This is a genomic window from Bifidobacterium sp. M0399 (genome assembly GCF_016100595.1).
Lineage (GTDB): Bacteria > Actinomycetota > Actinomycetes > Actinomycetales > Bifidobacteriaceae > Bombiscardovia > Bombiscardovia polysaccharolytica.
The window spans coordinates 1-230,686 of record NZ_JACFSD010000001.1 but is presented as its reverse complement, the minus strand read 5'-3'; the positions used below and the strand labels follow the sequence as shown (position 1 = coordinate 230,686).

Here is a 230,686-nt window from a genome sequence, read left to right as displayed (position 1 = left end):
GCCCGGGTCGATGTTGTCGATGAGCAGGGGCGGCCGAATCCCGATTTTAAACCCCAGAGCATCGGCATGGGGCTCATGCTTCTGGTAGCCGTCCAGGATGGCGACGGGGCAGACCAGGTGGACTATGCCGTCCGCAAGCTGACCCGGATGCGCATCTTCGCCGACGAGAAGGGCCGGATGAACCGGTCGATCCTGGACTGTGGCGGCTCCATCCTTTCCATCTCCCAGTTCACTCTTTACGCGGACCTTCGTCGCGGCAACCGTCCCAGCTTCATGGCTGCGGGAGAGCCCCAACACGCCCAAAGCGTCTGGCAGGATCTGAACCGGGCCCTGGCGGCAACCGGTGTGCCGGTTGCCGTCGGACGCTTCGGCGCCCACATGCGAGTGGATCTGGTCAACGACGGACCGGTGACCATCCTGCTGGACACCGACAGGTTGATGAAGCCGGCAGCTCCTTCAACGACTATTTGACAATGGGCCTAAGGGGCGCCGAGACATCCAGCTGATGCTTATCGCCAATCTTGGATGGATCGTTGATGATCTTGTCGACCACGGCCTGCTTGAGCTTCAGATCAGAGCCATCACCCCAGATGATCACATGTTTGCCCTGGTCCAGCTCGGTGGTGATGGAGTCTTGGGTTTTCGCAGTCACCTTGGTCACCGAATGGCGCATGGCCTCCGGCATGGTTGACAGAATCCGAAGAGTCTGCCTGACCGCCTGATCCTGCTGGGCACGCTTGACGGTGGCAACCTGGATGACCGGCACCCCCTCCACTGGCTTGGACACAGTATTGAGCACCCTGCCCTGCCTGTCTACAGCCGTCAGTTTCCGCTGCGCATCCTTGAAGACCGCAGTAGGCTCCTGGGCATCGAAGGTCACCTCCAGACCATGCGGAAAACTCTTACGGACCTTGGCATCGGTCACCCCGGCCATGCCGCTGATCTCCTGCTCGACGCCATTGGTGGAAATCAGCAGCAGAGAGCGATCACCCTGATTGGCCACGATTGAGACCACTCGATCGTTGGACACCCAGGCATTGCCGCCACTGACGTTGATCTTGTCGGTTTGCAGGCGAAAGACCGGCGAGAGAAAAAGCAACCATGCCAGTCCTGCTATCAGAGCCATGACCACGACGACGACACCCGTCCGGATCAGGACCAGCCTGCGGCTGACCTTCTTCTTCTCGCGCACCCGAGCCTGAAAATCCAGAACCTTGGGCCGAACAAAAATCCCCAGCCCCTGATCTTCCTGATCAGTGCCTATTCTGCCTGAGACGGGTCGGTCCGGCGGTATGGCCCGGGCATCGACGAATCCTCCGGTCGAACTTGTCGAGCGTGAGGTCGCGGACTTGGATGCCGCAGACCTGGAGACTGATACGCTACTGCCTTTTATCAGAGCGCGGGAGGATGATGAGGCGGATCTGGCGCTACGAGTACGTGAGCTGCTTGTATTCTTGGAACGACTCGGACGACCCCTGAAACGCTTCGAACCTTTGAAACGCTTGGACCGCTTAAGGCGCCTGCCCTCACCACCTGTTTTTTCCACCTTGGACCGGCTGGCCTGTGCCGAAGCATCGGAGGCGGCCGACTTGCCCGATCTGGCGGTTCTACCAGTCCGCTGCTCCTCTTCCGAAGGCCTGGTGCGCCCAGACCGGGCAGTCCGTGCGGCTTTTGCAGCCCGGACTGCCCTGGTTCTGGACGAAGCTCCGCTGGAGGCCCTGCGACTCTTGCCGTTCTTCACTGCTCATCCCGTTCAGCCAGCTTATCGAGAATGACCGGCCCCATGGCCGTGACATCGCCGGCGCCCACGATCAGGATCACATCCCCAGGCTCCGCTCGTTCGGCCAGTTCAAGAGCGGCCTGACGCATGTCCGAGCAGGCCCGAAAGACGGTCTCAGTCGACTTATGTCCTGAGTTCTGGGGCTTGTGGTCCGATGCCTTGCGGGCGGCGGCAGGGATGGTGCCTGCATCCACGCCCGGAAAATCGCTGGCCAGCTCACGGGCAGGGAAGATATCAGTTACCGTCACATCGTCCGCCAGGGACAGAGCGGCAGCGAACCGGTCGGCGAAGATGGCGGTGCGCGAATACAGGTGAGGCTGGAAGAGCACCCTGATGGTCCGGCCCGGATAACGTCGCCTGGCGGCGGTAAGCAGGGCGGCGATCTCCGTGGGATGATGGGCGTAATCGTCCACTACGGTGACCCCATGCTGGCATCCGCGGACCTCGAAGCGTCGAGAGGCACCACGGAAGTCGGCGGCGGAAGCGGCGGCCGTATTAGGATCCATCCCCAGCAGGACGGCGGCGATGACGGCTGCTGCTGCATTGCGGGCGTTGTGGATGCCGGGAATCGCCAAATCCACCTGCAGATCGAGCGGCTTGCTGGCATCCAACCCTGCCGCCTGGAGCACCTGCACGGGGAGAGCCAGACGGCAATGTTCACGGCCGCTGCCGCTGCTCTCGGACTCGGACCCGATGCGGACCAAGCCCAGAACCCCAGGCAGGGAGTCAATGCTCAGCTGGGGATCTGATGCATAGACGATGATCTTGGCCCGGCAGTCCCCCTGCAGCCGCCGCAACACTTCCAGGCCCCCCTGGTCGTCCCCGCAAACCACCAGGAAACGTCGGGCATGCCGGGCATGTTCCACAAAGGCCTGGTGGAAGGCATCAGCCGTGCAGTAGTGGTCAAGATGGTCGGGCTCCACGTTGGTGATGATGGCGATGTCAGGAGTGTACTTGCCAAAGCTGCCGTCGGACTCGTCCGCTTCGGCCACTAGAACCCGTCCGGCTCCCACGTGCCCGCCGTCCATGGGCCCCTGGCTGCTCTGGAGGCTGCCCCCGATGGCGTAGCTGGGATCAGCCAGATCCCCTCGTCCGCCCTTGGTCAGCAGGTGAGCCAAGAGCGCGCTGGTGGTGGTCTTGCCGTGGGCTCCGGCCACGGTGACCGAAATCCTAGAGGCCATGAGCAGGGCCAGAATGTCGCTGCGATGGACCAGCCGGGCGCCCGCGTCACGAGCTGCCAGAATCTCGGGATTGTCAGGTTTGATGGCACTGGACCAGACCACCGTGCGGGCCCCGGCCACATTGCTGGCTTGTTGACCGATGACGACCCGGATTCCTAGCTGACGCAGGCGTCGGGTCTTGTCTCCCTCGGCGCGGTCGGATCCGGAGACCTGCACCCCCTCCTGGTGGAGCATCTCGGCCAGCACACTCATCCCGGCCCCACCGATGCCGATGAAGTGTGTGGGCCCCAGATCCTTGGGGTCGCGCACACCGGCCTGGGCCAGAGCGGGCAGGCAGGGATCCAGGACCGGCAGGGACCTGTCACCGCCGTCCTGCCGACCGGGCACTGTATTCAATTCATGCTTGGGCACAGTAGTTGCATCTCCTCCAACAGTTCAGGACCATTCAGGACGGCCGCGCATCTTCTGCCTCCATTATGCCCGATTAGTCCCTCCCAGAGTCCTTGCGGGCAAGGTGTTGGTCGGCCATGGTCAGGATCTGCTCGGCCATCACCTGAGCGGCATCGCGAATCCCGTACCCCCAGGCTCGGCGGCGCATGTCAGCCAGCCTATCCCCGTTGGCCATAAGGGCAGGAATGTGGTCGGCTATCCATTTAGCATCCAAGGCCGCATCATCGACCATGAGCCCTCCCCCGGCATCAACGACCGGTTGGGCATTGAACCGCTGCTCACCATTGCCAATGGGCAGGGGCACGTAAACGGCCGGCACGCCCAGGGCGGCCAGCTCGCTGACAGAGCCTGCACCAGCCCTGCAGACCACCAGATCAGCACAGGCGAAGGCCAAATCGATCCGCTCCAGGTATTCAGCCATATGGTAGTCCCCCTGGCCCCAGTGAGCCGGGTCCAGATCGTTGATAGCCGCATCGCCCAGGTCAGCCGTCACTTGTTCCCTGACCTGGTCGGCCTTGCCACGGCCCGTCAGATGGATGACCTGTGTCCGATCCAGCAGCTGCCGGGCTGCGCCAGCCACCGCCTTGTTCAGGCTGAGCGCTCCCAAGGATCCTCCAGTCACCAGCAGGATGGGCCTATCGGGATCCAACCCCAGAGAATGCGCAGACTCCCGGCGGGCTCCTGCAGGGTCAGCCTCCATCTGCTTGGCCAGTCGGGCGATGGTCGGCCGCAAAGGCAGACCCACGCGGCGCACTGGTACTCCGGACCGGGCCCGTATGCCTGTATTCTCATAGGCCGTACCTACGAAATCGGCCCAGCGGGCACCCAGCTTGTTGGCCATGCCCGCCCGGGCATTCTGCTCGTGGACGACGATGGGCAGACCCAGGTTCCGTGCGGCCCTGTATGCCGGCGCCGAGGCATAACCGCCAAAGCCGACCACCAGGTCGGCTGACCGATCCTGCAAATACCCGCGTACTCGCTGCACCTCACGCCGCCAACGCCGGGGGAAGTCCAGTGCGGCCTTGCCAGGACGACGAGGGAAGGGCACCTTCTCAATCAGGTCAAGGGGAAGTCCGGCGGCCGGCACCAGGTCGTGCTCCAGCCCGACAGCAGTGCCAATTACGCTGACAAAAGCCTGCGGGCAGCGCTCCCTAATGGCCGCAGCCACACTGAGCAGGGGGTTGACATGCCCTGCCGTCCCTCCCCCGGCCAGCACCAGATGGGGACCAGCACCTTTCCCGGAATGCTCCTGGGCATCCCCAGGCATCCCTTTCTCGGTCCTCGTCGCTGTCGTCATCCGCGAATCCGCTTCCTTTCCGCCATGTCCATTCCGCATCTCAGGACCCGTCTGTGGCCGCCATCACGTCTGGTTGGGTCCGAATCATCTTCAGAGCCACCCCGGCCGAAGCCAGGCAGGAGATCAGGGCGGTCCCTCCAGCCGACACGAAGGGTAGGGGCAGCCCAATGACCGGCAGCAGACCCAGAACCACACAGATGTTGATCAGGGCTTGGCCCACCAGCCACACATCCAGGCAAATCAGCACCATGCCCGCATATCGGTTCCTGGTAGTCAGGGCGATTCTCAGCATGCACCAGCCCATGACCACGAAGACCAGAATAAGCATGGCCGCCCCGACAAAACCCAGCTCCTCGCCGATGACAGCGAAGATGAAGTCATTGTGCGCCTCGGGCAGATAGTTCCACTTCTCCCTGGAGTTGCCCAGACCGACCCCGGTCAATCCTCCCGAAGCCATGGCGTAGAGCCCATGGATGGACTGGTAGCAGACACCCTGGATGTCATCCGCCGAGCACTTGCCGTAGGCGGCCATGATCCGCTGGGTCCGGTTGCTGTTGCCGTAGACCGAAAAGCCGATGACCGCAGCCATCCCCAGAACCGCCAGGCTGAGCAGCCATCGCAGGGGGAAGCCTGAAACCAGGAAGGCCACGAAGCCGATGATGACGATGATCATGGCGGTCCCCAGATCCTTGCCCAGCATGATGAACATGAAGCTGATCAGAAAGCCGAAAGCCGGCTTGGCATAGGCCTTGGCCAGGCTCTTCAGATCGGAATCCTTGCCGACTTGCCCCTGGGCTTCGATCAGTGCCTGGGGCAGCCACAGACACAGGGCCAGCTTGAGCAGCTCGGCCGGCTGCATGGAGATGCCCCCTATCGAGATCCATCCCTCGTTGCCGTTGGCGGAGCGCCCGAGCGGGGTACGAGTCAACAGCTGGATGCCCTGGCTGGCAATCAGAAACCAGGTGCTCCAGTTCCGGTAGTGATCGATGCTGATCCTCACGGCCAGAAGGGCCAGCAAAAGCCCCAACACTGCGTATATGGTCTGGCGGATGACCTGACTCCAGGGTGAGCTGCCCTGGGCCACCAGATCCACAGCCGAAGAGGAGAATACCATCATCAGGCCGAAGACCGTGGTGGCGACGACTGTGGCCAGAAAGCCGTAGTAGCACCAGAGCGGGTTGAGAATGGCCCGCCAGCCCCGGTAGTCTCCCTTGCTGCCAGACCCTCGTGAGTGGGCCTTGCTCGGATCAGTGTCGCGTTTCATGCTCATGGACCCACTGTTTGGCCTGCTGGGCAAACTGGTCGCCCCGGTCGGCATAAGAGACGAACTGATCCATGGAGGCGCAGGCAGGTGCCAGCAGAACCACCTGGCCGGGCTGTGCATAGGAGCCGGCCGCACGAACAGCCCGGGCCATGACCTGATCTCCAGCACCAGGATCGATCAAGGTAACCGGCAGATCGGGTGCCTGGTCCTTGATGGCTTGGACCATGGGCTGCTGGTCCTGGCCGATGACCACGGCTGCCGCCAGCTTGGACCTGCAAGACCGGACCAGATCGTCGAAGCGGGCGCCCTTGGCCAGTCCGCCGGCCAGCCAGACCACCTGGCCGTCATGGTAGCTAGCCAGGGAAGCCTCGGCTGCATGGGCGTTGGTGGCCTTGGAATCGTCTACAAAACGGATGGCCTGCGCACCCTGACCCAGGGAGGCCACGGTGCTGATCCTGTGGTCGCCGGGCGTAAAAGCGCGCATGGCTTCGATGGCCGCATCGACCTTGGCTCCAGCACCCAGTGCCAGAGCCAAGGCACAGAGAGCGTCGGCCAGCAGGTGAGGGTAGACCGTGCCGTCAGGCTCACACAGATCCGTCAGGTCGGCCACCCGGACCAGCCTGATGCCCTCATCACGGTCCTGACCGGTCATTCCGCTGCGGTCCATGACCCAGCCGTCCTCCACGCCCAGCTGCCCAGACTCGGGCCGGCCCAGGGTGAAGCCCACCCGTCGGCAACCTGGGGCTGGCTGCGCCTGTCTGGCCAGGTTGGAGACCCGGGAGTCATCGGCGTTGTAGACCAGCGCCTTGCGCACGCCCCTGTAGATACGCGCCTTGTCGGCCGCGTAGGCCTCGAAGCCCCCGTGCCAATCCAGGTGGTCGTCGGCCAGATTGGTGATAGCCGCGCACTCCAGGGCCGGCGAGAAGGTGAAATGCAGCTGGAAGGAGCTTAGCTCCACGCAGAGCATGTCATTGTCGGGATCCAGGACGGCTGTGGAGACGGCCTTGCCGATATTGCCCACCGCAGGGGCCGTGAACCCGCTGGCCTGCATCATGGCGGAGACCATCCTGGTGGTCGAGGTCTTGCCGTTGGTGCCGGTGATCCCGATCCAGGGTGCCGGCCGGCCTGTCCGGGCTGAGGGTACCCGTAGCAGCCAAGCCATCTCCACCTCGCTGACCACGGGGATGCCCCGACGCTGCGCCTCAAGGATAAATGGGGTGCGCGGATTGAAGACTGGCGAAGCCATGACCAGATCCACCCGACGCCAGTCCACCTGGTCAAAGTCACGAAGATCGGCCTGCGGGGCGCGCTGGTCCACAGTGGTCACTCCGGCCGCCCGGCCTCGCAGGGCTGCGGCCACGCTCCGTCCGGAAATGCCCAGCCCGGCGACCAGTACACGCTTCTGGCTCAAGTCCATATCCATGAACACCTCATTCCGCTAGCTCCGGCATCTGCTTGGCATGATACCGGCTGCCGAAAGTCCGGTACCGTGAATGGACGCACTCAGATGGGCAGTCCGGAGCGGACCACCCAGTCTGCATAGAAGCAGACCAAGGCCAACAGGACGAAGATCAGGTCCACCATCCAGAACCGGACAACCACCTTGGACTCCTGCCAGCCCATCAGCTCGAAGTGGTGGTGGATGGGCGCCATCTTGAAGACCCGCTTGTGGGTGAGTTTGAAGTAGCCCACCTGGATGACATCGGAGGCGGCCTCTCCCACAAAAAGCCCGCCCAGGATGACCGCCAGCAGTTCGGTATGGGTAGCGATGGACAGGGCTGCGAAGAGCCCGCCCAGAGCCAGGGATCCCGTGTCTCCCATGAAGATGGAGGCCGGATTGGTGTTGTACCAGAGGAAGCCGAAGCAGGCCACAGCAGCGCAGCAGGCGATGATGGCCAGGTCCAGGGGGTCGGAGACAGCGTAGGCATGGCCTGGATGGCCGCCGCCCTTCAAGTGGTAGCTCTCCCAGAAGGCGATGATCGTGTAACCCACGAAGGCGATCATGGAGGAGCCCGACGCCAGCCCGTCCAGGCCGTCGGTCAGGTTGACCGCATTGCTCCAGGCCGTCATCAGCAGATTGACCCAGATGATGAATAACACCACGGAAAGGACGCTGCCCGCCATTCGGAAGTCGATGATGGGCTGCTCCACGAAGGATATGCCCGCCTGTGCGCTGGGGTAGCCATTTTTGGTGGGCAGTTTCAGGGCCAGCACCGCGTATATTGTGGCCAGAATAAACTGGCCGGTGAACTTGGCCCTGACCGACAGGCCCAGGTTCTGCTTCTTGCGCACCTTGGCGAAGTCGTCAATGAAGCCCAGTAAACCCATGGAGAGCATGGCGAACAGAACCAGCATGGCCGACAGGGACACGGATTCCCCCCGCGACAGGTAGCGGTAAAGCGCCGAGGCTGCCCAGCCCAGCAGGATGGCCAGGTTGATGACCAGCCCGCCCATGGTCGGTGTACCACGCTTGACCAGGTGGGACTTGGGCCCGTCCTGGCGGATGTACTGGCCATAGTGCAACCGATGGACCAGCCGTATCAGCAGGGGGGTCCCCGCCAGCGTCACCACTAGGGCGACCAGGATTCCGATGATGAGGGCAATCACAGTGTGTACTCCAACTCTTGGATTCTGTCCTTGAACATTAGACCCCGCTGCGGGGATGCCAGTAGATTCATAGCTCAGCCCTGCCACCGGTCGGCCAAAGCGGACAGGCCGGACATGTGCGAGCCCTTGAGCAGGACAAGATTCTTCCGGTCCGAATGCTTGGCGCACATACGGCGGACCATCTGGTCAGCCTGGTCAGCGTCCTGAGCAAAGAGTACCCGCATGGCCCCCGGCTGATCATCGCTCGGATCAGACGGGCCGCCGGCACCACGGACCAGGGCCTGGACCAGACCGTCCATCTGCTGATTCCGGCAACCCACTGCGACCAATGCATCAATGTCCTGACGACGACAGTAGGCACCGATCTCCTGGTGCAGCTGCTCCCCTCGATCGCCGAGCTCGAGCATGACCCCCAGGACCGCTATCCGATAGACCGGGCCATCGAATCCCCTCCAGGCAGCCAGGGCATCCAGACCTGCCCGCACGGAGTCGGGATTGGCGTTGAAGGAATCATCGATCAGAGTGAAGGAGGCACCCGGCAACTGGACCGAAGACACGGCCATCCGATGCGGGCTGATCCGCTGCTGTCGGCCGAGCTCATCGGCGATACGCTCTGCGTCCAGACCCAGGGCGTGGGCCACCGTGGCGGCAGCCAGGGCGTTCATGACATTGTGTCGTCCCGGGATACCCAGACGTAGCCGAACTGACTGCTGGCCACGCAGGTGCAGCTCGAAGGCCGGCCTGTCCAGGCTGTCACTGTCCAAGTAGCGAGCCGAATCGTCCAGGTCCCGGTCCTGCCCGCCGTCCTCAGTGGCCAAGCCAAATCGTAGAACAGGCCCAGGGGCCAGATCGGCCATGGCCGCCACCCGGGAATCGTCTGCATTGAGCACGGCGGTCCCACCCGGCACCAAACCTTGCACGATCTCGCTCTTGGCTTGGGCGATGCGCTCCACGGAGCCGAATTCGCCCAGGTGGGCCACCCCCACCTTGAGGACCAGGGCCATGTCCGGAGGAACAATCCTGGTAAGGCTTGCTATCTCGCCCACGTGGCTGGCACCCATCTCCGCCACAAGGTAGCGGGTGTCCGGCCCGACCTCCAAGGCAGTCAGAGGAAGACCGATCTCATTGTTGAAAGACCCGACCGGAGCCACCACAGAACCCAACAGGGCCAGCAGGGAAGCCAGCAGATCCTTGGTCGTGGTCTTGCCGACAGAACCGGTGATGCCGATGACCGTGAAGGGGCCTGAGTCCTTGCGCCGACGGTCTATGTTGGCCCGTGCCAGCAGCCCCAGGGCAGCAACCGTATCGGCCACAAGAATCTGCGGCAGGTCAGCGCCCGGAACGAGGTGATCGACCAAGGCCGCGCGGCAGCCCTTGGCCCCCAGGCCGGGAACATAGTCATGCCCGTCCACGTGCTCGCCCTTGATGGCTATGAAGAGCCCATCGGCCTCCACCTGCCGGGAATCCGTCACCACCCGCATGCGCACAGACCTGCGATCGGGTTCGCGACCAGGACCGGCCTCGACCAGCCGACCGTGCACATATTCGACGACCTCTTCCAGGGTCATGGGCATGGACCCGGCCCCTACAGACTGACTCATCCTCACCTCTCAGGACATTTCACGGGAGACGCGCAGGGCGCTCCTGATGTTGTTGCGTTTGACGCCGGCGGCCATGGTCATGGCGATGCACAGGGACAGGTCGTCACTTTCTGCGTCTGCGGGCAGGGACTGGCGGGCCAGTCCGTCTGATTCCTCGTTGCGCCGGGCCACGATGGTGTGCCCGCCCAGGTTGAACCCATATCGGCGGGCCTTGGAAATCAGCCGCAAGTGTCGCATATCGCGGGTGGAGCCCTCCTGGGCGCCCAGAGCCACCACATCCAGGTCCACCGCCTGCAGGGCATCCTTGGCCAGGGTCTGCTCATCCACGGAGATGACTACAGCGGCCGCCCCGTCCTCCAGCGTAATGGACAGACTGCGCTGCACATCGAACATGCTCAGGGGATATTCGAGGTCCAACCGACGATCCAGCGAATACGAGCCCTTGGCACTGAGAATGCCGACGGGATTGCCCAGCACGTGCAGGAAGTCGGCCAGGAGATCCACCTGGTCCTGCACCTGGGAGCCGACCAAGGCGAAGACAGCCAAGGCTCCCGAAGGATCCCCTGCGGCATTGGCCAGCAGCTGGCCCATCTGCCAGGGGTGCATGGTGCCGAAGAGCAGGGGTATGCGGGCTCGTCCCACCTCTTGGCGAGCCGAAGTCGGCAGCAGGGCTGCATAGGCCCCACGGCGCTCGGCCTCCTCGATCATGCCCTGGTCCACCTGCTGGTCTGCAGGCACGTACAGGCTGCCGGGGCGCACTGAGGGCAGGTCGTCCACCAATGAGGTAACCGTGACTGGTTCAGCGAAGTCAGGGACCAATGTCAACCCGTAGCGCCCTTTGAGCTGCCCCAGGGTCAACCGTCGGGAGATTGATTCACTCAGCGCGCTCATGCTGCAATCTCTCCTTCGTCCGGGAACGCCATGATGCCTGCCGGTATCACCATGTTACCGGGATAGCATCGGTCCTTGGCTGCGACGCGGGGACCTGGTATTTCTGCATAAGGAATTCACCGATCTGGGCAAAGATGGGTCCGGCGGTCATGCTGCCGAAAACCCCATCGCTGCTGTGAGGGTTCTTCAGCGCCACAGTGACCACAAAATGGGGATCGTCGGCGGGCAGGATACCCACCCAGTCGCTGATGATGCCGCCCAAGTGGCCCGAGCTGTCAGCCACCTCGGCGGTTCCGGTCTTGGAAGCCACCCGATAGCCTTCCACCTTGGCTGTGTTCTCGTACTTCTCGGCCACCGATTCCATGCCGTTCATGACCGCAGCCGCAACCTTCTCATCCACGACCCTGACTTGATTGGCTTTGACCGCGCCCTGCCCGCGGATGATGGTCTGGTCGGACCGGACCCCCTTGTTGGCCAGGGTGGCGACAGCATTGGTCAACTGAACGGCGTTGGTGGCATAGCCTTGGCCGAACAGAACCGTGTTACGGGTGCGGCGGTCCCAGGTCTGAGGCGTGGTCAGCAGGCCCTTGGACTCCCCTGGCAGGCCCAGGGCCGAGGCCTGACCGATGCCGAAACGGGTCAGATAGTCGTAACGCTTCTGATCAGAGTAGCGATCCGCGGCCATGATCATGCCCACGTTAGAGGAGTTCTGCAGAATGCCGGCAAGAGTCCAATGCTCAGCGGGATGGTAGAAGGCATCCTTGTACTGCTGGTTGTCCACGGTGATGTGGTCGGGCACGGTGAAGCGGTCGCCCATGGAGTGGACCTGCTCCTGAAGCATGCCTGCAGCAGAGATGGTCTTGCCTATGGAGCCGGGCTCGAAGGTCTCCGCCACCGCCCGTGAGGAGTTGACCTTGGCCTGGTCGCTACCCGCCTGATAATCATCGGTGTCGGCCAGGGCCACGATCTCGTTGGTGCGGGTGTCCTGAACCACCGCCAGGCCCCAGTCCGCATGGTAGCGCTGGCAGCCTGACTTGAGGGCCTGACGGACGTACCAGAGCACGTCCTGATCAATGGTCAGGGTCACGTCCTTGCCGTTGACCGGATTGCGCTGACGGGTCACGGTTCCCGGGATCTCCTGGCCCAGCATTCCCTGCTGATAGACCGTATAGCCGTCAGTACCGGTCAGCCGCCGATTTTCCATCTGCTCGATCCCGGCCACGCCCTTGCCGCTGTCGTCGATGCCCCCGATCAGGGCCCCCATCAGATCCGCATGCGGATAGGTGCGTTCACTGCTCAGCTCGGCCGTGATGATCCCCTGCAACCCGAGCTTGTCAATAGCGCGCTTGGCCTCGGGAGTCACCCGCTTGGCCAGGACCACATATCTTCCAGGGACGCTAAGCTTGCCACCCAGCTCCATGGCGTTCATCCCCAGGGCCGGCGCCAGGAGGCGGGCCACGCCGGCAGCACCGTCGGCGCCCACTGGATGACCCTTGATACTGTGGCAGTCGCTGCCTGTGCGCTTGGTGCAGTTGATAGGTATGAAGGAAGCCGCCGCCTCGGGGTCACCGATGATGTTGTAACGCTCCAGACTCTGGGCCAGTACCCGGCCATTGACATCCAGAATGCGGCCGCGCTGGGCCTTGATGGTGTGCGGCACGGTGCGACTCGCCGCAGCGGCCTGGGCTATGGACCTTCCATCGAAGAGCTGGATATAGGCCAGCTTGCCCAGGGCCAATGCAGCCACCACGATCAGGATCAGGCCTACAGACAACGAACGCTTGCAGAAGGAGATGTGCCAAGAACCCTTGGTTCCCTTGCGGCTCATGGTTGCCCCGCCTTGCCCTGGGTGTTCTGAGGGGGCTTGTAGCCCTGCAGATCGATGGAGTTCAGACCCTGCTGAGGCTGCATGCCCAACTCCTGGGCCTTGTCCGGCAGGGAGGCCTGGAGCTGGTCGAGCTTGTTCTGGTCATCCTGGACATCCTGGTTGAGATTACTGATCTCATGCTGGACCCGGGTGGCCTCGAAAGAGTCCTGGACCATCTGGGTGCGCAACATCAGGGAACCGAACATGCAGGCTGCCAGAAAAACCACCGAGGTCATGATGCGCAACAGAGGATTGCCGCGGGTTCGCGTCCAGCCGATCAGACGCCGGGCTCCCTCAGCCACTGGACCTCGTTCCGGCTGGCGCGCCTTGCCCGCCTTGCCTGTGCCCTTGATCAGACTGAGCTCAGGCCTGGTGGGCATCTCTTGGATGCGGGGATGCCCTTTGTCCGGGGATGCCTTGGAACGGACTGAACGTGCTGGCATGCTCATGACCGGCGCCTCGATTCCGAACCATGGCCAACATGGCGGTGGCGACCATCTGAAACCTCACCACGTGCCTCGGCCTGAAGCCGACGACGACGCTCCTCGGGAATGGATCCGATCATCTCCACGGCCCGCAGGCGCACTGAGGCGGACCGGGGGTTGCGTTCCCGCTCGGCAGGATCGGCCTTGATGGCCCCATGAGTCAGATCTGACAGATAGGGGCGGGCCTGATCAGGCACCACCGGCATGCCTGCCGGCAGGTCCACATGCAGCCCGGGCGCCATAAAGCGCTTGACCATGCGGTCCTCCAGGGAGTGATAGGACTCCACGACCAAACGACCTCCCTGCGCCAGTCGCAGAATGGCCTGGGGCAGGGTGCGCCTCAGACGGTCAAGTTCCCCATTGACCTCGATGCGCAGCGCCTGGAAAACCCTCTTGGCCGGATTGCCCGGGGGACGGTGGCCACGCGGCACAACCCTGTCGACCAAACGGTCCAGCTGCGCCGAGGTGGTCAGTGGCTGTTCCTGCCTGGCCTCGATGATGGCCCGTGCGATGCGTCCTGCATAGCGCTCCTCCCCATACCGTGAGAAAATGTCGGCCAAGTGTTCCTGGTCATACTCGACCAGAACCTGTGCGGCCGTCAGCTCCTGGCTGGTATCCATGCGCATGTCCAGCGGAGCGTCCTGCCGGTAGGTGAATCCCCTGTCGCGCTGGTCAATCTGCAGGGAGGAGAGCCCCAGATCCATGAAGACCAAATCCACCTGGCCTACTCCCAGCGCATCCAGCTGCTGGTCCAGCTGATCAAAGGGGGCGTGCACCGGCGTGAATCGATCGGCAAGACCCTCGTCGCGCATCCGGCCAGTGGCTAGACCCAGGGCCTGACGATCCCTGTCAATGCCTATAAGACGGGCCTCAGGGCAGGACCTGAGGAAGGCGGTGGCATGACCAGCCAAACCCAGCGTGCAATCCACAGCCACCGCCCCCGGGTGCTCCAAGGCAGGCCGGGCCAGTGCAAGGCAACGCTCCAGCAGAACGGGACGGTGGACCATGCCCCTGTCCACAGCTTCCTGGTCGGGTGGATTGCGATTTTCCATGAGGGTCTCCATCAGCAATCCACCGCCGGAAGAACATCGTCAGCGATATCGGCGTAGCCCTGCTCCTTGCTCTCCAAGTAGGCAGTCCAGGAATCCTGATCCCAGATCTCAGCACGGGTGCCCACACCGATGACCACAACAGGGCCGGTCAGCCGTGCATAAGATCGAAGCATGGGCGGGACCAGGATGCGGCCCTGCTTGTCAGGGACCTGGTCGACGGCGCCGGACAGAAATACACGCAGGTAGTCTCTGGCCGACTTGTCGCCCATGGAGGTGTGTTGGATGCGCACGGCCATCCGCTGAAATTCCTCAGGGGGCAACAGAGTGACGCAGCGTTCCTGGCCGCGGGACATAACCAGGCCCTGACCCAGCTGAGCGCGGAACTTGGCCGGCAGAGCCAGGCGGCCCTTGGAATCCATCTTGGGCGAGTAGGTGCCCAGAAGCATGGGCGGCAGGGAAGGCGAGGCGGCATCTGCGTTGTATGTATCGGCCATGCCCCACCTCCAATGCCAGTTTGGTAATCAAGAGACGGCCCCATCGGGTAGCGTCCCCTACGCAATGCTCCCCACTTTACCCCACTTATCCCCATTGCTCACCACCGCGGCACCACTTCAGGCCCAAACCCAACCATTTGCCTCACCAAAGGGTCCGCCTCGGCGTTTCGCCACCCGGCAAAGACGATGCGACCAAGGGTCTGCCGGGCTGAAAAAGTAGAGGTCGAGCGGTATATTGGATCATCCGATTTTTGAACATTCCACAGAACGGACACACATGTCGAGCTATTCCTCACAGCTGCATGAAGAGCAGGCGGCGGTGGACAGGGCCTACGGCCGTCTGGACGAGCTGCGGACGCAGGCCAGGACCAGACTGGACGCGGTTCGGGCCGCCGGCTCCCACGGATCCCCTACCCAGCGCACCGAGCGGGATTCCTTTGCCAACATGTATGAGGACCGGCTCACCCAACTGCGGGCCGTGGAGGACCGTCTGGTCTTCGGCAGACTGGATACTGACCAGGGCAGCCGGCGATATATCGGACGGCTGGGCCTTCTGGACAGCAACCACGAGCCCATCCTGACCGACTGGCGGGCCGAGGCCGCACGCCCCTTCTACGAGGCCACACCGGCGGACCACGGTGACATCGTCATGCGTCGGCACATCACCCTTAACTTCCGCCAGGTCACCGGCATCGAAGATGAGGTCCTGGACTTGTCGGCCCCTGAGGTAGACAAGGCAGCCCAGGGCGGTACGCTTGCCGGCGAGGGTGCGCTGATGGCCTCCCTGTCCAGCCGCCGGACCGGGCTGATGACCGACATCGTAGCCACCATCCAGGCTGAACAGGACCGGATCATCCGCTCCCCCATGACCCGCCCGCTGGTGGTCCAGGGAGGACCCGGCACCGGCAAGACGGCCGTGGCCCTGCATCGGGCAGCCTATCTGCTCTACACCCATAGGCGCAGACTGGAAAGTTCAGGCGTACTGATCGTCGGGCCCAGCAACGCCTTCCTGCACTACATCGACCAGGTCCTGCCCTCCCTGGGCGAGACCGGAGTGCTCAGTCGTACCTTGGGCGACCTCATCCCCGGCATCAGCACCGAACGCCAGGAGGATCCGCACGTGGCCCGGCTCAAGGGAGACATCCGCATGGCCGAGGCCGTAGCCAACGCCGTCGCCTCTCGGGAGCGGGTGCCTGCCTCCCTGCCCACGGTCAAGGTGGACGGGGTTGCCGTACCCATGCTTGCAGTTGACCTGGAACAAGCTTTGGTCGATGCCCGGCGCAGCCACCAGCCCCACAACAAGGCCAGAAACACCTTCGTGCGCTCGGCCCTGAACGCCATGACCGCCCGTTATGCCGAAGGAGTGGACTACGAGCCCGGAGCCGAGGAACTCGCCCGGGTCACCTCATTGCTGCGGCTTAACGACCAGGTGCGGAGGACCCTCAATCTGGCCTGGCTGCCTATGAACCCACGCTGGCTGGTCAACGACCTCTGGTCCAGGCCGGATCGTCTGCGCCGGTTCGCCCCCTGGCTGACCCCGGAACAGATTGACCTACTGACCCGCCAGGATGGTGCCGAATTGACCGTATCCGACATCCCCATCCTGGATGAGGCCATGGAACTGCTGGGCCCCGACCCACGCCAAGCGGATCGTGATCAGGCCGAAAAGGCCCGGCGTGAAGAGGAACGCCGGTTTGCCAGCGACACTTTGGCCCAGAACGGCATCGGCACAGGCATCGTGACCTCGCAGATGCTGCTGGATTCCATCAATGGCCAGGACGATAACCAGGCAGCCACTCAGGCGGCCGCCGACCGGGAATGGGTCTACGGACACATCGTAATCGACGAAGCCCAGGAGCTGACGGCCATGGACTGGAGGATGCTGGTCCGGCGCTGCCCCTCCCGGTCCTTTACCATCGTAGGAGACGTGGCCCAGACGGCGGCCCTTGGCGGCACACGGTCCTGGGCCTCCACCATGGACACGCTTTTCGGTCCGGACGGATGGGACCTGAGGCAGCTGACCATCGACTATCGCAACCCTCGTCAGGTATCCAACCTGGCCTCCTCCTTCGCAGCCTCCGAGGGTCTCGAGGTTTCAACGCTGAAGGCAGTCCGCGAGGTTGAAGGATCGGTCAGCCACCTGCGAGCTGACGATCAGGCCAACCTGCTGGACCAGCTGCCTGCCCTGGTGGGCGAACTGACGGAACGCCATCTGGGCAAAGACGGTACCGGACGCCTGGCGATCATCGTTCCCAACGCTCTGGAAGCGGAGGTCAGCTCACGGCTGCATATTGATAAGGCTCAGGAGCACCAAATCACGGTCACTACCACCAGCCACACCAAAGGGCTGGAATTCGATGCCGTGGTTCTGGTTGAGCCTGGAGCCATCCAGAATGAAGCCCCTTCTAGGCTGAGCGCAGCGGCCGACCTTTATGTGGCCATGACGCGACCCACTCAGGAGTTGGTCATCGCCCAGACTTCTGAGGATCAGAGGCTGCTGGATCTGGGATGATGTACCTGGGTGCCAGGCCTGCATAATGCCTGGCTCCTCTGTTTATTCCCCGTCACAGTTCAATCCCGCCATAGGCCAATCCCATCGCACGCCCACAGAGGCAACTAGCCTGCTGCAATGTGGACCTGTTCCGGTCACAATGGCCGGTGGCAAAATTGCTAATTTCAGGACCGCACAGTAGGAGATTGGCTTTCAGCAGACTGATCTTCAGCGCGCAGGGTGTCAATGGCCTGCTGGAAGTCCTCCAGGTTGCTGAAGTTGCGGTAAACCGAAGCAAAGCGCAGGTAAGCCACCTCGTCCAGCTCCCTGAGGGGCTTGAGGATGGCCCTGCCAACCTCTTCCGAATCGACCTGAGCCAGGCCGCGTGAACGCAGATCCTCTTCAACCTGCTGGCCTAGGAGCTTCAGGTCATTCTCATCGATGGGCCTGCCCTGACAGGCCTTCCTCACGCCAGAGATGACCTTGTCGCGGTTGAAGGGCTCAGCATTGCCTGAGCGTTTCATGACCAGGAGGATTGAGGTCTCCACTGTGGTGAACCGACGCGAGCATTGCGGACACTCACGACGACGCCTGATGGCATGGCCGTCGTCACTGATTCGCGTATCCACAACCTTGGTATCGGGATTCTGGCAGAAAGGACAGTGCATATGCAATATCATAGCGCCTAAGGACCGCAAGACCCACGTATACCGGGCCTATCAGCATACAACCCTGGACATACTCCTCGAATTCAGCTAGTGCATTCATCCATGCGAAAAGTCATTGAAGTCACGTCATTTATTTCCTGGATCAAAAAACACTGCCTCAATCGTCACTGGGAATCAGAATTCGGTCACCAACGCGCAGATTGGGGGAGGACATATTGTTGATCTGCATGATACGGTCTACGTTTTTTGTGACATCCTCGCCTTGTGGAGTGATCGAAGTCGCAAAGGACCAGACATTATCACCCGGTCGAACCGTTCTGGTGACAACCTCCTGCGGTCCTGGAGCGGAGCTGGCCGGTCGAGCCATCCATCCGACCCCGGCAAGGGTCAGAGCGCCGACAGCCAAAGAAACCGCGAATCTACGCACAATGACGCCTACAAAACCTTGCCCGGACACACATACTTTTGCAGCTCCAAGAAGACGAGCCATGACCGACGAGAACACAGATCTTGCATACGCCCGGTAGACCGAAAACAAGTTCGACGGCGCAGACATGCTGGAACTGGCACAGGTACGAACAACCATGGCACACCTCTTTCGAACATTTGTTCTATCGAACAGATGTTCTCATTCTGGCACCGCGACAGTTATTTGGCAAGGCCGATTCGAACATTTGTTTGATTTTTCACTGCAAGCGGGTTAGACTGAGGTCAGTTTCCTAGGAAAGGAGCCCATCGTGAGTACCATCCCTTTTGTCGGATCCACGCCCATGGGCTCTCTCAACCAATCCACTGCGTCTAAGAGCACCGACTCTCAGGAAACCGCCGAAAACCCAGCCATGAACACAAAGAAAGAAAAAGCAGCCAGCACCGAGAGCCTGGAGCATGGGTCCAGGCCCAAGCTGACCGATCGCCAGGCCAGGGTCTTGGAAGCTATCAAGCGGCACCTGTCAGAGCGTGGATTCCTGCCCTCCTATAGGGAAATCGGCAAAGACGCAGGACTACGCAGCACTTCTTCCGTCAAGCATCAGCTTCAGGTCTTGCAGGATCTGGGATACATTCGCCTGACTGCCAACAAGGGCCGTGCCATAGAGCTGGTCCAGGACCAGCCTCAGCCGACTGCAGGAACCGCCAGGATCGTGCCCTTCCCTGACACGCAGACCGACGAGGCCATCATGCAATCGCGCGACGTGCCCCTGGTCGGCAGAATCGCCGCCGGTCAGCCCATTCTGGCCGAGCAGCATGTGGATGATGTCATGCGTCTGCCCGAACGTCTGACGGGATCGGGCGAGCTCTTCATGCTTGAGGTCCACGGGGATTCCATGGTCGATGCCGCCATCTGCGACGGAGATTTTGTGGTCGTCCGCCGCCAGCAGGAGGCTGAAAACGGAGACATCGTCGCAGCCCTGCTGGACGATGGGGCCACGGTAAAGACCTTCCGCCGCGAGGACGGTCACGTTTGGCTGATCCCCCACAACCCGGCCTACTCCCCGATTGACGGCACCCACGCCGTCATCATGGGCAAGGTGGTCACAGTCCTGCGCAAGGTCTGAAGGCTACATGTCCAAATGCTCGCCGCTGCTGTCCCGGTGCCCCTGCTGTTCTATCTGAAAGGTAGTGTGCTCGACCGAGACTGGGAAATGATCACGCAGGCAGCGTTGCATGCTGGTCAGAATACGTTCGTTTTCGACAGGCGAGGTGCCCTGACGCACAATCACGTGTGCTGTCAGCTGCGGCAGGCCGGTGGAGACACTGTTGGCATGCAGGTCATGAACCTCAAGTACGCCGGGTACACCCTCTAGGTGCTGCCTGACCTTGGCCATATCAAGATCCGCTGGGGTCTCCTCAAGAAGTACAGAGACGCTGCTGGCCAGCAATTTAATCGCGCGGGGAATCATCAGCAGAGCAATCACGCCTCCCGCTACAGCATCGAATCCAGCCCAGCCGGTGACCATCATGACCACGGCTGATACCAGGACTGCCACCGAGCCCAATGCATCGTTGACCACTTCGAGAAAAGCGGCACGCATGTTCAGGTTGTCCTTATGGCCGGAGGCCAGGACCAGGATGGACCCCACATTGGCAGCCAGACCCAAGATGCCGAAGAAGAGCAGGAGCCCCCGCTGCTGGACCTGGTCCCGCCCGGGTGACAAGAGCCGCAAGACGGCCTCTACAATGGCGTAAATTCCCACGGCCAGCAGAACCAGAGCACCGCCAGCCGCCGTGATGACCTCCAGACGGGACCAGCCCCAGGTTCGCCGATTTGTGGGGCGGCGTTCCATCAACACAGCGGTGACAGTGGATGCGATCAGCACAGCCATGTCGGTCATCATGTGCCCAGCGTCAACCAGCAAGGCCAGGCTGCGGGTGACCAAGGCGCCGACGACTTCAGCTACGAAGACCGACCCAGTCAGAGCCAAGGTCGTCAGCAACTGTCGACGATGGACGGATCCGCCACCCTGAACAACACCTTCATGAGCGCTCATGCATACCCCGATTCATCAATCACCAAGGTATGCCACCGGGGACTGCGAGGCAAGAGTTTTCTGTGAAATACTCAGAAGCCGAACTTGCTTGCCGTCTCCTTGAGGGTCTCGGCAGAACGCTTCAGAGCGGCCAGCTCGCCGTCGCTCAGCGGGGTGTTGATGTGGGTGTTGACCCCTTCGCGGTTGAGCACGCTGGGCACCGACATGCACACGTCCGATATGCCGTGGAAGTCTTCCAGCAGGGAGCTGACCGGCAGGATCCGGTCGGTGCCGTTCAGGATGGACTCGATGATGTCCACGCCGGACATGGCGATGGCGAAGTTGGTCGCCCCCTTGCCCTCGATGATCTGGTAGGCAGCGTTCTTCACCTCCTGGTGGATCTCCTCGCGCTTGGCCGCATCCAAAGGCTCATGGCCGGGCAGCTCCATCCAGTCGCACATGGGCACGCCGCCGATGGTTGCCGAGCTCCAGAGCGGGACCTCGGAGTCGCCGTGCTCGCCAGCGATGTAGGCATGGACGTTCTTGACATTGACCCCGGTCTGCTGACCGATCAGGTAGCGCAGGCGGGCGGAGTCCAGGTTGGTGCCCGAACCGAACATCTGGTTGACAGGCAGTCCGGACAGCTCCAGCGAAACCCTGGTGACAATGTCGACGGGGTTGGTGATCAGCAGGAAGATGGCATTGGGAGCCACCTCGACCATCTGAGGGATGATGGACTTCATCATATTGATAGTGGCGCCTGCCAGGTCCAGCCGCGTCTGCCCCGGCTTCTGCCTGGCCCCGGCCGTGATGACCACCATGTCGGCATCGGCGCAGATCTGCGGATCGTCCGAGCCGTCGATGGTGACCGTGGGGTAGAAGCTGGATCCGTGCTGCATGTCGCGGACCTCGGCCTCAACACGCTGGGCGTTGATATCCTCAAGAACGATCTCTCGAGCCACCCCGCGCTGGGCCGCTGAAAAGGCCAAAGTCGACCCAACGGCTCCAGCTCCCACGATCGCTAGCTTGGTTGGCTTGATTGATGATTCCGCCATATTTTATGGACCTCTCTTATCGGAACCCGAGAAACGGGTTTGCCGCTGACAACATACGTAGTCTACCCAGCATAGGTGACCTGGTTTGCTTCTGCCCTTACGAGTTCAGTCCGGACGATGGCGTGTCACCCGCTGGAGCCTGCAAGGGCTTCTGATCAATGGCCTGGTCAAGCACGGCAGCCGCCAGGCGGTCATCCACGTCAGCGCTCAGCGCAACCCCATCGGCCCGGTATTCCAATGAATCCACCCGTCCCAACTGCCGCACCTGCTCCAGCAGGGAGCCGCTGGTGTAGGGCAGGATGGCCTGGACATGCACAGCAGGGGCGGGCAGCAGCTCCTCCACCCGCCTGCGCAGAGGTTCCAGACCCTGACCCTGCCTGGCCGAGACCAGAAAGGCCTCGGGTTCAAGGTTGGCGAGCCGCTGCCGGGCATCCTGGTCGATCAGATCCACCTTGTTGAAGACCAGCAGGCGGGGAATGGACTCGGCGCCGGGGATGTCTGCCAGCACGGCGTCCACAGCTCTGATTTGGCCAAAAGGATCGGGGTGGGAGCCGTCCACGACGTGCAGAATCAAATCGGACTGCCCCACCTCCTCCAGCGTGGATTTGAAGGCCTCGACCAGCTGGGTGGGCAGGCGGCGGACGAACCCAACGGTGTCCACATAGACGTAGAGCCGCCCGTCTGCCGCCTTGGTGCGCCTGACGGCCGTATCCAGAGTGGCGAAGAGGGCGTTCTCCACCAGTTCCTCGGAACCGGTCAGCCGGTTGGTCAGCGAGGATTTGCCGGCATTGGTGTATCCCACCACGGCCACAGCCGGCAGCTGGTAGCGCCGCCGGGACCCGCGCTTGACCTGACGAGAGGGGGCCATCTGGGCGATCTGGCGCTTCAGCCGAGAAATCCGCCGTCTGATGACACGCCGGTCTGTTTCGATCTTCGTCTCGCCTGGGCCGCGCGAGCCTATGCCGCCGGCCTGCCCGGCAGCCTGGCCACCAGCCTGGCGGGAGAGGGATCCACCCCAGCCGCGCAGCCTGGGCAACATATACTCCAATTGAGCCAGCTCCACCTGGGCCTTGCCCTCGCGGCTTGTTGCATGCTGGGCGAAGATGTCCAGAATCAGGGCCGTCCTGTCGACCACCTTGACCTTGGTGACATCCTCAAGGGCACGTCGCTGGGAGGGATGAAGGTCGTCATCGGTAATAATGGTGTCGGCGCTCAGCCGGGCCACAATATCTGCCAGCTCCCGCGCCTTGCCCGAACCCAGGTAGGTGGCCGGATCCGGCTTGACCCGCTGCTGAAGCAGTCCGTCAAGCACCTCGGCCCCGGCAGTCCTCGCCAGGGCAGCCAGCTCGCGCAGGGACTCCTCGGCCTGACCGACTGTGGTCCGCGTACCAGACCAGACGCCGACCAGGACCACCCGCTCCAGACGGACCTTGCGGTATTCCACCTCGGTCACGTCCTGGAGCTCGCCCAGCCCCTCGACATGGCGGAAGGCGTTGCGCCGACTGCGCTCCTCCCACTCCTGATCCTGGTCCTGCCCGGCCTGCCCTTCACTGCCGGTCAGTACCTCGGATTTGTGTGAGAGCGGGTCCTGATGGGCATCGTCAACTGCTGAACCAAGCTCTTGGGTCGGTTTTTCTTGGGTCAAAGGCACCTCTGCGTTGATCTGTGGACTAGGGAACGAATCCGGTATAGGCGGAATCATGACACAGTCTTTATTATCATCTTCTTAGCAGACATCAGCGGGTGCCCGAGGGACGGGCAGACTTCAAAGACGGACAGGATGGACATGACGCACAGGGACCATGGCAGCAGCCGGGGGCAATCCTCCAGGACCGAGACGGACGGAGGCGAACAGTACTTCGTGGCCCGTCCGGCCTCTCCCGACCAGCGGCGGACCATCCAGGTTGAATTGGCCGGCCGCACCTGCCAGGTGGAGGTCTCTCACGGGGTCTTCTCGTCGGGCAGGCTCGATCTGGGCACTTCGGTCTTGCTCAAACGCGTCCCTCAGCCACCGACAGAGGGCGACTTTCTGGACCTGGGCTGCGGATGGGGGCCCATCGCCCTGAGCATGGCCATACAGTCGCCCGAGGCCGACGTCTACGCTGTGGACACCAACCTTCGGGCCCTGGATCTGACTGCCCGCAACGCCCAATCCCAGGACCTTGACAAGGTGTTCACCCTGACCCCGGAGCAGGTGCCGGACGATCTGCGCTTCGACCTGATCTGGTCCAATCCGCCCATCCGGGTGGGCAAGACGGTCCTGCACGACCTGCTGATGACCTACCTGCCCAGACTGAAGTCCCAGGGCCGGGCCTACCTGGTGGTCCAGCGCAATCTTGGTGCCGACTCCCTGATCCCCTGGCTGGCTGACGCCCTGGGCCCCGACTGGACGGCCGAGAAGTATGCCTCGGCCAAGGGCTACCGGATTATCGAGGTGGGCCGGGCATGAGGTTCGAGTATCCTGCCGAGCTGCCCATCAGCGCGGCCAAGGAGGACATCGTCCATGCCGTGCAGTCCTCCCAGGTGGTCATCGTCTCGGGTCAGACCGGCTCGGGCAAGACCACTCAGATCCCCAAGATCCTCCTGGAAATGGGTCGCGGCGACCACGGCCGCCAAATCGTGCACACCCAGCCCAGGAGGATCGCCGCCAGAACCGTGGCTGAGCGCATTGCCTCGGAGACGGGCACCAGGCTGGGCGACCAGATCGGCTACCAGGTGCGTTTCACCGACAAGTCCAGCCGCAGCACCCGTCTGCGAGTGGTCACCGACGGCATCCTGCTTGCGCAGATCCAGGGCGATCCCCAGCTGCGGGCCTACGACACCATCATCATCGACGAGGCCCACGAGCGCAGCCTGAACATCGACTTTCTGCTGGGGTATCTGACCGCCCTGCTGCCCAAACGGCCCGATCTGAAACTGATCATCACCTCGGCCACCATCGATTCGGTCAAGTTCCGCGATCACTTCGCCAAGGCCCTGCACACTAAGGTGCCCGTACTCGAGGTCTCGGGCCGCACCTATCCGGTCCAGACCCTCTATGAGCCCGCCGGATCGGCTCCGGCCCTGATGCGACACGTCCCCGGGTTCGACTCCGAGGATGGCCAGGACAGGGAGGATCCGGACATTCCCAAGGCGGTGGCCCGGGCCTGCGCCGAACTGGTCATTCACTCCACCCACACGGACGGCCCCAGGGACATCCTGGTGTTCGCCGCCGGCGAGCGCGACATCCGCGAGTACGAAACCGCGCTGCGGCGCCATTTCGGCCCGCGGACCTCCGACATGCGCCGCCCGGACGCTTTGGAGATCATCCCGCTCTTCGCCCGCCTGTCGGCCAAGGAGCAGCACCGGGTCTTCGAACGCCACGGCCATCAGCGCATCGTCATTGCCACCAACGTGGCCGAAACCTCCCTGACGGTGCCGGGCATCCGATACGTGGTGGACCCTGGACTGGCCAGGATCAGCCGATACTCCAAGTCGGCCAAGGTCCAGCGGCTGCCCATAGAGCCCATTTCCCAGGCCTCGGCTGATCAGCGTGCGGGCCGTTGCGGACGTGTGGCCGACGGCATTGCCATCCGCCTCTATGCCAAGGACGACTATGACACCCGCCCCAAGTTCACCGACCCGGAGATCCTGCGCACCTCCCTGGGTTCGGTCATCCTGCACATGCTCTCGGTAGGCGTGGCCCATACGGCCGAGGATGTCACCGACTTCGGCTTCATCGATCCACCCGACACCCGTGCGGTCAGCGATGGTCTGCGGGAACTGACCGAGCTGCAGGCCATCTCCCGCCAGCAAGGCCTTATCCGGCTGACCAAGCTGGGACGACAGCTGGCCAGGATCCCCATCGACATTCGTCTAGGCAGAATGATCCTGCAGGCCGGTCAGGATGCCACCCCGGACACCCTGGCCGCCGTTCTGGTGGTCGTGGCCTTCCTCTCCCTGCAGGACCCTCGCGAACGCCCGGAGGAGAAGCGGGAGGAGGCCGACCGGATCCATGCCCGCTACGAGGACCCCTCCAGCGATTTCCTGACGGCCCTGAACATCTGGAACCGCTTCTTCCCGCAGGACAAGGAGCCCTCCAACGGGGCCCTGCGCAAGGCCTGCAAGCAGGAGTACATGGCCTTCCTGCGCATGCGGCAGTGGCACGACCTCTACCGGCAACTGGCCCAGATGTGTCGGGGTCTGCATATGAAGGTAGGCTCCCCCGTCCCCGTCAAAGCACCGGATCAGGCCCTGCTGGCCCTGCCTATTGGGCAGCAGGCAGCCCATGCCCTGGTCTGCTCCTGGGACGACCAGGGCATCCACCGGTCCATGCTGGCCGGTCTGCTCTCCAGCATGGGCATGCAGGTGGTCCACGAGCCCAAGGCCTCCGATTTCGCTGGCCTGCATGGCGCAGCACGGGCCAAGGCCATGAAACGGGCGCGCCGGCAAGCCAAGAACGACTATCAAGGGGCGCGTGGCACGCATTTTGCCATCTTCCCCGGTTCTGCCCTGGCCAAGGCCAATCCGCCATGGATCATGGCTGCCGAGTTGGTGGAGACATCACGGCTCTGGGCACGTTGCTGTGCGGCCATCGATCCGGCCTGGGCCGAACCGCTGGCCAAGTCCCTGACCAGGACCACCTACGCCGAACCCCACTGGTCGGCCTCCCGTGGCGCCGCAGTGGCCACTTCCAAGGTCCTGCTCTACGGCCTGCCCATCGTGCGCGACAGAACGGTCCAATGGGCCCGGATCAACCCCGGCCAAGCCCGGGACATGTTGATACGCCAGGGCTTGGTCCAGGGCGAAGTGCGCGAGCGCTTCCCGCATGACGGCTTCATCAAGGCCAACCGGCAGGTGCTCAGCGAGGCCGGCGAGCAGACCAGCCGGACCCGCCAGGTGACCGGCACCGTCACCGAGGAGGACCTCTACGATTTCTACCAGGAGCGCATTCCCCAGGAGGCCACATCACTGGCCGCACTGGGCTCTTGGTGGCGGAAGCATCACGATGCGGACCCGCACCTGTTGGACTTCGATCCTGACAAAGTTGAGCGTCTGAACGACCAGTCCGCCTCCTACCGACCCGGGGACTACCCCGACCACTGGCACACCTTGGGCATCGACGGTCGGCCCATGGATCTGCCCCTGACCTATCGCTATCAGCCGGGAGAACCGGACGACGGCATCACAGTTCACATCCCCTTGCACTGCCTGAACCAGCTGACGCCCGGACAATTCACCTGGACCGTGCCAGGCCTTCTGGACGATCTGATCACAGCCACCATCAAGTCCCTGCCCAAGGCCCTGCGAGTCCAGTTCGTTCCCGCACCAGACGCCGCCCGGACCATCCGCGCCTGGATAGACGGTCACTATCCCCTGCTGCCCGGCACCGACCCTGTATCGGCAGAACAGGCCACCTACGGGTCGGCAGAACAGTCTGCACCCAGGGATGAAAACGGTGCTGGAGCCATCCCCGCCGGGGGCTGGCCGGACTTCGAGCAGGCCTTCACCGCCGCAGCCATAGACACGATCGGAGCCCAGCTGCATCCGGAGGTCTTCACCCAAGCCAGGCTGGAACGACTGCCCGACTACCTGCGGCCCACCTTCCAGGTGGAGGATGATCGGCGCCAGGGCCACAGTCGCGGCCGCAAGAGCCAAGGCCACCCCAAGGTCCTGGGCCGGTCCAAGTCCTTGACCGACCTGCAGCGTGACCTGGCCGGACAGGCCCGGCAGTCGGCCCGGTCCCGGGTGGACTCCCAGGCCAGCAAGGCCGCCCGTCAGGGTCAGGTGGTCAAAAGCGCCGACCTGCTCCACCAGTCCGGCGCCACGACCAAACCGCGCGAGGAACTGATCTGGCAGGCCGCCCTTGACAAGCTCCACCTGCCTGCACAGCGGATCTCCTCGCGCTGGCTGAGCCGGGAGGCCCTGATGCTGGCATCGGCCCCCTATCCCGACACCTCCGCCCTGGCCGAGGACTTGCAGATGGCCGCCGTCAAGCGCCTGATCCCCCACACCGAGGCCATCACCAACGACCAGACCCTGCAGGAGGCTGTGACCGGCCTCAGCCAGGTCTACGAGGACACTGTCTACCAGGTGGCCAAGGATGTGGTCGCCATTTTGGATACCTCGGCCCAGGTGGACAAGGCCGTGTCTGGCCCGGCCGATCTTCCCCTACTCTCTGTCCTGCAGTGGATACGCCAGCATTCGGCGGATCTGGTAGCCAAGGGCTTCATCGGTGCCGATCCGCCCTATGCCATCCCCCGCTTGCGCACGTATCTGAAGGCGGATCTGATGCGCTTGGACAAGGCCCGCAGGGACAAGGACCGTGACGTACGATGGGCGTGGCAGGCGCAGACCGCCCAGGATCTGGTAGACAAGGCGGCCAAGGCGGCCCAGGCTCTGCCCGCCGGTCCCGGACGAGACCAGGCCATGGACCGTGCGCAAAGGGGACGTTGGATGATGGAGGAGTACTTTGTCTCCATCTGGGCCCAGGAGCTGGGGACGGCCATCCCTGTCAGCCTGCAACGAATCAGGAAGGCGCTGGAAGAAAAACCATGAGCACAAGGCCATCGGGACGAAGACAAAAGGGCGGCACCAAACGCGGACGAATGACCCTCCGCCGCGCGCAGACCCTGGGGGCCACCCTGATGGCGATAGTCCTGGTGGTCGCCCTATGCATCCTGGCCGTCCGCTTCGTCTCCTACCGGCTGATGGTCGGCCGCGCCATCCGCCACCAGGAGCAGCTCTCCCAGGAGTACGTCTTCAATCCGGGCAGAATCATCACCGATCACCGCTTCCATGACACATTGGACATGAATGCCGACGACGTCCAGGCTTTCTTGGACCAGAAGGGAGCATCCTGCAACGGATCCACCTGCCTGCGCAGCCTGCATATGGATGTCCCTGACCGCCCCAGCGACGGTCTATGTGATGCCTACAAGGGCGGCAAAGGGCAGAGCGCGGCTCAGATCATCGACGGGTCCGCCCGCTCCTGTGGGATCAGTCAGAAGGTTCTTCTGACCATGTTGCAAAAAGAGCAGCACCTGGTGGCCACCGACCAGCCCGCCACCCAGGTCCAGCTCAAGTCGGCCATGGGCCTTTCCTGCCCTGATGATGCACACTGTGACGCCAGCTATGCCGGATTCTTCAACCAGGTCTACGGAGCCGCCCATCGATTCCGCTACTACCAAGCCCATCGGGACCATTACGCCTACCAGACCAAGGCCCTGAACGATGTGCGCTTCAGCCCCGATGCCTCCTGTGGCAGCGGCAAGGTCTACATCGAGAACGATGCCACTGCCCTGCTCTACATCTACACGCCCTACCAGCCCAATGAGGCAGCGCTACGGGCAGGCGACGGCGAGGGCGACCGCTGCTCGAGCTATGGCAACCGCAACTTCGTCATCATCTACAACAGCTGGTTCGGCCGATCTGACCAGTAAGCCCCGGGTTCAAAGCTTGGGCAGGTAGTAGGCCAGCTCGTAGGGGGTGACCTGCCGGCTGTATCCGGCCCACTCCCGGTGCTTGTTGCGCAGGAAGTACTCGAAGGTCTGCTCGCCCAGCACCTGGGCCACGAAATCCGACTTCTCCATGACCTTGAGCGCCGCGTCCAGGCTGTCAGGCAGAGGCTCGATGCCCATGGCCTGCCGCTCGGCGTCGGTCAGCTCCCAGACGTCGTCGCTGGTGGGCTCGCCCAGGGTCATCTTCTGCTCGATCCCGTCCAGTCCGGCAGCCAGCAGCACCGAGTAGGCCAGATAGGGGTTGGCCCCCGGATCCAGCCCGCGGAACTCCATTCTGGCCGAGTTGCCCTTGCCGGGCTTGTACTGGGGGATGCGCAAGAGGGCAGACCGGTTGTTGTGACCCCAGCAGACGTAGCTGGGCGCCTCAGCCCCGCCCCAGAGACGCTTGTAGGAGTTGACATACTGGTCGGTCACCGCGCAGATCTCGGCCGCATGGGCCAGAATGCCGGCGGCGAACTGCCGGGCCGTCTGGGACATGTTGAACTCCTGGCCCACCTCGTAGAAGGCGTTGGTGTCCCCCTCGAACAGGCTCAGATGGGTGTGCATGCCCGATCCTGGCTTATCAGTGAAGGGCTTGGGCATGAAGCTGGCGTAGATTCCCCGCTCCAGGGAGATCTCCTTGACCACGGTCCGGAAGGTCATGATGTTGTCAGAGGTGGTCAGGGCGTCGGCATAGCGCAAGTCGATCTCATTCTGCCCCGGACCGGCCTCGTGATGGGAGTATTCCACCGAGATGCCCATCTGCTCCAGCATATTGACGCATGCCCGACGGAAGTCCATCCCCGGGCTACGGGGCACGTGGTCGAAGTAGCCGCCTTCGTCAATAGGGGTCGGGACCTGGGACCAATCATCCTGGTTCTCAAACAGGTAGAACTCGATCTCCGGATGGGTATAGAAGATGAAGCCCTTCTCCTTGGCCTTGGCCAGGGCCCGCTTGAGCACGTGTCGGGGATCCCCGCTGCTGGGTTCGCCGTCCGGGGTGAGCACGTCGCAGAAGATCCGCGCCGTGCCCTGTGGCCCGCCCCTCCAGGGAAGTATCTGGAAGGTGGACGGATCTGGCTTGACGATCATGTCGTCCTCGGAGACCCTGGTCATGCCCTCGATGGCCGAGCCGTCGAAGCCCAGCCCCTCCTCGAAGGCCACCTCCAGCTCGGTGGGCGCTATGGCCACCGACTTCAGGGTGCCCAATACGTCAGTGAACCAGAGACGAATGAACCGGACATCGCGCTCCTCGACAGTGCGCAGCGCGAACTCCTCTTGCTTATCCATAGAGCTTATGCTCCCATTCCTATATTTCGCAGACTTGCTTATAGCGTTAACAATGACCCGAGACCAGGTTCAGCGCCTGCTCCAAGGTGAAGGCCCCCTCATAAAGGGACTTGCCCAGGATAGCGCTGTCCACGCCCCGATCGGCCAGGTCCAGAATCCTGCTCAGGTCATCCAGGCTGGATATGCCCCCAGAGGCGGTCACCTTGGCCGGAGTCCGGTCAGCCACTTGACCCAGCAAATCCAGGTTGGGGCCGGTCATCATCCCGTCGCGGGTCACGTCGGTGACCACGTATCGGCTGCACCCGTCCCGGTCCAGTCGCTCCATGGCATCAAAAAGGTCCCCACCCTGTCTGGTCCAACCTCGGGCGGCCAGGGTGTGTCCGCGTACGTCCAGACCCACACAAACCCTTTCGCCGTAGCGACCCAGGACCTGGCTGGTCCACTCCGGATCCTCCAGAGCCGCCGTGCCGATGTTGACCCGGGTGGCACCTGCGGCTAGGGCGGCCTCCAGGCTTGCATCGTCGCGGATGCCGCCGCTGAGCTCCACCTTGACACGATCCCCCAGCTCGTTGACCAGGGCGGCCAGCTTGTCACGGTTGTCTCCGGTGCCGAAAGCCGCATCCAAGTCGACCAGGTGGAGCCACTCGGCACCTTGGTCGACCCAAGTCTTGGCTGCATCGGCAGGCTCCCCGTAGACCTTTTCGGAGCCGGAGATCCCTTGTCTTAGGCGAACCGCCTTTCCGTCGCGGACATCGACAGCCGGTAAAAGCGTGAGCATCTCATTCACCTTTCTCGCAGGAGAGTCCGGAAGACCCAGAAAGGGTCCGTACCCAATTGGTCAGCAACCGTGCTCCGGCCTGGCCAGACTTTTCAGGATGGAACTGTGTAGCGCTCAAGGGGCCACATTCGTAGGCGGCCACGAACCTGCTACGTCCATAGGTGGCCCAGGTAACCAGCGGTTCACCGAAAGAAGCACCCTGTGAAATCTTGTCAGACACTGACTGAGCTGACCTTGGCTGGCTGTCACTCGTCCAATTCAATGCTGACACTCGTAGGGACAAATCGGGCTGGGTCCCAACGGATCGGTCATCCCCCTTCGCCGCCATGGCGGCATAGGAGTGGACGAAGTAGAAGCGTTGATCCTGGACCCCTGCCAAGAGTCGTGTTCCCTGAGGCACCTGGACATGATCCCAGCCCATATGGGGCACTACATCAGCGTCCAGCTTCGTCACCCGACCAGGTATCAAGCCCAGACCGGGCTCGCTGCGGCCGTCCTCGTCCCCGAACTGGAACATGACCTGAAGGCCTATGCAGACCCCAAGAACCGGCAGCCCCTGGGCCAGTCGATCCAGGATGATACGGTCGCCGCCGACAGCCCGTAACCCCGCCATGCAGGCCCCGTAGGCCCCCACTCCGGGAATGACCAGGCCGTCGGCCTTCATGGCCAGGTCCGGGTCGGCGCTGATTTGCGCATCAACCCCCAGCTGGGAGAGGGCATGCACCATGGATCTGACATTGCCGAACCCATAGTCAAGCACCTGTATCCTGGTCATGTTCCTCCTAGCCAAGCCGTTTGCTTGCGCGATTACTCGACGCGACCCTTGTGAGTCGATCCTCCGGCCCCGAACCTGGTGTGCGAGGCGATGATACCCATGGCCTTCTCGCGGTTGTACTCCCCCGAGTCGAAGATGGCGGCCCCATCCTGGCGCAGCCTGTCCACTGTGGTGGTCCCGATCATCAGGTCTTCTACGAAGTCTGCAGTGGCGGCAAAGAGGATGGGCGGCGCGAGCGTCTGTCCCGACTGCCCGCTGATCCATAGGGTCACATCGAGCTTGTCGGCCCGGTTGACGGCCAGGATGGCGCTGAGCCCGGATACGACCGTGGTCAAATCGCGGATGGCTGCCTCGGGTCCGTCCCCGTCCAGATTTCTCAGGACGGCCACAGCACCCTCACGGGCCTGGATGCAATAGGCGGAGATATCGGATATCTGGCAGAAGGCGGCCAGAAGCTCTGCCGAAGCCAGGCGTGTCACCATTACGGCGGCCTTGGCCCGGTTGCCGATCAGGCCTTCAAGCTCTTGGTCGAAATCGGCAGCAACGCCATCGGCCCCATCCGGTTCCACCGAAGATTCGTCAGCGGGCGCGGAATCCAAACCAGCCTCGTCATCCACGCCTGATCCGGAGTCCTCAACGGGCTGATCCGCTTGATTCTGGCCCTCATTGAACTCAGCCTCAAAGCTGGCCAGAGCCCGTTCGACCTCTTCCTCACTCAGATGATGGCCGGAATCCGGCAAGTCTTGATCCCTGCAGTCGTTGTTGTCGTATTCATCCGCGCTCATAGCGACCCCTTGGTGCTGGGGATGCCCTTCACCCTGGGATCAGGCTCCACCGCGAAGCGCAGAGCCCTGGCTACGGCCTTGAACTCTGCCTCGGCGATGTGGTGCGGATCTCTGCCCGACAAGAGGGTCAGGTGAAGGCAGATGCCGGCATGCAGGGCGATGGACTCCATGACGTGCCGGACCAAGGAGCCGGTGAAGTGCCCGCCGATCATGGCGTACTGGAACCCCTCAGGCTCGCCCGTGCAGACCGCATAGGGCCTGCCGGAAATATCGACCACGGCTCGTGCCAGGGCCTCGTCCAGAGGGACGGTGGCATCGGCGAAGCGCTTGATGCCCCGCTTGTCGCCCAGGGCCTGAGCCAGGGCCTCACCAAAGACGATGGCAACGTCCTCGACGGTGTGATGGACGTCGATCTGGGTGTCCCCGCTTGCCTTGATGGTCAGGTCGATCAGGGAATGCCTGCCCAGGGCCGTCATCATATGGTCATAGAAGGGAACCGAGGTGTCGATATCGGTCACTCCGGTGCCATCCAGATCCAGACTCAGACTCACCTTGGATTCACTGGTCTGGCGGGTGATGGTGGCTGTTCTGCCTGCCATTGCTGCTCCTCCGCTTTCTGCCGCACACTCCAGTTCGCGCTGTATCTTCTGTGCGGCGTCTAGACCACCAGCATAGCCGTGCCGCTGGTCCGCATCCTCCTAGAACCGCTTGAGGACATGGACCAGCGTTTGGCGGAATCGCTCCATCTCCGCGTCCGTGCCCATGCAGACCCTCAGGTAGCCCTGGGGACCCACAGCCCGGATCAACACGCCTTCATCCTTCATGGCCTCGAAGACGGCATCCCGGTCGGGGAAGATACCGAAGAGGATGAAGTTGGAGGCCGAGGGAACCACAGTCAAGGGCTGACCATGGAACTTCTGTCCGGCCAGCCACTCGGCTGTCTGCCGACGGGTCTGGCGAAGCTGATCCACACGAGCCAGCTGGAGGTCCGTGTGCTCCAGGGCAGCCAGGGCCGCAGCCTGAGTCAGGGCGCTCAGATGGTAGGGCATTCGGACGATGCGGACCGCGTCGACTATTCCCTTGGATGCAACCAGGTAACCCACCCTGGCGCCGGCAAAGGCGAAGGCCTTGGACATGGTCCGGCTGACTGCCAGGTGGTCGTACTGACCAATCAGGCTGACCGCCGAGGGCGTGCCCGGGTCTCGAAACTCGATGTAGGCCTCATCCACGACCACGATGGGCCGGGCGGACGGGTCCGCGCCCGCCACAGGAACCTTAGAGCAGACCTCCAGGAGCCTGGTCAGCTGATCCATGGGCAGGGCTGTCCCCGTGGGATTGTTGGGGCTGGTTACCAGGACCATGGCTGGTCTCAAAGCCTTGATGCGCTCGATAGTCGTTTCAATATCCAGGCCGAAATCAGGCAGCCGGTGGGCCAGCTCCCAGTCAGTGAAGGTGTCACGGGCGTACTCCGGATACATGGAGTAGGTCGGGTCGCAGCCCAAGGCGGTCCTACCCGGCCCGCCGAAGGCCTGGAAGAGCTGAAGCATGATCTCATTGGACCCGTTGGCCGCCCAGATCTGCTTGGGTTCAAGCGAGGCACCGGACTCCTTCTTCAGGTATACAGCCAGGGCCCGCCGCAGGTCCTCATGCTCCCTGTCCGGATAGCGATTGAGGCCGGGGGCCACCTGGCGCACACGCTGGCAAATGGCATCGACCACCTCCTGGTCCAGGGGGTAGGGGTTCTCGTTGACGTTCAGGCAGACCGGAACATCCAGCTGGGGGGCACCGTAAGGCTCTTCCCCGATTAGGTCCATGCGGAGGGGAAGATCAGCTGGTATGGCACTCACAGCAGACCAGCCTTCTCTTCGTTGGCTTCCAGGTCGGCTTTGTTGTAGGGGTCGTCCAGGAACCGGCTCAGGATGCACTCGCCATGGGCGGGCAGGTCTTCGGATACGGCAAAATCATTGATCTTGGCCGCGATGGGCTTGAGCCCTTCCTCGTCATATTCGATGACTTCGACAGGCTTCATGAAGGTGTGGACGCCCAGGGCCACGTCGAACCGGGCCGTGCCGCCAGTGGGCAGGACGTGGTTTGACCCGGACATGTAGTCGCCCAGGGGCACAGGAGAATATGGGCCGCGGAAGATGGCGCCGGCATTCCGAATTCTGTCGATGACGGCATCAGGATCGGCCGTCTGAACCTCCAGATGCTCGGCGGCATAGGCATTGGCCACGTCGATGGACTGGTCGATCCCGTCGGTCAGGATGATTCCCGACTGGTTGCCGCCCAGGGAGGTGCGCACCCGGTCGACATGCTCGGTTCGAGGCACCCTGCGCCCCAAAGCCTCCTGAACGCCCTGGGCCAGTTCCTGGCTGTCGGTGATCAGCACCGAACCGGCAAGCTCGTCATGTTCGGCCTGGCCGATCAGGTCTGCAGCAACCCAGTCGGGGTTGGCCTGCCCGTCAGCAAGAATAGCAATTTCCGTGGGTCCGGCCACGGCATCGATTCCCACCATGCCGGAGACCATCTGCTTGGCTGTCGCCACAAAGATATTGCCCGGGCCGGTGATCTTGTCGACCGGGTCGCAAAGAATCTCCTCGTCCTGGGGCTCGGATCCCCTGGCCCCGTATGCAAACATGGCCACGGCCTGGGCACCGCCCACGGCATAGACCTCGTCCACTCCCAGAATGGCACAGGTGGCCAGGATGATGGCAGCCGGCAGACCCCGAGGGTCGTCAGAGGCGGGCGGAGTGGCCACGGCCAGGGAATCGACGCCGGCAATCTGGGCGGGCACCGCGTTCATGATGACCGAGGAAGGATACAGGGCCTTGCCTCCCGGCACGTAGAGGCCTACGCGTTCGATCGGAATCCACCGCTCGCTGACCCGAGCGCCAGGCGCCAGGTCGGTGGCCATGGGCTTGGGCACCTGGGTAGTGCAGACCTTGCGGATGCGGGTAACGGACTCCTCGATTGCCGCCCTGACCTTGGGATCCAGCTGCCTCAGGGCCTCCTGCATGGCCGATGCCGGAACCCTCAGATCATGGGGACGCACATGGTCGAACTTCTCCTCCAGGTCGCGCAGGGCCGCTGCCCCATGCTCACGCACTTGGTCAAGTATGGGCTGCACCTGGGCGCTGGCCTCCCGTGTACCCATATCGGCTCGGGGCATGGCGGCAAGGAGTTGGGCGCGGGACATGGTTTTCCCGCGCAGATCCATGGTTCTCATCATGAGCTTTGACATACTTTGATGGTAGTGAACTTTTGTGTCGCCAAAGCCAGCGACTCACCACCGTCCCAAATGGTGAGACGGTTCCGGGCGCGTCCTAGGCCGACGGCAGGCAGGAGGGTCCGAAGACCGACTTGATCTCGGCCATCATGGAGGTGTCGTGCCGGGTGCGGAATCCGTCACCAAAGGTCAACAGACGCACGTTGCCCCGGTCGTCGGTGATGGCCAGACGAACCTGACAGTAACCGGGGTGGGACTTGAGTATCCGAGCCAGCCGCTCCATGTGCCCCCGGTCCAGAGCCTGCTTGGGCAGGGTGATGGTCAGAGGCCGCTCATCCGCCGACTCCAGGACGGGCACCTCCATATCGTTGACGCGGATGTTGGTAGCCTCGTCACGAAGCTCGACCACTCCCCTCACCCTGATGACCGAGTCCAGGGCCAGGTCGTCGGAGTGGGCGTCGTAGACCTTGCCGAAGAACATGCATTGGATGGAGCTCTCCAAGTCCTCGATGGTGACGATGGCCCAGGGGTTGCCCTTCTTGGAGACCCGGCGGTCCACAGCAGTGACCAGCCCGGCCAGGGTCACCGCCTTGCCGTCCAAGCTGTTAGACCGGTTGAGCAGCTGGGCGATGGACATGTCTCGCATGCCAGCCAAAACCGAAGTCATGCCGCTCAGCGGGTGGTCAGACACATACAGGCCCAGCATCTGCCGCTCGAAGTTGAGCTTGGTGGACTTGTCCCACTCGTCTATGTCGGGCACGGTCACCTGGGCATCGCCCAAGGCATCCTGCTGGGGGGCGTCCTCATCGGCGTCGGCGAAGAGGTCGAACTGGCCCTCGGCCTGCTTGCGCTTGATGGGCATGACCTGGTCGACGGCTTCATCGTGAATCTGGAAAAGTGCCCTTCTGTTGGGGTCGATGCTGTCGAAGGCACCACCCTTGATCAGGGATTCCACTGTTCGCTTGTTGAGCACCTCCATGGGCACCCGCTTGACGAAGTCCATGAAGTTGACATACTTGCCCCGGGGTCCCTGGCGCTCCTTGATGATGTCCGCCACTACCTTGTCGCCCACATTGCGGATGGCTCCCAGGCCGAAGCGGACCACGTCGCCGACAGCGGAGTACTCGGACACGGACTCGTTGATGTCAGGCGCCAGGATGCGGATGCCCATCCTTCTGGCCTCGCCCAAGTAGAGTGCGGTCTTGTCCTTGTTGGTCCGCTCGTTCTGCAGCAGGGCGGCCATGAACTCCACCGGATAGTGGGTCTTCAGGTAAGCGGTCCAGTATGCGATCAGGGCATAGGCCGCGGAGTGCGCCTTGTTGAAGGCGTAGCCCGAGAAGGGCACCAGGACATCCCAGACCGCCTGGGCGGCCTCCTGGGAGTATCCGTGCTCCTTCATGCCCTCGAAGAAGGGAACCTGTTCCTTGGCCAGGACGTCAGGCTTCTTCTTGCCCATGGCCCTTCGCAGCACATCGGCTCGGCCCAGGGAGTAGCCGGCCAGAATTCTGGCCGCGGACTGGACCTGCTCCTGATAGACGATCAGGCCATAGGTCTCATCGAGCACGCCCGCCAGGGGCTTGGCCACCTCGGGATGGATGGGCTCAATCTTCTGCAGCCCGTTCTTTCGCTTGGCATAGTTGATGTGCGAGTTCATATCCATAGGCCCCGGCCGGTAGAGGGCGATCAGGGCGGAGATGTCGTTGAAGTTATCGGGCTTAAGCATACGCAGCAGGGAGCGCATACCGTCGCCATCGAGCTGGAAGACGCCAAGGGTGTCGCCCCGGGACAGCAGCTGGTAGGTCTCCTTGTCGTCCAGGGGGACCTTCTCGATGCTGATGGGCTCCTTGCCGTTGCGCTTGATGTTGTTGACCGTGTCCCTGATGACCGTCAGGTTGGACAGCCCCAGGAAGTCCATCTTGACCAGCCCCAGGGTCTCGCAGGTGTGGTACTCGAAGGTGGTGGTCACCGTGCCGTCGGTGCGTTCCATCAGCGGCGAGGTATCTGTGATGGGATTGGAGGCCATGATGGTGGCGCAGGCATGCACGCCGGTCTGACGGATGATGCCCTCGATGCCCTTGGCTTCTTCGGTGATCCGCTTGACATCCGGGTTGGATTCATATAGGTCGCGGAACTCCTTGGCCTCCGGGTAGCGCTTGGACTGAGGATCGAAGATCTCCTTGAGGCTCATGTCCTTGCCGTTGACCGTAGGCGGCAGGGCCTTGGTGACCTGGTCGCCCACGGAATATTCGTAGTCCATGATCCTGGCTGAGTCCTTCAGGGCCTGCTTGGTCTTGATGGTGCCGTAGGTCACGCACTGGGCCACCTTGTCGGAGCCGTACTTACGACCCACGTAGTCCAGGACCTTCATGCGCCCCTCGGGGTCGAAGTCCACATCGATATCAGGCAGGGATACGCGTTCAGGGTTGAGGAATCGCTCGAAAATCAGCCCATGCTTGAGCGGGTCCAGCTCGGTGATGCCCATGGCGTAGGCCACCATGGACCCTGCCGCCGATCCACGGCCCGGTCCCACCATGATTCCGTGGTTCTTGGCCCAGTTGATGTAATCGGCCACCACCAGGAAGTATCCGGTGAACTGCATCTGGCAGATGACCCCGCACTCGTAGTCGGCCTGGTGGGATACCTCCTCGGGCACCCCGTCCGGGTAGCGGTTCTTCAACCCCTCGTCCACCTTCTTCAGGAAAAGGGAGGTCTCGTCCCAGCCTTCCGGGCAGTCGAAACGGGGCATGAAGGCCCCGTCCTCGTGGTCGTCGAACATGACGTTGCAGCGTTCTGCGATCTCCAAGGTGTTGTCGCAGGCTTCGGGGAACTCCTTGAAGATCTCACGCATCTCCTGGGCCGAGCGGATGTAGTAGCCGCTGCCGTCGAACTTGAAGCGGCCGGGGTCGGTCAGCCGGGATCCCGAGTTGATGCAGAGCAGGGCGTCCTGGGCCGAGGCATCCTCCTTGCGCACATAGTGCGAGTCGTTGGTGGCCACCAGGGGGGCATCCAGACGACGGGCGATCTCCAGCAGATCCTTGGTCACCCGATGCTCGATCTCCAGCCCATGGTCCATCAGCTCGACGTAGTAGTTCTCCTTGCCGAAGATGTCCTGGAACTCCCCGGCGGCCCGCAGAGCCTCGTCGAACTGGCCCAACCTCAGCCTGGTCTGGACGATGCCCGAGGGGCAGCCGGTGGTGGCTATGACCCCCTTGTGATAGGTGGACAGCAAATCCTTGTCCATACGGGGCCACTTGCCGACCAGACCCTCCAGGTTGGCCACCGATGAGGCCTTGATCAGGTTGACCAGGCCCGTGTCGTCACTGGCCCAGAGGGTCATGTGGGTGATGAAGCCACCGCCGGAGACATCGTCAGAACGCTGCTCGTCGGTTCCCCAGTGGACCCGGCTCTTGTCCTGGCGGGCAGTCTCAGGGGTCACGTAGGCCTCAATGCCGATGATGGGCTTGATGTCAGCATCTACAGCTGTGCGCCAAAGCTCATAAGCCCCGTGCATGTTGCCGTGATCGGTAATGGCTACAGCCGGTTGCCCCAGCCGTCCCACCTCGGCAACCAGGTCGGGTATTCTGCTGGCCCCGTCCAAGGTTGAATAGTGGGTATGGGTGTGAAGGTGAACGAAGTCTGACCGGGTTGAGGACATATCTCCAATTTACCCAGGCCTCTGGCCGAATCGCCGGAGTCCGCTAGCTGCGTATACCGGTGGCGCCCTGACGTTCGATCTGCAGGGAGCGGCGCAGATCAGCCGGGTAGGAGGAGACCACCTTGGTCCAGATTTTGGTGCGGGGATGGCGGAATTCCAGGCGCATGGCGTGTAGCCACTGCCGCTTCAGGCCCAGCCTGTCCGCCAGGTCGGGGTTGGCCCCATACATGTGATCACCTACCAGTGGATGGCCTATGGAGGAGAAGTGCACGCGTATCTGATGGGTGCGCCCAGTCTCCAGATTGACGCTGACCAGGGTGGCCGAGCCGAAACGTTCCAGCACATCCCAATGGGTGATGGCCTCCTTGCCTGCAGGGGTGACCGTAAAGCGAAAGTCCGAGACCCGGGCGCGTCCGATGGGAGCCTCGATGGTGGCCTTGTCCTCGGTCAGATTGCCCTGGACCAGGGCATGGTAGATCTTGATCACCTCATGCCGGGCGAATTGCCGACGCATCTCCTTGTAGGCCAGGTCGGACTTGCAGACCAGCATGAGGCCGCTGGTGCCCGCGTCCAGACGAGAGACGATACCCTGGCGGCCTTGGGCTCCCATGGAGGTGATGTGGGTACCCCGCTGCAGGAGGCTGCCCAGAACGGTTGGACCGGTCCAGCCTATGGAGGGATGTGCAGCCACCCCCACCGGCTTGTCGACGACGACCACGTCCTCATCCTCGTAGACCACGGGCATGTCCTCAGCCACCGGCTCCACCTGTTTGGTTGACTCGGGCTCGTCCAGCTCTATCAGATCACCGCTCATCAAGGTGGTGGCCTTGTTCACCCGGCGGCCCATGATCCGCGCATGACCCTGGGCCACCAGATCGCTGGCCTTGGCCCTGGACAGGCCCAGCATCTTGGACAGGGCCAGATCCAAGCGCCGACCTACCAAGGCATCCGGCGCAGGAAGAAGCCGTGTCACTTTGCCGCTCCCCCATGTTTTAGTGTCTTGGACCGGTCGCTGAACCGCACATTACAGATAATAAGCACCACTACGGCCACGCCTGCCAGAGTCAGATAGACGTCGGCAACGTTGCCCACCGACCAGCCGTAGTCCAGAAAGTCGACCACGGCACCGTCAAGAAAACCGGAGGCATAGGCAACCCTGTCGATCAGATTGCCTGCTGCCCCGGAGAAGGCCAGGGAGAGGACCAAGGTCCAGACCATGGAGGTGGTGCGCAGAGCCAGAACAATGATGAGCAGACAGGCCGCTAAGGCGATCAGGGATATGACCCAGGTACTCCCAGACCCCAATCCCAGGGATGCACCGGGGTTGCGTACCAGTCGCAGACCGCGTAGGGGACCCGGCAGAGCCACCCTGATGCCGTTGCCCAGCCGGGCCAGTGCTAGGGCCTTAGTCAGCTGATCCAGGGCTATGGCCACTGCCGCCAGAGCGACGAAGACGGCCACGCGTCCGCGCAGCCGTCTCATAGATGTGTTCTTCGTCATTACCGGATGGAATCAGTGAGCCTGTTCGGACTTCTTTTCCATGGACTGGTAATTGCTGGTGTCTGAAATCTGGTTGATCAGCTGGTTGAGGAACTCGGTCAACTTGCTGCGGTAGCCCGCCTCGAACTGCTTGAGCCCCTGGATGTTCTCCTCGAGAACCTTGGACTGATCCATGAGCTTGTTCTTGACATCGGCGGCATAACGATCCGCGCTGTCGCGGGTGTTCTTGTCGTACTCCTGCGCCCGAGTCTGCACCTGTGTCTCGTACTCGTCGGCCTGGGTGTGCTGGCGCTTGGAATAGGCGTCAGCATCGGAACGGGTCTTGACCGAGTACTCGTCGGCCTGGGAGCGTACGCGCTGTGAGTAGCCATCGGCCTCGGAGTGCACACGCTTGGAGTACTCGTCCACCTCGGCGCGGGTCCTCTTGGAGTAGTCCTCAGCCTTCTTGACAATGTCGTCGTGCTGGGCATGGCCCTCGGCCACCAGCTGGGAGGCGTTGGCCTTACCCTTGTCCACGTACTGATCGTGCAGTTGCATGGCCAGCGTGAGCATGGCGGTGGCCCTCTCGGGTTCGCTGTTGGCCTCAGCGCCAGCGCCCGCAATCCGCTGTAGACTGCCCGTTTCGGTGGATGGCTCGGCCTTGGAGACCTGCTCACGCAACTGCTCCTCGCGCTTGCGGGATTCCTCTAGCTGCTTGTTCAGCTGCTCAGTACGCTGCTGCTGCTCCTGAGAGGCCTTCTGAGCCTGTGCGATCTGCTGGCGGGCCGTGGCCATGCTCTGCTGGGAGGCATTGAGCTGGTTGGTCAGAGCCTGGACCTGCTGGCGGGCCTGGTCGCGTTCCTTTTGCATGGCCGTCAGCTGGTTGGTCAGAGCCTGGGTGTTGTTGCCCGCAGCGGCCTGAGCAGTCAGCTGGTCGATCTGGGAGTTGAGTTGCTCGACCTGACGCTTGAGCTGGTCATTCTGGGAGGACAGGGTTTTGACCTGACTCTGGGACTCGGCCAGTAACCGCTTGGTCTGCGCATCCACGGCGGGCTGCTGGGCTGCGGAGCCTTGGGCCTGTTTCAGATCCCCATTCTCCTTTTGCAGCGATTCCACCTGAGCCGTCAGATCGGAGATCTTGGAGTTCAACGAGGCCACATCGGTGCCCAGGGACTGGGTGGAAGCGGCACTTCCTTGCACGGCCTGCTTGCCCAACGCTTCAACCGTGTCTGTGACCTGATCCAGGAAGTCGTCGACCTCGTCGACGTCGTAGCCTTCCTTGAACCGCACTGTCTGGAAGGTATGCTCCCTTATATCATTAGGCGTCAATAGAGCCATATGTTTCTCCACCTCGCTTCAGGCCAACCAGCCCGATTGTGTTCTCTTACTGCATGCTAGCACGGAGTATGCCGTATCCGCGGTCTTGTCTCTAGCCTATAAGCACCTGGATGATGATCAGTCCGGCGTAGAGCACCATGAAGGAGACATCAAGCTGGATCCTGCCCATGGGCAGGGGCGGAATGTACCGGCGAAGCCAGCGAAGCGGCGGCTCAGTCAAGGCATAGATAACCCGGATGAGCGAGGCTACGAAGCCACGAGGGTACCAGCGAGGCGACAATACCAGAACCCAGTCCAGAATCATCCGCACGAAGAGAACCAGCAGGTAGGTCTCGATAAGGATGTCTACCAGATAACGAACAAAAGGTACAAGCATGCGTCTTCAGACTCCTGCGGACACGGTTGCCAGGGTGTCAGTCACTGGGCGAAAAGCCCCTTGGCCGAAGAGCCCGACTCAGGCTCCTCCACCTTGATGTTGACCTGTGCAGGACTGAGTAGAAAGACCCTTGGAGTGACCCGCTCAATGGACCCGCGTACCCCGAAGACCACGCCGGCGGAGAAATCGACAATCCTGTAGGCCACAGACTCGGACACCCCAGTCAGGTTGAGGACCACCGGCACCCCGTCCCTCAGGGCCCTACCGACCATCTGGGCATCCTCGTAGGACTTGGGATGAATGGTAGTGATGCGGTTGATCCGGCTCTGGAAAGGTGTGGGCTCGGCTTCCTGGCTGTTGGATGCAGATTGCTGAGCCATGGGGGTCACAGAGTGATCGGTGTCGAAACCGTCGCGAGCCTCGTCATCGTCGGCCAGATCGTCGTCATCGTCGTCCACGACATCCGACATGCCGAAAAAAGACATCGCGTTTTTCATCAATCCTGCCATATCTGCTCCTTCGCCTGATTACCGCAGAAAGTCAGGGATATCCAGATATCCCGGGTCGGAGGTGCCGTCATCGCCAGAGGCTGGGGGCACCACATCGTGTTCGGAGGTCTCATCGGACTCCGACTCCGCCTGGACGGACGGATCCGCCATAGGCTGCTGGGGCTCCTGGACCGGGGTGGCCGCTACCGGTGCAGTGGCCGAGTCTGCTACGGAGGCTTTGATCTCATCTTTCTTTGGGGTGGGATCGAATCCGGCGGCGATGACCGTGACCCGCACCTCGTCCCCATAGGCGTCGTCCAAGGCCAGACCCCAGATGATCTGCGCCTCAGGATGGATGGCATCCTGAACCAGCTGGGCGGCAGCAGATGCCTCCTGCATACTCAGGTCGCTGGGGCCGGCCACATTGATAAGAGCTCCATGGGCGCCCTCGATGCTCTCCTCCAAGAGCGGGGAGGAGATGGCGATCTCAGCAGCTTGCGTGGCTCTATCCTCACCCCTGGCTGCGCCGATACCGAAGAGGGCAGTGCCGGCATCCTTCAAGATAGCGGTGACATCGGAGAAGTCCACGTGAATGTAGGAGTTCATGGTAATCAGGTCGGTAATGCCCTGAACGCCGGCCAGCAGGGCCGTGTCGGCGGTTTTGAAAGCATCCATGACCGAGACCGTGCGATCCGAGAGATCCAGAAGCCGGTCATTGGGGATAACGATAAGGGCATCGACCTCCTTGCGCAGGTTCTCGATGCCCGATTCGGCGGAAGCGGAGCGCCTGGGCCCTTCAAAAGTGAACGGCCGAGTGACCACGGCGATGGTGAGCGCGCCTTGCTGACGGGCTGCACGCGCAACCAAGGGGCTGGCGCCGGTGCCTGTGCCGCCGCCCTCCCCAGCAGTGACGAAGACCATGTCGGCACCCTTGAGGACCTCTTCAATGTCAGATTGATGGTCCTGGGCAGCCTTGGCGCCCTTCTCCGGATCAGCGCCGGCCCCCAGGCCACGGCTGTTGGCATCAGAAAGGGAGATCTTCACATCGGCATCTGAGCGCAGGAGATCCTTGGCATCGGTATTGATGGCCACAAACTCGACATTCTGCAGACCCTCGGCGATCATGCGATTGACAGCATTGCCACCGGCTCCACCAACACCAACGACCTTGATGTTGGTCTTGTCATTGAAATTGTCATTCTGGGCAATCTCGCTCACAGTATGCTCCCGTCACTCACGTTACGCTCAACTCTAGCGCAGGTCATATACGCCAACACGCATTTGCCCACAGGCGTTCCGACCCTCCCTGACGGCCGTGGGCCTAGGGTCCGGGAGGTCAGAGCCAACCGCCCTGGTCTTCCGAAAGAACCTCCACGCCGTTCTGTCCGTATTCTAAACCCTGATTCTAGACCCGGATGCACATGCTTGGCGAGAGGGATATTTCCGGCTTCAGTAGGAGGCGTCCATGGGATCATTGCCAAAGAGCGTTTCGCGCTCCTGATGGGTGGTAGTCCGCGAATCCAGCCAGCCATAGGGCAGGCGAACCTTCTTGGCATAGCGGACTCGGCCCCGGGGCTTGCCGGCCACGGCACGCGGATAGGGCATGTCCTGGTCCAGGTCGGCGATGCAGTGATCCAGATCCTCCAGGTTCTCGCATGCCATGAAGTCGCGGCGCACCTGCCCACCCACGGCGAAACCCTTGAGGTACCATGCCACGTGCTTGCGCATATCATGGACGGCCATGCGCTCGTCGCCGTCGTAGAACTCGACCAGGAGCCGGGCATGGCGGGCCATGATCGCCCCGACCTGACCCAAGGTGGGCTCCTGCCGTTCCGGCGAGCCGGCCAGGGCCGCAGCGATGTCGGCGAAGAGCCAGGGACGGCCCTGGCAGCCCCGACCGATGGCCACGCCTGCGCAGCCTGTCTGGGCGAACATGTCCAGGGCATCCTCGGCTGTCCAAATGTCGCCGTTGCCGAAGACGGGGATGTCTACGGACTGGACCAGCTGAGCGATCCGATCCCAGTCGGCATGGCCGCCATAGTATTCAGCCGTGGTTCTGGCATGCAAAGTCACGGCGGCGCAACCCTCTTCCTGGGCGATGTGAGCCGCTTCCAAGAAGGTCTCGTGCTGGTGGTCGATGCCCACCCGGATCTTTGCGGTGACGGGGATTCCGGCAGGCGAGCAGACAGCAACCACTCGATGAACCAGTTCGGTGAAGAGGTCGGTCTTCCAGGGAAGGGCGGATCCCCCACCATGTCTGGTGACCTTGGGGACTGGGCAGCCGAAGTTCATGTCGATATGATCGACCCAGCCCGCATCAACCACCATTCTGGTGGCCTGCTCCATGATTTGAGGATCCACCCCATACAATTGCAGTGAGCGCACCTTCTCTTGAGGAGCGAAGCGACACAGCCGGAAGGCCTTGGGGTTGCGCGCCACAAGGGCCCGAGCCGTAACCATTTCCCCCACATACAGTCCGTCCGGTCCATACTCCCTGCAGAGCAAACGGAAAGGCCAGTTGGTCACACCCGCCATGGGCGAAAGCATGACCGGAACAGGCACGGTTATAGGGCCCAGCTGCATCGGAGCGATCTTCTGGGTCGAGTGATCAGTCTCAGTACCGGCCACCGGCCTCGGCCACCTTGATGGGTTCGCTCTCGTCCGTGCCCGGCTCGCTGGCTAGGTCCGTGTAGCCGTCGGCGGCGCGCGCGCCGGTCAGGTCGGAGGGGCCCATGGGATAGCGCACCCGCTGTTCGCCGACGACCCGACGCACGTAGTTCTCCACCTGGTCCAAGGCCACTCGGTCCTGTTGCATGGAGTCACGGTTACGGATGGTAACCGCCTTGTCGTCCAGGGTGTCGAAGTCCACGGTGATGCACAGGGGCGTGCCAATCTCGTCCTGACGACGGTAGCGGCGGCCGATAGCGCCGGACTCGTCATAGTCCACCATCCACTCATTCTGGCGCAGGTCGGCGGCCAGGTCATGGGCGATCCGCTGCAGATCTGGCTTCTTGGACAGGGGCAGGACGGCGGCCTTGACCGGGGCTAGCCTCGGATCCAGACGCAGCACGGTGCGCCGGTCGACCCCGCCCTTGGTGTTGGGAGCCTCGTCCACGTCATAGGCATCCACCAGGAAGGCCATCAGCGAGCGCGTCAGTCCGGCCGCAGGCTCAATCACATAGGGGATGTAACGCTCCCCGCTGGCCTGGTCGAAGTAGCTCAGATCCTCGCCCGAGTGCTCGGCATGGGCCTTGAGGTCGTAGTCGGTGCGGTTGGCCACGCCCTCCAGCTCGCCCCACTCGGAACCCTGGAAGCCAAACCGGTACTCGATGTCCACGGTCCGCTTGGAATAGTGGGCCAGCTTCTCCTTGGGGTGCTCATAGTGCCGCAGGTTCTCCGGCTTGACACCCAGGTCCACGTACCAACGGGTCCTGGCATCGATCCAGTACTGATGCCATTCCTCGTCGGTGCCAGGGTGGACGAAGAACTCCATCTCCATTTGCTCGAACTCGCGGGTGCGGAAGATGAAGTTGCCGGGCGTTATCTCGTTGCGGAAGCTCTTGCCCATGTTGGCGATGCCGAAAGGAGGCTTGGATCGCGATGAGGCCATGACGGACTTGAAGTCCACGAAAATGCCTTGGGCGGTCTCGGGGCGCAGATAGTGCAGGCTCTTCTCGTCCTGGACAGGACCTAGGTGGGTCTGCAGCATCATGTTAAAGTCGCGAGGCTCGGTCCATTGGCCCTTGGTGCCGCAGTCCGGGCAAGGGATGTCCTTGAGGCCGTTTTCCGGATCATGGCCGTGCTTCTCGACGTAGGCCTCTTCCAGGGTGTCGGCTCGGTGCCGCTTGTGGCAGTTCAGGCACTCGATCAGGGGGTCGTTGAAAACGGAGACATGGCCCGAGGCCTCCCAGACCGCCGTGGGCAGGATGACCGAGGTGTCCACGCCAACCACGTCGTCGCGGGTGACCACCATGGTCCGCCACCACTCACGCTTGATGTTGTCCTTGAGGGCCACGCCCAAAGGGCCATAGTCCCAGGCCGAGCGCGTCCCGCCATAGATCTCCCCTGCGGGAAAGACGAACCCTCGGCGCTTGGCCAGGGAGATGACCTCATCCAGTTTCGATACTGCCACTGATCACACCTTCTGTTCGGGAGCCCCTCCTTGGGGCATACGACCTGATGACCGGCCTCCAGCATACCTTCGACGGGTGACCTGCTGTCAGCGTAGAGGCCTACCATCGAGGCATGTGCGGGAGGCCGCGCAGGTGACCGCTGGGGACACCGGGCATCCTGCCTACGAACACCAATCGATGTGGAAAGGTTTCCGATATGCCAGATACGAATGACCAATCTTATCTAAACACCGTAGCCGAGGTCACTATTGCTCCCTCTGGTCAGGGTGAGGAGCTGTCCACCTATGTGGCCCAGGTCATCAAGGTCATCAGGGATTCAGGTCTGCCCAATCAGACCAATGCCATGAGCACCGTCGTCGAAGGGGATCTGCATCGGGTCATGGAGGTCGTGGAAGAAGCTACACGGGTCCTGGCCGAACAGGGATATCGGACCGGCGTCAGCCTCAGGCTGGACATCCGTCCCGGGAAGCGGGACCAGATCCACGAAAAGGTGGAACGGATCGATCGGATCCTGGGCGGGGAAAACCGCTAAAACTCCCTGTCGCTGAAGATCAGTCGGGCTGAAATCGCCTGAACAAGTTAAGGTGTGCCCATGATCACGATGAAGCAGATCGCCGAACGCACAGGCGTATCCGTCTCCACAGTCTCTCTGGTGCTCAACGGCCGCGATAAGGGCAGAGTCAAGTCGGATACAGCACGAAAGGTGCGCAGCATAGCCAAAGCCTTGGGCTATCGGCCCAATCCCATGGCCAGGTCGCTACGTACCAGCAAGACCGGCATGCTGGGCTTCATCAGCGAAAAGGTAGCCACCACGCCCTACGCGGGCGCCATCATTCAGGGCGCACAGGATGCGGCCGCTGAGCGCGGCTATCTGCTTCTCACCGTCTCCACTGATGAGGGCGTTCGGGAAGCCGAACAGATCCAGGCATTAAAGCGCTATGGGGTGGACGGCTTCCTCTTCGCCAAAATGTACGACCAGAATATCGACCTGCCCCAGGCTCTGCGCTCCTGCCCTGCCGTGGTGGTCAACGCAGTGGAGCGCGCCGAACGCTGTCCCAGCATCGCACCTGACGAGTTTCTAATCGGCTACGATGCCACCCATCACCTGATTGAATCAGGCTGCCGCCGGGTGGCCTACCTAGGCACCACACAGAATCTGCCAGCGCAAGAAGACAGAATGCGCGGATATCAGACCGCCCTGAAGGAGGCCGGCCTACCTGCAAGTAAGGCCTTGATCCGACTGGTGGGATTCAACCAGGAAGCCATGGACCAAGTGGACGATTTGATGGAGAACCAGCACCCCGATGGTGTCTTCTGCTTCAATGATTCACGTTCTTTCTACCTATACCAGGCCGCCGCAGCCCGCCATCTGATAATCGGCAGAGATCTGAACCTGGTAGGCGTGGACAACCACCAGGTCATCGCAGAAACCACGGCACCCCCACTGACCACGGTCGAGCTTCCCCACTACGAGATGGGATTCTGGGCGGCGCGGCGACTGCTGGCACAAATCAACCCGCGTCGCGTTGCCCTACCGCTGCCCGATACCCGTGCCGTCCTGCCGCCGCTTGATCAAGCTGGCGGGGTGCGCATCCATTGCGCCCTGATCCGTAAGGGTTCCACCCGCCTAGATGCCACCTCGGACCCAGTCTCGGCCAACCACTAATGCCAGAATCACATCTCCCCTTTCCCGCCGCAAGATGGCGAACCAAGTTCAGATCCGGCTGGCTTGTCGCCAGTCACCAATCAGTCAGCATCCCCTGCTAGTTGCTCATCGTCTTCGATAGGGAGATGCAATAATCGTCAATCGTTTGACGTAAATCGATTGACGACCTACTATACCTACCAGGATTCGCTCTGCACACAGTAAGTGCATCGGACCGTGAGGCACTGCGGAGAAGCGGTGCACAACAAGGAGAGAGGGTTAGCATGGCCGCCAAATCATCAGCATGGAGGAACCCATCATATTTGGAATCCTCCACCGGAATATTCTTCTTCTTCTGCGCCTGGGGCATCTGGTGGTCCTTCTACTCGCCCTGGCTGATCAACGGCCTCGGTATGACCAACACCCAGGTTGGCAAAATCTACTCCATCAACTCCGTGGGCACACTCATAATAATGTTCGTTTACGGGGTAATCCAGGACGAGCTGGGAGTCAAGCGTAGGCTCGCCATATTCATCGCGGCCATTGCGGCGCTGGTTGGGCCTTTCGTGCAGTTCGTCTACGCCCCCCTCATGCATTCCAACTTGATCCTGGGAGCCTTACTCGGTTCGGTCGTTCTATCCGCAGGTTTCATGTCAGGTTGCTCTCTGATCGAAGCCCTCACCGAGCGGTACAGTCGTAAATTCGGATTCGAATACGGCCAGTCCCGCGCCTGGGGCTCCTTCGGCTACGCCATTGTGGCCCTGATTGCCGGGTTCGCTTTCAACGTCAACCCGATGATCAACTTCTGGCTGGGCTCAGCCTTCGGCGCGTGCATGCTCCTGGTCTATGCCTTCTGGATTCCTGATGAGCAGCGCGAAGAAATCAAGCGGGAATCCACCCCCGAGGGCGAAAAGTCCCAGCCCTCCCTGCGCGACATGATCCATGTCCTGGGCATGCCCGCCCTGTGGCTCCTGATTGTCTTCATGATTTTCACCAACACCTTCTACACGGTCTTCGACCAGCAGATGTTCCCCAACTACTATGCCAACCTCTTCCCCACCCCGGAACAGGGTCACGAGATCTATGGCATTCTCAACTCCTTCCAAGTATTCCTTGAATCGGCCATGATGGGCGTAGTTCCAGTCATTATGCGCAAGATCGGCGTCCGCAACTCCCTGCTGCTGGGCGCTACGGTCATGTTCGCCAGAATCGGACTGTGCGGTTTCTTCCACGACCCGGTCATGGTCTCCATCGTCAAGCTCTTCCACTCCATCGAGGTCCCGCTCTTCAGCCTGCCGGCCTTCCGCTACTTCACCCTGCACTTCAACCCCAAGCTGTCCGCCACCCTTTACATGGTGGGCTTCCAGATTGCCTCCCAGGTCGGTCAGGTGGCCCTGTCCACCCCGCTGGGCATGCTCCACGATCGGGCCGGCGACCGGGTCACTTTCTACACCATCTCATTGGTGGTGCTGGTCGCCCTGATTTACGGAATCTTCGTACTCAAGCGCGACGATCAGCAGGTGGAGGGCGATCCCTTCATCAGGGACTCACAGAAGTCCGCCATAACGCAGGGCTGATTCGCAGATCGACCATCATCAGCACCCCGCCCAACCCCGAAAGGATTCAAGGATGAACCAAGCAGCAACCAAAGAAAACACCGATATGAGCGATCAGCTGGATAAGGCCCAGAAAAGCATCGATCGGCTCTTCACCACCCGCAATGATCGTTGGTATCCCCAGTGCCACATTGCATCCAAGGCCGGATGGATCAACGACCCCAACGGTCTGATCTATTACCAGGGCCGCTATCATGCCTATTTCCAGCTCAACCCCTACGGGAGCGAATGGGGAAACATGCACTGGGGGCATGTGTCCAGCGCCGACCTGGTCACCTGGCGGCGCGAGCCTCTGGCCATGGCACCCACCCTGGAGGTCGAGAAGGACGGGGTTTTCTCCGGATCGGCCGTGGTGGGCGACGACGGCCGTCTGACCATCTACTACACCGGTCACCGCTGGCGCAACGGGGTAAACGATGACGACGGCAACCTCCAGGAGCAGTGCATGGCGGTCTCCTCAGACGGCATCCACTTCGAAAAGAAGGGTGTTGTAGTCCCCTGCCCCGACGAGAAGATCCTGCACTTCCGCGATCCCAAGGTGTGGAAGATGGGCGGGCTCTGGTACATGGTCTTCGGAGTCAGCACTCCCGCCCATCGGGGCGAAATCTGGATGTATACCTCCAACGACATGGAGCACTGGACCTTCGATCGTGTGATCTACCGGCATCCTGACCCTCAGGTCTTCATGCTGGAATGCCCCGATATGTTCCCCCTGGAGGACAAGTGGGTGGTCTGCTACTCGGCCATGGGCCTGAAGCCCCACGGATTCGAAGCCCGCAACCACAACAACGCCGGCTATGTGATCGGCAGCTGGCAGCCCGGCGGCGATTTTCATCAGGAGACTGAGTTCCACCTCTGGGATGACGGTCACAACTTCTATGCACCGCAGACCTTCCAAGCCCCTGACGGCCGTCGGCTGGTCTTCGGCTGGATGAGCCCCTTCACCGAACCCATCCCCATGCAGGAGGATAGCTGGTGCGGCCAGTTCACCGTGCCCCGCGAGGTCACCCTGGCCGGTGATCATCTGCGCTGCCTGCCCGTACGCGAGTTCTCCAACCTGGACCAAGACCAGCAGAACTTCGGTCCCATCGAGCTGGAGGTCAACGGCAGCCGGAATCTGGTGGACGACGCGCAGACCGCCGACATCAATATGGAGATCGATCTGAACAAGTCCCAGGCCGAGCGCATCGGCCTGGAGATTCATCGGACACAATCAGGCGACCATACGCTGGTCTGCTATGACGACCAGCTGGGCCGCGTTGTGCTCGACCGCCACTGCAACACTTACGGGGACCGGGGTTACCGCACCGCTCCCGTCGACAAGTCCTCGGGCAAACTCAAGCTACGCGTCATAGTGGACAGGGGCTCGATCGAGGTCGTCGTCAACGACGGGCTGGAGATCATGTCCTCCTACTCCTTCCCAGCCCAAGGACCACGCGGCATTCGACTGATCGCCGAGTCCGGCGAGGGCAAGGCGCTGATCGACTCCCTCTCCATCGCCAAATTGGACACCATCTGGGAGCAGCCGGATCGCTGACCCAACTCCTCTGGTCGACAGAGAAATGCCCGTTCCTGAAATTACTCAGGGACGGGCATTTCTCTGGCAAACATCCACCTACAAGCACCTGTGGTCAGAACCAAAGCATCGAAACTCCCAAAAGGAGCACTGGCCCTTTGACAATAACTCCACAGATGTTTGATCTTCGAGATCAGAAGCCGTTGATGCGGTCGATCCGGCTTCGGCTTTATTTGCCGACCTTAACCAGCAGAGCCATCAGCCCCGAAACGATGGCTGCTGCACCCATGAAGAGGAAGGCTCCAACGAAGGAGCCGCCGGCTGCCTTGACCAGGTAGCCGATGATCATGGGAGCCAGGAATCCGCCCAAGGTGCCACCGGTGTTGATGATGCCTATGGCGGAACCGATGATGTGCGGGTCCATGATCTTGTGCGGCCAGGTGAAGATGCCGGTGAAGGCCACCACAGAGACGCAGGAGACCAGGATCAGCAGCAGGAGGGAGAGCCAGATGTTGCGCGAGAAGACAAAACAGACAACCAGGACGGCACTGATTACCCCGGCGCCCAGGATGGCCACCTTCTCCCTGCCCAGGAAGAGCTTCGAGAGCAACTGGCCGGCATAGATGGTGGCGACGGTCGTGAATACCGAATTGACCGCCAGCAGGATGCCGGCCTGACCAATCGAGAGCCCGAAGGTATTTTTGATGAAGGTGGGCATCCAAGAAATATTGCCGTACAAGAGGATATTGAGCAGGAGCATGGCCACGAAGAGGACCAGCACGTTCCGATTCTTCAAGACCTCAAGGAACCCTGCCCCCTTGGCTCCCGGCTTCAGGTCGACTTCGGGCTGGCGAGGCTGGGAGGGCACAAAAATCAGGATGCAGACAAAAGCCAGCAGATAGAGGGTGCCCAGCACACCGTAGGCCAGGTGCCAGTTGATGGCGACCAGGTTGGCGCCCAGAACGAAGGCCAGGATGCCGCCGATGCCCGAGGTCGACAGAATCAGGGACTGAACGAATGTACGCCGTTCCTGCGGGAAGTTCTCCGCAATCGACTTGGAGCAGGAGGGCGGGTAGCCGCCGTGGCCCATGCCAGCGAAGAACCGGACGATGATGAAGAAGACCAGACCATTAGCCAGGCCGAACAGGTAGCTGAACAGGCCGATGATGATCATCGAAGCCATCAGCACACGCTTGGCCCCAAGCCGATCGGCCAACCAGCCGCTGGGTATCTGCATGAGCGAGTAGCCCAGGAAGAAGGCCGACATGATGATGCCTGTCTGCCCCGAGTCAAGGTGGAACTGCTCGGAGATGGGGATGATGGCGGTCGAGATCATGTTCTTGTCCATGTACACGATCGAGTAACCGGCCATCAGGGAGAAGATCAGCGTTCCGCTCGCCGTTTTTGAGGATTGCTTGATTGCCATTGGTCCGTCATCCTTCAGTCGAAGCCAACCACCGCCGGGCGGAGTGATCCGCAGGGATCACAGGGCACGGCGACAGCCGAATAGTAGGTCAGTGGGGCATCACATCGTCTGGGATGACGACCTTGTACTCCTGGCCGGCGAATGTCTTGTTGAAGTCCTCCTTGGCAGCCTTGACCAGATCCGGGTTGGTAAATGCATCATAAGCAGTCAGAGCCAGGGTCTTACCTGCCGCAAGCAGACCCTTGTGGGCCACCGAGGACTTGCCGTTGGCCGCCCACTGCCAGGAATGAGCTGAGGTACCCTGAGGCTCGAAGCCGCCGCTGAACTGGGCGGTGGGTGTCTGCCAGCTGACATCGCCGACGTCTGTGGACCCCGATGCCGTATCGGTGAAGGCCAGTGGATACTTCTTCAGGGCCATGGTGGACTCGGCCATCTTCCTGACTTCCTCATCCGGAAGATCAGGGAAGGTAGCCTTGGTGCGGCTGAGCACCCGCTGTTTGCCGGCCTCAGGGACCGTGTCGGTGTAGCGGCGCTCATAGTCCAGCTCCTGCTGGTCCAGAGGCAGGGGGCCAACGATGTCCAGGTTCCTGTCTATGGCCTCGGTCAGCGGATGGTTGGGGATGAAGTTGTAGCAGGCCGCGTCGAACTCTTCCTTGACCTGGGTCTCGGTCATCAGAGCTGCACCCTGGGCGATCTTCTCCACACGCTTGAACAGATCCTGAGCCTGATCCATCCTGGGAGCGCGCACGAAATAGTAGAGCCGCGCATGGGACTGCACCACATTTGCCGACTCGCCGCCTGCGTCGATAAAGGCGTAGTGCACGCGGGCCTCATCGATCATGTGCTCACGCAGGAACTGCACTCCCACGTTCATCAGCTCCGCGGCATCCAAGGCGCTCCGGCCCAGCTCAGGGGCCGCAGCCGCGTGCGCCGGCACACCGGTGAAGTCGAAGTAGGCCTGCAGGACCGCCAGGCTGGAGGAGCCCCAGGCCTGGGTCACATCCGAGGGGTGCCAGGACAGGGCCAGATCCAGCCCGTCGAAGACCCCGTCCCTGGCCATGAAGGCCTTGCCGTAGCCCGACTCCTCAGCTGGGCAGCCAAAGACCTTGATGGTCCCCTTGAGTCCCTTCTCCTCCATGAAGGTCTTAATCCCCACTCCGGCCGCGACAGCTGCCATACCCAGAATATTGTGACCGCAACCTTGCCCGTTGCCGCCTTCAACCAAGGGCTTGTGCTCGCCCAAATCAGCCACCTGGCTGAGGCCTCCCAGGGCGTCGTATTCGCCGGTGATGCCGATTACCGGACGACCCGAGCCCCAGGTCGCCACGTAGGCATAGTCCATATGGCCCACGCCCTTTTCGATGTCGAAGCCCTCCTGCTCCAGCACCTTGTAATGCTGCTGGACCGACTCCCTCACGGCAAATCTGGTCTCGGGGGTACCCCAAATATGGTCGGCGGCATCGATGAACTCCTGTGACTTGTCCTCGATGATCTGCATGATGCGTTGCTTGTCGTCCACGCCTGTCACTCCTTCGCTTCGTTTGCTGCCCTAATCGCCACAGCGGATAAGGCTTGCTCCGCTGCGATATGACACAGACTACCTTTCAAGGGCATTACGAGAGTGTTCAGACATGTAAATTTGGACGACTATGGCTAACTTCACAAATTGAGATGCCTTGTTTTCTCAGGCATTCTCCACGCCTCCGAAGCGCCTGTCCCTATGGATGTAATCGTCGATGGCCCGCCAAAGCACCTCGCGCCCGCAGTCGGGGAAGAGCTCGGGCACGAAATCCAGCTCCGCATAGGCCGCCTGCCAGGGCAGGAAGTTGGAGGTGCGCTGCTCCCCCGAGGTGCGCAGGACCAGGTCGCAATCCGGTATGTCGGGGTTGTAGAGGTGCTGGGCGATCATCTTTTCCGTCACCTTGGAGCCCTTGATTCGCCCGGCCGCCACCTCCCGGGCGATGTCGGTGGCTGCGTCGGCCAGCTCAGCCCGGCCCCCGTAATTGATGCAGAAGATCACATCGATCCTGGTGTTGTGGCGGGTACGCTCCATGGCCGCCTCCAGCTCGTCGATGACCGACTTCCAGAGCCGGGGCCGACGGCCCGCCCAGCGCACGCGCACTCCCCAGTCATCCATCTGGGCCACCCGGCGGTGGATGATGTCTCGGGAGAAACCCATCAGAAAGCGGACTTCGGCCGGCGAGCGCTTCCAGTTTTCTGTAGAGAAGGTGTACAGGCTCAGGTATCGAACCCCAGCCTCAATGGCCCCGGCTATGGTATCGAAGACCACCGGCTCGGCGGCCCGATGACCCTGGGTGCGCTCCATGCCCCTCTGCTTGGCCCAGCGGCCATTCCCGTCCATGATCACACCCAGATGACGCGGAACGGACCCTTCGGGAAATTGCGGGATTCGTCCTGGGTCGGAGAAGGGGGCTGCAGGTACGTCCAGGGAGGTGTAGTCGACAGGGTCAAAGCTCATGCTTTAAGAATCTAATAGCCGCAAGGACCTGATGGGCCGCTCCAGGTAATATTCGCCCCATTTCTCGACAAGACCATCGCAGAGGGGGGTTGAGCCCTTGCCGTCCAGCTTGGACCAATCCCCGCTGCTCAGCGCCCGGAAGCGGGCCAGGGTGGTAGGATCCACCGCCACGGCGTCAGTAGGCCTGTCCCGACTGCAGACCACCCCGCCGCCGGGCACAGAAAAGTGGGTCAGCTGGTCTGTCCGTCCGCAGACGATGCAGGAATCCAGCCGGGGCCGCCAGCCCGCCAATGCCAGTGAGCGCAGCAGGTAGGAGGCGCCGATGTCACGGGGGTCATGTCGATGACCTGCCAGGCTGGCCAGGGCGGAGACCAGCAGACGGTATTGCTCCGGGGCCGGCTCGTGCTCACCCACCACAAGCTTGTCGGCGGTCTCAAGCATGACGCCCCCGTTGGCGTAGAGGTCATAGTCGGCGCATATTGCATCCGCATAAGGGGCTATGCAGACCGCCTGTGAGACGATGTCCAGGTTGCGGCCGCGGGAGATGAGCAGATCGTCACGCATGAAGGGCTCCAGACGAGCGCCGAAGCGGGACTTGGTCCGTCGCACCCCCTTGGCCACGGCCCTGACCTTGCCGTGCCCCCTGGTCAGAATGGTGACGATGCGGTCGGCCTCGCCCAGTTTGACCGTTCTGAGGACCAGCCCCTCGTCACGATAGATGGCCACGACGGCCCCGTCCTTTCATTGGTAGATGAACAGGCCCCAGAAAGCAAAGATCAACAGGACTCCGAACATGGCCAGGGTGGTGACGATGAAGAGGGCAACGCCAAAGCGGGTGGAGGCCAGAACAGGCCTGGGATCCAAGTTCCGCATCTGCTGACGCAAAGTGGGGCCGCCGGCCTTGCTTGTGCGGACCTGGTCGGGCAGCCGGTCCAATCCCCTCAGGGAGGCTACTTCGACCATGCGGGCGAAGGTGCGCGACCAGGCCCAGATGACCAGTGCGCAGACCACCTGGATGACCGGCCAGCTCCAGTAGCTGACCCCCGCCTGGTCTGGCACGCCACCCCAACCCAGGCGTACCACGGCCATGATGACCTGACCCAGACCCGCTCCGAAAAGGACCAGGGTAGCCAGGGTGGTACCAGTGATGGTGACCAAGGTCCCGCCGAAACCATGGCTGAAGCCCAGAACCGGGTCCTTGCGTCGGCGCAGACGGAACACTTTCATCAGGCCGGCCACCACGGCCATGACCAGAGCCGCCAGCAAAAGAACCAGGGTCAGCATATGCAGGACCAGCATATAGATGGTCAGCGAACGCCTCCCCCGCAGGTCAGTAGGCACGGCGATGGACTGGTGGATGGTGGCCCCGCCCACGCTGGGACTGGTCTGATGCAGGCCATGGACCTGACCCACCGCCCAATCGATCATGTCCTGCTGGTAGTGGTCGGCCAGGGGCGTGCCGGTCCGGGCCTCATCCCCCAGCCGCAGCACATGGTTGGAGACGGGGTAGGACCGCACAGTTACATTCTCATTGCCGGAGGCATGGGCCTGGGAAAGCACGCGTTGCACCCCTTCCACCTGGGCGGTCATGACATCCTTGGCCCCGTAGGCCAGCAGGGTGGGAATGGCATAGGTGTAGCGGTCGGTGGGGTCGATGTCCAGATTGTTCAGGCCCAAAAGGGTGGCATCAGTGCTGAAGAGCCGACGGACCACCGACTGGTAGCCCTGGTTGGCCCCGGCAATGGCAAAGTCCTGGGCCACGAAGAAGCCCATAGCATGCCGTGGTGAATAGACCATGGGACTCAGCAGGATCTGGAAGGCGATCCTGTGATCCATGGTCAGCAACATGGCGGCGATCCAAGTGCTCTCGCTGGTGGCATATATGCCTACCTTGGATGCATCCACATCAGCCCGGTCGCGCAGCAGATTGGCAACCCGCTCGTAGGCCCTGGCTGAGGCTGGATAATCCCGATCAGCATCCGTGGTGGACCAGACCGGCTTGTCCAGCACGGCGGTGACGAAGCCAGCAGAGGCCAGGGTCCGGGCTACGTCTCCGAAGGAGTTATCGCAGGTGCCGTAACCGGCGCCATGCATGAAAACTACAGCCGGCCTATGGCCTGAAGCCCCCTGAGGAGTGCGAATCAATATTCGGATGCGTTGGTGCTCACCTGTGGCAGGCCTCTCCACGCTCATTTCCTGGTGGCGGGATTCGACCTGGTACTGCCCCACGGTATCCCTGGCAACCCCGGCAGGCCAGTCGAAGGTGACCGCGGTGTCCGGAGTCAGCGTGGGGAAATTCTGATCCACTGGTTCGTATTTCCAGGGGACGGCGGTCAGGTGGGAGACAGAGGCCAGCAGACCCATGAGGATGATGAAGACAGGCAGACTGGTCATCAGCCGCCTGACCCTGCTCCACCGGCTCGCGGGGAGGGAACGCTCAACCTCTTGGGACACGACGGCCATTGTAACCGGTGGCGAGGATGGTGCTTACGCGCTCAGCTGGCACGGCCGGTGACCGGAACCACCATGGGCCCTAACTCCGGTAGGGTTTCACCCTGGACCGCCGCCTTGGCATCCATCTGGGCAGCGATTTCCTTGGCCCGTTCCAGCAGGGTGGGGACGATCTGATCCTCAGGCACTGTCTGAACCACCTTGCCCTTGATGATGATCTGGCCCTTGCCGTTGCCCGAAGCCACCCCAAGGTCAGCCTCCCTGGCTTCACCTGGGCCGTTGACGATGCAACCCATGACGGCCACCCGGATGGGGGCGGTGATGTCCTTGAGGCCCTCGGTCACTTCCTTGGCCAGCTCGATCACATCCACCTGGGCCCTGCCGCAGGAGGGGCAGGAGATGATGTCGAAGTGGCGCTGGCGCAGCCCCAGATATTCCAGAATCTTGCAGCCCACCTTGACCTCTTCCACAGGCGGTGCGGACAGGGATACCCGGATGGTGTCGCCGATGCCCTCAGCCAGGAGCGCGCCGAAGGCCAGGCAGGATTTGATGGTCCCCTGCCAGGCTGGTCCGGCCTCGGTCACGCCCAGGTGCAGGGGCCAGTCGCCCTTGGATGCCAGAAGCCTGTAGGTCTGGACTGTGGTGACGGGATCGTGGTGCTTGACGGAGATCTTGAAGTCGTGGAAGCCCACGTCCTCGAACATGTGGGCCTCTTTCAAGGCCGAGGCCACCAGGGCCTCAGGGGTGGGGCCGCCGTAGCGGGCGTAGATGTCCTTGTCCAGGCTGCCGGCGTTGACTCCGATGCGCAGGGAGATGCCCGCATCCGTAGCAGCCTTGCAGATATCTGGACCGACCTGGTCGAACTTGCGGATGTTGCCCGGATTGACCCTGACGGCTGCGCAGCCCGCATCGATGGCCTGGAAAACGTACTTGCTCTGGAAGTGGATGTCGGCGATGACCGGGATGGGCGACTTCTTCGCAATGATGGGAAGCGCGTCGGCATCATCCTGGCTGGGCACGGCCACTCGTACGATATCGCAGCCGGCGGCGGCCAACTCGGCGATCTGCTGCAAGGTCGCATTGATATCAGCGGTGACCGTGTTGGTCATGGACTGCACCGAAATGGGGGCACCCCCGCCGACCGGCACAGGCCCCACCATGATCCGACGGGAACGGCGACGAGGATGCAGCGGAGTCTGACTGATGGCCTGCTCGCCTGTCTTGCGGAACCCTTGGGAGAATGTTGACTGTTCGGTCTTGAGAATGCTACTCACGCTGTCATGTCTATCAAAGCATCGGCCCTTTGGCGTGCCTCATGCTCGACTTGCTCCATTACCTCCACGGATGTGAATGTTCCCGGAAGATGCGTTTCCATGGCGTCCATGACTGAACGGATGGTTTTGACGATGTCCAGGTAAGGCAGCTGGTGATTCAGGAAGGCCCGGACCGCCTGCTCGTTGGCGGCATTGAAGACCGCAGTCATGGGCTCGCAGCTTCCCAGAGCCCGCCTGGCCAGGTTTACCGCCGGGAAGGCCTCGTCATCCAGCGGCTCGAAAGTCCAAGTGCTGGCCTTGGACCAGTCACAAGCCGCAGCCACATTGTCAAGACGGGCGGGCGCCGACAGGCCCAAGGCAATGGGCAGACGCATGTCAGGAGGCGAAGCCTGGCTTATGGTGGCCCCGTCCTGGAACTGGACCATGGAGTGGACCACGGACTGGGGGTGGACCACCACGGTGATCCGCTCGGGCTCGATGCGGAAGAGCCTGCTGGCCTCGATGACCTCCAGGCCCTTGTTGACCATGGTGGAGGAGTTGATGGTGACCACCGGACCCATGGACCAGGTCGGATGGTTCAAGGCCTGTTCAGGTGTGACCTCACGCATGGCTTGACGGCTCCAACCCCGGAAGGGACCTCCTGAGGCAGTGACCACCAGACGGGCCACCTCTCCATGCTGCCCCGAACGTAGGGATTGCCAGATGGCCGAATGCTCGGAGTCGACCGGGTTGATCTGACCCGGCCGTATCTCGGCGTCAAAGAGCAGATGTCCTCCGGCCACCACGGACTCCTTGTTGGCCAGAGCCAGTTGGGATCCGGCCTGCAGGGCCGCAATGGATGGACGCAGACCGACAGATCCAGTGATGCCGTTGAGGACCAGATCACTGCCGGAACCGGCCAGAGTCTGAACCGCCTCCATGCCTGCCCCCACCTGGATACCGGTCAATCCAATGGCTTCGAGAGCCTGCTGCAGAGCCGGAACCTGGGCCTTGTCGGCCAGAGCCAGACGAGTCACGCCAAAATCGCGGGCCTGGCGGGCCAGAAGCTCGACATGCGCGCCGCCAGCAGCCAATCCAGTCACCTGGAACCGATCCCTATGACGACTGATTAGATCCAGAGCCTGCGTGCCGATGGATCCTGTGGATCCTAGGATGACCAGACTCCGACGCTCTTGATCATCTTCCCTGGGCGACCAGTCCGCCAAGGTGCGTTCACGACCGGCCAACGAATCGGCCCGCCTACCTTCACTCATCACTGCAAGATGACTCATCGACCGCCTTTATCCTGCTCTCCCTCGTCACCGAAGGCGGGGAAAGAAATATCGGGGATGTCCAGATCCATCTTGGGCAGATCCTGGTTGAGCAGGGAGGCCAGATAAGAATCCGGATCTTGGTCCTGTTTATTCCCACGCGTATTTTGCGAATACCGGGGCTTGGCCCAGTCGGGCGTATCCGTGCTGCTTCCGGCTGTTTCTGCCCAGGGACGTTCACGGGTCTCAGGCGCTGCTGGTGCCGGTTCCTCATAGCTGCCCAAGGGTCCGCCAGCGCCCAGATGGCCATCGACGAATGGCGAAGAGATAACCGAGGCGGCACCTGGTGTAGACGAAGCGACAGCGTCAGCACCTGCCGAGGCAGACGCTGGCGATTCTGGCCTTGCGGAGGGGTCGAACGCAGTCCCAGCCGAGGTGGAGGGGGCGGAAGCGACAGGTGCCGATTCGGTCTGGTGGAATACCGTCGGCTCTGGAGTCTGCAGTGCTGGAGAAGAGGAAGAAGGTGCCGCAGAGCTGAATGGCACTGATTGTACAGCCGACGCAGGTGCCGCAGGAGTGGTACGGGCTGGTGCAGATGCCGGGTCTGTAGCCGCTGGCGGCACCGAAGCGGGCATGACCGATTCCTGTTGACCGGAGACTGCGGGATTGGCAGGGGCAATAGCAGATCCACCTCTGAATCCGGACGATGAGGCCGACCTCGCAGAAGAAGAGGCAGGAGCTGCTGCCGCCGCTGCCGAAGATGGTGTATCAACACCCGTTGCACCGACAGCTGTGGCGCCAGCACCTACAGCTGCCCCAGCGCCTTCCTGGGCAAGCCGCTGGTTGACCGCCGAAGCCAGAGCACTCAGAGAACTGTTGGGCTGCGCCGTCGGCGTCGTAGGTGTCGTCTTCGTGCTGGCGGCCGGAGCCTCGAAGATGGCCCGCTCTGCCTGGTGCAGTTGAGCGAAATCATCCTGACTGCTCTGGTCACCCGCAAGAGCGGAGGCACTGGAAGTGCTCCATGCCGGTGCCTGGCTCTGTCCGATCAGCGGCTGAACGCCGGAAGATGAAAAGTCCTGGACCGGAAGCCGCGGCTGCGCAGGAACAGCAGCGGGCGCCGTCGAACTCTCGCTGGCTCTCTTTGCCTTTTCGCTAACCCGCGCAAAGGACTCAAGCTGCTCCAGGAGCTCAACTGCCTTGGCCAGGAAGAAGTCCACCTGACGCTCGTCATAACCCTTGGACCCTCGCCGCTGAGTGAAGATGACATTGGAGACGCGGTCAGCCGTGATGTCGGTGTTCTTCGACTTGCCCGAGTCCGTCTTCCGACCCTCCTGCAGATTGAGCTGGTCAGAAGTCTTGTTGAGAACCTGCTCGATCAGCCGCTCCACCTGCTTGCAGTCGTATGAGGGCATACCAGCATCCCCGCGCTTGAAGACGCTGCCCGAGGGTCTGCCGGCATGAGCGGTCAGCTCTGATTGCAGACTGACCATTCTGGTCGTCCAACCATCCACGCCCACCCGGGCTATCTCCAGACTGGTCTGCCTGTCGGAAATCACCCTCTCCAGTCGGGAGAGGGCAGCATCTACCTGGGTGATGATATAGCCGTTCTTGCACAGGTCAAAGGAGGCATTGGCTATCTCCTCCTGGGTCAAATCAGGGTCCTGGCTCTCATAAAGTGAGTGCGCCCGCTCCAGGAAGGCATCCACCTGCTTGGTGTCATATCCCCACTTGCGCTTGCCCGAGCGCGCGATGGTCGCCTCGGTTCCACGGGCATCAGGCTTAGCTGACATCAGGCATCGACCTCCTGACCTTTCTTGTCAACGATCGTCGTGCATCGATTCTACGTGAGCGTTAAGACTCGACTTCGGGCACGCCCCCTAATGACCCCTGTGGTCCCGCCCGGACTCGAACCGGGGACATCCACCGTGTAAAGGTGGCGCTCTAACCAACTGAGCCACGGGACCAGCACACCACCTTACCAGAATACACGGTGACAAGGCCGCACGGTGCGGCTATAATCCACTAGGAATTCGCGGCCATTGTCCGCAAACAAGAGCAACACACCATACGACAGGGGGTTCGGATTGTCACAGACAGTCGATACAGGCAGTGGCAGGAAGACCAATCGCACCCTGGTGACGGTGGCGGTCTTCATTGCCACCTTTATGACGGCTATCGAGGGGACCATCGTCTCCACCGCCATGCCCACCATCATCGGGGACCTGCACGGGCTGTCCATCATGAACTGGGTCTACTCCATCTATCTGCTCATGACGGCGGTTACCACGCCCATCTACGGCAAGCTTTCAGACCGCTTCGGCCGCAAGCCACTGCTGACCATCGGCCTGCTGGTCTTCGTGATCGGGTCCACCCTGTGTGCCCTGTCCCAGTCCATGCCCCAGCTGATCGGCGCCCGTTTTCTGCAGGGCCTGGGGGCAGGTGCCATCCAGCCGTTAACCTACACGGTTCTGGCCGACATCTATCCACTGGACAAGCGGGCGGGCATGATCGGCCTGAACGGCTCGGCTTGGGGCATCGCCTCCATCATCGCCCCTCTGCTGGGAGGCTTCATCGTCCAGCAGATAAGCTGGCACTGGGTCTTCGCCATCAATGTGCCCATCGGACTGCTGGTCATCATCATGATTCAGCTCTTCCTGAGCGAGCATATCCAGGCGCGTGAAACCCGCGTCGACTACATGGGCATCGGGCTGCTCAGCATCTGCCTGATCTGCCTCATGCTCTGCCTGCAGAGCTTGGGTTCGGCGGGTGATGCGCGCATCACCCTGATCCTGGCTGTGGCCACCGTGGTCACCTTTGCCCTGCTTCTTCATGTGGAGGGCCGCCAGGAGGATCCCATCCTGCCTCTGCGACTCTTCCGCATCAGGACCTTCGTCATCCAGAACATCTGTATGCTCCTGGTGGCCGGATTCCTCATGGGCTTCGACACCTACATGCCCATCTGGATGCAATCCGTGCTGGGGATGAACCCCTCCCTGGGCGGCTTTGTGGTCACTCCATCCTCCATTCTCTGGCTCCTGGGCGCCTACCTGGCTGGACCGCTGACCATGCACCATCCGCCGCACCGGGCCACCAACATCGGCCTGGCCTTCATCCTGACGGCCTGCATCTGCTATATAGCCGTTCCCCAGGCCACCGCCTACTGGGTCTTTCTGGTCATCTCGGCCGTGGTCGGCTTCGGCTTCGGCCTGACCATCACCACCTCAACCATCACCGCCCAGAGCGTGGTGCCCGCAGGCGACGTGGGCGCCTCGACCAGCTTCAACACCCTGGCCCGTTCCCTGGGACAAACCCTGATGGTCTCCATCTTCGGCATCGTCATGAACACGGTCATCGCCCGCGAGGTGCCTCAGTATAAGGGACTGACTGAGGACATGATGAATAGCATGATCAACCCGGCTACCGCAGGGAGCATCCCCTCCCGCCTGCTCGGCCCAGCCCGCACCATCGTCTTCGACGGCCTGCATTGGATCTTCCTAGTGGGCCTGGTCATTCTGCTTATGGCTCTGGTGGCCAACCTCTGCGACATACGCTCGCGCACCCTGCTGGCCGAATATCAGAACAAGGCCACGACGGTGGCTCCTGCCATTGCTGAGAAGGGCAAGCAGTAAAGTCCATTGGCCTTCCGGATTCCTTCGGGAATTCCTAATGAATGACAACGAGGTGGTGGGCATCGGTCGATCCCGTTGCCCACCACCTCGTTCATTGGCGTTTATGCGATTTGCCTAGCCGCCGCAAGTGCCGGTACAGCCGGAAGTCTTACTTGCCCTTGCCGAAAGCCCGCAGCTGAGTAGCGTTCCAATCCTTGCTGACGGTGGTGGGCATCAGGGCATTCATACCCGCGGTCTTGGCCGCATTGGAGACGACCCCTGGCGCCGATGCCCCTGGTCTGCCTGGTTTCGGGGTCAGCACCCAGAAAGGCGCGCCCTTATTGACCATGGCCGAGGCATCCATGATGGTGTCCGCCAAATCGTCCTCGGCATCGCCGTCCCGCCACCAGATGATGACCCCATCCACGGCCGCGTCATAGTCCTCGTCCACCAGCTCTTCGCCGGTCAGATCCTCGATCCTGGTCCGGATCCCGTCGTCGACATCATCGTCCCACATCCATTCCTGAACGATATCGCCGGGATGGAAACCGAACTCTTCCGCTGTATAGGTTGTAGTCTCAGCCACGGCTTCAGCATAACAAGACTGCCGGAATTCACCAATTGGACCGGCCTTGTCTTATTTGCCCTTGGTGGCTGTGCAGTGGGGCAACCCCTCCCCCTGGCCATGGCCGATGGCCACCAGGGCCTTGTAGGCCTCGTCCAAGGTGGACACCCGCACATCGCGCAGCCCCTGTGGCACATGGCCTGCTACTTGTGAGCAGTTGGCCGCAGGTGCCAAGAACCAGGTGGCGCCATCCCGCTTGGCGCCCAGCATCTTCAGTTGGATTCCGCCGATGGCACCGACCCGTCCCTTTTGGTCGATGGTGCCGGTTCCGGCGATGGTCAGACCGCCGGTTTCCTGCTCAGGGGTGATCTTGTCGATGGCCCCCAGAGTGTACATGAGCCCGGCAGAAGGACCGCCGATGTCGGCCACCCTCATGCTGAACTGAAGGCCTGAGACGTCATATCCTCGGGCCTTGAGGAAGGCCAGGGCCTGGGCCGAGGCGGCCTTCTGGGAACCGTGCATGTCGCCCTGCTCCTGGCGCTTGTACTCCTCAACGCTCTGCCCGGGAGGCACCACGGCCTCCTGGGGAAGCACCGTGGCGTGGGGGTCGGCCCAGCCTACCAAGGCATCGAGATTGGAGGCCGGATAGCCGGGGATTCCGCGGGCATTGACCGTGGTCATCAGCAAACGGCCCTTGTCATGGTGGACCTGGCCGCCTTTCACCTTGATGACCGGTGAGCCTTTTGAACTTCCCAGCACATCCTGGGTAGGGCCCGGTGTCTCGATGGTATAAGGCGAGGGGAGGAAAAGCACCAAGAGGGCCAAAATGATCAAAAGACCGCCGACCAGCATTTTCCGGGTGGGTCCGCCAAGCGTCCCGATTCGCCTTTCGGGTGCGCCTGTGGCGCAGTGATCCGATTTCCCGTGCGGAAGTGTCATAGCTCCAATATTATGGTTGATGAAGACGATAATCCCGGCAGGCGCCAACCTTGATGGCGGACGACCTGCCTTGGCGAGGACTGGAAACAAAGCAATGGACGAGAATGCAATCCACCAATGGCTCATCGAGTGCTTCGGCCCGGTGCAGGGCGAGCTGGCCTGGAGTCAGTTCTCTCAACTGCCTGAGTCCATCCGCTCCCAGATGGCGGCCCAGGGAGCCGATCAGCTGCCCAAACCCGCCGAGGTCCAGGCCCTGATCCAAGCCTTTACTGCCGGAGGGCTGAATACCCCGGCCGACATGCAGGCCCAGGCCGACCAGGGGCCCATCAACGTTGCACTGGCCAAGAACATCGCCTTGGGGCGCACCCGGGCCGGCCAGTCTGATACCACTGTCACAGCCGAGGACAGCGACCGGGTGGCCCGAGTCATGAGCGAAGCCAACCTTTGGCTAGACACCGTCTGTGCCTTTGACCCCGCCCCAGGCCAAACCGAAGCCCTGACCCGTGCCGGATGGATCGAGGGCAGCATAGACGCCTGGGTTCAGTTCGCCTCGCCAGTGGCCCAGGCGGTCAGTGAGGCCTTGACCTCCGTCATAAGCCAACGCTTCCATGGCTTCGACCAAGGCGAGATTTCAGGAATGTTCGCTGGACCTGTGCCTATCCCCCTTCCCGACAACCTCAAGGATCCGACTACGCTGATGAGGCTGCTGGGGAACACCTCATTCGCCATGCAGCTGGGGCAGGCCGCTGGCGAGCTGGCCAAGGAGGTCCGCGGAGGATTCGACCAGGGCATCCCGCTACTGAAGAACCCTGCTGGAGCCCTCATACCGCAGAACATCAAAGTCTACGCCAAATCCCTGGAGCTGGATCTGGACGAGGTCACCCGCTACATGGCCCTCAAGGAAGCCGCCCATGCCCGGCTCTACGCCGCCGTCCCCTGGCTGATGCCACGCTTCGAGGCCCTGATTGGCAAGTATGCCCGTGGAGTCTCCATCGACTTGGACGCTGTGGAGGACCAGCTGCGCGATGCTGAGCAAATCAACCCCGAATCCATCGCTGGCGCCATCAATCTCAGCAATGTCGGCATCGAGGACACCCCTGAGCAGAAAGAGGCCCTGCACAGCCTGGGCGACCTGCTGGCACTAGTCGACGGCTGGGTAGATTGCGTGGTCTGGAACGCCGGTATGGCCCACCTGCCCCATTTGGAACAGCTGCGGGAGATGACCCGACGCGAGCGCGCCGTGGGCGGACCGGCCGAACAGACCTTCGAGTCCCTGCTGGGCCTGCATCTTCACCCCAAGCAGCTACGTGAGGCCGCCGACCTCTGGGAACGCATCACCGCCGAGGAGGGAGTCCAGGGCCGTGACAGCCACTGGTCCCATCCTGATCTACTGCCCTCCCTGCCTGTCAAGGATGAAGGCGGCCAAGGTCGGACTTCGATCTCTGCAGACGGGCAATCCGAGCAGAAAACCGCCACTTCCGCCACCTCGGTGGACTGGGATGCCGAGCTGGACAAGCTATTGAATGCCGAGGAGAAAGATTCCTCTGCCGATTCGGCCGCTTCCGCCAACTCCGAAGCTGGTTCCGACATTTCAAATAATCAGGAACCTTCGGACCATGAGGCCCCGGGCAACCAAAAGAGTGCCGGCAAGGATTCCAAGGACACCGACAACGGCAATACCGACCAGGATGACCCAGACAGAGGCGATTCAGACAGCAACCAGGCCTGAGTTCCGGGGGCCGAATCGGTAGCGCTCAGCGGTGAATGAACCGGCTTGGGGCGCGTCGGACGAAGGCGCTGCCGTCCTTGTGCTCCGCGTAGGAAAGGTGGAGAGTGTCCTCGGCCCGGGTCACCCCTACATACATGAGGCGACGCTCCTCCTCCAGGGCATCCCCTTCCGGCGGTGAGCCAAAGGGAATCAGCCCCTCGGCACAACCCACGATGAAGACATGGGCAAACTCCAATCCTTTGGCGGCATGAATGGTGGAGACCGTGACCCTCCCCTGGCCCATGCCACCCTCCAGCTGCTCCAGCACCTCCTGCTTGCTCAGATCGACCGACTGGTTCTGCCAGCCTGACTCCGTGCGCACCCGGTAGCCGATTCCACGTTCGTGCAGGGCGCGGCAGATCAGGGTCTGCTGGGCGTTGATCCGCGTCAGGATTGCAAACTGGCCGGGCCGGGCCCCCTTCCGAATCATTGAAGATATACGAGATGCGACGGCTCCAGCCTCATCACCATCGTCCTCATAACGGGTCATCACGACCCGGCTGCCCTCCTGACGGGCTGAGGTCAGCTTCAGATAGTCGCCACGCACCGGGGAGCGCGCCAGAATGCCGTTGGCGTAATGGACAACCCTTCCCGTGGACCGATAGTCGGTGGACAAGTCCAGGTCAGCCTTAATGCTCGGGAATTCCTGGGGGAAGTTCAGCAGGTAATAGGAGGTGGCCCCCGCGAATGAGTAGATGGTCTGGGCCGGGTCCCCCACCACGCACAGGTTCTGCCTGCCGTTGAGCCAGAGTTTGAGCAGCCGGTGCTGCAGGGGCGAGACATCCTGGTACTCGTCCACGGTCAGCCAGCCGATTAGGTTTCGAATATCTGCAGCAGCCTGGCCATCATCTTCCAAAATGTGGCAAACCAGCAGGAGAATATCGTTGAAGTCCATCTGGTTGTGGGCGGCCTTGGAGCTCTCGAAGACCGTGTATAAGTCGGCCATCCGATCAGCCTCCAGACCGGCCGGCGGCAGACGGTGACTGGCCGAGCAGACCCGAACATAGTCCTGGGGAGCGATCAGCCCCACCTTGGCCCAGTTGATCTCCGCAGTCAGGTCCCTGACCTGGCCCGGGTCGGCCTCCTGCCCGCAGACTCGCTGGTAGGCGGAGGACACCAGGGGACCCACATCTTCAATCAGATCGGGAGGGTAGGTCTCACTGACCTGGGGCCAGACGCGCCTGAGCTGGTGCAGGGCCGCCGAATGGAAGGTCGCCGCCTGCAGGGAGGACGACACGCCAAGCTTGGTCAAACGATCACGCATCTCGGCCGCGGCACGGACCGAAAAAGTCACTGCCAAGGTTCTGGATGGCTCCCAGCTACCGCTGGCGCAGGCATAGGCAATCCGCCGGGTTATGGTTCTGGTCTTGCCAGCCCCGGCCCCTGCTACGATCCGCACAGGCCCGTCAAGCACGGTAGCCGCCTGCCGCTGGGCGGAATCCAGACCCTCCAGCAGTCGTTCCTCATCCTCATGCATACCCCCATTGTGTCAAAGGCCAATACCGGAACCAGCGGCGACGTGCCCATGTGGTCAAGTGGACAACCGCGTCCACAACAGTCCTTTGTATTATCCTTGAGAGTGTGAGTGAACGAACGAAGCTGACCCTGGCCGCCCTGGCGTCGGCCGCCATGCCCGAGGTGCCCATGACCGGCGCGCGGGACTGCGACCAGCTCAGCAGCCTGGACCGTGCACAGGGCGTGGATTGTGCCGTGGTCCAAGACGCGACCGGCAACGTTTACGACGTCTGGGCCACCAGTTCGGAGGCCGGCAAACACCGGCTGGCCGCTCGCGTCAAGGCGGCTCAGGCCCTGGCCGATGCCAAGGAGATGGCAGCCATGGGCTTCCGGGTCGAACGCATCCTGGCCTACCAGCCCGGCGAAAGGGTCGACAGTCCGACCGGCACCACAGCTGTTGCCGTTATGACCCACTGTCCAGGCCGAATCCGTCCCCTCCACCTGCTGACCATGAACGAATGCACCGCCGCAGGCACAGCCATCGGCGCCATCCATCGGGTGCGCCCTGATTTTCTGAAAACCCACGGCTATCCGGCCTTTTCCACTGCCCAGATCGCAGCCCAACTGCGCGGATGGATCAAACGGCTGCGCATGGACGGTCACGTGCCCAAGGAAATCACTGATTCATGGGCTTCCATTGTGGCGACCGACGGACTCTGGTCCTTTGAAACCTGCACCGTGCACGGAGGCTTCTCCGACGGCGATCTGCTCTATTCAGGCTCCGGACTCAGCGGGGTCTACGGCTGGCAGGACATGCAGGTCAACGATCCAGCTCGTGATCTGGCCTGGATCTTCGCCAAGCTGGACGGGTCCCGTCGCAACGCCGTCATTGCAGCCTACGGCAGGATGATGGGGGCCCGGCTGGATGACCTGATCATGCTCCGAGCCAATCTTTGGCTGCAAATGGAGCAGGTGGGAGAGTTCATCACCGCTCTCGATCATGCAGACAACGAACGGATCATCCAATTCAAGGCCCAAGTTGAGCGCCTGGCTCAGCAGCTTGGCGATCATGAGCAGGACCAGCGCGCCCGCCGCCAGCAGCAGACGCCAAGTCCGTCACCCGCTGGCGCACCCTCCACCATCACTGTTGGCACTCTGTTGGGCGACGATAAGGCTGAAGACCCCTCTGCAACCAAGCCACAGGAGAATCCGACGCCAGAGCCGGCCTCCGCCTCGACAGAAACGTCGGATGAAAGCTCGGCCACCATCGCCATCAACAGGGTGGAAATGGCTGACCTGGCTCTGGCCCAGACCGTCATGGACCACTCCGATGCCAGGAATAAGCCCATCAAGCAGGCCCGGAGCACAGACCTTGGCACCGACGCCCAACCCGAGCCACCAGCTGTTGCTTCCCTCCCCCAGGAAGAGGAATCAGGCCTGAGCGATCACTTCCGCGGCATCGGCAATCCGGTCACCAACGACGAGGATACAAATGGCGAAGCGAAACCGCAAGCTGCAATGAGCGTTCCGTCCGCAGACCCGTCCGGGAACAATCAGCCTTCGAATGCCACTGAAGCGGGAGAGGACGCTTCCCAACCGCATGATGCATCGTCAGCTCAAACCCTTCCAAGCAATCAGGCCGAGACCATCGTCATTCCCAAAAAGCCCCTGCCCGAACAGATTCCCACGCTCACTGCAGAGGGACAGACATCGGCATCGCCGCCGGAGACCGGCTCTGCCCGGGAAGAGCATCACGGGGACGCTTAGAGCGTAATCACCCGGGTCAGCGAATAATGAGACCGGAAGATCCGTGGACCGGCAGGTCTGGGCGACGGAGAAAAACCTTGGAGGTAGCAATGGATATCGAATTTGGCATCAAGAATGTGGCCCGCACGGTCAACTTCAGCACCAAGGCCAAGGCGGACGAGGTGGCGGCCCACATCGCCCGGGCCCTGAATGAGGGCGGACCCATCGATCTGGTGGACGACAAAGGTCGGCACATCATCGTCCCCAAGGAGTCCTTGGGCTATGCAGTGGTCGGTTCCGACACCACCCATCCTGTGGGCTTCGGCGTCCTGGGAGGCTCCTCCGACTGAGGCTGTGTTCGCCTGACGAGGGCGACCGGATCCTTCTGGTCCGGCCGCCCTCGATCTGTATTTGCTAACCCTCCCAGGCCACCGGACAACTTCCCCTGGCCCTGTCCACGATTTGGGCCACCACCTGGCCACTGGTGCTGTTCTCCCCCATGCGATTGGGCTTGCCTTGACCGTGCCAGTCCGATCCTCCGGTCACCAGCAGCCCCCAGCGCTGGGCCAGGGCCAGTAGCCGTCGACGCTGCTCTGGCGGATTATCCCGATGCCAGACCTCCAGTCCGCCCAGCCCCTCTCTGGCCAGCGCGGCGATCTGCTGGTCGGAGAGCAGAACGGGATTGCGGCTGATGGCACCGGGATGGGCTATGACCAGGACGCCGCCTGCATGGTTGACTGCTGCCAGCACCTGGTGGGTGGTCGGCGAGGGCGTAGGCAGATAGTAAGCGCTGCCGGAGGAGCAGACCCCGGCGAAGGCCTGGCTCCGGTCGGCATATACACCGGCTTTGACCAGAGCATCGGCGATGTGCGGACGGCCCACCGTGGTCTTTGATCCCTCCTTGACCTGGTCCAGCACATCCTGCCAGGTAATCGGATAATCCCGTGAAATCCGTTCGACCATAGTCCTGGTTCTGGTCAGCCTGGCTTCCCTGGTCTTGGCGAAGAGCCCGGCTATGACCGGATCCTCAGGATCGTAAAGATAGGCCAGCATGTGAACCGATACGCGGCCATCCTGCGCGGTGATTTCGGTGCCAGGCAGCAGGGGCATCCCCAAGTCCTGGGCCGCCTTACGAGCCTGATCCCAGCCCGCATTGGTGTCATGGTCGGTGATGGCCAGACCTTCCAGACCCAGCTGCTGCGCCTGCTCAACCATCCCCCTGGGCGTCACGGTGCCGTCGGAGAACACGGTGTGGCAGTGCAGATCCCAGCCGGAGGCCTTAGCAGTATCCTCATGCGTCATGCCTCCATCCTAAACTCGTGAACGATTCAGTGTCCCAGAGAACCTTCCCGACCATTAAGGTGATGGACTCCATGAGCGAACCGACCTCTTCAACATCACTGCAACAAGGTGACAGATCCTTCTTCAGCTATCTGATTGCCGCCCTGGCCTCACTCGCAACCCTCTACGCCAGCCTGGTCCTGTCAGCGGAAACCCTGCAATTGGCACGGCACCCCCAGGGCCAGCTCAGCTGTGACATCAACTCTGTGGTCTCCTGTTCAGCCGTGGCCCAGTCCCCCCAGGCCGAACTGATTCGCCTGGGCACCCTGCCGGTCCCCAATGCCTTTCTAGGATTGATGGCCGAATCTGTCTTCCTGACGCTGGCCGTAGTAGGCCTCTGCCGGATCAAGATGCCGGCGCTGCTGGCGGCGGGAACATGGTTCGCCTCGCTTGCCGCCCTGGCCTACGCGCTCTGGCTGTTCACCCAGTCGCTCTTCGTCATCCACGCCCTCTGCCCCTGGTGCCTGGTCATGACCTTCGCCACCAGCTTGCAGTTCATGGCCTTCAGTCACGCCACGGTCGTCCAGCAGGGTCTGCCACGCAAGAGGCCAAGATGGCTGCAGACCTACTACCAGCGGCACTTCGATCTGATGGTCGACCTGATTTGGCTGGTCGCCCTGGCAACCATCGTTCTGGCCGTGGAAGGATCCGCCCTCTTCGGCTGATCAGCAACCGGGAATATTCTCCAGGGTCAGACGGGCCACCATTCTGGCCGGTCCTGTCAGCCACACATCCTTCGGATCCACGTCCACCTTCAGACTGCCTCCACCTACCTGAATGGTCCAGTGATCGACCCCGGTCAAAGCTCGAAGCAGCACTCCGCTGGCGCACAAACCGGTCCCGCAGGACAAGGTCTCGCCTACGCCACGCTCATAGACCCTCATGCTGGCCCGACCGCTGCCATTGTCGGAATCTAGGGCATCCAGACGCAGGAATTCCACATTCTGCCCCTCAGCCAGCCCGGGCCTGACCCGCGGGGGAGCCGACAGGTCCAGATCGCCCAGGTCAGGCAGATCAGCCCTGGACAGCAGGTCGGTCACGGTCCCAGGCAGTCCCCCGGTCTCCACTTCGGCAGCGGCTGAAGCCAGAACGACTGCATGGGGATTGCCCATATCCACCAAGGTGCCAGGAGCCGAGCCTCTTAGGACCTCGCCGTCGACCAGCTGTTGCCCCACCGGGCCCAACCGCCAGGCCCCGACCTTGACCTTGAAGACATGCTCGCCATCGCACTTCATCGGACTGCGCGAGACAATCCGCTTGACTCCGGCCCGGGTCCCCAGCAGAAAGGAGGATCCCTCCATGGTCGGCGTCAGCCCCTGCTTCTGGGCGAAGAGGGTGACGGCCCGCGTCCCGTTGCCGCACATCTGCGCCAGTGATCCGTCCGCGTTGCGGTAGTCCATAAACCACTGACAGCCGAAACGGTCACAGGCATCCACCTGCTCCTGGTTCAAGTCGCTGACATCGGCCGGATGGGTCAGCCGGATCACACCGTCGGCGCCGACCCCGAAATGCCGGTCACACAGCCATCGCACCTGGTCGGCCGTAGGTTCCAGATCCCCCCGGGGATCGGCGTAGACCACGAAATCGTTGCCGGTGGCTTGCATTTTGTAAACAGTCCGGGGAATACTCATGCTTGTAGCGTACGGCCCTTCGGCGACAGGCTAGGCTGGTTCTTCGGCTGCGAAAGGAGCAGATCATATGGCATCAGATGCACCGATCGGGATCTTCGACTCCGGGCTCGGCGGTCTGAGCGTCACCGCAGCCATTCGCAAACTCCTTCCTCACGAAAATCTGCTCTACTTCGGTGACTCCGCCTATGCCCCCTATGGCACCAAGGAGCCAGCCCAGATTGCCCAGCGCTGCCAGGTCATCGGCGACCGGTTCATGGACCAGGGCGTCAAGGCCATGGTCATCGCCTGCAACACCGCCACCAGCGTCTGTGTGGATGAGATGCGCCAACGTTACCCGGTCCCTGTCATCGGCATGGAGCCGGCCCTGAAGCTGGCTTGCACACGAGGCGGAGGCCGACCCCAACGGGTTCTGGTCACGGCAACCCCGCTGACCTTGAAGGAAGCTAAGTTCTCGCGCCTGATGGCTCGGTTCTCCGGCAGGCACACCATCCTCACCCAGCCCTGCCCAGACCTGGTGACCATTGTGGAGTCTGACAGGTTGAGCGACAAGGTCCTGGTCGACGCCACCCTGCACCGTTACTTGGATCCCTATGATCTGCAGACCCTGGATGCCTTGGTCCTTGGCTGCACCCACTTCGTTTTCTTCCGCCAGTCCATCGCCCGCATCTGCCCGCCGAGCCTGGCACTGATCGACGGCAACCCTGGAACGGCCCGCCACCTCAAGGATCTGCTGGCCCAAGACGATGCCCTCAACCCGGGCCCTGGTCCCGGCAAAGTACAGATTGCGAACTCTGATTCCTCACCGGCCATGCTGGATCTGTCCAAGCGGCTGCTGGCCTCCTGCCGCCCCTGAACGGCTTGTCCAACGTTCACGCATAAGCTGTCATCAAGCTCGGATATCTGTCAGGAATCGAGGTGCTTATGGCACGCAAAAGAACAGCCGTCATTGACGTAGGCGGCGGCTACCGGTCCATCTTCGGCGCCGGCGTCTTCGACCGCTGCATGGAGCAGGGCATTACCTTCGATCACTGCTACGGGGTCTCGGCCGGCAGTGCCAATCTGGCCTCCTTCCTGTCGGGCCAGCTCAGACGCTGCTACCGTTTCTACACCGTTTACTCCTCTCGCAAGGAGTATGCGAGCGTGAGCAACTTCCTGACCAAGCACACCTTCGTCGATCTGGACTACGTCTACGGCAAACTATCGGCCCACGATGGGGAATGCCCGCTGGATTACCAAGCTCTGAAGGCCAACCCGGCCCTGTTCACCGTAGTGGCCTGCAAGGCCACTGACGGATCCACCGTCTACTTTGACAAGTCCGACCTGACCCAGGACAACTATGACATCCTCAAGGCCTCGTCCACTGTGCCGGTGGCCAACAAGCCCTACATGATCGATGGAGTGCCCTATCTGGACGGCGGCATCGCCGACCCGGTCCCGGTCCGCAAGGCCATGGACGAGGGCTATGAACGCATCGTTCTGGTTCTGACCCGCCAGAGGGATATTCTGCGCGAGCAGAAGAAGGATGTCCTGCCGGCCCGGATCCTGTCGAGGACCTATCCAGCGGCCGGCGAGCGCCTGATGGAGCGCTACCGCACCTACAATGACGAGGTCGCCTTGGCCAAGCAGGCCGAAAAGGAGGGCCAGGTGCTCATCCTGGCCCCGGACAGCCTGTGCGGGCTGACCACACTGAGCAAGTCGCTCAAGGGACTCAACGCCATGTACGACAAGGGCTATCGGGCCGCCGAGACCATAGCTGACTTCCTGGAAAGCTGAACCCCGTCCCCGCACGACTCTCCATACGCGGTTTTCCTTTTCCCCGTTTTGGTCGAACTCTTTTACAAACCTTACAGTATCGGCGCCCCGGTCTCGCTCTCTGTGCCTGCGCTCCTGCGACCGTGGCGGGGATCCGCACTCCCCTGGCTGCTCTGGGCAGTCATCAGCGCTGCGGTCATCTGGTTGAAGAGCTCGTTGTAGCCGCCGGGGGTCGCCGCAGGCAGAACCAGAGTCTTGGCATTGTCGGACTCGGCCAGCGAACGCATCACATCCAGATATTGGTTGAAGAGCACCACGTTGTTGACGGCATCGATATCCATACCTACGGCCCGAAGACTGTTGATCTGGTCCACAATGCCGTTGGCGATCTCCCGCCGGTAGTTGGCCTGGCCCTCGCCCTGCATCCTGGTCTTTTCGGCATCCGCCCTGGCCTGGGTCTCAATCTCGATCCGACGGGCCTCGGCACGCTCCCTGGTGGCCTCCTTCTCACGCTGGGCCGCATTGATGGAGTCCATGGCCTGCTTGACCTGGGTGGAAGGATCGATGGCAGTGACCAAGGTCTTGATGACCGAAAATCCGAAACGCTGCATCTCCTGGCCCACGGTCTGCTGAACGTCGGAGGCGATATCGTCCTTGCGGGCGAAGGCGTCATCCAGGCTCAACGCGGGAATGGCCGACCTGAGGGCGTCCTCCATGTAGGAGCGCAGCTGGCCCGCCGGATCGACCAGCTCGTAGTATGCCGTAGCCACGTTGGCCGCCTCCACACGGAACTGTGCGGAAACCTCCACGGTGACGAAGACGTTGTCCTTGGTCTTGGTTTCCAGCTTGACGTTCAGCTGGTTGACCCGCAGGTTGGTCTTGGCGGCTATCCGGTCCACCAAGGGGATCTTGGCATGGATGCCCGCCAGCACCACACGGTGGTACTTGCCGAAGCGCTCAATGACATCTGCCTGCTGCTGGGGAACCACGAAAATCCCCAGGAGGAAGATAATCAGCGCCAGGACCAGCACGGCGATCACAATGGCGATGCCTAGATGCATGAGTGTTCTCCTTCGAGCTTAAAACCCTTGGATGCCGGACCTGAAAACCGCATCATTCCGGCCTTTCCTCTCATCACCATACATGGTGGGCTCGTCTGAATAATCGGTTCGTGCATTGAGGCCGTAATAGACTCGGCTTACAAGACTTCAACCCGAAAGGATGAACATGACAAAACTGCGCGGCATCGACGCCGAAATCTTCCCCCTGGTCCTGGGCGGCAACACCTTCGGATGGACCAGCGACGAATCTGTGTCCGACCAGGTCCTGGATGCCTACACAGCAGCCGGAGGCAACCTGATCGATACAGCTGACGTCTACTCAGCCTGGGCCCCCGGCCACTCCGGCGGCGAATCCGAGATCGTCCTGGGCCGCTGGCTGGCCAAGAACGGCAACCGCGACAAGGTCCTGGTGGCTACCAAGGTCAGCCAGCACCCCCAGTACTCCGGTCTTTCGGCCAAGAATATCGAGGCCGCTGCCGATGCCTCCCTGCTCAGGCTGGGCCTGGATGTAATCGATCTCTACTACGCCCACTTCGACGACAGCTCCACCCCCTTGGAGGAGACCGCAGCAGCCTTCGACAAGCTGGTCAAGGAGGGCAAGGTCCGGGCCATCGGCCTGTCCAACTACACGCCGGACCGGATCCGCGAGTGGTTCAGCATTGCTCGCAAGGAAGGCCTGACCCTGCCGGTGGCCCTGGAGCCCCAGTACAACCTGGTCTACCGCAGGACCTATGAGAATGGCCTTATGCCAGTTGCCAAGGACGAGAATCTGGCGGTCTTCCCTTACTTCTCACTGGCCTCGGGCTTCCTGACGGGCAAGTACCGGACCATGGACGATCTCAAGGGCAAGCAGCGTGAGGGCATGGTCAAGGACTTCTTTACCCAGGAGGGACTGGACGTGGTCGCCGCCATGGACGGCATCGCCAAGGCCCACGGGGTCGAACTGGCCACCGTAGCCCTGGCCTGGCTCAACCACAGGCCTGGGATTGCGGCCCCTATCGCCTCTGCACGCACCCCTGGGCAGCTGCCGGCCCTCCTGGCCGCTGCCCATCTGGAACTGAGCGACGAGGATATGCAGACCCTGGACCAGGTCAGCGACAAGGTCAAGGGCTGATCTGCAAACTTCGCTGCCCGCTGCACGGCCACGTGTGACACAAGCGAACACCCAGCCAGGCAGGTCGAACGGAAAAGGGCTTCCATCTGATACAGGATGGAAGCCCTTTTGTACAGCTACGATCAGGCCTTGACCAAATCGACCTGCGGCTGATCCAGATCGGCGGCGTTGACGGTCAGGCTGGTGGCCAGGGTCTCTCGGGCGATCAGGTCACTGAACTGCTGGGCCTTGGGGGCATCCTCTCCGGGCAGGGTCAGGGTCAGATGAATCCGGTCAGCGATGTCCAGACCTGCGGTCTTCCGGGCATCCTGAACCTGGCGGATCAGATCCCGGGCATAACCTTCAGCCAGAAGATCGCTGTCCAGCTGGGTGTCGAGGATGACGAAGCCACCAGTGGGCAGGGCTGCAGAGGCCGAACGGTCGGCCTGGGAACCGTCCTCCTGCTCGATCCGATTGTCCAGCTCGTATTCGCCTGGCTCCAGGGCCACCGGTCCATCGGGGGTAGTGACGACCACATGGCCGTCCTGCTCTGACCAGTCTCCCTGCTTGGAGGCACGGATGACGAACTGGACCTGCTTGCCCAGTCGGGGTCCGGCCGCGCGCGCATTGACCTTGAGATCGTGGATGATTCGCAGACCATGCTGGCCGGCCTGGTCCAGGGTGCAGAACTCCACATCCTTGATGTTGAGCTCGGATTTTAGCACGTCCACATAGGAACGGGCCGCATCGGGGTCACGAACCACCACGGTCAACCGGGACAGGGGCTGGCGGACGCGGATCTGCTCGGCCTTGCGCAGGGCCAGGGTGGCCGAAACCACCTCGCGGACCTTCTCCATGGCGGTTACCAGGGCAGGATCGTCGCGCAGGACCTGTCCCAGCTGGGTCTCCTGCCCGGTGGCCTCGTCGGCCAGGAAGGGCCAGTCGGCCAGATGTACCGACTCACCGCCGGTCAGCCCTCGCCAGATCTGCTCGGCTTCCATGGGCGCCAGAGGGGCCAGAACACGGGAGAAAGCCTCCAGGACTGTGTAGAGGGTGTCGAAAGCCTGGTGATCCTCGCTCCAGAAGCGGTCGCGGTTGTTGCGGATGTACCAGTTGGTCAGCACATCGATGAAGTCAGTCACCGCATCGCAGGCTTCCGAGATGGCGAAATCGTCCAGGGCCTTCTGCACCGACTGGATCAGTCGACGGGTCCGTGCAAGCAGGAAACGGTCCATCTCCGGCAGGTCGACCACACGGTCCGGTGTCAGCGCCTGGGCCTGGTAGCCGGCTCCCTTGTTTGCCGCGTTGGCGTAGAGCGTGTAGAAGTAGTAAGAGCTCCAGACCGGCAGCATGACCTGACGGACCGTGTCGCGAATGCCATCGGCGGTGACGACCAGGTTGCCGCCGCGCAGGATGGAAGAGCTCATCAGGAACCAGCGCATGGCATCGGATCCGTACTTGTCGAAGACCTCGTTCACATCCGGATAGTTGCGCAGGTGCTTGCTCATCTTCTGTCCGTCGGAGCCCAGGACGATGCCATGGCAGATTACGTTCTTGAAGGCCGGCCGGTCGAAGAGGGCTGTGGACATGATGTGCATGGTGTAGAACCAACCGCGGGTCTGACCGATGTACTCCACCACAAAATCGCAGGGGTCCCTGTCTTCGAAATACTGCTTGTTTTCGAAGGGGTAGTGGAACTGCGCGAAGGGCATGGAGCCCGACTCGAACCAGCAGTCCAGCACATCGGTGATCCTGTGCATGGTGGACTTGCCGGTCGGATCGTCGGGATTGGGCCTGGTCAGCTGATCGATCCAAGGCCGATGCATGTTGATCTGCCCCTTGTCATCGGTCGGGTAACGGCCAAAGTCCTGCTTGAGCTCATCCAGGGACCCATAGACATCCACCCGAGGGTACTTGGGATCGTCCGAGACCCAGACCGGTATGGGCGAGCCCCAGAACCTGTTGCGGGAGATGGACCAGTCGCGGGCGTTGGCCAGCCATTTGCCGAACTGGCCGTCCTTGACATTCTCGGGGATCCAGTTGATCTGCTGGTTGAGTTCCAGCAGGCGGTCCTTGATCTTGGTCACGGAGACGAACCAGCTGGAGACCGGCTTGTAAATCAGCGGGGTGCCGCAACGCCAGCAGTGTGGGTAGGAGTGGACGTAGCTCTTCTCCTGGAAGAGGATGGCCCTATGCTCGGCTGGGATCTGTGCCAGGGGGCCGTCGCCTGCACGCAGGTTGCGCACGATGGGCATGTTGGCATCGAAGGCCTGCATGCCCTGGTAATCGGGGCACTGCTCGGTGAAGACGGCGCCTGCATCGAGGACGTCAACGCTGCGGATTCCCTTGGCATTCAGGGTGTTCATATCGTCTTCGCCATAGGGAGCCTGGTGGACCAGGCCGGTGCCCTCCACAGTGTCGACGTAGTCGGCCGTGTAGATCGTATAAGCATTGGGGCCGGGGGTGCCGCCCTCGGATTCGGCCTGTTCTCCGGCGAAGTAGGGGAAGACCGGCCAGTACCGCCAGCCCTCCATCTGGGACCCCTTGAGGGTGCGGACCACCTGGTAGTCCTCCCCCAGCTGCTTGGCGTAGTCGCCCAGACGGGCCGTGGCGATGTAGAAACGCTTGCCGGCGAAGGGTCCCGACACCGGGCTGACCTCCGAGTACTCGATGTCAGCGCCGACCACGATGGCCAGGTTGGTGGGGACGGTCCAAGGGGTTGTGGTCCAGAAGACCGCATAGGCATCCTCGTCCCTGAGCTTGACGGCCACGGAGACGGTGGTGTCCTGCCGGTCCTGGTAGACATCGGCATCCATGCGCAGTTCGTGGTTGGACAGCGGGGTCTGGTCCTTCCAGCAGTAGGGCAGCACCCGGTAGCCTTCGTAGGCCAGGCCCTTCTCATAGAGGGTCTTGAAGGCCCACATGACTGACTCCATGTAGGAGACATCCAGGGTCTTGTAGCCGTGGTCGAAGTCCACCCAGCGGGCCTGACGATGCACGTAGTCCTTCCACTCGCTGGTGTACTTGAGTACTGAAGCGCGGCAGGCGTCATTGAACTTTTCAATGCCCATCTGCTCGATCTGATCCACGCTGTCGATGCCGAGCTCGCGCTGGGCCTCCAGCTCGGCGGGCAGGCCGTGGGTGTCCCAACCGAAGACCCTGTTGACTTTGTGGCCCTTCATGGTCTGGTAGCGGGGAATGACATCCTTGACGTAGCCGGTCAGCAGGTGCCCGTAGTGGGGCAGGCCGTTGGCGAATGGCGGGCCGTCGAAGAAGACGAACTCGTTGTCAGCATGATCACCCGACGGACGACGATCCACCGACTTGTTGAAGGTGTCGTCCTGATCCCAGTAGTCCAGGACGGACTCTTCCATGTGGGGGAAGGAGGGATTGGGCGTCACCTTGGCCAGAGCCGGGTCCACCACCGCCTTGGGATAGACTTCGCCGTCCCGATTTGTCGCATCTGAGGTATCAGTGGTCTGATTCACCGTTCACGCTCCTCGCTGGTCGTTCATGTCGCCATGTCGAGGACGAGGGACCCATGGGCCCACCGCGGTACCACCTCGCTTGCCCGGCCAATGACCCGCGCCGGACCGCTTGAAATGGGCTGTGCGGGCCCACCCGTCGGTTCTACTGAGGACCGCCGCATGCGATCCCGTTCTTCCGAGGGCTCCCCGCTGATAACGGATCAAGGCCCACTATGAATGGATAGTATCATCGCCTAAGGAAAGAGGGGAATCCGGTTCACCAGGCGGACAATCATCAGGCGGACCCATTTCGTCGCACCGCTGACTGGGCCCCCTCACCCCCGACCTCCCCCTGTCCCAGTGTCCGGTTCGCCCTCCCGGCCAGTCATCGGGTTTCCCAGCGCGGCCGCTACAATCTCATGCATGGCGAAGGAGAGGGTCCGAACCATGTCAATCTGCCCCTCCTCCCCCTCATCCATCAACCACTGGAGCTGGAGGCCGTCCATAAGAGCCAGTATGGACGAAGAGGCCATCAGTGCAAGATCCCGTTCCACTGCCTTTCCCTGATCGCGGCCCATCTGCACTATCCACTCGGCCACCTCCTGACGGAGATTGGCATACCGCTCTCTGAAAAATGGGTGGCCGGGATTCCCTTCGGTGATGGATTCCGAAGAGAGAGTGATGAAGGAGCGGGCGATCTCGGGATTGCGAGCATGATCGACGATGGTCTGCAAGAGGTGATCGAAACCTGCACTACCTCCTGGCATCTTCCTGTCAGGGAGGTCGGCCACTTCGGCCTGATCGTTGTATCTGAGGACCTCGATCAAGAGCTTGCGCTTTGAACCGAAATGGTGGAGAATGCCGGCCCGAGTCATTCCCACCTTGTCGGCAATCTCCTCAAGGGTACCCTTGGCAGCCCCCTTCCGGCCGAAGACATCAAGGGCAGCCCTCAATATCTCTTCCCGCTTGTGCAGAGTCTCAGGGCGGTGGCGGGTGTGGTCCCCGCCCTCACTCGGCCCATCTGTCTTCTTCACCTTCCGGATCATGCCAGCTTCTCCTTCCCCTTCATCGCCTGCCGGGGCCAGGTCGGTCTCCGCCATCAAGACCATCACCCCCTGTGGACCGTTCACTGCCTCTGCCTTTTGCCTGATCTGGACGGGCTCGGACCGGCAGGGCCCCGCAAGCTCGACGAAAAAGCCAGGCCTGGAGGGAGGCCAGGAGGGAGCCGGCAAAAAGGAGCCACAGTGGCCAGAGTCTAGGCAGGAAGATAGGAAGCAGGCAGGTGAGGGCCAAGAGGAGGAACATTCCTCCGCATTCCAGGACATGCCCGACCCCCACACCTAGCGAAGTCCTCAGGAGCTTTCCAAGAGAGGGGTTCTTGAGGCTCTGGTCCGACATAATGGAGGCTCCGGCTCCGCCAAGGTCGGAGGACAGACCCAGGGCCAGGAGGGGGAAGAGGGGCATGGCCGCCAGAAGAAGGAAGGCCACCAGGACCATAAAGGTAAGGAGGACCGGTTGAGACCCCCGCGTTAGATTTGCCAAAAGGAAGTAAGCCCCCACTAAGGCAGTTAGCACGGCCACGACCAGGAGCCAGACCTGGGTCGACCTGGCCAGGCGTGCCTTGAAAGCCTTCCAATAGCGGACACCCACCTGGACAGTTCCCTCCTCCTGCAGGGCGAAAACCACAGCGAAAAGGGCAGTCAGTCCGGCCCCAACCGTAACCAGGGGAAGGCAGGACACGAGAAAAAGAAGGTTCAACTTGAGGAGCTGCCAGACCTTATCCAGGCAACGGTAAAGGGGACCGTCCAGAGCGAAGATCCTGCTCATAGGCCCTCCACTGGGCCCGGTCCGCAGACAAGGGTCACAGCCATCACGGTCCAGAGGGTCGGTTCCGCCTCCTGACTCCGGCGGCCGAGGACGAAACGGACCCCAATTCTGATCTTCCTCCGTCGTCTGTTGTAAAGGACAGCCACCTGGCTTCCGTCGGTGTTCCCAAGGGGAAAATCGGACAGGTAGTCGGCCTGTTCCATACTGATCCTTCTGTCGCCTGGCCTGATAAATCGACTAAATCGGGCAAGACCGCAGTAGTCCAGATTACGGGTAATCCTTCCTCTTCGGTCCGCCGTGACCAGGTCTCGACAGGTACTGGTACCGAATCCGGAGATGACCTGCCCGCCCTTCTTGTCCAGCGTGAGATTCCACAGGACCAGGCAGCGGGCCTTATGGCGCATAAACTCGATACCTATGGACATCAGGCGGGCCAAGTTCTGGTGAAGTCTGGGTATCCACTCTCCCTCCGAACCCTCCGTGACATAGGCCCCGTAAACAGACCTCGGCGCGCTGACCTTCGCCTGACTTTCGGGCCAGCTGTCATACCAGTAACAGGCGATTCCGTCCAGGACCCCAACCGCCATGTCGATGAGGTCCAATTGGCGGTCTGTCCGATCCCAGTTGTGCTCATATCCTAGGATATTCGTTTGCAAACCGGCCCGGTCCAAACCCCGGCAGAGATCCTTGCGGATACTGAAGGAGAAGTTTATAAGGAACCTGCCCTCCCGGCCACCGTTGGGGTCGTCATAGGTGTTGGGGTGGTGGGAACAGTCATAGAACCACATTGGGTTGCGCAGAAGAGACAGGCTGATTACCGGCGTCAGGTCGAAGAGGGTCCTCATGAGGCACCGTCTGGTTCGAGAAGGCAGACGGTAGCAAACCAGGTAGGCAGAGGAGTCGGTCGCCAGGATGGCGCTCGGACGATCTTCGCCCATCTGTCGACCGCCCCGCCAATCAACGGCTCCCCTTCCAACCGGCCCAAGTTTTTCACTCACGTGGCCTGCCCTGCTGTTGAGGAAAATCCTAATCGTCATTCCCTCAGCTCCTGGTCTGCGAACCCTTGAGCCTGTTCAGGTTGGCAGCGATCTTTGCATCTCGTATCTTATTGATTTCGTCAATCCTGTTCTCCTTTTGGAACTGGCCGTACTGCTCCACCAAATTTTTGAAGTCCTTTTCGGATCCGCTCCTCATCAGGGAGACCAGGATGGTCGACCATTTGGTCTCGATTGCCGAGTAGGCACGAGCCTGGAGAGTGCCCTGGTCGGGGGCTATATTCTCTATCTCGTACTGGGTGGTCAGCCAAGGCTGTCCGAAATTCTGGATCTGACGGACAGCATCGGTAAAGGAATCCGGGTTGAGCGCCTTGTAGCGATCGTGGCCAAAGAGAACGAATTCGGCCATCCGGTATTCATTCTGCCACTTCTTGCTGTCGGTCAACCTAACCTTGTTGGCTTCGGGTGTCCACCTGACAATCTTGCCCGGCCCCCTGGTGTAGGTCTTCCCCTCAAACCCATAGTTGACCAACATCTGCCCATAGTCGCTCAGAAGGTAGGTGAAGACCTGGATGGCCTTGGAGGGATTCCGGCAACCCTTGCTGATGAAGTTTATGGTCCAGCCGCTCAGACCAGTATCGGTTAGTGTGGGTTTGCGCCCCTGAGTGCTGCGCAGACCGTCGATAGCCACATACTGGCTGTCGGGATGGGCGGTGGCCCACGTCTGGAGCCAGAGGCCGTGGTTGACCACGCTGGCCATGAATATACTGGCATACTTGCCCGACTGTATCTTCTCATTGAAGGCATCACCGTCATCGGCGAAGGAATCATCGGATATCCCACCCGCAGCGTGCAAACGGCGGAAGGTGTCCAGCCAGGTCAGATAGTCCTTGTCCTCCCTCCGATCGTAAAAGCGGTGGCCGGCCTTGGTGGTCGGGACTCCCAGAGTGTTCTGCAAGGTCACGTCCAGAGAGGAATTGGTCCCGTTGAACTCATTGAAGCCAAAGGGGATCAGGTCGGGGAACTTCTCCTTGATGGCCCTCATCCCAGCCAGAAAACCCTCCGGGGTGGTGAAATCCTGCTTTCCGATGGCAGCCAGCACATCCTTGCGGATGATGAAACCGCTTGAGGCATGCACGGTCCCGTCCCCGTAGTCCTTCTCCGTGTTGGAATAAGAAGGGTACCCGTAGGTTTTCCCATCGTCCTGACGGTACCAGTCCATGGTCTGTTTGGCCGCAACCTTATGGAAGTACGGGTCGTACTTGTCGGCCAGGTCATCAAGGGGGTATGCCCAGTTTTTGGCTGCCTTGACCACCCGGGAGTTGGCGTCCAGGACGGTGATCAGATCCGGCAGGTCACCGCCGGCGAAATAAGTATTGAGTTTGCTGTCATCTCCCGTGACGAACTCGATGTCCACATTCAGGTCCTTTTTGATCTGGCGGGTGATCATGTCCTTCCCGAAGGACTTGTTCCACCAATCGGCATTGACGTACCACAGGATTTTGTTGTCCTTACGTCCGTCAATCTGCCAGGCCGGCTTGTCGGGTGAAGGACTGTAGGCCGGGGCTGGCAACTGGGCCACCGTGTGCGATGTGTAGCTGTTGTCGATCCCGCAGGCCGCAAGACCACCCAAGACCGCCGGGATCATCACCACCGCGCAGAGGGACTTCAACCTTCTGCACACAATCGTTTTCTTACGCATGAATGCTCCTTAGCTCTTCTCGATCCGTGACGACCAGTCAGCCCTTGACCGCACCGGCCATGGAACCGCTGATGAAATACCTCTGAACGAAGGGGTAAAGCACCAGGATGGGCAGAACCGTGATGATGATGGTCGACAGCCTGACCCCGCGCGAGGTCGTATCCAGGACTAGATGACCCATGTTGGCGTTCTGTGTGGCCGCTTGGGACTGGACGATTATGTCGTACAGGCGCATCTGAAGCGGGTAGAGGGCCTCATTGTTGACATAAAGTTTGGTGGTCATGAAATCGTTCCATTGGGCCACCCCGTGGAAGAGGCCGATAGTGGCGACCCCAGGCATCGACAAGGGAAGAACCACTGACCGGAAGACTCTCCATTCACTCGCACCGTCGATACGGGCCGACTCCATCAGGGAGTCAGGAATCTGGCGGAAGAAGTTCATCAGGATGATGATGTCGTAATAGCTGAAGAGGGCCGGGATTATGTATACCCAGAAAGTGTTGAGCAGCCCCAAGGACTTGATCAGGAGGAAGGTGGGAATCATCCCACCGGAGAAGAACATGGTCACGATCCCCATGGCCGAGTAGAGCTTACGCCCTGCCAGGTAGGCCTTGCTCATCGGGTAGGCGAAGAGGGCGCAGAATAGGGTGTGGCATACCACTCCCACACCCGTCTTGGCCACAGAAATGAACAAGGCGTTCCACATGGTCTTGTCCTCCAGAACGTAGGTGTAGTTGTCCAGGGAAAACTCCTTGGGCCAGAAGGCTACCCCCCTTCCCAGGGCCTTGGAGGAGGAAAACGACGAGATAACGATGTTCCATACTGGTACGACGATCAGAAGGGTGAAGACCACCAGAAGGGCGCAGTTGACGATGGTAAAGGTGACCGAGCTGTGGCGGATCCTCCGGCTCGGAGCGACAGAAGCAGCATCTTGTTTGACTTTGGGCATGGTTCCTCCTCAGAGCACCGACTGGTTGTCGTTGAGTCTTTTGCTCAACAGGTTGGTGGCCACCAGGAGGATGACCGATATGACTGAAACCCCCAGGCCGACGGCTGTGGCATAGGAGAAGTCGCCCTGTGTCAGACCCATTCTGTAGACGTATGAGTTGATAACCTCCGCCTTGGGCTGGTTCTGAGAGTTCATCAGGACTAGGGTCTGGTCCAAGTTGGAATTGAAGAGAGCCGATACGGAGAGGATCAGATTGAGGGTGACCATCCCGCTGATTTCAGGCAAGGTAATGTGCCATATCCGCTGGATCTTGGATGCCCCGTCCATCTCCGCCGCCTCATAAAGGGAAGGGTCGATGTTGGACATGACTGCCAGGTAGAGGATGGTACCCCACCCGGCCTCTTTCCACACGTCTGACAAGGAGGCTATCCCCCAGTATTTGCCCGCATCCAGAAGGTAGTTCGTATTGGCCTGGAAGCCAAAAATCTGGAGTATCTGGTTGAGCAGACCGTTGGATGAGAGCCAGCTGATCATCATGCCTCCCAGAATGATCCAGGAGAAGAAGTGGGGCAGGTAGGTCAGGGTCTGCACGATTTTCTTGAAGGGCCCCCAGGGAACCTCATAAATCATGACGGCCAGGATGATGGGCAGAATGAAGCCCAGTATCAACTTAATGGAACTGATGCCCAGGGTGTTCCAGACCGAATCCCAGAAGTATTTGTCAGACAAAATAATCCGGAAGTTGTCTAGGCCCACCCAGGGGGAGTCACCGATGGTATCGACGACGGTGTAGTTCTTGAAGGCCAGCACCAGACCATATATCGGAATGAAGTTGAAGACCACCATGAAGAGGATGCCCGGAGCAATCATGACCTGCAACTGCCACTGGTGCCTGAAGCGGGAAAACCAGTGGCTTATAAGCCCCCCCCCCGCGATGGGATTGTTGGATGTACGGATTCCACTTGCAACCTTGCTCCTTTCGCCTCGCCCGTCCCTCAACATTGAGCGGCGGTGTAGATAGCGAACCGCTCCTGCGCGGCGGGCCATCCCATACGAATCAGATTGGATTTCCACTTACAGAATTTATCTTACTCATGAGTAAGTAATTAGTCAAAGAGAATCGATTTATAATGCAGCCGCCTCGAGATGGCGTAACGATAGGGACGATCCGGCCCCGAAGGAAGTGCCGGGGAATCACCTCCGGTAAGCCCTTCGGGGACGGATTGCTGTGATGGGACCAATTGCGCCCCTTGGCCTTAGGCGGACTGGACCCCGGCCACACTGAACCGGACCGCTTGGAGGTCGTCCTCATTGGAGGAGTGGCCGATCAGGAGATCGAACTCCCCATCCTCGACGACCCGGTGGGCCGAAGAGTCGACGATGGAACAGGCGGAGACCGGAATGTCCAATTCGACCTGGGCGGTCTGACCGGGTTCCAAGCTGACCCTCTTATAGGCCTTGAGCTCTCGGTCTGCCCAGGTGACCGATGTAACAAGATCCCTCACATAAGCCTGGACCACCTCCACACCGGGTCGGCCGCCGGTGTTCGTCAATGGGATACTGGCGTGGATAACTTGGTCGTGGGCAAAGGGGCCGGGACCCCCCTTGACCGAGGGGCGTCCATATTCAAAGGTCGTGTACGACAGGCCTTCGCCGAAAACGAAGGCGGGATCCTGGGTCAAGTCGGCGTACCGGTTGCCATGCTGACCACGAATCTGATTGTAGTAGACCGGTAGCTGGCCCACGTGCCGGGGCATGGAGATGGGCAGGCGACCCGAGGGTTCGGTCAGGCCCAGGATTATCTCAGCTATGGCCCTTCCACCCTCCATACCGGGGCTAGGTGCCCAGATTAGAGCGTTAGCAAGGTCGGCCTCGGCCGGAAGGACCAGGGGCTTGGAACTCATTAGAACCAGGCAAAGGGGCTTGTCCTCCTGGCTGCAGACATCGACAAGGGCTCGGATCAGGTCAGCCTGCCCACCCATAAGTTCGAGGGTAGCCGTCGACCGCCCCTCCCCCGTCAGTTGGACCAGGTCACCGACGACGGCGATGACCGCATCAGACCGCCTGGCCGTCTGGACGGCTTGATCCAGCTGGTCCTGATCTGTGGGAGCTGACTGGGCGATCTTGGGCCTGGGCTGGCCATCATGGAAGGTCGGGCCGGCAGGATCGTCCACCATGGTAATAATATCCGCCCCTCGGGCATAGTCCACTTGCCAACTCTCAGGAAGGAGGGAGGCCAGACCGTCACGGACCGTAACGATCATCTCCCTGGGTTGGCCTTGGCGCATCCAGGCCACCTGGCCCGAAGCCCCGGCCCAGTCTCCCAACTGGGACTGTGCATCATCGGCCAGAGGTCCCACCACGGCCAGCCTGTGGACACCCTCCTCCTGTCGCGGTACAATTCCTGCCTTCAGAGGGAGAGAACCGTCGTTGCGCAGAAGAACAACCGACTCACGTGTCAGTTCCAAGTTGGTGCGCTTGTGCTCCTGGGAGCCTATGGTCGTCCGGATTCTCTCCCGGTCGGGCAGACGGGGATTCTCGAAGAGTCCCAGCCGGAACTTGACGGCCAGAATCCTGCCCACGGCCTGATCCAGCTGGTCCTCCTCCAGAATGCCGGAACGGACGGCCTCCAAGGCCCCCTCGTAAAACTGGGGGGTGGTCATCATCAGATCGTTGCCGGCCTTGACAGCATCGGCTGCCGCATGAGTGTAGTCGGGTTCTATATGTTGCTCCCACACGGTGCGGCCCACGTTGTCCCAGTCTGTCACCAGCATCCCCCGGTAGCCCCACTGCCCCCTAAGGACCTCATCCAGGAGCCAGTGGTTCAGAGTGACCGGAGTGCCGTCAATGGCTTCATAACCCAGCATAAATGATCCGCAACCCTCCCTGGCCACCCGCTCGAACGGGGGCAGGAACCACGACATGAGCTTGCGGTGGGAAAGGTCGGCCTCACTGGCATCCCTGCCCCCCTGGGTCTCCGAATAACCCGCGAAATGCTTGGCGCAGGCCATGATAGCGTCCTCGGGGAGGGGCTCTCCGGCCTTGGCACCCCCCTGGTAACCCTTGACCATGGCCGAGGCCAAGTCCCCGATCAGGAGGGGGTCCTCCCCAAAGGTCTCATCCACCCGGCCCCAACGAGTGTCCCTGCTGATGCAGAGGACCGGCGAGAAGGTCCAATGGACCCCGGTCGCTGACACCTCCTCGGCCGTGACCCTGGCCGCCTGACGGACCCGTTCGGGGTCCCATGAGGTCGCCATGCCCAGCTGGCTGGGGAAGATGGTGGCCCCAGGCCAGAAGGAGTACCCATGTATGCAGTCGTCGCCTACTATCAGGGGAATCCCCAGCCGGGTCTCCTGGACGGCCATAGTCAGTGCCGCGGGCAGATCATCGGGGCTGGTGTGGAGGATGGATCCGACGTGTCTGCGCAGTATGAGATCCGGCAACAACTCCTTCCTTCCCTCCAGCTGCATCATCTGGCCGACTTTCTCCTCCAGTGTCATCCTGGACAGGAGGTCCTGGGTCCTTTCCCCCTCGGGCAGGGTCGAATCCTGGTACGGCATACCCCTGATCGGACGTTGATCTTCGGTTTTCATCTCTGCCATTCTTGTTCCTTCTCGAGCCTCATCTTGATGCATATCTCTGTCTCTGCACTGATCGATCGGTCTGGCATCGAACCATCCGGCCGCCGATCTCCCCGTGTCCATTGACTCGATAACAGCCACCCGAATATGGGTGTCGGACTCACTGAACCCCGGTCTGGCGCGCGTATTCATCTAAGAGGAAGGAGGTCATCCTCGTACCTCCTTCGCCAACCAGGACGGAAAATGAATTAATCGGCATGCCAGCCAGGAAGGAAGCGGGAGAATCATCCGTATCGTCCAACTTAGGCAGACGGCCGGCATCCCCCTCGGCTTTCATCTTCTGGACTATGGGCCCGCCGACCGGATCATCCTCCCACTCGCGCAGGGTGGACCATTCGTTCAAGGGAAGCCGCTTGCCGTCACCGGGCAGGTCCAGGTCCACCTGTGCGCTTATGTCGCGGCTGGAGGAGCCCACCTGGATTCCATAGGTCCCTTTCTCCACATGCCAGTCGCCGTATGCCTCCGACCAGTATGCAAAGGCCCGGGAATCCAAGTCAATGACGACTTCAGCGCTCTGCCCTGCCTTGAGGAAAACCCTCCTAAACCCCTTGAGTTCGTGGACCGGGCGTGAGACCCGATGCGAGCGCGGAGCCACATAGACCTGAACCACTTGGGCGCCGTCCACGTCTGATAGGTTGCTCACCCGTGCCGTCACACGCACTCCTCCCCTTCCGTCAGGAAGGGCGCGGATATCGTCAATCTTGAATTCGGAGTAACTCAGACCAAAGCCGAAGGGGTAGGCCACCTCCTTGTGGAAGGTGTCATAGTAGCGATAGCCCACATAGATGCCCTCACCGTAGTCCACATGGCCTTCCTCACCAGGCCAGTTGACCATCGAGGGGTCGTCATAGAGGTCCATGGGGATGGTCTGGGCCAGTTTGCCCGACGGAGAGACATCCCCGTATATTACGTCAGCCAGGGCCTGCCCGCCGTTCTGACCCAGGAGCCAGGCCTCGATGATCCCTCTGGCCTGGTCCCTCCAGGGGGTCAGAGAGACCACGGATCCGTTGGAGAGTATGACTGCAACGTTTGGGTTGACACTGGAGATGGCCTCCAGGAGTTCGATTTGTTTGGCGGGGATGTCCAGGGTTTTCCTGTCGAAGCCCTCAGACTCGGCCTCCTCGGGGAGTCCCATGAAGAGAAGAACCTTATCGGCCTTGGAAGCGGCCTGGAGTGCCTGGTTCGTCAGGCTCTGGTCCTGTTCAGCCTCATCAAGGGTGAACCCGGGGGCGAAGTCAACGACCTGTCCCCTGTCTGCCGCGGCATCCAGGAAGCTGGTGATCCTGGTCGGGGTGATGTGGGAGGATCCGCCACCCTGATAGCGGGGGGTGCGGGCGAACTCGCCGATCACAGCCACGGATTCTCCCTGCTTGACCGGAAGAATACCCCCCTCATTCTTGAGAAGGACCATGGATTCCAGGGCTGCCTGACGCGCTACCTGATTGTGGGCCTCCACGTCGTATTTATAGCCCTGGGTCTGCATGGCCGGACGGGTCTTGTTGACCAGGTCAATCATCCCCTGAGCCATCCGGTTCAGTTGGTTTTCGGACAAGCGGCCATCCTGTACCGCTTTGACGACCTGGTCGTCGGTGAAGCTGGGTGGCATCTCCAGGTTCAGACCAGCATTGAGGGATGCCACCCGATCATGGTCGGCCCCCCAGTCGCTCATTACGATCCCCTTGAACCCCCACTCGTCCCGCAGAACCTTGGTGAGGAGCCAGCTGTCCTGGGCGGCATGGACCCCGTTGACACGATTGTAGGCGCACATGACCGTCCAAGGCTGGGCGGCCTTGACGATGTGTTCAAAGGCCGGTAGATATATCTCACGTAGGGCACGCTGACCCACCCTGGCCGACACGTGCATTCGGTTGGTCTCCTGGTTGTTGACGGCGAAGTGCTTCAGCGAGGTTCCCACCCCCTTGGACTGGACGCCGGTGACGATTCCCACTGCCTCGTGGCCAGCCAAATAGGGGTCTTCCGACCAGAATTCGAAGCAACGGCCACCAAGGGGATTGCGTTTGATGTTCACGCCGGGGCCCAGGATAACCGCCACCTTTTCTTGGATACACTCCTCGGCCATGGCCTGACCCACCCGGTCAACAAGGTCCGGGTCCCAAGAGCTGGCCATTCCCGCAGCTGGTGGGAAGCAGGTGGCGGGGACCGATTGGTTCACATCCACATTGCCTGTAGAACTGTCGGCCTTGCGCAAGCCATGGGGACCGTCGGTGATCATGTACCCAGGGATCCCCTTGCCTTCCACCGACTGCAGATGCCAGGCATCCTGCCCCGATGTCAGACTGGCCTTCTCCTCAAGGGTCAAATCTTTGACTGTGGGATATTCTGTGTTACTCATACTCTCCGCTCCATGCTTCCTTGCCTGTTACGTTCCTTTTCGCATACACACTCGGTGTATCTCTCGGCCAGTCGTGCAGGTCCGTCCTCTGCCCAAAGCCCTTCCGGAGCCCGTCCCGGAAAGCCAAACCAGGGTCAAGAGGACCAATCTGACGAATCTCACGGCACTGACCAATTGGTAGGTAGATTAGCATTTTCATAGGGTCGACACACCACCAACGCATGGCTTCACAGGTAACCAGATGGTTGGTAACCTTCCTATAACTGAGTTCCTGACCGGGTGGTTTGGACTGAACTAGTTAGTGGGGGCGGAAAGAGACTGCGATGGCGGACAGGGACAGCGGCAAAAGAGCAGATGATGGGCTGCCCCGCCTACGCGGGCGCGCCAGCAAGCAGGCCATCATCGAGGCTGCAGTCGCTTCATTCGGTATGAGGGGATATTACGGGACCACCCTGCAGGGTATAGCCGATCGGGTTCACATGACCAAGGCCGGTGTCCTCCATCATGTAGGTAGCAAGGACGGCCTCCTGCACCTGGTCTTGAACGAGATATACGACTCCGAGACGGACCGGGTGCTGGACCGCCTCATCAGAAGCAAAGACCGGCCCCTCCTGGCCGAAATGTGGCGGCAGGTGGTCGCCATCAACGCCGATCGCCCAGCTCTGGTCCACATGTTCTCGACCCTGAGCGCAGAGGCCCTTGATCCCCACCACCCAGCTCATGCCTATTTCGAGGACCGCGAGCGCGGCAGCATCGACACTGCCATGAATATTCGGTGGGCCCTGCCGGAGGGCACAAGTCTGCGTCCATTACTCCAAGCCGGATACAGCATGATGGACGGAATCCAGCTGCGCTGGTTGCGCACCCCCGGTCAGGACCTTAATCAGCTCTGGGCCGCCTGTGAGGAGGTCATCTTCCCCCTGCCCACCTGGAGCGGCTATCGCTGAGGGGCAGAATCCCATTCCATATCGCCACAGTCGTCCTGGGGCATGAAACCGGCCGAACCAGACCGCTCACCCTAGTCCTGGAAGACATCAGGGTGCACCGGGTCGCCGGGCAGGTTGTCCAGGCTGTCTTCCACACCAAGCAGGTTTCCCCACTCATCCAGCGATTTTCCGTAAGGCCTTGCCTGGGATCCCCTGGCCTGGAGGTCGGCCTTGGCTGCGAAAACGTCAGCTTCCTCCAGCTGAGAACAGAAAGCCGTCAACCGCTCAAACTGGGCTTGGTCGTAGAAAGTGTTCCCGACCACTCCGGTCAGGCGAATCGCACGAGCTATCGGCAAAGAGTCCCAATGCCTGAGTTCCACGATCTTCTTCAGACGGACGTCATTGAAGTGGGTGGATAGGATGTGACCCACCTCGTAGTCGTTTAGGCGGCGGTCCGGGTAAACATCCGCAGCGTTGTCCTTGAAGGCCACGCGGCAAAGACCTTCGTGTCCCAACCCGGCCGCTTCGGGCGTATGTGTCAAATCCACGTACATTAGCGGGGTCGACAAGACATCCACCGCATAATCCTCCCAGCCAAAGTCAGGATCGAAGAGGCCTGGGGACAGGTTGGTTCTCTGGAAGTCGGTGAAATCCCAGATTCGCTGACGTAGGAGGGGATAGGGGTTGGGTCCGCCCTCGAACCAAGGTGAATTCTTGAAGAACCATGAGATCACTGGCCCCAGTGCGGTTCCCACCCTGAGCTTGGCCACGGCATCGGCCTCATCCCGATAGTCGATGCTTACCTGCGTGGAGGCCGAGCACCTCATCATGCAGAGGCCATACTGACCCACTCGACCTAGATAGTCGGTCATGGCCGCATAGCGGTCCTTGGGGACCACCCTGATATCGGCATAGCCGGACCGTGGCTGATAGCCGTAGTTAACCAGGCGGAATCCCATTCTGGAGGCAATCGGGTCAAGTTCCTGACGGAAGGACTGGTAGAGATCAACCAACTCACCCAGGGTTCCACAGGGCCCTATGGATGATTCGACCTGACTCCCCGGTTCCAGGGAGACCTTCATCAGCGGTCTGCCCAGACCCAGAAGGTGGCCATTCTCCCAGTACTCCTCTTCGTGCCTGTAGTAGGGGCGCAAATCCTTCAGAAGGTTCTCCACGCCGTCCTGACCATAATAACCGGCAGCCTTGTCGTCCCCTTTGCGCACAGGCAGATGCTCTATTTCGACCCCATAGCGGAATTCACTGTCAGGTTTGCACCCCGAATCAAAGTAGTCGACCAGGCTGGCCACATGCTTTGGGTTCACCTTCGCACCCAGGTGAGCGTACGAAACTCTATGCCTCATCATCACTCCTCTAGTCTACGCGGAAGGGTCGTGGATCCGGGATTAGGACAGGCCTCAGACTCTGTCATTTATCTAGCTTATAATTCCACCCCTCTTACATGGTGGTCGGGGAGTCCTTGCCAGCCAAACGGGGACGGCATGGGTGGGTGTACCCACGATGACCTGGATGCCGAGGGGCCTTTCGGCATCCAGTACTCGGTCCACATGGCTGAAATCGAATACACCGGGTAGGGCTCCAAAGTTCCACAGGTGGATTCGGGGATACACATGGTTGTGATGCCGACGGACTTCATCATGGACATGTCCTTGTCCACCCGCTCATAAGCCTTATATTCATCCTAGTAGGCGCATTCGAAGATGAACCGGTCCGGAAGGCACCTGATGCCTTGGAACCTGAGCGGTCAGTGGTCCGGACCACGTTGTCTGACATGGTGAATTCACATCTTAATCTAAGAGACTCAATTCATAGGACGAAGGTGTTGAAGGATCGCGGCTCCAGGGTCACTCGAAAACCTTGACTCTCTTCACCGTCCCCTCCAGGTCCAGAGAAGGAGAAAGGCATGGCGCGGTCCAGGGCGTTCTGGGCCACGACAACGACCGATCCATCCGGATTTTCGAAGGCTGTGACCATGGAGCTGAAATGACCGCGAGTATCCAGCAGCCGAGCACCCGGGCGCACATAGTGCGAGTAATGACGCATGACATAATACTCGGGATTCCGCTTTACCTGGCCAGTGGTGGTGTCGATAGAGAAGAGGGAATTCTGCCGCCAGCCCCAGGTGGATATGCCCTGCCCCAAAACCATGTTCCAGTATGTGTAGCAAGTGGCTCCAGCCCGCAGATACCGGTTCACCAGCGAGAAAACGTATTCGGCGTATTCCCAGGAGTTGCCGCCCATGCCGCATTCGGACTCGGTCTGCTCCAACTCAATCTCAGGCCAGGACTGGTGAGTGCGCTCGATGACATGCTGGCCGGCCCACTGATAGCCGATCCCGGCAATGTACCTGCGGCAGTCCTCGTCGAAAAGGATGTTGTCCACGTACCGGTTGTAATTCTCCAGGATCATGCCTTCAGGACCGAATTTCATGTCCTCGGGACCATTGAGGGTCCCCAAAAAGATGGCCGTATCCGGTGCCTCTTTGGCAAAGAGAGGGCCAAGATAGTCACGAATGAAGATGCGCATGTCCTCGCTGGACCATAGGCAGGAGGGGAACTTCTGGTCCGCGAAGACCTCGTTCTGCACATGCAGCTGGTCGATGTGGATTCCGCGGCGGTCATATTCGCGCACATACCGCAGAAGATAACGGGCATAAGCAGATAGGTTGCGCTCGCTCATGTCGATTCGCCCGAAATTGTAGACCTTGGGTCGTTTCATCCAGGTTGGCGGACTCCAGGGGCTGGCGAACAGTCCCATGTTCGGCTGATACTTCTGAGCCTGGCGGATATACGGAATCAGGGTCTGCTCGTCGTGGTCGACGCTGAAATGCTCCAGGTCATAGTCACCGTCGGTTTCGTCGTAGCTGTACCAACTCGTTGCGAAGTCGTTGGCGCCCACGGGGGTCCTGTTGAAGGTCAGATTCAGCTCGTCCGGGCTGAAAAGCTCGCGGATGATTCCCTCACGTGCCTCCTCCCCCAGCTCCTGCAAGGGCATCCACCCCAGCTCATTGAAGCAGCCGCCGAACCCCCGCAGAGTCTGCAGCTTACCGCCGGTGCATCTCAGATCGGGCGATGACCCCGGAGTCGAAAGTGTAAGAGGATGTTCCTGCATGGCTTGCTGGCGAGTGGTTGCTATCCAGATCAGTTCTGCCTTCTTATTCATGAATCTTCTGCTCCTTTGCATAGCGTTTCTATATACCCATTCGCCCAGCCGGAATACCCGGAGAGAACAGGTCACTTGATGTTTCAGTCACCAGGATAAAGACACATCCCGTCAGAGCGGAACAATAGCCATGAATAAGGCTGCCGTATACCCTCAACGGTACGTGAGCCGAGAATCGGCTACGTCCGAGAATGGGACCGGTTCAAGGAGCTGATCAAACCCAGGCATCGCCGATGCTAAAACCGTGCCCGCCGGAATTAAACCAGCACACGGATGCCAGACACCAGACTGCAGAGGAATCCAGGGAGCCAGCTCTCAATCAACCCACCTAATCCATTATAAAGGGCCGGGCATCATAAGGCGGCTGAAACCGGCGATCCCTCCAGAAGAATTCATAATCGTGGTCATTGATGGGGCGGACGACCTTGCAGGGATGGCCGTAGGCGACCACGTCGGAAGGGATGTCCTTGGTGACCAGGGATCCTGCCCCGATGACCGTGTTGTCTCCGATGGTCACTCCCGGCATGATGATGGCGCCCGCTCCGATCCACACATTCCTGCCGATGCTGACCGGAACCGTGAACTGGGGCGTTCCATAGGCACGTATATCGGGGCGAATGGCGTGCCCGGTGGTGACGATGGTGACGTTTGGCCCGAACATGGTGTGGTCTCCTATGTCAATGCGTCCGTCGTCAACCAGAACCAGGTTGAAGTTGGCATAGCATTTGCTTCCCCAGTAGGTGTTGCAGGCCCAGTTGGCCCGCACCGGTCCCTCAATCCAACTGCCTTGGCCAAACGAACCGAACATCTGCCTGCAGAGGTCCTGCTTCTTTTCCACCTGGCTGGGACGACAGGCGTTGAACTCAAAGACCAGATCCTGCTGGGCGTCCTGGACCTGCTTCATTTCGGGTGTATCGGCAATGTATATCTGGTCGGTATCCAGCAGAGCCTTGATCTCTTCGCGGCTGGTCATGGGAACCCCCCTATTTCCTTGATCTTCGTGGTTCAGCAATTCCGAGGCCGGCGCGTTGGCCCCAAACACCGGCCTCGGCCTAGCGGCTACAGGTTCTCCAGAACCTTCTCCTCGTCCTGGACAGGTGCTGCCTGCCCCGCATCCAGACCGGTCGCCTCCGTTGCTTGGAAGCCGTCGTCGGCTTTATGGTCCTGGCTGAGCTTTTGCTGGTCGCCCGGCTTCTTGGCAGCGGCGATCATCAGCTTGATTCTGTTGAGCTGGTTGGCCTCCGAGGCGCCGGGATCGTAGTCAATCGAGACAATGTTGGCCTCCGGGTAGGTCCTGCGTATTTTGCCGAACATACCACGTCCAGTCACATGGTTGGGCAGGCAGGCGAAGGGCTGTGCGCAGACGATGTTGGGAGCACCGGACTGAATAAGCTCGATGATCTCTCCAGTCAGGAGCCAGCCCTCTCCGGCTTGAACACCCAAGGAGGTGACCGAAGCGGCCTTTTCCCTCAGATCGCTGATGTGGGCGGGAATGTCGAACTTCCCATGGGAAGCCTTGAAGCCGGCGATCATGGGAGCTCGGTAAGCATCTGCCGCCTTGAGGACGATCTTCTTGACACCCACCTGGCCGCCTGTACCCAGCATCTCTTCATTCCATTCGGCGTTGGAGATGCCGTTGACCATGAAGTCGCAGACACCGGGGAGCACGGCCTCACAGCCCTGGCTCTCGATCAGGTCAACCACGTGGTTGTTGGCGTCGGGATGGTACTTGACCAGAATCTCCCCGACTACGCCCACCCGGGGCTTGCGGGGAATATTGCGCAGCGGCAGCTGGTCGAAGGCCCGGATCATCCGCTTCATCAGAGTCCCATAGGGCAGATAGCCATGGCCATACACCTTCTTGGCTGTCTTGGAGTACCCGTGGTGCTCGATGGTCTCCTTGCAGATCGTGTCCCAGAGCTTGTAGAGCCTGTTGGCTGACCCGGGCTCCTGCTCGTAGGGACGGACCCTGAGCAGGCACTCGATCATGGCATCGCCCAGGTAGAAGGCCTTGACAGCGCGGTGCAGCAGCGCCGGGGTTACCTGAAGGCCGGGATTGGCCTTGAACCCTTGGACGCTCAGCGTAATGATCGGTACATAGCCATAGCCCGCATCGGCCAGGGCCTTGCGCAGAAGACCATAATAGTTGGTGGCCCTGCACATGCCACCGGTCTGGGTGACGATGACTGCACACTTGTGCGGGTCGAACCTGCCGGACAGGAAGGCGTTGACCAGCTGCCCCACCACGATGATGGCAGGGAAGCAGGCATCGTTGTTGACGTACTTAACCCCGGTGTTGATGTCTTCTGCCGTGGCATGCTTCAGGAGCTCGAAGTGGTAGTCGGCACTGGAGAAGACCGCCTCCAGGAGGGAGAAGTGCACCGGAGACATCTGCGGCGCTACCACTGTGAATTTATGCCCCATTTCCTTGGTGAAGCGATGCTCAGTGGCGTACTTGGACAGGGTCGGCTTGGCAGCGGCTCCGCTAGCCTGAACATTTTTGCCCTGGTTGTCGGCTTCCTGCTCCTTCTGCTTTGAGGCCATAGTCTCCCGGATGGGCCTGATGCCCATGGGATGAAGGCCTATCAGACCCTGATCACTCTTGTCATGCAGAGCCACAAACCGGGCCAGAACCACAATGTCGGTCTTGCGCTGGGACAGGTTGATCTTCTGTGCATTGGTAGACCGGAATCCGCCCGATTCCGGCTTGTCAGTCGCATCCGCATCCACTGCTTCAATATGGCTGGCAAGGTCTCGCGAATCTTGAGAGTCGGATGATTTCTTCGCCTGCGCCTCCGACTGAACCAGGTCAGTCGATGTGTCAACATTCTCGACCATGACATTATCCTTGGCCGCGACCTTGGCAGGCGCCTGCTCCTTGGCTGGGACTTCCTTCTGGTCTTCGCTGTCCTCCTGGTTCAGATCCCGCTGGTGGCGTTCGTCCATGGCGGCCTTCAGCGAGCGCAGACGGATCTTGGCAGCACCCAGGTTGGAGACCTCGTCGATCTTCAGCTGCGTGTAGACATCGCCCTTGTCGGCCAGAATCTCCTGGACCTGGTCGGTGGTGATGGCATCCACGCCGCATCCGAAGCTGACCAGCTGGACCAGCTGCAGGTCGGGATACTCGGAAACGAACCTGGCTGCAGAATAGAGCCTGGAGTGGTAGGCCCACTGGTCGGTCACCCTCAGAGGCATCTTATGATGGTCGTCGCCGAAGCCCGGCACGGTCTTGCGGAACTTGGCGGCCGTGGGGTTGTTGGAGGCCAGGGCCCGCTCCCCCGCCGCCGGAATGATATAGTCGCTCAGCTTAGGTAGTTTATGCACGTCCAGCTCGCAGATGGAGTCCTCGGAAAGCACGGCCATGCCCAGGGAGCAGATGGTCTCGGGAATGCCGTGGTTGACCTCGGGGTCCACATGGTAGGGGCGGCCCGACAGGACCACGCCCTTGACCCCATACTCCTGCATGTAGGCCAAGGCACGAAGCCCCTCCTGGCGAACGTCCTCCTTGAACCGGGCATCCTCACGGTAGGCCTCCTGGACGGCGGTCCGGGCCTCATCCTCGCTCACCTTGGCCCAGTCGAAGACCTTGACGATCCGCTCGACCATCTTCTCCTTGTTGGACAGGTTGAAGTAGGGCCGCATGAAGCGGACGCCGTTCTCCTTGAGCTCGGCCATATTGGCCTCGATCACCACCGGGTAGTTGGCCACGATGGGGCAGTTGTAGTGGTTGTCCGTATCGGGAACCAGCTCCTGCTCATAGGTGACGCAGGGATAGAAGATGGTCTTGATGCCCTTGTCGACCAGGGAGTGAATATGCCCGTGGACCAGCTTGGCCGGGTAGCAGATGTTCTCGGAGGCGATGGACTCCATCCCGCTCTCGAAGAGCTCGTGGTTGGACCGCCCGGAGATCATCACCCGGAAGCCCAGTGAGGTCAGCAGGGTGAACCAGAAGGGGTAGTCCTCATACATGTTGAGCACACGGGGAATGCCGATATCGCCCCTGGTGGCCTTGTCCGGGGTCAGCCGACGGTAGGCGAAGGCCCGCTTGTACTTGAAGTCGTAGAGGTTGGGCCTGTCAGAGCGCTTCCTGTTCTTGTCTCCGCCACGTTCGCAGCGATTCCCGGTCACGTAGCGGCCGCCATCCTCGAATTCGGTGATGGTTAGCTTGCAGTGGTTCTGGCAGAGCTTGCAGACCTCGTGGGTGGTGGTCATGGAGAGGTTATCCAGATCGTCCCCTGCCAGTATGGAGCTGACCACATGGCCGTTCTCCACTTTCAGACCAGGCAGGGTCGTCTTGAAGCCCTGGTCGTTCTTGGAGGCAACGTTGGCCGAGGCGTTTGCGCCAATCTTGTTGACGGCGGCCGGCGACAACCTTGACCTGGTGGAAGCCGGAGCCATATTAGGGGTAGTGGGCGTGCTGCCCACGGACTTTCCCCCGTTGACCACGTTCACTGAAGGGTGGGCCATCTGGGAACTGACTGCAGCAAAATCCACGACCTCTTCATTCTGCGGGCAGTGCATGCGGGCCGTCAGCGCAGCGCCGTAGGCTCCCATGAGCCCAGCGATATTGGGCCTGGTCACCTTGCGACCGGTCAGGAGTTCAAAAGCCCGCAGAACGGCATCGTTGAGAAAGGTTCCTCCCTGGACCACGACCACCGGCCCCAGGGCGTTGGCATCACGCAGCTTGATGACCTTGTAGAGGGCGTTCCTGACCACCGAGTAGCAGAGCCCAGCAGCAATGTCCTCCGGGGAGGCGCCCTCCTTCTGAGCCTGCTTGACCGAGGAATTCATGAAGACCGTGCAACGGGAACCCAGATCGGTCGGGGCTTCGGAGGCCAACGCCTGCTTGGTGAAGTCTTGGATGCTGATGCCCATGGACTGGGCAAAGGTCTGCAGGAAGGATCCGCAGCCGGCCGAGCAGGCCTCGTTGACGCAGATCGAATCGATGACCCCGTCGTTGACGGCGATGTACTTCATATCCTGCCCGCCAATGTCGATGACCGAGGTAACACCGGGGCTGATCTCCTCGGCTGCCCGGTAGTGGGCCATGGTCTCGACCACGCCCTCGTCAACGTGCAAGCCGGCCTTGACCAGGCCCTCACCATATCCGGTAGCGCAGGCACGGGCGATATAGGCACCCTCCGGCAGGGACTTCCTGACCTCCTTGACGATGTTGGCGGCGGCGATCAGCGGACTGTCCTTATGCACTCCGTAGGTGGACCAGACGATGGTCTTGTCGTCGTTGATCAGTACGGCCTTGATGGTGGTGCTGCCCGCATCAATGCCCAGGAAGTGTGGCCCCTTGGCCCCAGACAGGTCCCCGGTGGGGATGATCTCGGCACCATGCCGGTCGTTGAACTCCTTGCGCTCGTCTTCGTTCAGGAAGAGCGGGCGTATCGTTCTGGCCGTGGATGGCATGTTCTCCAGACCCTTCAGGGCTGAGAGGACGCCATCCAGCGATGTCAGATCAAAGTTCATCTCTTGATTTTGGATGGCATTTTTGGCGGTTTCTGTCGCCGGAACCTTATTCTCACCGTCCACCAAGGTAGTGGTGCGGCCGTCCTGCATGGCATCCTGCAGAGCCATCTTGTCCAGGCTCGAAGCCTTTTCGGACCGCGCCTTGTCGACCTCCGCCTGGTCCAGCCCCCAAGCCGGACCGAAGGGGTCGTTCACATCGGTTTCTGGCGAGTAGTCGGTCTTGACCTGCGCTGCATTATCCTGGTCGTCCTGCTCCTGACGACCAGCCATGATGGCAGCGCCATAGGCCACATAGAGGTGCGCGTTTTCAGGGATGATATAGCGGCTGACCCTGTCCTGGAGGATCCGCTTAAAGGCCTCCCTCAGCTCACTCATAAAGAAGAGGGGCCCGCCCAAAAAGATCACGTTGCCACGGATGGGACGCCCGCAGGCCAAACCGGAGATGGTCTGTGTGGCAACGGCGTTGAAGATTGATGCAGCCAGATCCTCCTTGGCGGCTCCATCGTTGATCAGGGGCTGGAGGTCGGACTTGGCGAAGACCCCGCAACGCGATGCGATGGGATAAATGGTCTTGTATTTGGAAGCCATATCGTTCAGGCCGGAAGCATCGGTATTGAGCAGAGTGGCCATCTGATCGATGAAGGCTCCGGTCCCGCCCGCGCAGGACCCGTTCATTCGCTGCTCCGGTGTGGGCTTCAGATAGGTGATCTTGGCATCCTCGCCGCCCAGTTCGATGATCACATCCCCCTCGGGATAGGTGGCATTGATGGCCTCGGTCTCGGCAATGACCTCCTGGGCAAACTCGGCCTGAAGCTGGCTTGCCAGCTCCAACCCGCCCGAGCCGGTGATCACCAGGCTGATGGGATTGCCGGCCAGACCAACCCGTGACAGGGAAAGCTTGATATCCGTGACCAGCTCCGCCACGCACTGCCGCACATTGGCGTGGTGGCGACGGTAGTCGCTGAAAAGCGCCTGATCCAGCCTATCCCCTGTGCCAAGAACCACGGCCTTGACTGTGGTGGAACCGATGTCCAAACCCACACGCAGGAGATCCCGCGGTCCTGTGCCCTTATATCGACCCGCTATGTCGACGCCATCAGACATGAAACAACCTCAATCCGTGAGACCGCCGCATGATGGGGTTGAAAAGCAGACACCACATCATATCCGGCTTGCTTTATTTATGCTACCGCCAGAGCGTGAATAACTTTTGCAATATCGGGGAATCAAGACTGTCACCTTTAACACAGTCGCCAGCAAAACTGCCTCTGCTACAGGCAAGCCGCAGACGAGGGCAGGTGCATCAAGGCGTTGTTCCAACCCTTCTCCTTCACACTTTGACCTCAATCCCAGACTCCTTGCAAACGGGAGAAATGCCACTGTGCCCACGGCGAAATTGGCCCAAAAACAATCAGCAGAGGGCCTGCAGCTGACCGACGGAGGAGATGGAATTGTCCCCGTATTGAGAGACCCTGAGAAGACGTTTCCTTCGCTGACCAACCCGCATACCATCCCGTACAGGCTATGCCGGATGAGTTGGTCAGGCTGGCGGAACCGATGGTCAGGAGGCTTCAGGTGCGAGCATACATGGGTTCGAACATGCGCGGGTCGATGGGTACGTCGACTAGCTCAGCCCCATCCGGACTGGCCCCCAAGCCCTTGGATCAGCTGCCCCGCCTGGCACGAGATACCACCGAGGAAGACCCCTGGCCGGTCAGCGTGCTCAGCCAGAAGTACCACGACGCCGTGGCCCGCTGGCCCGGAGCCTGGGTGGAGGGTCAGATCGTGGAGATCAACACCCGCCGGACCGGTTCCGCATATCTGACCCTGCGCGACAACTTCGAGGACATCTCCATCAACGTCATGGGCTTCCGTGCCTTCGCCACCCAGGCCAGGGAATTCCGCCAGGGCGACCGTGTGGTGGTGCACGGGCGGCCCGACCTGTGGATCAAACAGACCCGTTTGAGCTTCATGGCCGACCGGATCAAACGTGTAGGCACCGGGGATTTAAAGGAGCAGATCGATCAGCTCAGGCGCAAGCTCAAGGGCGAGGGCCTCTTTGACGCGGAAAACAAGGTTCCCCTGCCCGAGTTCCCCCGACGTATCGGCCTGATCTGCGCACCCAAGGCCAGAGCCGAGGGGGATGTAATCACCAACGCCCGTCTTCGCTGGCCCACCATTGAATTCTCCGTTGTACATGCCCACGTCCAGGGACCTCAATGTCCGCCCGAGGTGGTCGAGGCCATCCAGAAGCTGGATGCCGATCCGGCTGTGGATGTGATCATCGTGGCCAGGGGCGGCGGCAGCTTTGAGGATCTGCTGGGCTTCTCGGACGAATCGGTAGTCCGGGCCACGGCGGCATGCGTCACCCCAATCGTCTCGGCCATCGGCCACGAGGACGACTGGACCCTTATCGATCTGGCGGCGGATCTGCGCGCCTCCACCCCTACTGATGCAGCCAAGCGGGTGGTGCCCGACCTGGTCGAGCAGGAGGGAATCATCCAGGAGGCCCGAATGCGCATAAACGCGCGTATCGAAAATATGGTCCAAGGCGAGACGCGTTTGATTGAGGGATATGCCAACCGCCCCAGCCTGACCAAGCCGCAGACCATGCTGGACAAGCCCCAGCAGTTGGTCGACGAGTCCCTGGTTCGCCTGGACATTGCCCTGCGGCGGATCGTGGACGATGCCTCCTTGACCGTGGAGAAGCTCCAGTCCTCGCTGACCGCTCTCTCCCCCCAATCCACGCTGGACCGCGGATACGCAGTCGTGCAGGCCCTGGACGGGAAGGTGATCATCAGCCCCCAGCAGGTTCAGGCCGATCAGGATCTGACTTTGACCGTCAAAGAGGGCCGAATCGAGACCAAGGTCGTCAACGGGCAGTGACCGATTCCACGAGGTCAGTCACATATAATCGTCCGCAATAATCATCCACAGTATTGAGGAATTTGATCAACTCACCAGATAAGAAGAGGAGCAGGCATGAGCGACACTGACGAGGCGCAGACCAAGGAGCAGAGCGAGGAACAGCCGGTACTGGCTTCGGCCCTGAGCCAGAAGGAACGCGATACCATCGCCAAACTGCCTTATGAGCAGGCCCGAGACCAGCTGATCCAGGCGGTTCAAGCTCTGGAGGCCGGTGGCCTGGACCTGGATGCCTCCATGCGTCAGTGGGAGATCGGCGAGGCTTTGGCCAAGCGAGCCCAGGAGCTGCTAGGCCAGGTGCGAGCCAAGCTCGATGCCGCCCAGCAGGAGCAGGCCAGCGCCGGAGCCCAGGCTGGTACACAATCCAACTTGGATGCCTGAAGTCCCCTATTCCACCATCACCGTGGCCAGCAGGGCTGCATGATCCGAACCTGCGATAGGTACGGCCTGCAGCTGGTTGGCTCTGATGTCACGGTCCACCACAACATGATCGATGGCCGCCAACCTGGGCATTGGGGCCCTGTCGGCCGGCCAGGTCACGCTCATGCCATGCCCGGCCTGACGTGCCCCATCGCTGAACCGCTCCCCCAACATGTCTCGGAAGACCGCATGGTCATAAGTTGCGTTGAAGTCTCCCATCAGCACGTATCGGGTATGCTCGTGGTTTCGCAGCTTCCCCAGGTCGGACACGCTGCGTCGCCAGGCATTCCAACTGCCAGGTTGCGGCGAGGTGGTATGGACCGAGACAAATCTGACGCTGGTCTTGCCTCTGCCGAAGTCGATGCTGGCCGCCGGCATCATGGAGGAGCGAGATCCCACGTCGTCCTTTGAGGGCGACTGCATTGGCGCGCCCGTCCAAAGACCGTTGGCGTATTCCTTCGAAGATGTGGAAAGCTGCTCGTGGGGCAGATAGCGGTCGATGCCGGCCTTGTGAAGACGGTCCACAAAATCCTTGCTGACCTCTTGCAGAGCCAGCACCTCAACCCGGTTGTCGCTGACGGTCTTGACTACCTGATCGGCATCGGCCTGTCCTTTGTAGACGTTCAGCGTCATGACCCGGGCCACATCGTCGTACCGGTCGGGATGCTCAAGAGCTGCGAGTTGATCAGCTTGGCCATTGAGCTCGGGTCCTTCCTGGTAGAAGGGATACTGCCAGTAGACATTCAAGGCCAAGGCGGCGATAAGAACCAAAGCCGTGAACCATCGTGAAGACATCAGAGCCAGGAGCAGGGCCAACAGACCCAAGAGGATGAACCAGGGCGTCAGAGCGGCCAGATCCGGCAAATATGGGATCGACGACAGCCATGCCGGACAGGCACGCGCCGCCAGAGCCAACAAGCTGGCCAACGCCAGCAGCCTGGCCACCCACCCAAAGACGTGCCTCACCAGGAAGGACTGTCTGAATCTCGCCATGGTCTCCTCCAGAAAATCATCGCCGACCCGGTCCCCTTCCAAGGAACACACAGTCAGCTCGACCGTTGAGCAATTGTAAACCACGACCATATGGCGGACGGGTATATGAACCTAACTTCTTCAGAAAGGGAACGGTGCTAGCCCGCACACCAGCGACCTGCCCAAGTCCCACTTCGTGGTACAGTAGTTTCCGTTGCCCCGGTAGCTCAGGGGATAGAGCACTTCTCTCCTAAAGAAGGTGTCGTGCGTTCGAATCGCATCCGGGGCACCCTAAAGGTTCAAGCATAAGGAAGTACTTGGCCTTGCTCTCCGCAACCATTCCTCAACCCCATGGCTTTCCATATTCTGGCACATCGCCACCGGGCATCGCCCGCTACTAGCGTCCACACATGTACATTGGAGGAGGTTTCGGTACCGTTAGTCGAGCTTATACGCGGTCTGGCTGATACAGCTGCCGGGTATGCCACCGAAGTCAGAGCAGTCGACGAGGTCATGCCTGACTAACACCATGTGCTGATCACTGCGCTCGTTTGACCATTACCAGCCCAAGGCGAGGGGCGTTACAGGTCAGGGACGTCCATCTGAGGATGACATATCGTCCCTGTTATCCCAATGCTCAGCCTGCAATACATGCTGCCTGTTCCACTTGGCCAAGTGGTGAATGATCGTCTGATCGCTGTTGAGATGATAAGCGGCCAGCTCCCGGTTGAACCAGGTCCTGTCCTTATCACTGGTGGGCACAGTGAGCGGATGCCGGTCGCCATGCGCGATCAGCAGCCCATTGCCAGCGAGCAGCGCAGTCCTCTTATTTCCATCGCCAAATGGCTGCATCTTGGCCAGTCCGGCGAAAAGACGCACCGCATCTCCCAGGATGTCTTCTCCAGTTGCTCCCCCAACGGTGCTTTTTATCAGAGATGCAATGGTGGCAGAATCAGGCACGGGTGGCTTGTACCTCCCCAAAGGGGTGCTGACCATGACGGGAATGCGTTCGTCGCGCAGCTTGCCTGGTTCCATGGCAGCAGTCCTTGTCAACTGCGCGTTGATGGACTTCACGTAGGCCAGGTCGATCGGCTCGCGAGCATAGTCGTAGTGCAGGGTGTAGTCCGCGGCCTGCCGCAAATCTAGCAGAAGGTTGTAGTCGGCCTTGGAATTGACGACCTGTGGATTGCCGGTGCGCAGGAACTCCTCAGTGGCCATGAAAGTCGACTGCAGCCCATCAAAGGTGCGGCCCATGGAGTACAGGAGCCCGGCAAGTTGTTTGGTGCTCAGCGATCCGTACTCGCACATGTGTGTTTCCTTCCGTTCCTGTTCTGCTTAGATTCTCTCATGCCAGCCGTATTCTGCATCAGCTGTTCTCGCCCGGCTTCCGACCGACCAGCAGCAAAGAGCTCAACTCCAGTGGGCAAATCCTCAATGTGGCGGCGACACTTACTATGTCCAGGAACCAGTCGCTCGAACATGTTTGCCGGATTCTTGCTCATGGTATTCACGTGTTCCTCTTTCCTGTTGCGTCGTGCTGCTTATCGAGCAACCCATTTTCAGGTGTCACGTATACAAGACAAGGAAACCGAAAAGTTCATTGTCGAGAGGGCTTACATCCCCCTTCCCGTGCCTGGACTCGTAGCACTCTGTGTCCTGCACAACGCTTTCGAAAGAATCCAGGGGGGGGGGGGCTTGCATGGCGTGGTAGCCGATAAGATGTTGTATCCCATAGTTCATGACACAGCATCGATAGACTTATTGACACCATGGCAGAACCTGATATTTGGACCATAACGCAATCGATAATTGTGAAAGACTTGACTCAAAGTTAAAAATACGATTGGAGTATGCGAATCGCTTCCAGGCACCCCGTATTTGCCAACGCAGTGGATATTGAGGATAATAAAAAAGTTGCATATTCGCGCATGACTAACAAATCTGCACAAATCTGCACTTGAAAACCTGTTTTGAACATTGACCGGCTCGATCATTGTCGATAAGCCTCATCCGAAAGGAACACCATGTCTCATCAAATGCACCAGAACGAGGATGTAGAGGATAATCTCCTCAACTGGAATGACAGGGCAGTTGTGCATGCCAACGGTGGTTATGGAGACCTCGACGCTTTTGCGGATGACCCATCGGCCCTGTCGTCAGTAACCCTGCGCGATCTAGAGGTTTTGAAGCCGCATCTTCCAGAACACAGCATCAAAGGGTTGCACCTTTTGCATCTGCAATGCCATATAGGCTCTGATACCATCTCATGGTGGCGTTTGGGGGCACGAGACGTATATGGCCTGGATTTTTCTCCCACCTCGCTGGATTATGCCAGGAAGCTATCTGAACGGGCCGGAGCATCCATAACCTATGTTCAAAGTGATGCTCGATGTGCTGCCGATGCCATGCCTGATCAGAAAGGCTCGTTCGATGTAATCGTCACCAGCTGCGGAACCATCACCTGGCTTCCCGATCTGAAAGACTGGGCTCGTTCAATCGCCTCTCTTCTAGCAGACGGTGGGATATTCATGATCCGCGACAACCATCCACTGCTTTTCGCCTTGAACAACGAGGGCATGTCGATAGTTCAAGATTATTTTGGCGGAACAGAAACGACCTACGAGACGGATCAAAGCTACACGTCAGCAACCGACTCGCTCGAAGATGGGACAAAACCCCAAATTACCCACACCACCAATCACAATTGGGCTCATGACTTCCAGGAAATAAGCAGTGCTCTTCTGGATGCCGGACTGACTATAGAGGCCATTGGCGAGCATAATGTGGACGACTGGCAGTCACTGCCAATGCTTGAGTACAGTCCAGAACTCCAGGGATGGATCATGCCTCACAATCAGCCTCAGATCCCCCTGACCTTCTCGATGGTAGCCAGAAAGAAAGTTTGACCGGGCAAGTACGAGCGTGGTTTTGCTTAGACATGGTCTGACTTGGCCCGGCGGCCCGTCCAGCAGATTGGCTTCTGTTAATTGCGTTGCAGCATAAGTTGCGCAACGCAATTAACAGAAGCACTCCGTGCCGAATTACGATAACGCATTATCGTTCACCTTCGATCCCGCCAATGTCGAGGGACAGATCCGTGGAAGGCCAGGCTATGAGATTGGGTAAACCGCGCATTTTAGAAATGCTTTTATACGGGTAAGCCGCTGGAGCCGATAGCACAATCAAATACGTGTCAGTTACTCGCCTTGCTTGAGTCTGCGATACTTCATGGGCGTCAAGCCCGTGCTCTTCTTAAAAGAGGCACACAGTGAGGATTCGGATGTGAAACCGCACTGCTGACAAATCTGTCGTATGGACATCCCTGTGTTTACCAGCAAATACTGCACCGCATGTATACGGGAATCCACCAGGTAGGCATGCGGCGTGATGCCGGTTTCCTGCTTGAACAATCGAATGAAGTGGTACTCGCTCAGAAAGACTCGTTTAGCCAGCTCGGAGACGGTGAGCGGCTCATACAAGTGGGAGGACACATAGGCAATCGTGTCCTCAACCACCTCCTCCTGCTTTCGCCTGAAGGAGCGCGGCTGCTCATCGGCAAACTCGGTGAGCAGGTCGGTGATGTATTTGGACATCCTCGCTTCCGAATAGCCGTTTTCCGCTGTCATCAAGGAGGTAATGGTCCGCATCCGTTCCAAGGCGTAGGTCTCGGAAGAGAGCATGAAGACATTGCCCAGCTTTCTGATGATGTAGTCGTAGTAGGGCCGAGCCATGACGCCGTCGAAGTGGAGCCATTGAGCGGTCGTTGGGACATCAGTGCCGTAGGCATGGTGCGCATAGCAATTGACCAGCGCAAACCGGCCCTCCTCAGCTACGAATGAGCCTTCAGGCAGATCCAGCGTCAGCCTGCCGTTATCGATATGGATGATCAGATAACTGTCAAATGATCGCCGCTCCAGCCTATAACCGGGTTCATAGGAGAATTTGCCCACCCGCAGCGGATAGAAAAAGGTCGTTCGCGCAATAGCCGAAGGGGTATGAATCAAAAAGTCAGAAGCATTGACATCGATACCGTGTTCAGCAGGCTTCGCCACGATGCACCTCCTTTCCGCACGAATCACGACAGCCGCTCCTGACGACCTCTAAACGAACTCAGGACTATGAAAGCAACCAGTGGCTTCGACCTTACGCATGAAGCCACGAGACAACACATACATCAGTCATAGGGTTTCATCCTTGCAGATACGGCAATGCCGTGGTCTCATACTCAAACAATACAAGGCAACGGCAAGGTTCCCATTTACTTTAAGAAAATCAGTGTACGTTGAAGCCCCGCTGCTTACCACATTCCTTAAGGTGCTTCTGCCAGGCATCCACACCTTGCTTCAGAGTCATCTTCTTGTCGATATAGGCAAAACCGGTGGCGTCAGCGAGTACGGTCCGCGCATAGACCTCGAAAGGGACAGTGGCTTGACTTGGGATCACATCGCTTGCCACCTTGGCACCGACCCGACGGCGGTAGCTGAAATACTGATCATTTGGATAACTGTTCTGAATGCAACTTGGGTCCTACAGGCCTGCCATCGCTCAAATAAGGAGCAACAGTTATCGAGGCTCAAACTGCAGACGAATTGAACTTGACCTCTGTCCGCAGAAGTTACTACCCGGCAGAATCTCGCAAAACTCAGGAACAAAGGCGAGCCTTCCGAAGACTACGTCGACAACCTATATATACGCACACATGCGCTTGTCCATACCCGGGAGATTATTCATTAGGTAGCTAACAATCTATCCAAGGGAGAGCCTTTGAGCGAAGACTACGGCAAACGAATCAAACGGGCGGCCAACCTCATGTCACGATCCATGGATGCCTACGCGGCCCAGTACGGGCTGACCGGCACGCAGATGTCCATCATCGACTTCCTGGGCGAGTCTCAGGACCACACCCAGCGGGACATCGAGATGGAGTTTGACATCCGCCCGTCCACAACGACAAAAATCCTGCAGCGAATGCAGACCAGCGGACTGGTTGCCGCCAAACGGGATCCCAGAGACGGCCGTCAACGCATCATTGCTCCCACCGCCAAGGCCCGGGGCCTGCAGAAAGCCGTGCGGGACTATATAGACAGCCAGCAGAAGGCCATGGATCGCCGGTTCAACCAGCGTGATTTAGATGCTTTCGACCGCGTGCTGGCCTATTTCATCGCCTTGAATTCCGATGACTCCGCCCAAGCCGGAAAGGAACCTCGCCCATGAGCAGAACCAAGGAGCAAACTACAGCAATCCCCCGCAGGGTAATAGGCGCCGTGGTAGCCACTGGCATCATGTCCTTCTGCGGCGTGATCGTGGAAACGGCCATGAACATCACCTTCCCTGCGCTCATGAGCCATTTCGGCATCGGGACCTCCAGCGTGCAATGGATGACCACCCTCTACCTGCTGGTCGTCGCCTCCATCACCCCGCTCTCGGCGGCCCTCAAGCGCCGATTCCGTAGTCGAACCCTCTTTCTGTGCGCCAACCTGCTCTTCCTGACTGGACTGATCATCGACGCACTGGCTCCGGTCTTTCCCCTCCTGCTGCTGGGAAGGGCCATACAGGGGCTGGGCACCAGCATCGCCCTGCCTCTGATGTTCAACATCATCCTTCAGGAGGTTCCGACAAAACGCATCGGCACCATGATGGGCGTGGGCACCCTGATTACGGCCATCGGACCGGCCGTCGGCCCCACCTTCGGCGGTCTGATAGCGACCACCATAGGATGGCGTTTCGTCTTCATCATCCTGATCCCAATACTGATCATCTCGCTGGTGACAGGCCTGGCCTGCATACCCTCGGTTCCGGTGGCAGCGAACGGGGAAGAGACCGGTTTGGAGCCGCTTGACGTGTTCCTGATGGTCCTGGGCTTCGCAGGCCTGATCTTCGGCATCAGCAACGCCTCAGCAGGACGGCTCTCCTGGAGATTCGGCGGAGCTCTGATTCTAGGGATTGTCGCCCTGGCAGCGTTCACTCTTCGCGCCCGGCATCAGGCCCAACCGATCATCGACGTACGCCTGTTCAACGACCGGCGCTTCTCCCTGCACGTCGGCGCCTATATCCTCTTCGAGATCAGCGCCCTGGCACTCTCGTTCATCCTGCCCAACCACCTGCAGCTGGTTGATGGCTGCACCTCGCTGCAGGCTGGACTGGTAGTGCTGCCGGGCGCGGCGATCGGAGCTGTTCTGGCCCCGCTCTCCGGCAGGCTCTACGATCAACTGGGCCCGCGCATTCCCATCATCAGCGGCAGCTGTGTCGCCCTGATCGGCCTTCTGGGATTTGCCCTGACCGCCCGTCGGCTGACAGCCCTGGCCATCCTGATCCTCTATATTTTCTTCATGCTGGGTATTGGGCTGAGCTTTGGCAACATCATGACCAACGGTCTGCATCGGCTGAGCCAGGAGCAACAGGCCGACGGCAACGCCATCTTCAACACCGTCCAACAGTTCGCCGCAGCCATCGGCAGCAGCCTGGCGGCCACCATCGTCGCAGCAGGCCAGGCCGCAGTCGCAGACCGGCGTCTGGGCACCGTCAACGGCTCCCAGCATGCCCTGATCCTGTTGTTGATCATCGGCGCCCTGGAGGTTCTGCTGGTCCTGGCCGCCCTGCACCGCTCTCAGAAACCGCAGCACGCTTGAAGGATGGTGGCCTTCAGTCCACGTCCAGGAAAACCCTCATCTCGTTTTCGCCACGGTTGGACCAGGCGAAATAGGGAATCAGGGTGGCTGTGGCCGGCATGCGACGGACCGGTTGCCATGGACGGTAGAGCGGAGCAGTATCAGCTCCCTCTGCTGACTCCCGCCAAGCGGGCACCCGCAGTTTGACCATGCCGCGGCTGATCGCATCGACATGGCCCTCGGCCTGAGGATCGTCAAGATACGCCCCGGCCTGGAAGGTGAAGGGCTCAACTTTCACACGGCTTGCATCACCCGACAAGGCGCTGCCGTCCAGATGCAGCAGGTGCAGGTTGGCCCCATTGTCCCTTTCCTCGGCGCAGTAGACTATGGGTCCCCTGGTCACCGCCACCTTGCCTGCATCCTGACTGACCAGAGGGTTGGCGGCAACGACACGCACTGGCATGTCGAAGTCGATGTCGATCCGATCGCCCTGCTTCCAGGGACCCGCAAGGTAAAGGTACCCCTGTTCCAAACGTCGGCTGATGGCAGACGAGGAACCTTGGCCTGTGTGAACGGTCACCGCATCGGCAGCTGCATCGCCGCCAGCCCAGGAAGGCAGACGGAGAGCCAGGGTGGTCCGGCCATCACTGGAAGCCTCGACCTCTAGGCGGATTCGGCCTTTCCAAGGCAGTTCCGAATGCACCCGCAGTGCGATTGACCCCTCCCCTAGGTCCGCTTGAATCCTGCCGCCGATGTAGAGGTGCACAAAGAGCGTGGACCCGTCCTCGGCCAAGGTGTAAGCGTAATCCTGCACCGATTCGACCAGCCGTGCCAGGTTGGGCGGGCAGCATGCGCAACCGAACCACCGTTTGCGCACGATGGGCACGTAGCTGTAACGGGGATCCTTGTTCCGCTTGGTCTGCGGCCTGACCTCGAGGGGATTGCCATAGAAGAAGCTCTTGCCATCCATGGCCATGCCGTCAAGCACTGTGTTGTAGAGGGCCAGCTCCATCACGTCGGCATATTCGGACCTGGGGTCCAGCTGCAGCATTCTTCGGGCGAAGAAGACCATAGCCACAGAGGCGCAGGTCTCACAATATCCGGTGTCGTTGGGCAGGTCATAGGCGTAGGAGTGCGATTCTGCATCCGCGTCGGCACCCACTCCTCCTGTGACGTAGAGTTTCTTGTCAACAATGTCACGCCAGAGGGCATGCACCGCCTCATTCAGTGCAGGGTCCTCGGTCAGCCGGGCCACATCAGCAGCTCCGGCGTACAGATACCCGGCCCTGACCGCATGACCCACGGCTTGACGTTGCTGAGCCACCGGCTCATGGGCCTGGTAGTAGGCATAGGGTGCTGGCCTGCTGTCGTCGATAGTGAAGTCGGCATGCTCATAGGCTGCCCTCTGCCGATCCTCCTGCTCGAAATAGAGGGGGCTTGTTCCCCGCTGATTGACAAAGTAGGCCGCCAGGTCCAAATATCGCTTGATTCCGGTGGTCTCGTACAGGCGGATCAGAGCCATCTCGGCAATCTCATGACCCGGATAGCCATGCAGCTGATTGTCGTCCGGCCCGAAGGTCGCGGCTACATAGTCGGCGAACCGCTCGGCCGCATGCAAAAGCTTGGTCTTGCCCGTGCCCTGGTAATAGGCGATGGCACCTTCAATCAGATGGCCCAGGCAGTAGAGCTCATGATGATCCTTGAGATTGGTGAAGTGCCGGTTCATCCCATTGAGGATGTAGTAAGTGTCCAGGTATCCGCTGTCCAGCTGGGCCGCACAGACGATGTCGATGGCCCCGTCGGCCAGCCGCTCCAGCTCGGCATCCGGATGATGCGCCAGGGAGTACCCCACGGCCTCCACCCATTTGGAAAAGTCGGTGTCCTGGAAAACGTAACCATAGAACTTGTCCGGATCGGGATGATCCGGATCCTCCGGCAGGCAGTGGAACCCCTGATTGGTGTAAGTCGGCGGCTGGAAGTCTCCGCTCCCCTCCTGCCCATTCAGCCTCTTGTTGAGCGCGGCGGCGGCGCGGAAGTTGTGCATGCAGTAGCTGGGCGAAGCGCCAGGCACCTGATCGTTGAGGGCCCTCCATTGGTAGGGCAGGACCGCTGTTCTGACTAGCTCCTGCTCGGCTGACCAGAAGGGGTCGTCGACGCTGGCCTGGCTGATGTCAATAGGCCCGCTCATATTGAATTGCCGGCTCATGCTGCCATCTGCCTTTCTATGTGACGACTGAAGACGGTCAGCACCAGCGCAACGGCCACCAAGGCCACCGCAACGATGGGGAAGAGATAAACCTGTTGGTCGGCCGTCTGGAAGAATTTGAAGAAGATGATGGCAATAGCATTGCCGATGGCTGCGGTCTGGTTCCATGCCGTCTGCAGCTGGGTCTCGTAGGACTCAGGAGAAAGCCCGGAGACCAGAGAACTGCCGATCGGGCCGACGAGCTGGTCGGACAGGGCCATAAAGGCGTAGTAAATCAGCACCCACCACAGGGAGTAGCCGGAGGATCCGCTTCCGCCCAGAATCAGGGAGGGTATGGTCAGCGTGAAGAAGGCCAGGGCCGTGACCAGCAGTCCCATACCATACTTATAAGTGGTCCGGATTGCCCCGGCACGAGTCTTGGTCCACAGGAAGATGAAAATAGGCCCGGCTATCAGGTCCATGACCATGTAGATGACCTGGAGCGAGCCCGGAGCTATGGTGATGCCGAAGATCACCCGGTTGACCTTCTTGTCCAGGAAGATGGCGATGGCGCTGGTCAGCAGGGTAGCACCCAGGGCCATGACGATCTGAGCGAAGAAGAACCAGAGAAAGGCCTGAAGATGGGTGTGGTCACGGGCGGTCAGGTCCTTTTTGGTGAACAGGTTGACCAGGAAGCAGATGGGCACCACGAAGGCGAAGGTGGTGACGGCGTTGATTATGGCATTCAGGTTGAAATGCTTGGTCAGCACCAGGGCGGCGATGACCAGAGCCAGCACAACCAACCCGATGACCAGACCCTTGAGTATCCGCTGGCGCTCCCGGGCCGACAGGGGCTTGATGGGAGCCTCACCCAGGGGTCCGAAGAACCGATACTGGGTGAAGAAGATGGCCGCGCCGTAGAGAAGAGCGAAGACCCCTGCCACAGCGAAGCCGATATGGTAGTTGCTCAGACCGATCTGGCCCACCACGACCGGGGTGATGATTCCGGCCACCGTGTTGGCGAACTGGTGGATGGTGAAGGCCGCGTCGCGCCTGCGAGCGTCCTCCTTGCGGTAGAGCTGCCCGGTCAGGGAGGCGTTGGACATACCCATGATGGGCATGGACAGCAGCACCAGGGCGATGTAGGCCATGGTCTGCCCGAAGACCTGACTGGTCGGCGGTATAGCCAGGATGAAGAAGGCTATGGCCTTGAGCAGGTTGCCTAGGATCAGTGCCTTACGCATTCCCAGGACCCTGTCGGACAGCCAGCTACCCACGATATTGAGCAGTCCGTTGGCCGCACCCATGGCCGCGATCATCAGAGCCGCATCTCCCTGGGAGAACCCCAGCCCCTTGGAGAAGGGGGTGTAGAGGTAGTAGATCATCAGGGCGTAGAAGGCGCCCCAGGCGGCCGAGTTGCAGAAATTGCCCAGAGCCAGGGTCCCGATGGCACGAGGGTGTCCGAAGAAGCCCTTGTCGTCCCTGACCTCTTCCAAGGTGCTCTCCGTGTGTTTCATGATTGCATCGCTCCCGGAATGGTGGTGAATTTATAGAAAAGGTAGATGATTTTGAGGTATAGATTCTTTACAGCCACCTGGGTCACCAATCCCTGCGCTGGTATGGTCCGGTCTGCCACAGTCGTTCCGTCTCCTTCTGACTTGCTTAGGCCCCACTGCCTATGCTGACTTCAATGGTAACGGGGGTGCATTTCGTGTCTGGTGGCTTAGAATTCACAATACGTGGAGCATTTTTACCGATTCTTCCCGATGAGAGGTCGACTTTCATGACATTGTTCTATGACCAGGAAAGCCATCCCCAGCCCGAGCTGGTCTCTGCCGGCACCTTCATCGGCGACCCGGGCTGGCAGCACAGCAGACGCATCATCAGCACCTTCGAAATCATCTGCAACATCCAAGGCTTGCTGCCCCTGCAGATTGGCGACACACGCTACATGGTCGGGCCCGGCACCTTCCTGATCGTCCCGCCCGAACTGGAGCACAAGGGATTCCGCACCATCACCGAAAGCCTGAAGTTCGATTGGATGCATTTCAGTCTGCCCGGCCTGACCCCAGTCGAGGGCACTGGCGATGACCCCATTGTTGATGAGACTTCGAGCATCCTCCTGCCTGCCTACAGTGAGAATCTGCTCATGGATCGAATCACCGTCATCACCAACCAACTGCTGGACGTCTGCCAGATGCACGGCGACCAACGCTATCTGAACGCCATCCTGGCCTGCGTGCTCTACGAGGTGACTATGCAGACCAGGCAGCTGCTGCACACCCAATCCATGAATCTGCACGAGCTGCAGCCGGTGCGCGACTGGATCCGCATCCACGCTCTGGGACCCATCAGCCTGGGGCAGATCGCCGACTACTTCAACTACAACAAGAGCTACCTGTCTCGCAAATACCGGCAGAAGTTCGGCATCACCATTTCCCAGGAGATCGAACGCTTCCGCATGGAGGCGGCCAAGTCGCTGCTGGTGGAGACCGACGACACAGTGGAAAGCATCGGGGCCATCGTCGGTTACAAGGACGACAAATACTTCATGAAGGTGTTCAAACGCAGCACCGGCATCAGCCCCACACGCTACCGCAGAACCTTTCATCAGCGCCACTTCAACTCCCACTGAAGCCGACCACAGGGTCGAGCGAAGGGAACAATAGGTGGTTTTTATTGACTCAATCCTCCCCGCCAAAGAGGTTTCGCCCATAAGTCCCATAGGATGAAAACAACAAGGTGATTCCGCAATGAAGGGAGATCCCCAATGCCTCATACCAATCCACCCCGGGTGATTTTCAGCCAGATGATCGATTCTCGACGCATCGAACTCTACTGGGATCAGGAGGTGAAAGGAGCCGCCGATCCCCGGCATTTCCGCCTTTCCCTGGACGAGCATCCTCTGCCACTGATGGAGAGGACCGACGTGGAGTGGAACCTGCTCAACGTCTATGAACCCATCAAAAAACGGTCCACGCTGATCACCAGGGAACCCTTGGATTTCACTGTCCTGGGACGCCTGACCATACGTGCGGACGCGGCCATCGTCAACCGACAAGGCCAGCATGCCGACCCGGAGGTCGAGATCGTGGTCAACAACTGGCACTATCAGTACACCCAGTTCACCAACTGCCGCTGTGGCATCCCCATCGAATCGTCGGACGACGTCAAGCACCACACCCGGCTGCTGGCGGCCGAACTGATCGACACCATGCTGTCCGCATCGCCGCAGGTAGCCAAGACCATGATCGCCGAGGGCGCCAGGGTCGCCATCTATGGGCTGCACGAGGACGTCTATGACATACCCGAGCATCGCGGCGGTGCCCAGATCATGGATCGGCCGGTGGAAGGCTATGGAGGCATGATCGGCGACCCGATCACTTCCATCTCCGCCGCCAACATCGAACGCATCACCGAGGGCGTACACCAGACCCGCTACCCCAATGAGTCCATACTGGCCCATGAATTCGGCCACGCCATCCACCTTCTGGGCATCAACCGCCTTGAGGATCAGAGCCTGGCTCACCGAATCCAAGCCGCCTACAGCCATGCACAGGAGACGGGTCTCTGGCCCCACACCTACTTGATGGGCAACATCGAGGAGTACTTCGCTACCCTGACCTCCATGTGGTTCAACGTCATGGCTGAGAGCGCCGACGACAACTGGGACGGCGTCCGGGGCCCACTCAACACCAGGAACGAGCTACGCGAATACGACCCGACCGGCTACGACCTGCTGGCGGACATATACCCGCAGACCGCACTGCCCTACCCCTGGAACACCAACCCGGTCAACCATGACTACAGCGGGCATATGGACCAGCTGCCCTGAGAGCACCCGCTGTGACTTCGGGCCTGCTGACAGTGGGGATCGCTCGTGATGTTAACCCGATTAACAGGAAGGAAGAGTGGCGGCTAACCAGGTAAATATGGCCAGCATTCGACCGCGAATGATACGAGTCGGCAAATATTGAGTCGGCAAGTATTTTGTATACTTGGAGAAAGAGATATACTTGCCTCAGCTAATAACCGCTCTTCTGAGTTATGAGACTTAAATCAATCTAATTAACAATGTTGTGAACCCTCCACCACCTGCGTAAGGAGAACTGATGAAGGAGACAAAGGCTTTTGGACAGACAGACTTTGATCCTGCAGAGGCGCATGAGCGGGATTCCCGGGTACGCGTGGGACGGCTCACGGCATTGCCAGCCCAATTCCGCAGCAAAGCAAGAACAGCTGGGGCTATCTGGAAAAAACAAATAATTGCCCTCGTAGCAGTATTGATGAGTGTGGCCCTGTTCTCGGGTTGCCAGGGATCGAATAGGTCAGAGCCATCAGTAAAACAGGTCTCCAATTATCTTTCATCGTTGACAAAGTACAACGTTTCTGGTGACGGCAGTGTCAAAACCATCTCTGCAAACAAATCGGGAACCCTGTATGTACTGGCACAGCGAGCCGACCTCAAGCGGACTGATGCCGCGCAATGCAAGGTGAACGGGCAAGCCATGCAGCGTTCTTCTTCTGACATAAATTACCCAGCAGGTGACGGAAAGAATTTCTTCCCATTCGCACAAATCGAGATCGCGCAAGGCAACCCACACAAGCTCTCTTGCAACCAACCGAGTGGGACCAAATTAATTGCGTTGCTCGACCCGCATATCCGAAACTTATAGAGGCCAGACCAGCGATGCAATCGAGCTGCAGGAAGTTTACCGAAAGCAGCTACGTATAAAACAGCAGACGTGCGTCCCACTCTGCCTGCCGTCTGGAACCTCTGAAGTCGTGGAACAGTAAGCAACGAAACCCGATATTCAACAACCTTTACGGCCCGAATATCGTCGTTAAGAAGCCACAGTGCAGCTATAGCCTGAGTGTTACAAGGCCAGGTATGATAAAGTTGTTTCAGATTGTCGGGATTGTACCTGGCCTACGGCTGGCCTGAAAGATGGGGGTATCCGATAGCTTGGCCGCTGTTCCTGGGGGAAGGGGATCGTAATTAGCATGCGTCAGCATTCGCACACAATAGGTAGACCAGCTATGGCCGTCAGTATTCTGCTCGCCATAATCCTGCCCGCAAGCCTTATCGCAGGCAGTTTTGCCACAGCTGACACTGCTGCAAACGAACCTAGTGCGGCCGACACTACCGCGCCAGCCGCACTAGAAGGCACCGGGGGGGGGGGGTCGTCAAACTCCTCGCGTAGCTAAGCAAAATTCCGGCATTTCCTCCAGCAAGGCAACATCGCTCAGCACACCGACAACACCTGAATCTCCACTAGCTTCACCATCTCCGCTAAGCACATATTCCCCGCTAGCCACTTCTTCTCCTCTGCATTCCACGCCAGAGAACACCCGCAACATAGGCAACACAGCCCATAATCTCCCACAAACGCGCTCAAACACCCAATACACCGTTACTTTCAGCAACCCTCAAGGCTCCAATACAACTCAGACAATCACAGATGGCGAGCGCGCAATACGGCCAACCGACCCGACCAAGGACGGCTACCTTTTCGACGGATGGTTCATCGGCAATACCTCCGTCGCTTATGACTTCAACCAGCCGGTCACCGGCAATCTGACACTCACCGCCAAGTGGACCAAGGGTGCTGGCACCTGGGGCATCAGCCCTGATCATGGGCCTGAAACCGGCAATACCAAAATCACCATTACGCCGCCTGCGGCCCAAGGCCTCCGATTCGGCCAAATCAGCGCCGGCAACAGCCACTCTCTGGCCATAGGCTCAGATGGCAACCTCTACAGCTGGGGCAGCAACCAGAATGGGCAACTAGGACGCAACATTGGATCGGCTACATATGATGCCAAGCCGGGCCTGGTCGCCAAACCCGCGGGAGTATCAGACAACTTTACCTGGGTGCAGGCCAGCGCAGGATATGACCATTCTCTGGCCATAGGCTCGGACGGCAACCTCTACAGCTGGGGCATCAACCAATACGGTCAGCTGGGCCGCAGTATTGGATCAGCCACAAAGGACGCCCAGCCAGGCCTGGTAACAAAGCCCGCAGGAACCACAGGGTCCTTTACCTGGTCGCAGGCCAGCGCAGGGGGCAGATCTTCTATGGCAATCGGTTCCAACGGCATTTTGTACAGCTGGGGATACAACCAACTAGGGCAGCTGGGAAACGGTAGCCGGGACTCGCAGACCCATATCAAACCTGGCCCCATCAAGAATCCGTCAACAGCAACAGGCCCATGGAGTAGGGTCAGCGCAGGGTACGATCATGCCTTGGCGATAGGCTCAGATGGCAAAATCTACAGCTGGGGCAGCAATAACCATGGGCAATTGGGCAACGGCGACTCAAGCTCCTACTGGAGCACTACACCTGTAAAAGTCCAAGTACCCGATACCCTCACTATTACCCAGATCAGCGCAAAAAGCGACTCCTCCCTTGCTCTCACCGCTGATGGCAGCCTGTACACCTGGGGCTGGAACGACAATGGACAGATAGGACGAGGCGCTACCGGATCCACCGCCTTCTACGTCAATCCAGACAAGCTCACCGTAAGCGGAGTCAGCTTCACACAAGCTGGCGTAGGAAGAGGAACCACACTGGCACTGGGATCCGATGGCAAGCTCTACGGTTGGGGAAAGTACGGAAAGACGCCTATCTCAGGCGCTCCCAGCCAAATCACCTTCACACAGGTCAGCGCTGGAGACGATTATCTTTTGACCGTAGGCTCTGACGGCAACCTTTACAGTTGGGGCAACAACCAGTATGGCCAACTAGGGCTCACCGACAATGTCGGCACATCAACAGGTGCCCGAACACCAAAGCCCGCATCCTTCCCTGACACGGCCACTCCCAGCTCCGTCGACTTCGGTGGGACAGTGGGAACGAACCTGACGGCCAACGCCGACGGCACCTGGAGCGTCACCACACCCCAGCATGCAAAGGGAAAGGTGGACGCAGTCATTGCCTGGAGCTTGAACGGAATACGACCAGACGCACGCCTCTCGTACACTTACGATGGCCCATATACAGTCACTTTCGCCCAAGGTAGCGTGAATGCACCCGTCTCTGGCATACCCTCCAACCAATATGTATACGAATGCAGTCGGGCGAAGCGTCCGTATCCTGATCCCAAGGCGGCCGGTTTCCTGTTTGATGGCTGGTTCCTCAAGGACGCCAAAGGGGATTCCAAGGTGGCTTATGATTTCAGCCAGCCGGTCACCGCGGACATCACCCTGGTCGCCCATTGGAGCCCTACCAGCACCGGCGGCTGGTCGATCAGCCCAGACAAGGGCAACGTGCTGGGCGGCCAGCGGGCGACCATCACCCCGCCCAGACTGAGCCGCGGCATCCGTTTCAGCCAGGTCAGCGCCGGCGGCTTCCAGGCCGGGGATTTCCAAGGCTTCTCCGTGGGCGTGGCCAGTGACGGGAACGCCTACGCCTGGGGCAGCAACCAGCATGGCCAGCTGGGCCAGGGCACCGCCGGCAGCACTCCGCAGAAGACGCCGGTCAGGGTTCCCCTGCCGGCTGGCGTGGCCTCCGGGTTCACCTACAAGCAGGCCGTGGCGGGCGGCTACCATGTGCTGGCCGTCGGCAGCGACGGCATCGTCTACGCCTGGGGGGCCAACGAGCACGGGCAGCTCGGCAACGGCAATGTGGACGCAAACCGTACCAAGCCGCTGCCAGTCAAGGGTGCGGACGGCCAGCCCTTCAAGGCCGTCCAGGTGAGCGCCGGCGCCTTCGACTCGGCGGCCATCAGCCCGGATGGGCGCGTCTACACCTGGGGCAGTGAAAACAACAACTTCACCGCATACAGCACACCCAAACCGACCCCGACCCTGGCCAAGGACCCCAACGGCTCCAGCCAGGGGCTGCACGCGGCCCAGGTCAGCCTGGGCTGGAGCTTCGTCATGGCCATGGACACGGATGGCAGCCTCTACACCTGGGGATACAACAACTACGGGCAGTTCGGCAACGGCACAGCCACGGGGGTATACAGCACCACGTACGCCGCCGACCCGGCACGCGTGCCCGACCCCAAGGACACGAGCAAGACCTTCAAAGCCACGCAGGTCAGCGCCGGAGCCAACCACGCCCTGGCCATCGGCCAGGACGGCACCGCCTGGGCATGGGGGTACAACGACCGCGGGCAGCTGGGCGACGGGTCGACAACCAGCAGGCCCAGACCCAAACAGATCCAGGATCCCGCAAACCCAGGCCAAGCATTCGAGGCCGCATGGGTCAGCGCCGGCGTGCACCACTCCCTGGCCATCGACCGGAACGGCGCAGCCTGGGCATGGGGATGGAACAGCGACGGCCAGCTCGGCGACAACACCACCAGCGACCAACCCGCGCCCATACGCGTGTCGCCGCCCGCGGGCCAGGGCAGCGCCGGCACCGGGCTCGCATCCGCACGAATCAGCGCAGGACGAAACCACTCCCTGGCCGTCGGCCAGGACGGCAACACGTACAGTTGGGGCGACAACCAGTACGACCAGCTCGGCACCGGAAACGACACGACACAGAGCCGCACCCCGGCCCTGGCCGCCTTCAACCCCAAGCTGCTGATCACCGGTGTCAAGTTCGACCAGACAGTGGTCGGCACCCTGCAACAGAACCCTGACGGGTCCGTCACCCTGGTCACCCCCGCCCACAGTCCGGGACTGGCCGACGTGATCGTGGACTGGACCCTGGGCGGCGCCGGCCAGACCCAGGCGCGCCTGGCCTACACCTACGAAGGCGTCCTGCCACTGACGGGCGGCGATGGGACCATGATCCTCCTGCTCGCCGCCGGGCTGCTCGCCGCAGCCGGCGCCGCCGCAGCCGGACGCCACCGACGGGAAGCCCGCATCCTGCACGTCTAGAATCTTCACCCGAGTAAGCAAGCCGGGCCGTACCCCAAGACGGCCCGGCCAAACCAGGGTGGCCCCGCCAATCCCCCAACACAACGGAGCCACCCACCTCACTTCATTAGAATCCCACTCCCACGCCAACCCCATCTGCAGCGATAACGAACAATCAGGATGATGCCTGATACAGACTTATAGCTCGCTTCTCCTAGGCCCTGACAAGGTCTGCATAAATAAGTCCGCCGGAGTGATAAAGTTATTGCAGATAAGGCCGGGATTGAGCCCGGCGTGCGGCAGGGGATCCGGACTGGGGAGTTCCGGGCATGAAGCCGCAGGTCCTGGGGAAGGGGATCATGCTTAACATGCGTCAGCATACGAACACGCATAGCCGTCCGGTTATAACCGCCAGCCTTCTGATCGCCGTCATCCTGCCGACAAGTCTGATCGCCGGCGGTCTCGCTGCGGCCGACACGGCTACTAGCGAACCTGTTGTGGCCGGCGCGAGCGCGCCTGCCACAACAGGCGGCACCGGGGGGGGGGGGTCGTCAGACCCCTCGCGTAGCTAAGCAAAATTCCGGTATTTCCCCCAGTAAAGCAACGTCTCCAACTTCACCCCTCTCTACACCATCGCCCCTAACAACAACCTCCCCGCTAAATACAGCGCAGCTGCCGTCACCCACCATCCCAGCACCTAATAAAAGCGTTGATCAATCACAACCACGGTCATCCGCTCAACATACCGTCACTTTCAACGACCCTGAACAGCAAACCAGCACAGAACAAAAGATCACGGACGGAAACCGTGTAAAGCGACCCGCAAATCCCTCAAGAATCGGCTATGTGTTCGACGGATGGCTCATAGGAGACACACCCGTCGCCTATGACTTCAGTCAGCCGGTCACCAGCGATATCACCCTGACAGCCCACTGGATACAAGGCTCCAGCACGTGGAGCCTCGATCCCGTCCATGGACCCGCGAGCGGCAACACCAAGGTCACTCTTACCCCGCCCGTCATACCCAATATTCGGTTCAGTCAGATCAGCGCAGGAAATAACTTTGCTGTGGCATTGGGATCAGACGGCAACATCTACAGCTGGGGTTCCAACCAGAAAGGCCAGCTTGGTCGAACAGCCAGCAGTAGCCTATACGATCCAAACCCCACACCCGGCAAGGTCGACAGACCCGCAAACGTACCATCCGACTTCACATGGGTTCAGGTCAGCGCAGGAAACACTTTTGCCCTGGCTCTCGGTTCTGATGGCATTCTCTATAGTTGGGGAGACAACGACTTATATGAGCTTGGACGCGACGGTGTTTACAATCTCTTCGGCGGTGACCAAACACCGAGGCCTGTAGACAAGCAAGACACCATCAAATTCACCCGCATCAAAGCAACAGCAAACCACGCTATGGCTTTTGATTCCCTTGGAAATCTCTACAGCTGGGGGTGGAACGAGTATGGACAACTGGGTCATGATGGGGAAACTCAGCAAGTCAAAGAACCGGCTAAGGTCGACAAACCTGCAAATACATCATCCGATTTCTCCTGGGTTCAGGCTAACGGAGGGTTCTACGATACGATTGCAATCGGTTCAGACGGCAACCTCTACAGCTGGGGAAACAACGACTTCGATCAACTGGGCCGCGACACCACTAATACAAGAAAGAATCCTATTCCTGGCAAGATTGACAAGCCCGCAGGTGTTCCCAGCGACTTCACATGGCTCCAGACGGGATCAGCCCATTACAATTCCATGGCCCTTGGCTCGGATGGAAACATCTATACCTGGGGTTCGGATCTTCAAGAAGTCATGCTGGGACGCGACCTGAGCCTCAATGCCGCCAATCGTCCGGCAGCTGTCTATAAACCTGCCAACATCAACTACATTGACTGCATGACGACTGACTACCACTCTGTGGGGCTCGGCTCAGACGGCAACCTCTACAGCTGGGGAACAGACGGAGACGGCGAGCTTGGACACGCTACACCAGTAAGCGGCCCAGGAATTGTGACCAAGCCAGACAGTAACCAAAATGACTTCACCTGGAAGCAGGCCAGCATAAACAATGGCTATACCATGGGACTCGGCTCAGACGGCTACCTGTATACCTGGGGCTTTAACTATTACGGCGAGCTAGGGCACGGCGCCGCCGGCGATAAAGAACGCGGAGTAGTGTCGACCCTCGGCACACCCGACCTCACTGGCATTAAGTTCGACGGAACCGCTATTAAAGACCTGTCGAAGAACACGAATGACAACACTTGGAGCGCCACTGCCCCGCCGCATGCAAAGGGGAAGGCGGACGTGACTGTCCAATGGACCATAAATGGGGCGTCGCAGCCGGATGTGCATTTGACCTATCGATACGACGGACCAAAATACACTGTCTCCTTCAGCAACCAAGACAACTCCTGTCCAACGTCTTCCGACATGCCCCAAAACCAGTCCGTTACTGAGGGCCGGCAGGCGATGCGCCCGTACCCCGATCTGAAGGCGGACGGCTGTCTGTTTGATGGTTGGTTCCTCAAGGACGCCAATGGCAAATCCGATGTGGCGTACGATTTCAGCCAGCCGGTCACCGCGGACATGACCCTGGTCGCGCATTGGAGCCCTGAGAAAGATTCCGGCTGGTCGATCAGCCCGGGCAAGGGCAACGTGCTGGGCGGCCAGCGGGCGACCATCATCCCGCCCAAGGCCAATAGAGGCGTCCGCTTCAGCCAGGTCAGCGCCGGCGGCTACCAGATGAGTGATGCGGCGGGCTTCTCCGTTGGCGTGGCCAGCGACGGGAACGCCTACGCCTGGGGCAGCAACCAGCACGGGCAGCTGGGCATCGGCAACACAACCAAGCAGAACAAGCCGGTTAAAATCCCCTTGCCGGACGGCGTGGATTCCGGGTTCACCTACACGCAGGCCGTGGCGGGAGGCTTCCACGTGCTGGCCGTCGGGAGCGACGGCATCGTCTACAGCTGGGGCGCCAACGACCACGGGCAGCTGGGCGACGGCACCACCGTCGAGCGTTCCAGGCCGCTGCCCGTCAAGGGTGCAGATGGCCAGCCGTTCAAGGCCGTCCAGATCAGCGCCGGCGCCTACGACTCGGCGGCCATCAGCCCGGACGGGCATGTCTACACCTGGGGCAGCGAGGGCAACAGCCGCGACGGCAACTTCAACCCCAGCTTCACCCAGCCGCGGAAGACGCCGACCCCGGCAGCCGCCCCCGACGGATCCGGCCAGGGGCTGCAGGCGGTGCGGGTCAGCCTGGGCTGGAGCTTCGTCATGGCCCTGGACGAGGACGGCAACGTATACGCCTGGGGATACAACAACTACGGCCAGCTCGGCAACAACAGCACCAGCAGCGCCTACACGGCCACACCCGCCAGGGTGCGCGACCCGAACAGCCCCAATGACCCAGGCAAAGGGCTGCAGGCCACGCAGATCAGCGCAGGCACGGACCATGGCCTCGCCATCGACAGGAACGGGACCGTCCTGAGCTGGGGGCACAACAACTCCGGCCAGCTCGGCAACGGCTCCACCTACGACCAGCCCGCCCCCGAACCGGTCAAGAACCCGGGTGGAAGAGGCAGTTTCACCGCCGTCGGCATCAGCACAGGAGTCATTTACTCCCTGGCCGTCGACAGCTCCGGCAACACCTGGGCATGGGGATACAACGCCTACGGCCAATTAGGCAACGGCAGCGTCTACCCGCTGCAGACACCCACAACAGTGCGAAGCCCCGACCCGTCCGCCGGCGCCAGCGCATCCCTGCAGGCCACGCGCGTCAGCGCGGCGCAATACCATTCCCTGGCCATCGGCCGGGACGGCAACGCCTACGCCTGGGGCGACAACTATTACGGCCAGCTCGGCAACGGAAGCGCAGCACAGAGCCGCACCCCGACCCTGGTCGCCTTCAACCCGGCACTGCTGATCAACGGCGTCAAATTCGACAAGACGGCCGTGGACCCCCTGGTGCAGAACCCTGACGGGTCCGTCACCCTGGCCACCCCCGCCCACAATCCGGGGCAGGCCGATGTCATCGTGGACTGGACCCTGGGCGGCACCAAACAGGAACCAGCACACCTGGCCTACACCTACGAAGGCGTCCTGCCCCTGACGGGCGGCAACGGCACCATGATCCTCCTGCTCGCCGCCGGGCTGCTCGCCGCAGCCGGAGCAGCAGCAGCCGGACGCCACCGACGGGAAGCCCGCATCCTGCACGTCTAGAATCTTCACCCGAGTAAGCAAGCCGGGCCGTACCCCAAGACGGCCCGGCCGACCAGGGTGGCCCCGCCAATCCCCAACACCACAACGGAGCCACCCACCTCTTTCATCCCGCCCCTAGCTCGCTGTTTTCTCCTGCCCAGTTATAGATAAGCAATAAAAGAGCCTTGACGAGTTCGTCAAATCATCGAGTCCTTTTTAGGACTATTATCCGTACGGATATCATTCAGTGAAGTTTTGCAAAGTTGAGAGCTTTCCCTCATAAACACTTACAAAAATAGTCTTCGACCAGAGACCGCTACTGTCATTACCTCAACCGGATCCTAAAGACTGGTGTTCGCAAAATTGTAAGCCCTCAGTGCAGGACCAGAACGACAGCGAACCCAAGGCAGAGTGGAGTGCACAAAATCGTGCCCCGGTGAGCAGAAAGAGTGTCTGGCCCACACTTGGACAACAGCCCGCTACATTGAAAGTCCCCCACCGTCCGCAGAACAAAGACCGCACGGCTGTCTAGGGCAGATCCCTTGACAACCGGGGTCCAAATCTTCAAACGTTTCAGCAAGACAAGGACGATCAGGACCATAAAAGACCCGACCACCATCAAAACCTCAAGAAACTCAGCTTCTGATTCGTGCGCGAGGATTAATCGAACAACATAGGCCGGTAATTGTATTTGCGTTCAGGCAAGATCCGATTATCGAACAGCTTGCTACCAGCTTCCAGTACCTATAGAAGTAGGCGGTGACTGCGAAGAACACGGTGTCAATGGCACCCAACAAGCCGGTACCCGTAGACATAGATCCCCTATCAGTTCTTCGTCGAAGAGTAGTTATCGGATTCCCAACACTGCTAACGAAAATCATAGTACTCACTGCAATAATGAGGAAAAACACACTCTCCCTAACGTCTATTAACAAAGTGTCTGCGAGCGCGCCGAGATCGCCCCGACAGAGATCAGAAACACTTTGCAGATAAATGCCGCTGGTAATTACTGCAGATAAATCAACATTGTTGGATCATACTGCGCGAGAGAATGCACAGATCCTCATTAAAGGATGAAATCCCTACTCGGTTTCATATTCCTAATCACCACCAAGAGCCGATGTTGCAAACACAATGATGCGGGATTAATTGTTAACGATGTTATTATAGTTTACATTGTTAATCAGCAACAATCATCAGGAGGTATACCTTGCATCCTGCAAGAACCAATTCAGGGGAATACGCCCTGTCCTGTCAACAGGTGCGCAAATCATTCGGGAGCAGGCAGGTGCTCAAGGGTGTGGATCTTCAGGTCAGACGCGGAAGCATCCTGGGTCTGCTGGGTCGGAACGGAGCAGGCAAATCAACCCTGATCTCGGCCTTGACCGGGCTGGGTAAGCCGGACTCGGGCCACATCACAGTCGAGGGACACAACCCTTATCGAACCTCTTCACGCATTTTCGGCCGGGTCATCGGACTCGCGCCCCAGGACCTGGGCATCTATCCCCATCTCAGTGTCCGAGACAACCTACGTGGCATGGCCGGCCTGCAAGGGCTGAACACCAAGCAGGGCAGCAGAAGGGCCGACGAGCTGATAGAGCTCATGGGGCTGGGTTCCCAGTCAGGAACAGCAGCCGAGAATCTATCGGGAGGGCAGAAACGTCGCCTTCACACCGCCATGGCCATGGTCCACAATCCCCCGGTGCTCTTCCTGGACGAGCCGACGGTTGGGGCGGATGTGGAAGCCCGCGCCAGAATACTGGACATGGTCAAGGCCATGAGCCGACAGGGCACCACCATCATCTACACCACCCACTACCTCAAAGAATTGGAAGAGATGGGCGCGGACCTGGCCTTCCTGATCGACGGGCGGATCCAGGTCCGGGGCCCCCTGCAGGAGGTACTCCATAAATATGCCCGGGCATCCCTGCGTATCTCATTCGTCGGCCCTGCCCCAGGCCAGGTCCCGGGATGGCGGACGGCAGACGGCTTCCTGGAGCCCGATCACCCGGTGTCCAGTCCAGAGCAGGAGCTGGCCCGCCTCTTGCAGGAGCCGGTCATGAAAAATGCCCGTCTGGCATCAATCACCATCGTCCAGCCTGACATCGAGTCGGCCTACATGACCGTCATGGGTACATCCTCAAGCGACCCGGCCGGGTCACGGGCATGGGAAGACAGGTGAGCGCCATGCATTTCAACGGATATCTGGCAGCGTTCCGCCTGAATTTCAAAATCGAGCTTCGAAGCATCTGGCTGCAAGCGGTCATCGTGGCCATTCCCCTGATCATCATCCCTTTCATGCTGCCCTCCTACCGGGACTCACTGCGAGCCCAGGGGCATCTGGGTGCGAACGGATCCGAGCAGGCGCTTCCGGGGTTCGCCATCCTTTTCTCCATGTTCTCCCTGCAGCTGGTCCTCCAACTTTTCTTCCAGGAGCACGAATGGCACACCTGGGACAGAATGCGGGTGTCGGCGGTCTCCCTCTTCGACCTGGTCATGGCCAAACTGAGCGTGTCCTTCATGGTGCAGGTGGTCCAGGTCTCTCTAGTCATGCTGATCGGGACGGCGCTCTACCACTATCGGCCCAATGGATCAGTCCTGGCCCTGGCCGCGGTCTGCCTGGTCATTTCGATTGTGCTGACCCTCTTCGGCCTGCTGCTCTACATCTTCTCGTCCTCCCAGAACATGGCCATGTCCTTCAACAACATTCTTGGCATGCTCCTGGCTGGCATGGGCGGAGCCCTCAGCCCTGTCTCCGGATTCCCCGACTGGGCACAGAAGCTGGCCAAGGGCAGTCCCGTCTACTGGGCCATGGATGCCGTGGGAAAAATCAATTTCGACCATGCCGGAATGGCGGATGTATGGCCTGACCTGCGTATCCTGCTGGCCTTCCTGCTCGCCCTGGCTCTCCTGGCAACGGTACTATTCAAGAGAGGAGTACAGCGGAAGGAGTGAGTAAGCATGGCTGACCCACCCAAGGCACCAGTCAAGACGACGCTCAACCGAGACTACATTTTGCGCTCTGCCCTATATTTCGTCGATGAGCACGGACTGGACGCCTTGAATATCCGCGCCCTGGGCAAGCAGATGGGGGTGTCCGGGCCAGCCATCTACCGCCATGTGCCCAGCAAGGCCGCCCTGCTTGATGGGATCGTCGAGCTCATCTGGCAGTCAGCCACCGACCTCGACTCCATACCCCAGGGCATGGGATGGCGGCAAGCGCTGGAAGAGGTCATGCTCCAGGTTCACCGGACGCTGCTTTCGCATCCCCGGGCCCTCCCTCTCATGGCCACGCATCCCATCAACACCGACCAGTCCTTCCACATGGTCAGCACCTGGTTGAACCAGCTGACCGCCCATGGGCTCAAGGTCGATTCAGACACCATCCACCTACTCAATAGCCTGGCCGGACTGACCTTGGGCAGCGCCATCGCCCAGGCCTCTCCCCCGGTCGGCGGTGCGGGTGGCCAGACCAATACGGAACTGGCAAAAAAGCTGGCCGAGGATGCCCAAGGATTCGATGATCTAAAGACGCTGTTTGATTCTACGGACGACGGAATCTATGCCCTTATGGAGACCAGCTACCGCAAGGGCCTGCACGCCCTGATCGCCGGTTGGCCTGCCTGATCCGGAACTGCCGACCAATTCAGCGGGCCACTGCATCAGAAGTCCTGTTTGGCGATGTTCCCTCGACATTCCACCTGAGAGGATTTTATCCTCAGGTAGTATAGTTGGAGGATGCAGGGCTTTCTGTTCACACCCTCATAAAAAGGGATAGGGACGCGCAAAACGTCTAGGAAGCCTCCGAGGGTGTCTTACCGGCAGCGGTCGGCAGCGTCAGCCTTTGGGGAAGGGGATCATGCTTAATATGCGTCAGCATCAGCACATGTCGATCAGACCAGCTGCAGCCGTCAGTTTTCTGCTATCTGTCATCCTGCCTCTAGGCCTCCTTGCCTGCACCAGCGCCGATGCCAGCACTACGGCCAGTGAGCCTGCTATGGCCGGCACCAACGCGCCGACCATAGCAGAAGGCACCGGGGGGGGGGGGTCGTCAGACCCCTCGCGTAGCTAAGCAAAATTCCGGCACTATCTCCAGCAAGGCAACGCCAGCCGCCATATCAAAAACAGCCCAGTCACCACTGGCCACTCCATCACCCTTACATCCAACAAACCCGACGCCGTCCGCACAACCCACGCCCAACGACGACAGCCGCTCCCTGCTGACACGATCCTCAACCACACACACCGTCACCTTCTCCGACGAGGACCAGCACACCAGCTCAACCCAGAACGTCAACGACGGAAGCCGGGCCGCAAGACCGGCCGACCCGACCAGGGACGGCTACCTGTTCGACGGCTGGTTCACCGGCGACATCGCCTACGACTTCAGCCAGCCCGTCAACAAAGACATCACCCTGCAAGCCCACTGGACCAGCAAAAAAGGTTCATGGAATCTCATCCCCTGGCATGGGCCATCCAAAGGCGGCAATGAATTGAAACTCAGGCCGCCCACACCGCGTGGCCTCAAATTCACCCAAATCAGCACAGGCGACCGACACACCCTGGCCATCGGCTCAGACGGCAACACTTACGGATGGGGAAGCAACGACTACGGGCAGCTGGGCGACGGCACACTTCAGGACCATTACACGCCCCAACTGATTGCCTTCCCACAGTCGGTCCACATCATCCAGGTCAGTGCGGGCATGCGCAACTCCCTGGCCTTGGATGACCAAGGCCACATCTGGGCTTGGGGCCGCAACGACTCCGGCCAGCTTGGCCTGGGAGACAGGACCAGAAGGACAACCCCGACAATGCTCGACGCCAGCGGAGGCATACACTACGAGCAGGTATGCACCAGGGAGCAGCATTCCATGGCCTTGGACAGTGATGGCAACGCCTGGGCTTGGGGCGCGGGCCTCTATGGACGATTGGGAATCGGCAATACAACGAATTCCTATTCGCCTGTCAAAGTACTGAAGCCGGATAATGTACCGTCCTCATTCAAATTCACCCAGATCAGCGTGACCTACTACCGTTCGCTCGCCCTTGGCAATGACGGGAACGCCTATGCCTGGGGCGATGCCCGTTGGGGACAGATAGGCAACGGCAGTTCCGACGGCAGCTACAACAAGCCGGTCAAGGTCTCCAAACCAGCCAACGTGGATGCTTCGACCTTCTCCTATACGCAGATCAGCGCCGGCTACGTGCACTCCCTTGCGCTGGGCAACAACGGCGAAGTATATGCCTGGGGAGTCAACGACAATGCCTCACTCGGCAACCCCAGTCACCCGGTCAACAACAACTCTGAAGCAGATGGCCCCCACGAGTACGTCGCCATACCCAGCAAGGTCGTCCATCCTGCCGGAGCCCCAAGCACCTTCCGCTTCACCCAGGTCAATGCGGGATACAAGTACTCCCTGGCCATCGGCAATGATGGCGAGGTCTACGGATGGGGATCCGATGCCGACAGGCAGCTGGGCGTCGACGAAAGCAAGAAACCCTCCGGAGGCTACAATTGGGACACTCCTTTCCGTGCCATGCATCCTGCAAATGTGAGCGAGCCTTTCAAATACCAAGCCATCAGCAGCTTCGGGAACACCACCCTGGTAATAGGATCCGACGGATATGCATACGGTTGGGGAAGGAACGACTTCGGAAACCTGGGCAACACCAACAACCGCACGCCATCAACGCAGGTAATGCAGGCCAGCCGGGTCATCTTCCCTGAGTCTGCGAACCTCATTAGAGCCCTGTTCGATGGCGCATCTGTCAGCTATTCAGCAATGCAAACAGACCAGCAGGGCAATTACTGGTCGCTCAAGCCTCCTGCACATGTCACGGGATGGGTAAAGGTGGTCATCTCCTGGAGCATGAACGGACCGCAAACGGATGCCACATTGTCCTACAAATACGACGGTGCGGATCATGCGGTCAACTTCGCCAAGGGATGTACCGACTGCACGGTTTCCGGCATGCCCGCTCAACAATCGATTACAGATGGAAATCAGGCTTCACGTCCCTATCCTGATCCGTCCAGGGACGGCTTCCTATTCGACGGCTGGTTCCTCAAGGACGCCGAGGGTGATTCCAATGTGGCTTATGACTTCAGCCAGCCGGTCACCGGAGACATCACCCTGGTCGCGCATTGGAGCCCCGCGGACACCGGCGGCTGGTCGATCAGCCCAGACAAGGGCAACGCGATGGGCGGCCAGCAGACCACCATCACCCCGCCCAAGCTGAGCCGCGGCATCCGCTTCAGCCAGATAAGCGCCGGCACTGTAATAAGCGGCTTCTCAGTTGGTGTGGCCAGCGACGGGAACGTCTACGCCTGGGGCGCCAACGACTACGGCCAGCTGGGCCAGGATCCGGACAAGATGGCCATGCAGAAGACGCCAACCAGGGTCCCTCTGCCGGATGGCGTGGCCTCCGGCTTCACCTATACGCAGGTCGCGGCAGGCGATGCCCACGTGGTGGCCATCGGCTCCGACCAGATCGTCTACGCCTGGGGCGCCAACGACCAGGGCCAGCTCGGCAACGGCAGCCAGGACAGAAATACCCATCCCAGTCCGATGCCAGTCAAGGGCGCGGACGGCCAGCCCTTCAAGGCCGTCCAGGTCAGCGCCGGCGCCGGCGACTCGGCCGCCATCAGCCCGGATGGGCGCGTCTACACCTGGGGCAGCGAAATATACGCTAACTACTCCAGCAGTCCCCGGCTGACACCGACCCTGGCTAAGGACCCCAACGGCTCCGGCCAAGGGCTGCATGCGGTCCAGGTCAGCGTCAACTGGAGCTTCATCATGGCCTTGGACGCGGACGGCAACGTATACACTTGGGGGTTCAACAATTACGGGCAGCTCGGCAACGGCACAGCCACGGGAGACGACAGCGATACATATGCCGCCGACCCGGCACGCGTGCCCGACCCCGAGGACACGAGCAAGGCCTTCAAAGCCACGCAGATCAGCGCAGGAGGCTCCCACGCCCTGGCCATCGGCCAGGACGGCACCCTCTGGGCATGGGGATACGACGCCGACGCCCAGCTAGGGGACGGCGGGAAGAATAAGAATCGGTCAACTCCCATGCAAGTACAGAACCCCAAGGACTCCAGTCAGGGATTCAAAGTTGCATGGATCAGCGCGGGCGTAAACCAGACCATAATCGGCGACGAGAACGGCACAGCCTGGGCATGGGGAATCAACAACTGGGGCCAGCTCGGCATCAACAGCACCAATGACACGCAGGATACGCCCGCGCAGATGTCACCCCCTGCTGGTCAAGACAACCCTGCCAGGGGATTTACACCCGCAAAAGTCAGCGCCGGAGCCCTCCATGGCCTGGCCATCGGCCAGGACGGCAACACGTACAGCTGGGGAAGCAATTGGTACGGCGAACTCGGCAACAACAGCATCCCCACAGGACAATACGTAGATGCTGCTAAAAGCCTCGTGCCGGTACCAGTAATGCTCGGACAACTGCTGATCACCGGTGTCAAGTTCGACCAGGCGTCGGTCGGCTCCCTGCAGCAGAATGCCGATGGTTCCGTCACCCTGGCCACCCCTGTCCACAGTCCGGGGCAGGCCGATGTGATCGTGGACTGGACGTTGGGCGGGGTCAGCCAGGCCCAGGCGCATCTGACCTACACCTACGAAGGCACCCTGCCCCTGACGGGAGGCAATGGCAGCATGATCCTCCTGCTCGCCGCCGGGCTGCTCGCCGCAGCCGGCGCAGCCGCAGCTGGACGCCACAGGCGGGAAACCCGCGCCCTGCACGCCTAGAATCTTCACCCGAGTAAGCGGCTGGACTAAACCCCAAGTTAGTCCAGCCGAAGGGTGGCCCCGCCAATCCCCCAACACAACGGAGCCACCCACCTTTTTGCTTCCACCCTCTATATCGCCAGTAGGGCGTGAAGCAGTCTTCATATAGTGTTCAGACAAGCAGCCCGGCAGTCTGGCTGACGGGCACTTGGAGCATGCAGACGGACCGTGATAGCCTATTGAGTATACGTGGGGATTGTGTCTGCCATCTATCGGGGAGCCGGACCAGGGGAGTTCCAAGTACGCGGCAACAGTTCCTGGGAAGGGGATCATGCCGGTCATGCGTCAGCATGCGAACACGCACAGCCAACGGGCCATCGTCGTCAGCATGCTGCTCGCCTGCAGCCTAATCGCCGGAGGATTCGCCGCGGCTGACACTGCCTCCGGCGGATCCAGTGTGCCCGAGCCGACCAAGCTGGAGCAGACGGCTGCAGGCCAACAGGCCGACCCATCAGCCAATGCACCAACCCTGCCAGCCACCCCGGCCAGCCCCAAGTCTCCGCTGCCCTCGCCCTCGCCCCTGAACACTGCATCCCCCCTCACCACCGCCCAGGCCGCATCCGACCATAAGCCCGGCGGCACCGGCATCAAAAGCAAGACGGCCGACAGCCAGCCCCAGACGCGGACAGCCTACACCGTCACCTTCAACGACCCCGACGGCAGAACCAATACACCCGCCCAGAGCGTCCCCAGCGGCGGACAGGTCTCCAGGCCCGACAAGGACCCGAGCAGGGACGGCTACCTGTTCGACGGATGGTTCACCGGCAACACCGCCTACGACTTCACCCGCCCCGTCACCGGCAACATCACCCTGACCGCCAAATGGACCAAAGGCGCCAGCTCCTGGAGCCTCTCGCCCGCTTCCGGCCCACCAGCCGGAGGCACCAGGATCACCCTCACCCCGCCCACCACACCCGACATACGCTTTAGCCACGTCGGCACAGGAACATACGCTTCCCAGGCCATAGGCTCCGACGGCAACATTTACAAGTGGGGAGATGCCTCCGATAAAAGGCCAGTGATCGTCACCCCGCCAACAGGCGTCCACTTGACCCAGACCAGCGCAGGAATGAACTTTACTCTGGCCCTGGGAACGGACGGCAACCTCTACAGCTGGGGATTCAACAACCAAGGCCAGCTTGGCAATGGTACCACTACCAATAGCGGGCTGGGCAAAGTGATCATGCCGGCAGACGGCACGAAATTCACCAAAATTAGTGCCGGATTTAACTATTCCTTGGCCATAGGATCGGACGGCAACTTATACGGCTGGGGAGACAACAGCTACGGGCAGCTCGGCATCGGCAATCCTAGTGTGAGCCCTAATCAACAGCCGATTAAGGTGATCCTGCCAACAGGGATCCCAAAATTCACCCAGATCAGTGCAGGAGACAGTCATTCCCTGGCCCTGGGAACGGACGGCAACCTTTACAGCTGGGGATACAACGACCACGCACAGCTCGGCATCGGCGCTAGCGATTCTGATGCTCATGCCGCTCCGAGCAAGGTGAACCTGCCAACAGGGGTCCCAAAATTTACCCAGATCAGCGCAGGATACAAGCATTCCCTGGCCCTGGGAACGGACGGCAACCTCTACAGCTGGGGAACCAACGAGAAAGGCCAGCTGGGACGCAGCATCAATGAGGCGGAGGACGGCACGCCACGCAAAGTGAACCTGCCAACAGGTGTCAGCCGATTCACCCAGGTCATCGCAGGCGGCGAGCATTCCCTGGCCCTGGGATCGGACGGCAACCTCTACAGCTGGGGCGACAACACCAGTGGCCAGCTGGGACGCAACCCCAGCGCAACGAAAGACGGCACGCCACGCAAAGTGGCCATGCCGGCAGGCATCACAATCACCCAAGCCAGCGCGCCCGGCACTTTGGGTGGGGACTTCTCCCTGGCCCTGGGCTCGGACGGCAACATCTATAGCTGGGGATGGAACGGCAACCAGCAGCTGGGACGCGACGCTAGCGGCTACTTCGACGGCCAACCTAGGATAGTCGACTTCCCTGAGAAACCAAAGCCGACCGGCGTCAGCTTCGGCGATAGGCGGGGTACGAGCCTAGCCGACAACAAGGACGGCACCTGGAGCGTCGTCACACCCCCGCATGCAGGAGGCAAGACGGACGTGACCGTCTTCTGGAGCAGGAACGGCTGGAGGCCCGACGCGCACCTAGACTACACGTACATCATCACCTACACGGTCGCCTTCGACAGCGCCGACGGCAATCCGGTCCCGGACCAGCAGCGAATCACAGGAGGCCAGCAGGCCACACGCCCAATCACAGACCCGGCCAGGGACGGCTTCCTGTTCGACGGCTGGTTCCTCAAGGACGCCAATGGCGGTTCCAAAGTGGCTTATGATTTCAGCCAGCCGGTCACCGGCAACATCACCCTGGTCGCGCATTGGAGCCCTGCGGACACCGGCGGCTGGTCGATCAGCCCGAGCAAGGGCAACGCGATGGGCGGCCAGCAGGCAACCATCACCCCGCCCAAACTCAGCCGCGGCATCCGCTTCAGCCAGATAAGCGCCGGCTCTCTGAGCGGCTTCTCCGTTGGAGTGGCCAGCGACGGGAACGCCTACGCCTGGGGATACAACCAACACGGGCAGCTGGGCCAGGGCAGCGCCAGCAGCACTCCGCAGAAAACACCGGTCAGGGTTCCCCTGCCCGATGGCGTGGATTCCAGTTTCACCTACAAACAGGCTGTGGCGGGTGGCTACCACGTGCTGGCCATCGGCAGCGACGGCATCGTCTACAGCTGGGGGGCCAACGACCACGGCCAGCTGGGCGACAACACCACCACCGAGCGTTCCAAGCCGCTGCCTGTCAAGGGCGCGGACGGCCAGCCCTTCAAAGCCTTCCAGGTGAGCGCCGGCGCCTACGACTCGGCAGCCATCAGCCCGGATGGGCGCGTCTACACCTGGGGCAGCGAAAACAACAACTTCACCGATTACAGCACATCCAAATTGGCGCCGGCCCTGGCCAAGGATCCCAACGGCTCCGGTCAGGGGCTGCACGCGGACCAGGTAAGCCTCGGTTGGAGCTTCGTCATGGCCATGGACGCGGACGGCAACGTATACACGTGGGGGTACGACAACTATGGGCAGCTCGGCAACGGCACAGCCACGGGAGAGCACAGCACCATATACGCCGCCGACCCGGCACGCGTGCCCGACCCCGAGGACACAAGCAAAACCTTCAAAGCCACGCAGATCAGCGCTGGAGCCAACCACGCCATGGCCATCAGCCAGGACGGTATCCTCTGGACGTGGGGGTACAACTACCGCGGGCAGCTGGGCGACGGCACGACAACCAACCGGCCCTCGCCCACGCAGATAGGAAAACCAACAAAAGCCAGAGTCACGCAGATCAGCGCCGGCGCGTACCATTCCCTGGCCGTCGACCAAAGCGGCACAGCCTGGGCCTGGGGATGGAACATTAACAGCCAGCTCGGTACCAACAACAGCGACTTCAATCAGCCCGCGCCCACGCTCGTGTCGCCGCCTGCAGGCCAGATCAGCGCCGGCACCGGGCTCGCAACAGCCCGCATCACCGCAGGATGGAACCACTCCATGGCCGTCGGCCAGGATGGCAATGCCTACGCCTGGGGCGACAACGCATCCGGCCAGCTCGGCACCGGAAGCGACACGACTCCAATCAGCACCCCGACCCAGGTGGCCCTCAACTCGTTGCTGATTACTGGTGTCAGTTTCGACAAGACGGCTGTGGAACACCTGCAGCAGAACCCTGACGGATCCGTCTCTTTTGCTACGCCTGTGCATAATCCGGGACAGGCCGACGTGATTGTGGACTGGAGCCTGGGTGGCGCCGGCCAGACCCCGGCGCACCTGGCCTACACCTACGAAGGCACCCTGCCCCTGACGGGAGGCAACGGCACCATGATCCTCCTGCTCGCCGCCGGGCTGCTGGCCGCAGCCGGCGCCATCGCGGCCGGACGCCACCGGCGGGAAACCCGCATCCAGCACGCCTAGAATCCTCACCCGAGTAAGCAGCCGGGCCACACCCCAAGACGACCCGGCCAACCAGGGTGGCCCCGCCAACCCCCTAACACAACGGAGCCACCCACCTTTTTGCTTCCGCCCTCTATATCGCCAATAAGACGTGAAACAGCCTTCATGTCTTGTGCAGGCTGGCTGACAGGTACTTGGAGTATGCGGACGGACCGTGGTAGCATTTTCTACGTAGTTGGGATTGTGCCTGGCATCTATCGGGGAGCCGGACCGGGGGTGTTCCGGATACGCGGCAGCAGTTCCTGGGGAGGGGATTATGCCGATCATGCGTCAGCATGCGAACATGCACAGCCGCCGGGCCATCCTCGTCAGCATGCTGCTCGCCATTATCCTGCCCGCCAGCCTGATCATGGGCGGCCTGGCCATGGCCGACGCAGCCTCCGGCGAATCCAGTGTGCCCGAGCCGACCAGGCTGGAGCAGACGGCTGCAGGCCAACAGGCCGACCCATCAGCCAGTGCACCAATCCTGCCTGCCACCCCGGCCAGCCCCCAGTCGCCGCTGCCCTCACCCTCGCCCCTGAACACCGCATCCCCCCTCCCCAGCGCCCAGCCCACGACCAAGAAGCCCGGCGACACCAGCATCCAAAGCAAGGCCGCCAACAGCCAGCCCCAGACACGCGCAGCCTATACCGTCACCTTCAACGACCCCGACGGCAAAACCAACACACCCGCCCAGAGCGTCCCCGGCGGCGGACAGGTCTCCAGGCCCAAGGACCCGAGCAGGGACGGCTACCTGTTCGACGGATGGTTCACCGGCAACACCGCCTACGACTTCAGCCAGCCCGTCACCGGCAGCATCACCCTGACCGCCAAATGGACCAGGAGTTGGAGCCTGTCCCCCGCCTCCGGGCCAGCAGACGGAGGCACCAGGATCACTCTCACCACGCCCACCCAACCCGGTATACGCTTCAGCCACATCAGCACAGGGATCATGAATTCCCTGACCGTGGGCTCCGACGGCAACCTCTACAGCTGGGGAACATACGGCGGCATAAATCAATCCAACAGACCGGTCATCGTCAAGCCGCCTGAAGAAGGCGACCGCTTCACCCAGGCCGGCTCCGGCAATGGGTTCTCCGTGGCCCTGGGCTCGGACGGCAACCTCTACAGCATGGGAGGAAACGACCGCGGCCAGCTGGGCAACGGCACCACCACCACCTCTTATAACAAACTGGGGAAAGCACCCCTGCCGACAGGGGTCAGGCAATTCACCCAGATCAGTGTAGGATTCGGCCATTCCCTGGCACTGGACTCGGACGGCAACCTCTACAGCTGGGGGCGGAACGATTGCGGCCAGCTGGGCTATGGCACTACAGATGATAATTCTCATGCCACGCCGAGCAAAGTGGCCATGCCGGCAGGGGTCACGGAATTCACACGGATCAGCGCAGGCACTGATTATTCCCTGGCCCTGGGAACGGACGGCAACCTCTACAGCTGGGGAGAAACCGTCTACAATGCACTCGGACGCACCCCCACCAGCACCACGCCAGCCAACCAGCCAGGCAAAGTAACCATGCCGGCAGGCGTCAAGCAGTTCATCCAGATCAGCGCAGGATACACCCACTCCCTAGCCCTGGGATCGGACGGCAACCTCTACAGCTGGGGAAACAACACCAGCAGCCAGCTGGGACGCAACCCCACTAGCACCATGCCAGCCAACCAGCCAGGCAAAGTGACCATGCCAACAGGCGTCAAGCAATTCACCCAGATCAGCGCAGGAAACGGTTATTCCCTGGCCATGGGATCGGACGGCAACCTCTACAGCTGGGGAGACAACACCAACGGCCAGCTGGGACGCAACCCCGGCGCAGCGAAAGACGGCACGCCGGGCAAAGTGGCCATGCCGGCAGGCATCACAATCACCCAAGCCAGCGCGCCAAACATGATTAATGGGTACTTTTCCCTGGCCCTGGGATCGGACGGCAACCTCTACAGCTGGGGAGACAACACCAGCGGCCAGCTGGGACGCGACATCAGCGGTGACTTCGACACCAATCCCGGCATGGTTGCCTTCCCCGAGTCTCCCACGCCGACCGGCGTCAGCTTCGGCGGGACAGCGGGCACGAGCCTGACGGGCAACAAGGATGGCACCTGGAGCGTCTCCACGCCCCCGCATGCAGGAGGCAAGACCGACGTAACAATCAACTGGAATATGAACGGCCAGCAGCCCGACGCGCACCTTACCTACACTTATATCAACCCCTACACGGTCACCTTCGACAGCGCCGGCGGCCAGCAGACCCCAGGCCAGCAGCGGATCACCGAAGGCCGGCAGGCCACGCGCCCGACCACGGACCCGGCCAAGGACGGCTTCCTGTTCGACGGCTGGTTCATCAAAGATGCCGAGGGCGATTCCAAGGTGGCGTATGATTTCAGCCAGCCGGTCACCGCTGACATCACCCTGGTCGCGCATTGGAGCCCCGCGAACACCGGCGGCTGGTCGATCAACCCAGGCAAGGGCAACGCGATGGGCGGCCAGCAGGCGACCATCACCCCGCCCAAACTCAGCCGCGGCATCCGTTTCAGCCAGGTCAGCGCCGGCGGCTATGAAATCGGAAGGGCCAGTGGCTTTTCGGTGGGCGTGGCCAGCGACGGGAACGCCTACGCCTGGGGCAGCAACCAGTACGGCCAGCTGGGCCAGGGCAGTACCAGCAGCACTCCGCAGAAGACACCGGTCAGGGTCCCTCTGCCGGCTGGCGTGGATTCCAGTTTCACCTACACACAGGCCGTGGCGGGCGGCTACCACGTGCTGGCCGTCGGCAGCGACGGCATCGTCTACAGCTGGGGCGCCAACAACCGCGGCCAGCTGGGTGACAACACCACCAGCGACCGTTCCAAGCCGCAGCCCGTCAAGGGTGCGGACGGCCAGCCCTTCAAGGCCGTCCAGATCAGCGCCGGCGCCTACGACTCGGCGGCCATCGACCTGCAGGGGCGCGTCTACACCTGGGGCAGTGAATGTAACAGCGGCGGCTCATACAGCCTGTCTAGATCAACCCCAACCCTGGTTCAGAATCCGAGTGGTTCGAACGAGGGGCTGCAAGCAGTTCAGGTCGCCGTCAAATGGAGCTTCATCATGGTCCTGGACAAGAAGGGCACCATTTATGCATGGGGGTACAACGACTACGGTCAGCTCGGCAACGGCACTAGTGACTCCTCCTATACGAACCAACCCACGCCAGTACAATACCAAGGCAAAACAGGTCAGCCGTTCCAAGCCAAACAAATCAGCGCAGGAAGCTGGAGCGCTCTGGCCATTGATACGACCGATACAGTCTGGGCATGGGGATGGAATGATCGTGGTCAGCTCGGCAACGGCTCCACTGCCGATCGTCAGTACAGCCCCGTTCGGGTACAAGATCCCACAGGCACCAATCAAGGATTCCAAGCCAGCCAAATCTGTACTGGAACGAATCACACCCTGGCCATTGACAAGGAAGGCACAGCCTGGGCCTGGGGGGACAGTGGCAACGGTCGGCTCGGCAACGGAACCGTCAAAAACGCTCGGACACCAACACAGATTAATGGCTTTCTGCAACAGAACAATGCCGACGCGGGATTCAAAGCTGCACGCATTAGTGCCGGAAGCCAGCATTCCCTTGCGATCGGCCAGGACGGCAACGCCTATAGCTGGGGCGACAACCAGTACGGCCAGCTCGGCACCGGAAATGACACGGCACAGAACAGCAACCCGACCCCAGTGCCATTCAATTCGCTACTGATCACCGGCGTCAGCTTCGACAAGACGGCCATGAATCACCTGCTGCAGAATGCCGATGGGTCCGTCTCTTTTGCTACGCCTGTCCATAATCCTGGGCTGGCTGATGTGATCGTGGACTGGACGCTGGGCGGCGTCAGCCAGACCCAGGAGCACCTGGCCTACACCTACGAGGGCGTCCTGCCCTTGACGGGAGGCAACGGCAGCATGATCATCCTGCTCGCCGCCGGGCTGCTCGCCGCAGCCGGCGCCGCCGCAGCCGGACGCCACCGGCGCGAAACCCGCATCCTGCAGGCCTAGAATCTTCGACCGAGTAAGCAGCCAGGCCGCATCCCAAGACGGCCCGGCCAACCAGGGTGGCCCCGCAGTCCTCAACACAACGGAGCCACCCACCTCTTTGCATCCACCCTTTATACCCCTCTCTGGAATGAGTCAATAAGGTGTGAAGCGGTCTTCATATAGTGTTCAGCAAGCAGCCCGGCAGGCTGGCTGACGGGCGCTTGGAGCATACGAACGAACCGTGGTAGCATTTGTATATAGGTTGGGATTGTGTCTGCCATCTATCGGGGAGCCAGACCGGGGGAGTTCCAAGTACGCGGCAACAGTTCCTGGGAAGGGGATCATGCCGATCATGCGTCAGCATACGAACACGCACAGCCGCAGGGCCATCCTCGTCAGCATGCTGCTCGCCATTATCCTGCCAGCCAGCCTGATCGCCGGAGGACTCGCCACAGCCGACACAGCCGACAGCAGGTCCGCTACGGGCGCCAACGCGCCCGCCATACCGGAAAGCACAGGCCAGGAGGGCCGTCACACCCCCGGTATGGACCAGCAAAACCCCGGCGCCACCCCCGCAATGCCCACACCAACCCTGCCGGCCGGCCCCAAGTCGCCGCTGCCCTCACCCTCGCCCCTGAACACCGCATCCCCCCTCACCACATCCCAGCCCGCGCCCAAGAAGCCCGGCGACACCGGCATCCAAAGCAAGACGGCCGACAGCCAGCCCAAGACACGCGCAGCCTACACCGTCGCCTTCAACGACCCCGACGGCAACACCAGCACACCCTCCCAGAGCGTCCCCAGCGGCGGACAAGCCTCCAGGCCCAAGGACCCGGCCAGGGACGGCTACCTGTTCAACGGATGGTTCACCGGCAACACCGCCGTCGCTTATGACTTCAGCCAGCCCGTCACCGGCAACATCACCCTGACCGCCAAATGGACCAGGATAACCAGCTCCTGGAGCCTCAAACCCACCTCCGGGCCAGCAGAAGGAGGCACCAGGATCACCCTGACCACGCCCACCACATCCGATATACGCTTCAGCCACATCGAAACAGGAAAAGACTTTGCCCTGGCCATGGGCTCCGACGGCAACCTCTATAGCTGGGGAAACACAACCAACGGGGCGCTGGGACGAGAAACCAACCAAACGCCAGAAAACCTACCAGGCGTTGTCACCCCGCCGACAGGCGTCCGCTTCACCCAGTTCAGCGCAGGCAGTGGTTATTCCCTGGCCCTGGGCTCGGACGGCAACCTCTACAGCTGGGGAAACAACGGTACCGGGCAACTGGGCATAGGCGGTGCTGATTCTAATCAACATAACACGCCGAGCAAGGGGTCCATGCCGGCAGACGGCACGAAATTCACCCAGATCAGCGCAGGATACTATCATTCCCTGGCCATGGGAACGGACGGCAACCTCTACAGCTGGGGAGACAACTCCCTAGGTCAGCTGGGACGCGCCCTCACCAGCACCAGCACGTTGAACGACGGTACGCCGCACAAAGTGAACCTGCCTGCAGGCGTCAGACGATTCACTCAGGTCATCGCAGGCGGCGATAATTCCCTGGCCATGGGAACGGACGGCAACCTCTACAGCTGGGGAGACAACAGCAAAGGCCAGCTGGGACGGAGCGCCAGCAGCACGCAAGACGGTACGCCACGCAGAGTGGCCATGCCGGCCGGCATCACAATCACCCAAGTCAGAATCGAAGGCGGCTATTTAGGGGGCTATGCCCAGGCCCTGGGCTCGGACGGCAACCTCTACAGCTGGGGAGACAACAGCAAAGGCCAGCTGGCACGCACCCCCGCCAGCGCCACGCCAGCCAACCGGCCAGGCATGGTCGCCTTCCCCGAGTCTCCCAGGCCGACCGGCGTCAACTTCGGCGGGACAGCGGGCACGAATCTGACCGCAAACACGGGCGGCACCTGGAGCGTGACCACGCCCCAGCATGCAGGAGGCAAGACCGACGTGACCGTCTCCTGGAGCAGGAACGGCCAGCAGCCCGACGCGCGCCTTACCTACACCTACATCAACCCCCACACGGTCACCTTCGACAGCGCAGGCGGCCAGCAGACCCCAGACCACCAGCAGATCACCATAGGCAAACAGGCCGCACGCCCAATCACAGACCCGGCCAAGGACGGCTTCCTGTTCGACGGCTGGTTCCTCAAGGACGCCAATGGCAAATCCGATGTGGCTTATGACTTCAGCCAGCCGGTCACCGCGGACATCACCCTGGTCGCACATTGGAGCCCCGCCAACACCGGCGGCTGGTCGATCAACCCAAGCAAGGGCAACGCGATGGGCGGCCAGCAGGCGACCATCACCCCGCCCAAGCTAAGCCGCGGCATCCGCTTCAACCAGGTCAGCGCCGGCATCTTGACAAACAACTTCTCCATTGGGGTGGCCAGCGACGGGAACGCCTACGCCTGGGGCAGCAACCAGTACGGGCAGCTGGGCCAAGGCAGCACCAGCGGCACTCCGCAGAAGACGCCGGTCAAGGTCCCCCTGCCGGACGGCGTGGCCTCCGGTTTCACCTACACACAGGTCGCGGCGGGCGGGAACCACGTGCTGGCCGTCGGCAGCGACGGCATCGTCTACGCCTGGGGCATCAACGACCACGGGCAGCTCGGCAACGGCAGCCTGGACGCAAATACCCCTCAGACCAGTCCGATGCCCGTCAAGGGTGCGGACGGCCAGCCCTTCAAGGCCGTCCAGGTGAGCGCCGGCTACGCCGACTCGGCGGCCATCAGCCTGGATGGGCGCGTCTACACCTGGGGCAGCGAATACAACGATCACAGCACCTGGGGCACGTCCAAGCGGGCGCCGACCCTGGCCAAGGATCCCGACGGCTCCGGCCAGGGGTTGCACGCGGTCCAGGTAAGCGTCGGCTGGGGCCTCGTCATGGCCTTGGACGCGGACAGCAACGTATATACCTGGGGGTTCAACAACTACGGGCAGCTCGGCAATGGCACAGCCACGGGAGACAACAGCACCACGTATGCCGCCGACCCGGCACGCGTGCCCGACCCCAAGGACACGAGCAAGGCCTTCAAAGCCGTGCAGATCAGCGCCGGAGGCTTCCATGCCCTGGCCGTCGACCAGGACGGTACCCTCTGGGCGTGGGGGTACAATAAATTCGCGCAGCTGGGGGATGGGTCGACAACCAACAGGCCCAGGCCCAAACTGGTAGGAAACCCCTCAGACTCCAGCCAGCCATTCCAAGTCGCGCAGATCAGCGCAGGCGCGATCCACTCCCTGGCCGTCGACCAGAACGGCACAGCCTGGGCATGGGGATGGAACGTCTACGGCCAGCTCGGCGACGGCACAACCAGCAACCGGTCCACGCCCACGCGCGTATTGCCGCCCGCAGGCCAGGGCAGCGCCGGCACCGGGCTCGCAACAGCACGAACCAGCGGAGGATACTTTCATTCCCTGGCCATAGGGCGTGACGGCAACGCCTACGCGTGGGGCGACAACCAGTACGGCGAGCTCGGCAACGGAAGCGCGACGCAGAGCAGCACGCCGACCCCGGTGGCGTTCAACCCGGCACTGCTGATCACCGGCGTCAAGTTCGACCAGGCAGCGGTCGGCTCCCTGCAGCAGAATGCCGACGGGTCCGTCTCTTTTGCCACGCCCGTCCATAATCCGGGGCAGGCCGATGTGATCGTGGACTGGACCCTGGGCGGCACCAAACAGGAACCCAAGCACCTGTCCTATACCTACGAAGGCACCCTGCCCCTGACGGGCGGCAACGGCAGCATGATCCTCCTGCTCGCCGCCGGGCTGCTCGCCGCAGCCGGCGCCGTCGCAGCCGGACGCCACCGGCGCGAAGCCCACAGCCTGCACGTCTAGAATCTTCACCCGAGTAAGCAGCCGGGCCGCATCCCAAGACGGCCCGGCCAACCAGGGTGGCCCCGCCAATCCCCAACACAACGGAGCCACCCACCTCTTTTTTACCCCTTCCTAGACAGAAAGCTTTCCAATCCGAAATTTGACATAACATTTTTTACTTGATTTATCCGGGTGTTGCTTCCGTTTTGGACCGACCCTGTATGCTAACGTTTGTCTAGCTACCGGGAATGTGCCCGGCACGCAGTAGATGAAAAACTTGGGATTTTCATCATTTGACCGCCTTATCTTGGGAAAGGGGTTTGTAGCGATCATGTGCCATCCGGACGCATCTTCCCGGTCAGCCATTGTTGTAGACCTTTTGAAGGTCATCGTCATTCTTCCAACCAGCATGATCATCGGCGGCCTCACTGCGACCGACGCCACCGCGAAAACAATCAGTCCACCCCAGCCAACCAAATTGGAAGAAATCGCAACAGGCCAGCAAAAAGACGCTTCCTTCAGCACAGCAACCCCCGCGGTCGCACCCAGGCTGGCGACTGCGACATCCGGCCGTCCGCAAACAGCCTCAACGTCGTACCAGGTCATCTTCGACAGCGCTGACGGCAGCAATGTCGACTCGCAGACCATTGCCGAAGGCACCCAGGCCAGCCGGCCCGCCAAGGACCCAACCAGGGAGGGTTACCTTTTCGACGGCTGGTTCACCAAAGACGCCAACGGCGACTCAAAGGTGGCCTACGACTTCACACAGCCGGTCACCACAGACCTGACCCTGACCGCCCACTGGACCAAGGGAACCAGCGCCTGGAGCCTCTCCCCCACCTCTGGGAAAGCCACAGGAGACACCAAGATCACCCTGACCCCGCCCACCACGCCAGAAATACGCTTCAGCCATATCATCCCAGCAAAAATAGAAGGTTCCCAAGCCATCGCTTCGGACGGCAACCTCTACAGGTGGGGAGACAACAGCTACATACTGGGAACCCCTGAAGAAGAAAAGCGCACGCCGAGCCTTATCACTCCGCCAGATGGTGTCCACTTCACCCAGGTCAGCACAGGCTACTACCACTCTCTGGCCATCGGTTCGGACGGCAACCTCTACAGCTGGGGACACAACAGTTACGGCGAACTGGGGCGCGAGACCGTCAGCAAGTCCCCGAAAGACGACCCCGAGATAGACAATCAGCCGGGCCTGGTCACTGCCCCGGCCGGCGTCCGCTTCACCCAAGCCTGCGCAGGAAAATGGCATTCCCTGGCCCTAGGATCAGACGGCAACCTCTACAGCTGGGGAGAAAACAAGCACGGTGAATTGGGACGCGACACGGGTTCGGCCGCATACGACGTCAAGCCAGGCCAGGTGCCCATGCCAGCAGGCATCACGAAAATAACCCAGCTCAGTGCAGGGACCTTCTACTCAATGGCCCTCGACTCGGACGGCGATCTCTACACCTGGGGGGACAACAGTTATGACGAACTGGGACGCGACACCGCTTTGGCGGGAAAAGACGGCCAACCGGTCAAAGTGCCCACCCCGGAAGGCATCACAAAATTCACTTGGATCGCGGCCGGAGAGTGGACATCCCTGGCCACTGGCTCAGACGGCAGCCTATACAGCTGGGGATGGAACGAACACGGCCAGCTAGGACGGGACACCGGCGGTTATCCCTACCGTGACGGCAGACCGGGCAAGGTGACCATGCCGGCAGGCGTGACGAAATTCACCCAGGTCAGCACAGAACTCAGGCATACCCTGGCCCTGGGATCGGACGGCAACCTCTACAGCTGGGGAGAAAACAATCGGGGCCAGCTGGGACGCGACACCGGATCGGCTTTATACGGCAACAAGCCAGGCAAGGTCACCGTGCCGACAGGCGTCGCAAAATTCACCCAGGTCAGCGCAGGCTATTCCCATTCCCTGGCCATCGGCTCCGACGGCAACCTCTACAGCTGGGGAGAAAACAAGTACGGCCAGCTGGGACGCCGCACCAGCGGCAACTACGACAGCCGTCCCGGCATGGTCGCCTTCCCCGAGGATCCCAAACCCGATACGGTGAGTTTCGGCGGGACGCCCGGCACCAACCTGACCGCCAACACGGACGGCACCTGGAGCGTCACCGCACCCAGACATGAGCATGGCAGGGTGAATGTGACCGTCACCTGGAAAATGAACGGCAAGCGTCCAGACGCACATCTGCCCTACAGGTACCTGGGCACTTACCTTATTGATTTCGACCCTGCCGGTGGCATTGGGTTCTACCTCCAACTCGTGACCGAGGGCGACCATGTGAAACGCCCCGCCAAGGATCCAACCAAGAGGGGCTACCTGTTCGACGGCTGGTTCACCGGCGATACAGCCTACGATTTCAGCAGGCCGGTCACCGGCAAGGTGAACCTGACCGCCCACTGGAGCAGTGCCGACACCAAGTGGAAGCTCGACAAGGCCAGCGGTCCCGAATCAGGCGGCCAGACCGTCACACTGACCCCGCCGATGAAACGCGGCATCCGCATCAGCCAAGTCGACGGAGGAGACCTCCATTCCGCGGCTGTGGGCTCCGATGGCAACCTCTACAGCTGGGGAGACAACAGTAGCCATGGGCAACTAGGCCGCGACACCGCCGACAAGCAGGACAGCCATCCCGGCAGAGCGGAGGCCCCTGCAGGCGTCAACTTCGTTCATGTCAGCACAGGCTCGGGATTTTCCGTGGCCCTGGGCTCCGATGGCAGCATCTACACCTGGGGCGACAACAGCCGAGGACAGCTGGGCCGCGCCGTCACCAGCAGCAAACCAGCCGACAGGCCCAACAAGGTGGAGTCCACGGCAGGCATCACCTTCACCCAGGCGAGCGCAGGCGGATCGCATGTGGTAGCCGTGGGCTCAGACGGCAACCTCTACACCTGGGGAGACAACAGCGCCGGCCGACTGGGCCGCGAAACCAGCAGCATCCCGGCAAACAAGCCTGGAAAAGCCGACACTCCGGCAGACGTCACTTTCAGTAGCGTCAGTGCAGGCTGGTGCCACACAGTGGCTCTCGACACTCAGGGGGATGCGTACACCTGGGGTGGCAACACCCACGGAGAACTCGGACGCAGCACCACCAGCACTCCGGCAGACAAGCCCGGTAAGGCCGACACACCTGCAGGCATCATCTTCACCCATGCGAGCGCAGGCAGAAGCCACTCCGTGGCCGTAAGCGACGACGGCAGCATCTACACTTGGGGCAATGCCGACAATGGACAACTGGGCCGCGACACCAGTAGCACACCTGCTGACAAGCCAGGCAAAGCCAACATCCCGGCAGATCTCGCCTTCACCCAAGCCAGCGCAGGAGACGAACATTCCATCGCCTTAGGTTCCGACGGCAACCTCTACACCTGGGGAGACAACGCCAATGGACAGCTGGGCCGCGACACCAGCAAAACCCCGGCAGACATGCCAGGCAAAACCGATACGCCGGCAGGCATCACGTTCACCCAAGCCAGCGCAGGCGCATGGCACAGTCTGGCCCTGGGCTCTGACGGCAACCTCTACAGCTGGGGAGACAACACCAATGGTCAGCTGGGCCGCGACACCGGCAACACCCAGGCCGCCAGCCCGGCCATGGACAATTTCCCCGGGCAAGGCACCCCCACGCATGTCCTGTTCGACAATGTGGAAGCCCCTGACCTGACCAAGAACCACGACGGCACCTGGACGGCGACCACGCCGGCACACATGCCCGGCACGTCAACCGTCACCATCGACTGGAGGCTGGATGGAGCAGCCCAAACCCCCGATACCAGCAACACGTATCGGTACACCTCCATCAGCCTGCTGCCCTCGGCAGGAGGAGGCGGCCTGCTTCCCCTGTTAGTCGCCGGGCTGCTCGCCTTCACATGCGCTGCAGCAGCCAGACGCCACCGGCTGGGAACCCTCAGCCGACAACAATAAAGACTTCTCTTGTGTAAGAAGGTCCGGGTTATCACTATCCCCAACACAAAGCCCGGACCACAGGGGTGGCCCCAACTCCCCCGACGCAATGGGGCCACCCATATACTTCCTTCAGAGCGGCAATGGCATCGCATGGCAACATCGCCAACATGGACAATGGCTTATACCGCGACATTACCGTATATGTAGCGCTACAATTATCGTCAGCAACGCCGACGACTCAGCCACCGCAGGCCTGTCCGAGCGGCACCCCGAATACAGCCGCCGAATCGTCGCAAGGAGGAGCCATGACCGACGCACGCCATCAATCCCAATCCGCGCAAAACCATCCTGAACCGGATGTCCGCTTCGCACCATCCCAGGTCCGACTGACCCCCGGCAGCATTTATGCCGATGCACAGCAGGCCGGCTCAGACTACCTGTTGAGCCTGGATCCCGATCGCCTCCTGGCCCCCTATCGGCGCGAGGCAGGTCTGCCCGCCAAGGCGGATCCATACCCCAACTGGGAGTCCATGGGTCTGGACGGCCACATCGGCGGCCACTACCTGTCCGGACTGGCGGCCTACTGGCAGAGTATGCAAACCTGGCCCTTCCTGGAGCGCGCCACCCGCATGCTGACCGGCCTGCTCGAGTGCCAGGAGGCCTCGGGCGACGGCTTCCTGGGCGGCATGCCTCACAGCGCCGAGCTCTTCCGGAACCTGCGGCAGGGTCACGTGCAGGCCCAGTCCTTCGATCTGCTGGGCTCCTGGGTGCCCCTCTACAATTTGCACAAGCTCTTTGCCGGCCTGCTGGACTGCTGGCAGTCCTTCCAAACCAAGAGCGCCTCCGACATGGCCCGCGTCATGGTCCTGCGCTTGGCCGACTGGTGGTGCGACCTGGTGGACAATATCGACGAACAGAATTTTCAGACCATGCTGACCTGCGAGTACGGGGGCCTGAACGAGGCCTTCGCCCGCCTCTATCAGCTGACCGGAAAGGACCGTTATCTTCGCCAGGCCCGTCGCTTGACCGACCGCCCCTTCTTCGAGCCGCTGGCCGCCGGCAAGGACCAGCTGACCGGCCTGCACGCCAATACACAGATACCCAAGGTCCTGGGCTACGAGCGTCTGGCAGAGATCACCGGAGACGAGGCCTTCCGCAAAGCCGTGGACACCTTCTGGCATGGGGTGGTGGACAAGCGCACGGTCTCCATCGGGGCCCATTCCGTCTCCGAGCATTTCAATCCACCCGATGATTTCTCGGCCATGGTCACCTCCCGCGAAGGCCTGGAGACCTGCAACAGCTACAACATGGCCAAGCTGGCACTGCGCCTTTACGACCGCACCGGACAAGCCCGCTACCTGGATTTCTATGAGCGGGTACTGGTCAACCATCTGGTCTCCACGGTGGGCATCCGCGAGCATGGCTTCGTCTACTTCACCCCCATGCGACCCCGGCACTATAGGGTCTATTCCAGCGCACAGCGTTCCTTCTGGTGCTGCGTGGGCACCGGCCTGGAAAACCACGCCCGCTACGGCGCCATGATCTTCGAGCGCCGACCCGGAAAGAATCCTGACCAGGAATCCGCGTCTCTGGCGGTCAACCTCTTCATCCCTGCCAGCCTGGACTGGTCCCAGCGCGGGCTGCGGATCAGCCTGGCCTACGCTCCTGGCCCCGGGACCACCAATATTGGATGCCTGGATCTAGAAGCCGACGACCAAAGCCAGCAGACCCTGGACCTCTACCTGCGTCATCCCTGGTGGCTGGAGGATGCCAACTACCGGATCAGGCAAGGCCAGGCAAACATGACCGTCGAGCCGGCGAAGTCCGATTCGGATGGCGGCCCCCGCTTCGACCACCTGCATCTGACTTGGACCGGCCGAGTGAGCCTGGAGCTGCGCCACCAGGTCCGGGTGACTGCCGAGCCGCTGCCGGACGGTTCGGACTGGGTCAGCCTGCTGCGCGGCGTCAAGGTCATGGCCGCCCGTAGCGACGATGCCGACCTGATAGGCCTGAAGGCTGACGACTCCCGTGCCGGGCACATCGCCTCCGGTCCCCTGCGTCCGCTGGGCGACCTGCCCGTGCTCCAGGGAGCGCCCCAGGACTTCCTGCTGTCCCACCCCCAGGACGACGGCGCCATAGAAGTGGCCGTCTCCAGACCCAAGACCGGAAAACAAGGGTGGACCGATTCGCGCCTGCTACTGGTCCCCTTCACCTCCATCGAAGCCTCGCGATACTCGGTCTACCTACCCTGGGCGAAGGATGGCGATAAGGACCGTGTTCACCGAGCCCTGGAAGAGATCGATGCACAGGAGCAGGCCCATGAGCTGCAGGTCTGCGACCGGGTGGACTGCGGGTCCCAGCAGTCCGAAATCGACCACGAGTATCAGGGCAGGAATGACCGGCAGGAGCTGATTGAGGGAATCAACACCCGTCACGCCCTGGCTGGGGGCTGCTTCTCATACCGGCTGCGGGATGCCACCGGCGGCGCGAAAATGCTGGAGGTTGCCATGCGGGACCAGCACAGCGCCGCACCCTACTCCCTGCGGACCGAAGGCCTGGAATTGGGCCAGCCCGTAAGAAGCCACGAAAACGGCAGAATACTGGACCGTTACCCCTTGACCGGTCGTGGACTGAACGCTCTGCCCGACCGGGCTGTCAGGGTACAGGTCCAAGCCGGAGACGAAGGCCCCACCCCTGACCTGCTGTCTCTGGCACTGATTCGCGGTTGAAGCGCTCAGGACCGGGCTGTGCTGCCAGCCTCCACCAGCGTGAAGGGCAGGTCCACCTGCTCGGGCTGATGTCTGCCGGGTGGATCCTTCATCCGATCCATGAGCAGTCGCAGGCACTCGGCCGCCACCCGGTCAGTGTCTACGCAAATGGTCGAAAGGGCAGGTGTGAGGAAGCGGGACACTTCCAGCCCGTCGAAACCGATCAGAGCAACCTGCTCGGGCACTCGCACCCCATGTGCACCTAGCGCGTGCAGGGCCCCGATGGCTACCACATCCGTCAGGGCAAAGACCCCGTCAAAATCCCTGCGGCGAGTCAACAAAGCGGCCATGGCCTGGTCGGCGCTGCCCTGATCCCAGTCGCAGTCGACAACATCTTCAGGCCCTAGGCTGATTCCATGACCTTGTGCTGCCTGCATAGCACCCAAGAGTCGCTGTTCCCTCCCTAGGCTGGACTGAGCCAATTGGTCTGGGGTTTTATAGGCGGTGCCAAGAACCAGAATCCGCCGGCAACCATGGTCTATCAGATGCTCCACTGCTGCCTGGGCACCCTGACGGTTAGGACTGCGCACGGCGTCTACGGATGAGTCCAGCCGCGGACCGTCGAAAACCACCAAGGGATAGCGCCGATTGAGCGCGGCGATAGAGTCAGCGGACAGGACCGGCGCGGACAGGATGGTTCCCTCGCAAAATTGGGTGGCGATGTCTGCCACCATGGATGACTCGTAGCTGGCCATCTGCCGCGTCTGCTGGATTAGCGTCTGATACCCCATGCTGAAGGCCTGATCCGATACCGCCGCCGCCAGGGCCGCCGAGAAGGGCGAACGATCCAGCTCCACAGTGGAGAAGCCGATGATTCCGGACCTACCCGAGCTGAGTCGCCGGGCCGCCAGATTGGGCCGGTACCCCAGACGTTGCGCCGCCTCCAACACCCGACGCGCCGTGGCGGGTTTGACTGAAGATTTGCCCCGTAGGGCATTGGATGCAGTCATCCGCGACACCCCGGCCTCACCGGCCACATCGTCCAAAGTCGTCACTATGGTCGTCGCTTCCCTCACGCCTGATATGTCAGCTCATTCTATCGCCAGACAGACAAGGACTTAAAGGCAAGAATTAGGTAACAGTGCACTGTCTACGCATCGCTTTCGTTACTGCCGCGGTTGGTCAACAATACAGCTATATGTTGTTTCGATGGTATGGTGAGTGCTGGGATGTTGAGGATCTGAGCGGTTTTTGTCTTGGCCTTTTCGACTGGTACAGGGCTGGCGCTGACACACCGGACAGCTTTTCGACAGACAAGACGTTTGTAGGCAAGCGATGAGGGCTTCGCTTGCTGTTAGCGGAGGGGCTTTGATTTCATGCGTCTGGTTTCTCGTCTGCGTCGCGCATCGGCGATGATGCTCGTCCTGCTGAGCCTGCTGGCAGGTCTGGCAACAGCTTCCGCCAACGCGGACGATGTCACACCCGCCGGGCCGACGGACACTCCTGTGAATATCGGGCCGAATCTACAGACCCCTGGTGTAACTGAGCAAACCCCCGCCACTCTCCCCAGCAACGGAACAGACATCCCACTAACCTCGCCATCGCCTATACAAGCCACCCCGGCAACGACGGACTCGCCTGATAGCACATCCGATAAGACAGATAATCAGGCCGCGCATGTGGTGCGTTTCGATCCTGCCGACGGCAGCAAACCGACACAGGAGAGCGTGGAAACCGGGACTCTCGCCTCCCCTCCGGAACACAACCCTGTACGTGATGACTTCCGGTTCGATGGATGGACGCATGACGGTCAGCCGTTCGACTCGCAGACCCCCATCCTCCAGGACACAACCCTGAAAGCCCAGTGGACCAAAGTCACAGACTGGACGCTGAGCCCGGATCATGGGCCCGCCTCCGGCACCAGGCTGACCATCAGCCCGCCCGGCCTGCAGGAGCCGTACTACGTCAGCATCCACACAGCAGGCGGCCCGACAGTCGGCTTGACCGGCGACGGCCGCATCTACACATGGACGAAAAACAACCCGCCCAAGCAGGTTGCTCTCCCCTCCCAGGCTCCCAGCGGTTTTCACTACCTGCAGGCCGCAGCCGGCAGCCAGTGGCAGGCCGCCCTCGGATCCGACCAGCAGGTCTACACCTGGAACAGCCAACAAGCAACGCCCACCATCCTCGACACCGACCGGAACACCGGATTCACCAGCATCAGCATGAATGACGACCGCCTCCTGGCCGTGGACCGGCAGGGATACGTCCACGCCTTCCAGGCCAGCCAAGCCGCCAACCAGAGCTTGAACCCGGAATTCACCCAGCAGTCCAGGGCCAGCCTGCCCGGGCAGGCGCAGGCCGTCGCCGCCGTCGCCTCCGACAAGCGGATCCTCATCGTGGACGCGGACGGGCAAACCTGGACATGGGAGACGGCCTCGGGAAAAGCCAAGCCTTCACGCATCGAACAGGAACCGGGCACGCGCATCATCCAAGCCCAAGCCCTCAGCAAGGGGTTCCTCCTGCTCTACGGCGACGGAAAGACCCAGTACCTAAACGAGAACACGGCCAGCCCTGCAACCGTCAGCCTGTCTGACGGCCAGAAGGCCGGCAGGATCACCGGCGACAAGGATCAAGCCATCATCACCGATATGGACGGCCGCCTCTGGGTCTGGAAGCCCGGCAGCAAACCCGTGCGCGCGGACGACGGCAGCCAAGCCTACATGCAGGCCGCCGAAGCCGACGGCAGGATCACCGCCACCAGCGCACAAGGCAGCCTATACCAGTGGAGTCTGGATGAGCAGGGCCAGCCCGGCAAGCCGACAAGGACCAACACCACACAGGCACCCATACTGGAAACAGCCAGCATGGACGGCCAGCCCCTCAAACTCAGCAAGACCGGCGACGCCTGGCAGACAGACATGCCCGCCCGCGAGCCCGGACCAGCCACCATCACACTCGCCGGCAGGCAGGACAACCAGCCCTTCACCAAGAGCCTGGACTACACGGTCGGCCAGCCGCTGACCAGAGACACCACTACAGACTCCACCCATACAGTCACCTTCGACACTGGCGAAGCAAACACCAAGCCCGCAGATCAGCGGGTCCCCTACCCGTACGGCAGGGTCAAGCGGCCCTCGCCTGATCCGACGCGCAACGGCTACCAGTTCGACGGATGGTTCACCGGCAACACCGCCTACGACTTCAGCACACCCGTCACTGAAAACATCACGCTCACCGCCCACTGGACCAGTAAAAACCCCAGAACCACGTGGACCATCAGCCCTGACAGGGGCAGCCAGTTCGGCAACGAAACCACCACCATCACCCCGCCAGACAGCACCAGCGGCGTTAAATTCAACCAAATCAGCAATTCAATTGGATCCGGCAATATGCACAATAGTGTTTCCTTGGCTGTGGGCAGTGACGGTAACGCATACGCATGGGGAGACACTACGTCTGGCCAACTCGGCAACGGGACGACCACGACCACCAAGCAGAAAACGCCGGTCCCGGTGAAAAAGCCTGCAGGCGTGTCTGATGACTTTACATATGTGCAGGTCAGCGCTGGATACCGGCATTCACTGGCCTTAGGCAGCGACGGATACGTATACGCCTGGGGAGACAATACATATGCGCAGCTCGGCAACAACACTACCGGCGGATATTCAGTGGTTCCCGTGCGTGTCTGTGATCCCTCTACACATTCCAACGTAAATACGGGGCTGAAGGCCATACAGGTTGACGCTGGAGGCGAGCATTCACTGGCAGTCGACAAGGAAGGTAATGTCTGGGCATGGGGGCGCAACGAAAACGGTCAGCTCGGCAACGGCACCAGCAGCAAATACTCGAGCGCTCCCGTACGCGTGTGCGATCCAGAACATCCTACGGATGCAAGCAAAGGGCTGGTGGCAATAAAAGTAGCTGCGGGAGGAGCCCACTCATTAGCGATTGACAAGAACGGGGACACCTGGGCTTGGGGATTCAACAGTTATGGTCAGCTTGGCAACGGCACCAGCAGCGGCTTCAACGGTGCGAATCCTGTTCCTGGGCGCGTGCGCGATCCGAACCATCCCGATGACACAAGCAAAAGTTTAAAAAGCGTTCAAATCAGCGCTGGTTTTGAGCATACCATTGCAATCGATGCCCAAGGGAACACCTGGTCATGGGGATGGAATTATTGGGGCGAACTCGGGCAAAACACGAAGACTGACAGAATCTTTGTTCCAACGCAGGTATACAATCCCGACAATCCCTCTATCGCCTTCAAAGCCAGCCAAGTCAGTGCAGGATATGACACTTCCCTAGCTATAGATATCAATGGGGTTGCATGGTCGTGGGGACGAAACGATTACGGCCAACTTGGTTATACCAACTATGACAGTTCCACTGTTCACAGACAACCAGCAAAAGTGCGAAATCCTGCATCCCCAAACAACACTGATCTAAGTCTGAACAGCACTCTGGTCAGTGCGGGAAATTGGGATTCCCTGGCTATCGGCAAGGATGGATACACGTATGCATGGGGATACAACGGCTATGGTCAGCTCGGCAACAACAGCTACAAAGATGCCTATGCCCCGGTGTTAGTGGAGTTCAACCTGTCTCGGGTGATCAGCGCGGCCAGGTTCGACTCTAGCCCCGGTACGAATCTGACCAATATCAGCAACAGCAACAGCAACAGCGTCACCGTGCTCACGCCTGCGCACGTGCCGGGCACGGTCACGGTCAGCGTGGACTACACGATGGGCGGCTCAGGACAGACTCTGACCGATACCTCCCTCAGATACACGTACCTGTCTGCAGGCGTACTCCCCCGGGCGGGCGGTGAGGGTGTCATGCTCGCCCTGGCCACCGGCATGACCGGCATGGGCGCAGTGCTGGCATCCCGCCGCCACCGGAGAGAACAACACCGCCTATTGCACGCTTTGCACGAGTAAGAAAGGCCGAGAACATATATCACCCCCCCCCCCACCTCCTGCCAGAATAAGGGGAGCAGGGAAGCAAGCGTCACTAAAGGCTCAAATCCCCAAGTGAGCCGACGCCCTCCCGCGTCCCCACCACACTTATTGATCAACCACACGACAGCGATAAAGGAAGCAACTGCTCTTGACGTTGGAGGTTATTGTTTCGTGTCAGGAACAAAACCTATGGTTGTTTGCTACTTGTTACCATGCTTGTCTGGGTCGTCTTTTTGCAGACCAAGCAAGAGCAAGCTGCTATAGTCGGCTGCTTTGAGATGCTGAAACCCCCACCGATTCAGTTGTTTATCAGCGTTCTATGGCCAATCAGTGATGAATATCGTGGCGGGGGCGAGATTCAATAGGGTAATGCTCACGCAGCGCTTTCACCAGTGATGCGATTAATCGGAATTACTGTGCTGCCGTAAAAACCGACGATGACACGGTTTATAAACCAGATAATTCCAAATCACTTACCACAAATTACTTCGTGTGTTGCTTTTTGACTTGGTGGTATGGTGAAAATAGGGGTGTCGGAAAAACAGATGGCTTTCCGCTATGGCTCGTGCAATCTGATGCTGAGTCGGCATTGAAAGACAGAAGGACTTTCCGACAGACAAGACGTTATGTGCAGGCGGCTTTGACACCGCTTGACGTTTGGTGAAGGGGTTTTGGTTTCATGCATATGGTTTTCCGTCTGCGCCGCATCTTGGCAATGACGACCGTCCTGCTGAGCCTACTAACAGGTCTGAGCGTCGCATCCGCCCAGGCGGACGCTCCTGTACTCACCGGGGGGGGGGGGTCGTCAGACCCCTCGCGTAGCTAAACAAACCCCAGGCATTACCCCCAGCAGCACAACCAGCACACCACTGCCCTCACCATCGGTATTACAAGCCACCACACCATTAAGCCCAACAGTGAGTCCAGTCACCCCGTCATCAACGACGGGAACACGTGACAGCACAAACTCCGTTGCGGCTAAATCATCAGAAAAAACGGATGATCAAGATGCACACGAGGTGCACTTCGACCCGGCCGACGGCAGCACACCAACCAAAGCAGCCGTGAAAACCGGGTCTTTAGCCACCTCTCCGGAAAAGAATCCGCAACGTGAGGACTTCCGGTTCGACGGGTGGACGCTTGACGGCCAGCCCTATGACTTCCAAACCCCGGTACTCCGGAATATAACCCTGAAAGCTCAGTGGTCGAAAATCACGGACTGGACGCTGAGCCCGGACCACGGGCCCGCCTCCGGAGCCCGTCTGACCATCAGCCCGCCCGACAAGCAAGAACCACGTTTCAGCAATATCCACGCCGCAGGCGACCAGACTGTCGGACTGACCGGCGATGGCAGAATCTACATATGGATGCAGGAAAGCACACCAAAGCAGGTCCCCTTCCCCACCCATACTGCCGACGGGTTCCATTACCTGCAGGCCGCAGCCGGCAGCCATTGGGATGCCGCCTTAGGATCCGACCACCAGATCTACACCTGGATCAGCGCACAAGCCACGCCCACCATCCTCAACACTGACCAGAACACCGGGTTCACCAGCATCAGCATGCACGATGATCAGCTGCTGGCGGTGGACCGGCAAGGACAAGTCCACCTCTTCCAAACCGACCCAATAGACAACCAGAGCATAAAACCGACAGAACAAGCCGCAACCAGCCTGCCCGGAAAAGCGCAGGCCATCCTCGCCGCCGCCTCCAACAAGCGGATCCTCATCTTGGACGCGGACGGGCAGGCCTGGGCCTGTGAGACGAGCAAGATTGGAAAAGCCGAACCAGCACGCGTCAAGCAGGACCAGGGCAGACGCATCATCCAAGCAGCAGCTCTCAACCAGGGGTTCCTCCTGGCCGCGGACGGTCAGGCTTGGTACCTGGCCGACGGCACAACCAACATGAATCTAGTCGGCTTGCCGGACGGCGCGCAGACCAGCTGGATCATCGCCAACGAGGACCAGGCCTTGATCACAGACACAGAGGGACGCGTTTGGACGTGGAAGCCCAGCGAAACGCCGATGCGCGTATACAACGGGAACCAGCAGTACGTACAAGCCGCCAGTGTTGGCAGCAAGATCACCGCCATCGACAAGCATGGCAGCATACTCACGTGGAGTCTGGACGCTCAAGGCCAACTCAGCAAACCGGTCAGGCTCAACACCACTCAGGCGCCCACCCTTGAATCAGCCAGTATGGACAGCCAGCCGCTGAAACTCACCGGAAAGAATCATACCTGGCAGGCAGATGCCCCAGCCCACAAGCCCGGACCAACCACCATCACACTCGTCGGCAGGCAGGATGACCAGACCTTCACCAAAAGTCTCCAATACACCGTAGACCAGCCGCTGACCAGGGACACCGAAACAGAAACCAGCTACACGGTTTACTTCAACACAGGCGAGGGAGACCCGACACCCAGCAACCAGAAGGTCTCCTATCCGTACGGCAGGGTACAGCGGCCCTCCCCCGATCCGGCCCGTCAAGGCTACCTGTTTGACGGGTGGTTCATCAAAAACGTCGCCTACGACTTCAGCAAGCCTGTCACAGACAACCTCACGCTCACCGCCAAATGGACACCCAAGAACCCGGGCAACACTTGGAAGATCAACCCTGACAAGGGTGGCCAGCTTGGCGGGCAACAGACCACCATCACCCCACCCGCCAATATCAGCGGCATCAAATTCAACCAGATCAGCAGCTCAAAAAGCACTTGGTTTGCTTTTTCCTTGGCTGTGGGCAGTGATGGAAACGCCTACGCTTGGGGGAACAATGACTATGGCCAGCTTGGCGATGGGACCACTACTCAACGAGACAAGCCGGTCGTGGTGAAGAAGCCCGATCCCATGATATATACGAATCTACCAAATGATTTCACCTATGTACAGGTTAGCGCCGGAGATGGGCATTCGCTTGCCCTGGGCAGCGACGGATACGTGTACGCCTGGGGAGACAACACATATGGCCAGCTTGGCAACAATACCAACGGCGGTTATTCCACTGCTCCCTTGCGAGTGCGTGACCCCGCTACCAGCTCCAATGCGACCACGGGACTGAAGTCCATACAAGTGAGTGCCGGAGGCGAACATTCGCTGGCAATTGATGCAAATGGAAGCACCTGGGCATGGGGACGTAATCACTATGGCCAGCTCGGCAACGGCACTAGCAGCGCGTCTAATGTCGCGAATTCTATTCCGGTACGCGCAAAATTCCCCATAACTGAGGACAAAGAGGTGAAAGTAATACAAGCAAGTGCCGGGTATGAGCATTCGCTGGCAATCGACAATGAAGGCAACACCTGGGCATGGGGATACAACAGGTATGGCCAACTCGGCAACGGCGATAGTAGTACAAATACCGCTCCCACGCTGGTGCAATACCCCAAGAAAGAATCAGGCAGCGTTACAGCTGTACAGGTCAGTGCAGGAGGCTGGCACTCGCTCGCAATCGACACTGATGGCCAGGCTTGGGCATGGGGATACAACTATTATGGCCAACTCGGCAACGGGAGCACCAGCGGCAAAAACGCGAATTCTCTTCCCGCGTCCGTGCAATTCCCCACCACCGAAAACAAGGAGGTGAAAGTAATACAAGCAAGCGCCGGATTTAAGCATTCGCTGGCAATCGACGAGGAGGGAAGGGCCTGGGCATGGGGGAGTAACGAGTATGGCCAGCTCGGCAACAACACCACGAATGATCAGCATTCTCCGGTGAAGGTATTCGCCTCCACCCAATCCACAAGCTCACCAGGCCCATGCTTGAACGCTACACAGATCAGTAGTGGAGGCTGGCATTCGTTGGCAATCGATGAGGAGGGGAGTGCCAGAACATGGGGATACAACTACTATGGCCAACTCGGCAATCCCGACGCAGGGAGTCGGAGTTTAGCCCCAGTACCAGTAGTGTTCAACCTGCAGCCGGTGATCACCGGCATCACATTCGACCGCACCTTCGTAAAAGACCTACCCAAAAGCCAAGATGACGGCAGCGTCACAGTGGTCACACCCGCTCATGAGCCGGGCACGGTCACGGTCAGCGTCGACTACACGCTGGGCGGCGCAGCCCAAAAGCCGGACACCACCCTCAGATATACCTACACGCCTTTGGGCGTGCTCCCTCAGGCCGGCGGGGAAGGCATACTGCTCGCCCTGACCACCGGCATGATCGGCATGGGGGGTGTCATAGCAGCTCGTCGCTACCGGAGGGAACAGCGACAGCTGTCACACGCTTCGCACGAGTAAGAAAGACCGGGACGGATTAATCCCCCCGCCTCGGCCTCACTGGGGGCGCACGGAGGCGAGTGTCATTCAAGGCTCAATCCCCAAGGGAGCCGACACCCCTCTCGCGCCCCCACCACATCTATCAATCGACCACACGGCTGCAATAGTGGAAGCAGCAGCTTTTATCGCGCGCAGTCAGCCGATTATCCTGCATCAGGAACAAACCTGACAACCGGTCTATTATTGGCCGACAAGCTTAAAGCAGATGGTCGTTTTGCTGATCAAGCAAAGACATAGCGGCGTCAATCAGAGGCACGTTAATACAGTCGAATCCCCCAAGATGTTGGGGCCCTCCAGACTAGGTCCGCCCTTCAGCCTCTATCGCCAGGCACATGCTGAACTCCGTTAAGGAGGTAAGAGCCAATAGGAGCGATGCTTGCGTGCAGCTCCACCAGTAATGCAATTAATCGGAATTGCTGTTTTGCCATAAAACCGACGATTACACGGTCCATAGTCCAAATAATTCCAAATCGCGTACCACCAATTGCTTCGTGTGTTGCTTTTTAACTTGGTGGTATGGTGAAGATAGGGGTGTCGGGAAACGGCTGGCTTTCCGCTATGGCTCGTGCAATCTGATGCTGAGCTGGCATTGGAAGAAAGAATAGTTTTCTGGCAGACAAGACGTTATAGGCGAGCAGTTGGCTTTGCTTGGTGTCGGTAAGGGGTTTATAAGTCATGCATCTGGTTTCCCGTCTGCGTTCCGTTTCGGCGATGATGATCGTCCTACTGAGCCTGCTGGCAGGCTTGGGCGTCGCGTCCGCCAACGCAGCGGACGCTCCTATCCTCACCGGGGGGGGGGGGTCGTCAGACCCCTCGCGTAGCTGAGCAAAATCCCGCCTCTTTCCCCAGCAGTGCATCAAATACTCAACTTCCCTCGCCATCGCCTCTGACAACAGCATCGCCGTTAAGCACCGCAACAGCAAGCCCAAATGCTCCCTCATCGCCGACGGGCAGTACAGGCAGCGGCGAATCGGCTCCGGCCAAATCAACAGAAACAACGGATGCTCAGGCCGCGCACGTGGTGCGCTTCGACCCGACCGACGGAAGCAAACCAACACAGGCGAGCGTGAAGAATGGGATTCTCGCCTCCCCTCCGGAACGAAATCCGCAGCGTGAGGGCTTCCGGTTCGACGGGTGGACATATGACGGTCAGCCTTTCGACTTGCAAACCCCCATCCTCCAGGACACGACCCTGAAAGCCCAGTGGACCAAAGTCACAGACTGGACGCTGAGCCCGGACCACGGGCCCGCCTCCGGCACCCGCCTGACCATCAACCCGCCCGACAAGCAAGAACCACGTTTCAGCAATATCCACAGTACAGGCGAGCAGACTGTCAGCCTGACCGGCGACGGCAGCATCTACACATGGACGAAAGACAGCCCGCCCAAGCAGGTTCCCTTCCCCGCCCAGGCTCCCAGCGGGTTCCATTATCTGCAGGCCGCAGCCGGCAGCCGTTGGCAGGCGGTCCTCGGCTCCGACCAGCGGATCTACATCTGGAACAGCGGACAGACTGAACCCGTAATCCTCAACACCGACCGGAACACCGGGTTCACCAGCATCAGCACGGACAATGACCTGCTTCTGGCGGTGGACCGGCAGGGACAGGTCCACGCCTACCGTGCTGAACAGGCCAGCAACCAGGACCAGACCCCGGAATTCACCCAGCAGGCCGCAACCGGCCTGCCCGGGCAGACGCAGGCCGTCACCACCGCCGCCTCCGACAAGCGGATCCTCATCCTGGACGCGGACGGGCAAACCTGGACCTGGAAAACGGCCTCGGGAAACGCCAGGCCTTCACGCATCGAACAGGAACCGGGCATGCGCATCATCCAAGCCCAAGCCCTCAACAAGGGGTTCCTCCTCCTGGATGCGGACGGGCAGACCCAGTACCTAAACGACAGCTCGACCAAAATAACAGCCGCCAGCCTGCCGGAAAGCATGAAAGCCCGATCAATCACCACCAACGGCAGCCAGGCCATCATCAACGGCACGGACGGCCAAGTCTGGACCTGGAAGCCCGGCAACAAACCCGAGCGGGCGGACGACGGCAGCCAGACCTACATGCAAGCCTCCGAAGCCGACGGCAGAATCACCGCCATCAGCAGACAAGGCAGCCTATACCAGTGGAAACTTGATGAGCAGGGCCAGCCTGACAAACCAAAAAGAACCATCATCACACAGGCACCAACACTGGAATCAGCCAGTATGGACGGCCAGACACTCACACTCAGCAAGACCGGCGACGCCTGGCAGACGGACATGCCCGCACACAAGCCCGGACCAGCCTCAATCACCATCACCGGCAAACAATACGGCCAGCCCTTCACCAGGAGCCTCAACTACACGGTCGACCAGACCCTGACCAGAGACGCCACTACGGACACCACCCACACAGTCACCTTCGACACGGGCGAAGAAGGCACCAAGCCTGAAGACCAGAGTGTCCCCTACCCGTACGGCAGGGTCAAGCGGCCCTCCCCCGACCCGACACGCGACGGCTACCAGTTCGACGGATGGTTCACCGGACAGGTCGCCTACGACTTCAGCAAACCCGTCACCCAAAACCTCACCCTCACCGCCAAATGGACCCTAAAAGACCCCAACAACACCTGGAAAATCAACCCCGACAAAGGCAGCCAGACAGGAGGACAACAGACCACCATCACTCCGCCAGCGGCTGCCAACGGCATCAAATTCAGCCAAGTCAGCAGCTCAGGCACCAACAACTTCTCCTTGGCTGTGGGCAGCGACGGCAATGCCTACGCCTGGGGATTCAACAACTACGGCCAGCTCGGCAACGGAAATACCAGCAACCGAAATACACCAGTCATAGTGAAGAAGCCTGCAGGCGTGTCGACGGACTTCACCTACGTGCAGGTCAGCGCCGGAACCGATCATTCACTGGCCGTGGGCAGCGACGGATACGCCTACGCCTGGGGAAACAACAACAACGGCCAGCTCGGCAACAACACAACAAGCTTTTCGTCCGTCCCCGTGCGCGTATGCGATCCTTCCACAGGATCCAACGTTGATACGGGGCTGAAAGCCATACAGGTGAGCGCCGGAAGGTTGTTTTCGCTGGCAATCGACCAAGATGGGAACACATGGGCATGGGGAAACAACGACAACGGCCAGCTCGGCAACGGAAATACCAGTGGCACTAACACCCCTCAGTCAGTTCTGCTCGATCCCAAGCATGCGAGCACGGTGCTCAAAGCTGTCCAAGTCAGCGCCGGGGATTTTCATTCGCTGGCAATCGACCAAGATGGGAACACATGGGCATGGGGACGCAACGACTATGGCCAACTCGGCAACGGAAAAACCAGCGGCACTAACGCGAATCCTACTCCCAGCTCGGTGCTGCTTGATCCCAAGCATGCGAGCACGGTGCTCAAAGCTGTCCAAGTTAGCGCCGGAGGCTCTCTTTCGCTGGCAATCGACCAAGATGGGAACACATGGGCATGGGGGCACAATGACTTTGGCCAACTCGGCAACGGCAGCACAAGTGACCTAAGGAATCCTGTCCCCGGTTCGGTGCTTCGCAACCCAAAGGATACAAGTACAGTGCTGAAAGCTGTGCAAGTGAGCGCCGGATGGGCTCATTCGCTGGCTGTCGACACGGATGGAAACGCCTGGGCGTGGGGACAAAACAACTATGGAAAGCTCGGCAACAACACCACGAGCAATCAATATTCCCCCGTTAAGGTGTTCGCTTCCGATCAATCTACAAGCAAGGCCGGCCCCTGGCTGAGCACAGCGCAAATCAGCGCCGGAGGGAATCATTCGCTGGCAATCGGCAAAGACGGTAACACAAGTGCATGGGGATTCAACCGGTACGGTCAGCTTGGCAACGGCACCACCAGCGGCAACGACGCGAATCGTGTTCCGGTGCCGGTGTCGTTTGACCTATCTCCAGTAATCACCGGTGTCAGCTTCGACGGCATAGCCATCAAGAATATCTCTAAAAGCCAGGACGATGGCAGCGTCACCGTGACCACGCCCCCTCATGAACCGGGCGAGGTCACGGTCAGCGTGGACTACACGCTGGGCGGCACAGGAAGCACCCTGACCTACGACTCCCTCAGATACACGTACACACCCTTGGGTGTGTTGCCTAAAGCCGGCGGTGAAGGCGTCCTGCTCGTCCTCGCCACCGGCATGACCAGCATGGGCGGGGTGCTGGCCTCCCGCCGCCATCTGAGAGAACAGAGACAGCTGCTACTAACTTTGCACGAGTAAGAAAGGCCGGGACGGATCAATCCCCCCGCCCCGACTTACAAGGGGCGCACGGAGGAATGTCATACAAGGCTCAACCCCAAGTGAGCCGACACGCCTCCCGCGCCCCACCACACTATTGTCAATTGCTGCCGACAAAAGTCGAGCGACTACCCAAGCGCAAGATAGGAAGTAACTCCTCTTTACACGCTCGGATGGTCGCCTACAACTGTTCTACTGCTGGTCTGCAGTCGTAGCGTAGATGGTCTTTTTGCAAATCAAATACACGACCAGACCCAGCAAGGACACAGCGGCCCCGATCAGTAGCAGGTTGCTGTAGTTGGCGGCTGGTCCGGTGGCGCCCATGATGCTGAAACCCTCCAGGCTGGGCTTGCCCATCAGGCCGCCGATGATGGCGATTCCGATGGAGCCGGTCACGTTCATGACCAGATCGTTCATGCCCACGCCGCGGCCCGACTGGTTCTGAGGCAGGGTGTCAAGCACCGTGGAGACGATGGGCGAATACATCAGTCCGACCCCGGCATAGTAGACGCAGGCAGTCAGTGTTAGGGCGAGCAGACCGGAGTTGACCACCAGTGCGGACCCTGCGAAGCCCAGAATCATCAGGCAAGCGGCGATGATGATGGCGGGCTTGCGGCCGATCCTGTCCACGATGGCGCCCGAAGTGGTGCCCAGCACAGCGGCCACCAGGAAGGCCCAGACCACATGCAGGGAGACCGTGGTGGTCGACACCTTGTAGACATCACGCCCGATGGCATTGAAGATGGGCGACATGCAGTAGTTCATGAAGTAGAAGATCAGGATCAACCCGATGCCCATCAGCCAGCGCTTGTTGCGGAAGAAGTCCGGAGTGATGAAGGGGCTCTGGGCCCGGCTGATGTACAGAGCGAAAATCAGGTAGCAGACAGCGGAGGCCGCCAGCAGCCACCATGCCGTGTAAGAGAAGAAGAGGGTCAGCAGGGCCGTGGCCAGTCCGAAGATGACGAAGCCCAACCAGTCCACCTTCTCACCGTTGCCGCCGCCGGTTGGCAGGCTCTTGAGCAGGATGGGCAGGAAGATGATGGTGACCGCAGGAATCAGGAAGAGGTACTGCCAGGCTATGGAGCTGAGCAGACCGGCTGCGAAGATGCCGATGGCTGCAGACACCTGGTAGCCTGCTGTGAAGATGCCGAAGAAGATCACCTTCAGGGAGGGCTTGAGATACTTGGTGGCCACGACCAGGTAGGCCGAGCCAGCCACCTGCTCACCCGCAGTCTGCAGCAGCCGGGCCGCAATCACATTCCAGATGTTGGGGGCCATGATCGTGTTGGCCACGTACCCATACACGGACCCGACGAACAGTATGCACAGACCGAAGGTGACCAGCTTGCGCAGGGATACGAAGTCGCCCAGGGACCCGTAGATGAAGCAGACGATGCCCAGGACGATGCTGGGCAGGGCCGTGATCAGCGAGGCCTGGTCGGGAGCGCCGGCGTCCTTGCCGACCTGTTGGAAGACCAGGTTGAAGCCTTGCAGGCACAGGGTGCCCAGGACGAAGGTGATCAGCAGCAGGATCAGCGATCGTACGGCTGTCGAATCCTCGGTGGATTGCTTTTCGGACATGATGTCTTCAATTCTCTTTCTCTTGCGTGAACTTGCCGGGGATGGCGGACCTCAGTCAGCCCTGGAGGCCAGCTTCGTGATGCGGGTCATGAACTCGTCCAGGAAACGGGGCACGTCCACGCCGACGGCCACGCGCATGGTCTTATTCGGATCGTTGAGCCGCTGCTCGTCACCGATGGTGCGCCCGCGAGTGGCCCCTTCGGTCTCCACCTTCATGTTCATGGGCAGGGTGGTCACCAGGGTCGGATCCACGGCCACGCCCACGGCCAGTGGATCGTGCAGGCCGCAGCCACCCAGGTGGGGCGAGGTGGTCTCGTAGGCCTTGATGTAGAAGTCGGTCATGTCCGCCAGGAAGGTGCCTGCCGCAGTGCCCAGCTGCCGCCAGCGAGCGGTCTCCTTGTAGGTGAGCAGGGTCTGTAGCGTCACGTCCAGGCCGACCATGGTCACGGGCGCACCGGAGCGGAAGAGCACGTCGGCCGCGTCCGGATCCTGGGAGATATTGGCCTCTTGCCAGGCATCAACATTGCCCGGCACGGTCAGAGCCCCGCCCATGAGCACGATGGAGCCGATGCGCTGGGCAATATCAGGCTCCTTGGCCAGGGCAGCAGCGATGTTGGTCATGGGGCCGGTGGGCACGTAGACCAGATCCTTGCCGTAGGTATTGACCGCTTCGATGATGAAGTCCACGGCCGACTGCGTCTCCGCCTTGCGGTCGGAGTCAGGGATGGCTACGTCGCCGATGCCGTTCTCTCCGTGGATAAAGGCGGAGACAGGCAGCACCTCGAAAGAGTCCGCCTTGGATGCGTGGGACAGACCCGGATAGACCTTGACCTCGGGGTGGCCCAGCAGATCGGTGATGGCCAGATCGTTGCGTATGCCCTGCTCCAGCAGCACGTTGCCATAGGTGCCCGTTATTCCGATCAGCTCAACTTCGGGGCTGCCCAAGGCATAGGAGATGGCCAGAGTGTCGTCGACACCAGTGTCCAGATCGAGAATCAGCTTACGCATACAATGTTTCCTTTCATTGCCATGACTGTATGGAACCATGGCCTTATACATCCACGATGTCCTTGTGGTGGATGCTTGTTTATCATATGCGAAATTGAGCAGTTTCGCTGCCCATGACAGGCGCAAGTCGTGGACAATATCCTCAATGTTCATGCAGCCGTCAACCAGGGCCTGGATAACGGATCCAGAAGCTGGTTTTTCGGGCGATTCCCCGATTGACAATGGCGAGCCGGACCGACAGGCTACTCCCCCAAATGCCTATGATTACGCTGATCTTGCCCGGATGATCTGGCGAAAGGGGAACCCGAAGCCGCAATTCGAGGACGACGACACAATCTGCAACTGATGACCGCCCTGGCCCTGCTGGCATACTTCCTGCATGACAGCCCGGCCCATCTGATCCGCCACGGCCAACCGAACCAGGCAGAGGCCCGGGCCCGGGCATGAGACCAGACATAAGAAGAGGGCGGAACTGGATACCGGCCCGCCCTCATGGAATCTGATACCTCAGATTTTGATGCTTCAGATGTTGAAGACCTGCTTGGCCAGCTTGGCGATGGTGTCGCCGCCCAGCTGTGCGACATCATTCTTGCACTGGTTGATCCTGCCGAAGAGCTGGTCCGCGTCGTTGTATGACAGGGGCTGGCCGATTTCCTTGGACAGGTCAACCAGCTGGTCGATGGTCTCCAGGTTGCTCAGCTTCTCTACCAAGGTCTTCTCGTCCATGAATCACTCCTCTATAAGCGGCTGTGCAGACACCGGGGGCCTTGCGCCATCGATGCCCACCTTTCTCTACCCATCATAGCCAGCGATCGGATGAACCGGGCGCGCAGAAAGGCTCAAATCAGATCGTAGGAGAAATCGCGAATCTGGTCCAGGGTCTGTCGGCTCTCCTCTAGCCAGGTCATGGCCACCGGATAGACGTGTCCCAGGGTCTGCAGACGGTTGGGCCTCGGGTCGTGCAGCTCGAAGTCGCGGCCCTTCCTGCACAGAATCTCGGCCAGCTTCAGAGCGTCGCCCTGTAGAAAATCGTCGGCACTGGTGTTCAGGAAGACCGGCGGCAGGTGGACCATGTCGACCATGGTCGTCAGGTCGGCCGCCTGGTCGCCCCCAGCATGCACAAAGCTTCTGAAGAAGGATGGAGCAACCATGGCCAGGTCATCGGTGGGCGAACTGATTGGTTGGCCGTCTTCCGTATCCACTGATACGTAAGGAGCCAGATCGAAAAGCCCTGAAACGAAGGCAGCGCCCCGAGGCCGCAGACCGGCAGGTTTCAGCCCCAGCATCTGCGCGAATTGGTCATCGGACTCCACTGCCAGCGTATAGAGGGCCAGCGTGCCTCCGGCCGAGTCTCCCGTCAGAAAGATCCGATCAGGCGAAACCGGATACTCGTCCAGGTGGTTCTTTATCCAGGTCAGGGCCGTCAGCACGTCACCCAGCTGGCCCATGAAGTCCGTGCTGGGAATCAGCCGGTAGTTGACCGAGAAGACCGCAAAGCCGCGCTGGGCCAGGTGGGTGCAGAAGTTCCGGTTGAGTTCCTTGTAGCCGTACATGAACCCGCCGCCGTGGATGTCGATGTAGACCGGGGTCACCTTGCCGTAGCGCAGCAGGGCATCATGAGGAAGGTACAGATCCAGCTTGTGGGCGCGCAGACCATCGTCCACATAGGCGATGTCGTTCAGGCAGTCCACCCCCTCGGGCACCTGCCAGTGACGGGAGCGGGGAGCATCCACGCGCCCGCTGGCCAGCCGGGAGCCCAGAACGACCTGAGCCACATCCGGACTGCAGCCATCAAGATCGCCATCGACCTCGGTCCAGCCCTCTAAAAGTTCGCGTTCCTCATCGGTTACAGTCATCTTTGCATCTTTGCTCATCATTCAGCCCTCATCACTCCAACCCACATATCTTGCGCATGTCTGCAGCACGTTCAGCTCCCGCATCCGCTCTTCCGGGTTTACAGCTAATATACATTGCCGGCAAACGGACACTCTTGCCTCTGATCGCGCTCCTGCCGGTAGAATAACGGAAACAGCGACAGAAAGGCCAAGGATGACAATCGCAACCTACGAAGGCGTGTCCGCGCTCTCCCTGGGCCTGCCACCCACCACCGCCATTCCAGCAGCCAAGGGTGAACTGCCCATAAGGGCCTTCACCACGCGACCGCCCGTCTCCTCACGACTGCGTCAGCACTTCTCCACCAGCGTCGACAAGATCGTCATGCTGGCCCTGTTGCGACCCGGGACCATTCCTGTGAGGGACGGCGCGCACTGCCATGAGGTGCTGATCATGGCCATCGGGTTGAAGACCCCCAATGTGCCGGAGGACGTGCTGGAGCATATCGCCGCCATGCGCTCCTCAGGCATGGTTTTCATCACCATTCACCAGGGTGAAAAGGGTCTCGTCTGCACGCCGGCCGTCCGCCGGGCCCTGCCCACCAAAGCCGGTCATGAGACCAGGCATGCGCTCCACCTGGGCAGACCCCGTCCTGCTGATCAGACTAACTTGACCCTGGCCGGCGACGATATGGACCAGCTCTGGGACAGCCTCTGTGCCCAGGTGACCCTGGACCAGACCGACGGCAGAGATCTGGACAGCCGACTCGCAGTCCGCGAGCGTATCGACCTGCTCAAGGCCCAGGAAGCCAAGTTGACCGGAGACCACGGCCGGGCCAAAACCACCCAGAACCGCAACACAGCCTTCGCCAAACTCCAGAAAGTCCGCGCCGAACTAAAGCAACTTTCCGCCGATAATCAGACGGCAGAGGATTAGAACACAGAGTCTAGTCGGGCCTAGTTCGACCTAGTTCATCCACCAAACTGACCAGAGGTCTCAGTATGGCCACTCAACTCGGCGCTTTCGTCGGGAATATCCTTATAGGCCAGGTATTTGCGAAGTTCGAAGGCCGTGGCCAGAATGGGATAATCGCTCAGGCGACGGGGGTTGTAGCCTGTCTCTCTGGCCAGGGCATCCAACCGGTTCTGCATGGTGTTCTTGTGGATGAAAAGCTCCTGGGCGGCATGGGTGATGCTGCCATTGTGGCGGGTATAGGCGCTGAAAACACTCTCAAACTGATCGACACGATCCGGCGCCAGACCCGCAAAGACCTGATCCACAAAGGCCCGACACTGCTCGGTGGACAGTGAGGTGATCAGCAGCCCCGCGCCCATCTGTTCGTACCGATACCGCTGGTCATCGGCAGTGAACCCGGCCCAGCGCGCAGCGACGCAGGCCTGCCGGTAACTGTGCCAGTACTGGCCCGGATTCGCCTGAATCATTCCCGCACCCAGCACCACCTTGGAGCCGACTACCTGACCAAGGGCCTTGCGCAGAGCAGTCACGAATTCATCAAGCTCGGCATCCCCCATCTGCGGCGCATAGATGCGAAAGTCCCTGGGACTCACAGCGAAGAGGGGAACGCCGAAGGACAGGCATGTCTGGCAGAGCCTCTCGTAGAGCCGATCCTGGTTGAGCCTTTCCAGCCGGATGCCTGGCGCTCGGCCGACCAGAGCCCGCCGTGGACCCGACAGATCCAGGTCGAGGGCCAGGGCCAGAGCGTTCATCAATTCGTCGTCCTTGTGCTCCAGGGTCAGCAGGTTGACCAGGTTGGTGGTCATGATCCGCCGGTTGAATCGGGCGATCTGCTCCATGTTGGCGCAGAGCATGAGCTCGGTCATGCGCTCGATGATCCCGCCCAGAGCGCCCACCTTGTTCACTGGTCCAGTGATTCCGATGACCGCCACCACCGCATCGTTGAGCACCACCGGCACGTTGACACCGTCACGGGCTCCCTGATAAGGATGTCGACGATCCACGGCAACGGTCTGGCAATCAACGGCCGCCTGACGGGCCGCGTCATGGAAGCTGCCTATGCGCGAAGCATCAGTGCTGGCCACCATAGTTCCTTCGGTGTCGAAAAAGTTGATGTTGTACTCGATTACATCCTTGAGATTGTCAACGATTGTCTGCGCCGTCGCAGGATCTATGGTCATGGCTTGCCTCCCTACGGACATGGTACATGAACCATTTTTGCCAACGCCATCCATCGCTTTTCGAGTATGGGAGCCCTGGCAAAAAGAGCAAAACAGAGCCACAATGGAAGTGAGAAAAATCATGGGACTGTTACTGGTCTGGCAGCTACGACGATGCCAACCCTGGTCCCTGGCACAAGTTACGGATCAAAGGAACTGACATGGACATTACCCTGTCATGGTGGGCCGCCCTACTGGGCCTGGCCCTGGCCATTATCCTCATTCTCAAGAAGCTCAACACCACCTACGCACTCATGCTGGGAGCCATCGTAGGTTGCCTGATCGGTGGCGCCTCCCTGGGCCAGACCGTCAACATCGTGGTGGCCGGCTCCCAGAGCGTCATGGGCACGGTTATCCGGGTCCTGGCTGCTGGAGTGCTGGCGGGAGTCATGATGGAGTCCGGCGCGGCCAACCGGATAGCTCGAGCCATAGTGGACGGCCTGGGCGAGCGCATGGCCATCCTCTCCCTGGCCCTGGCCACCATGATCATCTGCGCCGTCGGGGTCTTCATTCCCGTGGCCGTTCTGATTGTGGCACCCATCGCCATCGAGGTCGGCAGCCGACTCAAGATCTCCAAGCTGGCTTTGCTGATCGCCCTGTCTGGCGGAGGCAAGGCCGGCAACATCATCTCCCCCAATCCCAACACCATCGCGGTGGCCTCAGGGTTCCACATACAGCCCTCGGCAGTCATGATCGGCAGCTTCATCCCGGCCCTATGTGGACTGGCCATGGCCGTCCTGCTGGCCACCATCATGCAGCATCGCGGGCGGATCGTCACCACGGACGACCTGGGCGAGGATGCGGCTAAAGCCTCCAAGGACAAGGACCTGCCCTCCTTGGGACGCTCACTGGTGGCCCCTATCACCGCCGTGGTCCTGCTCCTGCTCAATCCCGTGGGTTCCATTCTGCACATCGGCCTGCTGGAGCGGTTCCAAGTGGATGCCATGTACATCCTGCCCCTGGCATCCATCCTGGGCCTGCTGGCCATGGGGCAAGGCGGCAAAATCCTCACATACACCAGTGCCGGTCTGCAGCGCATGGTTGATGTGGTTCTCATCCTGATCGGAGCCGGAGCCCTGGGCGGGCTGATCACCAGCTCCGACCTGCCCAAGCAGATCGTCAACCTCATCCATGCCATGGGCGTGCCCGGGTCCATGCTGGCCCCCATCGCCGGCATCCTCATGGCCGCCGCCACGGCCTCCACATCCACGGGCGTCATCCTGGGCAGCAGCTCATTCGGCAAGTCCATCCTGGCCTTTGGCACCTCGGGGGTAGCTGCCGCCGTCACCATGCAGGCGGGCGCCACGGTCATCGACCAGCTGCCCCACGGCAACTACTTCCACGTCACCGCCAAGTCCATCAACATGACCCTGGGCGAGCGGATGAAGGTCGTCCCCTTTGAGTTCCTGGTAGGCCTGACCATGACCCTGGTGGCCATGCTGGTCTATCTGGTCTTCTGAGTCGACGAGTCAGGAAAGGTAACAACCATGAAAATCATCATTGCACCCGACTCCTTCAAGGGCAGCCTGACCGCCAAGGAGGCTGCAAAAGCCATCGAACGCGGATTGCAACGCAGCCCCCTCAAGGCCGAAATGGTCCTGGTGCCCATGGCCGACGGCGGTGAGGGCACGGTCCAGTCCCTGGTCGATGCCACCGGAGGCCATATGATCCAGACCCAAGTCACCGGACCCCTGGGCCAGACCGTGGACGCCAGCTACGGCATCCTGGGCGACGGACGGACGGCCGCCATCGAGATGGCTGCAGCCAGCGGCATCCAGTTCGTCGACGAACAGACCCGAGATCCACTGGTCACCACCACCTACGGTACGGGCGAGCTGATCAGCAAAGCCCTGGACCAGGGCGCACAGGAGATCATCATCGGCCTCGGTGGTTCGGCCACCAACGATGGCGGTGCCGGCATGGCCCAGGCCTTGGGTGCCCGGCTGCTGGACGCTGACGGACGAGAATTGAGTCAGGGAGGGGCCGCACTGGCTCGACTGGATCGAATCGACGTCTCCGGGTTGGATCCCAGGCTTGCAAGCACCCGCATTCGTCTGGCTTCGGACGTGACCAACCCCCTGACCGGTCCCGAAGGAGCCTCTGCCGTCTTCGGGCCGCAAAAGGGGGCGGACCCATCCATGGTGGCCACCCTGGATGCGGCCCTGGGCCACTATGCAGCCGTCATCCGCAAGGACCTGCACCGGGAGGTGGAGACCAAACCGGGGGCAGGGGCCGCCGGAGGTCTGGGCGCAGGCTTCCTGGCCTTCACCCCGGCCGTTATGGCCTCAGGCGTCAATATTGTCGTAGAGACCACACGCCTTAAGGAGCTGGCCCGCGGCGCCGACCTCTGCTTCACCGGTGAGGGCGGCATCGATTTCCAGACCGGTTTCGGCAAGACCCCCATGGGCACAGCCCAGGCCGTCAAAGAGTCCTCCCCCGGCTGCAAGGTCATCGCCCTGGCAGGGAACGTGGGCGCAGGTACCGAAGAGCTCTACAAGGTGGGCATCGATGCCATCTTCAGCATCAGCCCCGGGGCCGTCAGCCTTGAGGAGGCCATGGCCAAGGCCGCCGACAACCTTGCCGCAGTGGCCGAGAACATCGGCAGGCTCCTGGCCTGATCCGGCTCTCGGATTAGCAGAACACGAAAGGGGCTCCGGATGCCTTGCGCACCCGGAGCCCCTGGTAATCAGAACCCCTGTCAGAACTCCTGTTCGGCACAATCATCAGCAGTAATGCCGGACAGTTGGAAGGGATCAGTCGAATTCGGTGATGACCGAACGGATGACCTCGCCGTTGACCAGCTGCTTGTAGGCTTCGTCAATCTGGCTCAGCTTGATGTGCTGGCTGACGATGTCATGCATGTTCAGCCGCCCGTCCACAGCGAAGTCAGCGTACATGGGGATGTCGTGCTTGATGTTGGTGGAGCCCATCCAGACACCCTTGAAGCCGCGCTGGTGGACCAGCAGGTCGGCGGGGTTGATCTCCAGGGAGACCGTGGCATCCGGCTTGGTCAGGCCGATCGGGTAGGCGGTGCCGCCCACGCCCAGCATGTCCCAGGCCTGCTTCATGGTGACGGGCAGACCAATGGCCTCGAAGGCCTGGTCCACGCCGCCGTCAGTCAGCTCGCGCACCTTGGCCACAGGGTCCTCGTTCTTGGAGTTGATGACGTCGGTGGCACCGAACTTGCGGGCGAACTCCAGCTTGTTGTCCAGCAGGTCGATGGCGATGATCCGCTTGGCGCCGCAAATCCGGGCTCCCGAAATGATATTCAGGCCGATGCCGCCGGTGCCGATGACGGCCACGGTGTCGCCGGGACGCACATGTGCGGTGTTGATGGCCGCTCCGGCTCCGGTGATGGTGGCGCAGCCGATGCAGGCGGCCTCATCCCACTTGACCTGGTTGTTGACCACAGCCAGCTGGTTCTCGTGAATTAGGGCCTTCTCGGCGAAGCCGCCGGTGCCGAAGGCCTGGGTGATGGGCCGACCGTCTGGGAAGGAAAGACGGGGCTTCTCGCCCGCACCGCGCACGCACTCCTGCTGCTGAGTGCAGGATTGGGGCTGGCCCTTGAGGCAGTTGGCGCAGTGTCCGCAGACCTGCTCCAGGGAGGCCACCACGTGGTCGCCCACCTTGATGCCGGACACCTCGGGGCCCACAGCCTCGACGATGCCCGAGATCTCATGGCCTATCACAGCCGGGAAGGGGAAGAACTTGTCGTCATCCTCGACCAGATGCAGATCCGAATGGCACAGACCCGAGGCCTGCACGTCCACCAGGACCTCCGCGCCAATGGGGTCATCAATGATGATCTCCTCGGGCTGGGCAAACCCCTTGCCGATGCCGTAAGCAATCGACGCCTTGATCTTCTGAGGCATAAACCATCTCCTAATCACCATGCCGCCACCGGCCTCATGCCAGGCAGGGCAAAAACAACGTTGAATATTCCGCTGTGGCCACGGCCATCCTCAATGTATGCACCGCTGCCGCAGACCACCTTCATGCTAGCAGGAAAGAGGGGTCAATCAGCATTTAGACTGGCCCGGAAAAAGGCCTCCGGCGTTTCCTCGACGGGGACTCCAAGCATCCATAGAATAGGCTTCATGTGTGGACGATTCGCGGCTGACCTGGACTACTCAAGTCTGGCTCAACACTACGGTGCCCGGCAGGCTCCGGGACTACCCGAGCCCTCCTGGAACATCAGCCCCGGGTCGGTCATAGCCCTGGTGGCCCAGGACCGACATGGGCAACGGCACCTGCATCCGGCCCGCTGGAACCTGGTCCCATCCTGGTCCGAAAGCGACCAGATGGCCTACCCCACCCACAACGCGCGGGTGGAGAGCGCCCTGACCAAGCGGACCTACGCGGACTCGGCCAAAAGTCAGAGGGCCATCATTCCGGCAAGCGGCTACTACGAGTGGACACCTGACCACCAGCCCTACTACTTCCAGGCCCCCGACGGCCACACGCTGAATATCGCAGGACTCTACTCCTGGTGGCGTGCCAGACCTGGCCAACCCTGGCTGCTGACGGCCACCATCCTGACGACGCAAGCCACCCCGGAGGCCGCCCGGGTGCACGACCGGATGCCCCTGCTGATCACTGACGAGAGCCTGGACTCGTGGCTGGACCCAAGCGTGAACGGCAGGGCGGTTCTGCCCAAGGCTGTGGAACCCGGCCGTCATGCCTCTGAAGGATTGACCATGCACCCGGTGGCGCCCTTGAAAGGGGACGGTCCGGAGCTGACCGAGGAAATGGCCCTGGACCAGAGGGTCAAGAGAATTTAGAGGGTTCGCAGGATTCAGATGGTGAAGCCCAGCTCCCTTGCCGCCTCGGTGGGGACCGGGTCGTAGGCCCAATACTCGCTCAGGTTGTCGTCGGAGGACAGGCTGCGAATCTCGGCCTTGTCGATGTAGACCTCGCCCGACAGATGGTCGGTCTCATGCTGGAAGATGCGGGCCGGCCAGCCGTGCATGCGCTGGCGGTGCTTGCGCCCGGAACGGTCCTCCCAACTGGCCGTGATGTCCAGCCAGCGCCGCCGAACCGCCTGGAATCCTTCCAGGGACAGACACCCCTCGTAGAAGGCCGCGGTCTCCTGCCCGATAGGCTCATAGGAGGGGTTGATGATGACCCTGAAGGGCAGTTCGTCGATCTGACGCGGATCATCCTCATCGTCGCGGACATGATCCTCTATGACGGCGATTGCCAAGCCTAGGCCCACCTGAGGTGCCGCCAGCCCCACGCCCGGTGCCTCAAGCATGGTGGCCCGCATGGCCTTGAGCAGCCTGTTCAGAGTCTTGGCTGCCAGTTGACCCTTGTAGGGCTTGGCCTGCCGACGAAGTACGGGCTCGCCCATCTGCACAATAGGCAGGAGCTCTTCTTTGCCGGCCTCAGCCAGCATGGATTCCACCCGGTGGTTGAGATCGGCGTCGAAGGCCGCCTTTCTGCCGAACATGGATGATTCCGCCTTTCCTGGGTCGTCGGTTCAGATGGCCAGCTCGTCGGCCACGACTGAGGCCAGCCGCTGGCAGACCTGGTCGGCCTGCTCCTGGGTGGCCGCCTCGACCATGACCCTGACCAAGGGCTCGGTGCCCGAGGGCCGCAGCAGGACCCGGCCGGTGCTGCCCAGCATCCGCTCCTCCGCCTCGACAGCATCCTGGACCTTGGCGTTGGTGCGGGCCGCGTTCTTGTCCACACCGGAGACGTTGATCAGCTGCTGGGGCAGCTGCGGGAAGTCGGCGGCAAGCTCCTTGAGGCTCTTGCCCGAGCGCACGACCTCCTTGGCCAGGGTCAAGGCAGTCAGGGTCCCGTCGCCCGTGGTGGCGAACTCGCGGTTGATGACGTGCCCGGACTGCTCGCCGCCCAGGGTATAGCCTCCGCGCAGCATCTCCTCAAGGACGTAGCGGTCGCCCACAGCCGTCTGGACGGTGACGATGCCCATCTGCTTCAGGGCCAACTTGAGTCCCAGGTTGCTCATGACGGTGACCACCAAGGTGTCGTTGGCCAGCTTGCCCTCACGCTGCTTGGCGCGGGCCAGAATGCCCATGATCTGATCGCCGTTGACCATGTTTCCCTCTTCGTCCACGGCCAGACAGCGGTCGGCATCCCCGTCGAAGGCCACGCCCATGACCGCGTCCGAGGCCTTGACCATGGCCTGCAGCTGCTCGGGATGGGTGGAGCCGGCGTGCTTGTTGATGTTGTAGCCGTCAGGCGAGGCGTTGATGACCACCACGTCCGCACCGGCCCGGCGCAGGGCCTCGGGAGCTACCACCGAGGTGGCTCCGTTGGCGCAGTCGGCCACAATCCGCAGACCGTCCAAGGGCTTGGTTTGGGTCTTGTCAGGGGCCACAGGGGCCACGGCCTCCACCAGATGGTCGATGTACATGTTGGTGGCGGTCACCGTGTCATGGGAGACGCGGCCTACGCCCTCACCCACCGGGCGTTCCCAGTCCTGGCCCAGGACCGATTCGATGTCGTCCTCCTTGGAATCCTGGAGCTTGAACCCGCCCCGGGCGAAGAACTTGATGCCGTTGTCCGGCATGGGGTTGTGTGAGGCGGAGATGACAGCGCCCATCTCCACGTTGAGCACGCTGGTCAGGTAGGCGATGCCCGGAGTAGGAATGATGCCCACGTCGATCACGTCGAAACCGCCCGATGACATGCCGGCAGCCAGGGCCGAGGCCAGGAAGTCCCCGGAGACCCGGGTGTCACGGCCGATCAGTGCCCGTCGGCGGCCCGCGGACCGATCCGCACCACGGCCCAGGACCCTGACTGCTGCATCGCCCAGATCAAGGGCCAGCTGTGCAGTCAGGTCTCTATTGGCTAAACCGCGTACACCATCGGTACCGAATAATCTGGGCATTTGCTCTCCTCCGAACGTACCATCCTGAATTCAGGCAACAGATTCATTATGGCCCCGCCCCTGACCCGTCGCCACTTGGGCCGGGGCGGGCAGAATACTCAGCGCAGACGCTCGTTGTATTCGCGGACCTTGAGTATGCGTCTGGAGGACTCCGTGTTCTGGATGATCATCCCACGCAGGGCCTTGGGTGCCTCAGCATGGTCGGCCAGCCAGGCATCGCCCGCCTTGACCAGGGCGGCCGGGTCGGCCTTGGTCGGGTAGAGTCCGCCCGCCGACAGGGGGTTGAGCAGGGTCTCCGCGATGTGGAAGGTCTTCTGGGTCCAGACCTCGTCCACGGCTGCGAAGAAGCGGTCCACGTAGGGCGCGAAGAGCTCCTGGTCCCCTGAACCGGAGAAGCCGTCGGCCAAGGCCTCGATCTGCGAATTGGTCAGATCCTCATTGTGCAGGGCCTGATCCCAGGCCCAGGCCTTGGCCTCGGAAGTCGGACGTGCAGCCCGGGCTCCCATGGCGAACTCGCGGTTCTCCGTGGTGTCTTTCGCGGCCAGCTCCCGGTCGATCTCGCCGTCAGCCAGCAGGTCGTGGGCAGACAAGGCGTGGATGATCAGCCAGCGGGTGTTGTTGTCGATGGTCAGCCCCTCCAGCTTCAGGTCGCCGCTCAGCAGACCCCGGGCGTGGTCCTCGAAGTCGGCGTCGTCTCCGTAGCCCAGGTAGGCGCGGACCAGCTGGAACTGCTCGTCCGAACCGGGTTGGGCCTTCATGGCCAGATCCCAGAGCGTGCTGGCCACCAGCTGCAGCATGGGCTGACGGCGACGGGAGGCGGTGAAGTGGTGGGCGGCCGTGGAGATCTGAGACAGGGCGTAGCGGAAGGTGGTGGACTGGTGCTCGGTGGCCAGTGCCTTCAAGCTCAGGCTGATGAAGCGCTCAGCAGGGAACTGCGCATCCCTGGTCATGTCCCAAAGGCTGAGCCAGACCACGGCCCGGGCCAGACGGTCCTCGATCCGGTACAGGTTCTGCGTGGCATACTCCAGAGAATCTTGATCCAGACGCAGCTTGGCGTAGGTCAGATCGTCGTCGTTGATCAGAATCAGGGCCGGACGCTTCTTGCCAACGACCTGGGGCACTTCGGCTCCCTGGCCGTCCAGATCCAGCTCGAACCGGTCTGTACGCACCACCTTGCCGGACTGGTCCTCGTCATAGAAGCCCACAGCCAGGCGGTGAGGACGCAGGACCGGATGCTCCTCGGGGGCGGTCTGGTCGATCCGCATGGCGGTGATGGTCCCCTGCTCGTCGGTCTGCACTTGGCTGGTCAGCGTGGTGATGCCGGCCTCCTCAAGCCAAAGCCGGGACCAGTTGCCCAGGTCGCGGCCGCTGGTCTTCTCCAGCTCGGTCAGCAGATCCTTCAGGGTGGCGTTGCCGTGGGCATGGGCCGTCAGATAGTTGTGGATGCCCTGGAAGAAGCGATCACGGCCCACGTAGGCGACCAGCTGCTTCAGCACGGAACCGCCCTTGGCGTAGGTGATGCCATCGAAGTTGACCTCGGTGTCGTGCAGGTCGCGGATGGGGGCCACCACGGGGTGGGTGGTGGGCAGCTGGTCCTCGGTCAGGGCCCAGCTCTTCTCGCCGGAGCAGAAGGTGGCCCAGTCGTCGGTCCACTCAGTGGCCTCGGCGGTGGCCAGTGTCGACATGAACTCGGCGAAGGACTCGTTCAGCCACAGATCGTTCCACCACTTCATGGTCACCAGGTCGCCGAACCACATGTGGGCCAGCTCGTGCAGGACGGTCTCCACGCGGCGGTTGATCTGGGCCCCGGTGGCCTTGGACTCGAAGACGTAGGAATCACGGAAGGTGACCAGGCCGATGTTCTCCATGGCGCCCGCGTTGTATTCGGGCACGAAGATCTGGTCGTACTTAGCCCAGGGGAAGGGCAGGTCCCAGGTCTTGGCGTAGAAGGCGAAGCCCTTCTTGGTCACATCGAAGAGGTATTCGGCATCCCCGTCCAGGGAGTCCTTCAGCGCCTGGCGGCAGTATAGGCCCATGGGGATGGTCCGGCCGTCCTCGTTATGGTACTCGCTGGTCCACTGGGCGTAGGGTCCGGCGGCGAAGGCGGTCAGGTAGGAGCTCATGACCGGGGTGGTCTGGAAGACCCAACGGGTCACGCCCTCGGTACGGCCGCCCTCCAGGGTTCCCTCGGCGGTGCGGCTGTCCAGGGCCTGATGGGAGGCGGGAGGCATGTTGGACAGAACCGTCCAGGATGCGGGGGCATCCACGGTGAAGTCAAAGACGGCCTTGATGTCCGGCTGGTCGAAGACTGCGTAAACTCGGCGGGCGTCGGGCACCTCGAACTGGGAGTAGAGGTAGACGTTGCCATCCGAGGGATCCACGCTGCGATGCAACCCCTCGCCTGTGCGCGAATACCGGCAGAGAGCCTCCACCCGCAGCTGGTTGTGCTCACGCAGGTCGTTAAGCTCAATCCGGTCGTCCCTGAAGGCCAGGGCCGGGTCCAGACGCCGGCCGTTCAGCTCGATCATGCTGACCTGGTCGGCAATCAGATCCACAAAGGTGGACTCCCCCGGCCGGGCATCAAAGTCGATCAGGGCGGTAGAGGGGAAGGTTGCAGGCCCCTTGGTCAGGTCCAGATTGACCTTGTAGCTGACATTGGATACGACGACGGCTCGCTCTTCGGCTTCCACACGAGTCAGATTGGCTCCGGGCATGAATTTCCTTTCGCGCATGGATGTCGGTGCCCCCACCGGCATCGGCATAGGTCCTGTATGGATATGGCATGTCAAGTCTAATGCTGGCACACGCCGACGGGCCAGCGGGACGGTTTCCCTCTTTTCTCACGGCGCAGTCCGGACGGGAATAGTCAGGCCTCCAGGCGGTTGTTCATGGTCCATGCTTTATGAGTCTGGCGGAAAGGGAGCGCCATGCAGGTCCGGACCGGGTTTACCACACAGCAGCTCAACATGCTCTGCCAGTACTCCTACGGGATCGGTCGAGGGGACGTCAAGACCCGGCCGGGCCTGCACTGGTTCGAGGATCCGACCCTGGGCAGCTACTGGGTGCTGCGCTCACGCTACTGCCCCGAAAACGGCTTCGAGGGGATGATTGCCGCCCAGAACATGGAGAACGGTCCGGACTATGCCCATTTGGTCGTGGTCTATGCAGGCACCAACCTGCGCGACGACCCCCGCCACGACATCCATGCCGCGCTGACCTGCTTCCTGCCACCGCTGAATGGGGAGCCGGGACAGACACAGCAGGCAGGCATCCTGGCCAGGCAAGCGCTTGACCTGGCCCGGCACAAGGCGGGAACCGACCGCGGGGTGCTTTTTACCGGACATAGCCTGGGTGGAGGCCTGGCCCTGATTCAGGCAGCGGAGCAGGACCTGCCCGCCAGGGTCTTCTGCGCGGCCGACCCCTGGCGGGTGCTGGGCCAGGAGCAGCGTCAGCGGGTGGCCCGCCACTACGGTGACGGCAAGTTCCTGGACTACCGTCTGGGCAACGACAGGGTGACCGGAACTGCCAACCGTCTGCTGAGCGGACAGGCTGACCGCAGCGCCTGTGTGGTCTGGTGCGGCAAGGGACCCAGCAGGTTCGGACATTGGCTAGGCGACTTCGACTTCGACCAGGGCGGTGAAGTTCTGGCCGAAACTCCCATCACTTTGGCCCAATACTCGCGGTAACGTGGGAATTGGGCAGTCTCCAACGAGGGAGCGTCACCCCCGCAGGGATATCATGTTGGGTATTCAACTTCGTTCGTGCAGGGTCTTACACGCATATCAGAGAGGATATGCGATCTGAAAGCAATGATGTACTACGGCAAGGAAGTTGTACGTCTAAAGGACGTGCCCGAGCCTGAGCGCAAGCCGGGAACCATCAAGATTCATCCCGCCTTCACCGGCATCTGCGGTTCCAATGTTCATCTTTACTATGGCGGAGCCGTAAACGGGAGCGGGAATTCGCCCGACCATCCCCATCCGCTGACGTGAGAGACCCTACCGGTGGTCTTCGGCCGCGAGATCTCGGGTACCGTCGAGGACATCGTGGATAAGGGCTTCCGCCAGCTGCGTGAGGACACGGGAACCACGTCAAGGTCATCGTGAGCATGTAAGCGCTGCTGTCTACTGATAAAACTGAAGGCTCCGGTCGCCCAGATGGACGGCCGGAGCCTTCGGTATCAGTTGCAGGAAACGATGGTCAGTCCTGTGACTGCACGTCGGTGGCGATGTCGGCCACCACAGGCACGATCATGGGCCGACGGTGCAGCTTGCGTGAGATCCAGCCGCCCAGGGTGCGGCGCATCATCTGCTGGAGCTGGTAGGTGCCGGTGGTTCCCTTGGACATGGCATCCTCAAGCTGATCGATTATCTGGGCGTTGATGGACTTGAACTCGCTCTCATCCTCGGCCACGGCGTTCAGATAGAGCTTGGGGCCCGAGACGACCTTGCTGGTCTCGGTGTCGACCACGGCGAAGGCGGAGACGAAGCCCTCGGTGCCCAGAATCCGGCGCTGCTCAAGCTCGTCGTCGGTCAGCTGACCAACGGAGTCGCCGTCCACATAGACGTAACCGCAGGGCACGGACCCGACCACGGCGGCCTGGCCATGGTAGAGGTCCACCACATCGCCATCCTCGGCCAGGACCACGTTCTGCGGATCTACACCTGTCTTGACGGCGATCAGGCCGTTGGCCACCAGGTGCCGGTTCTCACCGTGGATGGGCATGGCGCACTTGGGCTGCACGATGTTGTAGAAGTGCAGCAGCTCGCCCTCGTCGGAGTGGCCGGAGACGTGGATGGCCGCGTTGTCGCGGTTGACCACCTTGGCACCCAGACGCACCAGTTTGTTGATGACCTTGTAGACCTCGTGCTCGTTGCCGGGGATCAACGAACTGGCAAGGATGACCGTGTCGAACTCGTTGATGGTGATGTCGCGGTGGGTCCCATCGGCGATGCGGCCCAGAGCCGCCATGGGCTCGCCCTGGGATCCGGTGCACATGTAGACGATCTTCTCATCGGGGATGCTGTGGGCATCCTTGAGGTCGACCACGGTGTCCTCGGGCAGGTGCAGGTATCCCAGGTCGGAGGCAATGGACATGTTGCGGACCATGGACCGGCCTGCGAAGACCACCTTGCGGCCGAACTTATGAGCAGCATCAACCACCTGCTGCACCCGGTGGACGTGGCTGGAGAAGGAGGCCACTATGATCTTGCGCTGGGCCTCGGCGAAGGCCTTGTCCAGGGCGGGGGCGATGGAGATTTCGGGCTTGACGAAGCCGGGGACCTCGGCGTTGGTGGAATCGACCATGAGCAGGTCCACGCCGGACTCGCCAAGCTTGGCGAACTCGCGCAGATCGGTCAGACGGTGATCCAGAGGCAGCGGGTCGATCTTCATGTCGCCGGTGTCGATGATGTGGCCTGCCGGGGTGCGCACAGAGACGGCCAAGGCATCGGGAATGGAGTGGGTGACCGCCACGAACTCCAGGTTGAAGGGGCCTACCTTGAGCTTGTCGCGGCCCTTGACTTCAACCTTGGTGGGCTTGAGATGGTGCTCCTCACACTTGGCATCGACGAATCCCAGGGTCAGCCTGGATCCGATCAGGGGGATGTCCGGACGCAGCTTGAGCAAGTAGGGCACGCCGCCGATATGGTCCTCATGCCCGTGGGTCAGCACCAAGGCGTCCACCTGATCCAGCTTGTCCTTGATGTAGCTGAAGTCAGGCAGAATCAGGTCCACGCCCGGCTGCTCCTCTTCGGGGAAGAGCACGCCGCAGTCGATCAGCAGGATGTGGCCGTTGTACTCGATCACATTCATGTTGCGGCCGATTTCGCCCAGGCCACCCAAGGGAACGATGCGCATGGAGCCCTTGCGATACTTGGGGGGTGCTACCAGATGCTGCTCGGTCTGGGTGCCCTTGCCGCGGGCGATGGCGCCGTTGCGACGGTTGCGGGATTCGCCCCGGGACCTGCTTGACCCCTGCTTGCCATTCTTGGAGGAGGACCGACGACTTCTGCTCTTGCCGGTCGTGTTTGATTCTTCTTGTTTTCTTGCCATAGTCACTTGTGTTTCTATCATCTGTGCCCCTGCCTATACAGGGGCGACGTCGCTTTCAGGACTGATTCAGATCAGCCCGGCAGCCTTCATGCCCTTGCGGGCAAGAGCCACCTGGTCCTCATCGGGACCCAGATTGGGCAGCCTCATGGCCGTCTGGTCCAGTCTGCCGGCCGCTTTCAGAGCGGCCTTGGCCATGACGGCCTGCTGCCCCTGGCCGTTCAGAGCCTGGACCAGCGGGTCCAGACGCACGGCCAGATCCCTTGCGCCATCCAGGTCGCCAGCATCGAAGTCGTCAGCCAGACGCTTCATGGGTCCGGATGCCACATGGGCAATGACCGAGATGACGCCGACCGCGCCCAAGGCCAGGAAGGGCAGGTAGAGTCCGTCATCGCCTGAGTACCAGGTCAGGCCGGTCTCCTGGCGTTTGCGGGGCATGGAGGCCAGGTCGCCCGTGGCATCCTTGACGGCGGTGATCGCATCTAACTCGCCCAGACGCCGGTAGGTGTCCAGCTCGACGTGCAGCCCGGTCCGTCCGGGCACATCGTAAAGAATGATCGGTCGCTGAGCCGACTGGCATACCGAACGGAAGTGGGCCACCACCCCATCCTGGGAGGGCCGCGAGTAGTAGGGCATGACCACCAGCAGGGCATCGGCCCCGGCCTCCTGGGTCATCTCCACCATACGTACCGTGTGCGCCGTGTCGTTGGATCCCGCTCCGGAGATGACGGGCACATCGACGGCATCCTTGACGGCCCTGACCAGGTTGACCTTCTCCTCCATGTGGGTGACGGGAGACTCGCCTGTTGTGCCGTTGACCAGGATGCCGTCGGCCCCATCGGCCACCAGGGTGCGGGCTAGATTGGCGGCAGCCCCATAATCCACGGATCCGTCCTTATTCATAGGCGTGATCATGGCGGGGATCACCCGTCCGAAGGGTGCAGGAGGAAGCAGATGGGTAACGGTCTCGGTCATATCTTCACGCTACTTGCAGATGGGGACGCTCTTGCGGATATCAGAACAGGTAGTGGTCCAGGCCCACGGTCAGTCCTGGAATGCTTCCAGCACGGCGCACGGCCAGGAGGACTCCGGGCATGAAGGAGACACGCTCGAAGCTGTCTGCGCGAATGGTCAGCTGCTCGCCGGGGTTGCCCATGAGCACCTCTTCATGCGCGTTGAGTCCCCGCAGCCGGACGGCATGGACGTGGACACCGTCAACCACCCGACCCCTAGATGCATCAGGCTGCTGGGTTGCGTCGGGCATGGAACCCATACCAGCCTTGCGACGGGCTTCGGCAATGGCGGAAGCGGTCCCCAGGGCAGTGCCGGAGGGGGCGTCGACCTTATCGGGATGGTGCATCTCGATCACCTCGGCCGACTCGAAGTAGCGGGCCGCCATGGCTGCGAACCGGTCGGCCAGCACTGCAGAGATGGCGAAGTTGGGAGCGATGAAGACGCTGAGCCCGGGATGCTCGTCCAAGGCCTGCTCGACCTGGTCCAGGCGCTCCTTGGTCCAGCCGGTGGTGCCGATGACGGAGTGGACCCCCTGCCCTATCAAGGTCAGGGTGTTGCCCAGGACTGCATCGGGGCTGGTGAAGTCGACCGCCACATCCGTGTTGCTCGGATTGATCGCCGCCGGATCGTCATCCGGGCCCAGCAGCAGGGCCGTCTGCATATCCTGCGCGTCATTCAGAGCACGCACCACCTCGGTTCCCATGCGTCCGCCTGCACCCAGCACCGATACGCGAATCATCGGCTGCCTCCTTCTTCACTGTTCATTTCACTCAGCATTTTCGGTCTTTTCCACGACCATACCCCTCCCGCGGCTCCTGGCCCAGCCCAGCAGTGCCAGGGGGACAGCGCAGCACGTGACCACCGCCGGGATGGTCATGCCGCCGTGGGGTCCGAACTGATCCAGGGCGACTCCGGCCAGGGTGGATCCCAGAGAGGTGCCGATGGATCCACCGGTGGACAGCCAGGAGAGCCCCTCGGTAAGGGCCCGAGCATCCACGTTCTCACGCACAATCAAGTTGCCGGTGGCAAAGATGGGCGAAACACACAAGCCAGTCAGCACCTCGGCCAGACCCAGCAGGACCAGGTTGTCCATGACCAGGCGGAAGACCACATAGCCCAGGGTCAGCAGCACCAGGAAGGTCGTCAGATAGCGCCAGCGGGATCCTTTGAGCCTGACCGAGCCGAAGATCAGCGCCCCGCACAGGGAGCCCAGGGCGAACAGAGCCAGCTGCAGGCCCACCGCCCCCTCGCGGCCCATGGACTTGGTCAGGGCCGTCACCGAGACGTCCACCGCAGAAAAGCTCATGTTGAAGACAACGAAAATCACCACCAGCAGGAGGATGCCCGGGTAGACCAGAGCCGAGCGAGAGCCCTGGTGGCCTTCAGCATCGCTTGGCAGGACGTCCCCATGGGCATCCACCGGAGAATGATCCGCTGCCGACTGGTTGACCGCCTCCATGCGAACGACGGCCGGAGGCTCGGTGGAACGCATGGCGAAGAAGGTCAGTCCGCCGACCAGCAGGGCCAGAGCGGGCAGGTAGAGCTGGGAGACCGGGCTGACCGAGGTGGCCAGGTAGGCGGAGAGGATGGGTCCCAGGATGAAGACGCACTCGTCCAAGCCTGACTCCAGGGCATAGGCGGTGTTGAGCAGATTGGTCTTGTCGTCGCGCAGCACCCAGGCCCAGCGGGTGCGCACCAGGGCTCCGAAGGCGAACTGGGTCAGGCCCATCAGGGCCGCCAGCACAAAGAGCACTCCCAAGGGAACCCGGCGCATGGCCCCCACCGCAAATCCCAGGATGGCCAGAGCCTGCACGATCAGGGCGGTCACTCCAACCCGACGCTGGCCGAACCGATCGAACAGACGGGCGTAGAAGGGGGTGACCAGGGCCGCGCAGAGCGTGTAGACGGCACTCATCAGCCCGGCCGAAGTCCAGTTGTCATAGATGTGGTTCAAGGCCAGCACGATGCCCAGACCCATCATGCCCAGGGGCAGACGGGCCAGAACGGCCGACAGGCAGAAACCGGCGGCGCCCGGGTAGGTGAACAGGCGCAGGAAGGGTGATTTAGCGGCCGCCATGATCACCGTCCTTGCCCAGCTGGTCGCTCACACGGCCTCCGTAGATGAAGATGTCGTCAATACCCTCAAAGAACTGCGGATCGTCCGAGGGGTCGCGCCCGGCGAAGGCCGCATGGTCCCGCCCCTTGAGCTCGGCCAGCCGCTCCATGCCCTGATGGTCGTAGAAGCCCACGTCGCAGGAGGAGTCCGTATGCAGGTAGAAGCGCCCGATGCCCGCCTGGTCCAGATGCTCCAGAGTGTCCCGCCACAGGGCACCACCCACGCCGCGTCCCCGGGCACGGCTGGAGACCAGGAATAGCCTCAGTTCAGCCTGGGGCGGGACGGCCAGCCCGCACTGCTTTTCCAGCCTGACCTCGGTCAGCTGCCACTGACGAGCCCGGTCCAGGGTCTGGGCGCCCAACGTCGTGGCAGACAGCTGTTGATCCACCTGCTCCAGCTCCTCTTCGGCCTTGGGGAAGCAGGGTTCGCCATGCCCTTCGGCCAACAGGGTCACCCCCAGAAAGTCCTGCCCATCGACGGCTATTCGGGCCCTGGTGGCACCCACCAGGTAGTGCAGGATGAAGTGGGCAGCGCTCAGCCGGGATACAGTCCCTTCGGGATCCTCCTGCACCTTCCAGGTGGCGTCGAAGGTCCCCACCAGGTCGGGCATATCCGCCCAGACCATGGGTCTTATTTCCACGCTCCCCCTCCGCCGGGAGGCCTGGTCGCGATTACTGGACGTAGTCATCTGTCTCATTGCTCCATTCGGGCGTGCGCGGCCCCACGACGGCCCTTGGCCGTCTGCCGATCGCCTGCTGTTCATGATTGCTGATGCGCGGCACCCATCGCCCTTGTCTGGCGGGGTCTGCCGCAGACTCAGTCCTCGTCCGACTGCTCGGGTATGCCCTCGGCCAGGGTTGCGAGAATTTCTTCTTCGGTCCTGGCACGGGCCCTGATGAGTCGATCCTGGGGCTGGTCTTCGCTTACATAATAAAGGCAGGCGTCGATGGTCGACAGGCCGATACCCTCCAAGCGTGACAGGAGCAGCCGGTAGAAGTCCAGCTGGACCAGACGGCGGTTGGTCGACTCCTCTCCATGCGGTCGGGCTCCGGTCTTCCAGTCCACGATGGTGTAGCGCATATCCGTGCGCTCAGGGTCCAGCCCACCTGCGAAGACCGCATCCAGCTTGCCCTTGACGATAGAGCCAGCCAACACCGCCACGATGGGCCGTTCCACCCAGACAGGAGTGCGCTGGGCCCAGTCAGACCCAGCCAGCCGCCGCTCCCAGGTCAGCAGACGGGCCTGTACGGGATCGGCCTTGGAATCCAGGGACTCCCGCTCCTGGTCAAGCCCGGCCAGCATCCGGGCTCGCTCAGCCATGGCCCCGGGGCCCAGCGGACCATCGAGCAGGTTCGGTGCTTCTGCCTGATCAGGCAGGTCCACCAGTCCTTGAGGGGCGGAAATCTCGGGCAGGATGAAACGCCTGGCCCAATCATGGAAGCGGGTGCCCGCCTCGGCCTGCGGGGAGGCCACCTGGGGTATGGGTCTGACCAGCCCCTGCCAGTAATCCCTCTCCATCTTGGGATCGCCCCCTGCCGAGCTGGCCTGGATGGCGGTGACGCTGCTAGCCCCATGTCCCAGGATCCGGCGGCCGGTGCGCCGCAGCAGATCTAGATCCGTGAGCAACTGGTCGTCAGCCACCCCTAGGCGACCCGTGCTGACCTGCAGGACGCGAACCGCATTGGCGTAGAGCCCGTCATCGCCCTCATCAGGGATTTCGTGGTCGCCAGGTTCCCCGGCACGCACCCAGGCGGCCGAGCGATCCAAGGCTTCACGGGTCCGCGCACTCAGAACAGGAGGCCAGAGCGCCTGATCCCGCTCACCGTCTCGGGCGGCGACCTGGTCCACCTCTTCCAGGGCACGGTCGACGACAGCCTGGCGGTAGGACTGGGCGTTCTCACCGACAAAGAGCCCCAAGGGCGGCGTTGGCTCGCCCTCATGTGCATCCTCTGCGTGCTCCAGCTTGACCGCATCGGGCTCTTCCTGGAAGAGCTCCACCAGTTCGGTCCAGAAGTTGGAAGCCTTGTCCGGGTCCGGTGCCGGCGTGTTCAGGGCCGCAGACTCCGCCTGGGAATCCTGGCTGAAGGTCAGCAGCAGGTCATGCCGGGCCCTGGTCGCCGCAACGTAGATCAGCCGCCGTTCGTCATCCAGCAGCCGTCGGCCATATTGTTCTCGCTGAGAGGGGGCAATGGCATCGGCACGCACCGGGCGGGCCTGATCGTCCAGCCCGCTTTCACGAGACAGGCCCATGGCCTCCTCCTCCAAGCCCGCCAGGTCCATCCGACCCAACAGATCCTCAGGGTCAGCTCCCAGGGGGGCGTCGTGTGGAAAACGGGGCAGGATCATGGCATCAGCCCGAACCGGCACCGGCACAGACTGGGGATCGACCAACCAGGTACGGGCCGTGCAGTTGTACTGATAGACCGGGCCGTCCGGGGATTGGACCACCGGCTGGTCCAAGGCGGGCTTGACCGTGAGCCGGTCGCCCTGGCTGCTGGGGAAGGCTCCACGCTTGAGCCCGACCACCGCCACGGCATCCCACTCCAGACCCTTGGCCTGGTGGACGGTCATCAGGGCCACGTCGGCCTGTCGTTCATCCCCGTCAGCGGGCATTTCGGGGCTCTGATCCAGAGAGGACAGCCAGGAGACGAACCCGCGCAGGCTGGGCCCCAGACCCTGGGGCAGCTCGGACAGGTAGACATCCACCTGGTCCAGCAGGGCTTGAATGCCCGCCTTGGCCTGACTGGGCTCCAGAGGACGTTCAGGATTGGCCAGTGTGCGGGCCAGCACCAGGTCCACGTCCAGATCCAGGGCACGGATGGCAGCGATGACCACCTGGCGCAGGGGAGCCGAGGATTCGGCCTGGACCTGGCAGATGACACGGGCGGCCTCGGCGGCCAGGACCCGTCCCCTGGCGGATAGGCCGGAGCTCTTCAAAAGGTCTGGCAAGTCGTCGCGTAGAAGCAGGTCCACCAGGAAGACATCATTGGGGACCTGGTCACGGTAACGATGCAGATCCTCGCGACGACGGCGCGGATCGGGGTCGGACTCGACCAGACCGGCCCGGACAAGAGCCCGGTACTGGCTGTCCTCATTGACCTTGGCGGCCAGGGAGGCCAGAGCGCTCAGATCGGCCGCGTCCATGCCGAACCGGGCCGAGGCCAACAGACGCATCAGGGAATCACTGTCGGTGTGGTCGCAGACTAGAGAGAGCAGGGCTCTAAGGTCCATAACCTCGGGCCGGTCAAAGAGGGAGGAGTACCCGACGGCCTGGCAGCTCAGCCCTGCAGCCTCCATGGCCTCGCGATACCTGGGCAGGGCAGCCTTGGAGCGGAAGAGAACGGCCACGTGCGGCGCATCACCCTGATTGCCATAGAGATCGCGTGCTCTGAGGGCGAACCTGACTACGCCATCGATCTCCTGGCCGCCGGTGCTGTAACCCAAGAGGCCCACGGTGCCTTGGTCGGCGTCCTCACGGGGACGGAGCCTGGCCACGTCCACCTCGCGCAGTTCCGCTTCGGATCGGCTCTCCTGGCCCCGATGGCGCAGGGGGACAGTCAGCTGGTTGGCGGCCTTGAGCACCCAGCTGGAGTTGCGGAAGGTGCGCGACAGGGTCAGCGGATCCTGGTCCTGCGAGCGCCCAAAGGCGGTCACACCAGACATGGGACCACTGCCGGAGGCGGGTCGGTCGGCCAACATGCCGAACTGGGCCTGGAAGGTACGGAAGGCCCCAGGACTGGCTCCGCGCCAAGCATAGATGGACTGGAAGGGGTCGCCCACGGCAGTCACGGCCGATCTGCCAGGAGCCTGATCCGCGCTCCTCTGATCCTCCTGCCGATTCTGCGGATGGAAGATGGCCGCCAGAAGCAGGGCCTGAGTGGTGGAGGTATCCTGGTATTCGTCCAGAAAAACGTGACTGTAGCGGCGTCGTAGCTGGGCACTGATGGATGGGAAACGGTCGACCAGCTGAAAGGCGGCCAGGGTGAAGTCGCCGAACTCGGCCATGTTGGCCTGGCGCTTGGCCCTCTGGTAGTCCTGGACCAGGGTCAGCAACTTCTCGCGTGTCAGAACCGCCCGTCGCATGGCATTTACCCGATAGAGGCGAATGCTCTGCCGCTTATCTTGGAAGTCCTTGATTTTGCCCTTATAGTGCTCGTCGCTCTCTTTTTTGGTTCGCTTGGGCGGTGTCTGGCTGACCCTGGGCTCGTCATCCGGCACAGGCTGGTCGCCAATCAACTGATCAGCACGGTCCACAAAAGCGCGGTCCCAAGCGCGGATCCGCTCCACGGCCTGGTCGAAATCCGGGCAGTCGCTGCTGATCATTGAGGTGGTCACCGCCCCGGTCAGCCCCAGGACCCGGTTGACGGTGGTCGAGAAGGTCGCGGAGCCCAGATCGTCGGAGTCTCCATCCTGCGCCGATGAACTGGCAGGAAAAATTAGGTCCAGATGGTCGGCGACCACCTGAGAGGCCAGCTGGTAGGCCCCGGCCGAACTCAGGGGACGGGTGTCCTGGTCCATACCCACCAGCAGGCCGTACTGGCGCACGATGGACTGGAAGAAGGCGTCATAGGTAGACACAGTCGGCTTGAGGAAGTTGCGTTCGGGGTCCACGCCCGAGGTGCCTCTGCCTTGGTCGCGTCGGATGACCGCCGCCCCAACCCTGGACTGGAGCTCGGAGGCGGCCTTGCGGGTGAAGGTCAACCCCAGAATCTGCTCGGAGGGCACTCCCCGACGGATCAGGGCGATGATCCGGCTGGTCATGGTCATGGTCTTGCCCGAACCGGCGCCGGCCACCACCAGAAGATCCTCGTTGACATCCGCATCGACGATGGCGGACTGTTCGGCAGTCTGCTTCATTCCTGAGCCTCCAGTAGATTGGGCGCCACCAGTTGCCATGCCTGACATTCCTGGCCATTGCCGGCCCGATGGCAACGGGCAGGGTCGAAGACCGCGTCATCCCGGCCAGCCGTCAGCTTGACCCCGGCAGCGAAGAAGACCCTGGCTATCATGGTCAGCCCCCATACAGCCTGGGAGGAGACCCGGGCGGCTCGGACCATGGCCCACAGGTCCGCATCCACCCCAGGTGGAACCTGATCAGGCAGGTCCGCAGGCTCGGCCTTGGACTTAAGCGGGGAAGGCATGCCGGTTCTGGGCTGAGCAATAGTGACCAGCCTGTCACGCTCGAACAGTGGCGGCTGGTAGGCCATCTCCTCCCGGCGCAGCCCCGTTTGCGCATCCTTGGGCGGGGCCTGCAGCTGCAAGAGCAGGGACTGGCTCAGCTTCATCCCCTCGGTCCTCTCCAGGTCGGGGACCTGCGGGAGGCTCCAGGCGGCAGCCGTCTCCGGACTGCTGCCGGGCGTGGGCGGGAAGGCCAGTCCCAGTTGATAGCAAACCAACTGCAGGTCGTTGAAGAGCTGCCCCTGGGTATAGGGGACCCTACCGGTCTTGTAGTCCACCAGCCGCAGACGGATGCCCTCGGGCAGAGACCTGACCTCCAGACGGTCGATACGGCCGGTCAGCCTGACCGTCGTCCTGGCATCCAGGGCTGCGGGGAAGCCGTCAACCAGGCCGGACATCAGGGCAAAGAGCCCATCGACATCCAGAGGACTTTCAGGGAAGGTGGCCTTCCAAAGAGGAACCAAATCCTCCACGGACATACTGACATCGAAGGAGCGCTCGCTCTGTACCCCCAGCAGGTCGCCGACCGGGACCGGACTCTTGCCCCCCAGGCCGTATTCGGAATCCGAGGAGCGGACGAAATAAGAGGCCAAGTTGTCCAGGATGGACTCCACCCGGCTGCTGCGGCCGCGCTGGTCATAGAGTTCGTCGGGGTCCCGCAGGCGCTGTTCCTGAGGAGCCAGCTCCTGGTAGATGTCCAGAAGCGCATCCCGCACCTGCTGCTGGCGGGCATCAGGATCACCCTGGCCGGGACGGTCCAGACCCTGGGCTGTGCCCTCGCTGGCCACCTTGTGGATCAGGGAGCCGAACTCGGTGGGCACTCTGGAAGGGGATGGGCCGGAGAACTGGTCTCCCAAAGCCCACTCCAGGGGGCAGTTCCAGATTGCGTCGACCGCCGACGGCGAAAGGAGAACCACCTGGCGGCCGGATTGGTGCTCATGACGATGGTCACGGCGGTTGTCATGGTCGTGGGTTCGGCCCGCCTGTGTAGCGTGATTGAAGGAAGCAGACGAGGGCTGGGAAGCAGGATACCATTCAACAACCGATGCGACACCTGAGGCTGCTGTCACGGCCCTTGACTCAGCAACCTGCTCAACCGAAATCCCTCTATCCGGGACATGCTCATCCAGAGCTTGTCCAACCGTAGATTGCTCGTCTGGGGCATGCCGGTCTGAAGCCGGCCCAACCGTGGACTGTCCGTCTGGAACATGCTGATTCAATGCCGACTGGTCATAGAGGAAGGGCCAATGCCTAGGATCGGCCGAATCCTGGCCCTGGTCGGCCAGCAACCGCAGGGTCTGCACGGCATCGTCCACTCGGTCACGGTCGACCTGGTCCTGCGGAAGCAACGCCTGGACAGCCAGGATGGACCGGGCGGCCGCAGTCAGGCCCCTGGGAGACACCTCCAGCCCTCCGTAGCGCTCACTGCCGCCTGAGCCAGCGCCGACCATGCTGAACTCCGCCTGGCTCATATCGGCGGTGCGTGGATAGCGTTCGGGCAGATAGCCGTAAAGGAAGTCCGATGGAACCAGGTCATCGTTCCAGACCGCGCTGATGCGCACCTGGGTCCGGGCCCGGGTCAGCGCCTCCAGAAAACCCTTTTTCTCGGCGTAGAGGATGGATCGCAAGGCCGGATCGTGGCTGAGAGTGTCCGCCAGGGGGTCGCCGATGCGGTCATGCAGGACCAGGTCGGCCAGCTCCTCGGCCCCGAACATGGTGTCGCGGGGAATCAGGTTGGGCCAGACCCCGTCCTGAACGGCGGGCAGCCAGACCAAGGGCCAGTCAGTGGCCAAGGCGGCTGCGCCGGCGGGCGTGGTCAGAGTGACGGCATGCTCGATGGGCCCGATCCGCGCCAAGGAGTCGGCCTCTATTTGCATGGTGCGCACCTGGTCCATGAAGGCCTCGACCGTGGGGAAACGACGGGAGCCAGCAGCGTACTGGAAGAGCCGCATGAGCGCGTCCAGACGGTCGTTGGCCTCCTCCCCCTCCTGGGTAGCCATCAGGGCCCTCCGCTGCCAGTCATCGGCCAGGTCCAAGCTCCGCCAGGCCTCCCAGAGCACGTATTGGGGCTGACGGTCCTCCAGGGCGCTGATGCGGCTGGCGGTCAGTCGAAGAACCTGCAGGGCCTTGTCCAGGACTTGAACGTCAGGATCCTCCCTGCGACCTCCGGCGATGGCGGTCATGGCCTCCAGGATGATTCCCGAGGATCGGCCATCCGGATCCAGAACCAACAGGGTCTCCAGGGCCTGAACAGACAAAATTGCTGGCCGTTGGGCATCCCGGTCGCCCAGATCCACTGGCTGGTCGGGGGCCGAGGCAGTCGAGAAGGGATCTGATCCGCCCCTTTCCTGGGAGGAATCATGCCTGGTCAGCAGGGAATCGTCGACGCTGATGCCGGATGAACGGTCCCGCTCAGCACGCCGCTGGGCCAGGTCCTCGACCCAGGTCCGCCAGGCCTGTCCCAGGAGCGGCAGGTCATCCAAGGAACCCGATGAGTCCGCCCTGCTCCCCCGCTGACCGGACAAGGGGGCCAGAGCGGCCATGGTCTCCATGATGGACTCCAGGCGCTCCATCCTGACGGGACGCTCTGCACGAGCGGCAGTAGCAGGAACACGGAAGAGCGGTCCGGCCATCAGGGTGCGCAGGCGCGAACGGATCCAGGCGGCCACCTGGGCAGGATCGTCCGGGGCGCTGCCGATGGTGTCAGGGTCCAGTACCGACTGGGCCAGCTCGACCAGGGCAAAGAGACCTTGGATGGCAGGCTCCTGGCTGAGCGGACGGGTCACGGAGGAGAAGCGCACCGGCACACCTTGCACGCGCAGCTTGCGGCCCAGGGTGCGCAGGGTTGTGTTGTCGTGAGCGATGACGGCCATGTCGTTCCAGTCACGCTTGTTGGCCAGGAACTCATGCTTAATCTGCCAGACAAGATCGTCGTCCTCCTGGTCGGGGGTGTGGAAGAGCCTGGTCTGCACGCTGTCGTCACTGATAAGACTGTTGTCGGCAGTCAGGGGTGCCACCGGTCCGGCGCCGGGCCAGGCGGGCAGCTTGCCCGGTCTGTCAGGCAGGGGGGTGTCGCTCTCCTCAACCCCGGCGATGCCCAGGCTGACCCTGGCAGCCACCAGATCGGCGTATGAACCTGGAGCCGCCGAATCCGGATCTTGGACGCTTTCGGTATGTTCTGCGGCCGCTTCAGGAACCACCATCCTCCGGGGTTTCAGGGTCACTTCGGCGGCATCCAGGCAGGCGAAGTCCTGAGCCAGAAGAGGGGTAGCGGCGCCTGGCATGGGCTTGGACAGGACCGTCAGGCGCGTGGCCAGAAATTCCGGATAGGAGCCGCGGAAGGACTGGACCGACTGGTCGGGATTGCCCACCAGAAGAAGTCGGCAGCCGGCCTGGTTCAAACCCTGCAGCAGGCCCATCCCGGCCAGGGTGATGTCCTGCCAGTCGTCCACGACCAGCAGGTCAGGCAGGTCGTCATCAGCCAGCCCATCCAGGCTGCGAGAGGCTTCGACCATAAGCATGGAGGGGTCCAGACGGAACTCGTCCGGATAGCTCTCGGCAATGCTCTGGCGGTATTCATCTTCCAGGGCAAAGGCCAGCCGCCACTGCAGAACCAGCCGGTCGCGGCGATCAGGGTCCATGGGCTGGATGGCCAGAGCATCCAGAAGCTGGTCCCGGTCCCCTTTGTCAAGGCCCAATTCCGTCATGCGGGCGAACATGTCCCGCAGCTGGGCGATGAACCTGTCGGCGACCCCTACGACTCGTCCCTGTCCGTCGCCGACCAGGACGGAGGACCAGCCCGCCCCGTTGTGAAAGTAGCGCTCCAGAAGTCGGCAGACCGCGCAGTCGTCACCGGCCTGGACATGCTCCAGATGGACGGTCATGACCTGCCTGAGCAGGGCATCCTCTTCAGCGCCGTTGAGCAGTCTGGGCAAGAGCGGATCGTGACCCCCTCGGGCCAGCCGGGACCTCGTCAGCAGACGAAAAGCCAGGGCCTGCAGTGTGCCCACAGGTCGGGTGCGGTCGGACCTGCCCCGCTCCAGAATGACCTGGCGGCTGACCTGGTCGGCCGCGGTACGACCTGATACAGCCATGCTGGCGCCGTCGCCGAAGCGTTCCATGCCTGTCAGGAGGGCACGAGTAGCCAACCTGGTCTTGCCGCTGCGGGGAGGACCAGCCACCACCAGGGCCCGGGTGGACCGATCCTCTTCGTTCTGGAGCCGATCGCCGATAAGGGCGCGGACCGGGTCCATGGCTTCTTGCGGATCCACCGGTGGCTGCTTGCTCATAGCTACAAGAATAGGGTCCGGCATGGTCCATCTGCAGGCCCTGGAACCCGCTGGTCCGGGACCGCCTGCAGGAGGCTCAAAGGAAGCCTGATCAGGAACGGCGTGCTGTTATCGTGGATAGCAGTCCTAGGAGGTGATGGCCCTTGCAGCAGAATGGTTCCCAGACCCAGCGCTCGGGTGCGGTTCCAGCCATGGACCAGGCTCCGGCGCTGCCCGGATTGCGGCCCCTTCGCCCCCTGGATCTTGGAGGCACCGCTGCCGTCTACCTGTATGAGCAGGAGGGGCTCAACCGACCTGTGGCAGTCAAGGTAGCCCTCCAAGGCAGCGTGGACCAGCAGACCCATCTGCTCTTTCTGCGGGAGGCCAAGGCCCTGGCCAAGCTCTCCACCCACCCCTGCATCCTGAGCATCCACCAGGCCCTGATCAGCGATGACGGACGGGATTGCCTGGTGCTCGAATACGCTCCGGGCGGCAGCTGCAAGACCATCATGCTCAAGGGGGGCATGGACCAGGAAGGCGTGCTGGACCTGGGAGTGCGCATGGCCTCGGCCCTCTACTGCGCTCATGAACGGGGAATCCTGCACCGGGACGTCAAACCCAGCAACTTCCTGATCACCGACCAGGGCCTGCCCGTCCTGGCCGACTTCGGCATCTCCTCAGGCATCTATGGAAGCGAACGGGCCGGCGGACTTTCCATACCTTGGGCGGCCCCAGAGGTTCTGGCAAGCCGCTCGGGAGGATCTGAGGCCAGCGACATCTACTCCCTGGGTGCCTCGCTCTTCGGCATGCTGGCCGGCCGTTCCCCCTACGAGTACGCCTACCGGGCCCGGGATGAGAATCACCTGACGCAGCTGATCCTTACAGCGGAAACCCCGGTTCTGCATATGGGCGAGGCCTCCCCGATGCTGGCCGCCGTCCTGGAGAAGGCCATGGCCCATGACCGGGACGATCGCTACTACTCAGCACTGGAATTCGGTCGTGCCCTTCAGGAGATCCAGCAGCAGCTCTACGGCCATGCGACACCCTTCATCGGCGAGGGAATCGACCCCTACCCCACGACGGATGCACGCTCGCACGCCCAGACCGGAGCCATTGCAGGCCGAAGAGAAAATCGAACAGAAACCGGGGACTCCGGCCACTCTTGGACCGAGGCAGAGGCTGGTTCCCAACCGCGTCTGCGCCCAGACAGGGAGGCGTCCGCTAACCATGAAGGCAGCCAGGCCAAGCGGTTTTTCGGCGGCCGCCGCCGTGCGATCCTGATGACACTGATTCTCACTGCCGTCCTAGCCCTAGTCCTGGCCTGCGCCCTGGTTGTCGGCCTGCCGAACGGTTTCAGACGAGATTCACAGCAAACTACAGGTTCCTCCCAGACACAATCCCCACAGGTACAGTCCCCGGACCCGACGGATTTGAGCGACCCCCAGAATCTGCAGGAGGGACCGGTCCCCTCGCCCACCCAGGGTCAGGGCCGCTATCAGGGCACAACGGCCGTGTTCACTTGGACCAATCCCGACCCCAAACCGGCAGACAGCTATGTTTGGCATCCCCTGAACCAGGATGGCACCGGAGAGCGTGGACGCAGCGTGCAAACCCGACAGCCGACCGCCCGCATCGACAACCCACAGGGAAGCCAGACCTGCATCAGCGTCGCCCTGGTTCGAGCCGATCGGAGCATGTCCCAGGAACCGACCATCATCTGTGCTGTTCAGTGAACCCCCTGTGGATGAATTTGCACACTTGACCACCCCGACTTTCACAGAGCGCCAAGACCCTACAAACCGGTTAAAATCAGTCGTCAGAGAAAGCAATGACGGCGGTCCGGGACAAGTTAAAACGCAAAAACATAGGTCAGGCATCCTGGCCTATGCGGCAGGACAGGAAAGGAACCCAGGGGATTATGGACTTGCAGGGACGATTCCTGCGGATGCGCCGGGCCGGGCTGCATCTGCGGCATGCTCTGGCCGTCCGCGCCAAGAGCCCTGCCGCCATCCTGGCCGTCACGCTGACGGCGCTGGTCCTGCTCATCCTGGGCGCCTTGTTCATGCATGGGGTGGACCGCCGTGCCGTTCAGGTGGACGACGGCAGCATCTGGATCACATCCCAGAACGAGCGCAAGGTCGCCAGGTTCAAGCCCGACATCGGAGAAACAGACGTGGCCCTGTCGACGGGCACCGACCACTTCGACCTAGCCCAGAGCGGATACGCGGTCATCCTAGGCCATGAGGGAGGCATGGCTCCCATAGCGGCCTCCACCGCCACCCTGGGGGACACCACCCGGTCGGATGCCAAGGTCCAGCGGATGATCAACGGGCCCACACTGGTCCTCTTCCAGGCTCGGACAGGCAAGGTCTGGGTGGGTCAGGCCACTTCGCCTGGGGATTTGGATCCGCAGCGCCGAGACCCTGTGCTGACCCTGGGCTCTGGGGCCGCCGTCACCGTGGATGCTTCCGGAGCTGTTTACGCCTACCGACCCTCGGACGGGGTTGTGCTAAGGATCGACGGACCGGACTCCCGGGCCCACCGTGAACTGGACTCCCTGACGGACCACGCTCCCGTCCGGGCCACTGCATTCAGCGTCATTGGCGGAAGACCCGTCCTCCTGGCAGGCAATCGGCTTTACTGGCCCCAGGGAACCACCCGGATACCGCACCGGGGAGACCTGCAGCTTCAGTCCACTCCAGTGGATATGGACCGCCAGGGACCTTGGGTAGGCCTGACCGATCAGGAAAGCGTCCACCTGGTTCAACTGGATCACCCACGCAATCAGATCGAGACCGTACGTACCGGCGGCAGCGGCCAACCAGCCCAGCCGGTCTCCTCGGGCGGATGCCTTTGGACGGCCTGGGCCTCCTCAGGGCGGAATTTCCTGCGACTATGCGCAACAGGGTCAGCCGCGCCCAAGGTCCAACCGCAGCCGAGTCCCACCACCCTGGAGGCCATCAGCCCCACCTCGGACCTGGTCTTCCGGGCCAACCACCGGAGGGTCATCCTCAACGACGTCCTGACTGGCGATGTCTGGAATCCCAAATCCTCTACCAAGGTGATCCGTCCGCAGTGGCAGACCATGGAGGTCAAACACACGGACAGCAACGATCAGCGTCAGGACTCGGCCAACAACCGCCAGCGATTCGCGGCCACCTGTCGATCAGGATCCCAACCCATCCAGGCCGAGGACGACAGTCTGGGCATTCGGGCCGGATCCAGGGCCCTGTTGGATCCCTTGCGCAACGATCGCCAGACCGACTGCTCGGTTCTGCGAATCGAGGATGCCCGCAGCTCGCAGGGGAATCTGCGCCTGACTCCGGTCATGAACGGCCGCTACCTGCAGGTGGATGCCAGCGACGCACCTGTCGGCCGGACACGAATCAACTACTCGATCACCGACGGACGCGGCCAGGTCTCCTCGGCTGGCATCGACCTGAACATCGCCCCGGCCGGGATGGACCGAGGCAACCAGGCGCCGGTCCAGAACGATACCCCGCCTGAGTACGAGGTGGAGCGGGGCGCCACGACCACCGTCAACGCTCTGGCCGGCTTCGAAGATCCAGACGGGGACCCGCTGACCCTGGTCGGCGCCGAATCGGTCAACTCCGATCGGATATCCTTGTCCACCAGGGCTGACGGACAGCTGACCATGAGTGCTGGGTCAGCCACCTCCGGACGAGTGGCGGTCAAAGTCACTGTCTCGGACGGAGTCATGAGCGGTCAGGGACTCATATACTTCACCGTCAGGCCCGTCAACACCTTGGCCCCACTGGTCGATCCGGTCATTCGCCAGGCCACTCCCGGCCGAGAGGTCACCGTTGACCTCAGCAGGAGTGTACATGCCAACGCCGTTCAGCCCCTCCGCCTGGTCCAGGTCGACAAGCCCGATGGAATCCGGGTGGAGGTCAACGCTGAGAGTTTTTCCTTCAACGCCACCGCAGCTAACCCGGGCACTTATTATGTGCCCTACCGGGTGGCCCAGGGTGACCAGGAGACCCAAGGTCTGGTCAGGCTGGAGGTGGAACACGATCATGGCGGATCCGCACCGCCGGTACCCGTCAACGACGTGGCCCTGTTGGGGGCCGACCAGACCGCCATCGTCGATCCGCTGGACAACGATCTGGATCCCATGGGCGGTGTGCTGGCACTGACGGATGTACGCGTGGATCCGAACTCCGGCATCAAGGTCGGCGTCGTGGACCACCGACGGGTCTACCTATCCGCCAGGAAAATCCCCACACGTCCGCTGAGTATTGCCTATGCGGTCACCAACGCCGAAGGCAGCGCTAAGGGGACCATCGTCCTTCAGCCCCCTTCCTTGAGCAGGGCAGCCTCGGCACCCAAGGCCCCGAATCTGACGGTTGGGGTCCGCTCATCGGGCCTGGTCACGGTTTCAGTCATGGACAAGGTCGCCCATGCTGACGGGACCAGTGTCACCCTGGACCAGCAGCTGACTACGGATCAGCAGACTTTTACGGGCCTGGCCTTCGTGTCCGGGGATACGGTCAGGTATCAGGCCAGCGAGCGCACCGGGGACTTCCCGGCAACCTATACGGTCAGGGACGATCTGGGCAATACGGCCTCTGGCACCATCACCTTCAGGGTCCATGCCTCCGACCCCGCCAGCAAGCCCGCACCCACCCCCAAGGATATACGGGCCCAGGTGGCTGCCGGGACCAAGGTGCGCATTCCCGTCCCGCTGACCGGCATCGACCCCGATGGAGACTGCGACACCTTGTCAGGCTTGGGCAACCAGGCGCCGAAGCTGGGCAGGATTGTCAAAGCCGGAGCCGACTACCTGATCTACGAGGCCTATCCTGATTCGCACGGCACCGACGAGTTCACCTACGCTGTGGAAGACTGGGTTGGGCAGCGCGCCCAGGCGCGCGTCCGTATCGGCGTCTTCACCGACTCGTCAGTGGCCGGGGTCTTCGCCCGGGATGACCGGGTCAGGCTACGGCCTGGAACTGTTGCCGATGTGCCGGTCCTGCTCAACGACATCACCGGGGATGACGATCCCCTGAGCCTGGATCCCCACCTGGAGCTCCAGGGCTTGGACCGGGCCAGCGTAGAGGACGGCATGATCCAGCTGACTGCCCCTTCGCAACCAGGCACCTCCTATCTGGTCTACCGGACACACAACCGGGCAGGACTGAGTGACCAGGCCACCCTGACCGTGGTCTCGGATCCCCAAGCCCCTATACAGCCGCCCATAGCGCAGGATTACCAGGTGGCTCCGGAGGACACGGTGGACAAGCGCAGCGTGGAAGTCAATCTGGCCGACTCCATCAGCAATCCATCCGGCACCCTCGATGACCTGCACCTTGGGATACATCCCAGCGCCCGTGCCCATGCCAGGATCGTAGGCGAAGCCGGCTCCACCAAGTTGGTCATCGACCTGACCGACCAGGCCAGAGCCGTGCCCTACACCGTGACCAACACCCGGTACAAGATCACTTCAATGGCCTTTGTGAAGGTCCCCGCCTATGGGGTGTTCCCACCGGTGCTAAGACCCCGGGCTCCGGCCCTCAAAGTGCAGGCTGGGCAGAGCATCACCATCGACATCGCCGACCAGGTCAGAGTGGGTGCAGGCAAGACCGCGCAGATCGCCTCGCGCCAGTCTGTCTCGGCCACCAAGTCCGACGGATCCGATCCCTATGTGGACGAGCACACCCTGAGGTTCACCGCAGCCAAGGATTATGCCGGTCCTGCCTCACTGACCTTTGCCGTCCGTGACGGGGATCCAAGCGGCCGGGCCATCGTCAACGAGTCGGTGCTCACCCTGCCCATCACCGTGGTAGGCGGCAAAGCATCACCGCCGATCCTTACGGCACCGGTCATCGATCTGGTAGCCGGGGAACCGGCGCAGGCCATCTCCCTGCCCGCCATGACCCGCTGGCCCCAGGGAAGCGATCCGGCCGACAGCACCTTCTCCTCTGGAGACCCTCAGGGGTCGATTCATACCAAGCTGAGTCCTCGAGGCCAGCTGAAAGTGGCCGCCGACAAGACCGCAACACCGGGCACCAAGGCCAGCCTGCCGGTGGCCATCACCAGTCCATCCGGCGATGTGCATACGGTCCTGGCCTTCCGCATCATCGCCACCACCCGACCTCTGGCTTCGGTCCCCTCGCGCCAGGTGGGGCTCAAGGCTGGACAGAGCCTGGAGCTGAACCTATTCGAGGGTGCCCTCAACCCCTTCCCCGACACTCCGCTGCGCCTGGTCGGTCTGGTCAGCGATGACACCTCACGTCTGACAGCTACCAACCTGGGCGACGGAAAGATCACCATCAAAGCCGATCGCAACATCGGCGCCTCCACCAACACCATTATGGCCACGGTAGAGGATGGCAGCCAGGATCCGGGACGCCGGGTCAGCGCCACCATCACCGTGGGCATCATCGACCGCCCGCAGGCCCCCAGAATGCTGCCGGGCGCCGCTCAAGCAGGCGACGGAACAGTTCTCCTGGCCTGGGAGCCAGGCGCAGCCAACGGCAGCCCGGTGGACGAGTACCGGGTCTCCTACACCTCATCGGCAGGCTCGGGGCAACACTCCTGCGGCACTGCTGCCACCTGCCGAATCGACGGGCTGGCCAACGGTCATGACTATTCCTTCACCGTCCAAGCCCACAACCAGGTAGGATGGTCCCCCGCCTCCTCGCCGGCCGCAGCCAGACCTGACGCGCTTCCCGGAGGCGTGCAGGCACTGACCGTGGATGGCGGCAGCAAGGAAACCTTGACCGTCACCTGGCGCCCGCCAGAGAATCACGGCTCGCCCATCCAGGGATATATGGTCCACGGCGAAGGTTCCGGCTGCGGTTCGCCACGATGGCGCGCGCCCACCTCCACCAAGGCGGTCTTCGATGTAGGCCACGACGAAGCAGGAGGCATCTGCACAGTGAGCGTGACCCCAATTGATATGACCGGCTCGGGGCCCGAGGTCTCAGCCTCGGGCTCTACCTGGTCGCATCCGGATCCTCCCGCGTTCCTAGCCATTGAGTATCTGAGAAACAGTCGAGCCAAGCTGGTCCTGGCCCCCGGGGTCGAACACGGTCGACCTTGCGCAGACATCCAGGTGGGCATTGATGGCCTTGACCCTGACAAGGCCTCCTGGACCCTGCCCTGCAATCAGCCGGAAGTGAGTGAGGTCATCACCCTTCCCACGCAATCTGCCAAGCCGGGCACCACCCTGAACTTCTGGGCGGTCGCTCGCATCCAAGGGGTAGGTTCCGAAGGCCATTCGCCCGCCGCCACCAAGAATTTGACCCTGCCCAAAGAGGCCGACAAGCCGCGCGATAAGACTCTCGCTCGTCAGGGGTCCTCTCAGCAGAAAAGGATGAACGACCATGGATGAACGAAACGCGCAGGAACCCCTCCAGCAGGACGGCACCATCCCGGATGACGCGACCAGAAGGAACAACCCCAAGTCCGCGCATAAGACGAACAGCGAAGGCCGCCAGACCCCTGCCGACCGATTGGATGTACTGAAGCGACAGCGCCAGGCCCTCATGGCAGGTCTGAGCCAGAAAGAATCCGCTTCGGCGGCGAGTGATGACCGGACCCTGCCCGGCCGCATCCCCGTGGCTGCCAAGCAAGGAACGAACCAGGAATCCGGGGCGGAATCCGTCCCATCGGACAGCACCATGGTGGAAGACGTGACCGTCCGCGGCCGCCAGATGGTCCATGACCGGTTCGCCCGGTCCTCATCAGATACTGCGCCTGACATCGTCAACCTCACCAATCAGTCCCGTCACCCCCGGCTGGAGCGGACCTCGGACCCCACTTACGAAGTCGGGACTAACGAACCTGGGGATGAGGAAAAGACCGGGCAGGACCAGTACTCTGCCGTCGAATCAGGGGATCAGGCAGCAGAGACCAAGCAGCAGAGACGATCAAAACAGGCCGGAAGCAGCAGCCGGGCCGCCGTGGATGTATCTACCTTCGCCAGCCTCTTCCGCTCAATCGTCGACAACGTCGGCCAGGCGGTGCTGGGCAAGGAGGAAACCATCACCCTGTGTGTTACCGCCCTGATTGCAGGGGGCCATGTGCTCCTGGAAGACAATCCGGGCACCGGCAAAACCCAGCTGTCACGCGCTCTGGCTGCCTCCATCGCCGTGGACTGCAAGCGGATCCAGTTCACCCCCGACCTGCTACCCTCCGATCTGCTGGGCGTGACCTTCTATGACCAGTCCCAAGGACGATTCTCCTTCCGGCCCGGTCCAGTCTTCGCATCCCTGGTTCTGGCCGATGAAATCAACAGAGCATCCCCCAAAACCCAGTCGGCCCTGCTGGAGGTCATGGAGGAGGGCCGGGTAACTGTAGATGGCCGCACCTACCGTCTCCCCCTGCCATTCATGGTTATAGCCACCCAGAATCCCATCGAGCAGCTGGGCACCTATGCCCTGCCCGAGGCGCAGATGGATCGCTTTCTAATCCGCACCTCTCTAGGGGCACCGGGGCACGATGCCAGCATGCGCATCCTTGAAGAGGCCGACATCCGCGACCGGGCCGGCCTGGTCGAACCGGTGGTCGATGCCGCCCAGGTGGGGGCCATGGCCGCCTGTGCCTCCAAGGTCTTCTGTGATCCGTCCATCATGGAGTATGTCATCCACATCATCGAAGCCACACGGCACAGTCCCGCCATCCGGGTCGGCTCATCCATCAGAGGCGGATTGGCCCTGGTCCGTTGCGCCAGAATCCGGGCCTGTGCCGAGGGCCGCGACTACGTGATCCCTGACGATGTCAAACAACTGGTCGATCCCATCCTGGCCCACCGACTGATCCTGACGGCCCAGAGCAAGCTGTCGGACATGGATGAACACCAGGCGCTGGCCGAAGCCCTGGCCAAGGTCCCCGTCCCCACAGGAGAGCAGTGAGCCATGACCGCCTTCGCCCGACGACCTGCCCCGGATGCAAGACCGGCATCCTCAGCCGAATCCAGACAAGGCATACGAGCCCAGACCGCTGACCTTTGGCAGTCGGTCACTGCCCTGGGCTGGGCTATGGCCTTGGCCGCGCTCGTTTGTGCTCTGGCCTTCGTCCCGACTGGCTGGCGTGAACTGCTTGCGGGTGTTCTGCTGGGCGTAGGCATGCTGCTGCTGGGGCTACTGATGAGCCTGGGCAATCTGTCCTGCAGCGCTGAAACGAGTCTGAACCAAGGACATCTGGAGGTGGGTGGCCAGGCCGAGCTGGTCCTGGTTCTGACCAACCCGGGCAACCGCTCCACCCGCCGCGGCCGAATCGGTCTGACTCTAGGCCAGGCAGCCGTCATGGCGCCTTTGCCTGCCCTGGCTCCCGGCCAGAATCACCAGATTCGCTTGAAGCTGGAAGCCAGGTCCCGTGGCGTGATTGACCTGGGCCCGGTGACCATGGAGGCCGGGGATCCGCTGGGACTCATCCGCCGTCGTCGAATCCTGGCAGGCGCCCGAAAACTCTATATCCATCCCCGCACGGTTGCCTTGCCACCCCTTGAAGCCGGACTGGAACGCGACCTGGAGGGCGATCCTGGTCCCGGCATTGTCGACGACGACCTGGAATTCCATGCCCTGCGCCCCTATGCTCCGGGCGATGACATGAAGCGGGTCCACTGGCTGTCCACTGCCCGTGCCGGCACCCTGATGGTCCGCCAGTATGAGCCCACCCTGCGTACTAGGACCGAACTGATCCTGGACGGCCAGGCCGCCTCCTACCGGAACGCGGATGAGTTCGAGCTTGCAGTTGAAATCTATGCCTCCTTGGGCTGCCGATGCCTGCTTGATGGCCGTCGGTTACAAGCGCGGGCCCCGGAACCTGACGATTCCGACGCCCATGGAACCACCCTGCCCACGGAAGATCCCCGCAGTTTTCTGGACGCCTGCAGTGCCATCCACCCCCGCCAAGGCGGCTATGACTCACTTGACCGGACTGATGCTTCCGAGCAGACCAGCCTGACCATTCTGGTAACCGGTTCGATGGGCGACCGCCAACCCTCAGCGCTGATGGGCGAATCGGCTCAGAGCGCCTCCTCGGTCATGCTGCTGGCTGCCGACCTGGATGCTCATCCAAGCCTGCAGGCACAACCGGGCCTGGTCAACGCCGTTTTGGGTAGTATTCGGGACCTCCCCATCCTCTTGGAGAACCAGCCATGAGCACATCATCAGCATCATGGATGGAGCAAGCCCAGAGGGAGCCGATTCGTCTGATCGACCGGACTGGTCTGCAATCCACAGTCGACCCCACCTGGCGCCGCTCCCCTATCATTCTGGTCGCCGCACTGGTTCCGCTCGATCTGATGGCCGGACTGCAGCTGTTGCCGGTCTACGGCAGCCTGTCCTTCTGGCTGACAGTGGGAGCCGCGGCTTGTCTGACCGGACTACTGATCGCCATGCTCCCCCACCGCAGTATTGCCACAGCCCTCCTCCAACCTCTGCTGCTGATTGCGGGCCAGTTCCTGCTGGGCCCCATCTTCGCTCACAACGGCACAACACTGGCCCACGTCCTGCCCACCTGGGCAACCCTGGCACAAGGGTGGTCCGCTACCTTCGGTGCTTTCAAGACCCTGGCAGCCATCGACCCACCCCTTGGCCAGGAAGCCGGCGGATTGATGGCCCTGTGGACGCTGATGCTCTGGACCTGCTATCTGGCGGTGCTGCTGGCCCGCCATGGCCTGGGCCGCAATCTGGGACGGCCGACACACCCAGCGGCCGTCCTGGCAGCCACCTTGCCCATCCTGGCCACCATGATTGTGTCAGCAGCCCTAGGCACCAGCAGAGGCCTCTATCCGGCATTGACGGGCGGCATCCTCTGGCTGCTTCTGCTGATTTGGAGCGCAAGTGGACTGGGTCTGCTGCGTCTACGAGGACTCACATCCACTCTCCTGACCCTGGCCCTAGCAGCCGGAATGATTTTCTCCGCTGGAATCTTGCCTGCTCCGACCCGACAGGTCATCCGCGACCATTATCAGCCGCCCATGGACCCCTACCAGTTCACCAGCCCCTTGAGCGACTACCGTGCCTATATCAAACGACACCGCGACGATACCCTGGTCACGGTACGCAACCTGCCCGCCGGCACGCCGGTCCGGATGGCAGTCATGGACCGCTATGACGGCAAGGTCTGGAATCTGTCCGACTCCTCAGGCGCAGGAGCCGCCGACTACCGGCGCGTCGGCGCCCAGATCCGCACAGAAAGGCAGCAGGAGAAGACCAAGGACGGCGAACAAACCGGACGGCCCTTTACCGCGACCTTTCTAATTCGGGAAGGATTCGACCACGCCTGGCTGCCCTCTGCCGGACAGGTCGACGGCATCGATCCGGACCAGGACCTGCAACGGAAAGACCTCTACTTCAACAAGGCTACGGACACTGCTCTGACCGATCAGGCCCTGCAGGCAGGAGCCAGCTATACGGTGCACGGCGTGGCCCAAAACCGACCCGCAACCCGTCGCATAGCCGACAGCGATCCGGGAGATGCGCAGGTGCCTCCCCTGTCGGATGCCCCTGAAAGCCTGCCCAAAGCGGCTGCCTCCATGACCTCCATGCAGGTGCGCGGCGGCGCCAGGGCACTGGCCATCGAGGAACGGCTGCACAAGGAGGGATGGTTCTCCCATGGTCTGGCCGGCGACTATCCCTCGCCCTCCGGCCATGGTGACTATCGAATCAATCAGCTCCTGCAGGGCCAGGCCATGGTGGGCGACAGCGAGCAATACGCCTCGGCCATGGCACTCCTGGCCAGGCAGATGGGTCTGCCATCCCGGGTGGTCTTGGGATTTCTGCCCAAGAACCATGACGGTTCCATCAGCCGAGCACGGACCAGGACCCAGGCGGACGGGAGCACCCGAATCGACTTGACGGGACGTGATGCCCAGGCCTGGGTGGAGGTCAATCTGAAGGGACTCGGATGGATCCCCTTCTACCCCACACCACCAGAGACCAAGACCCCGGACAAATCCCTGGACCCCACACCCCCCAATCCACGCACACTGGTCCGCCAGCCACCACCCCCGCTGGCCGACCCTCCCCACGACGACCACACCACCCAAGGCAGGACCATTGTCGGCGGGCAGGAAGCATCCCCGCAGTCTCCACCCTCCTTCTGGAAGCGGTACGGACCCATGATAACCAAAGCGACACTCTGGACCATGCCGGTCTGGCTACCCGCCCTCCCGATCCTGCTCCTACTAGGCATCAAAACCCGGCTACGCAGACCTGCCTACATGACTGGACCCACAATGACATTTCCTTCCTGCTGAGATTTAGTCGCCAAATAGCCGTCATCTACAGCCATCGTCGTCACTGTCTGTCTGCAATCTTGACCGCAAGAAAAACAAAATGAGGGCCCGTGCGATCGCTATGATCGCGCGGGCCCTCATCCTTTATCACATATCCTGCGGTCGAATCCGCGAGGCCGGATCATCCGGCCCAAGCGGATCTACGGTTACTGGCCGTGCAGGCACTCACTGGTTGGAGTGCTGATCCTCCGAAGAGGAGAAGGTGGCCGAACCAGACTGCTGGGATGGCTTCTGATCGGAGTCACTGCCACCGGCGGCCTCCGAGGATCCCGTGCCTGTGGCAGCCGTCTGATCGCCGGACTCAGCTGACGGATCCTGCACGTTGGGGGTGTCCAGATGACTCTGGCCACCCTGGTCGTTGAGGAAGTCGTCCGGGTTGAAGTCGTCGCCCAGCTTCAGGTCCCCGAAGTCGATGTTGGAGAAGTCCACATCGTTCAGGTCGGCGTCGCTCAGGTCCACGTCGCCGCCACCCAGGCCGAAGTTGGGGTAGATGGTGTCGCGGATGGCCTTGTCAGGCTCCACGGTGGCGTTGCGATACCTGGCCAGGCCGGTGCCGGCCGGAATCAGCTTGCCGATGATCACGTTCTCCTTGAGGCCCTTCAGGTCGTCGACCTTCTGGTTCAGGGCGGCCTCGGTAAGCACGCGGGTCGTCTCCTGGAAGGAGGCGGCCGACAGCCAGGAGTCGGTGGCCAGGGAGGCCTTGGTGATGCCCATGAGCTCAGGACGTCCCGCGGCGGGCTTGCCTCCGGCCTTGACGGCCTTCATGTTAGCGGCCTTGAACTTGGCCTGATCAACCAGCTCACCGGGCAGCAGGTCGGTGTCGCCCGAGTCGATGACCGTCACGCGGCGGAGCATCTGGTGGACGATGACCTCGATATGCTTATCGTGGATGTCCACACCCTGGGAGCGGTAGACCGTGTGCACCTCGTTGACGATGTTCACCTGGGCGGCACGCGGGCCGAGGATGCGCAGGATCTTCTTGGGATCCACGGATCCCTCGATCAGCTGGGTGCCAGCCTCGACGTGCTGTCCGTCCTTGACCATCATGGGCGCACGGCGGGTGACCGGGTAGGTCAGCGCCTCCACAGAGGTGTCGTCCGGGGTCAGGGTCACCTGACGGCCGCGGTCGGTGTCCTCCACCTTGACGGTGCCGGGGAACTCCGCGATGGGAGCCTCGCCCTTGGGGGTACGGGCCTCGAAGAGCTCGGTGACACGGGGAAGACCCTGGGTGATGTCGGAGGCCGAAGCCACACCGCCGGAGTGGAAGGAACGCAGCGTCAGCTGGGTGCCGGGCTCGCCGATGGACTGGGCAGCCACAATACCCACGGCCTCGCCCACATCCACCAGCTTGTTGGTAGCCAGGGACCAGCCGTAGCACTTGGCGCACACCCCGCGTGTGGACTCGCATGTCAGGACCGAGCGGGCCTTGACCTCCTCCACGCCGTGGGCGACCATGTCGCGCAAAACATCCATGGACAGGGCGTCGCCGCGCTTGTAAAGCACGGTCTTGCCGTCCTTGGGGTCGATGACGTCGGCGGCCAGGAGCCTGGAGTAGGGTCCGCCGTCGGCGGCCTTGACCAGGACCAGGTTGCCCTGCTCGTCGCGCTCGGCCACCTTCATGGTCAGACCGCGCATGGTGCCGCAGTCCTCCTCGCGCACGATCACATCCTGCGAGACATCGACCAGACGACGGGTCAGGTAGCCCGACTCGGCGGTACGCAGTGCGGTGTCGGCCAGACCCTTGCGGGCGCCGTGCTGGGAGATGAAGTACTCCAGCACCGACAGGCCGTCGTGGTAGTTGGACTTGACCGGTCGAGGAATGATCTCGCCCTTGGGGTTGGCCACCAGGCCTCGCATACCGGCGATCTGGCGGATCTGCATCCAGTTGCCTCGCGCCCCGGACTGGACCATGATGTTCACGTTGTTGTCCGGAGTGAAGTGCTCCTGCATGGCATCAGCCACCTTGTCGGTGCACTCGGTCCACAGGTTGATCAGCTCCTGACGGCGCTCCTCGTCAGTCAGCAGACCCATGTCGTACTGGGAGTTGACCTTGGCGGCCTGCCCCTGGTACTCATTGACGATCTCGCCGCGCTCGGGCGGCACCACGATGTCGGAGAAGGCCATGGTCACGCCGGACCACTGGGCCCGGGTGAAGCCCAGGTCCTTCAGGGCATCAAGGGTCGCCGCAACCTGTGCGGTCGAGTACCGAGTGGCGATGTCGTCCACGATGCCGGACAGCTTGCCCTTGGGCACCTGCTCGTTGATGAAGGGGTAGTCCACAGGCAGCGTCCGGTTGAACAGGACCCGTCCGTAGTTGGTAGCGAACAGACGGGAGCCGTCCTTGAAGACCTCCTCCTTGACCACGTCAGGGCTGCCGGGCTCGGGGTCGATGACCTTGAGGTCGCCGGGCTTCCAGTCCTTGGGCATGACGAAGTCGGCGGGCACCCGCAGCAGGATCTTGGCCTGCATGTCGATCTCGCCCAGGTCCAGGGCCATCCGGGCCTCGGCAAGGCTGGAGAAGATCCGGCCTTGGCCCTTGGCGCCGTCAACCACGGTGGTCAGATAGTACAGACCCAGAATCATATCCTGGGAGGGCATGGTGACCGTGTGGCCGTCAGCGGGCTTGAGGATGTTGTCGGAGGCCAGCATGAGCGAACGTGCCTCAGCCTGGGCCTCTGCCGACAGAGGCAGGTGGACTGCCATCTGGTCGCCGTCAAAGTCGGCGTTGAAGGCCGCGCAGGCCAGCGGGGGCAGGTGGATGGCCTTGCCCTCGACCAGGATGGGCTCGAAGGCCTGGATGCCCAGACGGTGCAGCGTAGGCGCACGGTTGAGCAGGACGGGATGCTCGGAGATGACCTCCTCCAGCACGCCCCAGACTTCGGGATCGCCACGGTCGACCAGACGCTTGGCGCTCTTCATGTTCTGCGCGTAGTTGAGGTCCACCAGCCGCTTGATGACGAAGGGCTTGAAGAGCTCCAGGGCCATGGGCTTGGGCAGGCCGCACTGGTGCATGCGCAGGGAGGGCCCGACCACAATCACGGAACGGCCGGAGTAGTCCACACGCTTGCCCAGCAGGTTCTGGCGGAAGCGGCCCTGCTTGCCCTTGAGCATGTCTGCCAGGGACTTCAGGGGACGGTTGGAGGCTCCGGTGACGGGACGGCCACGGCGGCCGTTGTCGAAGAGGGAGTCCACTGCCTCCTGGAGCATGCGCTTCTCGTTGTTGAGCATGATCTCGGGGGCGCCCAGCTCGATCAGGCGCTTGAGCCTGTTGTTGCGGTTGATGACGCGCCGGTAGAGGTCGTTCAGGTCGGAGGTGGCGAAGCGGCCGCCGTCCAGCTGCACCATGGGGCGCAGGTCGGGCGGGATGACCGGGACGACATCCAAAACCATGGCCTCGGGCTTGTTGCCGGTGTTCAGGAAGGCGGAGACCACCTTGAGCCGCTTCAGGGCACGGGCCTTGCGCTGGCCGGAGCCAGTGTCGATCTCGTGACGGAGCTCCTTGGCGGCACCCTCCAGGTCGAAGTCCTGCAGACGCTTCTTGATGGCCTCGGCGCCCATGCAGCCCTCGAAGTAGTCACCGTAGCGGTCCTGCATCTCCCGCCACAGATCAACGTCGCCCTCCATATCGCCGGGCTTCAGGGTCTTGAAGCGGTCGAAGACGGCGGTGATCCGCTGAATCTGGTCGTCATAGCGCTTGCGGATGGCGGTCATGTCCCGCTCGGCTCCGTTGCGCAGACGGGCCTTCATGGAACCCTTGACCTCGTCGGTCTTCTCCAGCTCAGCCAGGTCCTCCTCCAGCTTCTTGGCGCGCTTGTCGATCTCCAGGTCGCGCTTCTTCTCCAGCTGGGAGATTTCATTGTCGAACTCGTCCTGCAGGTCGGGCAGGTCCTTGTGACGCTGCTCCTCATCCACCTTGGTGACCATGTAGGCCGCGAAGTAGATGACCTTCTCCAGGTCCTTGGGCGCGATGTCCAGCAGGTATCCCAGCCGGGAGGGCACGCCCTTGAAGAACCAGATGTGGGTGACGGGGGCGGCCAGCTCGATATGGCCCATACGCTCGCGGCGGACGCGGGAACGGGTGACCTCCACGCCGCAGCGCTCGCAGACGATCCCCTTGAAGCGCACGCGCTTGTACTTGCCGCAGGCGCACTCCCAGTCGCGGGTGGGTCCGAAGATCTGCTCGCCGAACAGGCCGTCCTTCTCGGGCTTCAAGGTACGGTAATTGATCGTTTCTGGCTTCTTGACCTCGCCATAGCTCCAGCCACGGATGTCGTCGGCCGTGGCCAGTCCGATTCTCAGTTTGTCAAATGCATTGACGTCCAGCACTCTGTGTCCTGTCTCTGATCTTGTAACTGCTCTGAAGTTTGCCTCTTGGCGGGATGCCCGTCAGGCGGGCATCCCTGTGACTGGTGGTTCAGCGGTACTCCGGCTCGGGAGCGGACTGGTCGGCCTTGGCGGCGGCGTCCGGACGGGCGCCGATGTTGAAGCCCAGGTCGTCGGAGGCGGCGCTGGGGTCGTCGTCCTCGTCCTTCATCTCGATCACGTTGCCTTCCGCGTTGAGCACCTCCACGTTCAAGGAGAGCGACTGCATCTCCTTGAGCAGCACCTTGAAGGATTCGGGGATGCCGGCCGCCGGCAGGTTCTCCCCGCGCACGATGGCTCCATAGGCCCGGACGCGGCCGTCCACGTCGTCGGACTTGGTGGTCATCATCTCGTGCAGGGTGTAGGCGGCGCCGTAGGCCTCCAGGGCCCAGACCTCCATCTCGCCGAAGCGCTGACCGCCGAACTGGGCCTTGCCGCCCAGGGGCTGCTGGGTGATCATCGAGTAAGGGCCGGTGGACCGGGCGTGGATCTTGTCGTCCACCAGGTGGTGGAGCTTGAGCATGTACATGTAGCCCACGGAGATCGGCTTGGTGAAGGGCTCGCCGGTGCGGCCGTCGTAGAGCACGGCCTTGCCGTCGTCGCCCACCAGGCGCTCGCCGTCACGATTGGGCAGGGTGGTCTTGAGCAGACCGTTCAGGGCATCCTCACGCACGCCGTCGAAGACCGGGGTGGCCACAGCAGTGCCGGGTTCGGCCTTCTCGGCACCTGCCGGGATGTGCTTCTTCCACTCGGCCTCCAGGTCGGGATCCAGGCTGATGTCCCAGCCGGAGTGGGCGATCCACCCCAGGTGGAGCTCCAGGACCTGGCCCAGGTTCATACGGGAGGGCACGCCTAGCGGGTTGAGCATGATGTCGATAGGGGTGCCGTCGGCCATGAAGGGCATATCCTCTTCGGGCAGGATCCTCGAGATGACGCCCTTGTTGCCGTGACGACCGGAGAGCTTGTCGCCCTGGGTGATCTTGCGGTGCTGGGCGATGTAGACACGGATCATCCGGTTGACGCCGTTGGGCAGCTCGTCGCCATCCTCCTCGGCATCCTCGCGGGTGACCTCCTTGACCTCGATGACCGTGCCGGTCTCGCCGTGGGGCACCCGCAGGCTGGTGTCGCGCACCTCGCGGCTCTTCTCACCGAAGATGGCCCGCAGGAGCCGTTCCTCAGGGGTCAGCTCGGTCTCTCCCTTGGGGGTGACCTTGCCGACCAGGATGTCCCCGGCCTCGACCTCGGCACCGATGCGGATGATGCCGCGCTCATCCAGGTTGGCCACCGCATCCTCGCCCACGTTGGGCAGGTCACGGGTGATCTCCTCGGCGCCCAGCTTGGTCTCGCGGGCGTCGGTCTCGTACTCCTCGATGTGGATGGAGCTCAGGGTGTCGTCCTGTACCAGCCGCTGGGAGATGATGACGGCGTCCTCGTAGTTGTAGCCGTTCCAAGGCATGAAGGCCACCAGGACGTTCTTGCCCAGTGCCATCTCGCCCTTCTCGGTGGCGGGACCGTCAGCCAGGACCGTGCCGGCCTCAACCCGTTCCCCATCCTTGATCAGAGGAACCTGGTTGTAGCAGGTGGTCTGGTTGGACCGCTGGAACTTGGCCAGCTTGTAGGAGGACTGGGTGCCGTCGTCATTCATGACGCGGATGATGTCGGCGGATACGTAGGTGACCACGCCCGGCTTCTCGGCCAGGATGACATCGCCTGAGTCGATGGCGGAACGCCACTCGGAGCCGGTGCCCACCAGGGGCCGCTCGGACTTGACCAGGGGGACGGCCTGACGCTGCATGTTGGTACCCATCAGCGCTCGGTGGCCCTCGTCATGCTCCAGGAATGGAATCAGGGAGGCGCCCACCGAAACCATCTGCCGGGGGGAGACATCCATCAGATCCACCTGGGAGACGGGCACATCCTTGGCCTCGGCCTCGGCGTCACGCACCAGGGCCTCGTCCTCGACGAAGTGTCCGGTCTCGTCGATCTCCTGGTTGGCCTGGGCGATGGTGTGCTCGGACTCCTGATCGGCGGTCATGTAGACCACGTCGTCGGTCACCTGGCCATCAATGACCTTGCGATAGGGGGTCTCGATGAAGCCAAAGGGGTTGACCCGGGCAAAGGTTGCCAGGGAGCCGATCAGGCCGATGTTGGGGCCTTCAGGGGACTCGATGGGGCACATGCGTCCATAGTGGGAGGGGTGCACATCGCGCACCTCCATGGAGGCACGGTCGCGGGACAGGCCACCGGGGCCCAGGGCCGAGAGACGGCGCTTGTTGGTCACGCCGGCCAGCGGGTTGTTCTGATCCATGAACTGGCTCAGCTGGGAGGTTCCGAAGAACTCCTTGATGGTGGCGTTGACCGGACGGATGTTGATCAGGGACTGCGGGGTGATGGCCTCGGCATCCTGGGTTGTCATCCTCTCGCGGACCACGCGCTCCATACGGCTCAGGCCGGTGCGCAGCTGGTTCTGGATCAGCTCGCCCACCTGACGGATGCGGCGGTTGCCGAAGTGGTCGATGTCGTCCACGTCCACCCGCAGCTCGATGTCCTGGCCGTCGCGGCGGCCGGGGAAGGTCTGCCCGCCGGCATGCAGGGTCACCAGGTACTTCAGAGTGGCGATGATGTCCTCGGGATGCAGGCTGCGGTCGTTGAAGTCGGCCTCAAGCCCCAGCTTGCGGTTGATCTTGTACCGGCCGACCCGGGCCAGGTCGTAGCGCTTGGTGTTGAAGTAGAAGGAATCCAGCAGGTTGCGGCCAGCCTCGGGCGAGGCGGTGTCCGCAGGCCTGATCTTCCTGTAGAGGTCGGTCAGAGCCTCGTCCTGGGTCTCGATGGTCTCCTTCTCCAGGGCGTCCAGCACCAGCGGATAGCCCTTGAAGGCCTTGCGGATCTGCGGCTTGGTCATGCCGATGGCCATGAGGAAGACGATGGCGGACTGCTTGCGCTTGCGGTCCACACGCACACCCAGCACATCACGCTTGTCGATCTCGAACTCCAGCCAGGCGCCCCTGCTGGGGATGATCTTGGCCCCGAAAATCTCCTTGTCGGAGTTGCGGTCCTGGGTGCGATCGAAGTATACGCCGGGAGAGCGGACCAGCTGGGAGACGATGACACGCTCCGAGCCTCCGATGATGAAGGTTCCGTGGGGGGTCTGTAGCGGGAAGTCGCCCATGAAGACGGTCTGCGACTTGATCTCGCCGGTGTCCCCGTTCTCGAACTCGGCGTTCACATACAGGGGGGCGGAGTAGGTGTAGTCCTTCTCCTTGCACTCCTGGACCGTGTGCCGCGGCTCCTCGAAGTAGGGATCCGAGAAGGTCAGACTCATGGTCTGTGCGAAGTTCTCAATGGGAGAGATCTCCTGGAAGACCTCATCAAGGCCGGAGACGGGAGCCACGGTATGTGTCCCGTTGACCCGATCCTCTTCAACCCGCTTCTTCCAGCGGTCATTGCCGACCAGCCAGTCGAAGCTATCGGTCTGCACGCCCAGGAGGTAGGGCACCTCGATGGGTTCGCGGATGGATCCGAAATTGACACGATCGGTGGCCTTGTGCAGTTTGATGTCATGTTCGTCAGCGCGTGCCTGCGTGGCGGTGGTACTACTTACAGCTTTATTGGCAGCCAAAATGGACGTTCCTTATCGCTCGCCGTACTCGATCATTCCTGTTACCCCAGGGAGATGCCGAATGGCCGCCATATGCCTATTCGCGGGCACCTCCTCGATGATGCATGCCCGCTATATGACATACCTCACGCAAAGACAAGACTATAGCAGACAAGAACCATGGGCGCAATCGGCGTGTCGTCTTCGGAAAGCTGCTATTGGACCATGACCGGCACCGGCTGGGAGACCACGTTGGAATCGGCCTTGAGCACCAACTTGGCCTTGTAGGAACCGGCGTCGACCAGGGGCAGCTTCTCGTCGGGCTGGCAGCTCTCCTGGCTCCTGTCGGCATGCCAGGTGATGGTCTGTACGTCCTTGTCGCCGGTGGCCATGAGCAGGGTACGCGCCCCCACCGGGCAGGCATCGGAGCGCCAAACGGTATCCTGACCGCTGGTGATGACCAGCACGCGGCCGCCGTCGGAGCCGTCCACCAAGCATGAGCCTGTTCCCTTGTGACGAATGGTCGCCGTAAAGTCGATGGACCCGCCTACCTCAGTGCTAGGATCGGGCGCAGCCAGCTCCAGCGCCAGATCCCCTTTGTTACAGTCAGGAGCTCCTGAGGAACGCTTCTTGCTAGCATCCTTCTTCTGATCTTTGCCCTGCTTGTTCTTGTCTTTGGATTTGGTCTTTGCGGACTGCTGGGCGCTGGTCGAGGCACCCTGGCCCCCATCGCCTCCCCGCAAGGCTCTGATGCCGGCCCCCACGCCCCAGACCAGACCAGCGCAGACCAGCAGGAAGAGCACCGCCAGCAGGGCGGCCGCGATCCTCCGGCGACGGTACATCCGCCGTTTCTTCTCGCTCATGCGTCGCTTGGCCATACTTCTCCAGTCTAATCGCCAGGGCGGCCTTCACTGCGGCAGGCTTAGGCGGCCGTCCTGGCCAATCTCAAGAAGGCCGTCCTCATCCAGAGAGGCGATGCACCGATCAAGTCGGATTTCATCCTCGCACAGGGGTTCCAGATCCTTCCTTGAGACGGGCGTGCCGGAAGCCTGCCGCAGGGCCTGAAGGATGGCACCGCGGACCTGCCGGTCGGTACCGGCGAAGCGCTGACGGGGCCTGGTCCTGCCTGCGCCCAAACCAGGTAGTCCAGCCTTGAGAAAGCGGCAGTAACCGGCCAGAGGGCAGATGTCGCAGGCCGGCTTGCGAGCGATGCAGACTGTGGCGCCCAGCTCCATGACAGCCTGGTTCCATCGGGCCGATGGCGGCTCACGCCAGGCAGCCGACCTGACCTTCGGATCAGCCAGTCCCAGACGGTCACTATCTTTCTGGGCACCGCTGTCCTCGGCACCGACATCCTCCGGCCCTCCGGCATCGGCGCTAACACTCTCCTGCCCTTCATCCTCGGGCAGGACCTGCCAGGCCAGCTGGCGCTCCTCTCGGCTGGCAGCGCCTCCGGTGGATTCACGCCCCAGAAAGACCCTGGAGAGCACCCTGCGGATATTGGTGTCGATGACGGCGATCCTCTCGCCGTAGGCAAAGCTCATGACAGCACTGGCCGTATAGTCGCCGATGCCGGGCAGGGCCACCAGCTGGTCGTAATCCCGGGGCAGCCGGTCTGCATACCGGCCGGCCACCTGCTGTGCGCATTCCTGCAGGCGCAGGGCTCGGCGCGGGTAGCCCAGTCGGCCCCAGGCCGTAATGACCTCGGCCTTGGGAGCGACAGCCAGGGATGCCGCATCCGGCCATACCTTCATCCAGGCCGTCCAGTAGGGCACCACCCTGCTCATCTGGGTCTGCTGGCTCATGACCTCGGAGACCAGGACCCCCCAGGGTGTGGTTCGCCCAAAGCGCCAAGGCAGATCGCGGGCGTACCGGCTCCACCAGTCGAACAGCCGCAGGCGGATGGGCTCCGTCTCCGCCAAGGCCATATCCGCACCCACCATGGTCACACCGCCCTTCGCCATCCGATTCTGCCTCATTCAACCGCCGTATTCTGCCCGACGGTGCCGACCGGCACTGCCTGGCCTGTCGTTTGGCGACGGTAGGTTGGCCTCATGAACAGGCAGGAGCAGGAGCGGTCCGACGACCCGTCGAAGGCCGTCGACAGCATGTACGAGTACGGATACCGCAAATCGAATTATGGTCCGGATGAGCTGGTCACGGATGCCCACGGCAATCCCATCTCCGTAGTGGACGCCATGATGAAGGCCGATCAGGCCAGCCGGGTGAAGACCTCCACCCCCCACCTGTGCTACTACTCGCCGCGGATCCCCGGCAACACCGGCTCCGCCATCCGCCTGTGCGCCGTGACCGGCACCATCCTGCACCTGATAGAACCCCTGGGCTTCAACCTCAAAGACACCAAACTGCGCCGGGCCGGCCTGGACTACCATGACATGGCCCACGTGGTCCTGCACCCGGACTTCGACGACCTGGTCCGCTCCATGCCCGACAGCCGGATCATCGCCTTCACCGCCCACGCCGACAAGCTCTACACCGAGGTCAACTACCGGCCCGACGACATCCTCCTGTTCGGACCCGAGCCGGGCGACATCCCCGACCCCATGGACATCATGGCCGGCCCTCACGTAGCCGAACAGGTCAGGCTGCCCATGCGGCCCAGCCTGCGCAGCCTGAACCTGACCAACTGCGCCTCCATCGCCATCTACGAGGCCTGGCGGCAGCTGGGATTCCAAGGCGGCCGCTGAACCCCGCGAGCGCACTCGGTTCTTGAAGCTGTGGATGGGCGCCGGGATGTGCCCGCCCCGATTGACGAAGTCTGCGCAGGATTTCCTACTCATCCAGATGACCGGACCACAGTCCATCAGAACGCCGAATTCACCCCCCCCCTATGGCCTCACCCAAGGTCTCCAATCAGTCCAACAAGTCGTCGAAGGGATGCCGAAATCCGAGCAGCCCACGATCTACATCATGTTGAAGAAACCATCGATGATGGTTTGAGCTACATCCAACACATTCACTTTCAACACGTTCACTTTGTGGCCTAATAGATAATGTGGAGACAGCGGCGATGATGCCCACCCTGTCCCTGATCACAATGGTGATGATTGCCTTGTCCATGAGGCTCCTTCGATGTGGGGGTCCCGTCTTGAGGACATTCCACGACGGATAACGCGCATCCGCCCGGCTAGTCAGGCACTGCATGAAGGGCGACCGGAATCTCAGCAGACAGCCCTCAGAAGGACCTCTTGGAGAGCCGACAGGAATTCACCCGACAGGACCTGTCTGTCTCCGTTCGACCTGGTATACTCCAAGGTTTCCAAGGATCTCAGGGCCCCTACCCCGCTCGAACAGACAAGGTCATAGACCCTGTCCTTCAGGGAGTTTGCGATTTGGGCAGACTGACAGATGTCGAAAACGTCCTTTCGGACAGGGTTATCCGCCAGATCCAAACCTTCAGGAAAGGTCAGAACCTGATCCTGCCCAACGGGACGCTCGGGCAGGGTAACAACCAAACTCAAGGTATCAGGATCGTAGTCGGCACGACAGTCGACCCCGTCCACCTGGACACGTGCCGGCAGCACGCCGCGGAGGACCACCTGCCATCGCCTGCTGGCGGGCACCAGGCCGGATTCGCCACGTACGGCACAAATGCGCAGGCAGGGCTTGTCCCAATCCAGACTGATTGTGGTATCGGCGGTTTTCATGGCGCTCAAATCCCCTCCCTGGGGGTAATGTCCGTCATCCTCACGCATGGTGAATGATCCATCAGCGCCAGGAAAGACCAATAGCCGCAAGGAATCGGGGTTCTGTGTCCGGTTGGACCGATTGTCCGCCAGGAGGGGAATAAGGGCCCCTGCCGGAGCGAAGACGGGCATGGATTCCAAGGGACGCCAAGCCCTGAAGCGTACACCATCGGCTCCATTCACCAAATAAAGGCGGCCTGTGAAGAAGTCGAACCACTGGCCTTCCGGGAGCCAGACCTCGGCAGGAGCCCTCATCAGGTCACGGTCCATGGGGTCGGTGACCGGCGCCACAATCATGCTGGTCCCGAAGCGGTACTCGTTCGGGACCTGATAGGCCTCCGCAGTCTCCGGGTCCCCCCAATACATGGGCTCTATCAGTTCTTTGCCCAGTGCGGCGTTGCGCCAGTTCATCGTATATAGGTAAGGCTGGAGTGCCTGGCGCAGCCTAAGGAAATCCTCCATGACTCCTCGTGCCGGTTGGTGGAAGTTCCAGGGTTCCTTCCCATTGAAAAGCGAGGACGAGGAGTGCAGACGGTTGATCGGGCTGAACGTGCCCAACTGATACCAACGGGCCTCCAGTTCCTCATCCCGGTAACCGAGCATGTGGCCACCGATGTCATGCGACCACCACCCATAGCCGATATTGGAAGCCGTAGCCGTGAAATAGGGCTGGAAACGCAGGGAGTCCCAGCTCACCACCGTATCCCCCGAGAACCCTATAGGGTAGCGGTGGGAACCCGGACCGGCATAACGGGAGAAAGTCATAGGCCAGCGCCCCGACCGCCCGCTGTCGGCATAGTGGAGGAAGTTCAGTAGCCAGAGAGGATCAAGGCCGGCTAGTTTGGAGACGCTTCCCTGTTGCCAATCGATCCACCAGAAGTCCACCCCCTCCTCCTCCAGGTCATGGTGCATATGGAAATAGGCCTCGACGAACTTGGGGTCGGTCAAGTCGAATTCCACGGCTTTATTCCCGGTCGGATCCCTGTCCATGTCAGCGCATACCTGGCGGTAGGGATCTTCGAAGGGACGGATTCCGTCACGGGGGTGTACGTTGAGGGTGACCTTCATCCCCCTGCTGTGCAGCCCACCCAAGAAGGCGGCCGGGTCCGGGAAGAGGTCCCTGTTCCATGTGTATCCGGTCCAGCCCGTGCCATATTTGGAATCCACCTGGGTCAGGTGCCAATCCATATCGACGACGGCGGTGGTGAAGGGCAGACCCTCCTGTTCGAATCTGTCCATCAAGGCCAGGTACTCGTCTGCTGTATACCGATGGTAGCGGCTCCACCAGTTGCCGAGAGCAAAACGGGGCAGCAGTGGCGTGGGGCCGGTCAAGCGGTAGAAGTCACGAACAGCCTCGCGATAGCGGTGACCATAACCGAAAAAGTAAAGATCGATTTCTTGGTGCTTTCGAGGCAGGATGAGCACCCGATCAGCCCCCTTGAGCGTTTCGGGAAGATCAGGGTCGTCCGGGGCCATAATCAAGTTGGAGGACGAGTCATCGATGAGGGCCCATCCGTCCGTTGAGTTGACGCCGATATCCAGCTTGGTGGAGCCGTCCGCCCCATCCAGGGTCCGGGCTGTCCCGCCCAGATTGGCATGCTGGTCGTCCCCATAGTGCCAGGTACTGCAGTAGCCGTCCATTCCCTTGACTTTGATTTGCAATCCCTCACGGCTGAAGGGCCCTCCGTCGTAGGCCAGGATTATGTATGGTGTCTCGACTACCAGCCGATCCCCCTCACACCGTCTGTCCAGGTGGAGGGCTGCTGGGTCTTCAAAGGCCCGGTCAAGGGCCATCTGAGTGCAGTGATCCTCAAAAACGCCGCAATCTGACCACTCCAGTCTGACCATGGAATCAGTAAGGAAGGCGATTCTGAACCGATCTCCCTGAATGACGGTCTCAGGCCCCATGAGAGGACGGGCCTGGATAGGCATCTGACTGCGGGGGTTGATTATCTTCATGGCTTTCTGTCAGCTTTCGTGCTTGAATCGGATCTTTCCGTGGTTGGCTGGTGGAAGGGGTCATACTCAGCCCTTTATGGCCCCGATCATTACACCCTTGTTGAAATACTTCTGCAGGAAGGGGTAGATAACGAGGAGGGGCAAGGTCGATACGATGATGATTCCGAACTTGATCTGGTCGGCGAAGTTCTGCGATTGGACCGCAGACATGCTGCTACCCGAGCCTGGGGTCACCTGGTTGGCCAGAAGAATCATCTGAAGGATGTTCTGCAAGGGTTGTTTCTCTTGGTTACGGATGTAAATCAAGCCAGTGAAGTAGTCATTCCAGTGGCCCACGAAGCAATAGAGGCCTATCACCGCAATGATGGCCGAGCTCAGGGGCAGAACGATTTTAAAGAAGAAGCCGAAGTAGGAAACCCCATCCACGCGGGCCGAATCACGCAACTCCTCAGGTATGGAACTTTCGAAGAAGGATCGTGCGATGATCATGTTATAAACCCCAAATGCTCCCGGCAGGATGAAAATCCACATGCTGTTCAACAGACCCAGTTGTTTCATCAGGAGGTAGGAGGGGATCAAGCCCCCACTGAAGAACATGGTGAACGCGAAGAGGAACATGATGATCCTCCTAGGTCTGAACTCTCTGCGGGAGAGTCCGAAGGCCGCCGGTATGGTCACAATCAGGTTGACCGCCGTACCTAGGAAGGTGTATATGATGGTGTTCTTGTAACCGATCCAGATCCGGTCATCGGCCAGAATCTTGGCGTAGCCACCCAAGCTGAACCCCTGTGGGAGGATGTTGACCTTGCCTTGGGCCACCGCCGTTGGATCAGAAAAAGAAGCAATGATAATGAACCAAAGCGGGTAGATTACCACACACACAATAACGACCAGAATCAAAGCGATGATGATGTCGACCACCCAATCCCCTGCGGTCTTGCTCTGACCCCTGTGTTTGTTGAAGGGAACGTCAGATCTTCCCCTCTTAGCTGCCACGAGGGCGGCGGAACCGTCTACGTTTTGCCGTGTAGATGACATGTCTCTTCCTCCCTTATTCAGAAGATGCTCGTGTCGCTGACCCTCTTGGCGAAGGCGTTGGCCGCCACCAGGAAGACGAAGTTGACCACCGAATTGAAGAGGCCGATAGCTGTCGAATAGGAGAACTGGTTGTCCAGAATGCCTATTCGGTAGGTATAGGTCGATATGACCTCGGAAGCAGTCACATTCAACGTGTTCTGCATCAGCCAGACCTTCTCGAAACCAACGCCCAGGACCGATCCCATCTGGAGGATGAGGAGGACGCCAACCGTGGGCATGATAGTTGGGATGTCCACGTAGCGGATCAGCTGGAGACGACCGGCTCCGTCGATTTTGGCGGCCTCATACAGGCTAAGGTCCACCGAGCTCAATGCGGCCAAGTAGATGATGCAGTTCCACCCAGTGTGCTGCCAGACCTCACTGATCCAGTAGATGGGAGTGAAAGCCCCCGGCACCCCCATGAGGCTGGTGCGGCCAAAGAAGCGACCCAGAAGGCCGGTGCCAGGAGAAAGAAAAATCTGGATCATGGCAACCATGACCACGGTCGAGATGAAGTGGGGCATATAGGTGACCGTCTGCACGAAACCCTTGATTTTTGAACTGCCGATTTGGTTGATCAAAAGGGCCAGGATTATTGGTGCGATGAAACCCATGACCAGGGTCCACAGGCTGATGCGGACGGTATTGGTGATGATTTCGACAAACATGGGGTCGTTGAAGAACTGTCGAAAGTATTTGAAACCTACCCACTTACCACCGGTCAATCCTTTGGTGATGTCATACTCGCGGAAGGCCAGCTGGATTCCATACATAGGTACGTATGAAAAAAGGGCCACGAAACATATGGAGGGCAGCACGAACACCCAAATCTCCCAGTAGCGCCGGAAATGGTCGGCGACCCGCATGGGAAGGGGGGCATGCCTGCGTGCCTCCAGGTTGTCGATCACGTCGACTTTGCCCTTGCTCTCTGCCAGACTCCGGCCTTTTATCTTCTCAGGGGTTACACCGGCCCGGGCAACCTCCTCCGCCTGACCAGTCACGCCACCCCCCTTTTGGTTGACACTCATGGCATTCCTCTCCATTCTCTGATCCTCCGTGGTGCACTGCCGCACCCTTGTTACTGTTTTCATTCCGTCCGCCCGGCAAAGCCGGAGCGGACGTTCACAAACCGATGGCGAAGGCCGCCCAAGGCGGCAGAATTCCTCGGGCCAGTTCCACCATGAGATCGGCTCCATCCAGGTTCGATATGACCAGACGCGAAGCGTTCAGATTTCCGTTCAGAAGGCCAGTCGTCTGTGCCGGCAAGGTGGCTTGTCGAGAGGAGACATTGACTACGGTCAGTAGACGGCGGTCGCCCAGAACTCTGACGAAGGCATATACGTACTCGTCCTCAACATCGACCGGCTGGAAGGACCCGGCCGAGATGACAGGGTTCCGGTGGCGAAGGTCAATCAACCTCTTGTAAAAGGAAAAGACAGAATCAGGATCATCGACCTCACTAGCGGCATTGATCCGTGATTTGTTGGGGTTGACGGCGATCCAAGGCTCGACAGCAGCCTCAGGAGTCATGAAACCGGCATAGCGGCCTCCATCCCATTGCATAGGGGTCCTGGCATTATCCCGCCCTGCCTTGGCCAGGGAGATCATCATCGAATCCGCATCCTGGACGTGGGCTTCTTCGACCCTCTGATGGAAGGCATTGATGGATTCCAAGTCCCGATACTGGTCCAGACGAGTGAATCCGGCATTGGTCATGCCCAATTCCTCGCCCTGGTAGATATAGGGAGTCCCTCGATGCATGTGAAGTAGCAGGGCCAGAGCCTTGGCCGATCGAACCCTTAGTTCGTCGGTGGAGGTATCTCCCCACCGGGAGACGATGCGGGGCTGATCATGGTTGTTGAAATAGAGGCTCGCCCACCCCTTCTTGCTGACAGACTCCTGCTGGCGGAACATGGCCTTCTTCAGGTCGCACAGGTGAAAGGGGGTCTGGTTCCACTTGGCACCTGCCTGGTCAACCTCCATATGGTCGAAGAGGAAGAGCATATCCAATTCGCCGCTGGCGGGGTCGGTTATCTGTCCACTGCGGGCTGCTGTGATCCCCTGGCCCTCCCCCACAGTCAGGTAGCCCTGACGGCCATTGAAGACAGCCTGACGCATCTCCTTGAGGAACTCGTCCAAGCGGGGACCGTCCATGCAGAAGGGCCATGGACTCGAATAGCCTTCCTCCCCCGGAGGGTTATCAGGGATTGAACCTCCGCATTCCCCAGGCAGGTGGCCTTGGGCATCCACCAGCTTGGAAATCAACGTGATTACATCCATGCGGAAGCCGTCTATCCCGCGATCCATCCACCAGTTCATCATCTGGTATACCGCCTTGCGAACGGCCGGATTCTCCCAGTTGAGGTCTGGCTGCTTACGCGAGAAGATGTGCAGGTAATATTCCCCCCGCACAGGGTCATACTGCCAGGCGGAACCCCCGAAACTCCCACCCCACTTGTTGGGCTCGGCACCTGGCGTACCCGGTTCGTGGCCGGGGCGAGCCGGTCGCCACCAGTACCAATCTGCGTAGGCCGGATCACGGTTGCGGGAGGCTTGGAACCACGCGTGCTCATCCGAGGTGTGGTTAACCACCAGGTCCATGATCACCCTGATCCCCTTATTGTGGGCCTGAGCAATCAGTTCATCCATGTCTTCCAGACTGCCGAACATGGGATCGATCCGTCGGTAGTCCGAGATGTCATATCCGTTATCATCCTGAGGCGACTGGTAGACCGGACTCAACCAAATCGCATCCACCCCAAGCTCGGCCAGATAGTCCAGGCGCCTGGCAATACCAGGGATGTCACCATACCCATCCCCATTGGTGTCTTGGAAGGAGCGGGGGTAAATCTGATACACCACCGCATTGGCCCACCAAGGGTTGGGGGTGGCCCCATTGGTCTGGATGTCGTCAGGCACCTTTGGACGCTGTCTGGATGTCATGGTCTTACGCTTCGTTTCTGCTTTGGAAGGTGTTTGCTCGGAATATTCTGTTTATTTGTTGTTGTTGTTGAGGTTGACTCCGATGGTGTCCATGTTCTTTTTGAAGGAGTTGTAGACGTCCTGTTGGAT

General features: G+C 61.3%; 143 protein-coding genes, 2 tRNA genes and 3 pseudogenes (1 of these 148 cut by a window edge). 56 read left to right on the top strand and 92 right to left on the bottom strand.

Annotation, left to right across the window (positions count from 1 at the left end):
• Positions 1-471, top strand: partial view of a D-aminoacyl-tRNA deacylase gene (gene dtd, locus H3V09_RS00755; RefSeq protein WP_198190612.1) — the 3' portion only. 30 nt of this gene lie to the left of the window's left edge; the window shows 471 of its 501 coding nt (coding positions 31-501); its start codon lies beyond the left edge, outside the window; the stop codon is at positions 469-471.
• Here dtd and H3V09_RS09100 read toward each other — a convergent pair.
• The 12 genes from H3V09_RS09100 to mraZ all read right to left on the bottom strand — a co-directional run bounded on the left by H3V09_RS09100 (position 464) and on the right by mraZ (position 14,969).
• Positions 464-1,741, bottom strand: a complete 1,278-nt coding sequence (locus H3V09_RS09100; protein WP_332460982.1) for a cell division protein FtsQ/DivIB — start codon at positions 1,739-1,741, stop codon at positions 464-466. The two genes, dtd and H3V09_RS09100, sit on opposite strands and share 8 nt — an antisense overlap.
• Positions 1,738-3,348 (bottom strand): UDP-N-acetylmuramate--L-alanine ligase, encoded by a 1,611-nt coding sequence (gene murC / locus H3V09_RS00745; protein ID WP_415873499.1) that lies wholly within the window; start codon positions 3,346-3,348, stop codon positions 1,738-1,740. The genes H3V09_RS09100 and murC overlap by 4 nt, the downstream gene beginning before the upstream one ends.
• A gap of 97 nt (positions 3,349-3,445) precedes the next feature.
• Positions 3,446-4,678, bottom strand: coding sequence for a UDP-N-acetylglucosamine--N-acetylmuramyl-(pentapeptide) pyrophosphoryl-undecaprenol N-acetylglucosamine transferase (locus tag H3V09_RS00740; RefSeq protein ID WP_198191092.1), 1,233 nt, complete (start codon positions 4,676-4,678; stop codon positions 3,446-3,448).
• Positions 4,679-4,748: 70 nt separating this feature from the next.
• Positions 4,749-5,972, bottom strand: coding sequence for a peptidoglycan glycosyltransferase FtsW (locus H3V09_RS00735; RefSeq protein WP_198191091.1), 1,224 nt, complete (start codon positions 5,970-5,972; stop codon positions 4,749-4,751).
• A complete protein-coding gene (gene murD, locus H3V09_RS00730; RefSeq protein ID WP_198190610.1) occupies positions 5,956-7,395 on the bottom strand; it encodes a UDP-N-acetylmuramoyl-L-alanine--D-glutamate ligase in 1,440 nt (479 codons plus the stop codon). Before murD ends, H3V09_RS00735 begins: the two co-directional genes overlap by 17 nt.
• Before the next feature lie 80 nt (positions 7,396-7,475).
• Positions 7,476-8,579 (bottom strand): phospho-N-acetylmuramoyl-pentapeptide-transferase, encoded by a 1,104-nt coding sequence (gene mraY / locus H3V09_RS00725; RefSeq protein WP_110425045.1) that lies wholly within the window; start codon positions 8,577-8,579, stop codon positions 7,476-7,478.
• Positions 8,580-8,653: 74 nt separating this feature from the next.
• Complete coding sequence (locus H3V09_RS00720; RefSeq protein ID WP_198190609.1) at positions 8,654-10,180, bottom strand: UDP-N-acetylmuramoyl-tripeptide--D-alanyl-D-alanine ligase; 1,527 nt, start codon at positions 10,178-10,180, stop codon at positions 8,654-8,656.
• 9 nt (positions 10,181-10,189) lie between these two features.
• Positions 10,190-11,071 carry a hypothetical protein gene (locus H3V09_RS00715; RefSeq protein ID WP_046322684.1) on the bottom strand — a complete coding sequence of 294 codons (882 nt, stop codon included), beginning with the start codon at positions 11,069-11,071 and terminating at the stop codon, positions 10,190-10,192.
• Between the two features lie 46 nt (positions 11,072-11,117).
• Positions 11,118-12,899 carry a peptidoglycan D,D-transpeptidase FtsI family protein gene (locus tag H3V09_RS00710; protein ID WP_198190608.1) on the bottom strand — a complete coding sequence of 594 codons (1,782 nt, stop codon included), beginning with the start codon at positions 12,897-12,899 and terminating at the stop codon, positions 11,118-11,120.
• Positions 12,896-13,387 carry a hypothetical protein gene (locus tag H3V09_RS00705; RefSeq protein WP_121913727.1) on the bottom strand — a complete coding sequence of 164 codons (492 nt, stop codon included), beginning with the start codon at positions 13,385-13,387 and terminating at the stop codon, positions 12,896-12,898. The genes H3V09_RS00710 and H3V09_RS00705 overlap by 4 nt, the downstream gene beginning before the upstream one ends.
• Positions 13,384-14,475, bottom strand: a complete 1,092-nt coding sequence (rsmH, locus tag H3V09_RS00700) for a 16S rRNA (cytosine(1402)-N(4))-methyltransferase RsmH (RefSeq protein ID WP_415873489.1) — start codon at positions 14,473-14,475, stop codon at positions 13,384-13,386. The genes H3V09_RS00705 and rsmH overlap by 4 nt, the downstream gene beginning before the upstream one ends.
• A gap of 11 nt (positions 14,476-14,486) precedes the next feature.
• The gene (gene mraZ / locus H3V09_RS00695) at positions 14,487-14,969 is read right to left on the bottom strand and encodes a division/cell wall cluster transcriptional repressor MraZ (protein ID WP_198190607.1); all 483 of its coding nucleotides are present in this window, start codon (positions 14,967-14,969) and stop codon (positions 14,487-14,489) included.
• A 277-nt stretch (positions 14,970-15,246) separates the two neighbouring features.
• Here mraZ and H3V09_RS00690 point away from each other — a divergent pair, with 277 nt between their 5' ends.
• Positions 15,247-17,481 carry a HelD family protein gene (locus tag H3V09_RS00690; protein ID WP_198190606.1) on the top strand — a complete coding sequence of 745 codons (2,235 nt, stop codon included), beginning with the start codon at positions 15,247-15,249 and terminating at the stop codon, positions 17,479-17,481.
• 164 nt (positions 17,482-17,645) lie between these two features.
• Here the strand turns inward: H3V09_RS00690 and nrdR are convergent, their stop codons facing one another.
• Positions 17,646-18,128 (bottom strand): transcriptional regulator NrdR, encoded by a 483-nt coding sequence (gene nrdR / locus H3V09_RS00685; protein ID WP_198190605.1) that lies wholly within the window; start codon positions 18,126-18,128, stop codon positions 17,646-17,648.
• Between the two features lie 953 nt (positions 18,129-19,081).
• On the opposite strand from nrdR, the pseudogene lexA reads away from it, so the two are divergent.
• A pseudogene (gene lexA, locus H3V09_RS00675) lies at positions 19,082-19,681 on the top strand (transcriptional repressor LexA); the annotation flags it as partial.
• Positions 19,682-19,684: 3 nt separating this feature from the next.
• On the opposite strand, the gene H3V09_RS00670 reads toward lexA, so the two are convergent.
• The 3 genes from H3V09_RS00670 to hflX all read right to left on the bottom strand — a co-directional run bounded on the left by H3V09_RS00670 (position 19,685) and on the right by hflX (position 23,350).
• Positions 19,685-20,614 carry a cation diffusion facilitator family transporter gene (locus H3V09_RS00670; RefSeq protein WP_198190603.1) on the bottom strand — a complete coding sequence of 310 codons (930 nt, stop codon included), beginning with the start codon at positions 20,612-20,614 and terminating at the stop codon, positions 19,685-19,687.
• A gap of 71 nt (positions 20,615-20,685) precedes the next feature.
• Positions 20,686-21,648: an L-lactate dehydrogenase gene (locus H3V09_RS00665; protein ID WP_046322674.1), complete on the bottom strand. Its 963-nt coding sequence runs from the start codon at positions 21,646-21,648 to the stop codon at positions 20,686-20,688.
• A gap of 97 nt (positions 21,649-21,745) precedes the next feature.
• Complete coding sequence (gene hflX, locus H3V09_RS00660; RefSeq protein ID WP_415873488.1) at positions 21,746-23,350, bottom strand: GTPase HflX; 1,605 nt, start codon at positions 23,348-23,350, stop codon at positions 21,746-21,748.
• 84 nt (positions 23,351-23,434) lie between these two features.
• Here hflX and H3V09_RS00655 point away from each other — a divergent pair, with 84 nt between their 5' ends.
• Genes H3V09_RS00655 through H3V09_RS00645 form a run of 3 tightly spaced genes read left to right on the top strand, consistent with a single transcriptional unit; the run spans position 23,435 to position 29,069 of the window.
• Positions 23,435-24,097: a class I SAM-dependent methyltransferase gene (locus H3V09_RS00655; protein ID WP_232339378.1), complete on the top strand. Its 663-nt coding sequence runs from the start codon at positions 23,435-23,437 to the stop codon at positions 24,095-24,097.
• Positions 24,094-28,185 carry an ATP-dependent RNA helicase HrpA gene (gene hrpA / locus H3V09_RS00650; RefSeq protein ID WP_198190601.1) on the top strand — a complete coding sequence of 1,364 codons (4,092 nt, stop codon included), beginning with the start codon at positions 24,094-24,096 and terminating at the stop codon, positions 28,183-28,185. Before H3V09_RS00655 ends, hrpA begins: the two co-directional genes overlap by 4 nt.
• Positions 28,182-29,069, top strand: coding sequence for a hemagglutinin (locus H3V09_RS00645; RefSeq protein ID WP_198190600.1), 888 nt, complete (start codon positions 28,182-28,184; stop codon positions 29,067-29,069). Before hrpA ends, H3V09_RS00645 begins: the two co-directional genes overlap by 4 nt.
• 9 nt (positions 29,070-29,078) lie before the next feature.
• On the opposite strand, the gene glnA is transcribed toward H3V09_RS00645, so the two are convergent.
• From glnA to H3V09_RS00565, 16 genes are all read right to left on the bottom strand, one after another.
• Positions 29,079-30,416 carry a type I glutamate--ammonia ligase gene (glnA, locus tag H3V09_RS00640; protein WP_110425037.1) on the bottom strand — a complete coding sequence of 446 codons (1,338 nt, stop codon included), beginning with the start codon at positions 30,414-30,416 and terminating at the stop codon, positions 29,079-29,081.
• 46 nt (positions 30,417-30,462) lie between these two features.
• On the bottom strand, positions 30,463-31,194 hold the full coding sequence (priA, locus tag H3V09_RS00635; protein ID WP_046322668.1) for a bifunctional 1-(5-phosphoribosyl)-5-((5-phosphoribosylamino)methylideneamino)imidazole-4-carboxamide isomerase/phosphoribosylanthranilate isomerase PriA: 732 nt from the start codon (positions 31,192-31,194) through the stop codon (positions 30,463-30,465).
• Position 31,195: 1 nt separating this feature from the next.
• A complete protein-coding gene (gene hisH, locus H3V09_RS00630) occupies positions 31,196-31,969 on the bottom strand; it encodes an imidazole glycerol phosphate synthase subunit HisH (protein ID WP_198190599.1) in 774 nt (257 codons plus the stop codon).
• A gap of 32 nt (positions 31,970-32,001) precedes the next feature.
• Complete coding sequence (locus H3V09_RS00625) at positions 32,002-32,754, bottom strand: hypothetical protein (protein WP_232339320.1); 753 nt, start codon at positions 32,752-32,754, stop codon at positions 32,002-32,004.
• Positions 32,751-33,353: an imidazoleglycerol-phosphate dehydratase HisB gene (gene hisB / locus H3V09_RS00620; RefSeq protein ID WP_046322665.1), complete on the bottom strand. Its 603-nt coding sequence runs from the start codon at positions 33,351-33,353 to the stop codon at positions 32,751-32,753. The genes H3V09_RS00625 and hisB overlap by 4 nt, the downstream gene beginning before the upstream one ends.
• A 99-nt stretch (positions 33,354-33,452) precedes the next feature.
• Complete coding sequence (locus tag H3V09_RS00615; protein WP_198190598.1) at positions 33,453-34,601, bottom strand: histidinol-phosphate transaminase; 1,149 nt, start codon at positions 34,599-34,601, stop codon at positions 33,453-33,455.
• On the bottom strand, positions 34,598-35,995 hold the full coding sequence (gene hisD, locus H3V09_RS00610; RefSeq protein WP_198190597.1) for a histidinol dehydrogenase: 1,398 nt from the start codon (positions 35,993-35,995) through the stop codon (positions 34,598-34,600). Before hisD ends, H3V09_RS00615 begins: the two co-directional genes overlap by 4 nt.
• Before the next feature lie 82 nt (positions 35,996-36,077).
• Positions 36,078-39,635, bottom strand: coding sequence for a DNA polymerase III subunit alpha (gene dnaE, locus H3V09_RS00605; RefSeq protein ID WP_198190596.1), 3,558 nt, complete (start codon positions 39,633-39,635; stop codon positions 36,078-36,080).
• A gap of 43 nt (positions 39,636-39,678) precedes the next feature.
• Positions 39,679-40,608 carry an RluA family pseudouridine synthase gene (locus tag H3V09_RS00600; RefSeq protein WP_198190595.1) on the bottom strand — a complete coding sequence of 310 codons (930 nt, stop codon included), beginning with the start codon at positions 40,606-40,608 and terminating at the stop codon, positions 39,679-39,681.
• Positions 40,605-41,117: a signal peptidase II gene (locus H3V09_RS00595; RefSeq protein ID WP_198190594.1), complete on the bottom strand. Its 513-nt coding sequence runs from the start codon at positions 41,115-41,117 to the stop codon at positions 40,605-40,607. The genes H3V09_RS00600 and H3V09_RS00595 overlap by 4 nt, the downstream gene beginning before the upstream one ends.
• A gap of 30 nt (positions 41,118-41,147) precedes the next feature.
• Complete coding sequence (locus H3V09_RS00590) at positions 41,148-42,452, bottom strand: DivIVA domain-containing protein (protein ID WP_198190593.1); 1,305 nt, start codon at positions 42,450-42,452, stop codon at positions 41,148-41,150.
• 91 nt (positions 42,453-42,543) lie between these two features.
• Positions 42,544-42,828, bottom strand: coding sequence for a YggT family protein (locus tag H3V09_RS00585; protein WP_198190592.1), 285 nt, complete (start codon positions 42,826-42,828; stop codon positions 42,544-42,546).
• A gap of 41 nt (positions 42,829-42,869) precedes the next feature.
• Entirely contained in the window at positions 42,870-43,337 is a 468-nt protein-coding gene (locus H3V09_RS00580; protein WP_121913743.1) for a cell division protein SepF, read from the bottom strand.
• A gap of 18 nt (positions 43,338-43,355) precedes the next feature.
• A complete protein-coding gene (ftsZ, locus tag H3V09_RS00575) occupies positions 43,356-44,534 on the bottom strand; it encodes a cell division protein FtsZ (protein WP_198190591.1) in 1,179 nt (392 codons plus the stop codon).
• A 231-nt stretch (positions 44,535-44,765) separates the two neighbouring features.
• A complete protein-coding gene (gene dusB, locus H3V09_RS00570; RefSeq protein WP_232339376.1) occupies positions 44,766-45,899 on the bottom strand; it encodes a tRNA dihydrouridine synthase DusB in 1,134 nt (377 codons plus the stop codon).
• Between the two features lie 31 nt (positions 45,900-45,930).
• Entirely contained in the window at positions 45,931-47,448 is a 1,518-nt protein-coding gene (locus tag H3V09_RS00565; RefSeq protein ID WP_046322650.1) for a glycine--tRNA ligase, read from the bottom strand.
• A gap of 197 nt (positions 47,449-47,645) precedes the next feature.
• On the opposite strand from H3V09_RS00565, the gene H3V09_RS00560 reads away from it, so the two are divergent.
• From H3V09_RS00560 to H3V09_RS00545, 4 genes are all read left to right on the top strand, one after another.
• Positions 47,646-47,981 carry an MTH1187 family thiamine-binding protein gene (locus H3V09_RS00560; protein WP_046322648.1) on the top strand — a complete coding sequence of 112 codons (336 nt, stop codon included), beginning with the start codon at positions 47,646-47,648 and terminating at the stop codon, positions 47,979-47,981.
• Between the two features lie 60 nt (positions 47,982-48,041).
• Positions 48,042-49,115: a LacI family DNA-binding transcriptional regulator gene (locus H3V09_RS00555; RefSeq protein ID WP_198190589.1), complete on the top strand. Its 1,074-nt coding sequence runs from the start codon at positions 48,042-48,044 to the stop codon at positions 49,113-49,115.
• 263 nt (positions 49,116-49,378) lie between these two features.
• Positions 49,379-50,671 carry an MFS transporter gene (locus H3V09_RS00550; protein ID WP_198190588.1) on the top strand — a complete coding sequence of 431 codons (1,293 nt, stop codon included), beginning with the start codon at positions 49,379-49,381 and terminating at the stop codon, positions 50,669-50,671.
• Between the two features lie 52 nt (positions 50,672-50,723).
• Entirely contained in the window at positions 50,724-52,247 is a 1,524-nt protein-coding gene (locus H3V09_RS00545) for a glycoside hydrolase family 32 protein (protein ID WP_198190587.1), read from the top strand.
• Positions 52,248-52,455: 208 nt separating this feature from the next.
• Here the strand turns inward: H3V09_RS00545 and H3V09_RS00540 are convergent, their stop codons facing one another.
• From H3V09_RS00540 to H3V09_RS00500, 9 genes are all read right to left on the bottom strand, one after another.
• Positions 52,456-53,652, bottom strand: coding sequence for an MFS transporter (locus tag H3V09_RS00540; RefSeq protein WP_198190586.1), 1,197 nt, complete (start codon positions 53,650-53,652; stop codon positions 52,456-52,458).
• Positions 53,653-53,740: 88 nt separating this feature from the next.
• Entirely contained in the window at positions 53,741-55,171 is a 1,431-nt protein-coding gene (locus tag H3V09_RS00535) for an amidohydrolase (protein ID WP_198190585.1), read from the bottom strand.
• Between the two features lie 165 nt (positions 55,172-55,336).
• Positions 55,337-56,131, bottom strand: coding sequence for an isoprenyl transferase (locus H3V09_RS00530; protein ID WP_198190584.1), 795 nt, complete (start codon positions 56,129-56,131; stop codon positions 55,337-55,339).
• Between the two features lie 3 nt (positions 56,132-56,134).
• Positions 56,135-56,857, bottom strand: coding sequence for a DNA repair protein RecO (recO, locus tag H3V09_RS00525; protein ID WP_198190583.1), 723 nt, complete (start codon positions 56,855-56,857; stop codon positions 56,135-56,137).
• Between the two features lie 15 nt (positions 56,858-56,872).
• On the bottom strand, positions 56,873-58,525 hold the full coding sequence (locus H3V09_RS00520) for an alpha/beta hydrolase family protein (protein ID WP_198191086.1): 1,653 nt from the start codon (positions 58,523-58,525) through the stop codon (positions 56,873-56,875).
• Positions 58,526-58,626: 101 nt separating this feature from the next.
• Positions 58,627-59,856 carry a flavodoxin-dependent (E)-4-hydroxy-3-methylbut-2-enyl-diphosphate synthase gene (ispG, locus tag H3V09_RS00515; protein WP_198190582.1) on the bottom strand — a complete coding sequence of 410 codons (1,230 nt, stop codon included), beginning with the start codon at positions 59,854-59,856 and terminating at the stop codon, positions 58,627-58,629.
• Positions 59,853-61,127 (bottom strand): 1-deoxy-D-xylulose-5-phosphate reductoisomerase, encoded by a 1,275-nt coding sequence (gene dxr, locus H3V09_RS00510; protein ID WP_232339318.1) that lies wholly within the window; start codon positions 61,125-61,127, stop codon positions 59,853-59,855. The genes ispG and dxr overlap by 4 nt, the downstream gene beginning before the upstream one ends.
• Complete coding sequence (locus tag H3V09_RS00505) at positions 61,124-62,896, bottom strand: DivIVA domain-containing protein (RefSeq protein ID WP_198190581.1); 1,773 nt, start codon at positions 62,894-62,896, stop codon at positions 61,124-61,126. The genes dxr and H3V09_RS00505 overlap by 4 nt, the downstream gene beginning before the upstream one ends.
• Before the next feature lie 100 nt (positions 62,897-62,996).
• Positions 62,997-63,070 (bottom strand) — tRNA-Val (locus tag H3V09_RS00500).
• A gap of 75 nt (positions 63,071-63,145) precedes the next feature.
• Here H3V09_RS00500 and H3V09_RS00495 point away from each other — a divergent pair.
• Positions 63,146-64,735 (top strand): MDR family MFS transporter, encoded by a 1,590-nt coding sequence (locus H3V09_RS00495; RefSeq protein ID WP_232339317.1) that lies wholly within the window; start codon positions 63,146-63,148, stop codon positions 64,733-64,735.
• Positions 64,736-64,883: 148 nt separating this feature from the next.
• Here the strand turns inward: H3V09_RS00495 and H3V09_RS00490 are convergent, their stop codons facing one another.
• A complete protein-coding gene (locus tag H3V09_RS00490; RefSeq protein ID WP_024627263.1) occupies positions 64,884-65,300 on the bottom strand; it encodes a DUF3052 domain-containing protein in 417 nt (138 codons plus the stop codon).
• Between the two features lie 51 nt (positions 65,301-65,351).
• A complete protein-coding gene (locus H3V09_RS00485) occupies positions 65,352-66,218 on the bottom strand; it encodes a S16 family serine protease (RefSeq protein WP_198190580.1) in 867 nt (288 codons plus the stop codon).
• Between the two features lie 94 nt (positions 66,219-66,312).
• Here H3V09_RS00485 and H3V09_RS00480 point away from each other — a divergent pair, with 94 nt between their 5' ends.
• The gene (locus H3V09_RS00480; protein ID WP_198190579.1) at positions 66,313-67,947 is read left to right on the top strand and encodes a zinc-dependent metalloprotease; all 1,635 of its coding nucleotides are present in this window, start codon (positions 66,313-66,315) and stop codon (positions 67,945-67,947) included.
• Between the two features lie 25 nt (positions 67,948-67,972).
• On the opposite strand, the gene H3V09_RS00475 is transcribed toward H3V09_RS00480, so the two are convergent.
• A complete protein-coding gene (locus H3V09_RS00475; RefSeq protein WP_198190578.1) occupies positions 67,973-69,463 on the bottom strand; it encodes an ATP-dependent helicase in 1,491 nt (496 codons plus the stop codon).
• A gap of 104 nt (positions 69,464-69,567) precedes the next feature.
• Between H3V09_RS00475 and H3V09_RS00470 the strand changes: the two genes are divergently transcribed.
• Both H3V09_RS00470 and H3V09_RS00465 read left to right on the top strand, forming a co-directional pair.
• Positions 69,568-71,208, top strand: coding sequence for a phosphotransferase (locus H3V09_RS00470; RefSeq protein WP_198190577.1), 1,641 nt, complete (start codon positions 69,568-69,570; stop codon positions 71,206-71,208).
• Between the two features lie 89 nt (positions 71,209-71,297).
• Entirely contained in the window at positions 71,298-71,537 is a 240-nt protein-coding gene (locus tag H3V09_RS00465; protein ID WP_198190576.1) for a DUF3107 domain-containing protein, read from the top strand.
• Between the two features lie 64 nt (positions 71,538-71,601).
• Here the strand turns inward: H3V09_RS00465 and H3V09_RS00460 are convergent, their stop codons facing one another.
• Positions 71,602-72,489, bottom strand: a complete 888-nt coding sequence (locus H3V09_RS00460; protein WP_046322631.1) for a PHP domain-containing protein — start codon at positions 72,487-72,489, stop codon at positions 71,602-71,604.
• Between the two features lie 71 nt (positions 72,490-72,560).
• Here H3V09_RS00460 and H3V09_RS00455 point away from each other — a divergent pair, with 71 nt between their 5' ends.
• On the top strand, positions 72,561-73,193 hold the full coding sequence (locus H3V09_RS00455) for a vitamin K epoxide reductase family protein (RefSeq protein WP_046323692.1): 633 nt from the start codon (positions 72,561-72,563) through the stop codon (positions 73,191-73,193).
• Here the strand turns inward: H3V09_RS00455 and dapF are convergent, their stop codons facing one another.
• On the bottom strand, positions 73,194-74,159 hold the full coding sequence (dapF, locus tag H3V09_RS00450; RefSeq protein ID WP_198190575.1) for a diaminopimelate epimerase: 966 nt from the start codon (positions 74,157-74,159) through the stop codon (positions 73,194-73,196).
• Positions 74,160-74,226: 67 nt separating this feature from the next.
• Between dapF and murI the strand changes: the two genes are divergently transcribed.
• Entirely contained in the window at positions 74,227-75,012 is a 786-nt protein-coding gene (gene murI / locus H3V09_RS00445; RefSeq protein WP_046322629.1) for a glutamate racemase, read from the top strand.
• Positions 75,013-75,080: 68 nt separating this feature from the next.
• A complete protein-coding gene (locus H3V09_RS00440) occupies positions 75,081-75,932 on the top strand; it encodes a patatin-like phospholipase family protein (protein WP_046322628.1) in 852 nt (283 codons plus the stop codon).
• 71 nt (positions 75,933-76,003) lie between these two features.
• On the opposite strand, the gene H3V09_RS00435 is transcribed toward H3V09_RS00440, so the two are convergent.
• Positions 76,004-76,972, bottom strand: coding sequence for an SPFH domain-containing protein (locus H3V09_RS00435; protein WP_046322627.1), 969 nt, complete (start codon positions 76,970-76,972; stop codon positions 76,004-76,006).
• Between the two features lie 166 nt (positions 76,973-77,138).
• On the opposite strand from H3V09_RS00435, the gene H3V09_RS00430 reads away from it, so the two are divergent.
• On the top strand, positions 77,139-78,086 hold the full coding sequence (locus H3V09_RS00430; protein WP_046322626.1) for an aldo/keto reductase: 948 nt from the start codon (positions 77,139-77,141) through the stop codon (positions 78,084-78,086).
• A gap of 122 nt (positions 78,087-78,208) precedes the next feature.
• Here the strand turns inward: H3V09_RS00430 and ileS are convergent, their stop codons facing one another.
• The 9 genes from ileS to H3V09_RS00385 all read right to left on the bottom strand — a co-directional run bounded on the left by ileS (position 78,209) and on the right by H3V09_RS00385 (position 92,999).
• The gene (ileS, locus tag H3V09_RS00425) at positions 78,209-81,553 is read right to left on the bottom strand and encodes a mupirocin-resistant isoleucine--tRNA ligase (protein ID WP_198190574.1); all 3,345 of its coding nucleotides are present in this window, start codon (positions 81,551-81,553) and stop codon (positions 78,209-78,211) included.
• Positions 81,554-81,867: 314 nt separating this feature from the next.
• A complete protein-coding gene (locus H3V09_RS00420; RefSeq protein WP_198190573.1) occupies positions 81,868-82,578 on the bottom strand; it encodes a TetR/AcrR family transcriptional regulator in 711 nt (236 codons plus the stop codon).
• 19 nt (positions 82,579-82,597) lie between these two features.
• Entirely contained in the window at positions 82,598-83,359 is a 762-nt protein-coding gene (locus H3V09_RS00415) for a YesL family protein (RefSeq protein WP_198190572.1), read from the bottom strand.
• Positions 83,356-84,357, bottom strand: coding sequence for a hypothetical protein (locus H3V09_RS00410; RefSeq protein WP_198199016.1), 1,002 nt, complete (start codon positions 84,355-84,357; stop codon positions 83,356-83,358). Before H3V09_RS00410 ends, H3V09_RS00415 begins: the two co-directional genes overlap by 4 nt.
• A 43-nt stretch (positions 84,358-84,400) precedes the next feature.
• On the bottom strand, positions 84,401-86,056 hold the full coding sequence (locus H3V09_RS00405; RefSeq protein ID WP_198190570.1) for a sugar ABC transporter substrate-binding protein: 1,656 nt from the start codon (positions 86,054-86,056) through the stop codon (positions 84,401-84,403).
• Between the two features lie 37 nt (positions 86,057-86,093).
• The gene (locus tag H3V09_RS00400) at positions 86,094-87,005 is read right to left on the bottom strand and encodes a carbohydrate ABC transporter permease (RefSeq protein WP_144176749.1); all 912 of its coding nucleotides are present in this window, start codon (positions 87,003-87,005) and stop codon (positions 86,094-86,096) included.
• 9 nt (positions 87,006-87,014) lie between these two features.
• Positions 87,015-87,875: an ABC transporter permease gene (locus H3V09_RS00395; protein ID WP_110425597.1), complete on the bottom strand. Its 861-nt coding sequence runs from the start codon at positions 87,873-87,875 to the stop codon at positions 87,015-87,017.
• Between the two features lie 386 nt (positions 87,876-88,261).
• Positions 88,262-90,598, bottom strand: coding sequence for a glycoside hydrolase family 3 N-terminal domain-containing protein (locus H3V09_RS00390; RefSeq protein ID WP_198191083.1), 2,337 nt, complete (start codon positions 90,596-90,598; stop codon positions 88,262-88,264).
• A gap of 148 nt (positions 90,599-90,746) precedes the next feature.
• Entirely contained in the window at positions 90,747-92,999 is a 2,253-nt protein-coding gene (locus H3V09_RS00385; RefSeq protein ID WP_198190569.1) for an exo-alpha-(1->6)-L-arabinopyranosidase, read from the bottom strand.
• Positions 93,000-93,322: 323 nt separating this feature from the next.
• Between H3V09_RS00385 and H3V09_RS00380 the strand changes: the two genes are divergently transcribed.
• Positions 93,323-93,946 carry a TetR/AcrR family transcriptional regulator gene (locus tag H3V09_RS00380; protein ID WP_198190568.1) on the top strand — a complete coding sequence of 208 codons (624 nt, stop codon included), beginning with the start codon at positions 93,323-93,325 and terminating at the stop codon, positions 93,944-93,946.
• Positions 93,947-94,017: 71 nt separating this feature from the next.
• On the opposite strand, the gene H3V09_RS00375 is transcribed toward H3V09_RS00380, so the two are convergent.
• The 5 genes from H3V09_RS00375 to H3V09_RS00355 all read right to left on the bottom strand — a co-directional run bounded on the left by H3V09_RS00375 (position 94,018) and on the right by H3V09_RS00355 (position 103,687).
• A complete protein-coding gene (locus tag H3V09_RS00375) occupies positions 94,018-95,289 on the bottom strand; it encodes a glutamate-cysteine ligase family protein (protein ID WP_198190567.1) in 1,272 nt (423 codons plus the stop codon).
• Between the two features lie 69 nt (positions 95,290-95,358).
• Positions 95,359-95,490, bottom strand: coding sequence for a hypothetical protein (locus H3V09_RS08965; protein WP_332460988.1), 132 nt, complete (start codon positions 95,488-95,490; stop codon positions 95,359-95,361).
• Positions 95,491-95,749: 259 nt separating this feature from the next.
• Positions 95,750-97,105 (bottom strand): glycoside hydrolase family 30 protein, encoded by a 1,356-nt coding sequence (locus H3V09_RS00365; protein WP_415873486.1) that lies wholly within the window; start codon positions 97,103-97,105, stop codon positions 95,750-95,752.
• A gap of 328 nt (positions 97,106-97,433) precedes the next feature.
• A complete protein-coding gene (locus H3V09_RS00360; RefSeq protein WP_198190564.1) occupies positions 97,434-98,078 on the bottom strand; it encodes a sugar O-acetyltransferase in 645 nt (214 codons plus the stop codon).
• Between the two features lie 86 nt (positions 98,079-98,164).
• A complete protein-coding gene (locus H3V09_RS00355; RefSeq protein ID WP_198190563.1) occupies positions 98,165-103,687 on the bottom strand; it encodes an acyl-CoA dehydratase activase-related protein in 5,523 nt (1,840 codons plus the stop codon).
• A gap of 507 nt (positions 103,688-104,194) precedes the next feature.
• Between H3V09_RS00355 and xseA the strand changes: the two genes are divergently transcribed.
• Both xseA and H3V09_RS00345 read left to right on the top strand, forming a co-directional pair.
• Positions 104,195-105,469 (top strand): exodeoxyribonuclease VII large subunit, encoded by a 1,275-nt coding sequence (gene xseA / locus H3V09_RS00350; protein ID WP_144176741.1) that lies wholly within the window; start codon positions 104,195-104,197, stop codon positions 105,467-105,469.
• 96 nt (positions 105,470-105,565) lie between these two features.
• Positions 105,566-105,889 carry an exodeoxyribonuclease VII small subunit gene (locus H3V09_RS00345; RefSeq protein ID WP_046322615.1) on the top strand — a complete coding sequence of 108 codons (324 nt, stop codon included), beginning with the start codon at positions 105,566-105,568 and terminating at the stop codon, positions 105,887-105,889.
• 6 nt (positions 105,890-105,895) lie between these two features.
• Here the strand turns inward: H3V09_RS00345 and H3V09_RS00340 are convergent, their stop codons facing one another.
• A complete protein-coding gene (locus tag H3V09_RS00340) occupies positions 105,896-106,921 on the bottom strand; it encodes an endonuclease/exonuclease/phosphatase family protein (RefSeq protein WP_198190562.1) in 1,026 nt (341 codons plus the stop codon).
• A gap of 195 nt (positions 106,922-107,116) precedes the next feature.
• Here H3V09_RS00340 and H3V09_RS00335 point away from each other — a divergent pair.
• A tRNA-Arg gene (locus H3V09_RS00335) sits at positions 107,117-107,189 on the top strand.
• 299 nt (positions 107,190-107,488) lie between these two features.
• On the opposite strand, the gene H3V09_RS00330 is transcribed toward H3V09_RS00335, so the two are convergent.
• Positions 107,489-108,208, bottom strand: coding sequence for a Fic family protein (locus tag H3V09_RS00330; protein ID WP_232339316.1), 720 nt, complete (start codon positions 108,206-108,208; stop codon positions 107,489-107,491).
• 716 nt (positions 108,209-108,924) lie between these two features.
• Here H3V09_RS00330 and H3V09_RS00325 point away from each other — a divergent pair.
• On the top strand, positions 108,925-109,806 hold the full coding sequence (locus H3V09_RS00325; protein WP_198190561.1) for a class I SAM-dependent methyltransferase: 882 nt from the start codon (positions 108,925-108,927) through the stop codon (positions 109,804-109,806).
• Positions 109,807-110,097: 291 nt separating this feature from the next.
• Here the strand turns inward: H3V09_RS00325 and H3V09_RS00320 are convergent, their stop codons facing one another.
• A complete protein-coding gene (locus H3V09_RS00320) occupies positions 110,098-110,952 on the bottom strand; it encodes an AraC family transcriptional regulator (RefSeq protein WP_046322609.1) in 855 nt (284 codons plus the stop codon).
• Positions 110,953-111,664: 712 nt separating this feature from the next.
• On the opposite strand from H3V09_RS00320, the gene H3V09_RS00315 reads away from it, so the two are divergent.
• Positions 111,665-112,114, top strand: coding sequence for a MarR family winged helix-turn-helix transcriptional regulator (locus H3V09_RS00315; RefSeq protein ID WP_121913267.1), 450 nt, complete (start codon positions 111,665-111,667; stop codon positions 112,112-112,114).
• Complete coding sequence (locus H3V09_RS00310) at positions 112,111-113,529, top strand: MFS transporter (RefSeq protein ID WP_198190560.1); 1,419 nt, start codon at positions 112,111-112,113, stop codon at positions 113,527-113,529. Before H3V09_RS00315 ends, H3V09_RS00310 begins: the two co-directional genes overlap by 4 nt.
• Before the next feature lie 13 nt (positions 113,530-113,542).
• Here H3V09_RS00310 and H3V09_RS00305 read toward each other — a convergent pair whose 3' ends face one another.
• Both H3V09_RS00305 and H3V09_RS00300 read right to left on the bottom strand, forming a co-directional pair.
• Complete coding sequence (locus tag H3V09_RS00305) at positions 113,543-115,714, bottom strand: glycoside hydrolase family 127 protein (RefSeq protein WP_232339315.1); 2,172 nt, start codon at positions 115,712-115,714, stop codon at positions 113,543-113,545.
• Complete coding sequence (locus H3V09_RS00300; RefSeq protein ID WP_198190559.1) at positions 115,711-117,210, bottom strand: oligopeptide:H+ symporter; 1,500 nt, start codon at positions 117,208-117,210, stop codon at positions 115,711-115,713. Before H3V09_RS00300 ends, H3V09_RS00305 begins: the two co-directional genes overlap by 4 nt.
• Before the next feature lie 266 nt (positions 117,211-117,476).
• On the opposite strand from H3V09_RS00300, the gene H3V09_RS00295 reads away from it, so the two are divergent.
• The 16 genes and pseudogenes from H3V09_RS00295 (at position 117,477) to H3V09_RS00210 (ending at position 155,059) form a co-directional block, all read left to right on the top strand.
• Positions 117,477-118,328 carry an AraC family transcriptional regulator gene (locus H3V09_RS00295; RefSeq protein ID WP_186363862.1) on the top strand — a complete coding sequence of 284 codons (852 nt, stop codon included), beginning with the start codon at positions 117,477-117,479 and terminating at the stop codon, positions 118,326-118,328.
• A gap of 135 nt (positions 118,329-118,463) precedes the next feature.
• The gene (locus H3V09_RS00290) at positions 118,464-119,528 is read left to right on the top strand and encodes a hypothetical protein (protein WP_121913271.1); all 1,065 of its coding nucleotides are present in this window, start codon (positions 118,464-118,466) and stop codon (positions 119,526-119,528) included.
• 277 nt (positions 119,529-119,805) lie between these two features.
• Positions 119,806-120,369, top strand: coding sequence for a hypothetical protein (locus tag H3V09_RS00285; protein WP_121913272.1), 564 nt, complete (start codon positions 119,806-119,808; stop codon positions 120,367-120,369).
• 545 nt (positions 120,370-120,914) lie between these two features.
• Complete coding sequence (locus H3V09_RS00275) at positions 120,915-124,529, top strand: RCC1 domain-containing protein (protein WP_332460987.1); 3,615 nt, start codon at positions 120,915-120,917, stop codon at positions 124,527-124,529.
• A 474-nt stretch (positions 124,530-125,003) separates the two neighbouring features.
• Positions 125,004-128,735, top strand: a complete 3,732-nt coding sequence (locus H3V09_RS00270; RefSeq protein ID WP_121913274.1) for an RCC1 domain-containing protein — start codon at positions 125,004-125,006, stop codon at positions 128,733-128,735.
• Positions 128,736-129,924: 1,189 nt separating this feature from the next.
• The gene (locus H3V09_RS00260) at positions 129,925-130,896 is read left to right on the top strand and encodes an ABC transporter ATP-binding protein (RefSeq protein ID WP_183122250.1); all 972 of its coding nucleotides are present in this window, start codon (positions 129,925-129,927) and stop codon (positions 130,894-130,896) included.
• Positions 130,897-130,901: 5 nt separating this feature from the next.
• A complete protein-coding gene (locus tag H3V09_RS00255) occupies positions 130,902-131,669 on the top strand; it encodes an ABC transporter permease (RefSeq protein ID WP_183122251.1) in 768 nt (255 codons plus the stop codon).
• A 6-nt stretch (positions 131,670-131,675) separates the two neighbouring features.
• Entirely contained in the window at positions 131,676-132,341 is a 666-nt protein-coding gene (locus H3V09_RS00250) for a TetR/AcrR family transcriptional regulator (protein ID WP_121913278.1), read from the top strand.
• 241 nt (positions 132,342-132,582) lie between these two features.
• A complete protein-coding gene (locus H3V09_RS00245; protein ID WP_147438285.1) occupies positions 132,583-132,786 on the top strand; it encodes a hypothetical protein in 204 nt (67 codons plus the stop codon).
• A 16-nt stretch (positions 132,787-132,802) separates the two neighbouring features.
• Positions 132,803-133,141, top strand: a pseudogene (locus H3V09_RS09125) (InlB B-repeat-containing protein); the annotation flags it as partial.
• A gap of 66 nt (positions 133,142-133,207) precedes the next feature.
• Entirely contained in the window at positions 133,208-136,492 is a 3,285-nt protein-coding gene (locus H3V09_RS00235) for an RCC1 domain-containing protein (protein WP_198190557.1), read from the top strand.
• Positions 136,493-136,811: 319 nt separating this feature from the next.
• Positions 136,812-140,528 (top strand): RCC1 domain-containing protein, encoded by a 3,717-nt coding sequence (locus H3V09_RS00230; protein WP_198190556.1) that lies wholly within the window; start codon positions 136,812-136,814, stop codon positions 140,526-140,528.
• A gap of 304 nt (positions 140,529-140,832) precedes the next feature.
• Entirely contained in the window at positions 140,833-144,585 is a 3,753-nt protein-coding gene (locus tag H3V09_RS00225; RefSeq protein ID WP_198190555.1) for an RCC1 domain-containing protein, read from the top strand.
• 331 nt (positions 144,586-144,916) lie between these two features.
• Positions 144,917-148,423, top strand: coding sequence for an RCC1 domain-containing protein (locus tag H3V09_RS00220; protein ID WP_198190554.1), 3,507 nt, complete (start codon positions 144,917-144,919; stop codon positions 148,421-148,423).
• A 310-nt stretch (positions 148,424-148,733) separates the two neighbouring features.
• Entirely contained in the window at positions 148,734-152,348 is a 3,615-nt protein-coding gene (locus H3V09_RS00215; protein ID WP_198190553.1) for an RCC1 domain-containing protein, read from the top strand.
• Between the two features lie 287 nt (positions 152,349-152,635).
• A complete protein-coding gene (locus H3V09_RS00210) occupies positions 152,636-155,059 on the top strand; it encodes a beta-L-arabinofuranosidase domain-containing protein (RefSeq protein WP_198190552.1) in 2,424 nt (807 codons plus the stop codon).
• 5 nt (positions 155,060-155,064) lie between these two features.
• On the opposite strand, the gene H3V09_RS00205 is transcribed toward H3V09_RS00210, so the two are convergent.
• Positions 155,065-156,114, bottom strand: coding sequence for a LacI family DNA-binding transcriptional regulator (locus tag H3V09_RS00205; protein WP_198190551.1), 1,050 nt, complete (start codon positions 156,112-156,114; stop codon positions 155,065-155,067).
• Between the two features lie 300 nt (positions 156,115-156,414).
• Here H3V09_RS00205 and H3V09_RS00200 point away from each other — a divergent pair, with 300 nt between their 5' ends.
• The 3 genes from H3V09_RS00200 (at position 156,415) to H3V09_RS00190 (ending at position 168,522) form a co-directional block, all read left to right on the top strand.
• Positions 156,415-159,978 (top strand): RCC1 domain-containing protein, encoded by a 3,564-nt coding sequence (locus tag H3V09_RS00200; RefSeq protein WP_198190550.1) that lies wholly within the window; start codon positions 156,415-156,417, stop codon positions 159,976-159,978.
• Positions 159,979-161,063: 1,085 nt separating this feature from the next.
• Positions 161,064-164,243: an RCC1 domain-containing protein gene (locus H3V09_RS00195; RefSeq protein ID WP_332460981.1), complete on the top strand. Its 3,180-nt coding sequence runs from the start codon at positions 161,064-161,066 to the stop codon at positions 164,241-164,243.
• Between the two features lie 1,105 nt (positions 164,244-165,348).
• Positions 165,349-168,522 (top strand): RCC1 domain-containing protein, encoded by a 3,174-nt coding sequence (locus tag H3V09_RS00190; protein WP_332460980.1) that lies wholly within the window; start codon positions 165,349-165,351, stop codon positions 168,520-168,522.
• A 210-nt stretch (positions 168,523-168,732) separates the two neighbouring features.
• Here the strand turns inward: H3V09_RS00190 and H3V09_RS00185 are convergent, their stop codons facing one another.
• The 4 genes from H3V09_RS00185 to H3V09_RS00170 all read right to left on the bottom strand — a co-directional run bounded on the left by H3V09_RS00185 (position 168,733) and on the right by H3V09_RS00170 (position 172,985).
• Positions 168,733-170,121: an MFS transporter gene (locus H3V09_RS00185; protein WP_198190549.1), complete on the bottom strand. Its 1,389-nt coding sequence runs from the start codon at positions 170,119-170,121 to the stop codon at positions 168,733-168,735.
• A gap of 51 nt (positions 170,122-170,172) precedes the next feature.
• Positions 170,173-171,129 carry a nucleoside hydrolase gene (locus H3V09_RS00180; RefSeq protein WP_144176715.1) on the bottom strand — a complete coding sequence of 319 codons (957 nt, stop codon included), beginning with the start codon at positions 171,127-171,129 and terminating at the stop codon, positions 170,173-170,175.
• 522 nt (positions 171,130-171,651) lie between these two features.
• The gene (locus tag H3V09_RS00175) at positions 171,652-171,855 is read right to left on the bottom strand and encodes a hypothetical protein (RefSeq protein WP_015021464.1); all 204 of its coding nucleotides are present in this window, start codon (positions 171,853-171,855) and stop codon (positions 171,652-171,654) included.
• A 113-nt stretch (positions 171,856-171,968) separates the two neighbouring features.
• Complete coding sequence (locus H3V09_RS00170; protein ID WP_232339313.1) at positions 171,969-172,985, bottom strand: alpha/beta hydrolase; 1,017 nt, start codon at positions 172,983-172,985, stop codon at positions 171,969-171,971.
• A gap of 193 nt (positions 172,986-173,178) precedes the next feature.
• On the opposite strand from H3V09_RS00170, the gene H3V09_RS00165 reads away from it, so the two are divergent.
• Positions 173,179-173,898, top strand: coding sequence for a DUF4391 domain-containing protein (locus H3V09_RS00165; RefSeq protein ID WP_198190547.1), 720 nt, complete (start codon positions 173,179-173,181; stop codon positions 173,896-173,898).
• A gap of 35 nt (positions 173,899-173,933) precedes the next feature.
• Here H3V09_RS00165 and H3V09_RS00160 read toward each other — a convergent pair whose 3' ends face one another.
• Positions 173,934-175,118 (bottom strand): CdaR family transcriptional regulator, encoded by a 1,185-nt coding sequence (locus H3V09_RS00160; RefSeq protein WP_198190546.1) that lies wholly within the window; start codon positions 175,116-175,118, stop codon positions 173,934-173,936.
• A 200-nt stretch (positions 175,119-175,318) separates the two neighbouring features.
• Between H3V09_RS00160 and H3V09_RS00155 the strand changes: the two genes are divergently transcribed.
• Both H3V09_RS00155 and H3V09_RS00150 read left to right on the top strand, forming a co-directional pair.
• The gene (locus tag H3V09_RS00155; protein ID WP_198190545.1) at positions 175,319-176,617 is read left to right on the top strand and encodes a GntP family permease; all 1,299 of its coding nucleotides are present in this window, start codon (positions 175,319-175,321) and stop codon (positions 176,615-176,617) included.
• 27 nt (positions 176,618-176,644) lie between these two features.
• Positions 176,645-177,775 carry a glycerate kinase gene (locus tag H3V09_RS00150; RefSeq protein WP_198190544.1) on the top strand — a complete coding sequence of 377 codons (1,131 nt, stop codon included), beginning with the start codon at positions 176,645-176,647 and terminating at the stop codon, positions 177,773-177,775.
• Between the two features lie 135 nt (positions 177,776-177,910).
• Here H3V09_RS00150 and H3V09_RS00145 read toward each other — a convergent pair whose 3' ends face one another.
• Positions 177,911-179,029, bottom strand: a complete 1,119-nt coding sequence (locus tag H3V09_RS00145; protein WP_052323105.1) for a zinc-binding dehydrogenase — start codon at positions 179,027-179,029, stop codon at positions 177,911-177,913.
• A 225-nt stretch (positions 179,030-179,254) separates the two neighbouring features.
• Here H3V09_RS00145 and H3V09_RS00140 point away from each other — a divergent pair, with 225 nt between their 5' ends.
• Positions 179,255-179,938 carry an SOS response-associated peptidase gene (locus tag H3V09_RS00140; RefSeq protein WP_198190543.1) on the top strand — a complete coding sequence of 228 codons (684 nt, stop codon included), beginning with the start codon at positions 179,255-179,257 and terminating at the stop codon, positions 179,936-179,938.
• 14 nt (positions 179,939-179,952) lie between these two features.
• On the opposite strand, the gene H3V09_RS00135 is transcribed toward H3V09_RS00140, so the two are convergent.
• From H3V09_RS00135 to pepN, 3 genes are all read right to left on the bottom strand, one after another.
• Positions 179,953-180,606, bottom strand: coding sequence for a peptide deformylase (locus tag H3V09_RS00135; protein WP_198190542.1), 654 nt, complete (start codon positions 180,604-180,606; stop codon positions 179,953-179,955).
• 30 nt (positions 180,607-180,636) lie between these two features.
• Positions 180,637-182,013 (bottom strand): phosphoglucosamine mutase, encoded by a 1,377-nt coding sequence (glmM, locus tag H3V09_RS00130; RefSeq protein WP_046322570.1) that lies wholly within the window; start codon positions 182,011-182,013, stop codon positions 180,637-180,639.
• Positions 182,014-182,111: 98 nt separating this feature from the next.
• Positions 182,112-184,727 (bottom strand): aminopeptidase N, encoded by a 2,616-nt coding sequence (gene pepN, locus H3V09_RS00125; protein ID WP_198190541.1) that lies wholly within the window; start codon positions 184,725-184,727, stop codon positions 182,112-182,114.
• A gap of 213 nt (positions 184,728-184,940) precedes the next feature.
• Here pepN and H3V09_RS00120 point away from each other — a divergent pair, with 213 nt between their 5' ends.
• The gene (locus H3V09_RS00120) at positions 184,941-185,699 is read left to right on the top strand and encodes a hypothetical protein (protein ID WP_198190540.1); all 759 of its coding nucleotides are present in this window, start codon (positions 184,941-184,943) and stop codon (positions 185,697-185,699) included.
• Positions 185,700-185,822: 123 nt separating this feature from the next.
• Positions 185,823-186,005, top strand: coding sequence for a hypothetical protein (locus H3V09_RS00115; RefSeq protein WP_176694628.1), 183 nt, complete (start codon positions 185,823-185,825; stop codon positions 186,003-186,005).
• Positions 186,006-186,213: 208 nt separating this feature from the next.
• Here H3V09_RS00115 and H3V09_RS00110 read toward each other — a convergent pair whose 3' ends face one another.
• The 7 genes from H3V09_RS00110 to H3V09_RS00080 all read right to left on the bottom strand — a co-directional run bounded on the left by H3V09_RS00110 (position 186,214) and on the right by H3V09_RS00080 (position 200,643).
• A complete protein-coding gene (locus H3V09_RS00110; protein WP_198191080.1) occupies positions 186,214-188,067 on the bottom strand; it encodes a ribonuclease J in 1,854 nt (617 codons plus the stop codon).
• 66 nt (positions 188,068-188,133) lie between these two features.
• Positions 188,134-189,039 carry a 4-hydroxy-tetrahydrodipicolinate synthase gene (gene dapA, locus H3V09_RS00105; protein WP_198190539.1) on the bottom strand — a complete coding sequence of 302 codons (906 nt, stop codon included), beginning with the start codon at positions 189,037-189,039 and terminating at the stop codon, positions 188,134-188,136.
• A 40-nt stretch (positions 189,040-189,079) separates the two neighbouring features.
• Positions 189,080-189,817: a 4-hydroxy-tetrahydrodipicolinate reductase gene (gene dapB, locus H3V09_RS00100; RefSeq protein ID WP_198190538.1), complete on the bottom strand. Its 738-nt coding sequence runs from the start codon at positions 189,815-189,817 to the stop codon at positions 189,080-189,082.
• Positions 189,818-189,844: 27 nt separating this feature from the next.
• Positions 189,845-191,155 carry an MFS transporter gene (locus tag H3V09_RS00095; protein ID WP_198190537.1) on the bottom strand — a complete coding sequence of 437 codons (1,311 nt, stop codon included), beginning with the start codon at positions 191,153-191,155 and terminating at the stop codon, positions 189,845-189,847.
• Complete coding sequence (locus H3V09_RS00090; RefSeq protein WP_198190536.1) at positions 191,142-191,882, bottom strand: GNAT family N-acetyltransferase; 741 nt, start codon at positions 191,880-191,882, stop codon at positions 191,142-191,144. The genes H3V09_RS00095 and H3V09_RS00090 overlap by 14 nt, the downstream gene beginning before the upstream one ends.
• 128 nt (positions 191,883-192,010) lie before the next feature.
• Complete coding sequence (locus H3V09_RS00085) at positions 192,011-196,051, bottom strand: ATP-dependent DNA helicase (protein ID WP_232339312.1); 4,041 nt, start codon at positions 196,049-196,051, stop codon at positions 192,011-192,013.
• Positions 196,048-200,643: a PD-(D/E)XK nuclease family protein gene (locus H3V09_RS00080; protein WP_198199015.1), complete on the bottom strand. Its 4,596-nt coding sequence runs from the start codon at positions 200,641-200,643 to the stop codon at positions 196,048-196,050. Before H3V09_RS00080 ends, H3V09_RS00085 begins: the two co-directional genes overlap by 4 nt.
• A gap of 161 nt (positions 200,644-200,804) precedes the next feature.
• On the opposite strand from H3V09_RS00080, the gene H3V09_RS00075 reads away from it, so the two are divergent.
• The 5 genes from H3V09_RS00075 (at position 200,805) to H3V09_RS00055 (ending at position 212,872) form a co-directional block, all read left to right on the top strand.
• Positions 200,805-202,373 (top strand): protein kinase domain-containing protein, encoded by a 1,569-nt coding sequence (locus tag H3V09_RS00075; RefSeq protein ID WP_198190533.1) that lies wholly within the window; start codon positions 200,805-200,807, stop codon positions 202,371-202,373.
• 185 nt (positions 202,374-202,558) lie between these two features.
• Positions 202,559-207,997, top strand: a complete 5,439-nt coding sequence (locus H3V09_RS00070) for an Ig-like domain-containing protein (RefSeq protein WP_198190532.1) — start codon at positions 202,559-202,561, stop codon at positions 207,995-207,997.
• Positions 207,990-209,519, top strand: coding sequence for an AAA family ATPase (locus tag H3V09_RS00065; protein ID WP_232339311.1), 1,530 nt, complete (start codon positions 207,990-207,992; stop codon positions 209,517-209,519). Before H3V09_RS00070 ends, H3V09_RS00065 begins: the two co-directional genes overlap by 8 nt.
• 3 nt (positions 209,520-209,522) lie before the next feature.
• The gene (locus H3V09_RS00060) at positions 209,523-210,770 is read left to right on the top strand and encodes a DUF58 domain-containing protein (protein WP_198190531.1); all 1,248 of its coding nucleotides are present in this window, start codon (positions 209,523-209,525) and stop codon (positions 210,768-210,770) included.
• Complete coding sequence (locus H3V09_RS00055) at positions 210,767-212,872, top strand: transglutaminase-like domain-containing protein (RefSeq protein ID WP_198199014.1); 2,106 nt, start codon at positions 210,767-210,769, stop codon at positions 212,870-212,872. Before H3V09_RS00060 ends, H3V09_RS00055 begins: the two co-directional genes overlap by 4 nt.
• A 204-nt stretch (positions 212,873-213,076) precedes the next feature.
• Here H3V09_RS00055 and H3V09_RS00050 read toward each other — a convergent pair whose 3' ends face one another.
• The 4 genes from H3V09_RS00050 to H3V09_RS00035 form a co-directional block, all read right to left on the bottom strand.
• Positions 213,077-217,237: a DNA-directed RNA polymerase subunit beta' gene (locus tag H3V09_RS00050; protein WP_198190529.1), complete on the bottom strand. Its 4,161-nt coding sequence runs from the start codon at positions 217,235-217,237 to the stop codon at positions 213,077-213,079.
• 88 nt (positions 217,238-217,325) lie between these two features.
• Complete coding sequence (gene rpoB / locus H3V09_RS00045) at positions 217,326-220,892, bottom strand: DNA-directed RNA polymerase subunit beta (protein WP_198190528.1); 3,567 nt, start codon at positions 220,890-220,892, stop codon at positions 217,326-217,328.
• A 194-nt stretch (positions 220,893-221,086) separates the two neighbouring features.
• Positions 221,087-221,749: a hypothetical protein gene (locus tag H3V09_RS00040; RefSeq protein WP_198190527.1), complete on the bottom strand. Its 663-nt coding sequence runs from the start codon at positions 221,747-221,749 to the stop codon at positions 221,087-221,089.
• Positions 221,750-221,779: 30 nt separating this feature from the next.
• Positions 221,780-222,835 (bottom strand): A/G-specific adenine glycosylase, encoded by a 1,056-nt coding sequence (locus H3V09_RS00035; protein ID WP_415873485.1) that lies wholly within the window; start codon positions 222,833-222,835, stop codon positions 221,780-221,782.
• Positions 222,836-222,925: 90 nt separating this feature from the next.
• On the opposite strand from H3V09_RS00035, the gene H3V09_RS00030 reads away from it, so the two are divergent.
• Positions 222,926-223,579: a tRNA (cytidine(34)-2'-O)-methyltransferase gene (locus H3V09_RS00030; RefSeq protein WP_198190526.1), complete on the top strand. Its 654-nt coding sequence runs from the start codon at positions 222,926-222,928 to the stop codon at positions 223,577-223,579.
• A 219-nt stretch (positions 223,580-223,798) separates the two neighbouring features.
• Here H3V09_RS00030 and H3V09_RS00025 read toward each other — a convergent pair.
• From H3V09_RS00025 to H3V09_RS00005, 5 genes and pseudogenes are all read right to left on the bottom strand, one after another.
• Positions 223,799-223,952, bottom strand: a pseudogene (locus H3V09_RS00025) (ACT domain-containing protein); the annotation flags it as partial.
• A gap of 101 nt (positions 223,953-224,053) precedes the next feature.
• Positions 224,054-226,537 carry a glycoside hydrolase family 31 protein gene (locus tag H3V09_RS00020; protein ID WP_198190525.1) on the bottom strand — a complete coding sequence of 828 codons (2,484 nt, stop codon included), beginning with the start codon at positions 226,535-226,537 and terminating at the stop codon, positions 224,054-224,056.
• Between the two features lie 66 nt (positions 226,538-226,603).
• Positions 226,604-227,575 (bottom strand): carbohydrate ABC transporter permease, encoded by a 972-nt coding sequence (locus H3V09_RS00015; RefSeq protein ID WP_110424939.1) that lies wholly within the window; start codon positions 227,573-227,575, stop codon positions 226,604-226,606.
• 17 nt (positions 227,576-227,592) lie between these two features.
• Positions 227,593-228,642, bottom strand: a complete 1,050-nt coding sequence (locus H3V09_RS00010; protein ID WP_082097698.1) for an ABC transporter permease — start codon at positions 228,640-228,642, stop codon at positions 227,593-227,595.
• A gap of 94 nt (positions 228,643-228,736) precedes the next feature.
• Positions 228,737-230,557 carry a glycoside hydrolase family 13 protein gene (locus H3V09_RS00005; protein ID WP_198190524.1) on the bottom strand — a complete coding sequence of 607 codons (1,821 nt, stop codon included), beginning with the start codon at positions 230,555-230,557 and terminating at the stop codon, positions 228,737-228,739.
• Positions 230,558-230,686 lie beyond the last annotated feature (129 nt).

Excerpts from the sequence above, each read along its gene's own strand:
- H3V09_RS00740 (WP_198191092.1), bottom strand. The coding sequence starts at position 4,678 with ATGCCTGGGGATGCCCAGGAGCATTCCGGGAAAGGTGCTGGTCCCCAT.
- H3V09_RS00735 (WP_198191091.1), bottom strand. The coding sequence starts at position 5,972 with ATGAAACGCGACACTGATCCGAGCAAGGCCCACTCACGAGGGTCTGGC.
- murD (WP_198190610.1), bottom strand. The coding sequence starts at position 7,395 with ATGGATATGGACTTGAGCCAGAAGCGTGTACTGGTCGCCGGGCTGGGC.
- H3V09_RS00720 (WP_198190609.1), bottom strand. The coding sequence starts at position 10,180 with ATGAGTCAGTCTGTAGGGGCCGGGTCCATGCCCATGACCCTGGAAGAG.
- H3V09_RS00715 (WP_046322684.1), bottom strand. The coding sequence starts at position 11,071 with ATGAGCGCGCTGAGTGAATCAATCTCCCGACGGTTGACCCTGGGGCAG.
- H3V09_RS00710 (WP_198190608.1), bottom strand. The coding sequence starts at position 12,899 with ATGAGCCGCAAGGGAACCAAGGGTTCTTGGCACATCTCCTTCTGCAAG.
- H3V09_RS00705 (WP_121913727.1), bottom strand. The coding sequence starts at position 13,387 with ATGAGCATGCCAGCACGTTCAGTCCGTTCCAAGGCATCCCCGGACAAA.
- rsmH (WP_415873489.1), bottom strand. The coding sequence starts at position 14,475 with ATGGAAAATCGCAATCCACCCGACCAGGAAGCTGTGGACAGGGGCATG.
- mraZ (WP_198190607.1), bottom strand. The coding sequence starts at position 14,969 with ATGGCCGATACATACAACGCAGATGCCGCCTCGCCTTCCCTGCCGCCC.
- H3V09_RS00690 (WP_198190606.1), top strand. The coding sequence starts at position 15,247 with ATGTCGAGCTATTCCTCACAGCTGCATGAAGAGCAGGCGGCGGTGGAC.
- nrdR (WP_198190605.1), bottom strand. The coding sequence starts at position 18,128 with ATGCACTGTCCTTTCTGCCAGAATCCCGATACCAAGGTTGTGGATACG.
- H3V09_RS00670 (WP_198190603.1), bottom strand. The coding sequence starts at position 20,614 with ATGAGCGCTCATGAAGGTGTTGTTCAGGGTGGCGGATCCGTCCATCGT.
- H3V09_RS00665 (WP_046322674.1), bottom strand. The coding sequence starts at position 21,648 with ATGGCGGAATCATCAATCAAGCCAACCAAGCTAGCGATCGTGGGAGCT.
- hflX (WP_415873488.1), bottom strand. The coding sequence starts at position 23,350 with ATGATTCCGCCTATACCGGATTCGTTCCCTAGTCCACAGATCAACGCA.
- H3V09_RS00655 (WP_232339378.1), top strand. The coding sequence starts at position 23,435 with ATGACGCACAGGGACCATGGCAGCAGCCGGGGGCAATCCTCCAGGACC.
- hrpA (WP_198190601.1), top strand. The coding sequence starts at position 24,094 with ATGAGGTTCGAGTATCCTGCCGAGCTGCCCATCAGCGCGGCCAAGGAG.
- H3V09_RS00645 (WP_198190600.1), top strand. The coding sequence starts at position 28,182 with ATGAGCACAAGGCCATCGGGACGAAGACAAAAGGGCGGCACCAAACGC.
- glnA (WP_110425037.1), bottom strand. The coding sequence starts at position 30,416 with ATGGATAAGCAAGAGGAGTTCGCGCTGCGCACTGTCGAGGAGCGCGAT.
- priA (WP_046322668.1), bottom strand. The coding sequence starts at position 31,194 with ATGCTCACGCTTTTACCGGCTGTCGATGTCCGCGACGGAAAGGCGGTT.
- hisH (WP_198190599.1), bottom strand. The coding sequence starts at position 31,969 with ATGACCAGGATACAGGTGCTTGACTATGGGTTCGGCAATGTCAGATCC.
- H3V09_RS00625 (WP_232339320.1), bottom strand. The coding sequence starts at position 32,754 with ATGAGCGCGGATGAATACGACAACAACGACTGCAGGGATCAAGACTTG.
- hisB (WP_046322665.1), bottom strand. The coding sequence starts at position 33,353 with ATGGCAGGCAGAACAGCCACCATCACCCGCCAGACCAGTGAATCCAAG.
- hisD (WP_198190597.1), bottom strand. The coding sequence starts at position 35,995 with ATGTCAAAGCTCATGATGAGAACCATGGATCTGCGCGGGAAAACCATG.
- dnaE (WP_198190596.1), bottom strand. The coding sequence starts at position 39,635 with ATGTCCTCAACCCGGTCAGACTTCGTTCACCTTCACACCCATACCCAC.
- H3V09_RS00595 (WP_198190594.1), bottom strand. The coding sequence starts at position 41,117 with ATGAGACGGCTGCGCGGACGCGTGGCCGTCTTCGTCGCTCTGGCGGCA.
- H3V09_RS00590 (WP_198190593.1), bottom strand. The coding sequence starts at position 42,452 with ATGGCTCTATTGACGCCTAATGATATAAGGGAGCATACCTTCCAGACA.
- H3V09_RS00585 (WP_198190592.1), bottom strand. The coding sequence starts at position 42,828 with ATGCTTGTACCTTTTGTTCGTTATCTGGTAGACATCCTTATCGAGACC.
- H3V09_RS00580 (WP_121913743.1), bottom strand. The coding sequence starts at position 43,337 with ATGGCAGGATTGATGAAAAACGCGATGTCTTTTTTCGGCATGTCGGAT.
- dusB (WP_232339376.1), bottom strand. The coding sequence starts at position 45,899 with ATGCAGCTGGGCCCTATAACCGTGCCTGTTCCGGTCATGCTTTCGCCC.
- H3V09_RS00560 (WP_046322648.1), top strand. The coding sequence starts at position 47,646 with ATGCCAGATACGAATGACCAATCTTATCTAAACACCGTAGCCGAGGTC.
- H3V09_RS00555 (WP_198190589.1), top strand. The coding sequence starts at position 48,042 with ATGATCACGATGAAGCAGATCGCCGAACGCACAGGCGTATCCGTCTCC.
- H3V09_RS00550 (WP_198190588.1), top strand. The coding sequence starts at position 49,379 with ATGGCCGCCAAATCATCAGCATGGAGGAACCCATCATATTTGGAATCC.
- H3V09_RS00545 (WP_198190587.1), top strand. The coding sequence starts at position 50,724 with ATGAACCAAGCAGCAACCAAAGAAAACACCGATATGAGCGATCAGCTG.
- H3V09_RS00540 (WP_198190586.1), bottom strand. The coding sequence starts at position 53,652 with ATGGCAATCAAGCAATCCTCAAAAACGGCGAGCGGAACGCTGATCTTC.
- H3V09_RS00530 (WP_198190584.1), bottom strand. The coding sequence starts at position 56,131 with ATGAGCTTTGACCCTGTCGACTACACCTCCCTGGACGTACCTGCAGCC.
- H3V09_RS00520 (WP_198191086.1), bottom strand. The coding sequence starts at position 58,525 with ATGACCAGTCTGCCTGTCTTCATCATCCTCATGGGTCTGCTGGCCTCT.
- dxr (WP_232339318.1), bottom strand. The coding sequence starts at position 61,127 with ATGAGTCATCTTGCAGTGATGAGTGAAGGTAGGCGGGCCGATTCGTTG.
- H3V09_RS00505 (WP_198190581.1), bottom strand. The coding sequence starts at position 62,896 with ATGTCAGCTAAGCCTGATGCCCGTGGAACCGAGGCGACCATCGCGCGC.
- H3V09_RS00485 (WP_198190580.1), bottom strand. The coding sequence starts at position 66,218 with ATGACACTTCCGCACGGGAAATCGGATCACTGCGCCACAGGCGCACCC.
- H3V09_RS00480 (WP_198190579.1), top strand. The coding sequence starts at position 66,313 with ATGGACGAGAATGCAATCCACCAATGGCTCATCGAGTGCTTCGGCCCG.
- H3V09_RS00475 (WP_198190578.1), bottom strand. The coding sequence starts at position 69,463 with ATGCATGAGGATGAGGAACGACTGCTGGAGGGTCTGGATTCCGCCCAG.
- H3V09_RS00465 (WP_198190576.1), top strand. The coding sequence starts at position 71,298 with ATGGATATCGAATTTGGCATCAAGAATGTGGCCCGCACGGTCAACTTC.
- H3V09_RS00460 (WP_046322631.1), bottom strand. The coding sequence starts at position 72,489 with ATGACGCATGAGGATACTGCTAAGGCCTCCGGCTGGGATCTGCACTGC.
- H3V09_RS00455 (WP_046323692.1), top strand. The coding sequence starts at position 72,561 with ATGAGCGAACCGACCTCTTCAACATCACTGCAACAAGGTGACAGATCC.
- dapF (WP_198190575.1), bottom strand. The coding sequence starts at position 74,159 with ATGAGTATTCCCCGGACTGTTTACAAAATGCAAGCCACCGGCAACGAT.
- murI (WP_046322629.1), top strand. The coding sequence starts at position 74,227 with ATGGCATCAGATGCACCGATCGGGATCTTCGACTCCGGGCTCGGCGGT.
- H3V09_RS00440 (WP_046322628.1), top strand. The coding sequence starts at position 75,081 with ATGGCACGCAAAAGAACAGCCGTCATTGACGTAGGCGGCGGCTACCGG.
- H3V09_RS00435 (WP_046322627.1), bottom strand. The coding sequence starts at position 76,972 with ATGCATCTAGGCATCGCCATTGTGATCGCCGTGCTGGTCCTGGCGCTG.
- H3V09_RS00430 (WP_046322626.1), top strand. The coding sequence starts at position 77,139 with ATGACAAAACTGCGCGGCATCGACGCCGAAATCTTCCCCCTGGTCCTG.
- H3V09_RS00420 (WP_198190573.1), bottom strand. The coding sequence starts at position 82,578 with ATGATCCGGAAGGTGAAGAAGACAGATGGGCCGAGTGAGGGCGGGGAC.
- H3V09_RS00415 (WP_198190572.1), bottom strand. The coding sequence starts at position 83,359 with ATGAGCAGGATCTTCGCTCTGGACGGTCCCCTTTACCGTTGCCTGGAT.
- H3V09_RS00405 (WP_198190570.1), bottom strand. The coding sequence starts at position 86,056 with ATGCGTAAGAAAACGATTGTGTGCAGAAGGTTGAAGTCCCTCTGCGCG.
- H3V09_RS00400 (WP_144176749.1), bottom strand. The coding sequence starts at position 87,005 with ATGCCCAAAGTCAAACAAGATGCTGCTTCTGTCGCTCCGAGCCGGAGG.
- H3V09_RS00395 (WP_110425597.1), bottom strand. The coding sequence starts at position 87,875 with ATGATTGCTCCGGGCATCCTCTTCATGGTGGTCTTCAACTTCATTCCG.
- H3V09_RS00390 (WP_198191083.1), bottom strand. The coding sequence starts at position 90,598 with ATGAAAACCGAAGATCAACGTCCGATCAGGGGTATGCCGTACCAGGAT.
- H3V09_RS00385 (WP_198190569.1), bottom strand. The coding sequence starts at position 92,999 with ATGAGTAACACAGAATATCCCACAGTCAAAGATTTGACCCTTGAGGAG.
- H3V09_RS00380 (WP_198190568.1), top strand. The coding sequence starts at position 93,323 with ATGGCGGACAGGGACAGCGGCAAAAGAGCAGATGATGGGCTGCCCCGC.
- H3V09_RS00375 (WP_198190567.1), bottom strand. The coding sequence starts at position 95,289 with ATGATGAGGCATAGAGTTTCGTACGCTCACCTGGGTGCGAAGGTGAAC.
- H3V09_RS00365 (WP_415873486.1), bottom strand. The coding sequence starts at position 97,105 with ATGAATAAGAAGGCAGAACTGATCTGGATAGCAACCACTCGCCAGCAA.
- H3V09_RS00360 (WP_198190564.1), bottom strand. The coding sequence starts at position 98,078 with ATGACCAGCCGCGAAGAGATCAAGGCTCTGCTGGATACCGACCAGATA.
- H3V09_RS00355 (WP_198190563.1), bottom strand. The coding sequence starts at position 103,687 with ATGTCTGATGGCGTCGACATAGCGGGTCGATATAAGGGCACAGGACCG.
- xseA (WP_144176741.1), top strand. The coding sequence starts at position 104,195 with ATGGGTACGTCGACTAGCTCAGCCCCATCCGGACTGGCCCCCAAGCCC.
- H3V09_RS00345 (WP_046322615.1), top strand. The coding sequence starts at position 105,566 with ATGAGCGACACTGACGAGGCGCAGACCAAGGAGCAGAGCGAGGAACAG.
- H3V09_RS00340 (WP_198190562.1), bottom strand. The coding sequence starts at position 106,921 with ATGGCGAGATTCAGACAGTCCTTCCTGGTGAGGCACGTCTTTGGGTGG.
- H3V09_RS00330 (WP_232339316.1), bottom strand. The coding sequence starts at position 108,208 with ATGTGCGAGTACGGATCGCTGAGCACCAAACAACTTGCCGGGCTCCTG.
- H3V09_RS00325 (WP_198190561.1), top strand. The coding sequence starts at position 108,925 with ATGTCTCATCAAATGCACCAGAACGAGGATGTAGAGGATAATCTCCTC.
- H3V09_RS00310 (WP_198190560.1), top strand. The coding sequence starts at position 112,111 with ATGAGCAGAACCAAGGAGCAAACTACAGCAATCCCCCGCAGGGTAATA.
- H3V09_RS00305 (WP_232339315.1), bottom strand. The coding sequence starts at position 115,714 with ATGAGCCGGCAATTCAATATGAGCGGGCCTATTGACATCAGCCAGGCC.
- H3V09_RS00300 (WP_198190559.1), bottom strand. The coding sequence starts at position 117,210 with ATGAAACACACGGAGAGCACCTTGGAAGAGGTCAGGGACGACAAGGGC.
- H3V09_RS00295 (WP_186363862.1), top strand. The coding sequence starts at position 117,477 with ATGACATTGTTCTATGACCAGGAAAGCCATCCCCAGCCCGAGCTGGTC.
- H3V09_RS00290 (WP_121913271.1), top strand. The coding sequence starts at position 118,464 with ATGCCTCATACCAATCCACCCCGGGTGATTTTCAGCCAGATGATCGAT.
- H3V09_RS00285 (WP_121913272.1), top strand. The coding sequence starts at position 119,806 with ATGAAGGAGACAAAGGCTTTTGGACAGACAGACTTTGATCCTGCAGAG.
- H3V09_RS00255 (WP_183122251.1), top strand. The coding sequence starts at position 130,902 with ATGCATTTCAACGGATATCTGGCAGCGTTCCGCCTGAATTTCAAAATC.
- H3V09_RS00250 (WP_121913278.1), top strand. The coding sequence starts at position 131,676 with ATGGCTGACCCACCCAAGGCACCAGTCAAGACGACGCTCAACCGAGAC.
- H3V09_RS00245 (WP_147438285.1), top strand. The coding sequence starts at position 132,583 with ATGCGTCAGCATCAGCACATGTCGATCAGACCAGCTGCAGCCGTCAGT.
- H3V09_RS00230 (WP_198190556.1), top strand. The coding sequence starts at position 136,812 with ATGCGTCAGCATGCGAACACGCACAGCCAACGGGCCATCGTCGTCAGC.
- H3V09_RS00225 (WP_198190555.1), top strand. The coding sequence starts at position 140,833 with ATGCGTCAGCATGCGAACATGCACAGCCGCCGGGCCATCCTCGTCAGC.
- H3V09_RS00220 (WP_198190554.1), top strand. The coding sequence starts at position 144,917 with ATGCGTCAGCATACGAACACGCACAGCCGCAGGGCCATCCTCGTCAGC.
- H3V09_RS00215 (WP_198190553.1), top strand. The coding sequence starts at position 148,734 with ATGTGCCATCCGGACGCATCTTCCCGGTCAGCCATTGTTGTAGACCTT.
- H3V09_RS00210 (WP_198190552.1), top strand. The coding sequence starts at position 152,636 with ATGACCGACGCACGCCATCAATCCCAATCCGCGCAAAACCATCCTGAA.
- H3V09_RS00200 (WP_198190550.1), top strand. The coding sequence starts at position 156,415 with ATGCGTCTGGTTTCTCGTCTGCGTCGCGCATCGGCGATGATGCTCGTC.
- H3V09_RS00185 (WP_198190549.1), bottom strand. The coding sequence starts at position 170,121 with ATGTCCGAAAAGCAATCCACCGAGGATTCGACAGCCGTACGATCGCTG.
- H3V09_RS00180 (WP_144176715.1), bottom strand. The coding sequence starts at position 171,129 with ATGCGTAAGCTGATTCTCGATCTGGACACTGGTGTCGACGACACTCTG.
- H3V09_RS00175 (WP_015021464.1), bottom strand. The coding sequence starts at position 171,855 with ATGGACGAGAAGACCTTGGTAGAGAAGCTGAGCAACCTGGAGACCATC.
- H3V09_RS00170 (WP_232339313.1), bottom strand. The coding sequence starts at position 172,985 with ATGACTGTAACCGATGAGGAACGCGAACTTTTAGAGGGCTGGACCGAG.
- H3V09_RS00165 (WP_198190547.1), top strand. The coding sequence starts at position 173,179 with ATGACAATCGCAACCTACGAAGGCGTGTCCGCGCTCTCCCTGGGCCTG.
- H3V09_RS00160 (WP_198190546.1), bottom strand. The coding sequence starts at position 175,118 with ATGACCATAGATCCTGCGACGGCGCAGACAATCGTTGACAATCTCAAG.
- H3V09_RS00155 (WP_198190545.1), top strand. The coding sequence starts at position 175,319 with ATGGACATTACCCTGTCATGGTGGGCCGCCCTACTGGGCCTGGCCCTG.
- H3V09_RS00150 (WP_198190544.1), top strand. The coding sequence starts at position 176,645 with ATGAAAATCATCATTGCACCCGACTCCTTCAAGGGCAGCCTGACCGCC.
- H3V09_RS00145 (WP_052323105.1), bottom strand. The coding sequence starts at position 179,029 with ATGCCTCAGAAGATCAAGGCGTCGATTGCTTACGGCATCGGCAAGGGG.
- H3V09_RS00140 (WP_198190543.1), top strand. The coding sequence starts at position 179,255 with ATGTGTGGACGATTCGCGGCTGACCTGGACTACTCAAGTCTGGCTCAA.
- H3V09_RS00135 (WP_198190542.1), bottom strand. The coding sequence starts at position 180,606 with ATGTTCGGCAGAAAGGCGGCCTTCGACGCCGATCTCAACCACCGGGTG.
- glmM (WP_046322570.1), bottom strand. The coding sequence starts at position 182,013 with ATGCCCAGATTATTCGGTACCGATGGTGTACGCGGTTTAGCCAATAGA.
- pepN (WP_198190541.1), bottom strand. The coding sequence starts at position 184,727 with ATGCCCGGAGCCAATCTGACTCGTGTGGAAGCCGAAGAGCGAGCCGTC.
- H3V09_RS00120 (WP_198190540.1), top strand. The coding sequence starts at position 184,941 with ATGCAGGTCCGGACCGGGTTTACCACACAGCAGCTCAACATGCTCTGC.
- H3V09_RS00115 (WP_176694628.1), top strand. The coding sequence starts at position 185,823 with ATGATGTACTACGGCAAGGAAGTTGTACGTCTAAAGGACGTGCCCGAG.
- H3V09_RS00110 (WP_198191080.1), bottom strand. The coding sequence starts at position 188,067 with ATGGCAAGAAAACAAGAAGAATCAAACACGACCGGCAAGAGCAGAAGT.
- dapA (WP_198190539.1), bottom strand. The coding sequence starts at position 189,039 with ATGACCGAGACCGTTACCCATCTGCTTCCTCCTGCACCCTTCGGACGG.
- dapB (WP_198190538.1), bottom strand. The coding sequence starts at position 189,817 with ATGATTCGCGTATCGGTGCTGGGTGCAGGCGGACGCATGGGAACCGAG.
- H3V09_RS00095 (WP_198190537.1), bottom strand. The coding sequence starts at position 191,155 with ATGGCGGCCGCTAAATCACCCTTCCTGCGCCTGTTCACCTACCCGGGC.
- H3V09_RS00090 (WP_198190536.1), bottom strand. The coding sequence starts at position 191,882 with ATGACTACGTCCAGTAATCGCGACCAGGCCTCCCGGCGGAGGGGGAGC.
- H3V09_RS00085 (WP_232339312.1), bottom strand. The coding sequence starts at position 196,051 with ATGAAGCAGACTGCCGAACAGTCCGCCATCGTCGATGCGGATGTCAAC.
- H3V09_RS00070 (WP_198190532.1), top strand. The coding sequence starts at position 202,559 with ATGGACTTGCAGGGACGATTCCTGCGGATGCGCCGGGCCGGGCTGCAT.
- H3V09_RS00065 (WP_232339311.1), top strand. The coding sequence starts at position 207,990 with ATGGATGAACGAAACGCGCAGGAACCCCTCCAGCAGGACGGCACCATC.
- H3V09_RS00060 (WP_198190531.1), top strand. The coding sequence starts at position 209,523 with ATGACCGCCTTCGCCCGACGACCTGCCCCGGATGCAAGACCGGCATCC.
- H3V09_RS00055 (WP_198199014.1), top strand. The coding sequence starts at position 210,767 with ATGAGCACATCATCAGCATCATGGATGGAGCAAGCCCAGAGGGAGCCG.
- H3V09_RS00040 (WP_198190527.1), bottom strand. The coding sequence starts at position 221,749 with ATGGCCAAGCGACGCATGAGCGAGAAGAAACGGCGGATGTACCGTCGC.
- H3V09_RS00035 (WP_415873485.1), bottom strand. The coding sequence starts at position 222,835 with ATGGCGAAGGGCGGTGTGACCATGGTGGGTGCGGATATGGCCTTGGCG.
- H3V09_RS00030 (WP_198190526.1), top strand. The coding sequence starts at position 222,926 with ATGAACAGGCAGGAGCAGGAGCGGTCCGACGACCCGTCGAAGGCCGTC.
- H3V09_RS00020 (WP_198190525.1), bottom strand. The coding sequence starts at position 226,537 with ATGAAGATAATCAACCCCCGCAGTCAGATGCCTATCCAGGCCCGTCCT.
- H3V09_RS00015 (WP_110424939.1), bottom strand. The coding sequence starts at position 227,575 with ATGTCATCTACACGGCAAAACGTAGACGGTTCCGCCGCCCTCGTGGCA.
- H3V09_RS00010 (WP_082097698.1), bottom strand. The coding sequence starts at position 228,642 with ATGAGTGTCAACCAAAAGGGGGGTGGCGTGACTGGTCAGGCGGAGGAG.
- H3V09_RS00005 (WP_198190524.1), bottom strand. The coding sequence starts at position 230,557 with ATGACATCCAGACAGCGTCCAAAGGTGCCTGACGACATCCAGACCAAT.